At 63.7% G+C, this 230,686-nt stretch carries 196 protein-coding genes, 3 tRNA genes, 13 pseudogenes, 2 CRISPR repeat arrays and 1 riboswitch (2 of these 215 running past the window's edge); of the genes and pseudogenes, 101 read left to right on the top strand and 111 right to left on the bottom strand.

Annotated features, from left to right (window positions below; all coding sequences use genetic code 11):
- From G7067_RS04280 to G7067_RS04260, 6 genes are all read left to right on the top strand, one after another.
- Positions 1-1,078 carry the 3' portion of an acyl-CoA carboxylase subunit beta gene (locus tag G7067_RS04280; RefSeq protein WP_205881201.1) on the top strand. Its footprint begins 512 nt before the window's first position, so 1,078 of the gene's 1,590 nt are visible here — the last part of the coding sequence; the start codon falls outside the window, past its left edge; it ends in the stop codon at positions 1,076-1,078.
- A complete protein-coding gene (locus G7067_RS04275) occupies positions 1,075-1,347 on the top strand; it encodes a hypothetical protein (RefSeq protein WP_166322251.1) in 273 nt (90 codons plus the stop codon). The genes G7067_RS04280 and G7067_RS04275 overlap by 4 nt, the downstream gene beginning before the upstream one ends.
- A gap of 135 nt (positions 1,348-1,482) precedes the next feature.
- Complete coding sequence (locus tag G7067_RS04270; RefSeq protein WP_205881200.1) at positions 1,483-2,436, top strand: ATP-binding protein; 954 nt, start codon at positions 1,483-1,485, stop codon at positions 2,434-2,436.
- On the top strand, positions 2,337-2,732 hold the full coding sequence (locus G7067_RS15155) for a DUF4143 domain-containing protein (protein ID WP_425280704.1): 396 nt from the start codon (positions 2,337-2,339) through the stop codon (positions 2,730-2,732). Before G7067_RS04270 ends, G7067_RS15155 begins: the two co-directional genes overlap by 100 nt.
- A 204-nt stretch (positions 2,733-2,936) precedes the next feature.
- On the top strand, positions 2,937-4,583 hold the full coding sequence (locus G7067_RS04265; RefSeq protein ID WP_166322249.1) for an InlB B-repeat-containing protein: 1,647 nt from the start codon (positions 2,937-2,939) through the stop codon (positions 4,581-4,583).
- Positions 4,584-4,748: 165 nt separating this feature from the next.
- Positions 4,749-5,441 (top strand): NUDIX hydrolase, encoded by a 693-nt coding sequence (locus G7067_RS04260; RefSeq protein WP_166322247.1) that lies wholly within the window; start codon positions 4,749-4,751, stop codon positions 5,439-5,441.
- A 33-nt stretch (positions 5,442-5,474) separates the two neighbouring features.
- Here G7067_RS04260 and G7067_RS14070 read toward each other — a convergent pair whose 3' ends face one another.
- The 3 genes from G7067_RS14070 to G7067_RS04245 form a co-directional block, all read right to left on the bottom strand.
- Complete coding sequence (locus tag G7067_RS14070; protein ID WP_244301244.1) at positions 5,475-6,380, bottom strand: FHA domain-containing protein; 906 nt, start codon at positions 6,378-6,380, stop codon at positions 5,475-5,477.
- Between the two features lie 5 nt (positions 6,381-6,385).
- Complete coding sequence (locus tag G7067_RS04250) at positions 6,386-6,631, bottom strand: hypothetical protein (RefSeq protein ID WP_205881199.1); 246 nt, start codon at positions 6,629-6,631, stop codon at positions 6,386-6,388.
- 217 nt (positions 6,632-6,848) lie between these two features.
- On the bottom strand, positions 6,849-8,522 hold the full coding sequence (locus G7067_RS04245; protein WP_166322245.1) for a deoxyguanosinetriphosphate triphosphohydrolase family protein: 1,674 nt from the start codon (positions 8,520-8,522) through the stop codon (positions 6,849-6,851).
- A 72-nt stretch (positions 8,523-8,594) separates the two neighbouring features.
- Between G7067_RS04245 and G7067_RS04240 the strand changes: the two genes are divergently transcribed.
- The 3 genes from G7067_RS04240 to G7067_RS04230 all read left to right on the top strand — a co-directional run bounded on the left by G7067_RS04240 (position 8,595) and on the right by G7067_RS04230 (position 11,054).
- Positions 8,595-9,185: a hypothetical protein gene (locus G7067_RS04240; protein ID WP_166322243.1), complete on the top strand. Its 591-nt coding sequence runs from the start codon at positions 8,595-8,597 to the stop codon at positions 9,183-9,185.
- Positions 9,186-9,265: 80 nt separating this feature from the next.
- A complete protein-coding gene (locus G7067_RS04235; RefSeq protein WP_166322241.1) occupies positions 9,266-10,255 on the top strand; it encodes a diacylglycerol/lipid kinase family protein in 990 nt (329 codons plus the stop codon).
- Between the two features lie 91 nt (positions 10,256-10,346).
- Positions 10,347-11,054 (top strand): YceI family protein, encoded by a 708-nt coding sequence (locus G7067_RS04230; protein WP_166322239.1) that lies wholly within the window; start codon positions 10,347-10,349, stop codon positions 11,052-11,054.
- 9 nt (positions 11,055-11,063) lie between these two features.
- Here the strand turns inward: G7067_RS04230 and panB are convergent, their stop codons facing one another.
- From panB to G7067_RS04175, 11 genes are all read right to left on the bottom strand, one after another.
- The gene (panB, locus tag G7067_RS04225) at positions 11,064-11,912 is read right to left on the bottom strand and encodes a 3-methyl-2-oxobutanoate hydroxymethyltransferase (protein ID WP_166322237.1); all 849 of its coding nucleotides are present in this window, start codon (positions 11,910-11,912) and stop codon (positions 11,064-11,066) included.
- Between the two features lie 29 nt (positions 11,913-11,941).
- On the bottom strand, positions 11,942-12,808 hold the full coding sequence (gene panC, locus G7067_RS04220; RefSeq protein ID WP_166322235.1) for a pantoate--beta-alanine ligase: 867 nt from the start codon (positions 12,806-12,808) through the stop codon (positions 11,942-11,944).
- Positions 12,805-13,560, bottom strand: coding sequence for a Rossmann-like and DUF2520 domain-containing protein (locus G7067_RS04215; protein ID WP_244301243.1), 756 nt, complete (start codon positions 13,558-13,560; stop codon positions 12,805-12,807). The genes panC and G7067_RS04215 overlap by 4 nt, the downstream gene beginning before the upstream one ends.
- Positions 13,560-14,672: a UDP-N-acetylmuramate dehydrogenase gene (locus G7067_RS04210; protein WP_166325752.1), complete on the bottom strand. Its 1,113-nt coding sequence runs from the start codon at positions 14,670-14,672 to the stop codon at positions 13,560-13,562. The genes G7067_RS04215 and G7067_RS04210 overlap by 1 nt, the downstream gene beginning before the upstream one ends.
- Before the next feature lie 62 nt (positions 14,673-14,734).
- Entirely contained in the window at positions 14,735-15,163 is a 429-nt protein-coding gene (locus G7067_RS04205; RefSeq protein WP_166322233.1) for a MaoC/PaaZ C-terminal domain-containing protein, read from the bottom strand.
- Positions 15,160-15,609, bottom strand: coding sequence for an FAS1-like dehydratase domain-containing protein (locus tag G7067_RS04200; protein ID WP_166322231.1), 450 nt, complete (start codon positions 15,607-15,609; stop codon positions 15,160-15,162). Before G7067_RS04200 ends, G7067_RS04205 begins: the two co-directional genes overlap by 4 nt.
- Positions 15,610-15,677: 68 nt before the next feature.
- On the bottom strand, positions 15,678-16,412 hold the full coding sequence (locus G7067_RS04195; protein ID WP_166322229.1) for an ABC transporter permease: 735 nt from the start codon (positions 16,410-16,412) through the stop codon (positions 15,678-15,680).
- Complete coding sequence (locus tag G7067_RS04190; protein ID WP_166322227.1) at positions 16,409-17,128, bottom strand: ABC transporter ATP-binding protein; 720 nt, start codon at positions 17,126-17,128, stop codon at positions 16,409-16,411. Before G7067_RS04190 ends, G7067_RS04195 begins: the two co-directional genes overlap by 4 nt.
- A gap of 238 nt (positions 17,129-17,366) precedes the next feature.
- The gene (locus G7067_RS04185; protein WP_166322225.1) at positions 17,367-18,200 is read right to left on the bottom strand and encodes a hypothetical protein; all 834 of its coding nucleotides are present in this window, start codon (positions 18,198-18,200) and stop codon (positions 17,367-17,369) included.
- Positions 18,197-18,907, bottom strand: coding sequence for an ABC transporter ATP-binding protein (locus G7067_RS04180; protein ID WP_166322223.1), 711 nt, complete (start codon positions 18,905-18,907; stop codon positions 18,197-18,199). Before G7067_RS04180 ends, G7067_RS04185 begins: the two co-directional genes overlap by 4 nt.
- Positions 18,904-19,341: a GntR family transcriptional regulator gene (locus G7067_RS04175; RefSeq protein WP_166322221.1), complete on the bottom strand. Its 438-nt coding sequence runs from the start codon at positions 19,339-19,341 to the stop codon at positions 18,904-18,906. The genes G7067_RS04180 and G7067_RS04175 overlap by 4 nt, the downstream gene beginning before the upstream one ends.
- 180 nt (positions 19,342-19,521) lie before the next feature.
- Here G7067_RS04175 and G7067_RS04170 point away from each other — a divergent pair, with 180 nt between their 5' ends.
- The gene (locus G7067_RS04170) at positions 19,522-20,796 is read left to right on the top strand and encodes a class I SAM-dependent RNA methyltransferase (protein WP_166325749.1); all 1,275 of its coding nucleotides are present in this window, start codon (positions 19,522-19,524) and stop codon (positions 20,794-20,796) included.
- A 6-nt stretch (positions 20,797-20,802) separates the two neighbouring features.
- Here the strand turns inward: G7067_RS04170 and G7067_RS04165 are convergent, their stop codons facing one another.
- Both G7067_RS04165 and G7067_RS04160 read right to left on the bottom strand, forming a co-directional pair.
- Positions 20,803-21,189, bottom strand: a complete 387-nt coding sequence (locus G7067_RS04165) for a cupredoxin domain-containing protein (RefSeq protein WP_244301242.1) — start codon at positions 21,187-21,189, stop codon at positions 20,803-20,805.
- A gap of 65 nt (positions 21,190-21,254) precedes the next feature.
- Entirely contained in the window at positions 21,255-22,694 is a 1,440-nt protein-coding gene (locus G7067_RS04160) for an NAD(P)H-quinone dehydrogenase (RefSeq protein ID WP_166322219.1), read from the bottom strand.
- Between the two features lie 113 nt (positions 22,695-22,807).
- On the opposite strand from G7067_RS04160, the gene G7067_RS04155 reads away from it, so the two are divergent.
- Positions 22,808-25,618, top strand: coding sequence for an aminotransferase class I/II-fold pyridoxal phosphate-dependent enzyme (locus tag G7067_RS04155; protein WP_166322217.1), 2,811 nt, complete (start codon positions 22,808-22,810; stop codon positions 25,616-25,618).
- A 134-nt stretch (positions 25,619-25,752) separates the two neighbouring features.
- The gene (locus tag G7067_RS04150; RefSeq protein ID WP_166322215.1) at positions 25,753-26,556 is read left to right on the top strand and encodes a purine-nucleoside phosphorylase; all 804 of its coding nucleotides are present in this window, start codon (positions 25,753-25,755) and stop codon (positions 26,554-26,556) included.
- A gap of 24 nt (positions 26,557-26,580) precedes the next feature.
- Here the strand turns inward: G7067_RS04150 and G7067_RS04145 are convergent, their stop codons facing one another.
- From G7067_RS04145 to G7067_RS14065, 4 genes are read right to left on the bottom strand one after another with little or no spacing between them, the layout of a single operon-like run.
- Positions 26,581-27,771, bottom strand: coding sequence for an ABC transporter ATP-binding protein (locus G7067_RS04145; protein ID WP_244301241.1), 1,191 nt, complete (start codon positions 27,769-27,771; stop codon positions 26,581-26,583).
- Positions 27,768-28,553 (bottom strand): ABC transporter permease, encoded by a 786-nt coding sequence (locus tag G7067_RS04140; RefSeq protein ID WP_166322213.1) that lies wholly within the window; start codon positions 28,551-28,553, stop codon positions 27,768-27,770. Before G7067_RS04140 ends, G7067_RS04145 begins: the two co-directional genes overlap by 4 nt.
- Positions 28,553-29,467, bottom strand: a complete 915-nt coding sequence (locus G7067_RS04135; RefSeq protein ID WP_244301240.1) for an ABC transporter permease — start codon at positions 29,465-29,467, stop codon at positions 28,553-28,555. The genes G7067_RS04140 and G7067_RS04135 overlap by 1 nt, the downstream gene beginning before the upstream one ends.
- Before the next feature lie 5 nt (positions 29,468-29,472).
- Positions 29,473-30,147 (bottom strand): extracellular solute-binding protein, encoded by a 675-nt coding sequence (locus G7067_RS14065; RefSeq protein ID WP_244301239.1) that lies wholly within the window; start codon positions 30,145-30,147, stop codon positions 29,473-29,475.
- Between the two features lie 703 nt (positions 30,148-30,850).
- Here G7067_RS14065 and G7067_RS04125 point away from each other — a divergent pair.
- From G7067_RS04125 to G7067_RS04115, 3 genes are all read left to right on the top strand, one after another.
- Positions 30,851-32,080 (top strand): flavin monoamine oxidase family protein, encoded by a 1,230-nt coding sequence (locus G7067_RS04125; protein WP_166322211.1) that lies wholly within the window; start codon positions 30,851-30,853, stop codon positions 32,078-32,080.
- A gap of 13 nt (positions 32,081-32,093) precedes the next feature.
- Positions 32,094-33,563, top strand: coding sequence for a PucR family transcriptional regulator (locus G7067_RS04120; protein ID WP_166322209.1), 1,470 nt, complete (start codon positions 32,094-32,096; stop codon positions 33,561-33,563).
- A 115-nt stretch (positions 33,564-33,678) separates the two neighbouring features.
- Complete coding sequence (locus G7067_RS04115; RefSeq protein WP_166322207.1) at positions 33,679-34,989, top strand: flavin monoamine oxidase family protein; 1,311 nt, start codon at positions 33,679-33,681, stop codon at positions 34,987-34,989.
- Between the two features lie 97 nt (positions 34,990-35,086).
- On the opposite strand, the gene G7067_RS04110 is transcribed toward G7067_RS04115, so the two are convergent.
- From G7067_RS04110 to G7067_RS04070, 11 genes and pseudogenes are all read right to left on the bottom strand, one after another.
- The gene (locus G7067_RS04110) at positions 35,087-36,457 is read right to left on the bottom strand and encodes an NAD(P)/FAD-dependent oxidoreductase (protein ID WP_166322205.1); all 1,371 of its coding nucleotides are present in this window, start codon (positions 36,455-36,457) and stop codon (positions 35,087-35,089) included.
- Between the two features lie 168 nt (positions 36,458-36,625).
- Positions 36,626-38,215: a leucine-rich repeat domain-containing protein gene (locus G7067_RS04105; protein WP_166322203.1), complete on the bottom strand. Its 1,590-nt coding sequence runs from the start codon at positions 38,213-38,215 to the stop codon at positions 36,626-36,628.
- A gap of 178 nt (positions 38,216-38,393) precedes the next feature.
- Entirely contained in the window at positions 38,394-42,428 is a 4,035-nt protein-coding gene (locus G7067_RS04100; protein ID WP_205881198.1) for an RCC1 domain-containing protein, read from the bottom strand.
- On the bottom strand, positions 42,425-43,303 hold the full coding sequence (locus G7067_RS04095; protein WP_166322199.1) for a hypothetical protein: 879 nt from the start codon (positions 43,301-43,303) through the stop codon (positions 42,425-42,427). The genes G7067_RS04100 and G7067_RS04095 overlap by 4 nt, the downstream gene beginning before the upstream one ends.
- A gap of 72 nt (positions 43,304-43,375) precedes the next feature.
- On the bottom strand, positions 43,376-44,332 hold the full coding sequence (locus tag G7067_RS04090) for a class C sortase (RefSeq protein WP_166322197.1): 957 nt from the start codon (positions 44,330-44,332) through the stop codon (positions 43,376-43,378).
- A gap of 85 nt (positions 44,333-44,417) precedes the next feature.
- Positions 44,418-46,028 (bottom strand): SpaH/EbpB family LPXTG-anchored major pilin, encoded by a 1,611-nt coding sequence (locus tag G7067_RS04085; protein WP_166322195.1) that lies wholly within the window; start codon positions 46,026-46,028, stop codon positions 44,418-44,420.
- A 71-nt stretch (positions 46,029-46,099) separates the two neighbouring features.
- Positions 46,100-48,175, bottom strand: coding sequence for an RCC1-like domain-containing protein (locus tag G7067_RS04080; RefSeq protein ID WP_166322193.1), 2,076 nt, complete (start codon positions 48,173-48,175; stop codon positions 46,100-46,102).
- An 836-nt stretch (positions 48,176-49,011) separates the two neighbouring features.
- The gene (locus tag G7067_RS14060) at positions 49,012-49,557 is read right to left on the bottom strand and encodes a hypothetical protein (protein WP_244301238.1); all 546 of its coding nucleotides are present in this window, start codon (positions 49,555-49,557) and stop codon (positions 49,012-49,014) included.
- 278 nt (positions 49,558-49,835) lie between these two features.
- Positions 49,836-49,958 (bottom strand): hypothetical protein, encoded by a 123-nt coding sequence (locus G7067_RS14645; RefSeq protein WP_280115758.1) that lies wholly within the window; start codon positions 49,956-49,958, stop codon positions 49,836-49,838.
- Positions 49,909-50,052: pseudogene (locus tag G7067_RS15150) on the bottom strand (transposase); the annotation flags it as partial. The gene G7067_RS14645 and the pseudogene G7067_RS15150, both read right to left, overlap by 50 nt.
- A gap of 541 nt (positions 50,053-50,593) precedes the next feature.
- Positions 50,594-51,511: pseudogene (locus G7067_RS04070) on the bottom strand (IS982 family transposase).
- A 186-nt stretch (positions 51,512-51,697) separates the two neighbouring features.
- Here G7067_RS04070 and G7067_RS14050 point away from each other — a divergent pair.
- Both G7067_RS14050 and G7067_RS04060 read left to right on the top strand, forming a co-directional pair.
- Positions 51,698-53,487, top strand: a pseudogene (locus tag G7067_RS14050) (phospho-sugar mutase).
- A 7-nt stretch (positions 53,488-53,494) separates the two neighbouring features.
- Positions 53,495-54,442, top strand: coding sequence for an ADP-dependent NAD(P)H-hydrate dehydratase (locus G7067_RS04060; protein ID WP_244301237.1), 948 nt, complete (start codon positions 53,495-53,497; stop codon positions 54,440-54,442).
- 7 nt (positions 54,443-54,449) lie between these two features.
- Here the strand turns inward: G7067_RS04060 and G7067_RS04055 are convergent, their stop codons facing one another.
- Together G7067_RS04055 and G7067_RS04050 are read right to left on the bottom strand one after the other, a co-directional pair.
- Complete coding sequence (locus G7067_RS04055) at positions 54,450-55,700, bottom strand: ATP-binding protein (protein WP_166322189.1); 1,251 nt, start codon at positions 55,698-55,700, stop codon at positions 54,450-54,452.
- 57 nt (positions 55,701-55,757) lie between these two features.
- Entirely contained in the window at positions 55,758-57,062 is a 1,305-nt protein-coding gene (locus G7067_RS04050; protein WP_166322187.1) for a thymidine phosphorylase, read from the bottom strand.
- Positions 57,063-57,243: 181 nt separating this feature from the next.
- Between G7067_RS04050 and G7067_RS14045 the strand changes: the two genes are divergently transcribed.
- The 7 genes from G7067_RS14045 to G7067_RS04015 all read left to right on the top strand — a co-directional run bounded on the left by G7067_RS14045 (position 57,244) and on the right by G7067_RS04015 (position 64,149).
- Complete coding sequence (locus tag G7067_RS14045; RefSeq protein WP_166322185.1) at positions 57,244-59,220, top strand: hypothetical protein; 1,977 nt, start codon at positions 57,244-57,246, stop codon at positions 59,218-59,220.
- A 434-nt stretch (positions 59,221-59,654) separates the two neighbouring features.
- The gene (locus G7067_RS14040; protein ID WP_244301325.1) at positions 59,655-59,816 is read left to right on the top strand and encodes a helix-turn-helix domain-containing protein; all 162 of its coding nucleotides are present in this window, start codon (positions 59,655-59,657) and stop codon (positions 59,814-59,816) included.
- 298 nt (positions 59,817-60,114) lie between these two features.
- Positions 60,115-60,648, top strand: a complete 534-nt coding sequence (locus G7067_RS04035; RefSeq protein ID WP_166322181.1) for an alternate-type signal peptide domain-containing protein — start codon at positions 60,115-60,117, stop codon at positions 60,646-60,648.
- A gap of 115 nt (positions 60,649-60,763) precedes the next feature.
- Entirely contained in the window at positions 60,764-61,357 is a 594-nt protein-coding gene (locus G7067_RS04030; protein WP_166322179.1) for a hypothetical protein, read from the top strand.
- A gap of 11 nt (positions 61,358-61,368) precedes the next feature.
- On the top strand, positions 61,369-62,715 hold the full coding sequence (locus G7067_RS04025; protein ID WP_166322177.1) for a ricin-type beta-trefoil lectin domain protein: 1,347 nt from the start codon (positions 61,369-61,371) through the stop codon (positions 62,713-62,715).
- 1 nt (position 62,716) lies between these two features.
- Positions 62,717-63,496 (top strand): hypothetical protein, encoded by a 780-nt coding sequence (locus G7067_RS04020; protein WP_166322175.1) that lies wholly within the window; start codon positions 62,717-62,719, stop codon positions 63,494-63,496.
- A gap of 5 nt (positions 63,497-63,501) precedes the next feature.
- Positions 63,502-64,149, top strand: a complete 648-nt coding sequence (locus G7067_RS04015) for a signal peptidase I (RefSeq protein WP_244301236.1) — start codon at positions 63,502-63,504, stop codon at positions 64,147-64,149.
- On the opposite strand, the gene G7067_RS04010 is transcribed toward G7067_RS04015, so the two are convergent.
- From G7067_RS04010 to sdhC, 5 genes are read right to left on the bottom strand one after another with little or no spacing between them, the layout of a single operon-like run.
- Positions 64,146-65,135 (bottom strand): YihY/virulence factor BrkB family protein, encoded by a 990-nt coding sequence (locus G7067_RS04010; RefSeq protein ID WP_166322173.1) that lies wholly within the window; start codon positions 65,133-65,135, stop codon positions 64,146-64,148. The genes G7067_RS04015 and G7067_RS04010 overlap by 4 nt on opposite strands.
- A gap of 47 nt (positions 65,136-65,182) precedes the next feature.
- A complete protein-coding gene (locus G7067_RS04005; protein WP_166322171.1) occupies positions 65,183-65,950 on the bottom strand; it encodes a succinate dehydrogenase iron-sulfur subunit in 768 nt (255 codons plus the stop codon).
- 2 nt (positions 65,951-65,952) lie between these two features.
- Entirely contained in the window at positions 65,953-67,785 is a 1,833-nt protein-coding gene (gene sdhA, locus G7067_RS04000; RefSeq protein WP_166322169.1) for a succinate dehydrogenase flavoprotein subunit, read from the bottom strand.
- Positions 67,786-67,827: 42 nt separating this feature from the next.
- On the bottom strand, positions 67,828-68,271 hold the full coding sequence (locus G7067_RS03995; protein ID WP_166322167.1) for a succinate dehydrogenase hydrophobic membrane anchor subunit: 444 nt from the start codon (positions 68,269-68,271) through the stop codon (positions 67,828-67,830).
- Between the two features lie 18 nt (positions 68,272-68,289).
- Positions 68,290-68,712, bottom strand: a complete 423-nt coding sequence (sdhC, locus tag G7067_RS03990; RefSeq protein ID WP_166322165.1) for a succinate dehydrogenase, cytochrome b556 subunit — start codon at positions 68,710-68,712, stop codon at positions 68,290-68,292.
- 198 nt (positions 68,713-68,910) lie between these two features.
- Here sdhC and G7067_RS03985 point away from each other — a divergent pair, with 198 nt between their 5' ends.
- Positions 68,911-70,041, top strand: a complete 1,131-nt coding sequence (locus G7067_RS03985; RefSeq protein ID WP_166322163.1) for a mannose-1-phosphate guanylyltransferase — start codon at positions 68,911-68,913, stop codon at positions 70,039-70,041.
- A gap of 3 nt (positions 70,042-70,044) precedes the next feature.
- Here the strand turns inward: G7067_RS03985 and G7067_RS03980 are convergent, their stop codons facing one another.
- Entirely contained in the window at positions 70,045-70,443 is a 399-nt protein-coding gene (locus tag G7067_RS03980; protein WP_166322161.1) for a type II toxin-antitoxin system VapC family toxin, read from the bottom strand.
- Positions 70,436-70,690: a type II toxin-antitoxin system Phd/YefM family antitoxin gene (locus G7067_RS03975; RefSeq protein ID WP_166322159.1), complete on the bottom strand. Its 255-nt coding sequence runs from the start codon at positions 70,688-70,690 to the stop codon at positions 70,436-70,438. Before G7067_RS03975 ends, G7067_RS03980 begins: the two co-directional genes overlap by 8 nt.
- 386 nt (positions 70,691-71,076) lie before the next feature.
- Between G7067_RS03975 and G7067_RS03970 the strand changes: the two genes are divergently transcribed.
- Positions 71,077-73,347 (top strand): HAD-IC family P-type ATPase, encoded by a 2,271-nt coding sequence (locus tag G7067_RS03970; RefSeq protein WP_205881195.1) that lies wholly within the window; start codon positions 71,077-71,079, stop codon positions 73,345-73,347.
- On the opposite strand, the gene G7067_RS03965 is transcribed toward G7067_RS03970, so the two are convergent.
- The 8 genes from G7067_RS03965 to G7067_RS03935 form a co-directional block, all read right to left on the bottom strand.
- Positions 73,344-73,634 carry a ribbon-helix-helix protein, CopG family gene (locus G7067_RS03965; protein ID WP_166322157.1) on the bottom strand — a complete coding sequence of 97 codons (291 nt, stop codon included), beginning with the start codon at positions 73,632-73,634 and terminating at the stop codon, positions 73,344-73,346. The genes G7067_RS03970 and G7067_RS03965 overlap by 4 nt on opposite strands.
- 346 nt (positions 73,635-73,980) lie before the next feature.
- Positions 73,981-74,343, bottom strand: coding sequence for a hypothetical protein (locus G7067_RS03960; RefSeq protein WP_166322155.1), 363 nt, complete (start codon positions 74,341-74,343; stop codon positions 73,981-73,983).
- Between the two features lie 21 nt (positions 74,344-74,364).
- Positions 74,365-74,505: a hypothetical protein gene (locus G7067_RS03955; protein WP_166322153.1), complete on the bottom strand. Its 141-nt coding sequence runs from the start codon at positions 74,503-74,505 to the stop codon at positions 74,365-74,367.
- Between the two features lie 234 nt (positions 74,506-74,739).
- Positions 74,740-75,003 carry a DUF1016 N-terminal domain-containing protein gene (locus G7067_RS03950; protein WP_425280692.1) on the bottom strand — a complete coding sequence of 88 codons (264 nt, stop codon included), beginning with the start codon at positions 75,001-75,003 and terminating at the stop codon, positions 74,740-74,742.
- Entirely contained in the window at positions 74,996-75,133 is a 138-nt protein-coding gene (locus G7067_RS15145) for a DUF1016 N-terminal domain-containing protein (RefSeq protein ID WP_205881193.1), read from the bottom strand. Before G7067_RS15145 ends, G7067_RS03950 begins: the two co-directional genes overlap by 8 nt.
- Positions 75,134-75,247: 114 nt before the next feature.
- Positions 75,248-75,616 carry an FAD-dependent monooxygenase gene (locus G7067_RS03945; protein ID WP_244301235.1) on the bottom strand — a complete coding sequence of 123 codons (369 nt, stop codon included), beginning with the start codon at positions 75,614-75,616 and terminating at the stop codon, positions 75,248-75,250.
- Positions 75,591-76,643 carry a GIY-YIG nuclease family protein gene (locus tag G7067_RS03940; RefSeq protein ID WP_166322149.1) on the bottom strand — a complete coding sequence of 351 codons (1,053 nt, stop codon included), beginning with the start codon at positions 76,641-76,643 and terminating at the stop codon, positions 75,591-75,593. Before G7067_RS03940 ends, G7067_RS03945 begins: the two co-directional genes overlap by 26 nt.
- Positions 76,640-77,158 (bottom strand): MGMT family protein, encoded by a 519-nt coding sequence (locus tag G7067_RS03935; protein ID WP_166322147.1) that lies wholly within the window; start codon positions 77,156-77,158, stop codon positions 76,640-76,642. The genes G7067_RS03940 and G7067_RS03935 overlap by 4 nt, the downstream gene beginning before the upstream one ends.
- 230 nt (positions 77,159-77,388) lie before the next feature.
- On the opposite strand from G7067_RS03935, the gene cas3 reads away from it, so the two are divergent.
- The 9 genes from cas3 (at position 77,389) to G7067_RS03890 (ending at position 94,841) form a co-directional block, all read left to right on the top strand.
- Positions 77,389-80,226 carry a CRISPR-associated helicase Cas3' gene (gene cas3, locus G7067_RS03930; RefSeq protein WP_166322145.1) on the top strand — a complete coding sequence of 946 codons (2,838 nt, stop codon included), beginning with the start codon at positions 77,389-77,391 and terminating at the stop codon, positions 80,224-80,226.
- Positions 80,223-81,959, top strand: coding sequence for a type I-E CRISPR-associated protein Cse1/CasA (casA, locus tag G7067_RS03925; RefSeq protein ID WP_166322143.1), 1,737 nt, complete (start codon positions 80,223-80,225; stop codon positions 81,957-81,959). Before cas3 ends, casA begins: the two co-directional genes overlap by 4 nt.
- Positions 81,956-82,642 carry a type I-E CRISPR-associated protein Cse2/CasB gene (gene casB, locus G7067_RS03920; RefSeq protein WP_166322141.1) on the top strand — a complete coding sequence of 229 codons (687 nt, stop codon included), beginning with the start codon at positions 81,956-81,958 and terminating at the stop codon, positions 82,640-82,642. The genes casA and casB overlap by 4 nt, the downstream gene beginning before the upstream one ends.
- A 30-nt stretch (positions 82,643-82,672) precedes the next feature.
- Positions 82,673-83,809, top strand: a complete 1,137-nt coding sequence (cas7e, locus tag G7067_RS03915; RefSeq protein WP_166322139.1) for a type I-E CRISPR-associated protein Cas7/Cse4/CasC — start codon at positions 82,673-82,675, stop codon at positions 83,807-83,809.
- A 2-nt stretch (positions 83,810-83,811) separates the two neighbouring features.
- Positions 83,812-84,579, top strand: a complete 768-nt coding sequence (gene cas5e / locus G7067_RS03910; protein WP_166322137.1) for a type I-E CRISPR-associated protein Cas5/CasD — start codon at positions 83,812-83,814, stop codon at positions 84,577-84,579.
- Positions 84,580-85,254, top strand: coding sequence for a type I-E CRISPR-associated protein Cas6/Cse3/CasE (gene cas6e, locus G7067_RS03905; protein WP_166322135.1), 675 nt, complete (start codon positions 84,580-84,582; stop codon positions 85,252-85,254).
- A gap of 8 nt (positions 85,255-85,262) precedes the next feature.
- Positions 85,263-86,246 carry a type I-E CRISPR-associated endonuclease Cas1e gene (gene cas1e / locus G7067_RS03900; RefSeq protein ID WP_166322133.1) on the top strand — a complete coding sequence of 328 codons (984 nt, stop codon included), beginning with the start codon at positions 85,263-85,265 and terminating at the stop codon, positions 86,244-86,246.
- On the top strand, positions 86,246-86,584 hold the full coding sequence (cas2e, locus tag G7067_RS03895) for a type I-E CRISPR-associated endoribonuclease Cas2e (RefSeq protein ID WP_166322131.1): 339 nt from the start codon (positions 86,246-86,248) through the stop codon (positions 86,582-86,584). The genes cas1e and cas2e overlap by 1 nt, the downstream gene beginning before the upstream one ends.
- Positions 86,585-86,763: 179 nt before the next feature.
- Positions 86,764-91,185: a CRISPR direct-repeat array (repeat unit 29 nt; unit sequence GTGCTCCCCGCGCGAGCGGGGATGATCCC).
- Positions 91,186-91,276: 91 nt separating this feature from the next.
- Positions 91,277-93,441: a CRISPR direct-repeat array (repeat unit 29 nt; unit sequence GTGCTCCCCGCGCGAGCGGGGATGATCCC).
- A 71-nt stretch (positions 93,442-93,512) separates the two neighbouring features.
- On the top strand, positions 93,513-94,841 hold the full coding sequence (locus tag G7067_RS03890) for an isochorismate synthase (protein ID WP_166322129.1): 1,329 nt from the start codon (positions 93,513-93,515) through the stop codon (positions 94,839-94,841).
- 55 nt (positions 94,842-94,896) lie between these two features.
- On the opposite strand, the gene G7067_RS14830 is transcribed toward G7067_RS03890, so the two are convergent.
- The 5 genes and pseudogenes from G7067_RS14830 to G7067_RS03865 form a co-directional block, all read right to left on the bottom strand.
- Positions 94,897-95,316, bottom strand: coding sequence for a TAXI family TRAP transporter solute-binding subunit (locus G7067_RS14830; RefSeq protein WP_341872865.1), 420 nt, complete (start codon positions 95,314-95,316; stop codon positions 94,897-94,899).
- A gap of 86 nt (positions 95,317-95,402) precedes the next feature.
- Positions 95,403-95,633 (bottom strand): annotated as a pseudogene (locus G7067_RS15140) (TAXI family TRAP transporter solute-binding subunit); the annotation flags it as partial.
- Positions 95,633-95,914: a hypothetical protein gene (locus G7067_RS03875; RefSeq protein ID WP_166322123.1), complete on the bottom strand. Its 282-nt coding sequence runs from the start codon at positions 95,912-95,914 to the stop codon at positions 95,633-95,635. The pseudogene G7067_RS15140 and the gene G7067_RS03875, both read right to left, overlap by 1 nt.
- A gap of 11 nt (positions 95,915-95,925) precedes the next feature.
- Positions 95,926-97,437: a HAMP domain-containing sensor histidine kinase gene (locus tag G7067_RS03870; RefSeq protein ID WP_166322121.1), complete on the bottom strand. Its 1,512-nt coding sequence runs from the start codon at positions 97,435-97,437 to the stop codon at positions 95,926-95,928.
- Positions 97,438-97,439: 2 nt separating this feature from the next.
- Positions 97,440-98,117, bottom strand: coding sequence for a response regulator transcription factor (locus tag G7067_RS03865; RefSeq protein ID WP_166322119.1), 678 nt, complete (start codon positions 98,115-98,117; stop codon positions 97,440-97,442).
- Positions 98,118-98,256: 139 nt separating this feature from the next.
- On the opposite strand from G7067_RS03865, the gene G7067_RS03860 reads away from it, so the two are divergent.
- On the top strand, positions 98,257-99,687 hold the full coding sequence (locus G7067_RS03860) for an MFS transporter (protein ID WP_166322117.1): 1,431 nt from the start codon (positions 98,257-98,259) through the stop codon (positions 99,685-99,687).
- Between the two features lie 206 nt (positions 99,688-99,893).
- On the opposite strand, the gene menD is transcribed toward G7067_RS03860, so the two are convergent.
- Positions 99,894-101,732, bottom strand: a complete 1,839-nt coding sequence (gene menD / locus G7067_RS03855) for a 2-succinyl-5-enolpyruvyl-6-hydroxy-3-cyclohexene-1-carboxylic-acid synthase (RefSeq protein ID WP_166322115.1) — start codon at positions 101,730-101,732, stop codon at positions 99,894-99,896.
- On the bottom strand, positions 101,729-102,172 hold the full coding sequence (locus tag G7067_RS03850; protein WP_166322113.1) for a PLD nuclease N-terminal domain-containing protein: 444 nt from the start codon (positions 102,170-102,172) through the stop codon (positions 101,729-101,731). Before G7067_RS03850 ends, menD begins: the two co-directional genes overlap by 4 nt.
- A gap of 93 nt (positions 102,173-102,265) precedes the next feature.
- On the opposite strand from G7067_RS03850, the gene G7067_RS03845 reads away from it, so the two are divergent.
- From G7067_RS03845 to G7067_RS03830, 4 genes are all read left to right on the top strand, one after another.
- Positions 102,266-102,664, top strand: coding sequence for a DUF4229 domain-containing protein (locus G7067_RS03845; protein ID WP_166322111.1), 399 nt, complete (start codon positions 102,266-102,268; stop codon positions 102,662-102,664).
- A complete protein-coding gene (locus tag G7067_RS03840) occupies positions 102,649-103,785 on the top strand; it encodes an FAD-dependent oxidoreductase (RefSeq protein ID WP_166322109.1) in 1,137 nt (378 codons plus the stop codon). Before G7067_RS03845 ends, G7067_RS03840 begins: the two co-directional genes overlap by 16 nt.
- A 207-nt stretch (positions 103,786-103,992) precedes the next feature.
- Positions 103,993-104,616, top strand: coding sequence for a PadR family transcriptional regulator (locus tag G7067_RS03835; protein WP_166322107.1), 624 nt, complete (start codon positions 103,993-103,995; stop codon positions 104,614-104,616).
- A gap of 44 nt (positions 104,617-104,660) precedes the next feature.
- Positions 104,661-106,088 carry a DHA2 family efflux MFS transporter permease subunit gene (locus G7067_RS03830; RefSeq protein ID WP_166325728.1) on the top strand — a complete coding sequence of 476 codons (1,428 nt, stop codon included), beginning with the start codon at positions 104,661-104,663 and terminating at the stop codon, positions 106,086-106,088.
- Between the two features lie 105 nt (positions 106,089-106,193).
- Here G7067_RS03830 and G7067_RS03825 read toward each other — a convergent pair.
- From G7067_RS03825 to G7067_RS03800, 6 genes and pseudogenes are all read right to left on the bottom strand, one after another.
- Positions 106,194-108,013: pseudogene (locus tag G7067_RS03825) on the bottom strand (ABC transporter ATP-binding protein).
- A complete protein-coding gene (locus G7067_RS03820; RefSeq protein WP_166322105.1) occupies positions 108,010-109,875 on the bottom strand; it encodes an ABC transporter ATP-binding protein in 1,866 nt (621 codons plus the stop codon). The pseudogene G7067_RS03825 and the gene G7067_RS03820 overlap by 4 nt, the downstream one beginning before the upstream one ends.
- Positions 109,876-110,390: 515 nt before the next feature.
- Positions 110,391-111,350 (bottom strand): 1,4-dihydroxy-2-naphthoate polyprenyltransferase, encoded by a 960-nt coding sequence (locus tag G7067_RS03815; protein ID WP_166322103.1) that lies wholly within the window; start codon positions 111,348-111,350, stop codon positions 110,391-110,393.
- Positions 111,347-112,597 (bottom strand): AMP-binding protein, encoded by a 1,251-nt coding sequence (locus G7067_RS03810; protein WP_244301234.1) that lies wholly within the window; start codon positions 112,595-112,597, stop codon positions 111,347-111,349. Before G7067_RS03810 ends, G7067_RS03815 begins: the two co-directional genes overlap by 4 nt.
- 95 nt (positions 112,598-112,692) lie before the next feature.
- Positions 112,693-116,673 (bottom strand): DUF7507 domain-containing protein, encoded by a 3,981-nt coding sequence (locus G7067_RS03805; RefSeq protein ID WP_166322101.1) that lies wholly within the window; start codon positions 116,671-116,673, stop codon positions 112,693-112,695.
- Between the two features lie 210 nt (positions 116,674-116,883).
- A pseudogene (locus tag G7067_RS03800) lies at positions 116,884-117,815 on the bottom strand (1,4-dihydroxy-2-naphthoyl-CoA synthase).
- 150 nt (positions 117,816-117,965) lie between these two features.
- Between G7067_RS03800 and G7067_RS03795 the strand changes: the two are divergent.
- Positions 117,966-118,975, top strand: a pseudogene (locus G7067_RS03795) (o-succinylbenzoate synthase).
- On the opposite strand, the gene G7067_RS03790 reads toward G7067_RS03795, so the two are convergent.
- Positions 118,957-119,277 carry an IclR family transcriptional regulator C-terminal domain-containing protein gene (locus G7067_RS03790; protein ID WP_244301324.1) on the bottom strand — a complete coding sequence of 107 codons (321 nt, stop codon included), beginning with the start codon at positions 119,275-119,277 and terminating at the stop codon, positions 118,957-118,959. The pseudogene G7067_RS03795 and the gene G7067_RS03790 sit on opposite strands and share 19 nt — an antisense overlap.
- A complete protein-coding gene (locus tag G7067_RS03785) occupies positions 119,190-119,762 on the bottom strand; it encodes a helix-turn-helix domain-containing protein (RefSeq protein WP_166322099.1) in 573 nt (190 codons plus the stop codon). The genes G7067_RS03790 and G7067_RS03785 overlap by 88 nt, the downstream gene beginning before the upstream one ends.
- A gap of 107 nt (positions 119,763-119,869) precedes the next feature.
- Between G7067_RS03785 and G7067_RS03780 the strand changes: the two genes are divergently transcribed.
- The 3 genes and pseudogenes from G7067_RS03780 to G7067_RS03775 all read left to right on the top strand — a co-directional run bounded on the left by G7067_RS03780 (position 119,870) and on the right by G7067_RS03775 (position 122,515).
- Positions 119,870-121,378, top strand: coding sequence for an OPT/YSL family transporter (locus G7067_RS03780; protein WP_205881192.1), 1,509 nt, complete (start codon positions 119,870-119,872; stop codon positions 121,376-121,378).
- On the top strand, positions 121,360-121,503 hold the full coding sequence (locus G7067_RS13760) for a hypothetical protein (protein WP_205881191.1): 144 nt from the start codon (positions 121,360-121,362) through the stop codon (positions 121,501-121,503). Before G7067_RS03780 ends, G7067_RS13760 begins: the two co-directional genes overlap by 19 nt.
- Before the next feature lie 77 nt (positions 121,504-121,580).
- Positions 121,581-122,515: pseudogene (locus G7067_RS03775) on the top strand (DUF1177 domain-containing protein).
- 111 nt (positions 122,516-122,626) lie between these two features.
- On the opposite strand, the gene G7067_RS03770 reads toward G7067_RS03775, so the two are convergent.
- Both G7067_RS03770 and G7067_RS03765 read right to left on the bottom strand, forming a co-directional pair.
- Positions 122,627-124,384 (bottom strand): AMP-binding protein, encoded by a 1,758-nt coding sequence (locus tag G7067_RS03770; protein WP_166322097.1) that lies wholly within the window; start codon positions 124,382-124,384, stop codon positions 122,627-122,629.
- 228 nt (positions 124,385-124,612) lie between these two features.
- A complete protein-coding gene (locus G7067_RS03765; RefSeq protein ID WP_166322095.1) occupies positions 124,613-125,185 on the bottom strand; it encodes an adenine phosphoribosyltransferase in 573 nt (190 codons plus the stop codon).
- 130 nt (positions 125,186-125,315) lie between these two features.
- Here G7067_RS03765 and G7067_RS03760 point away from each other — a divergent pair.
- Positions 125,316-125,389, top strand: a tRNA-Arg gene (locus tag G7067_RS03760).
- Positions 125,390-125,475: 86 nt separating this feature from the next.
- On the opposite strand, the gene G7067_RS03755 is transcribed toward G7067_RS03760, so the two are convergent.
- Positions 125,476-126,153, bottom strand: coding sequence for a GntR family transcriptional regulator (locus G7067_RS03755; protein ID WP_205881188.1), 678 nt, complete (start codon positions 126,151-126,153; stop codon positions 125,476-125,478).
- A gap of 38 nt (positions 126,154-126,191) precedes the next feature.
- Here G7067_RS03755 and G7067_RS03750 point away from each other — a divergent pair, with 38 nt between their 5' ends.
- The 8 genes from G7067_RS03750 to G7067_RS03715 all read left to right on the top strand — a co-directional run bounded on the left by G7067_RS03750 (position 126,192) and on the right by G7067_RS03715 (position 133,917).
- Complete coding sequence (locus tag G7067_RS03750) at positions 126,192-126,959, top strand: DsbA family protein (RefSeq protein ID WP_166322093.1); 768 nt, start codon at positions 126,192-126,194, stop codon at positions 126,957-126,959.
- Between the two features lie 7 nt (positions 126,960-126,966).
- The gene (locus G7067_RS03745) at positions 126,967-127,785 is read left to right on the top strand and encodes a cytochrome c biogenesis CcdA family protein (protein ID WP_166322091.1); all 819 of its coding nucleotides are present in this window, start codon (positions 126,967-126,969) and stop codon (positions 127,783-127,785) included.
- A gap of 31 nt (positions 127,786-127,816) precedes the next feature.
- On the top strand, positions 127,817-128,782 hold the full coding sequence (locus tag G7067_RS03740; RefSeq protein WP_166322089.1) for an EamA family transporter: 966 nt from the start codon (positions 127,817-127,819) through the stop codon (positions 128,780-128,782).
- A gap of 83 nt (positions 128,783-128,865) precedes the next feature.
- Complete coding sequence (locus G7067_RS03735; RefSeq protein ID WP_166322087.1) at positions 128,866-129,423, top strand: hypothetical protein; 558 nt, start codon at positions 128,866-128,868, stop codon at positions 129,421-129,423.
- A 4-nt stretch (positions 129,424-129,427) separates the two neighbouring features.
- Entirely contained in the window at positions 129,428-129,688 is a 261-nt protein-coding gene (locus tag G7067_RS03730; protein WP_166322085.1) for a hypothetical protein, read from the top strand.
- Complete coding sequence (gene gad, locus G7067_RS03725) at positions 129,685-131,049, top strand: glutamate decarboxylase (protein WP_166322083.1); 1,365 nt, start codon at positions 129,685-129,687, stop codon at positions 131,047-131,049. The genes G7067_RS03730 and gad overlap by 4 nt, the downstream gene beginning before the upstream one ends.
- Positions 131,050-131,124: 75 nt before the next feature.
- A complete protein-coding gene (locus G7067_RS03720; RefSeq protein ID WP_166322081.1) occupies positions 131,125-132,990 on the top strand; it encodes an AMP-dependent synthetase/ligase in 1,866 nt (621 codons plus the stop codon).
- Positions 132,991-133,041: 51 nt separating this feature from the next.
- Positions 133,042-133,917 carry a DUF1295 domain-containing protein gene (locus G7067_RS03715; protein WP_166322079.1) on the top strand — a complete coding sequence of 292 codons (876 nt, stop codon included), beginning with the start codon at positions 133,042-133,044 and terminating at the stop codon, positions 133,915-133,917.
- 512 nt (positions 133,918-134,429) lie between these two features.
- Here the strand turns inward: G7067_RS03715 and G7067_RS03710 are convergent.
- Positions 134,430-134,519: transfer RNA gene (locus tag G7067_RS03710), tRNA-Ser, on the bottom strand.
- Between the two features lie 62 nt (positions 134,520-134,581).
- On the bottom strand, positions 134,582-137,218 hold the full coding sequence (locus tag G7067_RS03705; RefSeq protein ID WP_166322077.1) for a LuxR family transcriptional regulator: 2,637 nt from the start codon (positions 137,216-137,218) through the stop codon (positions 134,582-134,584).
- A gap of 343 nt (positions 137,219-137,561) precedes the next feature.
- On the opposite strand from G7067_RS03705, the gene G7067_RS03700 reads away from it, so the two are divergent.
- The 10 genes from G7067_RS03700 (at position 137,562) to G7067_RS03655 (ending at position 148,384) form a co-directional block, all read left to right on the top strand.
- On the top strand, positions 137,562-139,169 hold the full coding sequence (locus tag G7067_RS03700) for a leucine-rich repeat domain-containing protein (protein WP_166322075.1): 1,608 nt from the start codon (positions 137,562-137,564) through the stop codon (positions 139,167-139,169).
- Positions 139,170-139,321: 152 nt separating this feature from the next.
- The gene (locus G7067_RS03695; RefSeq protein WP_166322073.1) at positions 139,322-140,200 is read left to right on the top strand and encodes an exodeoxyribonuclease III; all 879 of its coding nucleotides are present in this window, start codon (positions 139,322-139,324) and stop codon (positions 140,198-140,200) included.
- Positions 140,201-140,220: 20 nt separating this feature from the next.
- Entirely contained in the window at positions 140,221-141,078 is an 858-nt protein-coding gene (locus G7067_RS03690) for an exodeoxyribonuclease III (RefSeq protein WP_166322071.1), read from the top strand.
- A 147-nt stretch (positions 141,079-141,225) separates the two neighbouring features.
- Positions 141,226-142,233 carry a tryptophan--tRNA ligase gene (trpS, locus tag G7067_RS03685; RefSeq protein WP_166322069.1) on the top strand — a complete coding sequence of 336 codons (1,008 nt, stop codon included), beginning with the start codon at positions 141,226-141,228 and terminating at the stop codon, positions 142,231-142,233.
- 77 nt (positions 142,234-142,310) lie between these two features.
- Positions 142,311-142,454: riboswitch (FMN riboswitch) on the top strand.
- A gap of 55 nt (positions 142,455-142,509) precedes the next feature.
- Positions 142,510-143,079: a bifunctional diaminohydroxyphosphoribosylaminopyrimidine deaminase/5-amino-6-(5-phosphoribosylamino)uracil reductase RibD gene (locus G7067_RS15135; RefSeq protein WP_425280691.1), complete on the top strand. Its 570-nt coding sequence runs from the start codon at positions 142,510-142,512 to the stop codon at positions 143,077-143,079.
- Positions 143,076-143,702 (top strand): RibD family protein, encoded by a 627-nt coding sequence (locus G7067_RS15130; protein ID WP_166322067.1) that lies wholly within the window; start codon positions 143,076-143,078, stop codon positions 143,700-143,702. The genes G7067_RS15135 and G7067_RS15130 overlap by 4 nt, the downstream gene beginning before the upstream one ends.
- Positions 143,703-143,712: 10 nt before the next feature.
- On the top strand, positions 143,713-144,399 hold the full coding sequence (locus G7067_RS03670; protein ID WP_166322065.1) for a riboflavin synthase: 687 nt from the start codon (positions 143,713-143,715) through the stop codon (positions 144,397-144,399).
- Positions 144,396-145,658, top strand: a complete 1,263-nt coding sequence (gene ribA, locus G7067_RS03665; RefSeq protein WP_166322063.1) for a GTP cyclohydrolase II — start codon at positions 144,396-144,398, stop codon at positions 145,656-145,658. The genes G7067_RS03670 and ribA overlap by 4 nt, the downstream gene beginning before the upstream one ends.
- 127 nt (positions 145,659-145,785) lie before the next feature.
- Positions 145,786-146,298, top strand: a complete 513-nt coding sequence (ribH, locus tag G7067_RS03660; RefSeq protein WP_166322061.1) for a 6,7-dimethyl-8-ribityllumazine synthase — start codon at positions 145,786-145,788, stop codon at positions 146,296-146,298.
- A 97-nt stretch (positions 146,299-146,395) separates the two neighbouring features.
- Positions 146,396-148,384 carry an ABC transporter ATP-binding protein gene (locus tag G7067_RS03655; protein ID WP_166325717.1) on the top strand — a complete coding sequence of 663 codons (1,989 nt, stop codon included), beginning with the start codon at positions 146,396-146,398 and terminating at the stop codon, positions 148,382-148,384.
- Between the two features lie 167 nt (positions 148,385-148,551).
- Here the strand turns inward: G7067_RS03655 and G7067_RS03650 are convergent, their stop codons facing one another.
- Positions 148,552-149,748, bottom strand: coding sequence for an acyltransferase family protein (locus tag G7067_RS03650; RefSeq protein WP_244301232.1), 1,197 nt, complete (start codon positions 149,746-149,748; stop codon positions 148,552-148,554).
- 143 nt (positions 149,749-149,891) lie between these two features.
- Positions 149,892-149,966 (bottom strand) — tRNA-Thr (locus G7067_RS03645).
- Positions 149,967-150,106: 140 nt separating this feature from the next.
- On the opposite strand from G7067_RS03645, the gene G7067_RS03640 reads away from it, so the two are divergent.
- Entirely contained in the window at positions 150,107-150,763 is a 657-nt protein-coding gene (locus G7067_RS03640) for a hypothetical protein (RefSeq protein WP_166322059.1), read from the top strand.
- Positions 150,764-150,787: 24 nt separating this feature from the next.
- Here G7067_RS03640 and G7067_RS03635 read toward each other — a convergent pair whose 3' ends face one another.
- From G7067_RS03635 to G7067_RS03625, 3 genes are read right to left on the bottom strand one after another with little or no spacing between them, the layout of a single operon-like run.
- Entirely contained in the window at positions 150,788-152,416 is a 1,629-nt protein-coding gene (locus G7067_RS03635) for an alpha/beta hydrolase (RefSeq protein WP_166322057.1), read from the bottom strand.
- Positions 152,413-153,564: a DNA polymerase III subunit delta' gene (locus tag G7067_RS03630; RefSeq protein WP_166322055.1), complete on the bottom strand. Its 1,152-nt coding sequence runs from the start codon at positions 153,562-153,564 to the stop codon at positions 152,413-152,415. Before G7067_RS03630 ends, G7067_RS03635 begins: the two co-directional genes overlap by 4 nt.
- A gap of 50 nt (positions 153,565-153,614) precedes the next feature.
- Positions 153,615-154,247 carry a YigZ family protein gene (locus G7067_RS03625; protein WP_166322053.1) on the bottom strand — a complete coding sequence of 211 codons (633 nt, stop codon included), beginning with the start codon at positions 154,245-154,247 and terminating at the stop codon, positions 153,615-153,617.
- 157 nt (positions 154,248-154,404) lie between these two features.
- Between G7067_RS03625 and G7067_RS03620 the strand changes: the two genes are divergently transcribed.
- From G7067_RS03620 to G7067_RS03610, 3 genes are all read left to right on the top strand, one after another.
- Positions 154,405-154,812: a DoxX family protein gene (locus G7067_RS03620; RefSeq protein WP_166325711.1), complete on the top strand. Its 408-nt coding sequence runs from the start codon at positions 154,405-154,407 to the stop codon at positions 154,810-154,812.
- Positions 154,813-154,839: 27 nt separating this feature from the next.
- The gene (locus G7067_RS03615) at positions 154,840-155,226 is read left to right on the top strand and encodes an RNA-binding S4 domain-containing protein (protein ID WP_166322051.1); all 387 of its coding nucleotides are present in this window, start codon (positions 154,840-154,842) and stop codon (positions 155,224-155,226) included.
- Between the two features lie 83 nt (positions 155,227-155,309).
- Positions 155,310-156,248: a 3-methyladenine DNA glycosylase gene (locus G7067_RS03610; RefSeq protein WP_244301231.1), complete on the top strand. Its 939-nt coding sequence runs from the start codon at positions 155,310-155,312 to the stop codon at positions 156,246-156,248.
- A 157-nt stretch (positions 156,249-156,405) separates the two neighbouring features.
- Here G7067_RS03610 and G7067_RS14825 read toward each other — a convergent pair whose 3' ends face one another.
- From G7067_RS14825 to G7067_RS03580, 5 genes and pseudogenes are all read right to left on the bottom strand, one after another.
- A complete protein-coding gene (locus G7067_RS14825) occupies positions 156,406-156,921 on the bottom strand; it encodes a hypothetical protein (RefSeq protein ID WP_341872864.1) in 516 nt (171 codons plus the stop codon).
- Between the two features lie 201 nt (positions 156,922-157,122).
- Positions 157,123-157,428, bottom strand: a complete 306-nt coding sequence (locus G7067_RS03595) for a chorismate mutase (RefSeq protein ID WP_166322047.1) — start codon at positions 157,426-157,428, stop codon at positions 157,123-157,125.
- A 9-nt stretch (positions 157,429-157,437) separates the two neighbouring features.
- Positions 157,438-158,723: pseudogene (locus G7067_RS03590) on the bottom strand (adenylosuccinate synthase).
- A gap of 185 nt (positions 158,724-158,908) precedes the next feature.
- Positions 158,909-159,336: pseudogene (locus G7067_RS03585) on the bottom strand (DUF3151 domain-containing protein).
- Positions 159,337-159,370: 34 nt separating this feature from the next.
- Positions 159,371-159,859, bottom strand: coding sequence for a YajQ family cyclic di-GMP-binding protein (locus G7067_RS03580; protein WP_166322045.1), 489 nt, complete (start codon positions 159,857-159,859; stop codon positions 159,371-159,373).
- Positions 159,860-160,089: 230 nt separating this feature from the next.
- Between G7067_RS03580 and G7067_RS03575 the strand changes: the two genes are divergently transcribed.
- Entirely contained in the window at positions 160,090-161,448 is a 1,359-nt protein-coding gene (locus G7067_RS03575) for a dicarboxylate/amino acid:cation symporter (RefSeq protein ID WP_166325705.1), read from the top strand.
- A 175-nt stretch (positions 161,449-161,623) separates the two neighbouring features.
- Positions 161,624-162,040 (top strand): YciI family protein, encoded by a 417-nt coding sequence (locus tag G7067_RS03570; protein WP_166322043.1) that lies wholly within the window; start codon positions 161,624-161,626, stop codon positions 162,038-162,040.
- 124 nt (positions 162,041-162,164) lie between these two features.
- Here G7067_RS03570 and G7067_RS14030 read toward each other — a convergent pair whose 3' ends face one another.
- The 4 genes from G7067_RS14030 to G7067_RS03555 are packed head-to-tail and all read right to left on the bottom strand — an operon-like array spanning position 162,165 to position 164,162.
- A complete protein-coding gene (locus G7067_RS14030) occupies positions 162,165-162,338 on the bottom strand; it encodes a hypothetical protein (RefSeq protein ID WP_244301229.1) in 174 nt (57 codons plus the stop codon).
- The gene (locus G7067_RS03565) at positions 162,305-162,874 is read right to left on the bottom strand and encodes a hypothetical protein (protein ID WP_244301228.1); all 570 of its coding nucleotides are present in this window, start codon (positions 162,872-162,874) and stop codon (positions 162,305-162,307) included. Before G7067_RS03565 ends, G7067_RS14030 begins: the two co-directional genes overlap by 34 nt.
- Complete coding sequence (locus G7067_RS03560) at positions 162,871-163,806, bottom strand: ABC transporter ATP-binding protein (RefSeq protein ID WP_166322041.1); 936 nt, start codon at positions 163,804-163,806, stop codon at positions 162,871-162,873. The genes G7067_RS03565 and G7067_RS03560 overlap by 4 nt, the downstream gene beginning before the upstream one ends.
- Positions 163,803-164,162: a GntR family transcriptional regulator gene (locus tag G7067_RS03555; RefSeq protein WP_166322039.1), complete on the bottom strand. Its 360-nt coding sequence runs from the start codon at positions 164,160-164,162 to the stop codon at positions 163,803-163,805. Before G7067_RS03555 ends, G7067_RS03560 begins: the two co-directional genes overlap by 4 nt.
- A 324-nt stretch (positions 164,163-164,486) precedes the next feature.
- Here G7067_RS03555 and G7067_RS03550 point away from each other — a divergent pair, with 324 nt between their 5' ends.
- Positions 164,487-166,949, top strand: coding sequence for an Ig-like domain-containing protein (locus G7067_RS03550; protein ID WP_166322037.1), 2,463 nt, complete (start codon positions 164,487-164,489; stop codon positions 166,947-166,949).
- Between the two features lie 81 nt (positions 166,950-167,030).
- Here the strand turns inward: G7067_RS03550 and G7067_RS03545 are convergent, their stop codons facing one another.
- The 6 genes from G7067_RS03545 to G7067_RS03520 form a co-directional block, all read right to left on the bottom strand.
- Positions 167,031-167,744 (bottom strand): response regulator, encoded by a 714-nt coding sequence (locus G7067_RS03545; RefSeq protein WP_166322035.1) that lies wholly within the window; start codon positions 167,742-167,744, stop codon positions 167,031-167,033.
- The gene (locus G7067_RS03540; protein WP_166322033.1) at positions 167,741-169,087 is read right to left on the bottom strand and encodes a sensor histidine kinase; all 1,347 of its coding nucleotides are present in this window, start codon (positions 169,085-169,087) and stop codon (positions 167,741-167,743) included. Before G7067_RS03540 ends, G7067_RS03545 begins: the two co-directional genes overlap by 4 nt.
- Positions 169,088-169,124: 37 nt before the next feature.
- Complete coding sequence (locus tag G7067_RS03535) at positions 169,125-169,991, bottom strand: ABC transporter permease (protein ID WP_166322031.1); 867 nt, start codon at positions 169,989-169,991, stop codon at positions 169,125-169,127.
- Positions 169,988-170,950, bottom strand: a complete 963-nt coding sequence (locus G7067_RS03530) for an ABC transporter ATP-binding protein (protein WP_166322029.1) — start codon at positions 170,948-170,950, stop codon at positions 169,988-169,990. Before G7067_RS03530 ends, G7067_RS03535 begins: the two co-directional genes overlap by 4 nt.
- Positions 170,951-171,072: 122 nt before the next feature.
- Positions 171,073-172,860: a hypothetical protein gene (locus G7067_RS03525; RefSeq protein ID WP_166322028.1), complete on the bottom strand. Its 1,788-nt coding sequence runs from the start codon at positions 172,858-172,860 to the stop codon at positions 171,073-171,075.
- Positions 172,861-173,038: 178 nt separating this feature from the next.
- A complete protein-coding gene (locus G7067_RS03520; protein WP_166322026.1) occupies positions 173,039-173,260 on the bottom strand; it encodes a hypothetical protein in 222 nt (73 codons plus the stop codon).
- 20 nt (positions 173,261-173,280) lie between these two features.
- Here G7067_RS03520 and G7067_RS03515 point away from each other — a divergent pair, with 20 nt between their 5' ends.
- Positions 173,281-174,330: a threonine aldolase family protein gene (locus tag G7067_RS03515; protein ID WP_166322024.1), complete on the top strand. Its 1,050-nt coding sequence runs from the start codon at positions 173,281-173,283 to the stop codon at positions 174,328-174,330.
- A gap of 62 nt (positions 174,331-174,392) precedes the next feature.
- Here the strand turns inward: G7067_RS03515 and G7067_RS03510 are convergent, their stop codons facing one another.
- Positions 174,393-175,007: a LysE/ArgO family amino acid transporter gene (locus G7067_RS03510; protein WP_244301227.1), complete on the bottom strand. Its 615-nt coding sequence runs from the start codon at positions 175,005-175,007 to the stop codon at positions 174,393-174,395.
- Positions 175,008-175,128: 121 nt separating this feature from the next.
- Between G7067_RS03510 and G7067_RS03505 the strand changes: the two genes are divergently transcribed.
- Positions 175,129-176,112, top strand: coding sequence for an AEC family transporter (locus G7067_RS03505; protein ID WP_244301226.1), 984 nt, complete (start codon positions 175,129-175,131; stop codon positions 176,110-176,112).
- Positions 176,113-176,193: 81 nt separating this feature from the next.
- Positions 176,194-176,769: a nitroreductase family protein gene (locus G7067_RS03500; RefSeq protein WP_166322020.1), complete on the top strand. Its 576-nt coding sequence runs from the start codon at positions 176,194-176,196 to the stop codon at positions 176,767-176,769.
- Positions 176,770-176,829: 60 nt separating this feature from the next.
- On the opposite strand, the gene G7067_RS03495 is transcribed toward G7067_RS03500, so the two are convergent.
- The 10 genes from G7067_RS03495 to G7067_RS03445 form a co-directional block, all read right to left on the bottom strand.
- Positions 176,830-177,252, bottom strand: coding sequence for a hypothetical protein (locus tag G7067_RS03495; RefSeq protein WP_166322018.1), 423 nt, complete (start codon positions 177,250-177,252; stop codon positions 176,830-176,832).
- A gap of 2 nt (positions 177,253-177,254) precedes the next feature.
- On the bottom strand, positions 177,255-178,028 hold the full coding sequence (locus G7067_RS03490) for a uroporphyrinogen-III synthase (RefSeq protein ID WP_166322016.1): 774 nt from the start codon (positions 178,026-178,028) through the stop codon (positions 177,255-177,257).
- A gap of 187 nt (positions 178,029-178,215) precedes the next feature.
- Positions 178,216-178,476, bottom strand: a complete 261-nt coding sequence (locus tag G7067_RS03485) for a DUF3618 domain-containing protein (RefSeq protein WP_166322014.1) — start codon at positions 178,474-178,476, stop codon at positions 178,216-178,218.
- Positions 178,473-178,952 carry a phage holin family protein gene (locus G7067_RS03480; protein ID WP_166322012.1) on the bottom strand — a complete coding sequence of 160 codons (480 nt, stop codon included), beginning with the start codon at positions 178,950-178,952 and terminating at the stop codon, positions 178,473-178,475. Before G7067_RS03480 ends, G7067_RS03485 begins: the two co-directional genes overlap by 4 nt.
- Before the next feature lie 417 nt (positions 178,953-179,369).
- Positions 179,370-179,564, bottom strand: a complete 195-nt coding sequence (locus G7067_RS03470) for a hypothetical protein (RefSeq protein ID WP_166322010.1) — start codon at positions 179,562-179,564, stop codon at positions 179,370-179,372.
- Positions 179,561-180,721, bottom strand: coding sequence for a hypothetical protein (locus G7067_RS03465; protein WP_166322008.1), 1,161 nt, complete (start codon positions 180,719-180,721; stop codon positions 179,561-179,563). The genes G7067_RS03470 and G7067_RS03465 overlap by 4 nt, the downstream gene beginning before the upstream one ends.
- The gene (locus G7067_RS03460) at positions 180,714-181,835 is read right to left on the bottom strand and encodes a CPBP family intramembrane glutamic endopeptidase (protein WP_166322006.1); all 1,122 of its coding nucleotides are present in this window, start codon (positions 181,833-181,835) and stop codon (positions 180,714-180,716) included. Before G7067_RS03460 ends, G7067_RS03465 begins: the two co-directional genes overlap by 8 nt.
- 148 nt (positions 181,836-181,983) lie before the next feature.
- Complete coding sequence (locus G7067_RS03455) at positions 181,984-183,369, bottom strand: glycine--tRNA ligase (RefSeq protein ID WP_166322004.1); 1,386 nt, start codon at positions 183,367-183,369, stop codon at positions 181,984-181,986.
- A 110-nt stretch (positions 183,370-183,479) separates the two neighbouring features.
- On the bottom strand, positions 183,480-184,421 hold the full coding sequence (locus tag G7067_RS03450) for a 2-hydroxyacid dehydrogenase (protein ID WP_166322002.1): 942 nt from the start codon (positions 184,419-184,421) through the stop codon (positions 183,480-183,482).
- A gap of 39 nt (positions 184,422-184,460) precedes the next feature.
- Positions 184,461-184,892, bottom strand: coding sequence for a TetR/AcrR family transcriptional regulator C-terminal domain-containing protein (locus tag G7067_RS03445; protein WP_244301225.1), 432 nt, complete (start codon positions 184,890-184,892; stop codon positions 184,461-184,463).
- A gap of 370 nt (positions 184,893-185,262) precedes the next feature.
- On the opposite strand from G7067_RS03445, the gene G7067_RS03440 reads away from it, so the two are divergent.
- The 6 genes from G7067_RS03440 (at position 185,263) to G7067_RS03415 (ending at position 191,037) form a co-directional block, all read left to right on the top strand.
- Positions 185,263-186,480 (top strand): MFS transporter, encoded by a 1,218-nt coding sequence (locus G7067_RS03440; RefSeq protein ID WP_166321998.1) that lies wholly within the window; start codon positions 185,263-185,265, stop codon positions 186,478-186,480.
- Positions 186,481-186,521: 41 nt separating this feature from the next.
- Positions 186,522-188,168, top strand: coding sequence for an amidohydrolase (locus tag G7067_RS03435; RefSeq protein WP_166321996.1), 1,647 nt, complete (start codon positions 186,522-186,524; stop codon positions 188,166-188,168).
- Between the two features lie 32 nt (positions 188,169-188,200).
- Positions 188,201-189,079 carry an alpha/beta fold hydrolase gene (locus G7067_RS03430; RefSeq protein WP_166321994.1) on the top strand — a complete coding sequence of 293 codons (879 nt, stop codon included), beginning with the start codon at positions 188,201-188,203 and terminating at the stop codon, positions 189,077-189,079.
- 72 nt (positions 189,080-189,151) lie between these two features.
- Complete coding sequence (gene lplAB, locus G7067_RS03425; RefSeq protein WP_166325699.1) at positions 189,152-190,201, top strand: lipoate-protein ligase LplAB; 1,050 nt, start codon at positions 189,152-189,154, stop codon at positions 190,199-190,201.
- Positions 190,202-190,309: 108 nt separating this feature from the next.
- On the top strand, positions 190,310-190,609 hold the full coding sequence (locus G7067_RS03420; RefSeq protein WP_166321992.1) for a ribbon-helix-helix domain-containing protein: 300 nt from the start codon (positions 190,310-190,312) through the stop codon (positions 190,607-190,609).
- The gene (locus G7067_RS03415; RefSeq protein ID WP_166321990.1) at positions 190,606-191,037 is read left to right on the top strand and encodes a type II toxin-antitoxin system VapC family toxin; all 432 of its coding nucleotides are present in this window, start codon (positions 190,606-190,608) and stop codon (positions 191,035-191,037) included. Before G7067_RS03420 ends, G7067_RS03415 begins: the two co-directional genes overlap by 4 nt.
- A gap of 14 nt (positions 191,038-191,051) precedes the next feature.
- Here G7067_RS03415 and G7067_RS03410 read toward each other — a convergent pair.
- Positions 191,052-192,012, bottom strand: a pseudogene (locus G7067_RS03410) (quinone oxidoreductase family protein).
- Between the two features lie 205 nt (positions 192,013-192,217).
- On the opposite strand from G7067_RS03410, the gene pdhA reads away from it, so the two are divergent.
- From pdhA to G7067_RS03395, 3 genes are read left to right on the top strand one after another with little or no spacing between them, the layout of a single operon-like run.
- On the top strand, positions 192,218-193,312 hold the full coding sequence (pdhA, locus tag G7067_RS03405) for a pyruvate dehydrogenase (acetyl-transferring) E1 component subunit alpha (protein ID WP_166321988.1): 1,095 nt from the start codon (positions 192,218-192,220) through the stop codon (positions 193,310-193,312).
- Positions 193,309-194,439, top strand: a complete 1,131-nt coding sequence (locus tag G7067_RS03400; RefSeq protein WP_280115755.1) for an alpha-ketoacid dehydrogenase subunit beta — start codon at positions 193,309-193,311, stop codon at positions 194,437-194,439. The genes pdhA and G7067_RS03400 overlap by 4 nt, the downstream gene beginning before the upstream one ends.
- 5 nt (positions 194,440-194,444) lie before the next feature.
- Entirely contained in the window at positions 194,445-195,827 is a 1,383-nt protein-coding gene (locus tag G7067_RS03395) for a dihydrolipoamide acetyltransferase family protein (protein ID WP_166321986.1), read from the top strand.
- Positions 195,828-195,949: 122 nt separating this feature from the next.
- Here G7067_RS03395 and G7067_RS03390 read toward each other — a convergent pair whose 3' ends face one another.
- The 4 genes from G7067_RS03390 to G7067_RS03375 all read right to left on the bottom strand — a co-directional run bounded on the left by G7067_RS03390 (position 195,950) and on the right by G7067_RS03375 (position 200,384).
- Positions 195,950-197,137 carry a Fic family protein gene (locus G7067_RS03390; RefSeq protein ID WP_166321984.1) on the bottom strand — a complete coding sequence of 396 codons (1,188 nt, stop codon included), beginning with the start codon at positions 197,135-197,137 and terminating at the stop codon, positions 195,950-195,952.
- A gap of 134 nt (positions 197,138-197,271) precedes the next feature.
- Entirely contained in the window at positions 197,272-198,612 is a 1,341-nt protein-coding gene (locus tag G7067_RS03385; RefSeq protein WP_166321982.1) for an MFS transporter, read from the bottom strand.
- Between the two features lie 169 nt (positions 198,613-198,781).
- The gene (locus G7067_RS03380) at positions 198,782-199,009 is read right to left on the bottom strand and encodes a hypothetical protein (protein WP_166321981.1); all 228 of its coding nucleotides are present in this window, start codon (positions 199,007-199,009) and stop codon (positions 198,782-198,784) included.
- Positions 199,010-199,034: 25 nt separating this feature from the next.
- Positions 199,035-200,384 (bottom strand): IS256 family transposase, encoded by a 1,350-nt coding sequence (locus G7067_RS03375; protein WP_166325648.1) that lies wholly within the window; start codon positions 200,382-200,384, stop codon positions 199,035-199,037.
- Positions 200,385-200,786: 402 nt separating this feature from the next.
- Between G7067_RS03375 and G7067_RS03370 the strand changes: the two genes are divergently transcribed.
- The 8 genes and pseudogenes from G7067_RS03370 (at position 200,787) to G7067_RS03335 (ending at position 211,331) form a co-directional block, all read left to right on the top strand.
- Entirely contained in the window at positions 200,787-201,701 is a 915-nt protein-coding gene (locus tag G7067_RS03370; protein ID WP_244301224.1) for an integrase catalytic domain-containing protein, read from the top strand.
- 239 nt (positions 201,702-201,940) lie between these two features.
- Positions 201,941-202,819 carry a putative Ig domain-containing protein gene (locus G7067_RS03365; RefSeq protein ID WP_166321979.1) on the top strand — a complete coding sequence of 293 codons (879 nt, stop codon included), beginning with the start codon at positions 201,941-201,943 and terminating at the stop codon, positions 202,817-202,819.
- Positions 202,795-204,966, top strand: a complete 2,172-nt coding sequence (locus tag G7067_RS03360) for a beta strand repeat-containing protein (protein ID WP_425280703.1) — start codon at positions 202,795-202,797, stop codon at positions 204,964-204,966. The genes G7067_RS03365 and G7067_RS03360 overlap by 25 nt, the downstream gene beginning before the upstream one ends.
- Positions 204,967-205,131: 165 nt before the next feature.
- Positions 205,132-206,335 (top strand): annotated as a pseudogene (locus G7067_RS03355) (thiolase family protein).
- Positions 206,332-207,090 (top strand): enoyl-CoA hydratase/isomerase family protein, encoded by a 759-nt coding sequence (locus G7067_RS03350; RefSeq protein ID WP_166321975.1) that lies wholly within the window; start codon positions 206,332-206,334, stop codon positions 207,088-207,090. The pseudogene G7067_RS03355 and the gene G7067_RS03350 overlap by 4 nt, the downstream one beginning before the upstream one ends.
- Positions 207,087-207,998, top strand: a complete 912-nt coding sequence (locus G7067_RS03345; protein WP_166321973.1) for a 3-hydroxyacyl-CoA dehydrogenase family protein — start codon at positions 207,087-207,089, stop codon at positions 207,996-207,998. The genes G7067_RS03350 and G7067_RS03345 overlap by 4 nt, the downstream gene beginning before the upstream one ends.
- Positions 207,995-210,024 (top strand): annotated as a pseudogene (gene paaZ, locus G7067_RS03340) (phenylacetic acid degradation bifunctional protein PaaZ). The gene G7067_RS03345 and the pseudogene paaZ overlap by 4 nt, the downstream one beginning before the upstream one ends.
- Before the next feature lie 71 nt (positions 210,025-210,095).
- Positions 210,096-211,331, top strand: a complete 1,236-nt coding sequence (locus tag G7067_RS03335) for an ATP-binding protein (RefSeq protein ID WP_166321971.1) — start codon at positions 210,096-210,098, stop codon at positions 211,329-211,331.
- A 101-nt stretch (positions 211,332-211,432) separates the two neighbouring features.
- Here G7067_RS03335 and G7067_RS03330 read toward each other — a convergent pair whose 3' ends face one another.
- The 4 genes from G7067_RS03330 to paaI all read right to left on the bottom strand — a co-directional run bounded on the left by G7067_RS03330 (position 211,433) and on the right by paaI (position 216,035).
- Complete coding sequence (locus G7067_RS03330) at positions 211,433-212,989, bottom strand: APC family permease (protein ID WP_244301223.1); 1,557 nt, start codon at positions 212,987-212,989, stop codon at positions 211,433-211,435.
- Positions 212,990-213,393: 404 nt separating this feature from the next.
- Entirely contained in the window at positions 213,394-214,032 is a 639-nt protein-coding gene (locus tag G7067_RS03325) for a TetR/AcrR family transcriptional regulator (RefSeq protein WP_244301222.1), read from the bottom strand.
- A 168-nt stretch (positions 214,033-214,200) separates the two neighbouring features.
- Positions 214,201-215,505 carry a phenylacetate--CoA ligase PaaK gene (gene paaK, locus G7067_RS03320; RefSeq protein WP_166321969.1) on the bottom strand — a complete coding sequence of 435 codons (1,305 nt, stop codon included), beginning with the start codon at positions 215,503-215,505 and terminating at the stop codon, positions 214,201-214,203.
- A 50-nt stretch (positions 215,506-215,555) separates the two neighbouring features.
- Positions 215,556-216,035, bottom strand: a complete 480-nt coding sequence (gene paaI, locus G7067_RS03315; protein ID WP_166321967.1) for a hydroxyphenylacetyl-CoA thioesterase PaaI — start codon at positions 216,033-216,035, stop codon at positions 215,556-215,558.
- A gap of 170 nt (positions 216,036-216,205) precedes the next feature.
- On the opposite strand from paaI, the gene paaA reads away from it, so the two are divergent.
- From paaA to G7067_RS03280, 7 genes are all read left to right on the top strand, one after another.
- Positions 216,206-217,174 (top strand): 1,2-phenylacetyl-CoA epoxidase subunit PaaA, encoded by a 969-nt coding sequence (paaA, locus tag G7067_RS03310; RefSeq protein WP_166321965.1) that lies wholly within the window; start codon positions 216,206-216,208, stop codon positions 217,172-217,174.
- A 131-nt stretch (positions 217,175-217,305) separates the two neighbouring features.
- The gene (gene paaB / locus G7067_RS03305; RefSeq protein ID WP_166321963.1) at positions 217,306-217,599 is read left to right on the top strand and encodes a 1,2-phenylacetyl-CoA epoxidase subunit PaaB; all 294 of its coding nucleotides are present in this window, start codon (positions 217,306-217,308) and stop codon (positions 217,597-217,599) included.
- A 7-nt stretch (positions 217,600-217,606) separates the two neighbouring features.
- The gene (gene paaC / locus G7067_RS03300) at positions 217,607-218,443 is read left to right on the top strand and encodes a 1,2-phenylacetyl-CoA epoxidase subunit PaaC (protein WP_166321961.1); all 837 of its coding nucleotides are present in this window, start codon (positions 217,607-217,609) and stop codon (positions 218,441-218,443) included.
- Complete coding sequence (gene paaD / locus G7067_RS03295; RefSeq protein WP_166321959.1) at positions 218,440-218,946, top strand: 1,2-phenylacetyl-CoA epoxidase subunit PaaD; 507 nt, start codon at positions 218,440-218,442, stop codon at positions 218,944-218,946. Before paaC ends, paaD begins: the two co-directional genes overlap by 4 nt.
- Before the next feature lie 13 nt (positions 218,947-218,959).
- Positions 218,960-220,081: a 1,2-phenylacetyl-CoA epoxidase subunit PaaE gene (paaE, locus tag G7067_RS03290; protein WP_166321957.1), complete on the top strand. Its 1,122-nt coding sequence runs from the start codon at positions 218,960-218,962 to the stop codon at positions 220,079-220,081.
- 186 nt (positions 220,082-220,267) lie between these two features.
- Entirely contained in the window at positions 220,268-221,044 is a 777-nt protein-coding gene (locus G7067_RS03285; RefSeq protein ID WP_166321955.1) for an enoyl-CoA hydratase/isomerase family protein, read from the top strand.
- A 75-nt stretch (positions 221,045-221,119) separates the two neighbouring features.
- Positions 221,120-221,479, top strand: coding sequence for a hotdog fold thioesterase (locus tag G7067_RS03280; protein WP_166325687.1), 360 nt, complete (start codon positions 221,120-221,122; stop codon positions 221,477-221,479).
- 214 nt (positions 221,480-221,693) lie between these two features.
- Here G7067_RS03280 and G7067_RS03275 read toward each other — a convergent pair whose 3' ends face one another.
- Both G7067_RS03275 and G7067_RS03270 read right to left on the bottom strand, forming a co-directional pair.
- Positions 221,694-223,715 carry a YhgE/Pip domain-containing protein gene (locus G7067_RS03275; RefSeq protein WP_166321953.1) on the bottom strand — a complete coding sequence of 674 codons (2,022 nt, stop codon included), beginning with the start codon at positions 223,713-223,715 and terminating at the stop codon, positions 221,694-221,696.
- A complete protein-coding gene (locus G7067_RS03270; RefSeq protein ID WP_166321951.1) occupies positions 223,712-226,492 on the bottom strand; it encodes an MMPL family transporter in 2,781 nt (926 codons plus the stop codon). The genes G7067_RS03275 and G7067_RS03270 overlap by 4 nt, the downstream gene beginning before the upstream one ends.
- Positions 226,493-226,629: 137 nt before the next feature.
- On the opposite strand from G7067_RS03270, the gene G7067_RS03265 reads away from it, so the two are divergent.
- From G7067_RS03265 to G7067_RS03250, 4 genes are all read left to right on the top strand, one after another.
- Positions 226,630-227,286 (top strand): TetR/AcrR family transcriptional regulator, encoded by a 657-nt coding sequence (locus G7067_RS03265; protein WP_205881187.1) that lies wholly within the window; start codon positions 226,630-226,632, stop codon positions 227,284-227,286.
- 59 nt (positions 227,287-227,345) lie between these two features.
- Positions 227,346-227,951, top strand: coding sequence for a dCTP deaminase (gene dcd, locus G7067_RS03260; RefSeq protein ID WP_166321947.1), 606 nt, complete (start codon positions 227,346-227,348; stop codon positions 227,949-227,951).
- A gap of 74 nt (positions 227,952-228,025) precedes the next feature.
- Positions 228,026-228,262: a type II toxin-antitoxin system Phd/YefM family antitoxin gene (locus G7067_RS03255; RefSeq protein ID WP_166321945.1), complete on the top strand. Its 237-nt coding sequence runs from the start codon at positions 228,026-228,028 to the stop codon at positions 228,260-228,262.
- A gap of 4 nt (positions 228,263-228,266) precedes the next feature.
- Positions 228,267-228,638, top strand: a complete 372-nt coding sequence (locus G7067_RS03250; protein ID WP_166321943.1) for a type II toxin-antitoxin system VapC family toxin — start codon at positions 228,267-228,269, stop codon at positions 228,636-228,638.
- Positions 228,639-228,720: 82 nt separating this feature from the next.
- Here G7067_RS03250 and G7067_RS03245 read toward each other — a convergent pair whose 3' ends face one another.
- A protein-coding gene (locus G7067_RS03245; RefSeq protein ID WP_166321941.1) for a bifunctional copper resistance protein CopD/cytochrome c oxidase assembly protein crosses the window boundary here: on the bottom strand, positions 228,721-230,686 show its 3' portion. 41 nt of this gene lie beyond the right edge of the window; only the last 1,966 of its 2,007 coding nucleotides appear in the window; its start codon lies beyond the right edge, outside the window; the stop codon is at positions 228,721-228,723.

The raw sequence follows: 230,686 nt of genomic DNA, 5'->3' as shown, positions 1-230,686 counted from the left end.
CGTCATGGGCCCGTCCGCGGGCGGCGCGGTGTACTCCCCCGCCCTCACCGACTTCGTCATCATGGTCGACAAGACCAGCCACATGTTCGTCACCGGCCCCGAGGTGATCAAGACGGTCACCGGCGAAGAGGTCGGCTTCGAGGAGCTCGGCGGTGCGCTGACGCACAACAAGACGAGCGGAGTCTCCCACTATCTCGCGAGCGACGAACTCGACGCGCTGGATTACGCTCGCTCGCTCATCAGCTTCCTTCCCGACAACAACATGTCAGAGCTGCCGGTCTACGACAGCGACACTGCGCTCGAAATCACGGCAGCGGATCGCCGCCTGAACACGCTGATCCCGGACAGCCCGAACCAGCCCTACGACATGAAGGTCGTGATTGAGGCGATCCTCGACGGCGGCGACTTCCTTGAGGTACAGCCGCTGTTCGCCCCGAACATGCTGATCGGGTTCGGCCGGGTCGAGGGGCGCACGGTCGGGATCGTCGCGAACCAGCCGAATCAGATGGCCGGCACTCTCAACATCGACGCGAGCGAGAAGGCCGCGCGCTTCGTGCGGTTCTGCGATGCGTTCTCGATCCCGATCCTGACCCTCGTCGATGTGCCCGGCTACCTGCCCGGCACCGACCAGGAGTTCCAGGGCGTGATCCGCCGCGGCGCGAAGCTGCTCTACGCGTACGCAGAGGCGACGGTGCCGCTCGTCACGATCATCACGCGCAAGGCCTACGGTGGCGCCTACATTGTGATGGGGTCGAAGGAGATGGGCGCCGACTTCAACATCGCGTGGCCCACCGCTGAGATCGCGGTGATGGGTGGCGCGGGCGCCGTGAATATTCTGTACCGCAAGGAGCTTGCCGCGGCGGCGGCAGCGGGCGAGGATGTTGAGGCGCTGCGCGCGGAACTGACCGCGAAGTACACGGCCGACGTGACGTCTCCGTTCCTGGCGGCTGAGCGCGGCGAACTGGACAACGTGCTCGAGCCTGCCGGTACCCGACTGGCCGTCATCAAGGCGCTGCGCGGGCTCCGCGGTAAACGCACCGAGCAGCCGGCAAAGAAGCACGGAAACATTCCGCTGTGAGCGGGAAGATGCTCCCGCCCGACGCCTCTGCACGCGACGCAGCTCGCCGCGAGGGCGCTGGCGAGGCTGACACGACCCTGCGCGGAGAAGACATTCACTTTGTCACTCGCACGGTCAGCGACGAGGAACGCGCGGCCGTGATCGCGGTGCTCACTCGGGTACGAACCGAGGAAACGCAGCGAATGAAGCGTGTTGCGCGGCGGGATCGCGAACCCTGGGCGCGGTCGCAGCGTGTGCCCGAGGGCATCGACGAGCTTCCTGGCGGGTAGGCACCGCGCGAGGGGCGTGCCCCACCGCAAGGTGGAGTAGCCCTTGGCCAGGAGTGGAGTAATCCGTTGATGAGCAGTGGAGTAATCCGTTGATGAGGTGTGGATTTATCCGTTGTTCTGCACTATATTGACGTCATGGACGACTACACTCGGCGAACCACGGATCAGCTCATCACCGAATCGCTGACGTTCGCCGGTGCGGTCGCGATCGACGGAGCAAGAGCCGTCGGCAAGACGGAGAGTGCTCGTCGATTCTCGAAATCCGAGCTGCGTCTCGACAGCAGTGACCCTCTCGCGATCCTGAGTCGCGAGCAGCCAACGGTGGCTCTCGCCGGGGACACTCCCCGGCTCCTCGACGAGTGGCAGATGGTGCCGGAATTGTGGAATGAGGTGCGGCACGCTGTCGACGCGCGCAGATCCGTCGGACAGTTCATTCTCTCCGGATCTGCAGCTCCAGATCTCACTCCCCTCCGACATTCGGGGGCCGGGCGGTTTGCCCACGTTCGGATGCGAACCATGACCTTCACCGAGACAGAGCACTCCACCGGACAGGTTTCGTTGCGTGCACTGCTCCAGGGGGAAACAATAGCGCCCGTGCAGAGTGAAGTTGACTTTGAGGGCGTGGTGCGGCGTATCATCACGGGCGGCTGGCCCGGCTGGCAGACGCTCGACGAGGGCGAGGCGCAACAGCGCGCCCTCGCCTACGTGACGGATCTCGTGGAGCACGATTTCCCAACACTCGCAGGATCGGGGCGGGACCCGCGCCGGTTCCGCGCCCTTCTCCGGGGCCTCGCCGCGCTGGTGGCACAGCCGGCCAGCCTTGCCGCGATGCAGCGGCGCGTCAACGAAACGGAGCATATTTCCGCCGGAGACCAGCTCATTCGCACCCTCGTGGATATCGCCCAGCGCATGTATGTACTTGAAGATCAGGCGGCGTGGTCCCCGAAGCTGAGATCTCGGACCACCGCGATGCAGACCCCAAACGACATCTGGCAGATCCGTCGCTTGCGGCGTCACTTCTGGGCGCCGGCACCGAGAGGTTGCTGCGAGAGCGCGAAACACTCGGCCACCTCTTCGAATCACAGGTAACGCACGATTGCTTTGTCTACGCGGAGGCCGCGCGGGCGCGGGGAGTCTTTCACTATCGCGATACGAAGGGACGCGATGAGATTGACATTGTTGTGGAGGGGACAGATGGCGACTGGGTCGCCATCGAGGTGAAGCTCGGCCAGGCAGCGGTTGACGCGGCGGCGCACAACCTCCTTCGGGTCACCGCAAAATTCGAACGTCCGCCTGCCGCCTGCGTGGTCGTCGTTCCCATTGGAGTTGCGCACACACGAGGTGACGGTGTGCATGTGGTGCCGCTGACGACGCTCGGGCCGTAGGGAGAGGCCAAAGGAGAGTAACCGACAACCCAAAAGAGGCACCCCTGAGTGGGGAACTGGGGTCCGGATCCGGGACCGTTGACACCATCTGAACCCCAAGCTACAATCATTCAGTTTGGAATAAACTAAGGATTCTGTGTACCAATAACAATGGGGGATAGTGTGCCAACTGGGCGCTTTTTTTCTACAACTGGAGCAGTTGCAATGGTCGGGGCCTTGGTGCTCTCACCGATTCTGGCCACAACCCAACCCGCAAGCGCTGCCGACTTCAGCTGCGGGGATCTGCTCGTCACGACGGACAGCGTCGACCACATGACGTGCGGCACGGTCGGCGCAACTCCGGCTCTCGTGCTCGGCACCGGCAGCCACACGGTGACACAAGCCGATCCAGCGACACCCACAACGACAACGATCGTGATCCAGCCAGGCAACTGGGCCCCGGTCACCGGCACGGTTGAACTGACGCTTGACGGTGTCAACATCTCCTCACCGGGAGCAGCAAATGCCGCCATCGAAGTGGCTGAGCCGAGCGCCGACGTGACGATCCTCCTCTCAGGCAGCAACACGCTCCTGCAAGACAACGGGGTCACCTCGACACGCGCCGCGCTACAGAAGAGCAACGTCGACGGTAAGCTCACCATCGCCAATGCGCCCGGCACCACGGGCACTCTCACCGCAACCACGACGGGCGACGGGGCGGCCATCGGCGGTCAGCGCCTTACTGACGGTTCCAACATCTTCATCGAAGGCGGCACCATCACCGCCACCTCAAAGGGTGGCGCTGGCATCGGCGGCGGCAGCGGATCGGGCGGCACCACCGGCATCACGATCAGCGGCGGCGACGTTACCGCCCGAAGCACCTACGGCTCCGGTATCGGTGGCGGCTACAGCCCCATCCGCATCGAGGGCATCACCATCACCGGCAGCGACTACGCGCACCCGACCCGCGTGCGCGCCTCGGGTGCGTCACCCCAGTTCGCTGGCGACCTCGTCGGCGCATTTGCCGGCGGCGACGCCTTCTCATCGGCGGCCGCGCCGGCAGTGGGCACAGTAGCGACGTGGAGCGACGCGGTCGCAGGCGACGCCGGCCTGTGGGTCACGGCACCGCAGGCCTCGCCGATCGACCTCACAGGGTTTGGTCAAACAGGCAGCGTGATGATGCCGGTCGAACGATCCGTCATCTCTTTTGATCCCGGTCCGCACGCCTCGCTCACCGGCCCCGCACTCACTGATTTCACGAACGTCGATGAGGATTCGATCGCCAACCCGACGGTTGATCCGAAACCCGGCTACGAGTTCTTCGGCTGGCTGATCGATGACGCGAGCGATCCCGTATTCTCCTACACCATCACCAAGGGCACCTTCCACAACTACCAGTTCGTCGCAGACGTCCGCCCAATCAAATACACAATCACCTACGATCTGCACGGCGGAAACTGGCCAAGCGGTGTCACCGCGCCAACGAGCTACACGATCGAAGACACCCTCGGGCTCTCAAGCAAGCCGGTGCCGGGTAACTCCTCCGAGTATTTCTCGCACTGGGTGCTGAGCAGGGACGGGGTCGCTGGCTCGGAGGTGGTCATCAATGATCCAAGCACGATCGTGGCGGCGGGATCTATGGGCAACATCACTCTGCGGGCGGTGTACGCGCAGGAGGACAAGGATCTCACAACACCCACGACCGTGACCGGAGCGGGCAGCTCTGCAGCGACCACCTCGGGCGGGGCGGCTGCCGCCCCGGCGCTCGCGGTTACCGGCGCGAGCGCATCGCTGCCCGTCACCCTTGGCGCGATCCTGCTCCTCGCCGCTGGAGGGAGCGTCCTGCTCCGCCGCCTGCGCCGCAGCGCCTGACGAAGACGGGGCTGCTTCGGGCTGGCGAGGTCCCACAATAACTGCGAGGTCCCAGGATCTTTGCGCGCAGTTTTCATGGGACCTCGCCAGCTTTCTGGGACCTCACCCTCCGGCTAGACAGCGCGGAGCGTGACGGCGGGCGAAGCGAGGGATAGGCTGGCTGGCATGTCACGCTCAGCCGAACAGGCCCGTCAGGAGCTTCGTGCGCTCATGCAGCGCGGTGTGACGCTGGACTACACGCCCCAGGGCTTCCGCGCCGAGCAGCCCATCCGGCAGTCCTCGGTGCTGATCCTGTTTGGCGCACTCGATCGCAGCCTCGCCACCAATCCCTCCGCCGCTATCACCGTCGCGCCGGAGCTTGACGTGCTCCTGATCCGGCGCGCTGACACGCTCCGTCACCACCCCGGCGAAATCGCGTTTCCCGGCGGCGGCGTGGAGCCCGGGGATCGTGATCTCAGCATGACCGCACTGCGCGAGGCCGCGGAGGAGACGGACCTGGATCCCAGCGGCGTGGAGGTACTGGGAGCGCTCCCCGAGGTCCATATTCCCGTCAGCAACAATCTCGTCACTCCTGTCCTCGGCTGGTGGTCACTGCCGAGCCCGGTGGCGGCGGATACGAGCGAGTCGGTCGAGGTGTTTCGCACGCCGGTCGCAGAACTCCTGGATCCGGCGGCCCGCGGCACCTCGGTGCTCAGACGCGGCAGAACCACCTTCCGGGGGCCCGCCTTCCAGCTGGCCCCGCGGTTTGGCGGACGTATCGTCTGGGGCTTCACGGGGATCCTGCTCTCGAACCTGTTTACCGCGCTCGAGTGGGCACCCGAGTGGGATGTCACCCGCGAGTTTCACCTGCCCGGCTAAGGAGTTGCGGCACCTCCCCGCGAACGATTCCCGCTACTCATCTCCCTCTTCACGGTAGATCTTCCTCGGCGGCTGAGGCCGCTGATGCGCCCATTCCCCGCCGGCTCGTCCTCCAAACGGTCGGCCGTGATCGGCATACTCTTCCCGGAAGAAGGCCAAGCGCCACTCCCCGATCCCAATCCTGGCTCCGCTGCGCAGCAGCACTCCTCCTTCTGCGCCCTTTGCCGTGGTGTGCTTGGGATCGATGCCCGTGCTTGCTGGACCGTGCGTGATGAGCACATACTCGTCCTCGGGCGTGTGCCGAATCTCAGCGTGCAGCAGTCTCGCCCCGGGAAGCACCAGGTCCGATTCCTGCGCGGATCCGATCGTTGTCACCTTCTTGGTGAGATCGAAAATGCGGGGAGCAGAACCGTTCCACCGTTCAGAGTCGAGCACGTACGCGAGCCGGGGGTGGCCCGCGCCGTAGCCGAAGTTGGTGGTGGTGACCGTCCTCACGATGTTCCGCCGGAAGGTGGGGAGCATTGGGCTGAGCGTTGAGGGAGGGAGCAACGAGAGCGTCGAATCTGCGTGCCGTGAAGCCCCTCCCGCGCTGAGCAACGAGGTGAGTTTGATGCCGGGCCCAAACTCGATATGACGGCTTCGCAGCAACAGACGCTGCACCAGGGGACCCTGCAGATCGCCCATGCGAACGACCATTCCGCCGGGGCCCTCAACGGAAATCGTGGTGCCCTGAGCGGCCAGTACTTCGGCCAACGCGCGCAGGGCCGTCTGGTGCTTGGCACCGGTTTCCAGGAACGCCTCCGGGCTGTCGCAGTTTACGACGATGTCGGATCCGGCGGCCTGAATGGTGCCCGTCACGTGCTTCTCGTGGTGGCCGTCAGCCCCGGGCAGTGTTACCCCGAAGCTGACATCGACATCGAATCGGGTCGTGGTAGCCACAACACTCACCCCTCTGCATGATCATCGCTGGTCGTGATCCGCACGGTGCCGTTGAACTTCCAGACCGCACGCGGCGCGTCCGGGCCAATGTCTCGCGGCACCTCGACGGTCATATCGTCGAATGAGTAATTCACCATGGCGTGACGTCCCGTGAGGTACGACCACATTTCTTGGCCAAGATCAGCCCAGTCGCGAATGCTGCGCATTTCTGCCGATGCCTGGCCCTGTCCGACTTGCTCGTGATCCGACATGTCCGTCTCCTTTGACTGAGTGCTCCGAGGATTGCATCTGCGTTCCCCATGAAGAGCGAGCTTCAATGTGAATCACAAGATATACCCACACCGAGCCAACAGTCTAGACAGTCATCAAAGTCTCAGAATCACGAAATCTGAGGCTTGTGGGCCACCCTCGATTTCTGCAATAATTTTTCGTTCTGTGACGATCCTGCGGCAAGAGTCGGGCCCGCGGTTAGCGATCGCCAGCTTCGCCGCAGAGGGCGCGATAGGTGGTGATCGCCTGCTGGTCACTGAGGGACGAGACGTAGTCCAGGATCGCGCGGGTACGCCCCTGCCGCACCAGGCCGGTGTCACTCGTGTCGCCGCTCACCAGCTCCGGCCGATCCGCCCGCAACACGAATGCCGCCTCGGTCGCTTCATCCACCCACTCGACGAGGCGTCTGGGCGCCCGCACCGCGTCCTGCGGTTCACTCAGCCACTCGTCAAAGCCGAGCACCAGGCTCTCAACAATGTGCGCGTGGCCCCGCTGCGGAAGCGCGAGCTCCGGGCGTTCAAGCACGAAGTGCGAGTGCACGAACTTCAGCACCATCACCTCGTGCCAGGCCTGCTGGTCGAGGCGCACGTGACCACTACGAACGTGCGGATACTCCTCAACAACGATGGAGGTGCGCAGGTGTTCGATCCAGCGGCGAGTGAAACCCGACACCGCCCGCTCGCTCTCGATCCCGCCGTCGTAGGGAACAGCGAGCAGCGACTCCGCGATTTCCTGGCTGACGTGTTCGACGGCGGCGGCAAACGCATCACGATCAGCGATCCAACTGTCCTTCAGTTGCAGGCGACGCCAGAGCAGTTCGAGGGAACAGCCCGGTGCCCGCCAGCGAGTTCCCAACTCCGACAGTTCAGCATCGGCGAAGCCCGCGGCGCGATCCAGCCACGCCCGCAACTCGCCCGTCACGGCGGCCTGCTGCAGCACACCGGCGCGGGTGAAATCATCCAGATCGTGCACCGCGTACGCAATGTCGTCGGCGAGATCCATCACCGCGCACTCCACCGTCTGCGCGCCGCGCGCGATCTGCGGGAACGCGGCGAGCGCCTCCTCCATCTCCGCAGCCTCAAGCGAATAGGTGGAGAACTTTTCGGCACCGCCGGCAACATCGTGGCCCACGCCGCGCGGCCGCTCAGCCACGGGAACATCACTGAGGCTCACACCGATCCACTCCGACCGCGTCCACGGATACTTCAGCGTCGCTGCCCGCACGGCAGCGGTCAGATTCAGCCCCGGAAAGTCGCGCCCGAGCGTATCGAGCTGGGTCAGGATCCTGAAGCTCTGTGCGTTTCCCTCGAACCCCTCGGCGAGCCCCAACTGTTCGCGGGCAACACGGTCGAGCACGCGCTCGCCGAGGTGACCGAAGGGCGGATGCCCGAGATCGTGCGCGTGGGCGGCGGCTTGCACGACGATGGTGTCGCAGCCGCCGAGCCGGGTTACGATCGCTCCCGCCACATCGTCCGTGGCGCGCTCACCCCGCACAAATTCCGCGTGGCGCCTGGCGTGCCCCGCAAGCTGAGACCCGATCACGCGGGCGACAGCGCTCACCTTCAGCGAGTGGGTGAGCCGGTTGTGCATCACCGGGCCGACGCCGGATCTGGGCACCACCTGGGTGACATCGGAAAGCCTGGCGAAATAGGACGAGAAGCGGATCCGCTCAAGATCGATGCGGAAAGACTCGGGATCACGCGTCTGCCCACCCGAATCGTCCGCGACGAACCCGTCTGCCTCAGCAGCAATGGCTTCAAGGTCAAGGGACTCGCCCGCGCCCGAGGGCGCCAGGCGGTGTTGCGACCCCTCGGTCTCGGTGTATCGCCGAGACTCGCGGATCACGCGCTCGCCGCTGTGCACATCGCTCATGCCACCATTCAAGCACGCCCACTGCCAAACACCGCCGAGGGATAGAATGTCGAGAAGTCCAGGAGGCAGAGAATGAGCACCACCCCCAGCGCGAATCAGACGCGACCCGAGTCGGTCCCCGGGATCGAGCGGGCGACCGGGCGCAGCTGGGCGGATTGGGTGGAGATCTTCGAGGCACAGGGCGCGCGCGAGCTACCACACTCGAAGATCGCCATCATCGCGCGTGCCGCCGTGCCGGACACCGTCAAGAACCCTGATTGGTGGGCACAGGGAATCGCGATCGCCTACGAGCAGCACACCGGGTTGCGGGTGCCAGGGCAATCGTCGACCGGCTCGTTTCGAGTGAGCGCGAGCCGCACGCTCTTCGGGGACCGCGACGCGCTCATCACCGCGTGGGCCGCGGCGGCGGATCCCCTCACCGAGCATCTGGGGTACGCAGCCGGGGAGCCGCGGCGATCCCGCACCGAGAAGCGCACGTTTTGGCGGCGCGACATCGAGGGCGCCGGGCGGGTGGAGGTCGCAGCAAGCGTCAAGCCCGGCGACAACGCCAACGACTCCGGTACCAAGATCATTGTCGCGGTCAGCCAAGACGGGCTCCCCGACGGAGACAACATCGAGGAGTGGCGCGCGCACTGGAAATCCCTGCTCGCAACGCTCACCTGATCCTGATCCTGATCCTGAGCACAGCGCCGCGGAGTACGCTGCAAAGCATCCGGACCGGGACACACAGCGGGGAGACACCCATGGGAACATCGTTCGGCATTGTCTGGAACCCAACAAAGGTCGACAGTGGCGTGCTCCAGGATGCGCTCGACGCGGCGCTGCAAGCGACTCTCGGCGCCGAGGATCCCGCCCCCGACGCACACTGGTTCGAGACGACGCCAGACGATCCGGGGCAAGAAGCTACCGCGCGGGCGCTCGCGGCCGGGTGCTCGCTCATCATCGCGGTTGGCGGTGACGGCACCGTGCGCGCGGTCGCCGAGCAACTGGGTGAGTCCAGCAAGCCAGGTGAGCCGGCAGGATCCGGCGCGGAGCTCGGCATCGTCCCGCTCGGCACCGGCAACCTGCTTGCCCGCAACCTCCAGATCCCGCTCGGCAACCCGCAGGCCGCGTTCGAGCGCGCGCTCACCCGCGAGGCCGCGCCCCTCGATCTCGGCACGGTCGAGGTCACTCGCGCTGACGGCTCACGGACACGCGCCGACTTTGTGGTGATGCTTGGCTTCGGGATCGACGCCCAAATGATTGTGGAGACCAACGACGAGCTGAAAGCAAAGGCCGGCTGGTTGGCCTACGTTGAGTCACTGGGACGCGCCGCCGCAAGCACCGACGTGGTCGACTTTTCACTCTTCATCGACGGCGGCGAGGCGATGCCCGAGCGCGCCCACACGCTGCTGATCGCGAACTGCGGCACACTCCCGGGGGGCTTCTCCCTGTTGCCCGACGCCGTGCCCGATGATGGCGAACTCGACCTGCTCGTGCTGCGTGCGGACGGCCTGGCCGCCTGGCTCGACACCATGCGCAACATGGTCTGGGACAACGGGGTGAAGCGGATTATCCGGCAAATGGCCTCGGATACCCCCTCCGCGGAAAGCTCGAACTCCGCCTCCCACCTCCGCGCGCGCAGCGTGCGCGTCGAGCTTCCGATGCCCCTGATGCTCGAAATTGACGGCGAAGAACTCGGCGAGGCGACAGCCTTTGAGGTCTCCGTCGACACCGTCCTGCGTGTGCGTTAGCGCGATTGCCAGCTTCCTCCCGACACTCTCGGAGGCGTTTCATTGCGGAATCTGACATGTTTGGTTCCACAGTCAGCGTTGAGGAGTGATCGTGGAGAAGTCTCAGAGGGTGCTGATCGGTGTCGGGGTCGGCATACTGATGCTCGGCGCGACGGCAGCGATTGCGGGACCGATCATCTATCGCGACTTCATTGCTGCTCCCGCGGCGGAAGCGCCGACGCTGAGCGCCAGCGAGGGGCTGATGGATTCGGGGAAGCCGCTCGACCCTGCCGCCCTTGCCGGAAGCTGGAGGATCAGCGACAACTCCGAAGCCGGCTACCGCGTCGACGAGGTCCTGAACGGCACCGACGTCACCGTCACCGGTCGCACCGACAAGGTGAGCGGCTCCTTCACGATCGACGAGACCGGGCTCACGCTGCAGCAGACGGAGCTGACGGTCGATGTTGCGTCGATTACGACTGACAGTCCCCAGCGCGACTCCTACTTCCGGGATCAGGCGCTGCGTGTGGATGAACACCCTGCCGCGACGTTCACGCTCACCCAGCCGGTGACCCTGTCCTCCGCTCCCGACTCGGGCGATGTGGTGCAGGCTGAGGCGACCGGGGATCTGACGATCGCGGGAGTCACCCGTGATGTCACGGTGGCCGTGGAGGTGCGCAGCGACGGCACGACCGCCGCGATTGCAGGATCGATCCCGATCACCTTCGCTGATTTCGGGGTGACCGCCCCAAATCTCGGTTTCGTGTCGGTGGAGCCGACGGGCTTCGTCGAGTTCCAACTCACCGCCGCGCGAGGCTGAGGCCGGGGTTCAGGCGCGAAGCAGGGCCGCGCGGGCCGCTTCAACGGCCTCGGGGGTGACAGGGTACTGGTGTTCGGGGGCCGGGAAGGATCCCGCACGCACCTCGTCAGCGTAGGCGGCAATCGCGGCGACCGTATCATCACCGATGGTCCCAAACGTTTTCACAAACTTCGCGGTCTTGCCCTCGGTGATCCCGAGCAGATCGTGCAGCACCAGCACCTGGCCATCCGCTTTGCCCGCGCCGATCCCGATGATCGGAATCGTGAGCGCCTCGCGCAGCACGTCCACAACCTCCGAAGGCACCGCCTCAATGACCAGGCAAAACGCTCCCGCGGCCTGCACAGCAAGCCCTTCACCGACGAGCCGCTCGGCACTCTCGATGGTACGCCCCTGCGCGCGCAGGCCGCCGAGAGCGGTCGCGGTCTGCGGGGTGAGACCGATATGCCCGACGACCGGGATCCCGGCGGCCACAATCGCGCGGATCCTGCTCAAGCGAGACTCGTTGGCCCCCTCAAGCTTCACCGCATCAACACCCGCCTCCCGCACGAAACGCACGGCGGTCTGCACGGCCTGCACGTCTGACTCCTCGGTGCTGCCGAAGGGGAGATCGCTCACCATAAACGCCGACTCGGTGCCGCGCCGCACCGCCTTCGACATCATCAGCATCTCCTCAACTGACACCTCCACCGTGGAGGCGTAGCCGAGAAGCACTTGCGCGCCCGAGTCGCCCACCAACACCATGTCGACACCGGCGCGTTCGACGGCGCGCGCCGCCGGATAGTCGTAGGCGGTCACCATCACGATCGGTTCCCGCTTTTCTCGCTTCTCGATCAGGCGGGGAATACTTACCCGTGACATCTGGGCTCTCCTTGACGGTATGGGGATGATCACCGCTGCGGCACAAGCAGGGTGTTATCAATCAGTCTGACAGTACCCACTCGCGCCGCAATCGCGCACAGGGCGGGACGTTCAACAAACTTCACTGATTCAAAGGTATCGGGATCCACGATCTCCACGTATTCAACGTCAAGATTCCCGCCGACAAGGACCTCCTCGGCCACCGCCCGCAGGCGAGAAACCGAGATGTCACCCGCCGCGAGCGCGGCGGTCACCGCGGTGAGGGCGCTCGGGATCCTTGACGCGCTCGCTCGCTCGGTGTCACTGAGCAGCGCGTTCCGGCTCGACAGCGCGAGGCCGTCCTCGTCACGCAGCGTCGGGCAGCTGCGGATCCGGGTCGGGATCCCGAGATCCTGCGTCATGCGCTGCACCACACGCAGCTGTTGGGCGTCCTTCTGGCCGAAGTAGGCGTTGTCGGGGAGGACTGCGAGCAACAGCTTTGACACGATCGTCGCGACCCCGTCGAAATGGGCGCTGCCCCTTCCGGCACCCTCAAGCACCTCGGTCAGCGGCCCCGATACGTGCACCGCGGTGGCGAAACCGGTCGGGTACATCTCGGCGACCGAGGGGGCAAAAACGAGATCCACCCCGGCGCTCTCGGCGAGCTCAACATCTTGCGCCTCTTGCCGCGGGTATGCCGCAAGGTCAGCGGCCTCGCCAAACTGCGTCGGGTTCACGAAGATCGACATCACCACGCAGTCGTTCTCGGCGCGGGCCGTGCGCACGAGCGAGAGGTGTCCCTCGTGCAGCGCCCCCATCGTGGGAACCATGCCCACACGGGCTGCGCCAATCGAACCGCCGGTGCGCACCGACTGCAACGCGTCTCGCAGCTCGTGGATAGTGCGAACGATCCTCACGAGGTCCCTCCGGAAAGCTTGCGGGTGTGGGTGACGAGCGCATCGAAAAGTCCAAGCTGATCCGGCAGACGCTCCGCAACGGCCTCACGCTGCCTAGCAACCGTTGCCTCGTCACCGCGCGAGATAGGCCCGGTGAGAGCATCCCGAGCGCCAAGCGCCTCAAAGTTTCGGAGGGCGGCCGCAGCGAGGGGCACAAGCGCGGCGCGCGGCACCCCGGCCGACGCGGCCAGCTGCTCGGCGACGCCCTCGAGGGTGACGAGAAAGTTTGATGCGATCGACGCGGCCGCGTGGTATGCGGTGCGATCCTCATCGGCGACCTCGAACGGCCGCATGTCGAGCAGTTCCGCGAGCGCACGCGCCGTGTTCAGCGCGGTCTCGTTTGCCCCTGCAATCGCGGCAAAGACCCCCGCAAACGAAGCGCCGGGGCCCGTCACGGTGAGCAGCGGGTGCAGCGCAAACGCCACGCGCGGCTGCACGTCAGCGAGCAAGGTGATGCCCGAAAGATGCCCAACGAGCGGCCCGGGGGCAATGGCCGACGCGGCATCTCGAATCTGGGCATCCGGTACCGCGAGCAGCACAATATCGGCGTCCGCGCCATCAGATCCGCGGCCGCCAATCGGTGCCATCTCGGCTCCGGCAGCTCGCAGCGCAGCATCAATCGCGGTGCCGAGACGACCGTGCCCAACCACCTGGATCCGAGCAGCCCGGATCCACGCCCTCTCAGCGGGTGCCACCGCCGAAAGACCCGACACTAGATTTCCAGCCCATACAGCTTGGGTTCGGGCACCATGATGATCCCGAACTCCTGTCGCACCCGCTCCACCACGAATCGCGCCAACTCCGCAACCTCGGCGGCCGATGCCCCTCCGCGATTGGTGATCGCGAGCGTGTGTTTGGAGGAGATCGCGGCACCGGATCCTGGCAGCCTGAACCCGCGCGCAACCCCCGAGTGTTCGATCAGCCAGGCGGCGGACAGCTTGACCATGGGCTCGGGTGCGGGCTGTGGCAGACGCATGGGCACTCCGGCCGCGAGTTCCTCAAACGAGGTGACAGCGGGCTGTGGTTCCTCCTCGTGGAGAGGGAAACGGGGAGCGTCGGCAGGGAGGCTCCTGGCGAACCTCGCGGACACGATCGGGTTCGTGAAGAAGGATCCCGAGCTCCACGAGTCGTGATCGTCGCTGTCAAGCACCATGCCCTTTGCCGCGCGCAGGCGCAGCACAGAGTCGCGCAGCAACCGGATCGGTACCCGGTCGCCAAGATTTACGCCGAGGGCGTTGGCGAGTTGAGCGTACGCGACCGGCGCCGTCGGATCCGTCGTCTCCGCTGCCTCCGTCAGCAGCAGGTCGATTGACAGCACCACACCCTCGAGGCCGCGCTTGAGGATCGAGTCCCGGTAGCCGAGTTCAAGCTCTGCGGCGTCCATGCGACGGACGGCCCCGGAATCGCGGTCAAGGAACTCGATGGAGTGCAACACCTGCGACAGCTCCTGGCCGTAGGCACCAATATTCTGTACCGGGGCTGCTCCTGCGAGGCCTGGGATCCCCGAGAGCGCTTCGATTCCCGCCCAGCCACGATCAACGCAGGCGGCGACGAGCGCGTCCCAGTTGTGACCGGCCTGCACCCTGAGCCGCACAAAGCCGGGTGGGGTGGCTGCTTCGCCGGCCGCTGGCGCAACGGGCGCCGCGCCGGTGTTGCGCGCGAGCAACGCGGTGCCGGGAAATCCCTCGTCAGAGACAACCGTGTTCGATCCGCCGCCGAGCAGCATCCAGGGTTCTTCATCATCCCAGAGCGCTGTGGCGTGCGCGATCAGTTCCTCGGTGCTGTGAGCCACGAGCAGCCGCTCGGCCGGGCCGCCGACGCGCATCGTGGTCAGCTCCGCAAAGAGGGTCCCGTCGCCATCGGGCTCCGGCACGATATCCGGGTAGCTCACGCGAACGCCGCCACCAACTGCGCTTTGCCCAGCACGGTCGAGCCGTCAAACACGACCTTCAGATCGATGCGAGCAGTTCGGGCCTCGGAATCGAGGGCGCCGACCGTTGCGGTGACGGTGATCGCTGCGCCCGCCTGCGCGTCAACCGGCACGGGGCGGGTGAATCGCGACTGGAAATCCTGCACCCAGCCGGCCGCTCCCAGCCACTCCGTGGCGACGGATCCTGCAACGCCCATGGTCAGCATCCCGTGGGCGAGCACGCCCGGCAACCCCACCGACTGCGCGAAGTCATCACGGTAGTGGATGGGGTTGAAATCGCCCGAGGCACCGGCATACCGCACGAGCGAGTCACGGGTGAGCAGCAGCTCACGTTCCGCAACAACCTCGCCAACTACGAGCTGATCAAAGACTGCTGCCTGACTCATGCTGCGTCCTCCCCGCGGACCACGAGCGTGGAGATCGCGGTCACCACGTGGGCGCCGCTCTCGTCAACAATCTCGCTCGACGCCGTCACCATCGAATGTCCCCTCAGCTGCTTCACCGCTGTGATCGTGAGGGTGGCCGTGAGCTCATCACCCGCGACGATCGGACGCGAATAGCTGAAGCGCTGATCCCCGTGCACCACCCTGCTGAAATCAACCCCGGCTTCATCGTCAGCGAGTAACTGTGCGAGCGTCGATTCCTGCACCGTCACGGCAAACGTCGGAGGTGCGATGACGTCGCTGAAGCCCGCCGCGCGCGCGGCTGCGGGATCGAAGTGAAGCGGGGATTCGCTCTGCACAGCGCGGGCGAACTCGCGAACCTTCTCACGGCCAACAAGATACGGGGCGGTCTCGGGGTAGACCCGGCCTTGAATGTCTGGATTAACCACATCGCACAGTCTACAGACACCGCCTTAACTGGAGAGGAGCACGGTGTTCCTCACGGACGACGCCCCGCCTACGGCGAACGCCTCCGCAGCGTCGCCGCGGCCACCACGAGCGCCACCACCGTCACAGCCGCAATAATCACGAGCGGACGGCCCAGATCCCAGCCTTCGCTGCCATCGGTGACCGCCGTCACCGCGTCAATCGCATAACTCAGCGGCAGCCAGTCAGAAATGGCGGTGAGCACGTCCGGCATCTGATCCCGAGGCATGAATAGGCCACCCAGAATGATCTGCGGGAACACCACCACCGGCATGAACTGCACCGCCTGAAACTCCGTGCGCGCGAACGCGCTCGCGAGAAGCCCCAACGCGGTGCCGAGCAGGGCGTCCACCACCGCAACAGCACCGAGTTGCCACGTGGGGCCCGCGACCTCCAGTCCGCACACCACGACCGCGAAGGTCACGGTCACGACCGCCTGCACGGTCGCCGCGATCCCGAACGCGATCCCGTACCCCACAATGAAGTCGCCCTTGCCGAGCGGCGTGGACATCAGCCGTTCGAGAGTGCCGGATCGCCGCTCACGCAGGGTGGTCACCGAGGTGATGATGAACATCAGGACAAAGGGAAAGAGGGCGAGAAGCGGCCCGCCAAACCGGTCGAAAGTGCCCTCCTGCTCGCTGAACAGCCAGGAAAACAGCCCCACCAGCAGGCTCGGGGCGAGCATCAGGAGCACGATGGATCTGGGGTCGTGGGCGAGCTGCCGCAGCACGCGCCCGGCGACGGCGAGGGTCCGATTCGGGTTCACGACGCCTCCCCGCTCTCGATCACAGCAAGAAACGCTGCCTCGGGATCACGCTGCCCGGTCTCCTCGAGCAGTTTTGTGGGCGTCGTGTCAGCGACGATCTCGCCCTCGCGCAGCAGGATCAGCCGGTCGCAGTGCAGAGCTTCATCCATCACGTGGCTGCTGACGATGAGTGTCGCTCCTTGGCTCGCGAGTCTTCGGAACAGCGCCCACAGTTCGGCCCGCAGCACCGGATCCAGCCCCACGGTCGGCTCGTCGAGCACGATCAGTTCTGGTGATCCGAGCAGCGCCGCCGCGAGCGACACCCGGTTGCGCTGGCCGCCGCTCAGGGCCTCGACCCGGCGCCCCGCCTGCTCCCGCAAGCCAACAAGGTCGATGACACGATCCTCGTCGCCGCGCGGTGCGCCCAGAGCCTTCGCGAAGAAGCTCAGATTCTGCCGCACCGACAGATCGTCGTAAACCGAGGCTGCCTGCGTTGCATAGGCGACGCGATGGCGGAGAGAGCGGGATCCTGCAGCCTCGCCGAGCACCGTCACATCCCCGGCAACCCCCGCTTGCACGCCGACAATCGCGCGCAGCAGCGTGGTTTTGCCGCAGCCGGAAGGCCCCAAGAGGCCGGTCACCTCGCCCCGCGGAATATCGAAGCCGATGCCATCGAACACTGATTTACGGCCGCGTTTCACCCTGAGATCGCGCACAAGAACCGTCGGTTGCTCCATGCTGTTCACTCTACTCCTCGGGTGCCGCGTGCTCCGCCGGGGTGCGACGGGGGGTCGTTGTGTGCGCAGTTCGTTTTTATCCCGACCCATAAGAACCATCTGCGCACACGCGTCACGCTGCATCCCGCCCTGACACCCTGCAGCTTCAGGAGATTGCGGCCACACCCGCGCGCTCGGCTAGAACCTCCAGTTGTGGCGCCCGGGCATCACTGATGTCCCGGGCACCACGCGAGCCCACCTATCGCAGCGAGATGTGCCGATCAACCGACCGCGATCCCCACCAGGCCAGCAGGATCACCGCGGCGAGGTTCACGAACACCATCCCCAGACCGATGACGACCGACTGCGGTTCCGGTGCCGCAGCCGACAGGTCCCCAAGGGCTTGGACGAAGTCGTCGAGCGTACCCTGAGCAACAAACTCACTGCCGCCAGCAGCGTCGACCCGGATCCCGAGCGGCACAAACAGCATCGCGAGGAGGTCGACGAACTGCAGCGCGAGATAGAAGAACACGATGCCGAGCACCGGCGCACCAAAGCCGAGGTGGTTGAACCGAGCCGTCGCGCCAACCGACATCGCCGCTGCACCGGCCATCACCGCGACAAGCGCCTGCACCACCACCGCACACACGAGGAACCAGATCATCGGCCCGTCAAATACAGCCAGCGCGGCTTGCGCTTGTGCCTGCACGTCCCCGCCTTGCGCAGTAATGAGCACAAGGCTCACTCCGAGGACGCCCGCCAGAGTCAGCACGACCCCGATCAACGCAACCAGCGCTCCGTAGAGCACCTTCGCGGTGAAGATCGTCCGGCCACGCACGGGCAGCGTCATGGTGAAGTACCCCTCGCGCCCGTGCATCGTGCGCCAGTAGTTCTCGACGAGTAGACCGAGCACCGTGGGGGTGATCAGCGCGATGGCGATGATCGCAACAACATAGCCGAACTCGCTCAGGATCGGCACCCGCATCAGCCCGGGAACCAAGGATACCGCGGCCGCCAAGAGCGCGATACCCACCGTCGCCAGCAACCACTTGCGGGTTGCGCGCCATTCTTGGGCAATCAGTGTGCCGATCATGCTGCATACACCTTTCGAAAGAGTGCGTCGAGACTGCTGCCGTGTTCGGTGCGGAGCGCGTCGGCATCGCCAGCGAGCATCACTTGGCCGCCGCGCAGAAACACAACCGAATCAACAATCGCTTCGACGTCTTGGATGAGATGGGTTGAGACGAGCAGCAGCGCGTCTTCTGCGAAGTTCGAGAGGATCCCTTTCAGGATCACGTCTCGCGACGCGGGATCCACGCCCGAGATGGGCTCGTCGAGCAGGTACACCCGCGCCTGGCGCGACATCGCGAGGGAGATCTGCAGCTTCTCGCGCATCCCCTTCGACATTTCCTTGAGGCTGCGATCCCACGGCAGTCCAAAGAAGTCGATCATCTGTGTTGCTTTTTCCTCGTCAAAATCGGCGAAGAACCTGGCGTACTGCGCGATCGCGTCGGCCGGGCGATGTCGATCCGGCAGGAACGAAGCGTCGGGAAGAAACGACACGAGCGCTTTTGATTCGGGGCCGGGTGCGTGACCGGCGATCCGGACGGAGCCTTCCCAGTCTGCGAGCACACCCGCGAGAATCTTGAGGAGGGTGGTTTTGCCCGATCCATTGTCGCCCATCAATCCGACGATCTGCCCGGGTTGCAGGCTCAGGTCGAGCCCGCTCAGCGCGGCTCGCCCGCGGTACTTCTTGGTGAGGCCGGAGACCTCGATCACCGGCTGCGTGTGCGCGCTCATCGGGGATCCTTTCTGTGGTGGTCTGTGGTGGTCTGTGGTGTGGTGCTCGGCGCGCCAGGTTCAGGATCGGCGCGGCCGTTCACCGCCCACTGCTCGGCGAGCAGCGTGGTCGCCTCGGGCAGGGACATGCCGACCCCCGCCGCGACCCGGGCGAACTCGCTGGCGGTTGCGGCGGCCAGCGAGGCCCGCTGCCGCGCGATCGCGTCAGCGTCGCTCGTGACAAAGCGACCGGCGGTGCGCTCGGCAAGAGTAAGGCCCAACCGGTCGACCTCACCCAGCGCCTTTTGCACCGTGTTGGGATTCACACTGAGCTCCAGTGCAAGCTCACGCACGGACGGCACCTTATTGCCCGCGACCCATTCCCCCGCCGCGATGCGACGACAGAACTCGGTGACGAGCTGCGCCCATATGGGGCGTGAATCATCGATCCGCATGGATTCTCCTCTCCCGCGTCGGATTTCTTCCGTCGCGTGTCACTGTATTACTACAGTAACACAATTGTGGGAATGTGGTGCCCATCCCGCCACACCCGCATTCAATGCGAGAATGGTCAGCATGTCTGAAACCCGCACCACCACACCCGCCAGCGGCGCCCCCTCGCACCCGGCGACGAAATCGAACTCGACGTCACCGGTATCGCACACGGCGGCGTGTGCGTCGCCCGGCACGATGGGCGCGTCGTGTTTGTCGCCGACGCGATCCCGGGCGAGCGCGTGCGGGCCCGGGTCACCGAGGCGCGGAAGAAATCATTCGCCCGGGCCGCCGTGACCGAAGTACTGGAAGCCTCGCCGGATCGACGCCCGCACGTGTGGGCAGAAGCCGCGCTCGAGCGTGACCCCGAAGAGCGCGCGGGCGGCGCCGAGTTCGGCCACATCACCCTCGAACGCCAGCGCGCACTGAAGGCCGAGGTGCTTGCCGACGCGATGAAACGCTTCGGAGGAGTTGAGCTCGCAAGCGAAGACGACCAAGATCTTGCCGGAGTGCTCGCCGATCTGGTGGAACCTGCTCCCGGCGACGACGAAACGAACGGTCTTGGGTACCGCACCCGCGTGCGCTTGCACGTCGATGCCGAATCGGGGATGGTTGGACCCTACGCCGCGCGCAGCCGACGCGTCATTCCCGTCGCATCATTGCCCCTGGCGAGCGACGGCATCAACCAGATCGCGCCTTTGGCCGACAGCTTTGAGGGCGCGGCGACCGTGGACCTCATCGATCCCGCGGCCGACGATCCACGCATGCTCATCGGACTCGCCGGGGAGAAGACCCGCACGGGCGCCGGTGACGTCATCCACGAACTCGTCGAGGATCGCGGCTTTCTGGTACGCGCGGGAGGTTTCTGGCAGGTACACCGCGAAGCTCCCGCCATCCTCTTCACCGCGGTGCGCGACGCGGTCCAGGATCTCATCGATGCCGGCCGCTTCGATCCCGCAGCCAGCAATCTGGACCTGTACGGCGGAGTGGGCTTGCTCGCGGCCGCGATGGCAGAGGCCGCAGGGCCTGCGATCCGCGTCACCTCCGTTGAGTCTGATCCGGGTGCCACCGACGATGCCGCAGAGAACCTCGCAGAACTTGTGGGCGCGCTCGCCGTGACCGCGCGAGTCGACCGTCACCTGAGCGAGCTCCTGAAAGCGGCCGGGCCTGCCCGGGATCGCATGCGCCGCGGCACCGTGGTGCTCGATCCGCCACGCTCCGGGGCCGGCGGCGACGTGACGGCGCAGTTGATCGAGCTGTCACCCGCGAACATCGTCTACGTCGCCTGCGATCCCGTCGCGCTGGCCCGGGACACGAAGACGCTGCGTGACGCAGGGTACGAGCTCACCAGTCTGCGCGCGTTCGACATCTTCCCGCACACGCACCACTTCGAGTCGCTCGCGGTATTCGAGCGCTAGGGGACCCTACTCCTTCACCTTTACCAGGCCGCGCATCTCGGGGTGGATCGAGCAGAGGTAGGCGAAGTCCCCGGCCTCATCGAATACGTGCGTGTACTCGTGCTTGACCGCGAGCTCGCTCACAAAACTGCGATCGTCGCTCACCACATCGTGTTCGGCGGGGCCCATGAACTCCCATTTCACGGCCTCGCCCGCCTTGATCTCGACCTCGGCGGGCTCGTAGTAGTTGTCGTACGCGCGTACTGTCACCACGGGGGTGGCGTCGTCGTCCGAAGGCACAAGCACTGGCCTCGGCGCTGCACACCCGGCAAGCGCAATGACGGCCGCGATCCCGAGCGCTCCAGCAACTCCTGCAAGCACGCTCCTGCGAGTGGTCCCGTGAATGTTGTTCACAATACTTCCTTTCGTTGCCTGACGGCTACGCCGATCGCCGCTGCCGCACACGCGCCCCGGTGGCGCTAGTGCCGGTGCAGCGCACGCGCCGCATCCGTAATGGCACCGGTCATTGACGGGTAGACCGCGAACGCCGACGCAACCTGGTCGACGGTCAGGCGGTGCTCAACGGCGAGCGCCACGGGAAATATCAATTCACTGGCACGGTGCGCAACGATCACGCCACCGATCACGGTTCCGGACGCTTTCCACGCGAACAACTTCACAAAGCCGTCGGTGAAGCCAATCATTTTGGCGCGCGGGTTGAGGCTGAGCGGGATCGTGTGCTCGATGGCCTGCGCGACATCGCGGGCCTCGGCGAGGCTGCGGGCGTTCCACCCGACGGTCGCGATCTCCGGGTAGGTGAACACGTTGGCGGCGACGTTGCGCAGATCGATCGGGCGTACAAAGTCGCCGAGCGCGTGCATGATCGCGGTGCGTCCCTGCATCGAGGCGACCGAAGCAAGCGGAAAGAAGTCAGTGCAGTCGCCCGCAGCGTATATCGACGGCACCGCCGTGCGGGCGACCTTGTTTACGCGAATATGGCCGCTCTCGGTGAGCTGCACGCCCGCTTCTTCCAGGCCAAGACCCGCCGTGTTCGGGATCGATCCGACCGCCATCAGGCAGTGCGACCCCTCGACGGTGCGGCCGTCTTCAAGGCTGACCAGCACACCGTTCTCGGTGCGCGCGACCGACTGCGCGCGGGCCTTCGACATCACGTTCATGCCGAGCCGTGTGAACTCACGCTCAATGACCGCCGCGGCGTCCGGGTCTTCACCCGGGAGCACCTGATCCCGACTCGAAACAAGGGTCACCTCAGCACCGAGGGTGCGATACGCGTTTGCGAACTCTGCCCCGGTGACACCAGACCCCACCACCACCAGGTGATCCGGGATCGCTGGCAAATCGTACAGTTGCTTCCAAGTCAGGATCCGCTCGCCGTCTGGCTTCGCGGAGTCGAGTTCGCGCGGGCTCGCACCCGTCGACACCACGATCGTGTCGGCTTCGATCCGGTCAAAGTCCGTGCCGCCCGTTCCCGCGGACGTCGACACGAGCACGGCACCCACGCCGTCGAGCCGCCCCTCGCCCTGCACCACGTTCACCCCGGCGGCCTCAAGGGTCTGCAGCATGTCGACCGACTGCGCGCCCGCCATCGCCAGGAGGCGCTTGTTGACCGCGGCGAGGTTGACCGCGATCTCCGGGCGGATCGGCTTGCCGTCACCGCCGGGCACGAACGCCTGCACGCCGAGCTTGCCCGAGTCACGCACCGCCTGCACAGCACCCGCAGTGCCAATCAGGCTCTTCGACGGTACGACATCGGTGAGCACCGCTGCCCCGCCAACGCCGTCGCGCTCGATGAGCGTGACATCCGCGCCGAGCTGGGCTCCAGCAAGCGCGGCCTCGTACCCACCGGGGCCACCGCCCAACACAACGATCCGGTGCTTCCGTTCATACGCTTTCACCATGGCTCCAGCTTACGCTGGTCGCGGCCACGTACTCGCCTCGGTATCCAACACACCGTAAGATCGTGCATCAAGTGCACTTGCACCGAACAGACATAGACGTTGAAAAGGACAGCATGACGAGGATTGAATCCGCTCACGGCGCACTCGCAGACGACCTCCTGGATGCTGTTTCGATTCCGGACGGCGCGGAGACCTCAATTGACCGGGCGCTGACTCCCTCAGCGCGCCCTTCCGAGGCCGCGGCGGTCCTGGAGCGGGATCCCGGCATGCCAGCAAGCACCTGGCGGCTCCGCAGCGACGCGTGGGAATACCTTCGTTTCGGCGTGAAGCGCCTCGCCCTCGGCAGCGATGACGTCACCGCGATAGCCCCCGACAGCGAGATCACCCGCTCCCTGCGGGCCCTCGAGACGATCGAGATGTACTGGGCGGGTTTCGGGCAGCGCTACGTGCGTGCGATCGGCGAGCTGCTAGCCGCCGGCGATTACATGACCGCGCTCGAACGGATCGGCCGTGTCGTCAACCGGCTGCGCGGCGACACTGTTCCCGAGGAACCGCGCGACGAGTTCCTGGACGATCAAGAGCGCACCGACATCACGAGTGACGCCGATCCTCGGCCGCGCTTCGAGGTGCTCGTTATCGACGAAACCACGGAGCTGGATCGCGACACCATGCGCGCCGAAGCGCTCAAGCTGCGCGGCCCGGCAGATGCGTTCATCTACGAGTACGTGATTGTGCCTTCTGAAGACGACGCGGTCGCCGCGGTACTCACCAACCCTAATATTCTCGCCTGCGTCGTGCGCCCGGGTTTCAGCGAGCATTCGCGCCAGCGCCTCAGCAAGGATCTCGCCGAGACGATCGCCTACGCGCGCGCCGATCAGGATGCAGGAACGGGCGCAGCCCCCTCACGCAGTTCGCTCGCCTCGGTACAGCGGGTGCTTGGCCTCGCCGACACCCTCGCCGCGATCCGCCCCGAGCTCGATCTCTACCTGATGGCCGGCGCACACATCGAGGAGCTTGCCGGGGCACTCACCCGGCGCTTCCGCCGCGTGTTCCGCCGCGAAGATCAGCTTGAACTGCACCTGACGCTGCTGCGCCGCATTTCTCACCTCTACGACACGCCTTTCTTTTCGGCGATTCAGGATCATGCCCGGCGCCCGGTCGGGGTGTTCCACGCCCTCCCCATCGCCCGCGGCGGCTCGGTGGTGTCCTCGAAGTGGATTCGCGACCTTGCCGCGTTCTACGGCTTGAACCTGCTGCTCGCAGAAACCTCGGCGACCTCCGGCGGCCTCGATTCGTTGCTCGCCCCCGTGGGCGCAATCAAGAAGGCTCAGGATCTTGCTGCCCGCGCCTACGGTGCGAAACACACCTTCTTCGTCACGAACGGCACGTCGACCGCCAACAAGATCGTGCATCAGGCGCTCGTCGCCCCCAATGATGTGGTGATGGTGGATCGCAACTGCCACAAGTCGCACCACCACGCGGTGATGCTGACCGGCGCCCGTCCCGCCTACCTTGAGGCGTACCCGCTCAACGACTTCGCCTTTTACGGGGCCGTGCCGATCGACCGGATCAAGCAGATGCTGCTCGACTACCGCGCCGCCGGCCGGCTCGACGAGGTGCGCATGATCACACTCACCAACTGCACCTTTGACGGGATCGTCTACGATCCCGAGCGGGTGATGGCTGAGTGTCTTGCGATCAAGCCGGACCTGGTGTTCCTGTGGGATGAGGCGTGGTTTGCCTTCGCCGCTTTCCACCCGGTCACCCGTCGCCGCACGGCGATGGCTGCGGCGAAGCGACTTGAGGGGCGTCTGAAGTCCTCTGCGCACGCGACGGCGTTCCGCGAGCAGCAGGAGCGGTTGTTCGCCGAAGACGGCACCCCAGCCACCGATGACGTCTGGCTGAGTGAACGACTCATCCCCTCGCCCGATGCCAGGCTGCGCGTGTATGCGACACAGTCCACACACAAGACGCTTACCGCGCTCAGGCAGGGATCGATGATCCACGTCTATGACCAGGACTGGGTGCGCGAGGCCGAGGAATCGTTCCACGAAGCGTACATGACCCACACCTCGACATCGCCGAACTACCAGATCCTCTCCTCCCTCGACATTGGGCGGCGCCAGGTGGAGTTGGAGGGGTTTGACCTCGTGCAGCGTCAGCTCGACCTCGCAACGAGCCTGGCGCAGTCGATTGCCCGCCACCCGCTGCTGCGTCGCACCTTCCGCGTGCTCACCGCCCACGACCTGATCCCCGCAGCGCATCGCGAGACGGGGCGTCCGATGCCGCTGCGCGATGGCCTCGCCACGATGTGGGAGGCGTGGGCGAAAGACGAGTTCGTGATCGACCCCTCGCGGATCACCATCGAGATCAGCCGCACCGGCGTTGACGGCGATACCTTCAAGCACGAGCACCTCATGGACCGCTACGGCATTCAGGTCAACAAGACCAGCCGCAACACGGTGCTGTTTATGACCAACATCGGCACCTCACGCAGCGCGATCGCGTACCTCATCGAGGTGCTGGTGAAGCTCGCAGAACGCTTCGAGGAGGAGCAGGCGCAGCGCGATCCCGAGCTGCCGAGCGCGGAGCGAGTCGATCCGCCCCTGCCCGACTTCAGCGCGTTCGCGCCCGGCTACGCCACCGACGAATCGCTCCCGGACGGCGATCTGCGCGCCGCGTTCTTCAGGGGCCAGCAGCGCGGGACGGTCGAACACGTGCTGCCGGAAGAACTTCGGGCCCGGGTTGAGCGCGGTGAGCAGCCGGTCTCTGCGGGGTTTGTGACACCGTACCCGCCGGGGTTCCCGGTGCTCGTGCCCGGCCAGGTCATCACGGCCGAGGTGCTCGACTTCATGGCCGTGCTCGATACGCGCGAGATCCACGGCTTCAACGCGCGCCGCGGCTACCGCGTACTGCGGGGGTAGGCGCGCCGGGGCCGGGCCGCCCGCCTTTCGCCGACGAGAGGCCAGTATTTCGACGACTGGCCAGCCTAGCAACGCACGGGAGATGCGTTCTCGTCGAAATAGTGGGTTCTCGTCGCAGGATCTAAGCTAGCGGCATGAGTGAATCGCAGGATCCGGACGCCCTCGCCGCAACCGCCGCTCGAACGCTCGCCGAGCTCACCGGCGTGGAGCGGCACGACATTGCCCTCACCCTTGGCAGTGGTTGGGGCAAGGCCGCCGACGTGATCGGCGAGACCGTGGCGGTCGTGCCCGCGGAGGAAGTGCCCGGCTTTCACGGTTCGGCAGTCCCCGGCCACTCGGGGACGCTGCGCTCGATCCGGCTCGCAAACGGCGCGCACGCCCTCATCATTGGCGCCCGCACGCATCTCTACGAGGGGCGAGGGGTGCGCGCAGTTGTGCACGGGGTACGCACTGCGGCCGCGGCGGGTGCGCGGGTCATGATTTTAACGAACGGTGCGGGCGGGATCGATCCGGCATTCGGCGCAGGCGAGGCGGTGCTCATCAGCGACCACATCAACCTCACAGCGACGTCGCCGCTGGAGGGGGCACACTTCGTGGATCTGACCGACCTCTACGCGCCACGGCTGCGCGAGATCGCCCGAAACGTTGCCCCCGAGATCGCCGAGGGTGTGTATGTGCAGCTCCCCGGGCCGCACTACGAAACCCCCGCTGAGATCCACTACCTGCGCGCCATCGGCGGTCAGATCGTCGGTATGTCTACCGGCCTCGAAGCCATCGCGGCGCGGGCAGCAGGCATGGAGGTGCTGGGGCTATCTCTGGTCACCAACCCCGCCGCGGGAATGGGCGATCCCCTCAGCCACGAAGAGGTGCTCGCAGCGGGCCGCGCGGCCGAGCCCCGGCTTGCAGAGCTCCTGAGCAGGATCGTCGCCCGGCTCTGAGCCGCGGGCCCTCCCCGCGACACTCTACGTCGCGGATTCGCCCGCCTCGCCGGTATCGACGAGCAATACTCCCGACGGAATCTCCCACATCATCGCGACCTTGTCACCGCGGTTATGGATCCGCGCGTCCTGACCCAACCGCACAGCTCCCTCGGTGCCATCCGGTAACTGCACGGTGTAGCGGCGAGATGCGCCGAGGTAGGTGACGTCGGTGACGGTGACCGGGATCGAGTTTTGTGTGGCGGTTGGCGCGTTTGCCGCAGGCTCAAGCCGCAGGTTTTCGGGGCGGATCAAGATCGCGAGATCCTCGTGTATCGACTGCCCGTCCGCAATCACACGGTGTCCCGCGACGTCGATCGCAGTCTGCCGCTCGCCCACCGCCGTGCCCTTACCGAGCAGCACCGTCGATTCACCGAGGAATCGACCAACAAACAGCGTCTGCGGTGCCTCGTACAGGTCTTCGGCGGTACCGACCTGCTCGATCCTGCCGTTGTTGAAGACCGCGATGCGGTCCGACATTGACAAGGCTTCCTCCTGATCGTGCGTCACGTACACAAAGGTCGAGCCGACTTCACGATGGATGCGCTTGATCTCGTTCTGCAGCCACTCGCGCAGTTTCTTATCGAGCGCTCCCAGGGGCTCGTCCATGAGCAACACACGGGGCTCGTAGACCAGGGCTCGTGCGAGTGCGACACGCTGCTGCTGCCCTCCGGAAAGCTCCGACGGGTAGCGGTCCCCAAAATCGCCCATCCGCACCATGCCGAGCGCGTTGGCAACCTTCTCCTTCTGCTCAGACTTGGAGAGCTTTCGCCGCTGCAGCGGATAGGCAATGTTTTCGGCGACCGTCTTGTGCGGGAACAGCGCATAGTTTTGAAACACCATGCCGATGTCTCGCTTGTGCGGCGGCAGCTTCGCGACGGGCTTGCCGTAAATGTGCAGGAGCCCCTCCGTGACCGAGGTGAAGCCCGCGATCATGTTCAGCGTGGTGGTTTTGCCGGAACCCGAGGGTCCGAGGAATGTCATGAACTCACCGGGCTCGATCACCAAATCGATCTCGTCGACCACGGTGCTGTCACCGTAGCGTTTGGTGACGGAACTCAGGCTGATACCCGCTTCGCCGATGGTGTGGATCGCGCGGGTGTTCAGGCCCTCGGCGCGCAGCTCTTGCTCGTGCTCTGCGGGCAGGGGAGTGTCGTTGTGGGTGATGGCGTTCACGCTACCGGTCGCTTTCTCTTCCGAGTGGCAAACTGCGCGACGAGCATCACGATCACCGAAGTGAACATCGTGATTACCGCCACCGCGGCCACCGTGGGGTCATTGGTCTGCGTGACGCTGTTGAAGATCTTCACGGGCAGCGTCTGCAAATTGGGGGACTGAATGAACAGGGACAGGATGACCTCGTCGAACGATGTCACGAAGGCGAACAGTGCGCCCGCGGTCACGCCAGGGGCGATCAGCGGCAGGGTGATGCTGAAGAAGGTACGCACCCGACCCCCGCCAAGGCTCGCGGACGCCTGTTCGAGCCGCGGATCCAGCCCCTGGAGCGAAGCCATCACGTTGGTGATGACGAGCGGCATGGACACGATCGTGTGCGCGAGCACAAACCCAGGCAGCGTGCCGAGCAAGTCGAGCCGCAGAAACAGGGAGTAGAGCCCCACGGCGAGCACGATCCCGGGCACGATCAGGGGTAACAGGAAGTACCCCTCGAGGAGCCCCTTGCCGCGAAACTTGACCTTGGACAGGCCCAGCGAGGCCAACACCCCGACCGTGGTGGCAACGAGCATGGTCAACACTGCGACCTGCAGGGACACGAACAGCGATTCGAGCCAGTTCGGGTCCGTGAAGAAGTTCTCGTACCACCGGGTAGAAAACCCCTTCGGCGGGAAATTGAAGGAGGGAGCCTCGTTGAAGGACATCGGGATGATCACGAGCGTCGGCACGATCAGCCACAGCACGATCAAGACGGCGAACACGCCGAGCAGTCGTTTGGAAGTCATCAGCGGTCCACCCCCGGAAAAAGACTGCCGTTCTTGTTCAATCGTGAGACGACCACCAGAATCAGGATCGTGCAGACGAGCAGGAAGATCCCGAGCGCGGTGCCCTGACCCCACATCAGGAAGACGCTGATCTGCTGCTGGATCAGTGCGGAGATCATGATCTCCTTCGACGATCCGAGAAGCGCCGGGATGATGTAGAAGCCGAGCCCCAGGATAAACACCGTCACCCCGCCGGAGAAGATGCCGGGTTTGGACAGCGGCAGGTACACCGTAAAGAACGCAGTGACCGGTTTTGCACCGAGGTTTGAGGCGGCCGGCAGTAGACGCTTATCAATCTTCGCCATTGACGAATACAGCGGCAGCACCATGAACGGCAGCAGCACCTGGCTCATGCCGAGCGCCACACCAAAAGTGGTGCGGATCAGCGGCACGGGTCCGATCCCGAACCACGCAGCCAGGATCCCGTTGATGGGGCCGGTGTCTTGCAGCAGCACCATCCACGCCAGCGTACGCACCAGGATCGACGTCCACAACGGCATCATGATGAACAGCTGCATCAGGTTGCGCGTGCGGTCCGTCACGATCGTCATGAGGTACGCGTAGGGGTACGCGAGAAGCAAACACACCACGGTGACGAGGATCGCGGTGCCAAAGGTGCGCAACACCACGTTGAGGTTCGCGGGGGTGCCAAACAGCCACTCATAGTTTTGCAGCCCGGGCTGCGGATCGGTCACTGAACGGACGAAGACGTCGCCGAGCGGCGCGAGGAAGAACAGGGAGACGATCACGAACGCCGGGATGAGCAGGAGCAGAGGCCGCCAATTCTTGGGGCCGCGGCTCCTGGCCTTGGGGTCCGCGCCGAGGGCGATCGCGCGCGTCGACACGTCGCCCTCGGTGAACGTTGGGGTGGTCATGCTACTTAGTTACCCGTCGCCCAACCGGCCCAGGCCGCGGCGAGCGCGTCGTAGTTCTCGACCCAGAAATCAACGTTTGGCGCGATGCCGGTGTCGAGATGCTCGGTGGTCATCCACTGGGTCAGTGTTGCGTCCATCTTTGGCTTCGCATCAACGTTCACCCCGCCGTAGGACGTGAGTTCGGTCATCTTCGCCTGCTGCTCAGCGCCGAGAGAGTAATTCACTGCCGCGAAGGCCGCCTGCGGGTTCTTCACACCCTTCGGGATCCCGTTCGAGTCAACCATGATCATCCACTGATCCCACATCGGAGCGACCGGAGCACCGGCCGCCGCCGCACCGTACCCGCGACCCGACCACACGAGTCCCATGACGGCCTCACCGGACTCGAGTTGCTGCTGCGCCTGCGCGCCGGTGGTCCAGCCGATGACGTTGTTGCCGAGGTCTTTGTACATGTCGAAGGCGCCTGCAATGTCTTCGGGCTTCAAGCTCTTGACGTCTTTACCCTGCGCAGTGAGGGCAAACTCGACGGTCTGGGGATCAACGTAGGTCGATTGGCTGACCGTGCGCTTGCCAGGGAAGGTCTTCGTGTCAAAGAAGTCAGCTGCGCTGGTGGGCGGATTATCACCAAACTTGTCGGTGTTGTACACCAGGACCAAGCCGTACAGGATCTGCGGAACCATGCACTTGTCGGTGATCGTGCCCGCGGGATCTTCGAGATGTCGATCTGAGCGTAGTCGTACTCCTCATACAGCGTGCCGCACCCTCGCGCGGTGTCGAACTGAGTGGTGTTCACGATGTCCCAGCTGACGTTGCCGCTATCGACCATCGCCTTCAGCTTGCCCGCATCGAAGGCGTCCTGCTTCATGCGGGCGCCCGACGCCTCAGCGAAGGGATCCCACAGCGCTTCTGTCTGACCGTCTTGGAAGACACCGCCGGAACCGGCGAAGGTCAGTGTGACTCCGTCAAACACACCCTCCTTAATCTCACCCGCCACCGGAGCGCCGAGGTCATATTCGGGGGCTTCTTCGGGCTCGGAGCTGCCGCTGCAGCCAGCCAGGGTCACCGCGAGAGCTGCGGCGGCAGCAAGCATCGTGACATGCTTCCGGGTCGTAAACGTTTTGAGTGCGGCCATTCGTGTTTCCTCACTTCATTGTGGTTTGTCCGCTGAACGGGTCCTCTGAAGGTAACAGCGGCCACCGACATAGCTGCCCGTGCCGTTACCCCTTCGTTACCACCCATCACCGTTTTTCATAGCTTCGTACGGCACACCCACCTCGGATCGTACAAACATAAGAAATCGCGGAGGAATCAGTGCGATGCCGCGCATTCACCGCGCGCGCACACCTACGATGAACAGGTCATCGCGTTCAAGGAGGAACAGGTATGAAGCTCGTCGTCATCGGGGCCGGACTCGCCGGACTCACGGCAGCCTGGGAGCTCAGCAAAGCAGGCCATGACTGCACGGTACTCGAAGCGCGCGACCGCGTCGGCGGGCGCACCTGGTCCGCCCGCCTTGGCAACGGCGAGATCACAGAGCGGGGCGGCGAATACGTCTTCCCGACAGAATTCCCGGTCCGCAAACTCGCTGCGGAGGTGGGTGTGCCCATCATGTCGCACGGCGTTCGATACGGGCGCCGCACCGTGCAGGATCGGATCATCAGCTTCGCCGAGCTCTCCGCGACCACCGCTCAGGTGAAGGCTACTCTGACGCAGATGCTCGCGGATGGCGAATCAGGAGTCTCCCTCGAACGCATCTTCGCTGCGGCTCTCGGCCCTGACTACCGCCTCGATCCGGTCTACCGACGCACCACAACTTCAGTGGCGGCGGATCCCGCGCAGGTCAACGCCGAAGCGGTTTTGCTGCACGAGTCCTCAACGACCGGCGGGTATATCGAAGATGGTGGACGCTTCGTCGGCGGCAATCAGGCGCTGTCAATCGAACTCGCCCGCAGGCTCGGGGATCGGGTGTGTCTTGAGCGTCCCGTCTCGGGCATCGACCAATCAGTGAGCGGCGTACAGATCCTGCTCCGCGACGGAACACGAATCGACGCCGACGCCGCAGTGATCACGGTGCCGCTTCCGATCCTGCGCGAGATTCGTCTTGGATTCGCGCTGCTCGACGAGCAACAGCGGGCGCTCGATCATCGTTTCATGGGTGTCGCCGCGAAGCTCGGGGTGCCGCTGACTCAGGTCGACGATGACCCCGCCCGCCAGGATCCCGAACACACCTGGTGGTCATGGCGTTCGATGTCGTTTGACGGAGAGAACCGCGTGAATGCACTCTCCCAGTTTGCCGGCGGCCCATGTGCGCTCGAAGCACTTGGCGTGCACGAGGGCCCTGACCGCTGGGTAGCCGCGGTCCGCGCGATGCGCCCCCAACTCCGTATCGACGGTGAAGTACTGTTGACGGACTGGAGCCATGACCCGTGGGCGAAGGGATCCTACTCAGCGCCCGGCTTGAACTGGCGGCCCGAGGACGCCGAGGCGTTTACGAGACCAGCCGGGCGAGTGGCGATCGCAGGCGAACACACCGGGCTCGCACAATCCCTCTCCGGGGCGGTTGCCTCCGGGTATCGGGCCGTCACCGCGTTGGATTCCGTGCTCAAACCATGAAACTATATGGACTATGACCTTCACTGTTAGGTCGCTGCTCGATCTCGCCGAGGTGGAGACCACGTCGCTGACCCCGGGTGTCGGAGAAGACCGCGAAATCACGTGGGCGCACGTGTGCGAACTTGGCAAGCCCTGGCGGTGGCTTGGCCAGGGCGCACTCCTCATGACCACCGGTATCGGGATTCCCGCCACGAGCGAAGCTCAACTCGAATACTTGCGAGACACCCATGCCGCCGGGATCTCAGCGATCGCAATCGATGAGGTTCCCGATCCCGCGGCACCGATCTTCAGCGAAGCCGCGCTCGCTTATGCTGCCAACATTGGCTTCCCCGTGCTGCAGACCGCGCACGACATTCCGTTCGTCAAGCTCGCCATGGCGGTCGCCGAGAACGTGCGCAGCGCGCGTGCTCAACGCCTTCGACAGACAGAAGAGCTCTACTCCATTGCGGGAAACCACGAGGTCACCGACAGTGTGGAGCAACTTATCGAATCCCTCGAGCCGGTGCTGAACTGCACGATCCGCTTACACTTCAGCCGAGAGGTCGGGTCGGGGCCGGACTTGCCCCCGCCGGGAACGATCCTCCAGGTTTCACCCAGGAGCTACACCACCCGCCTCCTCGCCCCGGGCGCTCCAAGTCTTCGCTTCACCACCGACGATGCCGGAGACCACTCGCTCATGCTGCACGCGGCGGGAATCATCGGCAGCGCACTCTCGGTGAAGGCCGCTGCGAGACGAAACGAATGGATGCACGGTTCCCTTCTGCTCGCGGATCTGTGCGACGATTCGCTCCCCTCCGGTCCCGCGGAACATCTGGTTGCGGCCTACGAGGTCCTTTCCCCCTACCTGTTCGCGGTGATTCAAACGGAGAACGCGCGCGCCGCTCTCGACGAGGTGCAAACCGCTTTCGCCGCGGAACGTGTTCCCGCCCTCGCCACCATCAAGGACGGCCACGTACTCCTTCTGGCCGAAACAGGCGAGCAGGTCGAAAAGTTACTGACGCTGCTGGCCACCGAATCGACGCGGATCGGGGTCAGCGCAAAGTTTTCGAAGCTGAGTGACACCACGGCAGCGCTCAAGCAGGCCCGCAGCGCCCTGATCCGCAACCGCCAATCCGGCCGTGTGCTGCGCTTCGAAGAAGACGAAACGACGTCGCTGTTTCTTCCCAGCAACATGGATCAACTGCGCGGCATCGCCAGGCAGGTACTCGGGCCGCTGCGAACCTACGACGAACAGCGCGGCACCGAACTCACGCAAACCCTGCGCGTGTTCCTCGAGGAGAATCGCAGTTGGGTGCGCGCCGCAGAACGACTCTTCGTGCACCGACAAACCCTGATCGCGAGAGTCTCACGCATCGAGAAGATCGTCGACCGAGATCTCTCTTCGATCGAAGACACCGCAGAGTGCTGGCTCGCCGTGCAGGCGGCGATCTCGTGCGGGGACCTCGAAACGACCGAGTTCGCCGCGACAGAGAGCACTAGCTGAACCTCATACTTACATACAAGAGACTTCCAAGAATTGCCTACGATTCTCGATTCCGCAGCGCCCCCGCGCACCGTACGCTCGAACACAACGGATCACAGCTTCACGAAGGAGTGACATGCAGTCAGTCGATGTTGTCGTTATCGGTGCCGGGTTCGCCGGTCTCATCGCCGCCCGCGAGCTTGGGCACGCGGGTCTCGATGTCCTCACCCTGGAGGCGCGGGATCGCGTCGGCGGTCGCACCTGGACGGATCACCGACTCGGCCACGACCTCGAGATCGGGGCGAACTGGGTGCACTGGGTTCAACCGCACATCTGGGCCGAAATGACGCGGTATCAGCGCGGGATCGTGCGCAACCCGCAGACCGAGGAAATCTATTGGCGCGGCGCCGACGGTTCGCAGCGACGCGGCACGGTCGACGAGTTCATGAGCCTCATCGACGAGGGCCAGCAGCTCCTCATCGACGACGTGCGCTCAGCGATCCCGCGCGGCACAGAACCGGCGGAGGGCGGGATCCGCGAGCTCGATCACCTCAGCGTGCAGGATCGCTTCGACACGCTACAGCTGAGCCAGGAGGCGCGCGACGCCAACGAGTCGGTGTGGGTGGGGCATTTAAACGCGCCCCTCGACCAGGTCGGCATTGCGAGCGCACTGCGCTGGGTTGCGGCGACGGGCGGGCACTGGCAGCTCATGCACGAGGCCTCTGCGACCTACCGGATCGACGGCGGCATGAGCGGACTCACCGAGCTCATGGCTGCGGACGTCCCGGGCGAGATTTGGCTGAACACGACCGTCACCTCGGTCACGCAGAACGACAACGGCGCCGTTGTCGAGACCGCCGATGGCCACAGGATCCACGCACGCCGCGTCGTCAACACACTCCCGGTGAACGCCGCGGCCGGGATCCACTTTTCCCCCGAACTCCCCGAGGTTTGGCGCAGGCAAGGCACAGAAACCGTCGCCTCCCAGGGTACAAAGGTGTGGATGAGGGCGCAGGGGCACTTCCCCCGATTCTCCGCCTACGGCCGCCAGCAGGATCCCTTCTCCGTGTTGAAAGCAGAGTTTTACTGCACAGATGAAGACGGCACGGACTACACGATCCTCGTCGGATTCGGCGCCGATCACAGCCGCATCGACCTCGACGACCTCGCGGGCATGCAGGAGGCCGTCGACCGGGTTCGGCCCGGACTCACGATCACCGAGGTCACCGCGCACGACTGGATGACGGACCCGCTCGCCCTCACGACCTGGATGACGCACCGCCCAGGCCAGCTCACCCGCGACCTCGCCGAGCTACAGCAGCCTCACGGCGCGGTGCACTTCGCGACGACCGACAATGCGGATTTGTGGGGCGGTTTCATCGACGGCGCGATCGAGAGCGGCCTCAGAGAATCACGCAGAATCATCACCAGCATTCAGCCCCACTGAGCGCGAGGGCGCGCTCAGCCGCGGTTCAAGTGTCACGGATGTGTACCATATCGCGCGGAACTACACATCCGTGACACCTGAACCGAAGAGGCTCAGCTCAGCCGCGGCCGGTAATCACATCGGCGACGTGCGCGATCGGCGCCGTTGTCTTTCGACCAGCCAGTTCGGCACGGTCGGCAATACCGTAGGCCGCGTACAGGCCCTTCGTCGCGATCCAGCGCAGCGGCTCTGGTTCCCACTTGCGCACACGGTGATTCACCCAGGGAAGCTCGGCGATCTCCGTGCGTTCCCCCAAGATCAGGTCGGTGATCGTTCGCCCAGCCAGGTTCGTGGAGGTCACGCCCGTACCCACGTAGCCACCGCCCCAGGCGATGCCGGTCGCGGGATCAAGACCCACCGTCGCAGCCCAGTCGCGCGGCACCCCCAGCACGCCCGACCAAACGTGATCAATCGCGGCACCGCGAGTGGCCGGGAAAAAGCGGTGCATGATCTCGCTCAGCGTTTCCACCGTCACCGAGGGCGTCTGCCCATCGGTGTCTGTCTTGGATCCGAACTGATACGGCACTCCGCGTCCGCCGATCGCAATGCGATCGTCTGCCGTGCGCTGCGCGTACATGTACACGTGGGCAAAATCACCGAGCACTTCACCCTTGTTCCAGTGCAGCTCGTCCCACACCTTTGCCGAGAGCGGCTCGGTCGCGATGAGCGACGAGTTCATGGGCAGCCACAGCCGATGCAAACCCTTGAGGTTCGCGGTAAACCCCTCAGTTGCCCGCACGACGTACTCCGCCGACACGGTGCCGTGCGTCGTGATGACCCGGTGCGGCGCAATCTCAACCACCCGGGTACGCTCGTAGATTTCAACCCCGAGGCGCGCGGCCGCATCGGCGAGACCCGCCGCAAGCTTTGCGGGCTGGATCCTGGCCGCGTGCGGATGCCAGACGGCTGCGCGAGTGTCCGCGACGTTGATCTTCGCCTTCGCCTCCTCCGCCTCAAGGAGCTCGAGATCCGTATACTTCCAGCTCTTCTCGGCGGCGGCGAATTCGCGCAGTCGGGCCTCTTGAGCCGGGGTGTAGGCGACCCCAAACTCGCCGCCCTTTTTAATGTCAGCGTCGATCCCCTCGGCCCCGCACACCCGGATAACCTCATCGACGGTCTCGTTCATGACCCGTTGGAATCGCTCGGCAGCATCGCGTCCGTGGCTCTTCACATACTGTTCGCGGCCACCCGTGACGGAATTGGTGAGCCAGCCGCCGTTCCGACCGGACGCACCGTAACCGACATGCCGCTGCTCGATGACCACCACCCGGAGATCGGGCTTGGCCCGCTTCAGATAGTAGGCGGTCCACAGTCCCGTGTAGCCGCCTCCAACAATCGCAACATCCGCGTTGAGATTACCCGGGAGTTCGGATCGGGGCGACGGTGCACCGATCTGTTCCCACCAGTGCGATATGTTGCCGTTGATCATGCTGTTTCCTGTCCCCTGCTCCATGGCAAACAAGCTCCAGCAGGTTCGACGTTGAGCACCTGATTCAGTGCACATGCCGCACTGTACAGCGGGGGCGTGGGTGGCAACAATTCCCGTGGCGCACGCACGGCCCGCTCAAAGGCTGTGCGGAAGTTTCACAGTGCTGGGTTACCTCCGCACCCGACGCCGCCCGAGCATCACCATGGCAATTCCGGCGGCACAAAGAATGAACGGAGCGAACAGGCTCGCAGAATCAGTACCGGTCTCCGGAAGCTGTTCGGCTGGGGCACTCGGCTCAGCCGGGCCAGGCTCAACGGGATTAGGCTCAACGGGGCCAGGCTCCACCGGAGGCTTCGGCACGGCTTTCCAGAGCGCATACACCACGGTCGGGTCGGTGCTCGGGCTGGTGAGTTCATATTCTGATCCGGCAGGGATGGAACCATTCACACTGGCACAAGTACCGTTGACAGGCTCGTCTTCACACCAGCCTTGGAAGGTGAAACCTTCGCGTTCAGGTTGGGGCAGCGTCAAACGGTATGCACCAAACGGCCACACCGGCGAGACACCGGTGTACGCGGGTACACCACCAAAAGAGGCGGTCGGACCCTCACCATCGGGGTAGGCGAAGCGGCTTTCGGATCCGTTCAGCTCTGTGATGTGTCCACCAAAGAGCCGCATGTCGAGCCTGCGGTAGCCCATGATCGTGTAGTCGACCGCGTTGGAGGTCAACGAATCGGCCCAAACTCTGCTCGTTTGTTCTGGCTCGCCGTACCAAAAAAGCACGCTTCGTCCGCCGGGCGCGGCGATCCAATCATCCAAGAAGATCGAATCAGGCCCCATACCAGGTGCCTCCGCGGTACGGAATTCGAGGAAGACGTGGTGGTTTCGCGCGAAGAAGGCCGCTCGACCGATTGATAGGGTCTGTAGCGTCCCGGGGAACGTCACCCGTTCGAGCACGTTTTCGTCAAAGTTGGACTGATAGAACGCCTCGTCTGCAAGCTTCAAGACCTGCAACCCTTCAGGGAAGTCGACCCGAGTCAGCGCGTTGCGTCCGCCACCATTCGCCCACTGAGAGAAGGCGCGGTACCCAATATCGAGGGTACGCAGGGTACTCGGAAAGGAAACCTCTGCGAGCTCGTTGGAGTCGCTCTTTTGCTCGCCGCCGATCTGGTAGAACGCATACTCATCGATGGTCAAGGTGACGAGCCCCTCAGGGAATGTCACCTTCTTCAGTGCATTGGCACCGTTCGACAAATTCATTCGCCCCTGCGAAAACGATCCGACGCCGATCGTCAGATCCCGAAGCGAGGTGGGGAACTGGATGTCACTGAGGGTGTGATCGAAGTCCCACGCATACTGATAGAACGCGCGATCACCAACATCAAGCCTTTCAATCCCCTCCGGGAAAATCACCGAAACCAACTCGTTCCCCAAGAGGTTTTGCGTAAACGCGTCGGCGCCAATTGACAGTTCAGTGATCGCGGGTGAACCCACAAAAGTCACTTGCCTGATGACGTTCCTGCAGTTCTCGGCGATCTCGGTGGGAATCGACACCGCCGAGAAGCCGGCGGGGATCTTCGTCAGGTCGAGGGTTACGTCAAGCAGGCCTGCTGTGTCGGTGACCCCTACGACGCCCGTCGGATCTGCCGCCGCTGAGCAGGCGAGGTCAGTACCAGCAACTACGTACTCCGTTGCGGCGAAGGGCTTGGGTTTCGGTGGAGCAGGGGGAGTGGATTCAGCGGGGGGACTTCGATCCACTCCCCGGTTGTTGCGCCTGGACCGCCGGGCATGCGCTCTTCGCCTGTCGCGTGAGCCACCTGGGGTCCGGCAAGGGATGTCGCCACGAGGAGGCCGCCGAGAATCGCGATGCGCGACGCCTTGGCGGTGTTCAGAAACCTGTTCATCGTGCTCCCTTTGATCGTTTCGGGTTGATGCCTCACGCGTCAGGCGCGAGGGGTCCTTGTGGTGTGTCTGCGATTCTCGCCGCACGGACGTACCGACGAGCGAGCAGGAGCAAAACTACTCCGAGCAGCCCCGCACCGAGGAGCGTGATCCAGAGCCACGTTTGCGAACTGGCATCCGGCAGAGACGTTGCCCCCGGATCCCGGACCGTGATCGTGTCGATGTTATAGCTCAACGGATCCCAGTCGTCGGTGGCAGAAATATACCCACTCTTATTAATTCGCACCTGCACCACACCTCCGGGACTCACTGAGAACTGCACCGGCTTCGCCATCAGCTGGAACCCCGCCGGCGCCTTGGTCTCGTAGAGCCAGTACATGCCTGGGGCGAGGTTCACGGTGAACCAACCGTGGATTGTGTCCGCTGTCTGGTAGCGCGGGTTCATCACTGGAGTAGTGACGTTTGCCACCAGCGAGTTCATATCCGGTGTGTTCGGCGTGGCCACCGAGTCTTTGTAGATCTGCCACTCGGATCCCAACATGCCAACGAGATTGCCCTTCGACGACTCACCGATCTTTCGCAGATGCACTGGGAATTCGGTCACCTGCGGCGGCACCCACCACACCCAGGGTTTGGGACTGGTGGCCTTGCTGCTGACAATCTCCGCGTTCGGATCCGACAGGATTGAAAGGTAGAGAGGACTGGAAGGTATGCCTGCGATCGCCTCTGTGGGATATCGCCAGTCGGTGCCGTTGTAGTTGGGTGTGGGCCAGGGCTCGCCCAACTTCACTTTGGTGGTCGCGACGCCGTTGACAAACGGTACCTTCGCGAGCTTTTCGCCCGACACGAGCTGCACCTGATTGCCCACCGCTGGGATCGTGAAGTCGACTAGCGCGGTACCGGTGAGTGCCTCCTCGCCAGCATCGACATATGCTCGCACCGTGATTTCGTTTCCGGCAGTTTGCGGATCAGGATCGGGCGCGATGTTCAAATGGAGGCGGTACTGGTAGCACCCGACCAGCTCTTGTCTGCCGCCCGCGCCCCAGCTTGTGTGAACCTCAACGGTACCGACGACGTGCTTCGGGATCTCGACTTTGAAGTACTGAACGCCACCCTGTGTCACGATATCGCCGGGTCCAACGGCTACCGCGACGGACTTGTCAAGCCCAGCACCCAGACTCGGGGCCCCAAAGTACACGGTTCCACTCGTCACAGGCGCTCTCTGCCCGAGCGCGATCTTGGTTGGCGTGTAGGTCATATCCCCAACGCTCGGCCCCAACTGCCCGACCTGGTTTCCACCCCAGCCATAGGTGGTCCCGTCGCCAGTGAGTGCAATTCGGGATGATTTCAGCAAAGGCGCTCCAAGCACATCGCCTCGACCGCCCGCGGCGATGAAGGTGATTCCCTTGCCGCTGAGGCCCGGAACCTTGGCTGGCACTTCCAAGTACGACGCATCCCAGTAGCTTTGCTCGGTGCCGAGGTCACCGATTGGCGATGACGTATCCGCGCGACGATTACTTCCCGCGGCATACACGTCACCATTCGCAGTTAGTAAGTAGACGACGAACTTTCCCGCGAAGACTCCCGTAATCTGACGAGGGTCGAGCGTCGCAGGCAAATCCGCCTCGCGGGGCGTGTTCTGATTACCGGTATTGACCCCTGGCCACTCATGCGGCATGAGTGCGGATCCCCAGATCCGCGAACCCCAGGCATACAGTTTTTCGGAGGTCAGGACGTACGAATTGTCTGCCGCAGCTTCGACCTGCTTAATCTGCTTCCCCGAGAATGCAGGAATCAGGTAAGGGGTCGTCTGCGGGGGGGGAAGGAATCCCCCGTTCGTGTCGCCGTTCCCCGCCTGTACGGCGGCACCCCAGCTGTACACGGCGTTACCTGTGGATACAAGCGCGTGACGAGCACCGGCGGAAATCTTGGTGATTTTTTGCCCCAAGAGTCCTGTCACCACCAGCGGAGTGGGATACCTGTTTGAATCTACGGATCCCCTGCCGAGTTCCGCAAACCCGTTCGTTCCCCAAACATACACGTTGCCGGTCTTCGACAACGCGAGAGAGAAAGCGGATCCTGCGGACACCTCTTCGAAGGCAACGCCTGCGACAGTGAGCTTAGTGGGCTTGTCGATCGCCGCCTGGCCGGTGCCGATTCCAAGCTCCGAGCTTAAGCCCCACTGGTAGATGCTGCCGTCTTCCGTCACCGCAACCGAGTGATTCCCACCGGCCGATACGCTGATGACTTTGCTACCCCCGGTGGTCACCACCGCAGAGGAGGTAGGGCCAAGAACCATAACTGGGGTGGTGACATCTGTGACGGTGCCGTTTCCGACTTGACCCCACTTGTTGAGCCCCAACGCCCAAACGTTGCCGGAGTTGTCAAGATAGAGGGTGTGCATTCCGGTAGATTCGGCGGTGTTTAGCTGCGATTGTCCGGGGGCCGGCCGGTTCCCGTAGGGGTCAAGCGATTGCGTCGTCCGCGCGCCAGCGCCCATCGAAACCTGCGTCACCTTCAGCCCACCATCCTGCACGGGCAGCAGCAAGTAGTCGGTTGTCGGAGCCGCGGGATACCCGAGCACACCTCCACTCACCTTGGTGTCATTCAGCCACTTTGGTGGCACGTCACAGGTCGGGTCGGGGTCAGGCCCGGTACCCCCGTTCCTTACGAAATCAATGTCAGTAGCGGCCACGTTGCGACTCACCGTAATCTGCACCCCGGCCCCGTTGGTCACCCTCGCCGTTGCCGTCGCAGGGTACTTCCACTTGTCGGTTCCGTTATTTGCCGTGGGAAGCGGCGTGGCAAGCTTCACCTGCGCGCTCGAAGCGGTCGAGAGTGAGAGCCCCGTGGTCGAACCGCCTGCGAGGACAAGGGGAGCCGGCGATCCAGAGAGCGCGGCAATAGAGAGGTCTGCGACCGCAGAGCCAATATACGGTTTCTCTCTCGGATCCAGTACTGAGGGCGTGACATCGACAACGTCATCAACGGCGGCAGGTTTTGGTGTCGCCAAGAGGTTGAGGGCGACGGTGTAGGTATAGCACCCGGTCAACGACCAGACGTTTTTCCCGTCGTTCCAATTCACGTATACGCCTACAGGACCCGCATTGTGAAGCGGCACATCTCCCCGCAAATACTTGGTGCCTAAGACGGTCACCACTGAGATATTCTTGGCAAGTTGCCAACCGGCCGTCGTCTGTGGTTTGGTGGTGGGGTCACCAAACGCGATCTTGCTCTGCGCCGCGTCTGCCTCTGTCATTCCGCCTGCGATAATCACCGACGTGCTCTTGGCTATGTTGCCGACGTGGTTCATGCGAAACGGCTTCGTCAGGGGATCGTTGGTGCCACCCAAACGCCCAGCCTGGACATAATTGCCCCAGGTCTGGGCCTGCGGAACATCTGTGACGACGCCTGCCGCGGACATTCCCATGGCGGCTTCTTTCGCACCGGTGAGCTTTGGGATTGCCGCCCACATCTGGTTCACGCTCCCTGGAGTGCCAGAACCGAGCAAATTCGATGTCGGGTCATTCGTACCCGCAGACCTCACGCTTCCGTCAGACATGACCGCGATCGCAGCGGTCTGATTCCCTGCGACGTCGATTACTCCAGATTGGTAGGTCGACGTCGGCACAAGGAAGTCATTCTTCGTGGAGCTAATCCCTAGCTGGTAATAGTTGTTTTTGCCCCACCCATACAGGGTGCCAGTGGAATCGATTCCCCACGTGCTCGCGTTGCCCGCCTCAACCTGCTTCCAAGTTCCCGTCCCGATCCTCTGCGGCCCGGCCGCTATCGCTGAAGAAGCCCCGTTGCCAAGACGCCCATTGAACTGATACCCCCACATCCACAGTGAGCCATCCTGCGCAACGGCACCAGCGTGCTGGAAACCTGCTGAAATCTGCTTAATCTTCGGGAGCCCGCTAACTTTTGTTGGAGTTCCAGTTGTCGAGAGCGTCGTTGCTCCAAAGCCGCCGTACCCCCACGCGTAGACGTCGCCGTCCGTCGAAAGCGCGAGCGCATACTGGTGCCCGCCACTGATTTGCACGAATTTGACATCGGCTTTGACCTTCACTGGAGTGCGCTGCCCCCAGGGATCTGAGTGGTGTTTCCCTGACCGAGTTGCCCGTTGGTGTTGTTGCTGCCCCAAGCCCACACGTCACCATCGGCACCGAGTGCCATCGAGAATCCACCCCCCGCGGCAACTTGCACGAACTTACTCGGTGCCCCACTGGGAAACGCCGCGAGGTCGGGGTAGACCTCGCTGGTACTCGCTGAGCCCGTACCCATCTGACCGAGACGATTGCCTCCCCAAGTCCAAACTCGTCCCTGGGAGTCAAGGCCCAACGCACCTTGCCCACCATCGCCGTCGATCCACTTGTCGAAGTCGAGGGTCCTGGCGTAGGGCGAGGTCACCGTGGTGTTGCCGCCTGGCAGCGGGAAATACACAAAGTGCTGATTTGCCACGCCGAGGTCACTGGGAACACCGTCGTACCCGAGCACCGTGCCCGTAGGCTGATCCCCGGTCGAGTAGCTGGTGCCCTTGCCGAAACCAAAAGTGTTGGTCACGGCAGGACAACTAGCATCGGAAGCGTATGCGGCCGGTGCAGGGGCGTCAAGGGTCTCGATCTCGATTCCGACGAAGTCAGGGCTCTCGGCGGGTGCAGTCTGCGCTGCGGTGGGTTCCCCGTCTGCGGGAACCTCGATCAGTTGTTCTTCAGCGGGCGGAGCCTCAGGAGACTCGGGTTCGGCCCCAGGTTCCTCGCCCCCGGGAGTCTCCGTCTCGGGCTCGGTACCCTCCGCAGGCGCGCCGGATCCTGGCTCTTGACCCTCGAGAGTGGTCGCGGTTTCATTTTGCTCAACCGTCACCTGCGAGAGAGAAGGGGCAGGCAGGGCGAACGCAGCAGACTGACCGGAGATCAGCACGGCCGTGGTTACGACGACAGCCACTACCGACCGCGAAACACCCCTACCGCGGAGAGATTGCATCTTTGAGTTCACCGGAAACATCACCTACGTTACCTACTTTTGCGAAGCGTGCGAAGCACACGCGGAAGTCTGATGAGGGTGCGCTGGCGACCGCCGCTTAACGAGCCTGCGGTCTGCGGCGGCGAGGCCCACCCAGGCAAGCGTTGGGGCACCACTCACGCCGGCGATCCACCACGGTGCTGAAGCAACGGCCTTGTCGACGGGGATATCCGTTGCGTCTGCCGACCCGGGTGGTGCGGGGATTCGATCACCACGCACGAGAAGCCGGTGCGAATTGACGCCGACCGGCGTGCATGTCAACAGCGTGACGTGATCTTCGCCCTGCACCTGACGCACCCCATCGCCAAAGTATTCAGTGTCGACCACCTCAATACGGCGGGTTTCGTAGTAGAAGCGTTCGCCGACCACTTCAACAGAGAAAACATCCCCCTCCTCAAGCTGGTCAAGCGCGTAGAAGAGTTTTGCGTTTGCGCGGCCGGAATGCGCCGCGACCACTGCGTGTGTCGATTCGCCGCCGACGGGCAGGGCCGAACCGAAGAGGTGCCCTGCCGACCATTCCAGTGTATCGTCACTGGTGCCGTGCTGAATCGGCAGTGTTACGTTAATGCCCGGGATCTCCACCCAAGCCATGGGCAGGCCATCACCGAAATCAAGCTGTTTCAAGTATTCGAGGTAGCTCTCACGCGAATCGACGGTCTTTCCATCGTCAGTGAGAACGTACGGGTCGCGCAATGGCCCGTTCGGTAGATGTTCGTTGTAGTCGCTGGCGGCGTCGAGATAGCTCTGGCGTTCTGCCTCGCTCATCTCGCTGACCTTCTGCGAGTATTCGCCATACAGCTGCTGCTGCGCCATGGTGGCGAACCAGTCAGAAATGCTTGGGTAAAGCAGTATCCCGGCACCGACCATGGCGAGTAGCACGATCGGAAGCCGCTGTAACCACACGCGGTTTGATTTCTTCACCTGTTCTTCTCCTGTGATCGGTGTCGGCATACTTAGATCCCCGCTTGTTCGGGGCGACTGATGGGGTGAGTTCAGGGAGCGAACTCACCCCACCTACTTGGACGCTGGTGCCTGGCTAGACCTCAATGCTCACGCGATTGCGGCGCGTGCGGCGCACAGCAAGGACCGCGGAGCCAGCGAGAACAGACAGGCCAAGCACCATGAACGCTGCGGTTCCGGGGCCGCCAACGAATGGCAATTCAAAGCCACCGATGTCTTTCACGTTCTTCACTTTGAGAGATGCCGAGACGTGAGTGTTGCCGTTCGTGTTGTCCTTCGTGATCTGGAAGGGGATGAACCCCGGCAGGACAACGTAACCGTTCGGAGAGGTCATCTCCTTCAGGTAGTAGTAGTTCCAACGTGAATCCGGCTCCGCCAGCTGCGTATTCTCGGCGAAGTCCGAGTAGCGCAGTTCGAGGTCACAGGAGGTCTTGCCGCCGTTCATCACACACGTCACACCTGTGTCCTTCATACCGGTTTTCGGGTCGCCGGTGACGGGGTTGCTCGGAACCGATGTGTACTTCACGTGAGTGTAGTACACCTTGAAGGTTGCTCCGGACAGAGGCTGATCCTTCTCATCGACCTTGTTGACGGTCACCTTGCCGTACTTGACAAGGCTCTGGGGAGTGGTCGTGGTGGTTTCCTCTGTGGTGCCGGGCTTGTTCGTAATGATGTTTGCCTGGTTGTTGAGCGCGCCAACGTAGTTAGGACCAACCGTCGTATCGATCCGCAAGAAGAGGCGCTTTCCGCGCTGATCCGGCCAGGGTCCCTGGCCATTGAGTGCCTTAAGCCCGTCGGAATTGATCGTCACCGTGAGTTTCCGAGTGACTGAATTCCAATCCATCACGTAGTCAGTGCCCTGCAACTGGTACGGCGAGTTTGTAAAGGTGGTGCCGCCAACCTTGAGCGTCACGGGTGATGGGGGTCCCGGGCTAAAGACCAGATCATTGCTGAGCGTGTCTTCAAAGCGCATGGTGGTGACGTAATTCGTTCCCGATCCGGGAACGTTGGTGCTGATCTCCCAGGTCAGGGGATCCCCTGGCTTCGGTACATCAAGATCGAGCGGCACCTTGGCGCTGTCGTCCTTCAGGTTCTTCGGATAGACGTAGACGTCGTAGACCCACTTGTCACGATTTACCGGGTCCGTCATCGGGATCGTCACCAGGAACGGAGCCGAGGCCTTGTGGCCTGCGGGCACACTTGTCTCCGCGACGTAGTAAAGCCCGATGTCGAGGCCGGTCCAGTTAATCTTGCCGTCGCTACCAGTGACCTGTGCGCCGCCAACGGGAGTCACTGTGAAGCCTGCCGTGGCCAGTTGCGCTACCGTCGGGTTGTTAGTGGTCATGCCACCCCGCACATTCTGCAACCATTCCCACCCCGCATTGGTGGTGAGGTCAGGGTTCGTGCCGGACGTCAGCCGGTAGAGCTGGAACGTAGCACCCTGAAGCGGCACGGAGCCTGTGCTCGGGGCAGTATCGTCTTTCGCACCATTCTGCGGCTTATTTGACTCCTGTCCGGCCGGGGTCGACCACTTGAGCAGGTTGATGCTGCCTTTAGCCAGGGGGTCGATCTCGGACGCCAAGGGGGCCGCGACGGCGGGGGCGCTGAAACCCGCCACCCCGACGAGACACGCGGCCGCAAACGCGAGAACCCCGCGCAGCTTCCGCCCGATTGAAGCGTGTTTCATTACTGTGTTTCCTTTCGTTCCACTCGCGCCGACCCGCGGGTTGCGGCGGTGCTCGTTTGGGTTGTGAGGTTTCATGGTTGGCTAGCACTCTTCCTGCGACAGCCCAGAAGCAGGGTGGCTGCTCCGACCAGAAGAGCCAAAACGCCACCGCCAATCAGCATCACGGGGGTACTCGAGCCGGTCGAAGACAGACCACCGAGCGTGTCGGGCGTCGTTGGCGGGGTAACTGGGGGCGTCACCGGCTTCTCCGGCTTGTCTGGGGCCACGAAGGCCGCGACGCCAGACACCTTGGGGCTGACAGCGACCATCGGCCCCTGGTCGATCGGCGCGCCGTTCACCTGATTCACCAGGGCCTGCGCGGTGACGTCGTAGAGTGCATCCGTCACCGAGGTCACCAACAGAGTGGCCTTCCCGTCAGCGTCAAACGGCACCGGGGTCACTGCGCCCGTCGCTCCCTCCGCGACCGTAGTTAGGCCGGCATCGAGCGCAAACTGCATCTGCGATTCGCCGACCAGGGCAATCTCTGCATCGGGGAGCGTCACCGTGACGATTGTAGACTCTCCAACCTCGACACTCTCAGGAGACACCGTGAGCGCGGGATCAAGCATGAAGGTGAAGTAGCCCACGAGTTCGCGCGTGGTTGGCGGCTGGGAACCGTACCAGGCAACGTATACCGGCACACGAGAGGCGAAGTGTTCGGGCGATTTGACCGTCAGCACACCACCCGAAACCGTCCCCGTAACCGCATAGCTGTCATCGTCGCCGAAATACACGATGCTGTTGAGACTCGGCTGAGCGAGTTGCACCGGCACTGGCGTCAATTCGAAGGACCCGGAGCCGTAGACCACGTCGAGACCGGGGTTGCCGAGCTGGCCAAGTTCAGACTCTCCCCAGGAGAACACGTTCGTCTTCGAAACTTCGTCAAATTCCCCGAGATAGATGCCGTGGTTGTTGCCGGCCTGCACCTGGTCTGCGACGATCGGCACGCCCGGCGCGGCGAAAATCTGGACCGGAACCGCACTTGCGGTGCCCAACACTGCCGGATCCTGCCCAAGCTGACCGCTCTGGTTGCCTCCCCAACCCCAGACGTGGTGATCCTCGTCCAGCGCAAACACGGTTGTCGTGCCGACATCCATCGACTTGACGCGGAACTGGGTGCCATCTGCGGCGAGCACCTTTTGCGGCACGCCAGTCGCTGACCACTCTGGAGTTGCCGGGTTACCCAGGGCCTGGTTAAGCTGCTGGCCCCAAGACCACACAGAGCCATCTGCTTCTACACCGTAGGCGACACCATAGCCTGCGTGGACCGCTGCGTATTTGCGCTGTTGACCACTCGCATCAAGCAACGGCCTTGGACGGGGCACCTCTAAGCCGCAGAACCCACTTGCGCAGCCATCGCCTGAACCCCAGCCGTAGGCATTGCCGTCGAAGTCAATCCCGATCGCGAAGTCAGACCCCCCTGCAATCTGCTTGAACTTCATCTGTTGACCGGTCGAGTCAATCACCGGTGCCGCGAACTGTGAGTCTTGATACAGCGGCGTCGCCGTGCCGAGCTGGCCGAACCAGTTGCGACCCCAAGCCCACGCGCTGCCATCGGCCTCAAGCCCAAAATGAAAGGCGGTACCCGAGCTGACTGTTTCGAAGACCATCTGCTCACCGCCCTCGTTGAGGACGGGCTGGGGAATGTAGGTTGAGGAGTTTCCTCCCATCGGAAAATTGGGGTTGCCTAGCTCGCCAAAGGCGTTGCGGCCATACGTCCAAGCTTTGTTGTCTCGGTCAAGCACAAGTGCAGAATTGTCGCCGAAGGACATCGTCTTCGCGACCATCTGATCGCCATTGATGTCTTTCATGGGAACAGGGTGCGGGGCGAACCTGAAGTAGCCGATGTACTCGTTGTTGCCGAGGTTGCCGTAGCCGTTCAGACCCCAGCCCCAGATCTTGTTGTCGGTGTCCATGCCGTATCCGGCATTGGGCGCGCCGTAGATCTCTTTGAACTCAAGCTTGTCAGTTCGCTCCGGCAGCTCAATCTCGGTGCCGCCGAGCACCGTGCCTGACCACTCCTCGAGATCCCCCGGCACTGCCTGTGCCTCGCTCGAAACGCCAAGCGGCAGCGTCAGCGCCGTCGCGACCAAACCGACCGTCGCCACGACGGCGAACAGTGTTCGCCTGACCCCAGTCCTCCCCCGTGTCAACATTCTTGCCCTTCTCCCTGCCGTTTCCGGCATTGCCTTCGGTGTGCTCATCACGATCAACCTGTCGTTCCTGGGGAAGGCCATAGATCGCTCTTGACGGACTCGACAGAAAACGATGTCGGGCGCGGAAACGCAAGGACCACAGCATCTCCCTCGGATACATGTCAGAAAGCTCAACGCGAGTTCACGCGCAAGCACCACGCGTCCAAGCGACTTCCACAGAGATTCAGCAGAAGAACCTTTGTGGGAAATAGCAACTTGGACGAGCTACCTTTAACATAACAATTCGACGGCGCCAGATTTTACGGTTCGACTCAAGTCGGAGCACCCGCAGCACGCCGACTTCCCAGTACATGCCTGAATTTTCACTGGGAATCAATAGACCCTAAGTAAATTTCAAATATTTTCCGAACTATCCAACTAGCTGACCGAAAGAACATATCATTTAGATACCCAAGATTTGTATGAAGAGCACAATGAGGTGCGCCCTTTCTGTGGAAGAAGTGAATTTGCTTCAGCCAAACACCTCTTGCTCACATCATTCACGTGGGCAAACACGCCCAATACGCCGACACAATGTGGCCCGTTGCACGCTGGAAACCATGATCGGATGGAATCAGCCCATCGACCCCGGCTTGGGGTCGATGACGGTCAGAAGGACGGCCCCAAGGGGGGAACACGCAGCGGCCATGGCCTCGTCGCTGGCGCACACGGGGGGCTCTCCTCACATTCCATCGGGGCCTATAGTGACCTCAAGGACCCACAGTGCGCCAACATACAACGAGGAGACCTCAAGCCTCCCTGCGCCAGGGAAACGTTTGCGCCTCGGTGAGGTCGCAAATCGGCTCATCAAACTCCGCTGAAGCCACCCTTGTTTCGCGCTTCGTCGACACACGATCCCGAACAAGGTCACGGTATGTCACTGGGGGCACTGCAATGGCTTTCTGCAGCAAAACCATAAACACAAGGCCGCGATTTTGTACGTTTCTGATGTTAAAACGAAATGAAAAATCATCGAACTTTTCTTGAATTTGCTCTATGTCAACATCGGCGTTGTATATGGTGGAAAAGTGCTGACGGACAATCGGGAACAATCGATACACCGATGAAACGAGGTGCCGCGGCTTCCGCGACGCGGGGTCAAATTCGAGGTGTTCACGGGAATGGCCTTCAAACTCCTCTGGAAACAAGGCGGATCCCACTGTCACGATCTCGCAACCGGGAACGGAGATCATCCGTACAAAGTCGGCCATCTCCGCCGCGGACCCGTGCCGCAGCACCTGCAGCCGGGCGCGCGCCTTGCCAGCCTCGGTCAGCTCAATTGCACCCGCGAGCATTAGACCCGAATCCACGCTCGCCGAATCAAAGCTTGGAACCACAGATCTGAGGGGCACAGCGCCGACCTCGATTCGGCCAGACAACGGTACGTTTGATGAGGTGGAGACGACTCGCCGCAGCTTTCCGAGCATCGTCCACGCGGTCTGATAAGAGGAGATAGGAAGTTCGCGCCGCAGTTGGCTCGCGGTGACGGCCCGCGGGTTCGTCGCCATCAGCCACACCGCCTCGAACCAGGTGACCAAGGACGTGCGGGTCTTATCAAACAGAGTACCGGCGGTCACCGAAACCCGAGCTCTACATCGCCGACAGCGATACCTATGCTCTTCACGGGATGCGTCGGCAGAGCCGCATCGAGGACACCGGAACCCATCGGGCCAGCGGAGCCAGTCAAGGTAGTCAAGACATGCAGCTTCGGTGTGAAACCAGGCCCTCAGCTCCGGTAAATTCCGAGGATATTCGCGGCCCGCGACAAGACCATCCGTGCATGGCAGCATAAAGAAGCCTTCCACATTTCCTTCCCCCTTTGAGACAGGATGAATCCCAAACGCTTCCAATATTATGAGCGTAGATCGCCCGCTGAAGCATTCAACGGCCGGTCTATTAGTTGCCCAAGCCGTGTTGTTCACTTAGGTACCCGCGTTTCCGATCCCTGAATAGTCCGACCCCTGCTTCACTCAGCAGGTGGCCTGGACTCGCGCGCAACGCACCTCCGTCACGAGGCCGCCGAGCGTCTCTGTCACACGCGGGTTACACAAAAGCAATTTCGTCGAATCGAGGCATCCTCCTCGAGCTTCGTCTCCCACACGCGGTCGCGGGAGTGCCCATCGGTGGTTCCAGCGAAATGTAGGTTCCTCCACAGCTCTCTCGTCCCGCTCTCCCAATTGGCGAGACTAGCGGTGTGGTTCAGAAATGAGCACCCGTTTCGGTGCGCCCGTTATCGGCGCTCACCGCGTTGCCCTCGTCGGTTTTGCGATCACACGTTCTCACTGGACACCCATTTCTGAGACACACCACTAGATGATTGATTCCAAGGGTTCAGTGGTCGTAGGCGGTCAGTGACCTGAGTACCGGCTGTCCCGTGGCATGATTGTGCCAGATCACAGCGGTGAGAGCGAGGAGTCGTTGCAGAACTCGCACGATGACTCCTTGCGAGGTACGTCCTCCGTGTTGTTCGAGGCCGAGTTGGCCTTTGAGCGTGTCAAACACTGACTCGATCCGTTGCCTGACGGGGTTTCAAAAACTGTGCTCCCTCACGTGGAGGCTCGTTCTTTTTCGCGGGTCGGAGCAGCGTGACGCCTTTCTGGGTGAGTGACGCTTCGAACGCCATTCCGGCGTAGCCTTTGTCCGCCATGATGGTCTGTGCCGTGCTGGTCGGTGCCGGCATGGACTCGAGGATCTGTTGCAAAGCTTCACGCTCATCTGTTTTCGCCCCTGTGAGCGCAAACCCAACAGGAAGCCCGTCGAGCGTGGCGAGCAGGTGCAGTCGGAGTCCCCAAAAGTAGCGTGAGTGCGACGCGCAGTACCCGTACTCAGCAAACCCGGCAAGGTCTGAACGTTTCGTGGTCTCCCTGGAACGTCCGCACTCCACAGGTGTGGAGTCCACGAGCCAGACGTCGTCGGACCACAAACCCGTGTCTGTGGCGAGGTAGGTGAGGACCGCTTGCATGGTGCCGCCAAGCTTTCGGAGACGTTTGTTTTAGCCCGATTGTCCAGGCATTGTCGGAAAGAGGTGTCGCAGGTGCCGCCTGGCGTAGCGCACCCATCGTCGTTCGTTGTGGTAGCCGAGCAAGGCTTGGATGACGGCGAGCGTGACAAGCTCTGCGTCGCTGATACCTGGGATGATGCCCACGCGAGGCCGCCAGGGAGTGAGATGGGGGTTCCGTTAATACAGATCAGGAAATCGCCGGTAGTGACGTAAAGTGCTGTAGCGAGGGTGTCCAGATCGGCGTCCACTGACGGCCTCCAAAGGGATCGAAAGTTTGGGTTTACAACTCCGATTCTGGGCACTCTCGATCAGGCTTGCGTGCGTTGACACACCTTGGAATCAATCATCTAGACGTCAAAAATGCCCCATCCTGTTCCAAATGGTAGCTTAAAACTGATCCGGAATTGCACCGGGCAGGGAAGAGGTTCACCACGATGGCACAGCCCGGTCACGAGACCGATCGTCTCATCACCACTGCGCTCCGCTGGAGCGAACACGACATCGATCCAGCCACCCGCGCACAGACCCAGAATCTCCTGGCGCTCGTCAGAAGCGGTAACGCCGATGCGATCGCGGAACTGCACTCGGCCTTCGGCAGCCGCCTCTGCTTCGGCACCGCGGGCTTGCGCGGCCCCATCGGCGCTGGCCCCGCCCGCATGAACCGGGCCGTCGTATCGCAGACGAGCGCGGGCTTCGCGGCCTATCTGCACGACCGTGCAGCACGCGGACAGACTGCCTCACCGCCCTCGATCGTGATCGGCTACGACGGTCGGGTCAATTCCGAGGTCTTTGCGCGCGACGCCGCAGAAATCATGGCGGGTGCCGGGATCCTTGTCACGTTACTGCCTGAACACGCCCCACCCCGTTGACGGCCTTTGCCGTGCGTCACCTGGGCGTCTCCGCGGGCGTCATGATCACCGCCAGCCACAACCCCCCGCAAGACAACGGCTACAAGGTGTACCTGGGTGATACGGATGGCGGATCGCAGATCATTCCTCCGAGCGACAGCGAAATTGCCGCACACATCGACCGCATCGCGGAGACACCCCTCGCGGAGTTGCCGCGTTCATCGCACTACACAGTGGCAGGAACTGAGCTGTGGGGCGCGTACGTCGCGGAGACTTCCGCGGCGCTGCTCTCCGGGTTTCCCGAGGATCCCGCGGCCCCCGGCAAAGCTCTCGGAGCAGATACGCCCCTCCGGGTCGTCTACACCGCGATGCACGGCGTCGGCGCGGATCTCGCGCGCCGCGTCTTCTCAGCCACTGGGCTGCCTGCGGTGGTGGCAGTGCAGGAGCAGGATCGGCCCGACGGCGCATTCCCAACGCTGTCGTTCCCGAACCCTGAAGAACCGGGGGCGCTGGACCTCGCCTACGCGGCCGCGCGCGAGATCGACGCCGACCTCGTTGTCGCCCATGATCCCGATGCGGATCGGCTCGCGATCGCACTCCCCCACCCCGATGCGCCCGAGAAGTACCGCAGGCTCAGCGGCAACGAGATCGGCCTTCTGCTCGGCTGGCGCGCAGCGGAACGGGAGCGGGTGCGCGCGCTCGCTGCTGGTCGCACACCGCAGGGATCACTGGCGTGCACGATTGTGTCGTCTCCCGCGCTCGGCGCGGTGGCGCGCGACTACGGGCTGGACTACGCCGAAACCCTCTCCGGTTTCAAGTGGGTATCGCGTGTGCCAAATCTGATCTTCGGCTTCGAGGAGGCCCTCGGCTACCTCACACACCCCGAGACGGTGCGCGATAAGGACGGCATTTCTGCCGCCGCCGACGCGATCGCAATGGCGCGTGAATGCGCCTCGGAAGACCGAACCCTCTGGGACCTGCTCGATGAGGCGAGCGAGCGCTTCGGCCATTTTGCGAGTACGCAAGTGACGCTGCGTCTCTCATCGATGTCCGCGGCCACGGCTTTGAGTGATGAGGTCAGAAGGCGTCCGCCGACCCAGTTCGCCGGCACGGCGGTTGAACGCGCACAGGATCTCCTCACTCCCGGGGCCGCCGAGGTACCCGCGAATGTGCTGCGCTATGACCTGGTGTGCGGATCCCGGATCATGATCCGCCCGAGCGGCACTGAACCGAAACTGAAGATTTACATCGACACCTTCAGCGACGAGGGTTCCGCGCCCGAACGGCGGGCGGCGGCAGAGGCGCGGCTGGGGCTGATCGAAGCCGCAGTGCGCGAGTTCGTGGATCACGCAACGACTGAACCCGGGAGCAAATAATGGAGCATTGGGACCCCGCACACGCCGTCGCAGGACTACGCAGTCCGGGCCCACCGATGACAAGTATCACCGCGGGGTGGTCGCGATCCGCACGGGATCTTCGCGGTATCCCGGCGCCGCGGTACTCAGTGTCTCTGCGGCCTGGCGCGCAGGGGCCGGGATGGTTCGATACGTGCCTCCGAACGAGGATCAGGCACCGCTGTTTGGCCTCCCGGCTCCGGCCGCAGCCGTCCTTGCGGCGCACCCCGAGACGGTTTTTGGTGACGCAGACAAACGAGGCTGCGATGCTTGGGTAATCGGTTCAGGATCAGACCCCGCCGAGCGCTCGGCAGCCGAGCGATCCCGGCTGCTTGAAATCCTTGGCGGCGAGGCGCCCGTGGTGATCGATGCCGGGGCGCTTGAACTCGCGGGGGCGCAGGTGAAGGGCGTGCGCGCGCCCGCAATCCTGACGCCGCACCTCGGAGAGTTTGCCCGGTTATGGCGAGGCTGCGGCCTCGGCGCCCCGCCCGGCCAGGATCACGCCACACAGTCCGGGCGCTCTCACGCCGCGCGTCCGTCGGCCGACCACACTGATGCGAAGGGCCAGGCCGAAGCAGCGGCGCACCTCGCGGCGCGACTCGGCGCAACGGTGCTCTTGAAGGGCTCAACGACCGTCGTGGCGACCCCAAACGGACGCTGCATTCTCTCCGGCCCCGCTACCCCGTGGCTCGCGACGGCAGGAACCGGAGACGTACTGGCGGGGATCCTCGGCTCACTCCTCGCCGCACACTCTTTTGAGGTACGCGCGGATCAGGAGCGGCTTGCGGAGCTTGGCGCAACCGCCGCCGTGTTGCACGATACCGCCGCGCGCATTGCTGCGGGGGATCCCGATGCCACAGGGGCGGGCCACCCGATCACCGCCGCCGATGTTGCCGCCGCGATCCCACAGGCCTGGATGCGCGTCACCCAGTCCTGAGGAAGAGCTACGGAGCGAGGCACCCGAGCGGCACGACGTGCACTCCAGAGGGAAGAGTGTAGGCGAACTCGGTGCCCGTCACGATCGCGAGGAATCTCGGGTCCCCCACCTTGTCGGTGTCAATGCGTTCGTCACGAAGCGTCAATAGGTGCTTCTCGGCCTCCGCCACCGCTTTCTGGCCGAGCTTGACCTCGACGGCGGCCCACTGCTGGCCCGGGTACTCCAGGATCGCATCGATCTCAAGACCGGTGTTGTCTCGATAGTGATACACCTGCCCCAGTTCGACCGACGCGAGAGAACGTAGATCCCGAACCACCATCGCCTCAAACACCTGCCCGAAGAATTCGGGATCGCCCGCAAGCCTGGTGGCATCGACCCCCAGGGCGGCGCACGCAAGCGCGGGTTCGCTGAGCATCAACTTTGGTTTCGTGCGCAAGCGGGATCGCGAGCGCAGGGCCACACTGTAGGCGGGCAGTGGTTCGAGCACGAACACGCGGGAGAGAGCATTCAGATACTCCCGCGCCGTCTCGGGCGCAAACGACCCGCCGTCTGCCGACACATCCTTCGCGAGCGTCACCACCGTCGCCTCGCTCGCGATGTTGCGCGCGATCGACTCGATGAGCCGCTGCATTCGTACGGGATCGCGGCGCCCTCCCATTGCGAGCGCAATCTCGCTCGCAAACAGATCTTGCATATACGAACGGTTGAAGACGAGCGCCTGGCGTTCGCTCGCCTGGAGCAGCGCTGGCCAGCCTCCCCGCACCGCCTCCGCCGCGAGATCCGCATAGCTGAGTTCGCTTCTGGCGCTGATACTCACGCCGTGTCTCAGTTCTCTCAGTGATACGCCGCCACTTGATCGCTGAGACTCAGCCAGCGACATGGTACGCATCCGGATACGGCCAAAACGACCCGCCCCTGAATGCCTGATCTCGTCATCGTCCGGAGTCGCGGATCCACTCAGAATAAACTGACCGCGAGCCTGTCGGTCGTCGATCTCATGCCGCATTGCGTTCCACAGAGAGGGCGCGAGCTGCCACTCGTCGACAAGCCTCGGAGTCTCGCCCGCGAGCAGCGTCTGCGGACTCAGCTCGGCGAGCTCGACCATCGCCGCGGAACGATCCAAGCGCACCGCACTCTTGGCGTGCTGTGCACCCGTCGAGGTCTTGCCGCAGCCGCGCGGCCCCTCCAGAAGGACGCCGCCAAACACGTCGAGATATTCAAGCAGGGGGGCGTCAGTCACCCGTGGAAAATATGCCATGTGGGAAGCATACCGTGTTTTGCAACGGTTTCAGCTCGTGTTTTGCAACGGTTCCAGCTAGGCTTCTGCAATTCGCGCAGCAACGAGTGGGCGTCGAGTGGGCACGGCATCCCCCACCTCGACCGCTGCGGCGAGCGCCGCGATCCCGCGGGCCATGCGCCCCTCCTCATCGCACGACACTTCAAACACCGGATCCCCCGCACGCACTCGATCCCCCGGGCGCACGAGCACCTCGACCCCCGCGGCATGCTCAACCGGATCGCCGGGGCGGGCGCGCCCCGCACCGAGTCGCCAGGCCCCGATCCCGACCGCACGAGCGTCTACGCGCTGCACGATGCCATCGGAGGTGGCCCGCACGGTCTCCGTTTCACGTGCAACGGGTAGTGGTGCGTCCGGATCCCCACCCTGCGCCATGATGAGCTCGCGCCAGGATGCGAGGGCGCGCCCGTCGCGAAGGGCGGGCGCCGGATCAACATCGCGCATGCCCGCAAGGTCGAGCATTTCGCGGGCCAGCGCGAGAGTCAGCTCCACGACATCGGCCGGTCCGCCACCCGAAAGCACCTCAACGGACTCGCGGACCTCGTTGGCGTTCCCGACCGCGCGCCCGAGTGGCGCATCCATGTCGGTGATCAGCGCGACCGTGCGAAGCCCGGAGTCCTGGCCGAGACGAACCATCGTCTCCGCGAGTTCCGTCGCCTGCAGCTGATCCGGGAGGAAAGCACCCGACCCGAATTTCACGTCAAGCACCAGTCCGCTGGCACCCTCCGCAATCTTCTTGCTCATGATGGAGGAGGCGATCAGTGGCACCGAGGCAACGGTGCCGGTCACATCGCGCAGCGCATACATGGCGCGGTCTGCCGGCGCGAGCCCGGTGCCCGCGGCGCAGATCACACCGCCGACGTCGCGCAGCACACGCCTCATCTCGTCGTTGGTGAGGGCTGCCCGCCACCCCGGGATTGACTCCAGCTTGTCGAGCGTTCCTCCCGTGTGTCCAAGGCCGCGGCCTGACAGCTGCGGCACCGCGACACCGAGCGACGCCAGCAGTGGTACAAGCGGCAGAGTGATTTTGTCGCCCACCCCGCCGGTGGAGTGTTTGTCGATTGCGGGGCGGCCGAGCCCGGAGAAATCTAGCCGCTCGCCGCTCGCGATCATCGCGGCGGTCAATGCGCGAATCTCGGCGGGTTCCATCCCCTGAATCACGATGGCCATAAGGAGGGCGCTCATCTGTTCGGGGGCAACGACGCCGCGCACATACGCATCGATGAGCCACGCCACCTCCGCATCACTGAGCGCACCCGCGAAGCGCTTGCGTGTGATCAGATCAACAACGTCATAGGGTTCCACCGGCAGCCGTGTATTCATGATCCACACTCTACGGGACGGGTGTTTCTTACCGCCGGCACACCTGTTCACGAGCGCCGCGGCTCTGCACGACAAACGCTCAGCCTTTTGCCCTACTCATCGCCGCCCGTCAATTGCTACAGTTTCACCAACACTTCGATCAGCGATGATCGAGGCGGCACATCCAGCGAAGGAGACCATCATGATTGGGCGAACACAAGAGCTTCGCACAGCAATTGATCTCGTGGTCAGCGGTGAGAGCGTGAACATCGTGAGTGTGCGGCTGAACGGGCGCACCACATTCCTCGCCGAGCTGAGCAAGCAGCTCGAAAGCCGCGGCTGGAACGTTATCTCCGTCCAAGGACTTGTCTCACTGAGTTCAAGCCCATTGACAGCTCTGCAGCTCGCGAACGTTCAAGAGGAAACACACTCCGGTGCGACGAGCGCACTCGGGCGTTTCAGTGAGGGCCTGCGGCGCCTTGCGTCGGCTCCACAGTCCGTCATCATCGTCGATGATTGGAACGACGTCGATGAAGCATCGTGGGGGATCATCGACCACACCCGCCGTACCACAGGGTGCTCCGTCGTAATGAGCCGCCTCACCGGCACCACCAGCAACTTCACGCCGACCGGCCTCGCTGGATCAGCGGCCGATGCGTCCTTTGTCGTGACTCTGCCGCCGCTTCGCTTCGACGAGCTTGTGCAACTGTTGACGGCCCGTCTCGGTGCGCCGCTTGACGTGGCCACCGCGGGCACCATCTTCCGGAAGACCAACGGCGTCATCGGGCTGGCGGTCGCGCTTGCCGACGCGGCGGTGCGCGAGGGGCACATGCGAAACGTTGACGGGGTCTGGACCGCCGTCGAAGACCTGTGGAGCGACGGCATCGCCGGACTCGTGGAGGGGTACTTGGAGCCGCTCGAGGGAGACGCGCTCGATGCGCTCGAGATGCTCTCCATGATCGGGACCGTCGACAGCAATACACTCGAAGAGCTCATCGAGTGGGACACGGTAGAGACGCTTGAAACCCGCTCCTACCTGAGCTTCTACACCACCCAGAGCAACGACCTGGTGACCGTGCAGCCGCCGTTGCTGATGGACTACTTTTTGCACCTGCCGATGCCCGCACGAAGGCGGCGCTTGCGCGCGCACCTCTCCGAAAAGCTCGGAGGGAAGGCGTTCCCCAGTCTCTCCCAAGATCTCAGCGTATTGGTGACCACGGAGCAGCAACCCGGCGCGGACGCCAACTTTGCCAGGCTCTCGACCGAACGGCTCGGAGCGCGGTGGCTTGTCGCAAAGTCCGAGTGGGAACACGCACCCAGCCAGGAGACCGGCCTCGCGTATATCCTCGCGCTGCTGTCCATCAACGATCCCGAATCTCAGGTGGCAGGTATCTTCGCGGCGACACAAACGCCGGATTCTGGCGACCAGATCGCTGTGGAGCGTGCGCTCGCCTACGCGATGTGGATCGCGATCTATCAGGGCGAACTCGAAGCCGGGCTCTCACTCATCACTGAAACGGCACAGAAGTATCCGAAGCTCGCCCGCGCGGCAACCGCGACCGCGGTTTTGCTTGAAACGAGCATGCGGGCCGTGCCAGCCGACTATCACGAGCTCTTTGAGGACACCGATGGTGCGCCCGCATGGGTTGTCGCCCGTGTTACCGAAGCGCAGATGATCGTACTGAACGCGGTCGGTCGCTTTGAAGACTCGATCGCGATGTTTAAGGAGCGCGCCCATTCCGAACAGCGCGTATCGTTCCTGCCTTCAGCCCAATACGCGCTTGCGCTGCTCGGCATTGGCGAGCACGCGGCAGCCCTCAACTGGTCGCTGCGCGCATACGATGAGGCGCGCGCGACGCTTGATCTCCCTCGGCTTGCCAGCACGGCTACGTCGCCGCACTCGCGTTGTTCAGCCAGGGTGACTATGAGCGGGCAAACGGGATCCTCGCGACCGTACTCTCGGCCGGAGCGCACGCCCCCTTTGTGCGGGTCAATCGAATCTCAATTCTGCACCTCGCTGGGGTGCTCGCGGTACTCCGCGGCAATCAAGACGTCGGCGAGACCTACGCCAGAGAAGCAATCGCATTGGGCGCGGGGCCCGGCCCCTACCCCGGGCAGTCACCGGCGTGGCTACAGAGCCATCTGCTCGCGTTTGCAGGACAACCGGAAGAGGCTGTAGCGCTCCTCCTCAACGATTCAGATGAACAGGCTCAACGTGGCTTCCACGTTGCCGCCCTGTTTGCCGGGACGCTCGCCCTTGACCTGGAGTACTCCCCAGAAGCCTCCAAGCGCCTGCGTGAACTGGATCAGTCCGTCGACGGAGAGTTCTTCACCGTGCGACTCGATTACCTTGATGCCCTCCATGCTGAAGACCCCGATGCTCTTGTGGCCGTCGCCCCGAAGCTTGCCACCGTTGGGCGCCCCGGGCTTGCTCTCTCTGCACTGGAAACCGCAACAGGACTCCTCCAAAGCGCCGGTCGCATTGAGGAGGCCGAGGCCATCAGGCATCAAAACACCGAGCTTTCAGAGAGCCTCGGGGATACCCAATTCGACACGAACCGGCTCAGGACTATCGCTGCAAAGCTGACCGACCGTGAACGCGAGATCACCTCGATGGTGCTTGAGGGTATGACGAACCAACAGATCGCGGCGAAACTTGTCGTGTCGGTGCGAACCGTAGAGAGTCACCTGCACCGGGCAATGCGTAAGGTTGGCGTGAGTAGCCGCCACGATCTCAGTGAGCAATTGGGCTCACTCATAATGCCGGGCAGTTAGCTTCGCTGCTCCCTCACCCGTCTACTGATCCAGCGAGTGTGACTACTGAGGCACGTCTGCGTATCCGCCGATCGACTACGTAGCGATCCCTCTGGGACCACGTAAAATCCCCCAGTTTGGCTACTGAGACCGCGTCTGCGTGTGTATACAGACCCACCCCTCGTTCGTCATGCTTTTTATGTCGCCCCGATCGACACGGACTCAACCGAAAAGCTGCGGCCGGATCAGATCAGGCGGACACCAGGGGTCAGCCCATCAAAGTAACAGCTCATCTGAAATATATCTTGGGAGAATCACAATGAACAAACTTGCTAAGGGCGCAATCGCAACCGGCATCGGCACCGCACTGCTTCTCGGCGGCGGCACCACCCTCGCTCTCTGGAACGACGCAGTAAACGTCGGATCCTCGCAGGAGATCAACTCCGGTGTACTCACGCTCGACGCAACTCCGGGCACCTGGTCCGCGAGCCCCGACCTGTGGGTGCCGGGTGATTCCTTCACCTACACCACCGACGTCAGCATCGTCGCTCAGGGCGACAACCTGATCTCTGAACTGAAGATCGACCCCAGCTCAGTGACCGGCGATGCCGCACTGCTCGCTGCACTCGACTACAGCATCAGCGTCTCGAATGTCGCCGGCGGCAGCCTGACGGAAATCAGCCCGGACGTGTACAGCGTTTCACCCGCCAACGCGACAAGCGGGACACCGATTACGGCGACCGTCACCGTGAAGGTCGATTTCCCCGAGAACTCGGTTTCCGACCTGGTTGCCCAGGGCGCTCAGGCACAGCTCAGCACTCTGCAGCTGCTGCTGAACCAGATCGCTGCATAACACCCGCACCTTCTCCTCGCTTCGCTCACTCTGCTCCGAGCAACACCAAACTCGCAGAGTGAGCGAAGCGGGTCCATCATCTTCACTTCACCAGAACTGAGAAACAGGAGGAACAATGAGCTCTCAACAGCAGGAAACGGCACGCAGCCGCCGTATCCCGACAAGCGTCAAGGTTGTTGCCAGTATCGGGTCTCTTCTTCTTCTCGCTCTCGCGATCATCACCGGCAGCTCTGCCGGAACCTTCGCCCTCTGGAACGACAACGCAGCGATCCCCGAGGCCTCGATCACCGTCGGCAATAAGCAGGCTGGCCTCTCCATCGCCGCGGGCACCCAGCCAGGGCCCAAGGAGCAGACCGCTATCTCCTTCCCAGCTTCAACCTGGACAAACATGCTTCCGGGGGACATTATTCGCACCCCCATCACGATCACAAACCTCGACTCCCGGTCGTACGAACTCGGCGCGGATATCGACCTCCCATTCTCCGCATATGGTGATATGCGTTTCGCGCTCGCCGAAGGGACGTGCACACCAGGCCCACTCTCCGGTATCGAACTCGGCGCAGCACCAACCGACTTTGGTGGGCCGCCCATGAGCGGCAAGACCAGCAAGACTTTCTGCTTGCAGGTTGAACTCTCTCCAACGTTGGCCGCCGCTAAACAGGGCACAGAGATCACGCCGACGTTCACCATGACGGTTTACGGATACTAAGGAGAAGCACGATGAACACTCGACAGTCACGCTTCACGCGGAGAACCGCAAAGACGGTGTCCGTCATTGCACTCGCGCTCGCCGGCATCCTCGGTGGGACCGCGGCGTACGCAAGCTTCATCCCGACAGTATCCGCAAGCGGCTCGGTCTCCGCAGGCAAACTGTCTGTGTCCGTCACCGGATTCACGAACGCTACGATGCGCAACTCCGACACCTCGGTGGCGATGCCGTTTACCGTCACCAACACAACACAGTCGGGATCCACACAGAAAGCAACCGCTTCGATCAATATCAGCGGCACCGACAGCGCCTTCCCCGCTTCATCGGTATGGCCCGTGGCAAACGCAGCGGCATGCCCCGTGAACGCAAGCGTGGGCGCAGGATCAACCTCCATCGTTTGGCCGAGCGGAGGCAACATCAGCGTTGACCTCGCACCGGGAGCGAGCCAGGTGTATTGTCTCCGCACAGACCGGACCGTCGCCGTTTCAGACATTTCCGGAACTCGCAGCAATGCAATCACGGTGACCGCTTCTCTGCGGCTCGGGAACTTCCAGGCGAGTAGCCAAGCCACAGCCTCGCTCTCGACCGTAGCCATCTACCCGTCCGCGACCCCTACAGACAGTTGGTACCGCGTCAGGGCACAAGGACAGAGCGTCTGCTTTGACGTCAACGGCGGCAGCAACGCAACGATTGGTTCCGGCATCGGCACCTACACCTGCTACGCCAGCGATGATCTTGCCTACAGCAACCAGTGGTTCTCATTCAAGCCGGTCACCGGTGGAGTGGCGATCCGTCCCAAGATGCCCGCGGGAACGAGCATGCAGTCCAACGGCTCTTCGGTATCCGTGCAGGCAACAAACACGGGCGTCGTAGCACAGCGTTGGATCACCCAGGTGGTCTCAACCAACGTCGTGCAAATCGTAGAGGCCAGCACCGGCCGATGCCTGACCGCACCGAGCACCGCCGGCGCTTTGACGCTGAGCATCTGCAACAACCTCAATACGCAAAAGTTCGGCCTCACAAAGGTCAACGTCGCGACGCCGACCTCAGGGACCGTTGAGCACGAGGTTGCTGTCGCGGAGGAAGGCACGGAGGAAGGCACGGAGGAAGGCACGGAGGAAGGCATGGAGGAAATCATGCCCGAGGAAAGCACGTCAGAAGACACCAAGTCGGAAGAAACTGCGTCAGAAGAAAGCACCGAAGCGCGCATCGTCGAGCCTAGCGAGCTCGGTGCCGAACAACGGGCTGGGGCAGATACGCCGCTGCCCACGGTTGGATCTGCGCGCCCAGAATCACCCGTGCAACCGCAGAAAACCAGCGCGATCGCGACGCTGACGAGGTCAAACGATGCCGCGTAGTGTGCCTTCTGCCTCCCGGCAGCTGCGGCGGATCCTGCCACTCGCTGTGCTCGGTGGACTGCTGCTGCAGGCTTCGCCCGCGCTAGCGGCGGATGCGCCAGAAGTGGTGCAGCTCTCCTCCGATGGCGTCTCATATTCTCGGTCCCTGAACGCCCTGTTCGGCCCGGTCTCGCTCGCACCGCTGACGAGCACGACGGACGAGTTCTGGGTGCAAAACGCTGGCGATGAGCCCGCGTACCTGACCATCAGAGTCATCGATGCTGAGGTGCCGGATCCGAGCCTTGCGGCTGCACTGACCCTCTCGGCCGGGCCGGCCAGCGCGGCGCCAGAGGCATTTCCGCTCCCTGAAACCGGGTCTTGCGTCACGCTCGCGGCGGGCACCCGCTTGGCACCCCAGGAGGATGTGCGGATCGACTCCAAACTTGCGCTCGGGGATCTCTTCGGCACGCAGGGCCAGGGCGCGAGTATCCGCTTCACTCTGCAGGTGGTGCTGTCCGACCAGCAGTTCGGGCAGGTCGGACAGCGCGATTGCACGGCGCTTCCGGGCACGGACGGCACCGGGGGGTCTGGAACCGGGGCAGGCACCGGGGGACCGGACATCGGGGCGGGTAGCAACGCGGGCAATGGCGGCGGTCGACTCGAAACAACCGGTGCCGAGCTCTCCTCAGTTTTCGGGTTCGGGGCCGTTTTCGCGCTCGCGGGAGTGCTGATCCTGGCCTATCGGCGCCGCCGACGGGACACCACAAGCGATACCCATTCCGGAGACATGCCAGTAGCATAAGTAAGGTGAGCAGGACGCAAGATCAGATCACCCCGCAGGCACCGCGCATGCGCGTTTGGCGGGGCATCTTTCGCGGGATCAGCGCGGTGGTACTGTCGATCACGGTGGTGCTCGCTTTCGCCGCCGTCGTCATCCCCACCTTCACCGGTGCACAAACTTACACGGTGTTGACGCGCTCCATGGAACCAGCCTACCCGCCCGGGACGTATCTCGTGGTGCGCCCAACACCGGTAGACGAGCTGAAACTCGGTGACATCATCACCTATCAGCTCAAGTCAGGCCAGCCAGAGGTCGTCACGCACCGCATTACCGGAGTGTCGACCAACAGTGATGGCGAGCGACGCTTCACGACTCAGGGCGATAACAACGCCGTCGCCGATCCCGAACAGGTGCGCCCCGTGCAGATTCGCGGAGCGCTGTGGTATGCGATTCCCTATCTCGGATGGCTGACCGGACTGCGCGGCGAGAGCTCCTCGTCGGTGTGGATCCCGATTGCTGCAGGGCTGGTCTTCCTCTACGCCGCCTACATGGTGGTCGCGTGGATCATCGAGCGCCGCAAGACCCGGGCCGCCGACGCCGAGCAGCCTGAGCACGACACCGCCCCTGAGGGTCCCGCGGATCCCCTGCCCGGCAGTGACGATTCGAAACTCTAACCCAGCAGCCGCAGCGCTCCCGCGCCCTCTTTGGGCAAGCCGAACTCGGGGTTCTGTCCCACCGAGATCCAGGCCGCCGTCAGCAGCAGCACCCGGCAGATGAAATTGAACCACAGCAACAGACCGATGAATACGGCGAAGATTGCGAGGAGCGCATTGCTCGATGCACCACCGAGGATCGCGCTGCCGAGGATCTTCAGGAGAAGCAACGCGGCACCGCCGAGCACACAGCCACGCAGCAATGACCACCTCGGCACCCGCACCTCAGCGAGAAAACGGTGCATCGCAATGAGCACCAGCACATCAAACACGTACATCGCACCGTAGCGCAGGATCGTGCCCAGCGTGCCGAAGAACCAACTGTCTGCATCAACTCCCAGCCAGGAGAATAGGCTGTCGGCAACGCTCGAGCTCATCACCGTGAAGGCGGCAGACACGAGGATCGCGAGAAAGAACCCCATCGCGAGTGCCAGGTCGCGAAGCTTCAGCAGCAGGGCACTGCGATACTGTTTCACCTCGAGACCGAAGATGATCCGGATCGAACGTCTGGTCCCCGTAAACCAGTTCGTTGCGACCCAGACGAGCGCGAGACCCGCAGCGATGCTCGTCCAATCGAGCACGCGCGCACCCAGCAACACGTTGATTGAGACCGCTCCCCTGGTTCCGCCCTCTTCGAGGAGTCCGGGGATGAAAGTGTTGATCTGCGTGACGATCGTGTCCAGCAGTTCGGGGCGTTCCCGCAGCCAGATTCCGAAGATCCCGAACCCGACCCACAGACCCGCAAACACCGCGAACAGTGCCTGGTAACTCATGCCACCGCTGAGGACATTGCCACCGACATCGGTGAAATGGGAGATGGCGCGCCAAGCCCGAGTCGTCTGCACCCACGCCCAGACGCCGCGTCCGCGTTCCACCGTTTCTGCGACACGCGAAGACGCCCCGGAACTCTCCCCCGAGCGGGAGGAGGGTTCACGGGGCGTCGTCATGGTGCAATGCTAGCGGCTCGAGCTTTGCGAGTTACCGCCAGCCTGCGCTAGGAGGTTTTCCCTGTGCGGATCGCGGCCTTGACCTCGGCGATGGCCTTAGTCACCTGGATCCCGCGCGGGCAGGCGTCCGAGCAGTTGAAGGTCGTGCGGCAGCGCCACACACCCTCGGTGTCGTTCAGGATGTCGAGACGCACCTGCGCGTTGTCGTCGCGCGAGTCGAAGATGAAGCGGTGCGCGTTGACGATGGCGGCCGGACCGAAGTACTGGCCGTCGGTCCAGAACACGGGGCAAGACGAGGTGCACGCGGCGCAGAGGATGCACTTTGTGGTGTCGTCGAAGCGCTCGCGCGAGGCGATATCTTGGATGCGCTCCTTGCCGGGCTCGGGGGCCGAGTTCGCCACCAGGAACGGCTGCACCTCACGATATGAAGCGAAAAACGGCTCCATATCGACGATGAGATCCTTCTCGAGTGGCAGGCCCTTGATCGCCTCAACGTAAATCGGCTTCGTGATGTCAAGATCCTTGATCAGAGTCTTGCACGCGAGCCGGTTACGGCCGTTGATGCGCATGGCGTCGGATCCGCAGATACCGTGGGCGCAGGAGCGGCGGAACGCAAGCGTGCCATCGACATCCCACTTGATGCGGTGCAGCGCGTCGAGGATGCGGTCCGTCGGGTACATCTCGACGTCGAAGTCTTCCCAGTACGCTTCTCGCTCCGATTCGGGGTTGTAGCGACGAATCAGAAGGGTGACGGTGAAGGGCTTGGGCGCGTCGGGCGCGGCCGTGGTGGCAGCCTCAGCAGTTGCGGCACTCATGCCTAGTACTTCCTCTCCATCGGCGGGTAGTTCAGTTCGCCCTTGTCGTTCTTCGTGAAGACGACCGGCTTCCAGTCAAGGCGAATGTGGTCGTCGGGATCTGCGGAGTGCGGATCGCCCGAGAGGTACGCCATCGTGTGCTGCATGTAGTTCTCGTCATCACGATTGGGGTAGTCGTCGCGCATGTGGCCGCCACGGCTCTCCTTGCGGTTGCGCGCCGCGTAGGCGAGCACCTCGGCGAGGTCGAGCAGGAAGCCGAGCTCGATCGCCTCGAGCAGATCGGTGTTGTACCGCATGCCACGATCCTGCACACCGACGTTCTTGTAGCGCTCGCGCAGGTTGTGGATCACGCCCAGCACCTCGGTCAGCGACTCTTCGGTGCGGAACACCTGAGCGCCGCGATCCATCGCTTCCTGCAGTTCCTTGCGAATGTCAGCGACACGCTCGGTGCCGGTGCCGGTGCGGAAGCGCTCAACGAGCTCACGCACCTCCTTTGCGGGATCGGCGGGGAGCTTCACAAAGTCAGCCGAGTTGGCGTAGTCGGCTGCGCCGTTGCCCGAGCGCTTGCCGAACACGTTGATGTCGAGCAGCGAGTTGGTGCCGAGACGGTTTGACCCGTGCACCGACACACACGCGCACTCGCCCGCGGCGTAGAGGCCGGGAACAACGGTGTCGTTGTCGCTGAGCACCTCACCCTTCACGTTGGTCGGGATCCCGCCCATCGCGTAGTGCGCCGTCGGGAAGACCGGCACGGGCTCGGTCACCGGATCCACACCGAGGTAGGTGCGCGCAAACTCGGTGATGTCGGGCAGCTTCGTCTCGAGCACCTCGGCGCCCAGGTGGGTGCAGTCGAGGTAGACGTAGTCCTTGTGCGGACCGGCGCCGCGGCCGTCGAGCACTTCCTGGACCATGCAGCGGGCGACAATGTCACGCGGCGCGAGATCCTTAATCGTCGGCGCGTAACGCTCCATGAACCGCTCACCGCTCGCGTTCCGCAGGATCGCGCCTTCACCGCGCGCGCCCTCCGTCAGCAGAATGCCGAGCCCCGCGAGACCCGTCGGGTGGAACTGGTAAAACTCCATGTCCTCGAGCGGCAGCCCCTTGCGCCAGATGATGCCGACGCCGTCACCGGTAAGGGTGTGCGCGTTCGAGGTGGTCTTGAAGATCTTGCCAAAGCCGCCGGTCGCAAACACGATCGACTTTGCTTGGAAGACGTGCAACGCACCGGTCGACAGCTCGTAAGCGACGACACCGGAGGGGCGCTTCTTGCCGCCCTCTTCGGTCATCACGAGGTCGAGCACATAGTACTCGTTAAAGAAGTTCACACCGAGCTTGACGCAGTTCTGGAACAGCGTCTGCAGGATCATGTGACCGGTGCGGTCTGCAGCGTAGCAGGCGCGGCGCACCGGTGCCTTACCGTGGTCGCGCGTGTGACCGCCGAAGCGACGCTGATCGATCTTGCCCTCCGTCGTGCGGTTGAAGGGTAGACCCATGTTTTCGAGGTCAATGACCGCGTCGATGGCCTCCTTCGCGAGGATTTCTGCCGCATCCTGGTCAACCAGGTAATCGCCGCCCTTGACGGTGTCGAAGGTGTGCCATTCCCAGTTATCATCCTCAACGTTGGCGAGCGCAGCAGCCATGCCACCCTGAGCGGCACCGGTGTGGGAACGCGTCGGATACAGCTTGGTGATCACGGCAGTCTTCGCCTTGGGGCCGGCCTCAATTGCGGCGCGCATGCCGGCGCCACCGGCGCCAACGATGACAACGTCAAACTGGTGGTAAGTGACGCCGTCCTTGACGGTCACTTCCTCGCCCTCGTGGGTGTTGGTGGTCACGTGAGTCCTATCTTCAGTGCAAACTGGGTGCTGGATCGAGGCTTAGCGCGTCGCGCAGAAGGAGGCGACGAGCGAGGGATCTGCGCCAGCGGGGCATGGGTCGAGCGTGTAGATCACTAGGGTGCCGAGGAGGATCAGCAGAGAAGCAGAAAGGAAGAGTGCCACCTTGAACGCCTTTGCCACACCCGGTCGTGAAACGTAATCGTTCACGATGGTGCGCATACCGTTTGCGCCGTGAATCAGCGCGAGCCACAGGAGCAGTGTGTCCCAGATCTGCCAGAACGGGTTCGAGAGCTTACCTGCCACAAAACCGAAGTCGATTGCGTGGACGCCGTCACCGATCATCAGGTTGGAGAAGAGATGCCCAAACACCAGCACGACCAACAGCACGCCGGAGACGCGCATGTAGATCCAGCCCCACTTCTCCCAGTTGGTGTTCTTTTTTGCCGGCGCCTTCGAGCGCGGGGAATCAATCGTCATTGTCATGTCTCTCTCGCCCCTCGCCTAGTGACCGAACACGTTCATCAGGTGGCGCGGCAGGAAGCCGGCCATGGTGACCACCCACAAAGCGATGACGATCCAGAACATTGCACGCTGGTGCTGCGCGCCTTTACTCCAGTAATCGACGAGGATGATGCGGATGCCGTTGAACGCGTGGAAGACGATGGCACCAACCAGCGCAGCTTCGCCCAGCCCCATGATCGGCGTCTTGTAGGTGCTCATCACCGCGTTGTATGCCTCTGGGCTCACGCGGACGAGCGCGGTGTCGAGAACGTGCACGAGAAGGAAGAAGAAGATGGCAACACCCGTGATGCGGTGCAGCACCCACGACCACATTCCCTCATTGCCGCGATAGAGAGTGCCGCCAGGGCGACTCTTCTTCTTCGCCGCCGGTGCGACCTCTGCCGTTTGGGCTGACACGAGCATCCTCCTTGGTCCTGCTTCGCCGGGTGGAGCCCGACAGCTGACATCGCGGCTCCCAGCAAAAGTGTGGGCGCACGCACCCAAACACACCTCTAGCCGAGAAACCGCTACTTTTCCTATTATGGCACCATTCGGGGCGTGCCCGTCACTCAAGTACCCGGTGCCAGCAATTCTCGATCCGCACTCGTTAGGCTTGAGGCTATGTCTGAGGCTCTATCTGCCCACGCCGCTCTCGACCGGTTCACCTGCGTCATACCTGCGGGCGGTGTTGGATCCCGGCTGTGGCCCCTCTCCCGCGCGAACGCACCAAAGTTTCTGCTCGACCTCACCGGCTCCGGTGACTCGCTCCTGCACGCAACCTGGTCGAGGCTCGCGCCCATTGCGCCGCCCGAGCGGGTAATGGTGGTCACGGGCAATGCTCACCGTGAGTCCGTCGCGGCTCAGCTTCCCGAACTGCTGCCCGAGAATCTCGTGACGGAGAGCGAACCGAAGGATTCTTCGGCGGCGATCGGCCTCGCCGCGGCGATCCTGGAGCTGCGGGATCCTGACGCGATCCTCGGATCTTTCGCAGCCGATCACGTGATCCGCGGCCAAGTCCTGTTCCAGCGCGCCGTTGCAACCGCGGTGCAGGCCGCCGACCAGGGGTTCATCGCGACCATCGGGATCCACCCCTCACACCCCGCCACCGGCTTTGGTTACATTGCGTGCGGTGGCGCCCGCGGCGACCTCGCGCCGTTTGACGTCTACGAGGTCACCGAGTTTGTCGAGAAGCCAAGCGCCGAGAAGGCCGGCGAGTACCTCACCCACGGTGGCTACCTGTGGAACGCGGGCATGTTCATCGCGCGGGCGAGCGTGCTGCTCGACCAGATGGCTATCGCCGAACCCGAGATGGTGCGTGCGCTGCGCGAGATCGCGGCCGCCTGGGGCACTGAACGGGCCGCCGAGATACGTGAGCGACTGTGGCCGACGCTGCCGAAGATCGCGATCGACTACACCGTCGCCGAGCCTGCCGCACAGGCCGGCAAAATGGTGTGCGTCGCGGCACACTTCGACTGGGACGATGTCGGGGATTTCGCGAGCGTCGCGAACCTCTTGACCCGCGGGCGGGGCAGCGATCTCGCGGTGCTCGGCGACGGCGCGCAGGTGCTCTCCGATGCGTCGAGCGGGATCGTGGTGTCTGAGAGTGGGCGGCTCGTGGCGCTCGTCGGCGTCGAGGACGTGGTGGTGGTCGATACCGAGGATGTGCTGCTCGTGACATCGAAGAGCCGCGCGCAGGATGTGAAAAACCTCGTCAACCGCATGAAGGTCTCCGGCGGCGGGCACCTGCTGTAGCGCTCAGGCGGGTGGGGCCGCCTGAATCCGGTGCATCACAACGCCCTCGAACCTGGAGAAGCCGTGGTCATTGGTCACAACAGGCAGATCCAGTGAGAGGGCCTGGGCCGCGATCAGCGTATCTTTCTCACGCATTGCTGAGTTCGGTCGCGCGGTCAGCGCACCGTAGGCCTGCGACGCATTCAGGTCGAAGGGGAGCCAGAAACCGTTGAGGCTATCGAGCAGCTCAATCAATTTCTGTCGGTTGCTGCGCGCGGCCGAGCCAGGCTCGCGGGTCTGGAGTCCATAGACAAGCTCAGAGCGCACAATTGTGGAGCTCACATACTTGTCGATGTCGCCACTCACAGCAACAAGCGCGGCGCTGTCGATCAGGATGTTGGTGTCGAGGAGACCCCTAGCCATTCGCGGCCTCGACTGTCTGTTCGCGGAGCTGAGCGATTTCTTGTTTCGCGTTGTCGACCTCTTCGTCGGTCATCATGCTGGCGATCAGTTTGATGCCAAACTTAATGCCGTCGAGATCTGGCTGCTGGGCATCCGCCGCGACCGGCGTCACGACGGAAAGCGGCTTCCCGTTCTTGGTGACGGTGATTTCCTCCGCCATGAACTTGGAGGGATTTACCTTGAACTCACTGAGGGGAATCGTCTTCACGATCGGTCCTCCTTTGCGTTGATTTAGCCCAAATGGAGTCATATTTCAAATATAGCTCCATTTGACATAGATAGAGAGCTATTTTTTATCACACCGATCACGCGGACGCTCAAGGCGACCGGCTACGTAGCTCAGACTTCTCAATCGCACACCCTTTCACAACTAAAGAGGCGGCTCGATCTGAGAAAATCAGACATGCACTCTTCTTCGGTGAACCCGAGCGGCGCGATCGCCCTGACGCTCGTCGCGGCGACGCTGAGGGTGAGGGCGCGGCTGCGATCCGGCCGCTCACCGAGGCTGAGGTTCGCGAGCGGATCGCCCGCGGCGAGGTCAACGTCTCCGAAACGCGCACGAGCCGCAGCTTCGGCGCGATCCTGTACACCAACGTGTTCACTCGCGTGAACCTCATCTACGCGACGCTGCTGGTGCTCGTGCTGAGCACGGGATACTTTCTCGACGGCATGTTTGGCCTACTCATCATCGTCAACAGCGCGGTAGGTATGGTGCAGGAGATCCGAGCGAAACGGACACTCGACCGCCTGGCGCTCCTCAACCACGCGCCGATTCGGGTGGAGCGCGCGGACGGCGTGCACGAGGTTCGCTCCGAAGATGTTGTGCTCGACGACATCGTGGTGATCGCGGCCGGGGACCAGATCCCCGTCGACGGCACACTGATTGACGCGACCGCACTCGAGATCGACGAGTCGCTGCTCACCGGCGAGGCCGATCCGGTGCTCCCCGAGCCCGGAAACGCGGTGCTCTCGGGGAGCTTCGTGGTCGCGGGATCCGGGCGGATCCTCGCAACCGCGGTGGGCCCGGATTCGTATGCTGAGCGGCTCGCAGCGGAAGCAAGCACGTTCAAGAAGCCCTCCTCCCAGCTGCGGGCGGGCATCGACAAGATCCTGAAATACATCACCTGGATTCTGGTGCCGGTGGGGCTCGCCACCATCTGGAATCAGCTCGCCGGCGGGCAAGAGTGGCGCGATGCCCTGCGCGGACTCGTCGCGGCCCTCGTGCCGATGGTGCCGGAGGGACTCGTGCTCATGACGAGCGTCGCGATGGCAGTGGGGGTGATCCGGCTCGGCCGCCGCAACTGTCTGGTGCAGGATCTGCCCGCGATCGAGCAGCTCGCGCGGGTGGACGTGTTCTGCACCGACAAAACCGGCACGCTCACCGAGGATGGCATGCGGGTCAGTCGGATCGAAGTGGCCGACAGCACTGACCGCTCGCCGGATGATCCGGATGTCTTTGCCGTGCTCGCCACGATTGGCCACGCCGAGGGCAAGCTCACCGGCAGCATGGCTGCCGTGCTCGAACACGTCCGTTCGCAGCAGCCGCTCGCCACCACCCGGCTCATCGCGTTCTCTTCGGCCCGCAAGTGGGCCGCCGTGCAGCTGGAGGCGCCGCGGGCGGGCGGGATCAGTTGGGTGTTCGGCGCACCCGATGTGATCCTCCCCGCTGATTGCGAGCTCCACGCCCGCGCAGAATCGCTGTCGACGGAGGGGCACCGCGTGCTCGCACTCGCAAGCTCCGCGCAGCCCGTTGCCGAGAGCGGACTCCCCGAGGCGCTCGTGCCCGTGGCGCTCGTGGTGCTGGACCAGCGACTGCGCGCGGACGTGCCCGATGCGATCCGCTACTTCCGCGATCAGCAAGTGGAGCTGAAGGTCATCTCGGGTGACAACGCGGCGGCGGTCGGGGCGATCTCCGAGCAGGCTGGGATTCCAGACGGCAGGGTCGCCGTGGACGCGCGGAGCCTCGATCCTGAAGCACCAGAATTTGCGCGCGAGATCGCGGCACACACGGCGTTTGGCCGGGTGACCCCGACGCAGAAGCGGGCGATGGTGCACGCGCTGCAGGGCGACGACCGCATCGTCGGCATGACGGGCGACGGCGTGAACGACGTGTTCGCGCTGAAGGACGCTGACGTGGGGGTGGCGATGGGATCCGGATCGCCCGCCGCGCGTGCCGTCTCGCGTATCGTGTTGCTCGACAATTCCTTCGCGACGCTGCCGCATGTGGTGGCGGAGGGGCGGCGGGTGATCGGCAATATCGAGCGGGTCGCGACGCTGTTTTTGACGAAGACGTTCTACTCCGCACTGCTGGCGTTCCTGGTGGTGGTGACGGCGATCCCGTACCCGTTCTTGCCGCGGCACGTCACACTCATCGGGGTGTTCACGATCGGGATCCCCGCGTTCTTTCTCGCGCTCGCCCCCAACACCGCGCGGGCGCAAGACGGGTTCGTGCGGCGCGTGCTCGGTCAGGCGGTGCCCGGCGGGCTGGGGGCAGCCTTTGCCGCCTACGGCGCGTATCTGGCCGCGAGATCGGTGTTTGGCGTGGAGGAGGCGACGCGGGTCATGAACTCGTCGACCGCGCTCTTGGCGTTGATCGCTGTCGCGTTCTTTGTGCTGATTGCGGTGGCGCGGCCCTTTGCCTGGTGGAAGGTCGCCCTCGTCGCGGCGATGATGGGTTGCGTGCTGGCTGTGCTCGTCACCCCGCTCGGTCGCACCGTGTTCGACATCGACCTGCGTGACTGGCGGGCGGTGGCTCTCGCTCTCGGATTCGGGGCGGGCGGGATCCTGCTGCGGACGCTCGCAGGGTTACTTCTGCGCGGGCGCTGGCGGCGGCGGCTCAGTGACGTAAGACGACCGGCGACCTAAGCTGCGCTCGCCCATTCTGCGATCGCGGCTCGGATGGCTTCCGAACGGGTACGCTGCTCACGATCTGCTCTGGCGACAAGTGCCGCCAGTTCAGACTCGCTCAGACGCACGGTGACCGCGCGCGACGGCTCATTGGTGCGTGCGGGCCGTCCTGGCGCACGAAACTTCGCCCCCGGAAACCCCTCTTCGGCGTTCTTGACGAGGCGAGCGATCACTTCTTCAGTAATCTCGACACCATTGATCACACCGTAGGATCCATTCACCGGCTTCGCGATATTGCCGCTCATTTCCGCCTCCTCTGCATCTTGGCCACTACTGACCGGCGGGCAGGCATCGCGTGGATGACGAGATACCGGGCTCCGCCTTCAAAGCTCAATGCCGCCAATTCCCAGGGCCGCCCTTCCCCATCAAACCCAAGCCGCATGTAGCGTGGAGTTTCGCCATCTTCGATCGCTGTCTCCTCTGTACCCTCGTTCCACATGCGAATGACCTCATCAGCGCTCAATCCCCGCTTAAGCGCTGACTCATGTGCCTGCACTTGCTCCAAAGACCACCGCCAAACATTGGTTTCGTGTACAAATTACCATAGTTTCGTACACGAAACCAGGGGTCAACCCGCCCAAAATCAGTTCGTCACTGCCGGTGAATGGCGGGCGCAGGGCGCGGCGAAGCGTTCCGCTTCATCGGGCGCACGAGATGACTGAGGCCCAACCCAGCAAGCATCATGGATCCTAAACACAGCAGCACGTTGAGGCCAACAGCGGCGATGAGCGTGGGCTGGTTGGGATCAACCGGGATCTCTTCCGGCATCGGCCAATAGAAGGCGACCGGTATACCGATAAGTCCCACAACCGCGAAGGCGATCGCGAAGATCCAGCCTCGAGTCACCCACCAGTGTCGCAGTACGCGCACGAGTCGCAGGGGGAGGCCAACAACGAAGGCGAACACCATCGCGATACCCGCAAGGATCGAGCTGACGAAGGGGATGCCGATCATGGAAAGAGGCTCGTAGTCTCCTTAGGCAAAAAAGTTGCCAGAAAAGAAGGTCACGGAGGTGACGATCCCGAGCACGGCACCGCCGAGAAAGAATTGAAGGGGCAGCGCAAGCCACGTGACCCTGATCGTCGGGTCGGTTGCACCACTCTCCGCTGGGATCACGGAGTCCTCCTTCGTTGCTGTGAACAGTCACCACACTTCTGCGCGCAGTGCCGAGTTCAAGATTACCCAATAAACCGTTTGCAGGCTTTTCACCGTGCGCTTTGCAGCAATCCGGTCGCCTGAGGCGTGCAGACTGCCACTACAGCGGGGCAGCTACTGCAACGCTACGCAACACCGAGAGGCCCCGCGTGACTCCGGAGCGCATACTCGGTAACAACTTCGTTTTTTGCGCTTCTACCCGATATGGCTCGCCAAAAGGCTTCGGGTCCATCCGAATTCCAGGGCAGCCTCCGCGTATGCGAATCTCATGTCGGGATCCTTGAGCTTGGTGAGAAGCACAATATTGTGCCCCCACGGCAATTGTGCAACGGTTCGCTGCACAAAGATGTCTTCGGTCCAGGCCTCTGCGAAGGCCCGCATGTACTTGAGGTTGCGCAACGAGAACCCCGTTGCCTCAGGAAATGCTGCACGCAAGTCATGTCCGAGCCTTTCAACCACTTTTGCGCCCCCACCCCAGGCTGGCCTGTTTCTCGATGATGTCGCCACCGATCTGCCAATACACGCGCAGCATCTCCGTATTGACAGCGAGCGCAGCCCGCTGTTGCGCCGAGGATACCCGCGCTTTCACCTCGGCGAGCCACTTTCCGTAGCCCTCGGGCGGCGCTTCAGCGCGATCGTACTACTCATGTCGTACCCCCTCAGACGCGCGCGCCAGCGTTCGCTCTCTCGATGACTTCGTCGTTTACCCCGGCGGCTGCCACCGCTGCACGCGCGTACTCACGGCACCCATCACTCCGCCTGGCATCAGCGTCAGAGCGAGGTCACGCAGCGAGACAAACACCGGGTTTGCGGCCTGCGCGGTCTTGCCGACGGCTCGCGATCGCCGCAGAATCGCTGCCGTTCGTGGGCAGCGAAGTGCCGAGTATCGAGCGAGCCGCTCAGTCAGTTCGGCCGATCCTGCACCCCGCAACAGCGCCACCAGAGTCGCCGCGTCTTCGATGCCCTGGCCTGCACCCTGACCAAGATTGGGTGTCATCGCATGGGCGGCGTCGCCCAGCAGCACCGCGCGCAAGGGCGAAGCGAGGTCAGGCGGCCGACGTTTCTCGCTCAAGGATGCGCTCGTAGACGCGACGTGTGAGCTCTGCGCTGTAGCTGCGCGCATTGACTCTGGCGCTGCCGGTGCGCATGGCGTGGATCGCGAGCCGTCTTGCACCCATCAGTTCTTGTGCTTCGAGCTGCTCCACAACACCAGCTCCCAGCGGCATGCCGATGCAGTCAACTGGAACCGAGTAGCTGCTTGGTATGCGGCCCCAGTAGTACGGCATTCCCCCGATCTCTGCGACAAACTGAATCTCCTCTTGCAGCCCAACATCATCAGGCACATCTTCTTCAGCAACAAACGTCTCGATCTCAGCATTCAAGTACCACATCAATTCGTTGCTCGCCTCAAGCGATCCGAGCTCTGCCTCGAATCTGCGCCTCGGAAAGTAGGCGAGTTCGAGCCAACCAACGTTCAGGGTTGCGAATCGCCCGCCGACGGTTTCGGGGTAGTCAGAGATGCTCCAGAACCGCGCTTCGGTCTCGACCGCGTTGGGAATGATGTGCTGCACCACCTGCGCCAGCTCGTCGATCACGGCCTCACCGACCGTGCGCCCGTCAGGCAGCAACTCTTGACCACACTTCTTCGTCAATAATCTCGGCTCGGGACCCTGAGACCGTTTTGCCGCCGCGACGAACGGCGTCAGGTCATAACTTGGCTGGCCGGTCGCCCAGTGACGTTGCGCCTCGGGCGCGACGAATGGGTCGAGAGTGCACGGCTCCCAATGTTCAAAGTTAAAGAGTTTGTTGCGAAGCTGGTGGGTGGCCTTGTGGTGTTGGATCGTGGCCTTTTCGATCTCATCGAGGTCACCTACAGGCACCTCGAGAAACTCGAACGCAGTCACGTCTTTCCAAGGCGCGTGGTGTTTGGAACCGTGCCGATGTGTGGTGTATCGGGTCACCACGTCTACGGCTTGGCCGACGTAGCGTTCACCGTTTTCGAAGTGCAGCACGTAAATGCCGCGTCGGCAACCAGTGAGAAGCGCAGCGATGGTTGAGGGGTCTTCGAGGGTCCAGTAGCGAAACTGCGAAGCATTCATTGCGCTAGATGCCCTGAAGGGATAACGCAGAACCCATCAACATTTTCAGCACATGGCACTCCCCTGGATGCCAGGAGAGTGGCCCGCTTTTCTTGATACTGGCCGTCCTTCGTGACAACGGTGACGGTCTCGGTAGCGGGGAATACGATACTGCCGTCCTTCTGAATCCATTCAGCCTTCATGACGGACGCCCCCAACTCCGGTAATCCTGCCATCTTCCGAAGGGTACGTCCGACCCTGATTGCCGCGCCCGGGGCACGGCCAAGCGCAACAGCGACTTTGCCGTATGTTGTAACCATGCCTTCGGGAAGGGCCTCTAGGACAACCCTCAAGTTCGTTTCGTTAACGTTTAGCCTAACCTTAGGCAACCACTTCTTTACCAAGACTACGGGCAGATCCAATCTCCGGGCCGCCGCCGAAATCTCAGCCTCTGTTGCTGACTCCAGTTCTCGAACCAGCGCCTGCTTCAAGAGTTCTAAAGCTCGCTCCGGTTCAGGGATTTCCGCTCCAAACATGATGCTCCTTAGTGTCGACAATTCTGCGAGTACTCGCCCCACATAAAGCGTAATCGAACAAGTTCAGTTGGTCAATTAATGAATTAATTAAAGCATTATCTAATTCGTTAATTTTTATTAAATGCCCTCCTATCAGTCAGTTTCAATCTTTGTCCGACGTGCTTGCTACGCTCAAACACATTCCTACCGTTAGCCCTCATCGTAAAGAGAACCCAAAGCAAAGGCGCCGCATGAAATCACTTCCAAAACCAACCGATCCGATGGTGCGTGCCGCGTGGGCGAAGTCCCAGCGCGACGGCAGCAAACCGTTTCCGCTTTACGCCCACCTTGAAGACACCGCAGCGGTTGCCGACCATCTTTTCGAGCGCTGGCTCTCGAAGTCGCAGCGTGCCCTCCTCGCGCGCTCATTCGGTGACGAGGCGACAGCCCACCGCGTCGCGATCTGGCTCGCCGCAAGCCACGACGTAGGTAAGGCCACCTGGGCCTTCGCCATCAAGGTGCCAGAGGGCCGCCGCCAAATGGAAGACGTGGGCTTCCTTTTCCCCGAGCCGACCCCGCCGTACAGCGATCAACGCCTGTATCCCCACGGCCTCGCGGGTCAACTCGCGGTCGAGCGACACTTCGACACGAAGACCGCGCGACCAAAGGCCCGCGCTGGCCTGCTCCTCGCCGAGATTATCGGCGGCCACCACGGCAGCTTTCCCGCGGTCACCGACAACCCCTCGAGCATCTATCGCGAGGGTGCTGGCGAGCCCGCCCACTGGGCTCACGTTCGCAACGAACTGCTGCATCGCGCCGACCAGATCGCCGAGATCACCGACGACGACTGGGCCCAGATTTTGCAGGCACGCATTCCCGAGTCGGTGCAGGCGATACTCAACGGCTTCTTGATCGTGTGCGACTGGATCGCCTCAAACGAGTGGATGTTCCCCTACGACGCGTCGGAACCAGCCAACGTCAGAGCCGAGCGCGGCCTGAGTAAACTCAATCTCGGCAACAGCTGGCTGCCCACCGCCGCGAGCGAGCTCGACGCCTATTTCGGCAGTAGGTTCGGGATCAGCGACCCTCGCCCCAGCCAGCACGATGCCCACGAGCTTGCAGCTTCGCTCGACGAGCCTTCGCTGCTGCTGATTGAGGCGCCGACTGGAGAGGGGAAGACCGAGACGGCGTTCGCGTGCGCCGAGACACTAGCCGCGAAGTTTGGACTCAATGGGGTCGCGGTGCTACTACCGACGCGGGCGACCGCGAGTGCCATGTTCGGTCGCACACTCGACTGGCTTAACTCACGGGCCGACGCCGCAACGCCCCAATCTGTAACGCTCGCGCACTCGAAGGCCGAATTCGATGACCGTTTCCAGCGCCTCTCGAGCGCCAGCAAGACCGCGCATATCTACGACGACGAGCAAGGCACTTCGCACTCGGTCGTCGCAAACCAGTGGTTTCGCGGCAGAAAGCAGCGTGTGCTCGCCGACTTCGTGGTCGCCACAATCGACCAGATGCTGTTCATGGCGTTGAAGGCGAAGCACATGACATTGCGTCACCTCGGTTTCGGCGGCAAGGTCGTCATCATCGACGAGGTACACGCGGCCGACACCTTCATGCGCACCTACCTGCTGCGAGCGCTGCAGTGGCTGGGCGCGTATCAGGTACCGGTCATCGCGCTGTCTGCGACGCTGCCCGAGGCACAGCGACTTGAGTTGCTGTCGGCGTATCGTGAGGGCGCGCGGCAAACGATCGACCGCGCGGTTCTGAAGGTAGATCCAAAGCCCGACGCCGAACTCACAACACTCGCGCAAGCCACCGGCTACCCGCTCATCACTGCCGTTGGCGCACATAATCATGCGCAACGAGTCTCTCAGCCATCTGGACGGCGCATCGCATTCACGCTCGACGAGGCATCTGACGAGTCGATGCTTGACCAGGTGAGCGCGGCCGTGGCTGACGGCGGCTGCATCGCGGTGGTGATGAATACGGTGAACCGGGCACAGCGCGTATTTGCGGATCTGGCGGCGCGGCACCCGGGCATGGTCGAGCTGTACCACTCGCGCTTCACGGTGGAGTCGCGAGCGCGGCGCGAGCAACGGCTGGTGGAACGGCTGGGTCGTAGCGCGGCGGATCGACCAAACGGCCTGATCGTGGTCGCGACGCAAGTGGTGGAGTCGTCACTCGACGTCGATTTTGACCTGATGTTTACCGATATCGCACCCATGGATTCGCTGGTGCAACGTATCGGCAGGGTGCACCGGCACGACCGCGGCGCCAACCGGCCAGAGTCGATGCGTGAACCTCGCGTGGTGCTGACGGGTGGCGAGCGGCTGCTGTCGGGAGAAGCACCGCCGACGTTTGATCGCGGTGTGCAGCGGGTGTACGGCGAGGCGCTACTACTACGCACAGTGGCCGCGTTGCGTGAGCACCTTGGACAGGACACGGGGGCGAGCGGCGCGTCTACGACGCTGGCAGTGCCCGACGACGTGCCGCTACTGATCAAGAACACCTACCGGCCCGCGCCCACCATGCCTGCTGATTGGCTGGAACGCCATGAAGAGGCCGAGCGAATAATGCGCCTAGAGCAGCATGACCAGCAAGAGCGTTCGAGACAGTTTGTCGTGCGGCACCCAGGGCTTGGCAAGATCACCGACTGGAACGCACTGGCGCAGAGCGAGGCGAGCGAAGAGCATCTGGGAGCGGCGCAGGTGCGCGACGCTGAGCTGTCGCTCGAGGTGGTGTTGGTGCAGCGAGTGGGTGGCGGCGTGAAGTCGCTGCCGAGTCTCGGTGCCGAGTTTGGTGGGCAAGAAGTCGCGTTGACGGGCGGGATCGACGACGATCTCGCCAGGGCCGTCGCGACCTGCGCGGTGTCACTACCGGCGTGGATGACCCAGGGCTCGCAGCTCGACATGGTGATTAATTCTCTCGAAAGCAGCGGCATCGAGTCGTGGCAGATGTCGCCATGGCTCAGGGGCGTACTACCCCTGATTTTGGACGAGAATTTTTGCTGTACGTTAGGAATCAACAGGGTTCAATACAGCGACGAATTGGGCCTGACTGTCGAAAGAGAGGACGCACGGTGAGTGAAACAACCGAGAATCTTGAAGCGCTTGTGCCTTTCAATCTGGTTGACGAACCATGGGTTCCAACCGTCGGCCTCGACGGTGTCGAACGAGACGTATCGCTTCGAGAGGTGTTCCGATCCGCGCACGAGCTTCGTGACGTCGCCGCAGAACTGCCAACCATGCGGTTCGCGATCTTACGCGTCATATTCGCGATCATGTATCGGGTGCTCGATCGGATGGACGTTGAGGACCCCGAAGCGGAGTGGGCCGAGCTGTGGAACGCTGACACGCTGCCCTCGGCGGAGTTCGACGCGTATCTGACAAAGTGGCACGACCGTTTCAACCTATTTGATGCGGCGCACCCGTTCATGCAGACGCCCGGGCTGCGCACCGCGAAGGACGAGTGGAAACCGATCGAGCTGATTGTGGCCGACACTGATCCTGAACGCGCGCTGTTCACCATGCGGAGCGAACTCAACTCGCTGTCGTTTGCCGAGGCTGCGCGGTGGCTGATTCACACCAATGCATACGATTTTTCTGGCATCAAGTCTGGTGCTGTGGGCGATTCACGTGTCAAGGGCGGCAAGGGCTACCCGTCGGGCATCGGTTTCGCGGGTTGGCTGGGTGGCATCACGCTGCGCGGCAATACGCTGCGCGAGACGCTGCTGCTCAACCTCATTCGCGGTCGCGCGGCTGAACAGTCCCGTGACGTGCCGATTTGGGAACAACCCCCGCTCGGCCCGAGTGAACGAAGTGTCGCTGAGATCGGCACCGTCGGGCCGCTCGCGCTTTTGACCTGGCCACAGCGCCGCATGCGCCTGCGCGCAGAACAGGGCCGAGTCACGGGAGTGCTCGTCACGAACGGTGACCCGATCGACTACACCGTGCAATCGGGCACCGAACTCTACACGGCTTGGCGGTTCAGTGAACCACAAAGCCAGAAGGCGAAGGTGGCGCGCTATATGCCACAGCAGCTTGAGACGGGTCGTGCACTCTGGCAGGGTCTGACCACGCTGCTGCCAACGCCAGAGAGTGCCGCACCGCGAGAGCAGGTGCAGAAAAAGTGGAACGTCAAATCCCTCGCGCAGCCGGCAGCGGTGGTGACCTGGCTAGGGTCGCTCACTAAGCGGGGGTTCATCGAGCCTGGCCGAGTCATCGAAATTATGTCGGTGAGCATGGAGTATGGCGCACAACAGTCGAGCTACAGCGCGATCGCCGCAGACCAGCTCGCAATCACATCAGCCCTCACTGACCTGTCTGAGCAGGGCCTCATAGCGGTGGCACACGACGCCGTGCGCAAGGCACAAGCCGCGATCCGCGCCCTGACCGACCTCGTTCGTGACCTCAACCGCGCAGTGGGCGGCGAGACCCCCGACGTTGGCCTCACCCCAAGTGAAGACGCCTATGCGTCCCTTGACATCAGGTTTCGCAGCTGGCTCCTACAGCTGAAACCAGGCTGCGACGCACAATCTCTGCTGCAGGACTGGGTTGAGAACGTGCGCGGTGACATGCGCGCTCGAGCAGCGCAACTCGTTGAAGCAGCGCCGCCCGCCGCCTGGGCAGGTCGCAAAGCCAGCGCTGGCGTGACCGGCGATCGCGTGTACTCCGTAGCCACCGCGATGCGCTCGTTTGAGTTCAATCTCATTCGTGCGCTTGGGCGCCCCGCCCACGCAGGCAGCACTTCAAACGGCGATGCAACAGACACACAATCAACAGTCCTTTCAACAGCCGAGGAGGCGGATCAGAAGTGACAGACACAACAACACCGCCGGTCGAGGGCAACCTCGACCGATCAAATGACAGGCAGGCGATCTGGAAAACGATCAATTCGTTCACCCAACGTCGGGTAATGACACTTCAGGGCGGGTACCGCAATGACTCGTCAGCAGCGAAGGCAGAGCTCGCTCGTCTGCGCTCTGCCGACCCGAGTAGCGATGAACGTGTTATCGATGCGTGGGCCACCTCGTTCACTGACGCCCCAGAAGAGCTGATCGGCAGAGGTGACAAACCCTCAGATGCCGAGTATGCGATCGCGACAGCACTGCACCTGTACGCGGTTCACCAGCAGTCACAGAGCGATGCAATGCACAAGAACGGCGAGGGTCTCGGCCGAGCCGTTCGAAGGCTCGCCCGAGTCGACGATCTCGAGAGTCGCGAAAAGCCCGTCATGCGCCGCTTCCAGTCTCTGACTTCAGCAACTGATCGCGCTGAGATCGTCAGGCACCTGCGCAGCCTCGTGCAACAGTTTCGCAGCGAGGGCGTCCCCCTCGACTACGCGAAACTCGCGACAGATCTCTACTTTCTTGCACAGCCCAACTCACGCACAAGCGTGCGCCTTGCCTGGGCTCGAGACGTAACGAGGCCAATTAAGCAAGAAACGACATCGCCAGAAACGAGCGGCGATCCCGCACCCAAAACACCAGCCTCCAACTAGACCAGATAGCCCACTCGAAGGAGTAACCCCATGACCACATCAGCACCCAAAACATTCATCGACATTCACGTTCTACAGACCGTTCCCCCGTCTTGCATCAACCGAGACGACACCGGTTCGCCCAAATCAGCGATCTACGGCGGCGTCGCCCGCGCCCGCGTCTCGAGCCAGGCTTGGAAGCGCGCGACACGCACCGAATTCAACAATCACCTCGACGTCACCGAACTCGGCGAGCGTACTGTGCGTGTAGTTGAACGAATCGCGAAACGCATCACCGAGCTTGATGCTTCAATCGAGGCCAACCAGGCAACCGAACTCGCCACCGATGTGCTCAAAGAGACCGGCATCAAGGTCAAGATCGAGAAGAAGAAAGACGAAGAAACTGAGGATCGACACACGGGCTACCTCATATTCCTTTCACGCGCGCAGATCAACGCACTCGCCGAGATCGGGGTTGCCGTTGCTGGTGGCGAGAAACTCGACAAGAAGGCTGCAAAGAAAGCCTTCGCAGACGAAAACTCAATTGACGTCGCGCTTTTCGGTCGCATGATCGCCGACGCTCCCGATCTCAACGTCGACGCCGCCTGCCAGGTCAGCCACGCTATTTCCGTTCACGCCGCGTCACCCGAGTTCGATTACTTCACCGCGGTCGATGACAACAGCCCGGAAGACAACGCAGGCGCAGGCATGATCGGCACCGTCGGCTTCGTGTCTTCAACGCTCTACCGCTACGCAACCATCGACGCGCAGCGCCTCACCGAGAACCTGGGTTCGTCAGAAGCCGCAATCCGCGCCATCGAAGCGTTCATGCGTGCGTTCGTCACCAGCATGCCAACCGGCAAGCAGAACACCTTCGCGAACCGCACCCGCCCCGGCGTTGTCCTCGTCGAGGTGCGTGAAGACCAGCCAGTGAACCTTGCCGGTGCCTTCGAAAAACCCGTCACAGCCGACGGCGGCGTACTGCAACTCGCAGCCGCGAAGCTCGCAGAGCTCGCCGTCTCAGAAGACGCGGCGTTTGGTACGGCACCCGTCGCCAGCGGGGTACTCGTGACTGATCCCGAGACACGAGACAGCCTTGCCAAGCTCACAGGCCGCGCACCCGAGATGCCACTGGATGAGCTTGTCACCCTCGTTAGCACCGCCGTCGCACCACGGCTGGAGCACTAGGCATGAGCAGCCTACTTCTCGACCTGTCTGGGCCTCTGCAATCTTGGGGCAACGACAGCCGATTTGTGCGGCGCGAAACCAAGACGATGCCAAGCAAGAGCGGTATCGTCGGGCTGCTCGCTGCAGCCCTCGGACGGCGCCGCACCGACCCTGTCGAAGATCTCGTCGCCCTGCGGTTCGGGGTGCGCCAAGACCAACAGGGCAAGCTGGTGCGTGACTTTCAGACCGAAATCGACTACCACTCCGGACCAAATCCGCAGTCAAAGGCGCTCACCTACCGCTACTACCTCGCAGACGCCCGTTACCTCGCGGTCGTTGAAGCCGAACGGTCACTTCTTGAGGGGCTCGCCGAGGCGATCCAATCGCCGGTCTTTCCGCTGTATCTCGGCCGCCGCGCCTGCCCACCAACCGGGCGCATCGTGCGCGGCATTGAAGAGGCACCGCTCGAAGACGTGCTGCAGTCATCTCCGTGGCTCGCAGCCGAGTGGTATCGGCAGAAGCAGCCGCGCCAAGTGCAACTGATGTGGTCGCGCGACGCCGACCCCGGCGAGCCTGCGCATGAAACACTGCGTGACCTGCCACGCAGTTTCGACCCGCGGCACCGCGACTACGGCCTGCGCGGGGTCGTGCACGGATGGACCCAGGTGGCTAACCCTGACGGGCGCAGCCAATTTGGCGCCGATGATTCGAGCCATGACGTCGAAGATCCGCGCACCAAACCAACCACCCCCGACCACGACCCGATGGCGGCCCTTGGAGGTGAAGCCTAAGTGTTTCTGACACGCATGTTTCTCAACCCGCGACGACGGCAAGCAATGCGGTTTCAGCAGGATCCGCAAGCGATGCACGCTGCGGTCGAATCGTCATTTCCGCCAGACCCCGGCGGCACAAACCCACGAACGCTGTGGCGGCTTGAGTCAGAAGGCAGCACCCTCAGGCTGTTTCTGCTGAGCGAACGGGTACCGTCTCTTGAGCACCTGCAAGAGCAGGCTGGATGGATGAACGAAGTGACCTGGGAGTCACGCCCCTACGACTCGTTGCTTGCGCGCTTGCAACTCGGGCAGCAATACGGGTTTCGCGTGACCGCGAACCCGGTGCACACCGTGACTGGTAAGAACGGCCAGAAGCGCAAGCTCGCGCACGTGACCGTCGCGCAACAGGCGAAGTGGTTGGCGGATCGCGCCGACCTGCTTGGCGTGCGGTTTTTGCGCGGTGACGGCGAGGCTTTGGAAGGCGAAGCTACGGAAGCGATTCTCGTGAGTAACCGTGAGACATTGCGCTTTCACCGCGGTGAGCAACGGGTGACACTTGCCCGCGCACAGTTCGATGGGCTACTCGAAGTGTCTGACGTGTCAAAGTTGCAAACGGCACTCGTGGCTGGCATTGGTCGCGGCAAAGCCTACGGGTGCGGGCTACTCACGCTCGCACCACACAGTCCGGGCTAGGCGCTATTGTGTCGATCCCTGGTGTCAAACCGTCAACGCCATCGGAGCTTGGGCGCGTCGATGATCGCATCACGTTCGTCTATCTTGAACACGCGGTCATCGCGCGCGACGCCAACGCGCTCACAGCTACCAGTGACGACGGCATTATCCACATACCAAGCGCTGGTTTGCTAGTACTGATGCTCGGTCCAGGCACAAAGGTCACACATCAAGCGATGACCGTGCTTGCCGACAGCGGTGCCGCGATCGTGTGGGTGGGTGAACAAGGAGTGCGCTACTACGCCGGCGGACGACCATTGGCGCGCTCCACCCGCCTGCTCGAGAAGCAAGCCAAGATCGTCTCAAACTCCAAACAACGCATTGCAGTGGCACGCGAAATGTATCTGATGCGTTTCACCGATGAAGACGTGGCGGGTCTCAGTATGCAGCAACTTCGCGGACGTGAGGGAGCGCGGGTGCGCAACGTATATCGAGAGCAGTCTCGGGTGACCGGGGTGCCTTGGAACAGGCGCGAGTATGAAGTCGACGACTTCGACGCGAGCGACCTCATCAACCAGGCGCTGTCCGCCGCAAATTCGTGCCTCTACGGGGTCGTTCACGCTGCCGTCGTTGCGCTGGGGTGCTCTGCAGGTCTCGGCATCGTACACACCGGCCACGACCGCAGTTTCGTCTACGACATCGCCGACCTCTACAAAGCAGAAACATCAATACCTGTTGCGTTCGAGTGCGTCGCTATTGCTCGAGGAGCTGAGACTGAAGTGTCTGGATCCGAACTGAGTAGCATGGTGCGTCGTCGAATGCGGGACGCATTCGTGCAGCTGCGTATCGTTGAACGGATCGTCACCGATATCAAGCGATTGTTCGCTGAAGGTGACAACAGTTCGGACAACAACGAGGGAAGTAATGATACCTACGACGAAGTACGTCTGTGGGATGCCCGTGGAAGCCTACCGAGCGGGCAAAACTATGAAGACGATGAGCGCGGCTTCTAATGGTAATCATTGTCTTGACCGCTTGCCCGCAGGGGCTGCGCGGACATCTCACCCGTTGGTTGTTCGAAATCAGCGCAGGCGTCTTCGTCGGTCGGCTAAACCCCAAACTACGCGAGCACGTCTGGGGACTCGTCGAAGAAGCAGAGAGTGGTAAGGCGCTCATGGTGTACCCCGATCGCAAGGCTGAACAAGGCTTCAGCTTTGAGGTCATTGGACACGATTGGACCCCCGTCGACCGCGACAGTGTAACCCTGATGATGCGACCCGCAGCGCCCGGCCGCACCTCACTCAAGAAGGGATGGTCGACAGCCTCTCGACTACGAAGGGCAAGACGATGAAAATGCACGGCTACAGCGCCAGAAGCGGCAGAGACCAAGCGACCTGCAACGTCGTCCGATCGCGCCTCGTGATCGGGCGCTACAGCCTTATCCAGGAGAGGTACACAACAGAGTCGACACAAGCTACGCAAGTCAGTCTAAACTGCGGCGCTACCGACTAGAATCGCTGATCAGGAAGTGTGCTCCCCGCGCGAGCGGGGATGATCCCACGCGCCGTCGTATCTCGATCCAGCCGCCGCAGTGCTCCCCGCGCGAGCGGGGATGATCCCTAATGCCGCCGATGTATGCGGTGTACGACTTCGTGCTCCCCGCGCGAGCGGGGATGATCCCGAAACTCTAACTCCACCTCTCGTGGCAACTCAGTGCTCCCCGCGCGAGCGGGGATGATCCCGATTCATGCTCTGAATGCTGCCGGTAACTCGGGTGCTCCCCGCGCGAGCGGGGATGATCCCACGACACCCACCGCAGCATCATCGTTACCGCGGTGCTCCCCGCGCGAGCGGGGATGATCCCTGATCCGCCGCCGACGCAGAACGCAGCAACGCGTGCTCCCCGCGCGAGCGGGGATGATCCCCAGGGACACAGTGCCCCGTACTTCTCTTCGTAGTGCTCCCCGCGCGAGCGGGGATGATCCCCACAGCCAGAAAGAGCGGGTTAGAAGTTAGAAGTGCTCCCCGCGCGAGCGGGGATGATCCCCGCCTGCTCAGCCCAATCCCGCATCGCCGTAAGTGCTCCCCGCGCGAGCGGGGATGATCCCGAAGGAACCAGACCAATGACCATCACCGGAAAGTGCTCCCCGCGCGAGCGGGGATGATCCCGAATACCATCCATGAATTGCGTCGGCTATCTCGTGCTCCCCGCGCGAGCGGGGATGATCCCTCGACGCCGATAAACCCGTCTCCCCGGTCGTTGTGCTCCCCGCGCGAGCGGGGATGATCCGTCTCGCGAAATGACCGGGCTTGGTCAGTACGAGTGCTCCCCGCGCGAGCGGGGATGATCCCGTGTGCATCAGGAACTGATCGTCGCAGTTAAGGTGCTCCCCGCGCGAGCGGGGATGATCCCCACGGTCCGGGCTTGATGCCTTTTGTGCGCTTGTGCTCCCCGCGCGAGCGGGGATGATCCCTGTACGCGCGCCTGCGCTACGACATAGTGACGGTGCTCCCCGCGCGAGCGGGGATGATCCCTACCGGCGAGTTCGCGCAGCACGTACTGGAACGTGCTCCCCGCGCGAGCGGGGATGATCCCGCCAGTACCTCGTGCGCTGACCTCGCCACCGTGTGCTCCCCGCGCGAGCGGGGATGATCCCGGGCCACGGCCTGCCCTGCGTAGGCGTGCAAGGTGCTCCCCGCGCGAGCGGGGATGATCCCATGGCACGCGCATGGGTCGAAGACAGATGGGTGTGCTCCCCGCGCGAGCGGGGATGATCCCAACACGGGTAGGCGGACGATCAACACTCTCAGGTGCTCCCCGCGCGAGCGGGGATGATCCGTACTTGAGTGGATCTGTCGCGACTGTCACCGCGTGCTCCCCGCGCGAGCGGGGATGATCCCGCCTCAGCAGCAGGCACAAACAACTTGCCCTTGTGCTCCCCGCGCGAGCGGGGATGATCCCTGACGCTCGACATCGAGAGCTTTGCTCAGGATGTGCTCCCCGCGCGAGCGGGGATGATCCCAGGGGAACTTTTGCGCGTGTTGTCGCGCAGACGTGCTCCCCGCGCGAGCGGGGATGATCCCGGTGCACGCTTCCCACGAGACACCGTGAGATTGTGCTCCCCGCGCGAGCGGGGATGATCCCATGGATCGTGTAATCTCCATGCTTGCGTTGCGGTGCTCCCCGCGCGAGCGGGGATGATCCCTCGAGACACGTTTCCGCAGCAACACCGGGACTGTGCTCCCCGCGCGAGCGGGGATGATCCCTTTGCAGGCGATTCGAGAATCAGTTTCGCGCCGTGCTCCCCGCGCGAGCGGGGATGATCCCGCGATCCCCGTAGGTGTCGTCCTCATCATGCGGTGCTCCCCGCGCGAGCGGGGATGATCCGCCTCGACATCGCGCTCCACGACTACAAGCGGCGTGCTCCCCGCGCGAGCGGGGATGATCCCTAGACGCAAGAAGGATGCAACTTTCGACCACAGTGCTCCCCGCGCGAGCGGGGATGATCCCCGCTGTAGACCACGGCCCGCGTGGTGCCGCGGGTGCTCCCCGCGCGAGCGGGGATGATCCCGGCCCCCTAAACACGAATGCCCCCTAAAGTGGGTGCTCCCCGCGCGAGCGGGGATGATCCTGATGTAAGTGAGTGCGGCACCGCCAACAACAGGTGCTCCCCGCGCGAGCGGGGATGATCCGGATCCTTTGCGTACTGTCGAATTGCCGTTCTGGTGCTCCCCGCGCGAGCGGGGATGATCCCGATGCGGCGTTGCATCGCGATTTCTTCGCGCCGTGCTCCCCGCGCGAGCGGGGATGATCCCACACGACGTATACGGACGATGGTGGCCTGAAACGTGCTCCCCGCGCGAGCGGGGATGATCCCAATTTACAGAAGAACGCAGGAGCCTGACCCAAGTGCTCCCCGCGCGAGCGGGGATGATCCCTCCTTGAGCCTGTCGAGCCGGAGCGCCAGGGAGTGCTCCCCGCGCGAGCGGGGATGATCCTTCCATGCACTCACGGCATGACCTCCCATGCTGGTGCTCCCCGCGCGAGCGGGGATGATCCCAATTATCGAACCTTGGCTAGGTGCGACCGCGAGTGCTCCCCGCGCGAGCGGGGATGATCCCCAGGCAACCTTGATAAGGCAGGTGAACCTTGGGTGCTCCCCGCGCGAGCGGGGATGATCCCTCCGGGTGCTGTGCGTCACGGATATAGGCAACGTGCTCCCCGCGCGAGCGGGGATGATCCGTACCAAGGAGCCTGACCCAAAGCTTGAGGGCAGTGCTCCCCGCGCGAGCGGGGATGATCCCGCGACGAGGCACAGGCCCAGATCGCGGCGTTCGTGCTCCCCGCGCGAGCGGGGATGATCCCACCAAGCATGTTGGCAACTTCACGCGGCGAGAGTGCTCCCCGCGCGAGCGGGGATGATCCCTATACGGGTAGCCGCCTTGACGGTGTGATGCGGTGCTCCCCGCGCGAGCGGGGATGATCCCCCGTTCGCCCTCATACGCGGCAGCACCGTGTTGTGCTCCCCGCGCGAGCGGGGATGATCCCGGGAGTTCCTTCCCCGCGTTTTCGAGTGTCCAGTGCTCCCCGCGCGAGCGGGGATGATCCCGGACACCTCTGACTTGCCGGGCCGCTCGAAGAGTGCTCCCCGCGCGAGCGGGGATGATCCCGACGGCTACGGTGCAGAGGTGCTTGATCCACTGTGCTCCCCGCGCGAGCGGGGATGATCCCGTCGGATCCAGTGGATACGTGTTGATGCGTCAGTGCTCCCCGCGCGAGCGGGGATGATCCCCAGCGCCCCCGCAAAATGGAGTTGACGGTGCCGTGCTCCCCGCGCGAGCGGGGATGATCCCCAGGGACACAGTGCCCCGTACTTCTCTTCGTAGTGCTCCCCGCGCGAGCGGGGATGATCCCAACTGGTGGGCTGACATGTTCACCCGTTCTGTGTGCTCCCCGCGCGAGCGGGGATGATCCCATGTCTTACGACCGCGTACCCATGGTCTGCGGGTGCTCCCCGCGCGAGCGGGGATGATCCCTGTGGTCAGCCAGTAGTGCTGGGCCTACACTTGTGCTCCCCGCGCGAGCGGGGATGATCCCCTGTTGAGTTCACGAGCTGCACGTTCAAACTGGTGCTCCCCGCGCGAGCGGGGATGATCCCGAGATCCACACCACCGCTCAGCGATGGGCGCAGTGCTCCCCGCGCGAGCGGGGATGATCCCTCGAGCCGGTTTATCTCGATCAGCGGAGTATCGTGCTCCCCGCGCGAGCGGGGATGATCCCTTATGGACGCGGCTGAGCATGTCTATCGGGCCGTGCTCCCCGCGCGAGCGGGGATGATCCCGCGTCCTCTACAGGATCGTCTTCGTTATCTTCGTGCTCCCCGCGCGAGCGGGGATGATCCCAGGTCCCGCTTGCTCTTGCAGTCGTTGAGATCGTGCTCCCCGCGCGAGCGGGGATGATCCCGCGACAGTGCGCTACTCGCACGCATCGCAGTCGTGCTCCCCGCGCGAGCGGGGATGATCCCGGGTGGGGGACCGGCGCGGAGCAGATTAACGAGTGCTCCCCGCGCGAGCGGGGATGATCCCCGGGGAATGGCGCTACCGGCCACACTCAGCGCGTGCTCCCCGCGCGAGCGGGGATGATCCCTCACGCAGCTCGCCTTCGGTGTTTTCCTTCTCGTGCTCCCCGCGCGAGCGGGGATGATCCCGATAGCCGCTTCGTCGCCGTGCTCGGCGCGGTGTGCTCCCCGCGCGAGCGGGGATGATCCCCGGTTCGACAACGACCGGGGAGACGGGTTTATGTGCTCCCCGCGCGAGCGGGGATGATCCCGGGCGGCAGATATGGGCGACTGGAGCGAGGAGGTGCTCCCCGCGCGAGCGGGGATGATCCCGGCTGGCTTATCGGGCATCCATGAAAGCAAAGGTGCTCCCCGCGCGAGCGGGGATGATCCCATCATCCACATCTACCTCGTGGTATACCGCCCGTGCTCCCCGCGCGAGCGGGATGATCCCACCAATGCGGTGCCTGGACTTGGCGCTCTCCCGTGCTCCCCGCGCGAGCGGGGATGATCCCTCGTATACGCGGGCGCGATCCGCACCCGCAATGTGCTCCCCGCGCGAGCGGGGATGATCCCGAGGGCGCGCCAACCCGGCAGGCGGCACGCCCGTGCTCCCCGCGCGAGCGGGGATGATCCCACCCACCACGTCAACCTCAGGATTCGTCACCGGTGCTCCCCGCGCGAGCGGGGATGATCCCAACACCTTCGGCGCATCAGCCACAACCTTCGCGTGCTCCCCGCGCGAGCGGGGATGATCGTGGATTCGCTGGTGCCTGCGGCTCAGCGTCCGCGTGCTCCCCGCGCGAGCGGGGATGATCCCCACTGAGAGCCGAACCCGCTGCCGGGCGACGAGTGCTCCCCGCGCGAGCGGGGATGATCCCCCGCCGCCACCCGATAGCCTCCCTGTCGCCCTGTGCTCCCCGCGCGAGCGGGGATGATCCCAAACTCGCGCCAATCCTCATCCGGGATCGGAAGTGCTCCCCGCGCGAGCGGGGATGATCCCGCAACATCACCGGCACGCGGTGACGCGCTGGCGTGCTCCCCGCGCGAGCGGGGATGATCCCGTTCACAAACTGCCTCGTCCCACGATGAGACTGTGCTCCCCGCGCGAGCGGGGATGATCCCTCACGGTGTCGGGTGTGCCTGGTACTGGGTCGGTGCTCCCCGCGCGAGCGGGGATGATCCCGGGCATCAATCGAATCTTCTGCAATCTGCTCAGTGCTCCCCGCGCGAGCGGGGATGATCCGGACTATGGCGGGAAGATTCTCGCGTCCGAGTGGTGCTCCCCGCGCGAGCGGGGATGATCCCCGATAACGCAAAGGCCGCCGTCTCTTTCGAGGTGCTCCCCGCGCGAGCGGGGATGATCCCTGGCACACCCCTGGAGGACTAAACACATGAAAGTGCTCCCCGCGCGAGCGGGGATGATCCCTGACGCCGCTACTACACCGGCATCATGCTCCAGTGCTCCCCGCGCGAGCGGGGATGATCCCCCGAGCTGAGCACGGTTCGTATCGAGCGCCCGGTGCTCCCCGCGCGAGCGGGGATGATCCTTGGTAGAGCACTGTAATCTCTGAACCTCTTGACGTGCTCCCCGCGCGAGCGGGGATGATCCCCAAAGCCCCACCGCCAGCTAGCCCGACAAGAGGTGCTCCCCGCGCGAGCGGGGATGATCCCTGGGTGACACTCACCCGCGCCGCCGAACAAGCGTGCTCCCCGCGCGAGCGGGGATGATCCCACCCAATCGTCACTCTCGGTGTAGCGTGCGAGGTGCTCCCCGCGCGAGCGGGGATGATCCCCCAGTCAGTACAGGCAGCACCGAAGCGCCGACGTGCTCCCCGCGCGAGCGGGGATGATCCCTGCACCTCATCCATCACACACGCCTCCCAACAGTGCTCCCCGCGCGAGCGGGGATGATCCACCGTGTCCCTGCTTACCGTGCTCCGGCAGACGGTGCTCCCCGCGCGAGCGGGGATGATCCCGAAGCCAGACCTCCAACACCAATGAGTGCTCCGTGCTCCCCGCGCGAGCGGGGATGATCCGTTGGCTGAGTAGCTGGACGGGGAAGGACCATCGTGCTCCCCGCACGAGCGGGGATGATCCCGGTAAAGTTCTCGATCCCGAGACGTACGCTGTGTGCTCCCCGCGCGAGCGGGGATGATCCCAATACCGGCGACAACATACGCCACGCTTTCGGGTGCTCCCCGCGCGAGCGGGGATGATCCCGGCTCAGAGTACCGGCCATTCGTCCCTAACGCGTGCTCTCCGCGCGAGCGGGGATGATCCCTCACGCCAAACCTCATCAACCGTGCGATGGTCGTGCTCCCCGCGCGAGCGGGGATGATCCCAAATCAAGCGCCGCCTTGTTGACCGTGAGATTGTGCTCCCCGCGCGAGCGGGGATGATCCCAAGCGGACGATCCAGACAAAACACAAGATCCAGTGCTCCCCGCGCGAGCGGGGATGATCCCACGAGGTCGAACAACAGGGAACCGCGCTCGCGGTGTTCCCCGCGCGAGCGGGGATGATCCCTGTCGAGATCGCCACAGATGTGAGTGCGACCCGTGCTCCCCGCGCAAGCGGGGATGATCCCCGGGACGGAACCTTCGTCGTCACGACCGGAGCGTGCTCCCCGCGCGAGCGGGGATGATCCTGGCTGAGAAACTCCTTCGCGGGAGCAAGCCCCCTCCACACCCCACCCAGCCCAACGCGGTAGATTATTGGTGTGACACGCGAACCCCTGGTGCCGAAACTCAAGGCGGTCACCAGATCCCTCACCGAGGCCCCCGATCTGGTGGCGCTGGCCGATCCGGAGCACCCGCTGCTGTGGATCCGTGGGGATCGCGGCTGCGTCGGGATCGGGGAGACGCTGCGACTCACCTTCAAGGGCCCGGATCGATTCACTGACGCAGCGAAAAAATGGCGGGCGATCGCCAAGAACGCGCGTATCGACGACACCGTGCAGATGCCAGGATCCGGACTGATGGCGCTCGGCACCTTCGCCTTCGCCGATCACAGTGGACACGAGAGCGTGCTGATCGTCCCGCGCATCCTCGTCGCCCGTCATCGCGAGGCCTACTGGCTCACGACGATCACCGACATCACCGAAACCACCGACATCACGGAGACCCCCGAAGCGGCCACAGCAGGCAACAGTCCGGAAACTACGGCGAACCCCGCGATCCTCACCCCCGAAGCGCCAAGACCCTGGCAAGGCATCACCTTCACAGAATCCACACAAAGCCCCATCGATGCCTACCTCGCGGGCGTCCGCAAAGCCACCGAAACGATCAACAAAGGCGAGGCCGAAAAAATTGTGCTCGCCCGCCAAATCGAAAGCACGATCGCAAAAGACGCAGACCTCCGCACCCCCCTCTCGCGCCTCGCGGATCGCTACCTCGACTGCTGGACCTTCGCCGTCGACGGCCTCATCGGCGCGAGCCCCGAAACGCTCATCAGGGCAACTGACGGCGCCGTCTCCGCGCGCGTGCTCGCCGGCACTCGCGGCCGCCACCCCGAATCTGAGCAGCGCGACGCACAGGCCCGCGATGAACTCCTCACCAGTTCCAAGGAGCAGCACGAGCACGCCTTCGCGGTGCAGAGTGTGGTCACCGCCCTCTCCCCCTACGTGAACGAGCTGCACACGAGCGAAGAACCGTTCCCGCTGCAGCTCCCCAATGTCTGGCACCTCGCCACCGACCTCGGGGCGACGCTCAAGGAACACAGCTCCGCGCTCGAACTCGTCGGCGCGATCCACCCCAGCGCCGCGATCGCGGGCACCCCCACCGCCGCAGCGGTCGCCGCGATCAAAGAGATTGAGCCCTTCGACCGTGGCCGCTATTCTGGGGCGGTCGGCTGGATCGACGCCGACGGCGACGGCGAGTGGGTCATTGCGCTGCGGTGCGCTCAGCTAGATCCTGCAGACCATAGAAACAGCAGTCGCAGGATCATCGCGAGCGCGGGTGGCGGGATCGTCGCGGGATCGGATCCCGAACACGAACTTCGCGAAACCGTCTCCAAGTTTCGCCCTATCACCGAGGCGTTTGGCGAGTAAAACGCTCTCGGATCATAAGGGCGGGTCGGGATCGCGCGGCCCGACGAGCCCGTCCCTACCCGTAAAGTTCGCGGTAGCGATCCCGAGCCGCGGGATGCAGCGGCACCGTACCGGTGTCGATCAGGCTCACCGGGGTCAGAAACTGCGCCCCCACCGATCCCTTCGGCACGAGCCCACGCGCATCAAACACGAGCGCATCAACGATGAGCTTGACGACATCATCAGCTAGCTTAGAACTCGCGAGCAGCAGGTTGGGTATCCCGAGCGTCGGCGTTGGCACCGCCGAGCCGTAAACCTTCGCCGGAATGGTCGATTCGAGGTAGACGAGCGGATACTCCGCTTCAAGCAGCCCGGCCACGTCCGACAAGTCGAGCAGGCGCAGCGGCACCTCCGCGCTGAACTCCTCAATCTTGGGAGTCGAGACCCCTCCTGACCAAAACATCGCGTCAATGCGCCCCGCTCGCAGCTCTCGCAAGCCGTCTCCCAGACCGTACTCGACGCGGCGAGGCCCCCTTCAGCCTCACTGAGTCCGGAGAGGTCGAGCACTCGACGCGTCGTAAACGAACTCCCCGAGCCACTTGCCCCCGTTGAAACGACCTTGCCGCGTAGCTCCGAAATTTCACTCAGCGGCCCATCAGCCAGCACGGCGCACTGCAAATAGTTTTGGTAGACCCGCCCAATCGCCACGTTCGTGCCGGTCGCACTGCCCCCATCAGCAAGACGCCCTTTCTCGTGCTCCCTCACAGTGTCAGCCAGCGCAATCGCGAGGTCCACCTCCCCTGTCTGCAGCATCAGCAGATTCTCGGCGCTTCCATTGGTGACGAGCGGCTCAAGCTTTGCCTCAACATCGGCAGCAAACCAGCCCCGCTGCTCAGCGCACGTTGATCAACCGCGGCGCTCAGCAACTCACCAAACTGGAGATAGATGCCTCCCGCTTCACCGCACGCCATCTTCAGGTGCTGCGGATCCGAGGCAGCGCAGCCCGCAAGCATCGGGATCGCCCCCGCGGCTACCCCACCGGCGATCCCGCGAAACAACCCCCTGCGGGTGACAAGCCCCAAGCCCGCGCTCACGCGAACTTCCCTCATAGCGCCCCCATCTCGATTCGCGTGCGCAAGCCGCCCTCTGGCGCGCGATCCACTCTGACCGTCGACTCATTCCCACACGCAAGCTGGCTAAGGATTGCGTGCCCAAGCCCCGTGCCCGGCTGATCCCGGTGTTGCACCGCTCGCCAGAACCGCGCGCCGATCTGTTCAAGGTCGCCATCGCTGAGACCCGGTCCAGAATCCGAAACCTGCAGGATCACCCGATCCTGCTCCCGGCACAGTGCGACGCGCACGACCGAACCCGATCCCGCGTACTTTCCTGCATTGTCAAGCAGGATCTCGACCATCTCTTCCAAGTCACTCAGGTTGCACGCGGCTCTCACCGGCTCTGTCTCACCGGCCAGCTCGAGGCGAACACCCGCCGCGGCGAGTGCGCTGCGGTGCGGTTCAACCAGTGTCGCAGCAGAAACGAAACTCTCCTCGGGCGGGGTGGCGCCGGATCCGCGGCCCGCCCCGTCGAGAAATCCGCTGCCCCCGCCGAGACCGGCCCGGGGCTCCGCAAGCTCGGGCACTTCACTCTGCCTCCGGCTCGCACGATGCTCCGCGTGAGCAAACTTCAGCATGCGCTCAAGCGTGCCCTCGAGCCGGTCAAGATCGTGCGTGACCGCAGCAATATCCTCAGCGGCCTCTCCACTCGCTTCTCCCGGCAGACCTTTGCTTCCCTCGCCAGCACCGTGAGTGGCAAGCGCATCAATGCGAAGACGGATCGCCGCCAACGGGTTACGCAGTTGATGTGAGGCATCGGCGATAAGGCCGCGTTGTTGATCAAGGGCAGCCTCAACGTTTTGCGCCATCCGTTCGAACGAGGTGGCAAGCCTGCGCAGCTCAGGAGGACCGGTTACACCGGCCGACTCGACTCTTCGCTGCTCCGCAAGTGCGTTCGCTGCGGTATCGAGCACTCGCACGGGGCGAAGCACCCAACGTGTCCACACCGCGCCAAGCACCAACAAACCGGCAATCAACAGCGACCCAACGCTGCCGAGTTGCACCCAGCCCCAAGCAACATCTTGGCGGGCCTGTTCCTGCGAGATTCCAATCGCCACAACACCGGCCGAGACATTCCCGTCAGTCTTCAGCGGGCGCGCCGCGACAACCCAAGCATCGCTCCACGGGTAGACCGTCGGCAGTTCAAGCTGCGGGATCCCGCGCAGCGCATCACTCACAACTCTGTCTGTCGCGTCTCCCTCAGGGATCTGCCCGATTGATGTCACCTTTGCGCCGGTACCATCGGCAACCATTACGGGCTCCCGGTAAGTGTCGTAGAAACGCTCAAGGTAGCGATCCAGTACCGCCAGGTTGGTGCCGGATCCTGAGCCTACGTTTGACACCGCAGCAAAAGAGCGCTGCACGATCTGGTCAAAGGCTTCGACACGCTGCCGCTCCAGCTGTTGGGTGCGCTGCTGCGCAATTGTAAGCGCGGCTGGAACCACCAGCGCCCCAATTGCGACGAGCCCAAAGACGAGTAGCGGAACCAGTAGCCGCAGCTTCACGCTTAGCGCTCCGGGGCAGGCTGCACGGCTTCCGCCTGCTCCAGGCGAAAACCAAAGCCGCGGATCGTCACAATGCTCAGCATCGGTAGCTTGTTGCGGATCTGCGCGAGGTGCACGTCGAAGGTGCGCGATTCAGCTGGATAATCGTCACCCCACACCCGCGCAACTAGGTGCTCTCGACTTACCGCGGATCCCGCCTTGCGTGCGAGCTCAGCAACGAGCGCAAATTCGGTGGGGGTCAGTCTCACCTCTTCACCTTGAACGCTCACGCGCTGTGCTTCAGGGTCGATGCGAAGATCCCCGATCACCAACTGCTTTGAGACCTCGCGCGCGTAGCGACGAGTCACCGCAGAGATACGGGCGAGCAACTCGTGCAGGCGCAGCGGTTTCACTAGATAGTCATCGGCTCCGAGACGCAGCGCTTGCACGGTCGAGCGTTCATCGTCTCGCGCAGTCACCACGATGACCGGCAAGTCACTGTGCTCGCGCAAAATGCGGAGCACCTCGATGCCGTCCATGTCTTCAAGTCCAAGATCAAGCATCAACAGCTCGAAGTCTCGATACCGCTCAAGAACTTCGGCGCCGCGCGCCACACGCGTGCAACTATACCCGGCTCTTGTGAGCGCGCCGGAGAGTGCGGCCGCGACCGACGGGTCGTCTTCGGCGACTAAGACACGCATGTAATCATGTTAGCCCTACCGGTCAATGCGATCTCGGCGAAGGTAAAGAGAATGTTAAGGGCTCGGGCACACTTTCATTCCGCGAAGAATACTGGGAAGCCAGCACACATAATTTCCCAGATTAAGGACGAGCACACCCATGTCAACGACGACACTCACCTCACCCACTCTGCGGCGATCTATTTCAAACACACTGAAAGGATCGGCCGGCAACCTGGTCGAATGGTACGACGTCTACGTCTACTCGGTGTTTGCGACTTACTTCGAATCCCAATTTTTCGCTGCCGACGAAAAGAACTCGACAATCTACGTGTGGGCCATCTTCGCGGTAACGTTCCTGATGCGCCCGGTGGGATCCTGGTTCTTTGGCAGATTTGCGGATCGCCACGGTCGACGCCGCGCCCTCGCCACCTCGGTCTCGGTAATGGCAGCGTGTTCAGCGATCATTGCCATCGCCCCTACAGCTGAGACGATTGGCGGCGGCGCGGTGGTCATCCTCGTGTTCGCACGTCTCGTGCAGGGTTTCGCGACCGGCGGTGAATACGGCACCAGCGCCACCTACATGTCTGAAACCGCGATCTCCGGACGGCGCGGCTTCCTCTCCTCGTTCCAGTACGTCACGCTGGTCGGCGGTCACGTACTTGCTCAGCTCACCCTCATGGTCATGCTCTTCACGCTCACGCCCGAGCAGATGACCTCGTGGGGATGGCGGGTCGCGTTCGGGATCGGCGGCGTCGGCGCGGTCGTCGTGTTCTGGGTGCGCCGTACAATGGATGAGACGCTGACCAGCTCTGATCTGGCGGCCGTGCGCTCGGGCCAGGCCAAGCAGGCCGGATCGATGCGAGAACTCCTGGTGCACCAGTGGCGTCCACTGCTGCTCTGTTTCCTGGTGACCGCCGGTGGCACCGTCGCCTTCTACACCTACTCGGTTACGGGGCCCAACATCGTGAAGCAGGCCTTCTCCAACGGCGACGTCATCGCGGGCACATTCATTAACCTAATTGCGCTCACGATCCTGATGCTGCTTCAGCCACTCGGCGGATGGCTCTCGGACATCGTGGGCCGCAAATCACTGCTGGTGTTCTTCGGGATCGGCGGGCTCCTCTACACCTGGTTCCTGCTGACCATGCTGCCTCAGCAGCAAGACCCGATGTTTGCGTTCCTGATTCTGGTCGGTGGCTTTATCATTCTGACCGGCTACACTTCGATCAACGCAGTTGTGAAGGCGGAACTCTTCCCCACCCACATTCGTGCGCTGGGCGTTGGGCTTGGCTACGCCCTTGCCAACTCAGTCTTTGGAGGCACTGCACCCATGCTGCACGCGGCGGCTGGCGAAAGCGGCCACCTCAACACCTTCGTCTTCTATGTCATGGCGATCATTGCGGTTTCGCTCTTCGTGTACATCTTCTTCTTGAAAAACAAGGGTGCCAACTGGCTCGATAACGAAGAAGAAATGAACGCCAAGGTCTCGGGCGCTCAGCCCGCGTCGCTCGATGCGCAGCATGTCGGGGCTGTGGGTGCGGCAACGGCTGCGGGTGCCAAGGATCCGGCTCCCACTCCGACCCACTAGGCCTTTGTAGTTCGACCTCCTACCGTCCGATCCCCGCGACCGGCCGTGCGACCGGCCTCGCTTTGAAAATATATGTCACAAAGTCCGCTTAAGAGGGGCAGGTTAAGCGGACTTTGTGTCACATATTTTGGGGAGGGTTGGCTCGGGATCGGGCAAGCAGATCGGGGTCGGGATCCGGATCCGGCAGGCCGATCGGGCATGGCAAGCTAACGCCCGAGCGGCACCTCAACGAGCGTCGGCCCTTCGACGGGCACCGTCAACAACTGTTCGAGCTCGCCACGGGTCGACACCAGGCGGTACTCCCAGCCGTAGGCTTCGGCCAGGCCCGCAAGCGACGCCCGCTGCGGCGTAAACAGCACGCGGTCGAAGGCCTCTCGTGACGCGGACGAAGCCACCTCAAGTCCGTCAAAGATAGTTCCGCCGCCGTCGTTGCCCACGAACAACTGGATCCTGGGCCGCACCTCTCCCTCGGGCAGCAGCAGTGATCCAGCATCATGCAGCAGCGCGAGATCACCCAGAATCACCCGGGTCGTGCCGACCGACAGCGCGGGATCCCCCGCGGCCTGACTCGCCGACGCCACGCCGAACGCCGTCGCCACGGTCCCGTCGATCCCGGCAAGCCCCCGGTTCGAACGGACCTCAAGCCGCCGCGCGGGAGCAAGCCCGTCAAGCACCCGCACCAGCCGCGACGCCGCGAGCACCAGCCGGTCGTGTGGCCAGCTCGCCCGCCATACACTCTCCGTCAGCAGCTCCCGCGAAATCTCCTCGCGCATCGCCGCGAGCTCGGCCCGCGCATACTCGTTGCGTTCCTTGTAACCGGTGGCCCGCGCAGCCGCAAGGTCGGGCTCGTGGATCGTGGTGCGTTCGCGCTGCAGTTCGCGATCGGCGACCACCCACGCCCCCAGCCAACGGCGCAGCTGGCGGGAATCATGCTCGGGATCGACGCGTGCCGCCCGCACCACGCGGGCGTCGCGGCTCGGGTCGAAGTGCTCGGCTTCGGTGTAGGGATCGACCACCACCACGTCGACGTCGTCGCGCCGCAGCAGCGCGGGCACCTGGCGGGTGAGCGTCGGGTGCCCAAACACGATCGCCTGCTCCACGAGCCCACCCAGCTGGGGGTCATCGAGCAGGGTCGCGTAGGCGGTGATCGCCTCACGACCGAATCTCGCACCGCTCACGACCTCGGCGAGCAGCGGGATCCCGGCGGCGTGCGCAAACGCTTCCGCCTCGGGGCCAGCGCCCTCGCCCGCAATCACCACGGCCAGCGTGTCGCCGCGCAGAGTAAACACCTCGTCATCGGCCCACTCGCCAAGATCGGCGGGCGCGCTCTGCGCGGTAGCCCGGCTCGGGGTCTGAGCCTCGGCGGCACTCGGATCCTGCAACGCGGCAGCCTCGCCCGCGGCCGCCTCGCCCGCGGCCGCCACGAACCCGGCGGCGATCATGTCATCAAAACCAGCGGTGCCCGAGAGCGGATCCCGAAACGCCAGATTCAGCTGCACCGGACCGGCCGGAGCCGCCCCGGGAAACCCGCCGGCTGCCGCGAGCGCCGCAATGGCGAGCCGCGCGGGATCCCGATCCGGAGACCGCAGAAGATCCCCGTCCGCGCCCATCTCGGGAGCGGGCACATCAAGCGACAAACGGGCAAACTTCCCGAGGAGCCCGGCCTGATCCGTCGTCTGATTCATGCGGATCCCGCGCAGCTCGGCGGGGCGATCGGCGGTGAGCAGGATCATCGGCACCCGGCCCGCGTGCGCTTCCATCACGGCGGGCATCAGATTCGCGACCGCGGTGCCGCTCGTCACGATGATCGGCGCGGGGATCCCGGTTTCACGTGCAACACCGAGCGCGAAGAACCCGGCAGAGCGCTCGTCCAGGCGCACGTGCAGCGAGATCGCCTCGGCCTGTTCGGCGGCTGCGGCGGCGAGCGCGAGCGCCTGCGAACGGGATCCTGGGCACACCACCATGTCGCGCACCCCGCGACGAATCAGTTCGGCCAGCAATTCGACGGCGAAGATTGACGCCGGGGCGGGGCCCGTCTCACTCACTTCTGAGCCGCACCCGTATCGCTGTCCGGCTTCGCTTCCGAGCCAGGCTGGGTTTCTGCGGCAGGCGCATCAGGATCGGTCTGCGGCGCGGGATCCTGCGAGGGTTTGTCGACCTCTTCACCCGGGTATACCTCATCGTCAAGCTCACGCAGCCTGGCTTCAAGATCCTTCAGGTGCACCTCAACCTCGGAAGTAGACATCCGGTTACCCGAAAAGCGCGGATCGTCATCGGGAGCGGTCGGACGCTTCGCCGGGGTCGCACCCTTACCAATCATGAACCACAGGACGCCACCAATCACCGGCAGCAAGACGATCAGCACCACCCACACCGGCTTGCTCACTCCGCGCGCGCGTGCGCCATCTGTCATCGCCGCATCCACCAGCGCAAACAGCGTAAATGCAACAGCGATGACGATCCCGATAATCAAGAACCGCACCATGCTTCATATGCTACCCGTTGCACCTGGACCAGAGGTGCCTACCTTACGCCTCTACTCAGGGGAGCTCCCCGCGAGGCGGGTAGACTCGATCAGGTGAAAAACCCTCGCACTGCCTGGCTTGTGTACACCGCTCTGAGACTGCTGTTTTTTGCCGTTCCGTTCGCGGTCTTGATGCTACTCGGGATCTGGCCCTGGCTCTCTGCCATCTTTGCGGGGCTCATCGGCGTCTCGCTCTCGATCATCTTCCTGTCGAAGCCTCGCGCCGTCGCGTCAGAGAGTATCTATGATTGGCGCAACCGCGAGCGCACCGCTGACGACATCGTTGAGGACGAGGCGATCGAGGCGGAAGTTGAGGCTGAAGCTGAGATGAAAGCAGAGGCAGCCGCAGAAGCAACGGATGCAGCAGCAACCGAGGCGGAGCCCGCCGTTCTCGCTCAGGATCCTGCCGATGGCACACCCCAAGAAGAGTCAGACACATGGAAACCCGCGTAGATCATCTCGTCATTGGCGGCGGGATCATTGGCCTCTCCGCCGCCTGGAATCTCGCACGCCGCGGCCAGCAAGTGCTGCTGCTCGAGCGGTTTGAGCCGGGCCACTCGCGGGGAGCCTCCCACGGCGCGACCCGCAACATGAACAACGCGTACACCGAGGACTACTACCTCGACCTCTACGATGAGGCGCTGCAGCTGTGGCGAGAACTCGAACGCGAGTCGGGCGAGCAGCTGCTGACCCTGTGCGGGCTGGTGAGCCAGGGGGATCCCGGGGTGATCTCGGAGGCACACGCCGCACTGACCGCGCGCGGTGCCGCGGCCGAATTGCTGTGCGCCGAGGAGGCCGCGTCGCGCTGGCCCGGCATGAAGTTTGAAGGAACCGTGCTGCTCAATCGTGACGCCGGGCGCATCCACTCCGCCACGGCACTCGAGGTTTTCGCGGCGCTCGCGCGGGCGCACGGTGCCGATATTCGTTTCGGACAACGGGTCACCGACTTGCGAGTCACCGAGCACGGTACGGAAGTCACTGCGGTTGATGATTCGGGATCACCCACCGTGTTCAATGCCGCGAGCGTGATCGTCGCGGCTGGTGCCTGGTCGGAGCAGTTGCTGCGCGGCCTCGTTGAGCTGCCGCCGCTGCAGGTCACCGAGGAACATCCCGCGCACTTTCAGATCCGCCCGCAAATGATTGAGCCGGGTGGCGAAGCGTGGTGGCCATCCTTCAACCGTTTTGTCCCGGGCAAGGAAGACCCCCAAGACGGTGCTGTCTACGGCATGCTCACCCCGGGCGAGGGCGTCAAGGTCGGATTCCACAAGGTCGGCGACGAAGTGAATCCCGATGCCAGGCGATTTCGCGGGAGCGACCTCTCCCGCGAGGCGCTGCGCAGCTATGTGGCCGAGTGGTTTCCGGGTTTGGATCCCGATACCGCGGCCGAGATCAGCTGCACCTACACATCCACCGCGGATGGCCGCTTTGTGCTCGATCGGATCGGCGCGGTCACCGTTGCCGCAGGTTTTTCGGGTCACGGCTTCAAGTTTGCTCCGGCAACCGGGCGGATCCTCGCCGACGCCGCGATGGGGATCTCGTTCCCGCCGGACCCCTTCAGGCTCGCCGCGCACTGAGGCTCGGGATCCTCGCCGCGCCCGCACTGGCACCCGCGAGGTGAGGGCCCACCTTTCCGGCGAGCGCCCACGATCCTCGCACACTGACGAGGTGGGCACTCGCGGGGGAGGTGGGCACTCGAATCTCCCCCGCCGGGTAAGCGAGTGCGCACGCATAGGCCCAGCTCGTGCTATAGTCCATCCGTACTAGTACGAACGGACCATGCAATGAATTCCCCCAACCCCAAGCTCACACCGCTCGGGATCATGCTGCTCGCGCTGCTCTACGAGGGCGATATGCATCCGTACGAGATGCTGCGACTCCTCGAATACCGCCACCGCGACCGGCTCGTGTCAGTCACCAAAGGATCCGTGTACCACACCGTTTCGCGCCTCGAGGAGCAACAGCTCATCGCCGAGGCCTGCGTAGACCGCGAGGGCAATCGCCCCGAACGCACGAGCTACACGCTGCGGGAGGCTGGCAGAGATGCCGTGCCCGCCTGGGTACGGCAGGAGCTCCCCCGCATCGACTGCCCGGCATCATTCAACGTCGCCCTCGCCGAGGCACACAACCTCACACTCGCCGAAACAGTCGAACTGCTCACCCAGCGCAAAGACGCGCTCGCAAACGCCCTCCGGATCCAGGTTTCTGAGCTCGCCGACGCCCACGACGAAGGCACCCCCGAGCAGTACCTGCTCAATTTTGAGCGCGAGGCGAAGCTCCTCCACGCTGACCTCGACTGGATCATCGAAACGCTCGCACACATTTCAACACCCGGATTCCCCTGGGGTCAGGGCATTACGCCCTCCCCCGCAAAGTACAACCTGCACCGAAAGGCAGCACAGCAGTGAACTCCTCCGCAACATCTCGCGGTCCCTGGCCCGCTCTCTGGGCCATGGTCATCGGGTTCTTCATGATCCTGGTCGACACCACCATCGTGTCGGTCGCGAACCCGGCGATTAAGGCCGCGCTGGATCCCGGCACCCCCAACCTCGACAACGTCGTGTGGGTGACGAGCGCCTATCTGCTCGCCTACGCCGTACCGCTGCTCATCACGGGCCGCCTCGGCGACCGGTTTGGGCCGCGCAGCATGTACCTCGCGGGCCTGGCACTCTTCACGCTCGCGTCGCTGGGCTGCGGACTCTCGACCTCGCTGACGATGCTGATCGTCATGCGCGCGGTGCAGGGCCTCGGCGCGGCACTCATGACGCCGCAGACCATGGCGGTCATCACGCGCACTTTCCCGGCGAACCAGCGCGGTGCCGCAATGGGCTTGTGGGGCGCGACCTCGGGTGTCGCGATGCTGGTGGGCCCGCTCGCGGGCGGCCTCCTCGTTGACGGCTTCGGCTGGGAGTGGATCTTCTTCGTCAACCTGCCCGTCGGCGTGATCGGTTTTGTGCTGGCATGGATCTTCGTTCCGAAGCTCGAAACGCACATGCACCGCTTCGACATCGTCGGTGTGGTGCTCAGCGCCGTCACTCTGTTCCTCATCGTCTTTGGTCTGCAAGAGGGCGAGGCCTACAACTGGGGCGTCATCTGGGGTCCGATCACCGTGTGGTCGCTGATCGCCGCCGGTGTGCTGGTGATGGGGCTGTTCATCCTGCAGCAGGCGAAGACGCGCAGCGAGCCTCTGGTGCCACTGTCCCTGTTCAAAGACCGCAACTTCTCCGTCGCGAACCTCGGCATCACGACGGTCGGCTTCACCGTAACGAGCATGACTCTGCCACTGATGTTCTTCTACCAGCTCGCGCGCGGGCTGACCCCCACGGAGGCGGCGATGCTCCTGATCCCGATGGCCGTCGCCGCCGGCGTGCTGTCGCCGTTCGCGGGCAAACTCCTTGACCGTATCGACCCGCGGCTGATGCTCGTTCCGGGACTGTCATTCGTGATCATCTCGCTGCTGTGGTACATGTCGCTAATGAACACCGACACCCCCATCTGGGCGTTCCTGCTGCCGTCGGCGCTCATGGGTGTCGGCAACGCGGGCATGTGGGGGCCGCTCGCGACCACCGCGACACGCAACCTGGATCCGCGCCAGGCGGGCGCAGGATCCGGAATCTACAACACGACTCGCACGATCGGTTCCGTGCTCGGTTCGGCAGCGATCGCCGCGTTCATGCAGTCGCGGCTTGAGGCGAACCTTCCCGAGGCTGCCATGGCCAGTGGCGGCGGGTTTGAGGGCGGCACACTGCCTGAGATGATCGCCGCGCCCTTCGCGACGGCAATGTTGCAGACGATGCTGCTGCCTGCGCTCGCGCTGACACTCGGGGTCATTGCGGTGCTCTTCATGCGGCGCCCCGCGCACCTCGCGACGCGCAGCTAGACCCTTCGCATCGCCTCCCATTCAGGTGTCACGGATGTGTACCAAGATCCAGTTTTGTACACATCCGTGACACCTGAACCGCGGGTTATGGGGGCTGGCGCGGGCCTAACCCGCGAGCGTCCCCTGCCACTCGGCGTGCAGCACGGCGAAGCGGCCCCCGCGGTCCAGGAGTTCCGCGGGGGAACCGTCCTCGATCACCCGGCCGTGCTCCATCACGAGCACCCGCTCCGCGATCGCGACCGTCGACAACCGATGCGCAATGATGATCGCGGTGCGGTCGGCAAGTAAGCGCTGCAACGCCTCCTGCACCAGGCGCTCGCTCGGCAGGTCGAGTGACGCCGTCGCCTCGTCGAGGATCAGCACCGCCGGATCCGCGAGGAATGCCCGCGCAAACGAAATCAACTGCCGCTGACCCGCCGAGATCCGCCCGCCGCGCTTGTTCACGTCGGTGTCGAACCCGTCGGGCAGCGCGTCGATGAACTCCTCGGCACCCACCGTTCGAGCCGCCGTGCGAATCTCCTCCGCGGTCGCGGACGGTTTGCCCAGCGCAATATTCTCCGCAACGGTGCCGCTAAACAGGTACGCCTCCTGCGTCACCATGACGATCGCGCGGCGCAGATCCTTCGCCGCAACGTCCCGCAGATCGATGCCGTCGAGTCGCACCGCCCCCGAAGTCGGGTCGTAGAACCTTGCGACCAGCTTCGCGAGCGTCGACTTGCCCGCGCCGGTCGTGCCGACAAGTGCCACCGTCTGCCCGGCGGGCAGCACCAGAGAGCACTCCTCAAGCACCGTGCGGCCGCCGCCGTAACCAAACGTCACGCGGTCGAAGGTGATCTCGCCGCGCGCGTGCGGCAGGGCGACGGGCTGCGCGGGATCCGGAACCGTCGGCTCTTCCTCAAGCACACCCGACACCTTTTCGAGCGCCGCAGCCGCCGACTGATAGGAGTTCAGGAACATCGCGACCTCCTCAATCGGCCCGAAGAAGTTGCGGACGTACAGCACCGCCGCGAGCAGCACCCCGATCGCCAGCGTCCCCTCGCTCACCCGCAGGGCACCCCACAGCAGCACGGCCGCGATCGTGATGTTGGCGAGCAGGATTAACCCTGGATCGAGCACACCGTACAGGCGCACCACCCGCAGATTCGTGCGGCGGTACTCGTCCGCGACCTCCGCGAACGCCCGCGCATTGCGACGCTCGGTGCGGAAGGCCTGCACGGCACGGATCCCGGTCATCATCTCCACAAACTGCACGATCAGGCGGGCGCTCGCGACGCGGGTACCTCGGAATCCCTTCTGCGACTCGATCACAAACCAGCGCATCAGGATCGCCAGCGGGATCCCATGCACACCAGCAGCACGCCGCTCCGCCAATCGAGGAGGCACAGAGCGATCACCGTGAAGGTGCCGATCAGCACGGCATCGATGAGCTCGTTCAGACTGCCGGAAAGCAACTCCTGGATCGATTCGAGATCGCTCGTCTGCCGCGAGATGACCCTGCCCGAGGTGTAGCCCTCGTGAAATCCGAGGCTCAGACGCTGCGTGTGCCGGAAGATTCGTCGCCGCAACTCCAGCATCACGGCCTGGGTGAGGCGCGCAATCAGCACCACGTACAGGCCGACGAGCCCCGCAGCGATGGCCCCGGAAAGCAGGAATGCGGCGGTGATGCCGGCGGCGGGCAGCCAGTCGCCCTGGGTGATGGCGCGGGGCAGTGCGTCGTCGATCCCGGCCGCGATGAGCATGGGGCCGACCACCCGCAGCGCGGTCGACGCCAGTACGACCCCCGCGGTGAGCAGCATCACCCACCGCAGCGGCTTCAGGATCGAACCCAGCAGGCGAATGGAGCGGCGCCGGATCGCCCGACTCTCCGCCCTCGTATAGTTGTCGCGGTCCTCACCCGCGGTGCCGCGCACGTTCTCCGCGCTCATGGTTGTTCCTCCGTTGCTGAGCCGTTCGGGCTCGAAATACTGACGATCAAGTGGCGGTAGTGCGCGCTCCTGCGTAGCAACTCTGTGTGGGTGCCGACGGCCTCGATGCGACCGTCGCGCATCACCGCGACACGGTCTGCCAGCGCGACAGTTGAGGGGCGGTGCGCGATGATCAGCGCGGTCGTGTTCGCGAGGACCCGCCGCAGCGCGGCCTCCACGAGCGCTTCGGTGTCGACATCAAGCGCAGACAGCGGGTCATCGAGCACCAGGATCGCCGGCTTTGCCGCGACAACTCGCGCGAGCGCGAGCCGCTGCCGCTGGCCGCCGGAGAGACTCAACCCTTCCTCGCCCACCGCGGTGTCGAGCCCGTCGGGCAGCTCCGTCGCGAAGCCCGCCTGCGCGACATCGAGCGCCTCACGCAGCACGGCCTCGGCCTCCGGGCTGCCCGGCGCAAGATCGGCCCGGCCCAGCAGCACGTTCTCGCGCACCGACGACGAGAACAGCACGGGCTCTTCGAACGCGACACCGATGAGGCTGCGCAGTTCTTCGAGTCGCAGATCCCGCACGTCCACACCGTCGATCTCGACGCTGCCGCCGGTGACGTCGTAGAGCCGCGATGGCAGCGTCGTGAGTGTCGTTTTGCCACAGCCCGTGGCCCCCACGAGGGCCATCGTCTCCCCGGGCCTGAGCGTCAGGTCGAGGCCGTTGATGATGTCGGTGTCGCCCTCACGCGCGTCGGGGTAATGGAAATGAACGCCGCGGAACGCGAGCTCACCCCGGGGCGCCGTGATCGTCTTCGGCTCGGCGGGATCCTGAATCACCACCTGCGAGTCGAACACCTCAAACACGCGATCGGTCGCAGTGCGGGTGTCGATCAAGAAGGAGAACAGGAACCCGAGCGACCCCATGGGCCAGCGCAGCGCCGTCGCCATTGCGAAGAAAGCGAACAGCTCACCCACGGTGAGTTGCCCCCGGCTCACCAGCCAGATGCCGGTCATCAGGTTCAAGCCGAGCGCGAGCACCGGCACCAGGTCATACCAGAACCACAGCAGGCCCACCTCTCGGCCCTTCTGCAACTCCGTATCGCGCAGCGTTTCGGCCTGCCGCACAAACTTGCTCATCGCGTGCCCGCCGCGCCCGAACGCCTTCAGCACTCGGATCCCGTGCACACTCTCCTCCACGGAGGTTGCGAGGTCACCGGCCTGATCCTGGCTGCTGCGAGAGAGGCTGCCGTAGCGTTGTTCGAAGCGAAACCCGGCGCCCCAGATCGGGATTGAGCACACCACAAACACCACGCCGAGCAACCAGTGCCAGCGAAACAGCAGCGCCGTGCCGACGACGATCGTGACGAGGTTGATGAGCAGCAGGATCGAACCGAAGGCGAGCCAGCGCCGGATCAGGCTGATGTCCTGCATCATGCGACTCAGCAGCTGACCCGACTGCCAGCGATCGTGAAACGCAACCTGCAGGTTCAAGAGCCGCTCGGTAAAGCCGCGGCGCAGCGCGTATTCGACCTCCGTCGCCGGCGCGAGCACGAGCATCCTCCGCGTGAACACGAGCGCGGCCTCCGCAGCTCCCAGCCCGAGCACCCCAAGGGTGGCCCAGACGATCAGAGAGCGGTCGCCGGAACGCAGCGGACCGTCAATCACCCACTGCAGAACGAGCGGGATCGCGAGGCTCGCGAGCGCTGCGCCGAGGCCGACAACCGCACCGGCGATCAGGCGCGGCAGCGCCGGTTTCGCGAAGGGTAGCAGGCGCGCGAGCGCCTTCAGCGTGGGTTGGCGCGGCGGCGACTCGTTCGCGGCCGACGCGCGGGGTGGACGTTGTGGGGTGGCCTGATTCGGCGCGGAGTGAATGGTCATGTTCCCTGGGGGTGTGCGCTGAGCGGTGTCTTGGACACGCTGCTCAGGGTGAGTGGGGTGCGAGAGGCGATCCGGCACGGCGGTGCTTCTCAGTGGGCTCGGGTGAGCGCGGGGCGACGGGGCATGGGGCGGGAGACGGAACTCTCGCCCGTGTTCTGCTAGTGGTCGCCGAGCGGCTGGATGCCCGGAAGAGTGAACGCGATGGGCTTGATGGGATACGCCATGGTCTTCTCCTTCCGGGTTGAGCGGTAACCGGATCAGCCTATCGAGGAGCCGACGCAACGCGCAAGAGCACGACGTGCAGCACTGCCGGAGAGCCCCGCACCCCTTTCCGCTAAACGCACCCCTCAGTTACGGTGCGAAAGGGGTGCGTTCGGCACCCGGGGGTGCGTTTAGCGGAAAGGGGTGCACTGGGCTCAATGGGGTGCCGCGGCGCTGTGACCCCAGTGGGACTAGCAAGCCCGCAAACGGCAGAATCTCGGCCGTCACAGGAGAGGCCGTACATCAGGCGGGCGCTAGAAGGCGAAGGCGCTGCCGAGCAGCACGCCGTATGCGAGGGCCGCGAAGCTCGTCAGCTGCAGCACCAGGATGAGCTCTCGGGGTGTCTTAGCCGTCAGTACAATGAGGATCGCGGGCGCGACCAGGAGCAGCACAAACCACACCAGGATCATCCCCGACTGCAGTGGACCGTAAATGAGCGGCAGCGCAAACGGCAACAATACGCAGGCAATATAGAGGGCCCGGGAGGCTCGTTCCCCCATCCGCACCGCGAGGGTTCGTTTGCCCGCGAGTGTGTCGGTCGGAATGTCGCGGAGGTTGTTCACCACGAGCACCGCTACCGCGAAGAGCCCCACGCCCGCGCCGGCGATCCACGTCTCCTGATTCTCGATATCGGTCTGTAGCCACACGGTGCCGGCGGTCGCGACGATTCCGAAGAAGATGAACACCATCACCTCGCCGAGACCCGCGTACCCGTATGGCCGCTTACCGCCGGTGTAGAACCAGGCTGCGAGGATCGCGACCACACCCAACGCAAGGAACCACCAGCGCCCACTGAGCACCACGGCGCCAAGCCCGGCAACCGCGGCGAGGCCGAAGAACACCAGCGCGAGCGCCAGCACCCGTTTCGGGTTCACAAGCCCCGAGCCGGTGAGCCTGGCTGGGCCAACCCGAAACTCGTCGGTGCCGCGGATCCCGTCAGAATAGTCGTTCGCGTAATTCACGCCGACCTGCAGGAACACCGCAACAGCGAGCGCGAGGAGGGTCAACGGCCACGAAAACGCCTGCAGCATGTGGGCGATCCCGGCCCCGGCCGCGACAGGGGCGACCGCGAGCGGCAGCGTCCGCAGGCGGGCACCGCCCACCCAATTGCGCCAGGTGATGCGAGGAGGCGCGCCCGCGTCGATCTGACGTTTGGCCGCGGCGCGGCGAGCGGGGTTTCCTGAGCGACGCAGATCCTTTGGCTGGTGATTCACGCGTGGTCCTCTCGGTGAACGGTATGGGCATCTGTGCGCCGAGATCCAGTCTCGGCGTCGCGAATCTCACGGAAGCTCTGGCGAAGTTGCTGCACCCACGCCTCCACGGCGATCAGATCGGGCTTTCCGCCCAGTAGGCGGGGAATCTCGGCCATCTCGTTCGCCCATTCGGGCACCGCCGCCGGGCCGAGGCGATCCCGGATCGCGGCCTGCACGTCATCGAACGGCACCGCATCCGCCACCGTCTCAATGACCAGCGTGGGGCGCTGACCCCACTCGGGATGCGGCGTCGCGAGTGCGATCGCGGACTCCCAGCCGCGCTGCTCCCGCGCGACCTCCTCGATACGGTCAAGCGACACGTTCACGCCACCCGACACGAGCACCCGGTCGAGGCGTCCGGTGACCGTGAGCATACCCCCGAGCAGCTCGCCGGCATCGCCCGTCCGATACCAGCGCGTCATCTCACCGTCCCGCCCACACTCCTCAATAAACCGGTCGGCGATGGCCTCCGGGGCATCGACGTAGCCGAGCGCCAGCGTCGATCCTGCAAGCTGCACCTCGCCGCCGCGAATCCGCACCCGTGTATCGCCAATCTCGACCCCGTCGTAGACACACCCGCCGGAGGTTTCGGTCATCCCGTAGCTACGGCGCAGCGCGACGCCGAGGTCGTGGGCGCGTCTGCGCAGCTCGAGCGACACCGCTTGGCCGCCCACGAGGACGGCGTCGAAGCGACGGAGTGTGTCGGCGGCGTCCGGATCCTGCTCGGCAAGATCAAGCAGCCGCGAAAACTGCACCGGCACCAGCGACACATACCGCCGTTCGGCGCTCATGCGCTCCGCGGTATGCACCAGTGAGGCCGGATCAAAGTGGCCGTCAAGGAACACCGGGTCGATGCCGGAGACAACACTGCGCACCAGCATCTGTGCGCCGGAGATGAGGTGGCTGGGGAGCGTCACCAACCACCCGCCAGGACCGCCAAGGGCTTCGTGAGTGAACCGCGCACTCGCCAGCAAAGAACTCGCGGAGAGCGCCACAGCCTTCGGCACCCCCGTCGATCCAGAGGTTCGAATCACCAGGGCGGTTTCCGCGGGAAGCGGAGCGTCTAGGAGGGCTTCGACGTCACTCGGTTCGGTGCCCGGTGGCAGGGGAAGCACTGGAGCGCCGTCTCCGAGCGCGTCGGCGAGCGCGGCCAACAGCCAGGCGCGATCCTCCGAGGGAATTGCGCGGAGCGCGTGTTGCGAAGTCACCTGTCCAGATTACTCGGTGTTGCTTTGGGCGCGACACCCGAGAGCGCCGCGGCGGAGAGGTGGGCGCGGATCAGCGCGCCACCTCTCCGCATCACTTACGCGCGCTTGCGTCGAGAAAGCAGAATCCCCGATGCCAACGCGACCAGGAGGACGCCCAGGCTCAGCGCGAACTGCATTTCTCCACCGGTGGTAGCCAAGCCGTTTCCAGCGGTATCCGCAGGGTTCTGCGGATTCACGGTGCCACCCGAATTACCGGGCTTAGCGCCACCGGACTCACCGCCGCCGGGTCCTTGCGTCCCCGATCCGCCATCTTCAGGAGCCTGCCACTTGACGGTCGCTTCGCTCTCTTCTGAGGTGACAGTGTCGCTCCCAGCCGATGCCCCAACCGTCGCAACGTTGGTGACCTCGCCGGTCTTGTAGAGCGCACTATCAATGGGGGAGGTCGCCGTTCCCGTGACCGAAGCGCCAGGAATCAGCGTCGGATCGGCAGCATCATCCCATGCCCAGACAACGTCTGAGAGCCCATCGAGTTCATCATTCAGCACCAGATCTGACAGCGCGACGTTGCCGGTGTTTGTTACCTCGAAGGTCCACTTCACCGTTCCGTTCTCTGCCTCCGTGCCTTCGAGCGCGCCGCTCTTCTTGAGCGCCACACTTGGCGCGGCAACAAACGGCCACGTGACCTCCGCATCGGCCTCGTTGGAGTCGACCGCGGAGCCGTTGTAGCTGCCGGTCACCGTCGCGGTGTTCTCCACCCCGCCGTTCGCGAACACGTCCCAGGTGATGGGCGACGTCGCAGAGATGTCGACCGACTCGCCCGGTGCGAGCTCCTCGGCATTTGCCACGGTCGCTTCGTCCCAGTGCCACTCAACGTCTGCGAGACCAGCAAGCTCGTCGTTCAGCTCAAGATCGCTCACCGTCACGTTTCCAGTGTTGCTCAGCGTGAAGGTCCAGTCGATCAGACCACCGGTTGCCGCCGTACCGCCGTGCACCGAGCCGGCCTTTGTGAGGCTCAGCGCGGGCGCGGCAACGAACGGCCAGGTCACCGTGGCCTCAGCTTCGTTCGAGTCAACGGGATCGCCGGAGCTGTCCGTTCCGCTCGCCTGCGCCGTGTTGGTCACCGTGCCCGTCGGGTACAGCGCCGCGGAAATGGGGGAGGTTGCGCGGATCGACACCGACTCGTTCGGAGCCAATTCACCCTCGGTAGCGACGCCGGATCCGGCCCAGTCCCACTCAATATTGGTGAGACCCTCAAGCTCGTCGCTCAGGGTGAGGTCCTTGACCACAACGTTGCCCCAGTTGGTCAGCGTGAACGACCAGTCAATGTCGCTTCCCACTGCAGCTGTTCCGTCAAGCGAGCCCGTCTTCACAAGCTCCAACTCCGACACAGCATCGACCTGGCCCGCAGCACCCACACGCGGGGTCTCAAGAGGTGCCAGATAGTTGGTCCCACCGCCGGGGGCAACGTAGCCGTTACGCATCGCCGCCGTATTCCAGGCGCGCAGTGGCTCACCGATCTCGAGGGCTCCAGCCTTAAATCCAAGATCAATGTTGAGGACTGTCGTGATCTTGGCCGGAGCCGTGTTCTTCAAACGAATCGCGGTGACGGTACTGAGGTCAGGCGCGGTGGTGCTCCAGTCGTCAACACAACCGGGGTTCGTGGGCAGAACCTCCGGGCGGCAGGGATTGTCCGCGGTTGAATAGCTGAGCTCCCAGCCGGTCGCGGGAACGCCCGTGATCTCCTGCAGTTCAAGATCCATCTGCGAGCCACGAGGCTTGCCGAACGCGGTCACATCATCCGTCGCACGCGGGAACACATCGTAGAGCGCGACGTCGGACAGGTCGCGGCTGCCGTAGTTTGCCCACGTCAGACGGAAGTCGACCTTGCCGTCCGCGCCGATTTCGGCGAGAGCATTCTGCCCCTGCTGCCACACGCCCCCTGATTCCGAGGTGATGACCTGCTTGGTCAGAGCGGCACCGGGGTCATCCGACTTGACGAGGATCAGGCCGGAGACCTTGCACAGCGTGGTCGGCACTCCCGGCGTCGAGCCGATGATCCCGGTCGTATCCACGATCATCTGGTTCTGCTTGGTGGGCGCGGTGTTGTTGAGGTTCACATCGGTGCCGTCATGCATGAGGCACTGATCGAAGGTCGTGTCCTTAAACCCGACGTAGATGTCATAGGGGTACAGCCCTGGCGCGACACCGGCGTCGATACTGATGTAACGCTGCATATCGGTACCCCAGTTGCCCTTTCCTGGCAGAGTGAGGTAGCGCGTCTGGCCCTCAAACTCATCCGCCACGGGCATCTGGATCGGGCTCGCATAGGTGAATCCCTTGGGCAGAATGAGGGCCGCGGCCCCCGAATCCGTCATCTGCTCTTGAGTCGAGAAGAAGTCCGCGGACCACGGCAGGCCCGGCGAGGTTCGACCGCCAGCAGAACCCACCTGGAGTGTCTGCCACGTGTCATCAACTTTCGGAGATTGCCACGGGATGCTCGCACCGATGCGCTCGCGGATATTCAGGTCGCCGCTCCCCGGCACCAAGTCAATGGATCCGCCCCCGCCCGCAACAGCGGCGCCGAAGCCAGCGGTGTTGTCCAAGATGTCCCCATCGCCCAGCCCAGCCTTGGGCTTGCCCAAGAAGTCGATGGCGATCTGACCGGTTCCCACGGCCATGGAGCCGGTGACATCAACCCGAGCGACAGTCTTTCCGGCAGGAACAGTGTAGGTGCTGCCCGTCGCATTCGCCGTAAAGTTCGCTGAGGATCCATCCGCAAAGGTGATCTTCAAATTGACGGGATAGCTGACTGGCGCGGCAAGGCTCGTGACCTTGATGCGCTCCGTAATGAATGCGGGATCGCTGCAGACCGCGCTGCTGTCATAGCTGTTCGAGACGTATGGTGAGCCGCTGCCATTCATGCACGGCAGCGGATCGACCATCTGATAATCGAACGCGACAGCCTGTGCCTTGACGGTGAGGCGATAGCCCGAGTCAGAGGTTGTGTTGATCAACCCGGATCCAGCGGGCACGTCAGATCCCATGTTCGGGATCGCGAGCTTCTTGAAAATGCCGGCCGGATCCGGCGCCGTCTTCGCTACGGCGCTCACGGTATTCGTTTTTTTGGTGAACGTCGGAACGCCAAAGAGCGGCGTAAAGACGGCGGAGGCTGTGTTGTCCAGCGTAGCATTTGCCGCAACGTCGCTCTTCACTCGCACCGTGACCTGCAGGTTGCTGAGCAAGGAGGAAGACTGGGGCAGCGTCCAGCTGACGGAACCCGCGTTCTCGACGCAGCCTGCGGTACATGACACAAACTCGACATTTGCGGGGAGCGGATCGGTAACCGTGACCGACGCCGCCGGGTCGAGCCCGATAATGCCAACGCTCGCGGTACTGCGACCCGCGGCAATCTTGTAGGTAATGAGCTGGCCGGGATACACGATCGGAGTATCAGTCGTTCCATCGGCGTAGGTTTTGGTCAGCACCGCGCTGGCTGTGGCAAGTGCTTTGTAGGTCACCGAAGGACCGGTGACCGGCTCCGCTCCCGTTGCAGACGCGGTCGGCGTGAGCGTCCACGTCGAGTTATTCGGAGTTGTGTAGTTCGGAGGCGTCACGGTGAGCGTGACGTAGCTGTATTCGCCCGCAGGAATGGTCCCGAGGTTGATGACAAGGTTGTTGCCACTGATCGAGATGGTCGCCGGCGACGAAGCCGTCGCGCTGCTCAGTTTCTGAGTGGCACTCTTGACCCAGTTCGCGAACGCCGTCGCGCCCGCCGGTGTCACAAGATCGGTGGGGAACGGGATCGTGAGCGTCACATCAGTACAGGGAACATCGGTGACGGTCGAACACGACACCGAGCCGGAGTAGGTGAAAATCTGCCCCGAGTATCGGGTCGCCGCGGACTCTGGGTTCCACTCAACCAGCAGCACTGGCGCATCATCCGCGACCGGATCCGGCGCCGCGAACGCGGCGTTCCCGGGGAGCAAAAGCCCCACGAGGACGAGAAGTACAGTGAAGATGGAGCGCAGATATTTCCAACGCGAAGTTGACACAGACTTGTTAGTGCGCAAGTGCATGGATTCCTCATGGAGTGTCTTGGTCGTATGGGGATATATGAATATCCCACCACTCAGCAAACACTCGCAGCACAGACGCGAATGCTGCCGTAGCCAACCTAAAGTTTTTCAGAACAGAGCTATTTTAGCCGACAGGCGAAGCTTCAGCAAGCCTTCACTAAAGCACAGGAACGGCAAAGGCTTTAGTGGCTCCGCGCGGGCGTCGCCTGCCTAGAAGTGATACGGGAAAGGGCTCCAGTCGGGATCCCGCTTCTCCAAGAACGAATCCCGACCCTCAACAGCCTCGTCGGTACCGTATGCGAGCCGGGTCGCTTCACCCGCGAAGAGCTGCTGGCCGACGATGCCGTCATCGACCGCATTCATCGCGTACTTCAGCATCCGGATCGCCGTTGGCGACTTGCCGAGGATCGTGCGCGCCCACGCGATCCCGGTGCGTTCCAGCTCTGCGTGCGGCACGACCTCGTTCACGGCGCCGATCTCGCGGGCGCGGTCAGCGGAGTACTCCCTGGCCAGGAAAAAGATCTCGCGCGCGAATTTCTGACCCACCTGACGGGCAAAATAGGCGCTGCCGTAACCCGCATCAAAGGATCCGACATCCGCGTCAGTCTGCTTAAACTTTGCGTGCTCGCGCGAGGCGATGGTGAGGTCGCACACCACGTTCAGCGAGTGCCCGCCGCCCGCCGCCCAGCCGGGCACGAGCGCGATAACGACCTTCGGCATGAACCGGATCAGCCGCTGCACCTCAAGAATGTGGAGCCGTCCGGCCCGGGCGCGCTCCTCGGTACCCACCTCCGCCTCGGACTCGGCATACTTGTAGCCGTCGCGGCCCCGGATCCGCTGGTCCCCGCCGGAGCAGAACGCCCACCCGCCATCCTTCGGGCTCGGCCCATTCCCGGTCAGCAGCACCACCCCGATCCGCGGGTTCGTGCGCGCGCGATCAAGCGCGTCGTAAAGTTCATCAACCGTGTGCGGACGAAACGCATTGCGCACCTCGGGCCGGTTGAACGCGACCCGCGCGATCTTGCCGTCGCGGCTGAGATGCGCGGTGATGTCGGTGTAGCCAGCGGCCCCGGGGCCACTTCCCACTCGGAGGGATCGAAGAGTTCAGAGACCGTCTGGGGCTGTGCGTCCTGCTGCGTCATGATCCCAGCCTAAGGGTGCGACCGAGAAAGCCATTCACAGCTATGGCACCGATCACGCGTAGAACACCTCAGAGTCTGTGATATCAGGTGTTCTTGGCCGAATCGGTGCCCTACGGGCGAGGGACGGGCCCGAACATCTAGGCTGGATCCATGCTCACGCTCCCACACCAGCTCCCCTCGCTCGACGAGGTGCTGGCGGCGGCGCGGGTGGTCGCGATTCCAACCCGCACCAGGTTTCGCGGGGTGAGCGTGCGCGAGGCTGTCATCTTCGATGCCCCGAGGGGCCCAGCGAATTCTCCCCGTTCACCGAATACGGTGACGCCGAGGCCGTGCAGTGGCTTGCGGCCGCGCTCGATTTTGGGTGGCGGCAGCAGCCCGCTCCGCTGCGCAACGCGATTGAGGTCAACGCAACAATCCCCGCGGTGCCTGCCGCCGCGGTTCCCGAACTGTTGGCGCGGTTTCCCGGCTGCCGCACCGCGAAGGTGAAAGTCGCCGAGCGCGGTCAGTCGCTCGCAGACGACGTCGCTCGAGTGCGAGCCGTGCGCGAGGCCATGGGCGACGCGGGGCTCGTGCGCATCGACGCGAACGCTGGCTGGTCGGTCGAAGAGACAGTGGAAGCGCTCGAAGCGCTCGCACCGTATGACCTCGACTACGCCGAACAGCCGTGCGCGACGGTGGCGGAGCTCGGTGAGGTGCGAACACGAATCGCCGGCACCGCATACGCTACCCGGATCGCCGCTGACGAGAGTGTACGCAAGGCAGAGGATCCACTCGCCGTCGCCCGCGCGGGAGCCGCAGATCTCCTGATCGTGAAAGCGCAACCGTTGGGCGGGATCCAACGCGCGCTCGACATCGTGGCCCTGGCGGGCCTTCCCGTCATTGTCTCCAGCGCGCTCGACACCTCCGTTGGGATCGCAATGGGGCTCACGCTGGCGGCGGCCCTGCCCGAGGATCAACTCGCTGGAGCTTGCGGGCTCGGCACGGTCGCGCTGCTCGACGGCGACGTCACCGACGATCCGCTACTCCCCGTGGACGGCGCAATTGCGCTGCGTCGCCCGAACCTCGACACCGCACGGCTCACCCAGTTTGCGGCCTCCCCTGAGCGTACCAGGTGGTGGCGTGAGCGCATCACCCGGTGCTATCAGTTGCTCTCATCCTGAGCTGACGCAAGTCGAAACGACAGCGTCGCAGAGAACTCCTCAGTACTCTGCAACAGGGCGGGCACATAGGCCTCCAGTGCCGCCCGCCCAATCCTCTTCTCGCTGATGCGCACCACTGAGATCGCTCCCTTGGGTCGAGAACCGAGCATGATCGGCGCGGAGATCACCTCGGAGTGCAGGTTGTACTCCCCCGCAGAATATGCCCAGCCCCGTGTCAGCGTCTCGTCGTATTCGGCGAAGATCTGCTCCAAATCGACCGGTGTATGCGGCGTGAATCGCACGAGCGGGAGCGCGTTGAGCAGAGTGTGTTGCTCACGGCGCGGCAGAAAAGCGAAGTAAGCGCGCGGTGTGGCCCCGCGTACGCGGGGTACATCGTGTCAACCCAGGGGTGATGTTGTGTCGGGCCGGTATCGCCGTCAACGGCCGAAACACAGCGCAGATGAGACCCGTCCGGCACGGCAAACTCCGTACTCATTCCGGTGTGCGCGGCAAGTGGCGCAAGGAAGGTGTTCGCGAGGCTTGCAAGCCCGCCCGAACGCTCGTACAGCCCAGAGATGCGCCACACCGCCGGCCCGAGCGAATACCGTCGCGTAGCTTGATCAACGTTGAGATATCCGCGGGCCGCGAGCGCCGCGAGCAGCCGGTGCGCCGTGGAGGTGGTGAGTTCAAACGCTTCGGCGAGTTCTCCCACTGACCACGAACGATGCTGTTCGCTAAAGCTCGACAGCACCTGCAGCGCCCTGTCTACGGTCTGCAGCGGGGCTTCGCCGCGTGGATTCCGGATCACGACACACCCTTCGTCACTATTTGGGATGCTATTGCATCATCTGGCCAATACTCGTCACCCTAACAGAGGGAAGAAACCGGACACCACACTCGACGAGGAGACCCAACGTGACCGAACTCACACAGACCGAGAGCGAAGCCGAAGCGCCCAAACGCCATCCACGAAGTTTCGAGCCGGGCATGTTTGTACTCCTCCTTCTCCTCAGCGGCCTCGGAGTGGTCATTGGTATCCACGTCATCACCACCCTGGGCGTATCACCCAGCACCTCGGTCATCGGAGCACTCATCGCGATGATCATCGGGCGTATCGGGTTCTTTGGTCTCTCCAGAATGCGCAACATTCACCGCCAAAACCTCGCACAGTCGGCGATCTCCGCCGGCACTTTCGGCGCGGCAAACTCGATCCTGACACCGATCGCGATTCCTTTTGCCCTCGGCCGCCCCGACATGATCTGGCCAATGTTTATCGGCGCCTCTGTCGGACTGATCCTCGACGCCTGGATGCTCTACCGCGTGTTCGGATCAGAGTTCATCCCCGCCACCGCGACCTGGCCCTCTGGCCGCGCCTCCGCCGAAACCATTAAGGCCGGCGACGTCGGGGGCAAACAGGCACTGCTCCTCGGCTTCGGCGCCGTCGTGGGCATCGGCGGTTCCATCGCCGGCCTCTCGATGTCTGCTGCGGGTGTCGCCCTCATCGGCAATATCTGGGCCCTGCTCATGTTCGGGATCGGGCTCCTGCTGAACCAGTACTTCCCTATCCTGTTCGACGTCTCACTGCTTGGCCTGTACATTCCACACGGCGTGATGATCGGAGCCGGAACGGTTGCGCTGGTGCAGGCCGGACGCCTCATCTTCAGGAAGCGGACCACGTCCGTGCTCGACACGGTCATCACCGAGGTCGATCCGGATCCTTCACTGATCCCCACGGTGAACCAGAAGGCACTCCGCAGGGCATTCGGCACGGGTTATCTCCTGTTTGTTGGCGGTGCGATGGTGCTTGGACTCGCGGCCGGATTGTGGACCGAGATGTCGATGCTCGGGATCATCGGCTGGGTATTGCTCGCCGGAGTGGCCGCCATCGTTCACGAAATCATCGTCGGGCTCGCCGCTATGCACTCCGGATGGTTCCCCGCCTTCGCAGTGGCCCTCATCTTCTTGGTCATCGGGATGTTTCTGGGCCTCCCCGATGTGCCACTCATGCTCCTTGTCGGGTACTGCGCGGTGACAGGCCCCGCATTCTCGGACATGGGGGACGATCTGAAGGCCGGATGGGTGCTCAGGCGCCGGGCGTGGCCGTATACGGTATTCGAGTTGCAGGGGCGTCGGGAGCAGTTGAAGGCAGCGTTCATTGGGTTCGCGACCGCTATCGGCGTCGTCGCCATCGCGTGGCAACCGCTGTTCGCCAACAATCAGTTCCCACCCATTGCCCGCGTCTACGCCGACACCATACTGGCCGGAATTAGCGACCCTACGATCCTGCGCAACATGTTCCTCGCCGCAATTCCGGGCGCAATCATTCAGATCATCGGCGGTTCGAAACGGCAAATGGGCGTGCTCCTTGCTACCGGCCTGCTGATCTCCGCCCCAATGCGGGCTGGATGGTCCTCGCCGCGCTGATCCTGCGGTTCGTGTGGCGACGATTCGGAGGAGCTGATGCCGAACGCAATATGTCGGTATTTGGAGCCGGGATCATCGCAGGAGACTCGCTGTTCTCCGTCGGCCAGATCCTGGTACCGCGATAACGCCCGCGGCATCCCCGCACAGACCAACTCGGCACCTTCGGGAATCAACTCGGCACCTTCGGGAATCAAGGAGAAACATGACACTGACACGAACACTCGAATTGTTGGATTTGCTCGACAACCCCCGTGCGAGCGGCGAACGAGTCGCAGCGTACCTACGTTCGCTCGGCTCAGCCGAGGTTGCCATCACCCCGGTCAGCGGAGAAGCCGGGGCCACCGATTTCATTCGAGTGATCATCCCTGGCACCTCAGGCCACAGAGCGGGAGAATCCACACCAACGCTCGGAATCATCGGACGCCTCGGCGGCATCGGTGCTCGCCCAGCGCAGATCGGCCTCGTTTCAGACGGAGACGGTGCCGTGGCGGCCCTCGCGACCGCTGCAAAGCTCATCCGGATGGCGACGGTGGGCGATACGCTGCCGGGTGATGTCATCGTGACGACCCAGATCGACCCGGACGCACCAGTGATTCCTCACAATCCGGTGCCGTTTATGGGGTCCGCGACCCACGACGCAGTCAACAACACACACGAAGTACTGCCCGAGATGGATGCGATCCTGACCATCGATACGACCAAAGGGAACCGCGTGTGCAATCACAACGGCATCGCGATCACTCCCACGATCAAATCAGGATGGATCCTGCGGGTGGCGGAGGATCTACTGTCGATCGCGGAACGTGTCACGGGCAGCGCTCCAATGGTCATGCCCATCACCATGCAAGACATCACCCCTACGGCAATGACATTTACCACGTGAACTCAATCGTGCAGCCGGCGGTTGCCACACCGTCCCCAGTCGTTGGCCTCGCCATCACCGCGGAGAGCGCCGTCGCCGGCTCAGCAACCGGAGCCAGCAGCGTTGTCGTGATCGATCAAGCGGTGCGATTTGCGGTCGAACTCGCCAAGGACTTCACGCGGGGGAACGCGCACCTTGTGGACGAGGCAGAGTTCTCGCGTCTCATCAAGATCTACGGTTCGATGCACCGGCTGCAGCGGGCATCCGCGGCATAGCGCCCACACCAGCCCCCACCCCACCCAAACAGTGTCGCCGTGTTGCCGGTTCAGGATCACCGAACCGGCAACACGGCGACACACACTTCAGGATGACGCCCAGGGCGGATGCTACCCCTTGAGGCCGGGAAAATCCTCCTCGCGCCACTCGCTCGGGATCCGATCCCCCGCCTCGAACGCAGCCTCTTCGCGCCGACGCAACTCGACCCGGCGGATCTTGCCGGAGCTCGTCTTCGGCAGCTCGAAGAACTCCACCCGCCGCACCCGCATGTAGGGCGGCAGCGCCTCGCGGGCGTGAGCGAGGATCGCCCGAGCCGTGTCGGCATCGGGCGCGGCCCCTGCGGCGAGCGCCACGTAGGCCTTGGTGACGTTGAGCCGGGTTTCGTCTGGGGCTCCCACCACCGCTGCTTCTGCGACGAGTTCGCTCTCGATCAGCGCGCTCTCGACCTCAAACGGCGACACCTTGAAGTCACTGGATTTGAAGATGTCATCCGTGCGGCCAACAAACGTCAGCACGCCGTTGTCGCCGCGCTGTGCGACGTCGCCGGTATGAAAGTAGCCATCGTGAATCGCGCGCGCGGTCGCTGCCTCGTCACCGTAGTACCCGGGCATGAGGTTGATGGGGTGGGTGCGACCCGATTCGGGATCGACCATGCGCAGGCAGATCTCGCCCTCGTCGGTTTCTTTGCCGGTCAGGGGATCCACCAATACGGCGTCGACGCCGGGCAGCGGCAGGCCCATCGCGCCGGGCACAATCGGGTCGCCGGGCATGTTCGCGATCAGCGCCGTCGTTTCGGTCTGGCCGTAGCCGTCGCGAATCTCGAGCCCCCACCACTCACGGATGCGCGCGATCACCTCCGGGTTGAGGGGCTCGCCCGCGGAGACAATCTCACGCAGCGCGTGCGGCTTCGTGGCGAGGCGCTGCTGAATGAGCATGCGCCACACGGTCGGCGGAGCGCAGAAGGTATTGACTCCGGCGCGATCCAGCTCGGTGACCAAAAACTCCGCATCGAATCGCGTGTAGTTCGCCACGAAGATCGTGGCCCCGACGTGCCACGGAGCATAGAAACTCGACCAGGCGTGTTTACCCCAGCCGGGCGCGCTGATCACCAGGTGCGTGTCGCCTGGGCGCACGCCCAGCCACGACATCGTGGTGAGGTGTCCGAGGGGGTAGCTCGTGTGCGAGTGCACGACGATCTTGGGCAGGTTGGTGGTGCCGGAGGTGAAGTAGATGAGCGCGGGATCCTCACTCACCGTGTCCTTTACGATCGCTGCGAGTGAGGCGGCGCTCGATTCCTCGTAACGGGTCCAGTCGTAGAGCGCGGCCCGCTGGTCGGCGGTGGCCTCGTTCAGGCCCACGCCGATCCCGCGCCACGCGCCCGGCACGGCCGCAAACTTCATCGCGTCTTCGGCGGTGGCGAACACCCACCGCACGGTGCCGCGGGCGACGCGATCCTCGAGCTCGTGGGCGCCGAGCACCACCGAGGTCGGCAGAATGACGACGCCGATCTTCATCGCGGCGAGCATGATCTCCCACAGCTCGACCCGATTGCCGAGCATCAGCATGGCGACATCACCACGGCGCGCGCCAATGCTTAGGAGCCAATTCGCGACCTGGTCCGAGCGCTGCTTCATCTGCGCGAAGCTGCGCTTGAGTTCGGTGCCGTCTTGCTCCACGATCCACAGGGCACAGGTGTCGTTGCCTTCCGCGATCACGTCGAACACGTCGTGCGCCCAGTTGAAGCGCGACCCGACCTCGGGCCAGCGGAACTCCGCACGGGCGCGGTCGGGATCGCCGGCGACTGCGAGCAGAGAGTCTCGGGCAGCAAAGAAGGCGTCGGTGGCTTCAGAGGTCTCGGTGGAAGTCATGCGTCCATTCTGTCGTGTGCGAGCGACATTCGTGCGTCGTGCCGTGATTTCTGTCTGTTTCTGGCCCGCAAGCCGGGCTCGTGAGCCCGGCCGTCACGCTTCAGCGCCGCGGCATGACTCTGGTACGCACTCTTCGTGCTCACCTCCACGCTCCGCGATGCCTCGAGCGCTGGGGCGATCCTGCGTCAGCATTCGAACCCACCAATTGAGTGATGGCGAGATCTCGAATCAGCTGTGAAAGACCGTGTGCAGCCGCGGATCATTCACCGTGTCTCGCCCACCGAGACCCTCGATTTCGAAGAGAATTGCGGTGCCAGCAATCTCGTAATCAAGCTTGCGCAGGAGTGTGTGGGCTGCGGCCAGGGTACCTCCGGTGGCGAGCACATCGTCGACGACAAGCACCCGGCTGCCGCGCGGCATGTCTGCGTGAACGTCAACCTCGGCAACGCCATACTCAAGCTCGTAGCCCACTGCGGCTGCTGGGCGCGGGAGTTTACCGGCCTTGCGGATCGGCACCAGCCCCTTACCACTCGCGTAAGACGCGGCGCTCGCGAGCAGGAACCCGCGCGCTTCAAGCCCCGCAATGTAGTCGTAGGTCCCAGCGAAAGGGGCAATGAGTGCGTCAATGGTGGCACGCAGCGCTGGTCCATCGGCGAGCAGCGGGGTGATGTCGCGGAACAGGATCCCCTCGACGGGGTAGTCGGGAATCTCAAGGATCAACGACTCAGCCCGCCTCAGCGCGTCGCTGGGTTCAGGGAAGTGCGGAAGGTCAAGCTGATTGTTCGTTGCGTTCGTTGCCACGGGATCCAGGGTACCTGACTCCGCGGCCTGGCTTGCTGTGGTCCGACTTGGGGGTACACAGCAATCTTGGCGCTAGATTTTCATTTTGGAGCCGGGTCGTGTAAAGTCTTTCAGGTTGGGTAACCAACATGCGCCCGTAGCTCAGCTGGATAGAGCGTCTGACTACGGATCAGAAGGCCAGGGGTTCGAATCCCTTCGGGCGCACACAGAGAAACACCCGGCAGGAATTCATTTCCCGCCGGGTGTTTTGTTTTCGCCCGCGGTGAGCACCCACCCAAACCCACTTGCGCCTATTGGGGCTTGCTGTGGACGTCGTTGATGTGGCGTCGCAGGGTCTCGGTGAAGCGGGCGGGATCCTGATCCTCAAGCGCCTCGACCAGCTGTTCGTGCTCGTCGATGATCTCCCGACAGCGATCCAGCAGCCGCTCACCGAGCAGGAACAGGGAGTAGCGTTGCCGATCCTCAAGCCGCTCACTCAACTCAACAAGCACGGAGTTGCCGCTCGCCGCAACAAAGGCGTGATGGAAGCCAGTCGTGAGCTCAATGAATCGCCTCCGGTCCTCCGATTCGAGCGCACGGCGTTGATCCCGAATCTGCTCACGCAGCCGCCGCGTCAGATCTTGCAGCCCCTCGACCCCCACCCGCTGCACCGCGGCGGATTCAAGCACGAAGCGGGCGTCAATGAGATCGGCAACGGCATCGTCGGCGAGCCCGTTAACGAGAGCGCCGCGCTTGGGGTAGATCGTGATCCACTGTTCCTCTTGCAGGCGCACGAGCGCGGCCCGCACCGGGGTCCGGCTGACACCGATTTCGGCGGCAACGGTGGCCTCACCGAGCATCTCCCCCTTCGCGACACGGCCTTCAAGGATCGCGTCGCGGAGATACAGGTACGCCCGCTCTGCTGCCGAACCGCCCTGAAACTCCACGCGCACCCACTCTCGACCAACCCAGAAGTCAGAACCCACCACCCAGGCGACATCTAGGATTCTACTTGTATCCTAGACGCATGTCTGAGACCAAGAGCGTGGCCACCGTGCCCGCCACGAAGTACCGCCGCCTACTCACGTTTACTTACGCTCTGCTTGGGGTGTGTGCCATCCTCGGCGTCTCTCTCATAGCCCAGTCCACACGAGAGCCCACGGCGCCGACCGCAGCAGAATCAGACACGGCAGAATCAGAATCGGAGAACTCACAACGCTCCTTCCTGGCCGCACTCGTCCGCAACACCCCCAACGACCCCATGGCACTCGGCCGCCCCGACGCCCCCGTGACACTCATCGAGTGGACCGACATGCGCTGCCCCTTCTGCGCCGTCTATTCCCGCGACACCATGCCCCAGATCGTCAAGGAGTACGTTGACGCGGGGAAACTGCGCATCGAGATTAACGACGTCGCCTTCTTCGAGGAGCAGTCAGTCGACGCCGCCGTTGCCGCCCGCGCCGCAGGCAACCAGGGAAAGTACTTCGAGTACATTGAGACGCTGTATGCCGCCGCCCCTGAATCCGGTCATCCGGACATGCCCAAGGACAAGCTGATGGGCTTCGCGCAGGCCGCTGGGGTTCCAGACCTGGCCCGTTTCGAGACTGATCTCGCGGACCCACAGTTGCGGTCTGCGGTGCTGACGAGCACGGCAGACGCGCAACAGATCGGCGTGAAGAGCGTGCCGTACTTTGTCGCGGGCGACATCACCATGGCCGGCGCACAACCCCTCGAAAACTTCCGCGAATTCATCGAGGCCGCCCTCGCCAAGGCAGAACCCGCCGACAAGAAGTGAGGGCACCGTGAGTATCGGGCTTCTCGGAGCCTTTCTAGGCGGGATCCTGACCCTGCTGAGCCCGTGCTCGGTGATGCTGCTCCCCGCGTTCTTCTCCTACGCCTTCACGACCCCGCGGCAGGTGCTCTCGCGCACAGGGGTGTTCTACCTCGGCCTCATCACCACACTCGTGCCGCTCGGGATCTTGGCCGGCTCCATCGGCACCTTCCTCAACCAGAACCGGACGCTCTTCCTCACGATCGCGGCCAGCATCGTCATCGCGCTCGGCGTCGTGATGGCGCTGAATCTGCCCTTCCTCAGGCTTCGCGGCGCATCGGGCCTGTCAAACACCTCCGCTGTATCGGTCTACGCACTCGGCATGGTCTACGGTCTCGCCGGGGTGTGCGCGGGCCCGATGCTCGGCGCAGTGCTCACGATTGCCGCAATGAGTAGCAGCGCTCTCTACGGGGGCATCGTGCTGCTCGTCTTCGCAGCGGGCATGGCGCTGCCGCTGCTCCTCATCGCCCTGCTGTGGTCGAGACTCCCGGTGGTTCGCAGGCTGGTGCGCCCGCGCGAGGTCCGCATCGGCCGCTGGCGCAACACCTGGACCGGACTGGTGGGCGGGATCCTGACCATCGGCATCGGTGTTTTTCTGCTCCTCACACAGGGCACCGCGTCTCTCGGCGGGATCCTCGGGGCGACAGATCAAGCTCGGCTTGAGGGGTGGGTGCTCACCGCCACAAAGGGGGTTCCGGATGTTGTGCTCGCGATCGGGGCTGTTGTTGTGGCGGGGATCGCGTGGGTGCTCGTGCGACGCTCGAAGAAGCGAGCGGATAACAAGGTATGAAAATCGGCATCTTCGCATAGGCTGAGCGCAAATGGTGATTCACAATTCTGCCCGGCGCAGATCCGTTCCCGTCACGGGATTCCTCCTCGCGCTCGGCTCCGCGGGCTGTTTCGCGCTCTCCGGAATCTTTGCGAGCGCACTGCTTTCCTCCGGGTGGAGCCCTGGCGCGGCAGTCACGGCGCGCATCACCTTTGCGGCGCTCGTGCTCGCAATTCCGACCGCGATCATGTTGCGCGGCAAATGGGACCGGGTGCGACGCGCCTGGGGTCCGCTACTGCTCTTCGGTCTGCTCGCGATCGTCGCCTGCCAGCTCGCGTTTTTCATGGCCGTGCAGTACATTCCACCGAGCCTCGCCCTGCTGATCGAGTTTCTCGGCCCGGTGATGCTGGTGTTTTGGTACTGGGCGCGCACGCGGGTGCGGCCATCGGGCGTCACGCTACTTGGGGCCGGGATCGCGGTACTCGGCCTTGCCGCCGTCGCGGGCGTTGCAACCGGCGCCACTCTCCACCCGCTCGGCGTGCTGCTCGCGCTCGTTGCCGCGGTCGGCAACGCATCGTATTTCGCGGCCGGAGCGAGCAGCGATCACGGCATTCCTCCGCTGCCCTTCGTGGGCCTGGGGCTTGGGATCGGAGCCGGCGCTCTGATCATTGTGAGTGCGACGGGATTCCTCCCCTTTGCGGCAAATCTGGATCCCACCACGCTCTTCGATACGCAGGTGTCGCCGGTGCTGGTCGTCGCCGGCATGGTGCTCATCTCCACGGTGATCTCCTACGTGCTCGGCGTCGCGGCGGCGAGACATCTCGGCGCAACCATGGCGAGCTTCACCGGATACTCCGAACCGATTTTCGGGATCCTGTGGACGATCCTGCTGCTCGCGATTGCGCCGTCGGTGATGCAGTGGGTCGGCGCGGCACTCGTGATTATCGGGGTGGTGACGGTGAAGCTCGGCGAGCTGATCTCGGCCAGGCGCCTGAATTCTCCTGCCAAGGACCCCTAAACATTTAGCACACTCGTGCTAATATAAACTTCCAGCACACTCGTGCCACAGAGGGTACAGACCCCTGGGGAGGAACCAAGCGCGTGATTATTGCGATCATCATCGGCTGCGAAATCGGATTCTGGGTTTTCATCGCGCTCGGCCTCACCGCACGCTATCTCCTGCGGCGACGCAAGCTCGGAGCAGTGCTGCTCGCTATGACCCCGCTCGTCGACCTCATTCTGCTCGTGGCAGCCGGCTGGGATCTCGCGCACGGCGGCATCGCCACCTTCGCCCACTCTCTCGCCGCCATCTACCTCGGTTTCTCGATCGCCTACGGCCACCGCATGATCGCCTGGGCAGACCTGCACTTCGCCCACCGTTTCGCGCACGGCCCCGCCCCGGTCAAACTCACCGGCGTCGCCTACACGCAAGCCTGCTGGGCCGACGTGATCCGCACGCTCTTCGCCGTCGGCATCTCCGCCGGTGTGCTCACGTTGCTAATCTGGATCGCCGCCGACGACTCGAGCACCGGGGCCCTCACCGGCACCTTCCGCGTCCTCGGCACGATCCTGGTGCTTGAGCTGATCTGGGCTGTGAGCTACACCTTATGGCCGAAGAAGGATCCCGCTGACGCGAAGGTGCCTGAACCCAAAATGTAAAGATGTGCGCTGGACTGAACCCTGGCATTCGGCCTACGCCCTCGTCGGGATGATGGTGCTGGGCGTCGCCCCGCGCCTGATCCCGCTCACCGTCGAGCAGCGCGGCAATGACAGCGCAACGCTTGTTGGGGACTCGTGGTCGCGCTGTGCGCTGGAATCCCGCGCTATCGCCGATCGGCGTGGCACACTACAACTACGGATGCGTCACGGGCAGACTCCCCAGCGCCGCCCACCACCAGCACCTCGTGAAGGGAAGCGAAGATGACAAACAGCGAATTTACCCCGGTGTTTGACCGCAATACCCGGCACACCGCCGCCGATCGCAACCGCTTGGGCGCCGAGCCCCTCCTCCCAGAAACCGCCTATCAGCTGGTCCACGATGCAGCGCTGCTCGACGGCAACGCCAGGCTGAATCTCGCAACGTTTGTCAGCACGTGGATGGACAATGACGCCGACCGCCTCTACGCCGAGACCTTCGACAAGAACATGATCGACAAAGACGAGTACCCCTCGACGGCAGCGGTCGAGGAACACTGCTGGAAGATCCTTGCGAACCTGTGGAGCGCACCCAATATCGACGCCGCGATCGGCACCTCAACCACCGGATCCAGCGAGGCGTGCATGCTGGGAGGTCTCGCCTTCAAGCGCCTCTGGCAGCACCGGCGCCGCGCCGAGGGCAAGGACACCTCGAAGCCGAACCTCGTGATGTCGAGCGCCGTGCAAGTGTGCTGGGAGAAGTTCTGCAACTACTGGGACGTTGAGATGCGGCTCGTGCCGATCAGCGAGGACCACAAGGTGCTCGACGGCCACGACCTCGAGAACTACGTCGACGAAAACACCATCGGTGTCGTCGCGATCATGGGCGTCACTTACACGGGCATGTACGAGCCGGTGCGCGAGATCGCGGCGAAGCTCGACGAGATCCAGCAGAAGACCGGGCTCGATATCCCGATCCACGTCGACGGGGCATCGGGAGCTATGATCGCCCCGTTCCTGCAGCCGGATCTTGAGTGGGATTTCCGCCTCGAGCGCGTGCACTCAATCTCGACCTCCGGCCACAAATACGGTGGCGTCTACCCCGGCGTCGGCTGGGTAGTGTGGCGGGAGGAGAAGTGGCTCCCGGAGGATCTCGTCTTTCGGGTGAGCTACCTGGGCGGGGACATGCCGACCTTTGCGCTGAACTTTTCGCGGCCAGGCTCCCAGGTGCTGCTGCAGTACTACATGTTCCTGCGCCTGGGTTTCGCTGGCTACACCGAAATGCAGCAGGGTGCACAAGATGTTGCCGTGTTCCTGGCGCAGCAGATCAGCAAGCTGGGGCCGTTCCAACTGTGGAACGACGGCACCGATATTCCGGTGTTCGCGTGGTCGATGATCCCGAACTACACCGACAAGTGGGATCTGTATCACCTCGCGGATCGGCTGCGCACGCGGGGTTGGATCGTGCCCGCCTACCCAATGCCGGCGGACCTACAGGACCTGACGGTGCAGCGCATCGTGGTGCGCCGGGATCTGTCGCTCGACATGGCCGAGAAGTTTTTCGCGGACTTCAAAGCCGAGGTAGCCTACCTTAAGGCCCTCGACGCCCCCATGCCGACGGCCCCCGACCACCCCGGTTTCCACCACTAATCTCGTCCGGCAACACTTGTTGAGCTGCGGTCAACTGTCTAGCTTATCTAGTTATATTCCGCTATTCTCAGCGATATGCGCCACCCCGTATCCGAGATTCAGCTCACGTCGACCCCGCAATCGGTCGACATCGAACAGGTGCAGAACGTCACCGAGCTCTTGATGCGGCGCCTCCGCGATGCACCTGAGCACATCGCGTTCGAGCTGCGGTCCCCCGGATCCCCTCTCGACGCCCCGTGGACCGGGATCAGCACGCGCGAGTTTGCCGAACAGGTCTCAAACCTCGCGAAGGGTCTCATCGCTTCAGGGGTGCAGGCCGGAGACACCGTCATCATCATGGCGCCCACCCAGTACCTGTGGGCGGTTGTCGATCACGCTGCGCTCTTCGCGGGAGCAGTCGTCGTGCCGGTGTACGACACGGCCTCGGACGCGCAGCTTGGCGCAATCATCGCCGACGCCGAGCCGAGCGTCGCCTTCACGGGCACGGCTGAACTGCGCGACCGCATCGTTGAAGCGGCGGAAGGATACGGCGCACCACTCACCACAGAGGCGGTGTGGATCCTTGATCCCGAGACTCGCTCGCTTGATGCGCTGACGGAACTTGGTGCGGGAGTGACAGACGCAGAATTGGAGTCGCGCCGCCTCGCCGCGGAACTTGGTGACGTCGCCACAATCGTCTACACCTCGGGAACGACGGGAGATCCCAAGGGCGCGCTCATCACCCACCGCAACCTTGTCGGCCAGGTGCTCAACACGGCTGCCGCCTACTCTGAAGTTGTTCAGGAATCAGGCAATACGGTCCTGTTCCTTCCACTCACCCACGTGCTCGGGAGGGCCCTGCAGCTGATCTGCATCGCGAATGGCATGCGAGTTGCTCACCTTTCGGATCCGAAGGAAGTAGTGCAGGCACTCGCGATCCTGAAGCCGACGTTCTTGGTCGTCGTGCCACGGGTACTGGAGAAGATCGAGGCGGCCGCCGAAGCTTCCGCACGCGAGAAACACGTGCTGCCACTGTGGCGCGCAGCTCACCGCACCGCCGTAGCGTGGGGGCAATATCTTGAGGATCGGGATCAGGATCCCTCTTTGACCGCGCCGCTCGGACTGCGAATGAAGCATGCCCTCTTCGAGCGGGTCTTCTTTGGGCGCCTGCGCTCAGTGATGGGATCCCGCATCAACTACCTCCTCTCGGGTGCGGCGACACTTCGCCCTGAGCTCCCGAGGTTCTTTCGCGGCATTGGTGTGCCCGTGATCGAGGGCTACGGCCTCACCGAAACCACGGCGCCGCTCACCGGTGGCCGCCCTGGGCAACTCGTTGCAGGTTCCGTCGGCACACCGATCCCGGGCAACGCCGTGCGAATCGCCGAGAACGGGGAGGTGCTCGCGCACGGCGTCGGGGTATTCGCGGGATACCGCAACAGCGCACACGACGCCGACGCCTTCGTTGACGGCTATTTCCGCACGGGTGACCTGGGCTATCTGAACTCAGCCGGCGCGCTCACCCTCACCGGTCGCCTGAAACACGTGATCGTCACCTCAACCGGGCGCACCATCTCTCCCGAGCGCTGGGAATCTGCGGTGGAGATCCATCCCCTCGTTGCGCACGCCGCGCTCGTGGGCACGGATCGGCCTTACCTCACCGCGCTCGTGGTGGTGGATGTGGAAGCTACGCGCGAGTGGTTCCGTGAACGCGGGGATGCCCTCCCCCACGCGCTCGACACCAAGGGCGTTCGCCCCTGCGTAGATGGCCGACTCACCTCGGAAATATCCGGGGCAATCGAAACGGCAAACGCTGCTGCCTCTCCCTCGGAGCGCGTGCAAGCCTGGCGAGCCGTCGTGATCGGCGAGGATCGCGCACCCGAATTTATCACCCCCACGATGAAGCTCAAGCGTCAGGCGTTGCTCCAAGAAGCCGCCCCCATCATCTCCGAGCTATATTCCTGAGCTTCGCGCACTTATCCCTCCCGGAACCCACTTTCAACCCGAGGAATCCTCATGCCACAGCCCCCCTCTCGCTCAATCATCCTGATCGCCGCCACCATCATTCTGAGCACCCTGCTCGCACTTGCGGGCAGCGTCGATGGGTGGCGCGTCGGCGAGATCCCGGGCTTCGCGCTCGCGATCATCATCGCGTTCGCCGTGCAGTGGCTCGTCTATATCCCCTCCGCGATCGCCCAATCGGATCGTGTGTTCGACGCCACTGGCGCCGCCACCTACATCTCAGTCACGCTGCTGATGCTGGCGCTATCACCACGACTCGATCCGCGAAGCATCATTCTGACGGCACTCATCGTGGTGTGGGCGGCACGCCTGGGCACCTTCCTGTTCCTACGCAATCGACGATCCGGCACCGACGATCGATTCGATGAGATCAAGACCTCGAAGCTTCGTTTCCTGTCGATCTGGACCGTGCAGGGTCTTTGGGTGAGCCTCACCGCGGCGGCAGCCTGGATCACCATCACCTCGGAGCACTCTGCCCCGCTAGGCTGGACAACCTGGCTCGGGATCGCAATCTGGATCCTCGGCTTCGTCACTGAGGTGACAGCAGACCTGCAGAAGAGTCGCTTCAAGGCCGACCCCGCAAATGCGGATCGCTTTATCACGAGTGGGTTGTGGTCGATCGTGCGGCACCCTAACTATCTGGGCGAGATCCTCCTCTGGATCGGGGTGCTCATCATCGCGGTGCCTGTCCTGCAGGGCTGGCAGTGGGTCGCGCTGCTCTCACCAGTCTTTGTGATCCTGCTGCTGACCCGCGTCAGCGGCATTCCGACACTCGAGCACAAGGCCGCGAAGAAGTGGGGCGACGACCCCGATTACCAGGCGTATCGGGCACGAACGCCGGCGCTGATCCCGGGCCTCAGACGGAAATGAAGCAACAAATCGAACAAAAACATTACATGGCATAGGATGTGTTATCTGGGATGAAAGAGACAGCCCTCACTGCTTTCCGTGATACACACTTTGAGGGATCCACCTCAGAAAGTCTCATTTTTGCACGGAATTTGAGCGATTCTCCACTGCAAGATCGTCAATTTCCACCTAAACCATCGACTTCCTCACCCACACCAGCGCTTACGATGCGAGAGTAGTGATTGCGAAGGGCGGTTAGTCAGTTTCCTGACGTCCAACCCGGAGTGTCGGTCTCCCCAAATTTCTCGACACCCGGCGTTCGCCCCCGCAGGAGGCGGCGCCTTTCCCCGGGTCAATGCCTCCAATGGCGTGGCGGTTCCGGCATGACGTGCTAAACGCGTCGGAACCGCCACCCAATTACTCCTCTCACTTCAGGTGATCCTTGGGAGCTTCCGCCTACGGGCGATCAGACACCCCTGGCAAAGCAAAACCCCCGAACTTCCGCAGAGATTCGGGGTTTTGTGTTGTTCTAGTGGCGGAGACGGGGGATTTGAACCCCCGGTCGAGTTAACCCCGACCCTTCATTAGCAGTGAAGTCCATTCGGCCGCTCTGGCACGTCTCCAAGAGAGAACAACGTGATACATCCTAGCTTGATCATACGGCGCGCGGAAATCGAAGTTTCTTTCACAGCGTTCGCATGCGCTCCCGGCCCGCCCAACGCCGCAGATCATCGCGATTATCGAGCGAGAGTTTGCCAAACGCGTTGGAGAGATGAGTTTCGACGGTACGCACTGAAATGTGCAGCCGCTCCGCGATGAACTTGCTGCTGTGCCCGAGTGCCGCGAGCAGCACAACCTCGCGCTCCCGTGAGGTCAGTCCGGGAGCGGGAGGAAGCGGCAACCAAACGCCCAGTTCAGCGAGCAGTCGAACTTCGGGATCTTCGCTCTCTTTGGGACCCTCACCCACGGCCACGCCCACTGCGATCCGATCGATGTGCGAGAAGAGCGCCAATCCGAGCGGTGGGTCAACAGCATCAGCGAGCTGCCGCGCGCGGGCGACCAACTCTGGCGGCGCCGCACGGGTCTCGAACGCGATCGCGTGAACCGCCTGCAGCTCGATCAACGCGAGCCCTTCAGAGCCCGCCCACTCCGCGAGCCGTTCGGCCTCAGAAAGCACATCGCCTTCACGGAGCCACTGCCGAGCCCGCAGCGTCAACAGCCTCCGATGTCCGGCAAGCGCCTGCCCGATCCCACGCTTCGGCAGCTCCGCCGCACGAATCGCCAAGACTGCAGCATCTCGCTCTCCGAGCACCGCAAGCGCGAGCGCGAGGGCGGCCTGGATCAGCGGCGCAATTCCGTAGCTGTCATGGCGGCTCAAACGATCCAGCAGCCGCTCGGCGCTCTGGGCAGCATCGCGCCACCGCCCTTCCTGCACCGCCAGGAGCACAGCCCCCGCCTCCACCAGGCCCGAGTAGTAGGTCTCGGCGTGCGTTGTCGCGGACGCCCCCTGCTCCAGTTCGCTCAACACCTGCCGGGCGGCTTCGGCACTGCCACCCACCCAGTAGCCAAGCAGCCAGCAGAATCCCTGAAAATCGACGTTTTCCGGTCTCGCGCGGGATCCGAGCTGGCTCAGCTTGCGCGCATTCTCTGCGCTCGCAATCGCCGCAGAGATCTCTCCCCGTTGCTCCAGGATCAGCGAAACGACGGCACGGGCGGGCGAACGGAGCCATTCGGTCTTGAGGTCCCCTGACGGTACCGGATCGGGACCCTTTTCTGCGGCTTCCCGCAGCCGCCCGGTATAGGCCAGAACAACCACCAGGGAACTGCGCACCTGCTCAGCCAGGGCCTCGTCCTCAGGAAGCCCTTCGGCCAGGGCCGCATGCGCCGCGAGAATCTCCTCAACCGGATCGTCGTCCCATACACGCTGCCGAATGATCGCGAGCTGCAGCCCGACCCGGAGCATGTCACTCAGTCCAGCTGCGCGTGCCGGTTCATCGAGCAGTCCGCGCATGAGATCGAGCGATGCACGCAGGCTTCCGATATCTCCGATGGTGCGGGCGATGCGATTACCGAGGAGCACTGCGGTACCGGCCTGTTGAGGTTCGGCATCGGCGTGACCGGCAATCGCCATCGCCAGGCTGAGCACCAATCGGGGATCGCCGCCACGCACCACAAGCTCGAACGCAGCCCAGAGCCATGAGGCAGGCAGCTTTCGCCCGCCCTCGATCCCAAACACGACGAGCCTCAGTAGCAAGTCTGGCGTGTGCCGCGGATCATCTGTCCCGCGCGCATCATCAAGCACCTGAAAGATCTGATCGTTGAGCTGCAGACGCCGCAGCGGAGATATCCGCGCACGCAGGGACGCACCCAGCAGCGAATGTCCCGTCATCAGCGAGACACCGACGCCAGGCCGCGGAATCGACTTCACCAGGTTTCGTTCGAACAGGGTCGACAGGCAGGCCGCGTCAAGACTGCGCAGCAGGGCCGGCTCAAGAATCGGCTCTGCTTGCGCAATCAGCTCGAGTGCCTCCCACTCCTCTTCGGTACACGAGCCAGCAAGCACCGTCGCAAACTCACCGGGCACGGCGTCGTCACCGCTTGCCACCCAGGCTGTTCCGCGGCTCCGGCGCAGCGCTCCGGCCTGGTCACTCGCAAGTGCCTGCGCTGCGAGGGCGTAGCTATTGCCGCCCGACACCGCATACCATCGTCGAAGCGTCTCCTGCTCGATCTGCTCGACCCCGAGTAGGGCGCACAGATACGTCGCGGCCTCCTCGATGTCGATGGGCCCAATCGAAATGCTGTGCGCCCGGGCGCCCCCGCCGATACGACCCGCGGCACCGCTCAGGGTCGTCGCGGTCGCAATGATCCTCAGCCGTCGCTGCTGCACGAGGGCATCAAGAATCTGGATGTCACGTGCGGGGTAGGCATCGATGTTCGGCGCAACAAGCACAAGCGCGCGGCCGCCTGCAGCTTGTTCGAGGGAGTCGCGAAGAATCGCGGCGAGAGCCGCCGGGTCCTGGAGCAGATCCTCATGCGCAGGATCATCATCCATTGCCTCCATAAACACGGTGGGGGCTGCGGCCGCAAACACCGACACGACCCCGCTTGCGGGGCGCGGGGGCTGCGGCAGAATGATGACTTCGGTCGGGATCCCGATGCGTTCTGCGAGCGCACCGGCGGCCTGTTCCGCGAGGAAGGCCTTGCCGTTGCCGAGTTCGCCGAGCAAAACGGTGATTGACGCCTCCGGCTCGGCCGCTGAAATCACGCGTTCGAGACGCGCGGTGTCGCTGCCAATCGCCTGCAGGGAAGCCCGCAGGCTCACCCAAGGCAGAGGCCCCGCTTCACTGTGTCCTGGCCGCATACCATCTCCGATTCGCTGCTTCAGATTATTCGCGGAGCAGCAATATTTAGCAAGTCGGCGCTCTTGGCGGCACACGTCGCGCACAAATGGAGCACAAATGGAGTTCATGTGTCTCATCAAACTTGTTGCGGGACCAGTTAAGGAGTATGCTCCACGATGGCCATAGTCTTGGCAAGTATTCAAAGAAATTATCAGAAAAATCTGCAACATTTGTTGCTTTTCCTGTGGGGGAATGTTGGTTAGATATTCAAAGGGCGCTGCCCAAATTCGGAACGCACACGTTTTCGCGTCTTCGCGTCTGCGCGTGCTCGCCGCAGCAGGTGTCGCAGCTGCGCTGCTCGCTCCAGCGGCATTGCCATCTCCGGTAGACGCCGCGTTTGCGGCGGAGAACAACACCGCGCAGCTCACGAGCATCCCGGTCGGAGGAGCAGAGGTTGGCGATGGTTCCGACCTCTTTGCTGCTGCGCCGATCCCGGCGGAGAGCGCGCCGCAGGGCGTAGCGACTTTCGCTGCGCTCCCAGACGACAACGAACTGGTGGATATGCCCGACGCGAACCTTCGCGCAGCAGTACTCCGGGAAGTCGGCGGCAGCGTGATTAATCGCGGTGCCCTACGCAAACTTCAGTCTCTCACCGCAAACGACCGGGGGATCACCGATCTCACCGGCCTCGAGTACGCAAGCAAGCTTGCCATTGTGGATCTGTCCAAGAACCCGATCACGTCAATCGAACCGCTGCGCGGTCTCGCGACGGTGCGTCAGCTGAACATCAGCACCACCCTCATCACCGACATCGATGCAGTGTCGACGATGCCGATCTTGGAGTACCTGCGCATCAACTGGACCGACGTTTCGGATCTCGAGCCCGTGCGCGGTCTGACGAGGATGTTCCAGCTGGAACTCGCGGGAACCCAGGTGTCGAGTATCGCACCGGTCAGCGGATTCAATGAGCTCCTGAACATTTACTTCCAGGAGACCACCGTCAGCGACCTTAGCCCGCTCGCGGGGCTGCCGAAGCTCACGACAATCTCTGCGCCAGACACCGAGGTTTCGGACCTGAGCGTGATCGCCGGCCTTCCGCGGCTCAGGACCCTCAACGTCAATGGTGCTCGAGTCTCCGACCTCACGATGATCGCTACCTGGCCGAATATTGCCGTGGTCGGCTTCATGAACCAGCGAGTGACGGGCACCCCTGTCTTCGCCTCAGCGACGGAGTCGACTTACCGGACGACAGAAGCCACGACTGCATCCTTCAAGATGCCTGAGGGGATCGTGCTGCAGGCCACCGGATCGGCCACGACCACCCCCGAAGGCCTGACCGTCTGGGAAGACATCCCCGCAGATGCTACCGAGCTGACGGCCAACGTTTCGGGAAACTTCTACGGAACCGTCTACTCTGCATCACTGAGCTACCCGCTCAGCCGCGCAGACTTCACCAACGCTGATCCGGTGCTGGCCGTGGGCGTCACCCCGCAGTTCCAGTTCACCGTCACTGATGGGTTCCTGGATGGCCCCTTCACCATCGTCGATGGCGAGGTTCCCGGCCTGACGCTCGACGAGACCGGCAAGTTCGTTGGCGCGCCGACGACCGAGGGCACCTTCCCGCTTTCCGTGCGCCGCACCGACGTCTACGGCAACATGATTGACCACGTGTACAACGTCGTCGTCGGGAAAGCGCCGGCCGTCGTGCCACCTGTCGCTCCCGAGGAGAAGCCCGAGGTGAAGCCGGAGGTGAAGCCGGTCGTCCCCGCGACGCCACGGCCCGATACCGCACCGAACACCGGCGGGCTGGCGGTGACCGGTGGCAACCCGGCCTCCACCACCTTCCTGGCGGGCATCTTCGCGAGCCTCCTGCTCGGCGGTTCGCTGATGCTGGTTGCTCGCCGCGCCCGCGCCGCGCGCAGCAGCGAGTAGTCTCTGGCGTCCCAAGCACACAAACTACGTTCAGGTGTCACGGATGTGTACTTCAGCACCGCGAACTACACATCCGTGACACCTGAGCCCGCTGCCGAGGAGTTGACCGGCCGGGGCGGGATACCCGATGAGTGACCCTTAAGCTGGATGGCATGCGTATTGCCACCTGGAATGTGAACTCGATCCGCACCCGCTATGGCCGCGTCGTTGACTGGCTCGTCCGCAACGACGTTGATGTCCTCGCGATGCAGGAGATCAAGTGCAAGCCCGAACAGTTCCCCGTCGAGGCCTTCGAGCAGGCCGGGTATCAGCTCGAGATTCACGGGCTGAATCAGTGGAACGGCGTCGCGTTCGCAAGCAAACACGAGATGACTGAGGTCTCTCGCGGCTTTGACGCGATGCCGGGCTTTGGCAAACCGATCAAGGGGCAGGAAGCCGTGCAGGGTGAGGGCCCCAACGGGTTGCCGCTCGAGGCGCGCGCCCTCGGCGTGACCGTCGGGGATCTCCGCCTGTGGAGCCTCTACGTTCCCAACGGCCGCGGGCTTGAGGATCCGCACTTCTCCTATAAGCTCGCCTGGCTCGAAGCGCTTCGCACGAACACCGAGGCGTGGCTGGCGGAGGATCCCGAGCTGCCGCTCGCGCTCATGGGCGACTGGAACATTGCCCCCTTCGACGCCGACATGGGCGACCCCAGCTTCACGCCGGGTGTCTCTACGCATGTCTCCGCGGAAGAACGCGCGATGTTTGCGTCCTTCGCGCCGTCTGTCTCCGATGTCGTTCGTCCGATCGTGCCGGAGGGCTACACCTTTTGGGATTACAAGGCCGGCCGCTTCCCGAAGAACGAGGGCATGCGCATCGACTTCATTATGGGCTCCGAAGCCTTCGCCGATGCGGTAACGGGCGCGAGCATCGACCGCGACGAACGCAAGGGTGATGCTCCCAGCGACCACGTGCCCGTCGTCTGTGACGTCGATCCATCACTTTTCGGGGGCACCTTTGAAGACGAGTACGACCGCCCGATGGTGTTCTAGGGAGAAGTAGACTGGTCGGCATGGCTGAGACTCTTCGCGTTGCGTCTGTAAACGTTAATGGCATTCGTGCAGCCTTCCGCAAGGGCATGGGTGAGTGGTTGGCAACGAGCGGCGTGGATGTGCTCGCGCTCCAAGAAGTGCGTGCCGACAATTCGCACATCGAAGAACTGCTCGGCGGCGACTGGCACATCCTGCACGATCCCTGCCAGATCAAGGGCCGCGCCGGTGTCGCAATTGCGAGCCGCATGCCGTCAACGGCGCATCGCATCGGCCTCGGCGCCCCTGATACGCAGGAGTCGATCCAGTCCTCCGGCCGCTGGCTCGAAGCTGACTTCATGCTCGGCAGCACCCCGATCACGGTGATCAGCAATTACACACACTCCGGCGAGGTTGATACGCCGAAGCAGGAAGCCAAATGGGCGTTCCTCGACGCCATGGGCGAGCGCATGAACGAGCTGATGGATGAGCGCGAGTTTGTCGCGATCGTGGGCGACTTCAATGTCGGCCACCGCGAGCTTGACATCAAAAATTGGCGCGGCAACGTGAAGCGCAGCGGCTTCCTGCCGCGTGAACGCTCCTACTTTGATCGTTTCTTCGGGCCCCGCGGCGAGATCGTCACAGGCGTCGATGGCACCGAGGGCGCGGGTTACGGCTGGATCGACGTGGGCCGCCGTTTCGCGGGAGAGGTCGACGGGCCCTACACCTGGTGGTCCAATCGCGGCCAGGCCTTCGACAACGACACCGGCTGGCGGATCGACTATCAGGTCGTCACCCCGGCTCTCGCCGAAAGGGTCGAAGACTATCGGGTGGATCGCTACCCCTCCTACGACACTCGCTGGTCCGATCACGCCCCCGTGATCGTCGACTATCGCGCATAATGCCCGCGCTCACTACCGCCGGTTGAGTGCGTACAATGCTCAGAGAAGAAAGCATCGCTTTCTTCCGTATTGTGCGCTGGCGCCACTGCGCCAGGCGAGTCGAAACCCCTTACTTTCCGCACTCCAACACAGAAAACGCCTACCCCCATGAGCACACCAGCCAAGCCCGTCATCTTCTCCGGCATGCAGCCGTCGAGCGATTCGCTGCACCTCGGCAACTACATTGGCGCACTCTCACAGTGGACCAAGATGCAAGAAGATTTCGACGCCTTCTTCTGCGTCGTCAACCTGCACGCCATCACGGTGCCGCAGGATCCGAAGGAGCTCGCTGAGCGCACCCGCACGACCGCAGCACAATACATCGCCGCAGGCATCGACCCTGCAAAATCGACACTGTTCGTGCAGTCGCAGGTGCCGGCTCACGCCGAACTCGCCTGGGTGCTCAACACGCTCACTGGCTTCGGTGAAGCGAGCCGCATGACCCAGTTCAAGGACAAGTCGCAGCGCAGCGGGGCAGATTCGGCTTCGGTGGGGCTCTTCACCTACCCGATTCTGATGGCCGCCGACATCCTGCTGTATCAGGCGCACGCGGTGCCCGTGGGTGAGGATCAGCGCCAACACGTTGAGCTGACCCGGGATCTCGCCACCCGTTTCAACTCGCGCTTCGGCGACACCTTTGTCGTGCCGGAAGCGCAGATTCAGAAGGGCACCGCAAAGATCTACGATCTGCAGGATCCCACCTCAAAGATGTCGAAGTCGGCAGAAAGCGAGGCCGGGCTCATCAAGGTGCTTGACCCCGCGAACGTCACGAAGAAGAAGATCATGCGTGCGGTCACCGACGACGACGCTTCGATTCGGTTCGACCGGGAGGCCAAGCCTGGCGTCTCGAATCTGCTCACGATTTACTCGGTATTGACCGGTCAATCCATGCAGTCGCTCGAGGACGAGTTCGCGGGCCGCGGCTACGGCGACCTGAAGAAGTCGCTCGCCGAGGTTGTTGAGGAAACGTTCGCGCCCGTGCGCACCCGCACCGAAGAACTCCTCTCGGACCGCGCCGAACTCGACCGATTGCTCACCACTGCGGCGGATCGTGCGAACGAAGTTGCGGCTCGCACCCTCGATCGCGTCTACACGGCCATCGGCCTGATCCGCTAGCGAAGCCGGACATCCGAGCCCCCAGCAAGCTGTCAGCGAACACGCCCCACCGGGCCGCCACAGGGTCTACAGTAGGAAGCGTGTTCCGGGGTCGGTGAGAATCCGAACCGGCGGTCAAAGTCCGCGACCCTCGCTCCCGCGAGGCTGAACCGGTGGAATTCCGGTACCGACGGTGATGGTGTGCGGTTACGTACACCTAGTCCGGATGAGAGGAACGCAGGGTCACGGCTTTCGTAAACCCTGCACACCCGGTCCGCGCACAGACAGTGAGACCGGATGGTAGAGCGAGAGATCTTGACGGACGCCATGCGTCGCGCGCTCGTGATCGCGAGGCGCGGTCCGGCGGGCGACATCAACCCGCAGGTCGGGTGTGTAGTGCTCGATCCAGAGGGTCGCATTGTCTCCGAGGGCTGGCACCGCGGAGCCGGCACACCACACGCCGAGGTCGACGCTCTCAGCAGGGTTCCTGAGGAGTGGCGCCGCCGCTCCCGCGAACTCACGGCCGTCGTCACCCTCGAACCCTGCAACCACACCGGCCGCACCGGGCCGTGCGCGGTGGCGCTGAGCGAGTTCGGGATCGGCACTGTTGTGTATGCGCTGAGCGATCCGGGTGACGCCTCCTCTGGAGGGGCGGCAACGCTGCGGGCAGCTGGGGTTGAGGTCATCGCTGGAGTACTTCCCGGCGAGGCTCGGGCCGTGATCGGCCCCTGGCTGGCGCGGGTGCCTGCAGCCCCCACTCCGCCGATTCAAGACGCCGCCAGCACTCCCACTCCGCCGATTGAGCGACGAGCGCAGCGAGAAGTCGAAATCACTCCCCCGACCTCCCCCGCCCGCACGTCACGGTGAAGTGGGCGCAGACGCTTGACGGGCGGGCGGCCGCCGCAGATGGCTCAAGCCAGTGGATCACGGGCGTCGATGCCCGCGGCGATGTACACCGCCGCCGTGCGGAGGCCGACGCGATCCTGGTCGGCACCGGTACCCTGCTTGCCGACGATCCGGCGCTCACCGCGCGCGCGGAGACCGGCGGGCTGCTGGTTCCCGCGGCTGAACAACCGGTGCCGATCGTGCTCGGGCGCCGCGAGATCCCAGCGAAAGCGAAACTGCGCGAGCATCCCGCCCTTGCCGCACGCGGGCTCGCGGCCCCGCTGCAGTTCTCCGGCGACGATATCCCCGGCATGCTCGCGGAGCTCCACGACATGGGTATCACCCGGCTCTTCGTTGAGGGAGGCCCGTCTGTTGCAAGCGCGTTCCTCGCCACCGGTCTCGTCGACGATTTGCTGGTGTACATCGCGCCCGCGCTCCTCGGCGGGCAGCATCTCGCGCTCGGCGACATCGGGGTAGACAGCATGGCCGGGATCCGGCGCGTGCGCGTTCAGCATATGGCCATGCTGGGCGCCGACCTGCTGCTGCGCGGATCGCTCGTCTCGTACGCCACCCCTTCACCCACCAACCCGGCAGTTCAGGCATAGGAAGGATCCCATGTTCACAGGACTCATCGAAGAGATCGGCGAAATTGTCGCCGTCGAAACGCTCGAAGACTCACTCCGCCTCACGGTTGCTGGGCCCCTCGTGACGAGCGACGCCAGCCACGGCGCCTCGGTCTGCGTGTCAGGCGTGTGCCTCACCGTGATCGAGCAGGGCCACACCAACGACGGCCGCGGCACCTTCACTGCAGATGTGATGGCACAGTCAATCAGGATGTCGACGCTCGGGGAGCTCACTCCCGGCGATGCGGTGAACCTCGAGCGCGCGGTGCGGGTAGACACCCGGCTTGGTGGCCACATCGTGCAGGGGCACGTCGACGGCACCGCGACGCTGCTGTCGGTCACCCCGGGGGATGCGTGGCAGGTGCTGCGCTTCAGCCTCGACGCCGCCCTTGCACCGCTGCTCGTCGATAAGGGATCGGTCACCCTCTCCGGAGTCTCGCTCACCGTCTCGGCGATCGCCGCCGAGCAGGAGAGCGAGCAGTGGTTCGAGGTGTCCCTCATTCCCGAGACCCTCTCGGCGACGATCCTGGGTGAGCTCCGGCCCGGGGATCGCGTCAACGTCGAGACCGACATTCTCGCCCGCCACGTCGCGCGCATGCTCCGCCTCGGCGTCGTCGAAACCAACGCTTTCAATACTCAAGCAGCACCTCTCCCCAGCATCGAAGGATCACACTCATGACGACTAGCAGCACGGGCATCTCCAACATCGAAGAGGCCATCGCAGCGATCAAGGCCGGTCGGCCTGTGATCGTCGCCGACAACGAGAACCGCGAAAACGAGGGGGATGTGATTCTCTCCGCGGAACTCGCCACGGCCGAATGGATCGCCTGGACCGTGCGCTGGTCTTCAGGGCTGCTGTGCGCCCCCATGTCGAACGAGGTCGCAGATCAGCTTGAGCTGCCCATGATGGTCAGCAACAACGAGGACGTACGCGGAACGGCATACACCGTCACTGTCGACGCAAGCCACGGGGTCACCACCGGCATCAGCGCGAGTGACCGCACCGCCACCGTGCGGGCCCTCGCCAACCGGGATGCTGTGCCCACGGATGTTCGACGCCCCGGCCACGTGCTCCCGCTTCGCGCCGTCGATGGTGGGGTGCGTGCCCGTGACGGGCACACCGAGGCCGGAGTCGAGCTGATGCGTCTCGCGGGTTTGCGCCCCGTCGCCGTCATCGCCGAGATCGTGGAGGAAGACGGCGAGATGATGCGACTGCCCGAGCTGATCCAGCTCGGAAACCGCGAAAACATCCCCGTGATCACGATCGAACAGCTGATCGCATATCTCAACGAAATCGATCCCGAGGGAGCGCCGCAAGAGAGCCAGCACCGCCGAGTGAGCCTGCGGGCTGACACCGCGTTGCCGACGCGACACGGTGACTTCCGCGCCCTGGCGTACCGGGATCTCCGAGCCGGCATCGACCATGTCGCGCTCGTCGCTCCCGGGCCTGACGGTGAGCTGCCCGGCGACAACGCGCTCGTGCGCGTCCACTCCGAGTGCATCACCGGCGAGGCCTTCGGCTCGCTCAAATGCGAGTGCGGACCACAGCTGGACGCTGCCCTCGCCCAGGTCTACGAGCACGGTGGCGTTGTCGTATACCTGCGAGGGCATGAAGGGCGCGGGATCGGCCTGGCGAACAAGTTGCGCGCCTACCAGTTGCAGGAGCAGGGTGTCGACACTCTCGACGCGAACCTGCAGCTCGGGCTTCCTGCCGACGCCCGCGACTACACGGCAGCAGCCGAGATCCTGAGCGACCTGGGTATCAACCGGGTGCGACTCCTCACCAATAACCCAGACAAAATTGCGCAGCTCGAGGAGCACGGGGTAACGATCACCGAGCGGGTCCCCTTGCTTGTCGGCGTGAACGACGTCAACGTCGGTTACCTGAACGCGAAGCGTGACCGAATGGGCCACACGCTGCCGATCGATATTTCGTAGTCCAGACTCAGCGGGCGAGCTTGCGCGTCGGGGGCCTTGATTTCGACTCGCAAGCTCGCTCAATCGGCGGGTGTCGCACTCGTTTCAATCGGCGGGTATCGCACTCGTCTCACACCAAGGAGGACCCATGAGCGGAGCAGGAGCCCCGGATCTGACCGTCGACGCGAGCGGACTGCGTGTCGCCATCATCGCTGGGAGTTGGCACGAGGAAATCATGTCTCCCCTCATCGCCGGGGCGCAGGCAACCGCGAATGCAGCGGGAGCGGATCACACACTGTTCCGGGTAGCCGGAGCCTTTGAGTTGCCCGCCGCCGCGCAGGCGGCACTGAAGAGCGGCTTTGACGCCGCTGTGTGCCTCGGCGTGATCATTCGTGGCGGCACCCCCCACTTCGACTATGTCTGCAATGCCGTTACCGACGGCCTTACCCGGGTGCAGCTCGACACCGGTAAGCCAGTTGGCTTTGGCGTGCTCACCACGGACACCGAGCAGCAGGCACTTGACCGTTCTGGGAGACCGGGCGCACCAGAGTCGAAGGGGCAAGAAGCCACCGAGGCCGCGCTGCACCTTGCGGTTCAGCTGCGCCGGATCCGCGACGAGGGATCAACCACGCATCGAGCTCCGGGCGCCGCGCGGCCCTAGGCCGACCCCGTATCCTGCCGAGACCATATGGTTTCGCTAAGCGGGCACGGGCGGCAAGCAAACTGCCAGGGCGGGGGCCTACAGTAGGACCGTGGCAGTGCAAAACGCGGACGTCGACGGCTCAGGGGCAAACGATCCCTCCTCCCCCAATTCGGGATCCCGCAAGCGATCCAAGTCGAAGTCGCGGCGCGGTACTGGCTCCGCGAACGGCACACCCCAGGGACCACGGGCGTCCATAGGCGAGCTTGTCCCCTACCTCTTCGCGCAGCGCGCCCTGCTCACTCTCGCGTTGGCGCTCGGACTCGTGTCGGCAGTCGCCTCGCTCGTGCAACCGGTCCTGCTCGGGCAGATCATCACGAGAGTGGAAGCCGGCCAGGCCCTCGGCTGGCTACTCGGGGTGCTCGTTAGCATTGTGTTGGTTGACGCCGTGCTCAGTGGGCTGCAGCATTACGTGCTGCAACGCATGGGTGAGGGCGTCGTGCTGCACAGCCGGAAACGACTCATCGCCAAGATCCTGCACCTACCCATCTCACAGTTTGACCGGCGCCGCACCGGGGATCTCGTGTCGCGGGTGGGCAGTGACACAACACTGCTGCGCGCAGTACTCACGCAGGGGTTTGTCGAGGCGATCAGCGGGTTGCTCGTGTTTGTGGGCGCGCTGATCGGCATGCTCGTAATCGATCCGGTGCTGTTCGGGATCACCTTTGGCGTGATCCTGCTCGCCCTCGTTGTTGTTGTGTTCGTCTCAAGCAGGATCCGCCCGGCTGTTGCCCGTTCGCAAGAGAAGGTGGGCGACCTCGCCGCGCAGGTCGACCGTTCGATCTCGTCAATTCGCACAATCCGCGCCGCGGGGGCCGCCGAACGTGAACAGCGCGCCACCGAGGGCGACGCAACTGAGGCCTATCTGCTCGGTGTGAAGGTAGCCAAGATCTCGGCGTTCATTGTGCCGGTTTCCTTTCTCGCGGTGCAGATCTCGTTCCTCGTGGTACTCGGGCTTGGCGGTTACCGTGTAGCAACCGGCTCAATCACCATTGCGCAGCTGGTCACCTTTATCATCTTCCTGTTCCTCATGATCATGCCGCTCGGCCAAGCCTTTGGCGCGATCAGCGCGGTGAACCAAGCACTCGGTGCACTCGGGCGAATTCAGGAAATATCCAATCTGCCCTCGGAAACCGACAATGATGCACAGCTCTCACCACTCGGCCGCATCATGCCGCTCGGTGAGGTACAGCGAGAGGACGCCCCCGCGATCAGCTTCACGGACGTGCGTTTCACCTATCGTTCAGCAGCGCCCGACCGCGCGGATGCTCGCGAACTGGTGCGCCGCGGTACGCGACGTGACACGGAGGCCGCGCCGCCCAAGATCATAGAAACCCCGGTGCTGCACGGCGTTAGCTTCGAGGTGCCGCGCGGATCTCGGGTCGCCCTCGTCGGACCCTCGGGCGCTGGCAAGTCGACAATTCTCGGCTTGATCGAGCGTTTCTATGATCCCGAATCAGGTTTTGTTTCGCTGCACGGCGCAGACATTCGCACGATCGAGCGGGGCGAATTGCGCGCCCAGCTCGGCTACGTCGAGCAGGATGCGCCTGTGCTGGCCGGGAGCCTGCGTGACAATCTTCGCCTCGGAGCGCCCGAAGCGACGGATGCCGCCTGCGAGAGAGTGCTCCGCGCTGTGAATCTCGGCGGTCTGCTTGATCGGACTGCTGAGAGCACGCCGCTCACCTCTGCCCTCGACCTGCAAGTCGGCGAAAACGGCGTGATGCTCTCGGGCGGGGAGAAGCAGAGGCTCGCTATTGCGCGGGCGCTGCTCACCGCGCCGCCGATCCTGTTACTTGACGAGTCGACCGCGAGCCTTGACGGGCTCAACGAGCGGCTCATGCGCGAGGCCCTCGACTCCGTCTCAACCGGCCGGACGCTGGTGGTCATCGCGCACCGACTCTCAACGGTCGTCGACTCCGACAAGATTGTCGTACTCGACGAGGGCCGAGTGATCGGTGAGGGGACTCACGCGGAGCTCATCGAAAGCACACCACTGTATCGGGAGCTCGCGCAGCACCAGTTGCTCGTGCCTGAGACAAAGGCGTAGGACACTAGTGTCCCGTGTCGCAAATTCGCTTCACATATCCCGGCACTCCGGCGGCGCATCGCGTCGTTGTCGTCACTCGACGATGCAACGGCATCGCCTCACTCCTCCGCCTCGCGATGCATCCACCGGAGCACCGGTATCTGCAAAGCAACTTGCGACACGGGACACTAGTGTGACGGGCGCTGTAGCATCCAATCGACAGAGGGTTCGATAATCGGTTTGAAGGCCCGAGTCACCCAGGTCATCGACAGCAGCATGGTCAACACGACCGCCCCCAAAATCATCACCGGTACGCCGACCGAAATCGGCCCAATCGTGAGCGAGTTGATCGCGGCAATGCTGCCCGTCTCACGCAGCACCCAGACAACCGGGCCGTGCAACAGGTAGACAAAGAGGGTGCGGGATCCCCACACCGTTATGACGCTAGCCCGACGCGGCACCACCAGAAGGAGCGCGAGCGTCATGGCCCCGGCGAGCAGCAATAGTGACGCAGCCACAACGATCCCGCCGCCTGAAATCGCAAACCACTCGCTCGGCTTCCAGTCTCCAAGCGGAGCATTCGCAAACAACCAGCCATAGCTGTCGCGCCAGGTGAGCCACTTGTCGATGCGCCACTCACTGCGCAGCTGGGGCACAAGCAAGAAGGCGATCCCGATCGCTCCGAGCAAAGCCCACCCCGTCGCGCGAGCCGCCCGGGCAGGGCTCATGAACCAGGCGCCGTCGAGCACACCGCGATCCCGAATCAGCCACCCCGCGACAAAGAAGGGGAAAAAACAGAGGGTGCGCGAGGCAGAGAACTGGCTGCCGATCTCCGGGCTGAGCCCGGCGATGAGCGCGATAGCGATCGAGAACATGAGCGGGTGGCGAAGTCTCGCGATGTACGGCAACAGAATGCGCATCGTTACGAGGGTGACGATGAACCAGAGCGTCCACGCGGGCGACACGAGGAAGTTCTTGCCGAGAGGCCTGCCCTCCACCCAGAAATTCAGGATCGCCCAGATCCCCTCCCAGACCAACCACAGCACGATCAGTTGCACGACACCGCGGAAAGCCTTCGCATTGACCTCGGTTCGAGAGAACATGCCGGAGAGCAGGATCATTGCAGGCATATGAAAGAGATAGATGTAGGCGTAGAGACCGAATGCAAAGTCTGAATCGGTGCGCACCGTCGAAATAGTGTGACCGATGACCACAAGCGCGATCAGGACAAAACGGGCATTGTCCCAGACCGCGATCCGGGGCTTCGATGCTGCGGACCCGGATGCCTTTTGGGATACAGACACTGCCGCTTCTGCGGCTACCTCGGCAGTTTTCGGGTCGATCATGGGATCCGCGATTGGGACTGCTCTCGGATTGTCGCTCACCCTTCTAGCTTATGGGCTTGTGGAGTCCCCACCCCGCGCTACGCTCCGTGGGCTGCCGCCGTGGGCGGCACCGGCCCGCACGACCGTAGGTCGGCGGTTCAAATCCAACCGCACCCCAGAGATCTAGAAGGCCTCCATTCTCATGGAGCCGCCTGTCGGATTTGAACCGACGACCTGTTCTTTACGAGGGAACTGCTCTACCCCTGAGCTAAGGCGGCCTGGCGCGAAATTGCTCTCGCACACGAGGTAACACTCTAGCATGCAGGAGCCCCCGGCCACACATCGAGGCGAGCACCGCAAATGTGTGAATATCGCCATTTGGTTGACATTCACACTTTTGCCGCATAGCCTTCGTGTCATGGAGCAGATCACGGCCGATTCACCACCACAGAGCAGCCCAACGCTCGTCGCTCTCGCAACGCTCCTCGAAGCCGGAGCCGACGCACCGAACGAAGATATCGCGATGATCCAGCACGCAGACCAGCTCACGCGTCGTTCACGAGAGCTGCTCCATGAACTGGTGGTGGCAGCGCGTGAGCACGGCACTTCATGGCAATCCATCGGAGACGCCCTGGGCATCAGCCGACAAGCAGCGTTCAAGAGATTCAGCACGCAACACGAAGGAGAACTCATGTCATCACACACCATCGATCTGATCGAGCGAACCCACCAGGTGTTCAAGGATCTTGGCGCCGAAAACTACGAGGCGGTTCGGGCACACATGACGTACACTTGCGCTCGCGCGCTGACCAAGCGCAAAATCAGGGGCGTGTGGAGCCAAGTCACGGCCGACTCTGGCCAGCTCACCGGCTGCGTCGACTCAACCGCGCAGACCCCGGACGGCGCGAACGCGCTGAGTAAATTTGCGAACCGTCGGCTGATCGCGGGAACGGTCGTGCAGACGACGCTGCAGCACGAGGCAGGTGAATGGCTCGGTCGGGTGGCCTACAACAACTCGGGCAAGATCACCGGACTTCTGATCGCCGCGCCCGGGTCAGAGAACCTTGCGTTCTAAATCATCCCGGACTCGCCTCCCCACTCAAGAACAGCGCGGATCCCCCTCAGGAACCGCACCCGTCAGCAGGTACGCGTCAACGATTGTGTTGATGCAGCTGTTCTTGCCGTACGCCGTATGCCCTTCACCCTCGTAGGTGACCAGGGTGCCACTTTCAAGCTGGTTTGCGAGTGATTCGGCCCAGCGATAGGGCGTTGCGGGATCCCCCGTTGTGCCGACTACAAGAATCGGATCCGCTCCCGCTCCAGTGACACCGCTCCGCTCCGCAACTCCCGGGAACGGCCAGCTTGCGCACGAGACGTCGCCGTAGCCCTGGAACCGCCCGATCGTAGGCGCTATCTCCTCAAGCTCTTTCGCTTCTGCACGCATGCGCTCGGGATCCAGGGCGTTCGGATAGTCGAGACAGTTGATCGCGGAGAATGCCTCGGTCGAATTGCTCAGGTATTTGCCGTCTTCACGGTCATAGTAGAAGTCGGCGAGCGACAACGCCACGTCGGCATTCCCCTTGTTTACCGTCCTGAAAAGCTCGTCAAGGTACGACCAGTTGCTCTCCGAATAGAGCGGCGTGATGATCGCGGTGAGCATGGTCCCCGAGGTGAGCATGCGGCCGTCTGAACCCTTCAGCGGCGTCGCATCTACCCTGTCGAGCATCTGCCCAATCTTCGCCATCGCCTCGTCGACGGTGCCGCTGAAGGGGCACAGATTCCGTCCGAGGCAGTCGGTGACGTAGGCACGAAGAGCAAGCTCGAAACCGCGGGTCTGTTCTCGCATCACATCGCTGAGATCCGCGGCGGGATCCATCGCACCATCGAGCACCAAACGTCCGACGCGCTCGGGGTACGCATCGGCATAGAGCGCGCCGATGAAGGTGCCGTAGGAGTAACCCAGGTAATTGAGCTTCGGATCCCCCACGATCGCGCGCAGCATGTCGAGATCCTGCACGGTCGAGGCCGTATCAACGTGCCCGAGAAGCGCTCCGGTGCGCTCTTCGCAGGCCTCGCCGAACTTGGCGGTCTCTTCGAGTGCGGCGTCGATCCACTCGTCGCTGCCCTGGGTGAGATCGTCGGTTTCTTCGCTGCCGAACAGGTACTCGTCCATTTCTCGCGCATCGACGCAGGCCACGGGCGTCGACTGCCCGACTCCGCGCGGATCCCAGCCAATCACGTCATAGGCGCGCTGCACCTCAGGCTGCACGGCACCGTCGATGTTGCTTTTGACGTAATCGAGGCCAGAGGCGCCCGGGCCACCGGGGTTCACGAAGAGCGAACCAATTGGATCGCCACCGGTCGCGGGCTGCTTCACGAGGGCTAGTGTGATTCGTTCTCCCGCCGGATCATTCCAATCCAACGGCGCATACACATCAGCGCATTGCATGCCTTCGGCACAATCCCGCCACAGGGGTACCTGCTCGCCGAAGCTCTCGATTTCATCGCTCGGCGGTGTCGGTAGCGGACCTACCTCCGACTTTGACTGACCCGTCAGGAAGAACAGTGGCACGGTGACACCCACCACGAGCACGATCGCAGCCACCACGGCAATCAAGACGGGCCAGCGGAGCAAACGCCGCTGCACGGAACCGCCCTGCGTGCCTGCGGGCTCGGCCGGAACCTCCCGCTCGACTGCGGTGAACTGCTCGCCCTGTTGTTCGGTCATACGTACTGCTCCGCTCCTGCAATCTTGCTCATTACGACGCTGGCAAACAGCGCTTCAAGGACTAGTCCGGGGGTGACACTGCGGGCGAGCCGCTCGCGCGCAGTCTCAATCGCGGTGACCATTGCGAGCGCCTGCTCTGCACTCCAGCGCTCAGCAAGTTCCTCGATGCGTCCCGCCTGCTCAAGGTTGACGAGCTCAGGGTCCGCGCCCAACGCCCGCAACAGCACGTCACGATACAGCGAGAGCAGGTCGGTCAGGATCCGGTCGATCCCGTCACGCAGGCTACGGGTCGCGCGGCGCTTCTGATCCTCTTCGAGCGCCTTCATCTGCGATCGCATCTGCGCGGGGATCGCAGCCCCCGGCGCAAGGCCCAAACTGCGAACCGCGTCCTCGCGCTCGCGGGTGTCAAGCAGTTCGGTGATTGCGGCTGCATCTGCCTCTGCGACTTTTAGGAGCGAGGCCGCGGCGCGCATCGCGTCGCCGAGGGTCTCAATACCAAGTGCGATCTCGATCGTACGATCGCGACGCTGCATCGAGTCAGGATCCGTCGCGAGTCGTCGCGCCATGCCGATATGGCTCTGCGCGAGCCGCGCAGCGCGCTCCGCGGCGACCTCATCAATGCCGTCACGTTCATGCAGGAGCTTCGCGATATCAGCGGTGCTCGGGGTGACGAGCCTGAGCGACCGGGCACGCGAGCGGATCGTGGGGAGCAGATCCGCTTCGCTCGGGGCGCACAGGATCCAGATAGTGCGCTCTGGAGGTTCTTCGAGCGCCTTTAGGAGCACATTTGAGGTGCGCTCGGGCATGCGATCGGCGTCTTCGATGACGATCACGCGGTAGCGACCAGCGGCCGGTGAGTAGTGCGCCGTAGTGACGATCTCTCGGGCCGCCTTGATATCAATCAGGAGCTTCTGGGTTGTCAACACACCAAGGTCTGGGTGCGTGCGCGCCCGCACCTGCGCGAACACCGCCTCGCGTTCACTCTCATCGCGGGCGATCAGCGCGGCAGCGAAACGGAAGGCCAGATTTGAACGGCCGGATCCCGGTGGCCCGGTGATCAGCCAGGCGTGTGACCCGGGCGCCGCGGCCTCCTGCTGCAGAATGCGCACAGCATCGGTCTGCCCGACGATCTCTGCCCAGAATTCCATTCCTCAAGCGTATCGCGGGCCGCTGACACTGTGGTTCGCCTGAAGGGGCCCTAGACCCGCAGATCCAGGTAGCGTGACTCGCCGGGCACCACCACGGCGGCACCCGCGCTGAGCTCGGCCGCGAGCGCCTCGAGCGCGTGGCAGTCTTCCTCCGCGAGTAAGTACTGCTGCGTCACGCGCTCGGTATAGCTCGCCTCACCGACCCCGTAGCCGCGGCGGCGCGCCTCCGCCTCGATCTGCGCGGCGACATCGTAGGCCGCGCTCACCTGGACCTCCCGCCGCAGCACACGCTCGACACGCGAGGCCTTGAGGACCGCCTCCGCCACCGCAGCCCGATAGGCACGGGTGAGGCCACCAGCCCCAAGCAGCACCCCGCCGAAGTAGCGCGTCACCACGGCCACCACATCACTGAGCCCCGCCGAGACCAGCGCGTCGAGCATCGGCGCGCCCGCGGTGCCGCTCGGTTCGCCATCATCGTTGGAGCGCTGCACCCGCGCATCGGGGCCGATCACAAAGGCCGAGCAGTGGTGCCGGGCTCTCGGGTGCGCGCTCCTGGCCGCCGCGATCACCTCGCGGGCGGCGGCTTCGTCGCTGACCCGCTCAAGCCGGGTAAGAAACCGGGAACGAGAGATTTCGATTTCCGAGTCGACAGCGCCGGCGATGGTGACGTAGTCGACGGGCATGTCTCTATTATCGACCCCGGCGGGGTTACAGTTGGGGTGCGCCAGGAAATTCACGCCGCACCAAAGCAGCCGCACCCAACAGCAGAGAAGGCGGGGACCAGTGGAACAGCTCAACGGCAGGCACCCCCAAGGATCCCTGATCCAGCACATCGCCCGTATGATTCTCGGAGCGGGCTTGGTATTCGCAGGGACCGCGCACGTGAGCTTCGCGCGGGCCGAATTTCAGGCACAGGTTCCAAGCTGGGTGCCACTCGACGTGGATGTTGTGGTGGTGGCCTCCGGGATCGTGGAGATTGTGCTGGGCGCAACCCTCGTGGTGCTCCCCAGGTTTCGTGTGCCGCTCGGCTGGATCGCCGCGGCGTTCTTTCTCGCCGTGTTCCCCGGCAACATCTCACAGTTCATGACCGGAACCGACGCGTTCGGGCTGACGAGCGACACCGCACGCGGGGTTCGCCTCGTCTTCCAGCCGCTGCTCATGCTGTGGGCGCTGTGGAGTTGCGGATCGCTGGGCGCCCTGCGAGCCCGGCGTGAACAGACCGTGCACGCCTCCTCGGAGGCGCCGTGATGCGGATCCCGAGCCCGGGGCAGTAGTGTGTCAGGCGTGGGTGTACGAATTGACAGTTGGGTGTGGGCGGTGCGCCTCGCGAAGACGCGCAGTCAAGCGACAGCCCTGTGCCGCGGGGGCCACGTGCGCATCAATTCCGCGACCGCCAAGGCCGCGCAGCAGGTGAAGATCGGGGACGAAGTGCGCGTGCGGCTGCACGGCTTCGACAAGATTTACCGCGTCACCGGTCTCGCGACGAGACGGGGCAGCGCGACCGAGGCCGCGCAGTATTTTGAAGACCTCACCCCGCCGCCGCTCCCCCGCGTCGAGCGCCCGGCAGACATCGTTCGGGATCGCGGCGCAGGCAGGCCCACGAAGCGGGAACGGCGCGACATCGATCGGCTCCGCGGGCGGGACGCCGATCCGCCGGCGTAACGGTCGTGCACGAGCTCGACGGTGAACCGCAGCCACGAACGCGGCCCGCGGGGTCGACAGCAAGGTCCGGGTACACTCGCAGGGTGACCGCCAGCAGCATTTCGACCTCCACGGTGCGCAGGATCCCCGCCGCACAGTGGCAACCACTCGCGGCAGCACACGAGCAACGCGCCGACGCGCTCTCCCTCGCACACCGCGAGCGAAGCCAGCGCGGTGAGAAGCATCCGGTCGAAGACTTCCTGTGGACCTACTACTCCGTGAAACCGCGGGAGCTGCGACGTTGGCACCCCGGTGCCGGGGTGTTTCTTGAAGACGCGGATCGCGGATCCTGGCGGCACTACACCAGCACCGCTGCGGCATCTATCGCGCCGGGATCCGAGGCTTCAGGCTCTGTTGTTGACCTCACCGAGTTCTTCGCCACGCGCGGCGCCACCGTCGACTATGTGGAGCAACTCCTCACTGCGACCCTCGAACGCACCCCACGCTACGGCTGCTTCGGCCTGCACGAGTGGGCGATGGTCTACCGCATGACCCCCGAGCAGATCCGCCACGCCGCGCTGCCGCTGCGCATTGGCCACGAGGCGACCGACCTGGTGGTGGAGGAACATCCGATCGCGTGTACCCACTTCGACGCGTTCCGGTTCTTCACCCCCGAGGCGGCGCCGCTGAACACGGTGCAGCCGACGCGCGAGACGCAGCCGGAGCTGGAGCAGGCGGGCTGCCTGCACGCCGGCATGGACGTCTACAAGTGGGCGGCAAAGCTCGGCCCGATCATCCCGGGCGAACTGCTGCTCGACGCTTTCGAGCTCGCGCGCGATATTCGTGTGGTCGACATGCAGGCCTCGCCCTACGATGTGTCTTCGCTCGGGCTTGCCGCGATCCCGATCGAAACACCCGAGGGCAAGCGCGAGTACACCCAGCTGCAGCGCGGTTTCACCGAACGCGGCAACGCCCTACGAACGCGGGTGCTCACCGCGATCCGCGTGGCCCGTTCTTGGCAGGAGCTCGTATCCGCCGATTGAACGAGCCGTAGGCAAGTCGAAATCAAGGTGAACGTCTCCCTTGGTTTCGACTCACTCCGTTCGCTCAACCGGCGGTTGGAGCCGGCAATGCGCCGTTAGTCGCGGGCCCGGTCGGCGATGTGGTTGTGGTGCTGGATCACCTCGGCGACGCGATCAGTCAGAGCTCCTCAATGAATTGGGGACGGGCTTTCATTGCGTGAATGATAATTTCGTAGCCATCATCAAAGATGAGCATGACCAGTTCCAGGAGTCGTCCGGCAGGATCACTCCCGACCATGAGCCAGCGGCGTGGATCGTCTTCATCATCGAGCGGCCGCGAGTTGAAAATGTGAGTTGCTGCGTACCGCACAGCTTCGTCGTCAAGTCGGTCACGTCGGTAGTGCTTTCGAGCAGATGGGTGTAGCTCAGGCGACATTCGTCCACTCGCGTACCGCTGCCCGGATGGCCTCTGAACGCGTCGTGATCCCTCAGCCCGCGCACGCGCTGTCAGCGCGGCAATAGTGGCCTCATCAAAGCGGACGGGCACCACTACACCGGGGCCTTCACCAACCGGGGGCCGTCCCCGACGGGGCTTTGGCAATTTCGAAAGGTCGTAACCCGCCTCGGCCTCATCGGCCCACGCCTGAATCTGCTCATCGGTGACGAGCTTCCCGCGTAGGAGATGTTCACTCATGGCATTATCGTATACGGAAATATCCGCGACTGCTAGTGTCCTGTGTCGCAAGTTGCCTTGCAGATCCCGGTGCTCCGGTGGATGCAGCGCGAGGCGGAGGAGTGAGGCGATGCCGTTGCATCGTCGAGTGACGACAACGACGCGATGCGCCGCGGGAGTGCCGGGATATGTGAAGCGAATTTGCGACACAGGACACTAGTGCTAGTCGCGGGCCCGGTCGGCGATGTGGTTGTGGTGCTGGATCACCTCGGCGACCACAAAGTTAAACCACTTTTCGGCGAACTCGGGATCGAGGTGCGCGTCTTCCGCGAGGCTCTTCAGCCTGGCAGTCTGACGCGCCTCGCGATCCGGATCCGACGCAGGCATCGCGTTCTCGGCCTTCAGCTCCCCGACCTCTTGGGTGCAGCGGAACCGCTCGGCAAGCATGTGGACAAGCGCGGCATCAATGTTGTCGATGCTCGAGCGCAGGCGCTCAAGCCGCTGCTGCGGATCCTGCGCGGCAGTCACTGCGCGGCCTTATCCGAGCAGATCATGGCGAACCACGACCTGTTCCCGCTCGGGGCCAACACCGATGGCAGAGATCCGCGATCCGCTCATCGCTTCGAGCGCAAGAATGTAATCTTGCGCGTTCTGCGGCAGATCCTCGAAGTTGCGCGCGCCCGAGATGTCCTCGGACCAGCCCGGGAACTCCTCGTAAATCGGCTTCGCGTGGTGGTAGTCGCTCTGGTTGACGGGCATCTCGTCGTGACGCACACCGTTGACGTCGTAGGCGACACAGACCGGAATCGTGTCGAGGCCGGAGAGCACGTCAAGTTTGGTCAGCACGAAGTCGGTGACACCGTTGATGCGCGCCGAGTACCGCGCCATCGGGGCGTCATACCAACCGCAGCGGCGTGGCCGCCCGGTGGTGGTGCCGAACTCGAAGCCTTGCGTGCGAAGGTAGTCACCTGATTCGTCGAAAAGCTCCGTCGGGAAGGGGCCAGCGCCGACGCGCGTCGTGTACGCCTTGATGACGGAAATGACGCGATCGAGCTGTGCAGGAGGCAGCCCGAACCCGTGCTGGCACCGCCAGCGGTCGCGTTCGAGGAGGTGACGAAGGGGTACGTTCCGTGGTCAATATCGAGCATGGTCGCCTGTCCGGCTTCGAAGAGGATCGTTTTGTCGGTCTGCATGGCCTCGTGCAGCAATAGACCCGTGTCGCACACCATCGGCTCGAGCATCTCGCGGTAGGAGAGCAGATCATCGACGATCTCGTCAGCGGAAATCGCGCGGCGGTTGTAGATCTTGACGAGCACCTGGTTCTTGAAGTCGAGCGCGGCCTCGACCTTCTGGCGCAGAATCCCCTCGTCGAAGATGTCTTGGATCCGGATCCCGACGCGGTTGATCTTGTCGGCGTAGGCCGGGCCAATGCCACGACCCGTCGTGCCGATCTGGCGCTTGCCGAGGAAGCGCTCGGTGACCTTGTCGAGGGTGCGGTGGTAGGCGGTGATGACGTGCGCGTTCGCGCTGACCTTGAGCCGGGAGACGTCGACACCGCGGCCGCTGAGCGCGTCAAGCTCTCCCTTCAGGACTTCAAGGTCGATCACTACGCCGTTCGAGATGACGGGCGTGACACCCGGGGTCAGGATCCCGGAGGGCAGCAGGTGAAGCGCGTACTTCTCTTCGCCGACCACTACGGTGTGACCAGCATTATTTCCGCCGTTGAATTTGACGACGTAGTCGACGCGACTTCCGAGCAGATCGGTCGCTCGACCCTTACCCTCATCGCCCCACTGGGCACCGGTGATGAGCACTGCGGGCATTTCAGCCCCTTCCTTTGACGGTGGCAGTTACCGCCCTAGTCTAGCGAGCACCGCCGACACGGATCGCGCAGGCCCCAGCGATGCCGGTCGAGAAAGCATTGATTCGACGAGAAAGCACTCCACCGGCGCACGGGGAGGGGCTTCTCGTCGCAATAGTGCTTTCTCGTCGCTACTTTGGGGAACTGCTAGCGAGATCCTGCCTCGATCTGCTCAATCTGCTCAATCGCTGCGGGATCCGCGCCGTTCAAGAACTCCGTCAGCCGCTCGACCTCGCTCGTCTCCCCGATCTTGCCCGCGGCCCTGCGCAACGCAAACAGCGCCCGCAGCACACCGCGATTCGGCTCGTGCGACCAGGGCACAGGTCCTGCCCGCGCCAACCCGACTTCCGTAGCCGATCCAGCCCGCGGTGATATCCCACGCGCGCAAACGCGTATGCCTCGATCTCGCGGCCGGCGGCGTCGGCCTCGTCAGCAAGCACTGCCCAGGCGAGCGGTGACTCGGGGTGATCCCGAACCACCTGAGTCGCAGGCACGAAAGCGGCGAGCGCCGCCTCTACCTCGGGATCCGCAGCAAGCAGTGTGGGTTCGGGTCCAAGAAGATTCTCACCAATCATGGAGACAGTCTATGCACAGCTGCGCGGAGCACCGTTAGCGGTAGTTCACGAACTGCAGCGCGACGTCGATGTCGGCAGTCTTGAGCAGCGCCATCGTCGCCTGCAGGTCGTCGCGGCTCTTTGAGCTGACGCGCAGCTCGTCGCCCTGGATCTGGCTCTTGACGCCCTTCGGGCCCTCGTCGCGGATCATCTTGTTGAGCTTCTTCGCGGTGGCCTGGTCGATGCCCTCTTTGAGCTTCGACTCGATACGGTATTCCTTACCGCTCGGGTAGGGCTCGCCGGTGTCGAGCACTTTGATCGACATGCCGCGCTTGATGATCTTGGACTGCAGCACGTCAAGCACCGCGTTCGCGCGCTCTTCAGTGTTCGCCTTGATCATGATGGTCTCGCCGCTCAGCGACACATCGGCGCCCACGCCCTTGAAGTCGTAGCGCTGCTCGACCTCTTTGCGCGCCTGGTTCACGGCGTTCTCGACCTCCATCGAGTCGACCTTGCTCACTACGTCAAATGAAGAATCAGCCATGCCTCCACCCTACCCGGCTCCCACCGGACGCGGGGCGTGCGGCCGCGATCCCGAGCCAACTACGCGTCTTTTGTAATATGTGACATAAGCTACACGAATACTTGCTATGCTCGTCACCGGCCTGGAGTTCCGAGCCGCGCCCCCATCCGGGCACCCGTATTCCCTTATCCGAAAGGACCACCGTGTCGACCACCCCCGCGACGGAGCCCAAGCGCCGCCTCCCCAAATGGATGACCTCGTTTGGTTGGCAGATCCTCGCTGCCCTCATCCTCGGCCTCGCACTCGGCGCGCTCGCCCTCTCCATTGGCACCGACACAGAGGACAACCCGAATGGCCTCACCGCCACACTGTCCACGATCGGCAGCAGCTACGTCTCACTGCTGCGCGCCGCGGTCGTACCGCTGATCTTCACCGCGATCGTATCGAGCATCGTCGGGTTGCGGAAGGTCACCAACGCGGCCAGGCTCGCGGGCCAAACGCTCTTGTGGTTCGGGATCACCGCCCTCATCGCCGTGACGATCGGGATCCTGCTCGGCGTCACCCTGCGGCCGGGCGCATCAGCGGCCGGGGACTCTGCCTTGCAGCCCGGGGATCCCTACGCCGTGGGTACCTGGTGGAACTTCCTGATCGGCCTCGTGCCTTCGAACTTCCTCGGGCTGAGCGTGAATGCATCCTTCAATGCTGACACCGGATCAGTCTCGGCAACCCCGGGGTTCAACGTACTCCAGGTCATCGTCGTGTCGGTTGCGATCGGGATCGCCGCGCTGAAGATCGGCGAGAAGGCGGAACCGTTTATTCGCTTGACCGAGTCGGCGCTCGCCATCATCCAGAAGGTGCTGTGGTGGATCATCCGCATCGCCCCCATCGGCACCCTCGGCCTCATCGGCAACGCCGTCGCCGAATACGGCTGGAACAAGATGGGGTCGCTCACCTGGTTCGTCGCGGTGCTCTACATCGGCCTCGCGATTGTAATGTTCGTGGTGTACCCGGTGTTGGTGCGCGCGCATGGGCTGTCAGTTCGCCAGTATTTTTCCGGGGTGTGGCCTGCGGTGCAGCTCGGTTTCGTCAGCCGTTCCTCGATCGGCACCCTGCCCCTCACCGAGCGTGTCACCGAACGCAATCTCGGCGTGCCCCGCGCCTACGCCTCGTTTGCGGTGCCGCTCGGCGCGACGACCAAGATGGACGGTTGCGCCGCCGTCTACCCTGCGGTGGCCGCGATCTTCATCGCGCAGTTCTTCGGAATCGAGCTGACGCTTGTGCAGTATCTGTTGATTGTGCTGGTGTCTGTGGTGGGATCGGCGGCTACCGCCGGCACGACCGGTGCGACCGTGATGCTGACGCTGACCCTGTCGACGCTCGGGCTACCGCTCGAGGGCGTGGGCCTGCTGCTCGCGGTCGATCCCATTATCGACATGGGCCGCACCGCACTCAATGTCGCAGGCCAGGCCCTGGTGCCAACGATCGTGGCGAGGCGTGAGGGGATCCTCGACCTCGACCGTTACAACGCACCCCGTCAAGGGCTCGCCTTCGACAACAGCGATGCCGAGCCGGGTGCGCCCGGGTCCCCCACCAAGCTCGTTAGCCAGTAGGGGCTCAACCACCCAGTTCGCCGAGGTTGCATCTCACCATCGAAGTTGCAGTTCCTAACTGCACTCTCGGCAGTGAGATGCAACCTCGGCGCTTTTCGGGGTGCGGGTGTCTGGTGGCGGGTGGGATCACGGCGTACTCTGTTGTGCACACAACAGAGATAGCGGGGAGTGCACCATGAAATACATGCTGATCATGCGGGCGACCGACGAGGCGATTGCCGCTTCACGGGAGATCCCGTTCGAAGAAATGATCGCCACCATGGGGCGCTACAACGAAGAGATGGTGAACGCCGGGGTGATGGCCGGCGGTGACGGGCTCACCGAGCCCGAGGAAGGCTTCGTGGTGGACTTCGCGGCGGATCCGCCGGCCATCGTTGAGGGGGCTTACGGGCCGACCGAGTCGCTGTTCAACGGGTTCTGGATCCTCGAAGTTACCTCGCGTGAAGAGGCAATGGAGTGGGCGAGGAAGTGCCCACTTGGCCCGGGATCCAAGCTCGAGGTGCGTCGCATTCACGGCGTCGAAGACTTCCCACAAGACAACGAGTGGGTGCAGAAGGAAAAGGAGTGGATCGCGGCGGCTGAGGAGAAGTAGCCGCCTGGTCTGAGCAATTCAGCCGGTACTCACCGCTCAGCCGGTCAGAATACGCGGATTCTGACCGGCTGACGTGTGAGTACCGGCTGACGTGTTGGCGGCGGCTGACGTGCGCCCAGCGGACCTAACGTACCGAGGCGCGGCGCATCGCGAACCAGGTCGCGACGAGGGCGATCGCGATCACCACGACCGCGGCGAGCGCGAGGGCCGTACCGGTGATCCCGGCAACGATCTCGCCAAGATTTGGGGCGAGGATCAGCAGGGTCACAGCGAGCAACAGCGCGACGCCCGTCGCCACCGCAGTCGGCCCTTCGGTCCAAACCGCACCCAGATTGCCGCAAAGAACCCACCGACAGTGAGGCAGAACATGACCCCGAGGAACGCGGTCGCTCCAAGCACCAGCGGATTCCCCGAGCCCAGTGTGTAGACATCGAGCACGTAGACCGACATGAACCAGTGGCCGGTCGCGAGTTCGATCCCGAGCAGAATCACGAGCAAGATCGCGATGTACGCGGCCTGCAGCGCGTTTGCAACGATGGTGCCCAGCACAAAGCTGCGCCTGGTGACACCCACCGCGAGCGCAAAGGGGTAGGTGCTGGCGACGGTCTGCACGCCGTAGTAGATGAGGAACCCCGGCAGCGACCAGACGACGCCACTGTTCCAACGCGCGCCGTCAATGTAATCGAAGGAGCCGGGCGCACTTCCGGCGCGCTGGAAAGCGAGCGCGATCACGATCGACACCAGCATCACCATGCCAAGAATCTGCGGCGGGATCCCCGCGAAGTGGCCAATTTTGTTCAGATGCAGGCGGGTCACCTTGAGTGTGCGGTTCATGCTGCGCTCCGTTCGGTCTGCGGCGCGCGCAACGCCGTGGTTGCTGTCGATTCAGATTCGGGATCGCCCACCCCGTAGGCGGCGACAAGTTCTTGCAGGGACACCGCCGTGATGTCGAGACCGGCGGCCTCGGCGGCGGCGCGATCCTGAGCTTGCACCGGCTCGCCGATCACCGCGGTCGCAAGCCCACCAACGCTGCGACGGGACAACACGCTGCGGTCGGCCACAAACGCGTCGAGCGCCGCGGCCTTGCCCGCTACCTGGAACGCGCCGCCACGGAGGGTGTCGACCTCGTCGTGGCGCACCACCCGCCCCTGTTCGAGAATGATGACCCGCTCAAGCAGGCGATCCATCTCATCGATGAGGTGCGTTGACAGGATGATGGTGCGCGGGTGCTCGGCGTAGTCGCGGAGCAGTTCGTCGTAGAAAATCGCGCGTGCGGTGGCGTCGAGGCCGAGGTACGGCTCGTCGAAGAAAGTGATCGGTGAGCGCGAGGCGAGGCCGAGCACGATGCCGAGCGCCGAGAGTTGCCCGCGCGAGAACTTCTTCACAACCGGTTTGCTCGGGATCCGGAACGCCTCGATGAGCCGATCCGCCACCGCCTGATCCCAGTTCGGGTAGAAAATGCGCGCGGCGCGGATCGCGTGCTTCAGCTTGTAGTCGTCGGGGTAGCGCTGGTTGTCGCGGATGAAGCACATCTGCTCGATGATCTCGGCGCGCTCAAAGGGCGCCTGGCCGTCGACGTGCACCGTGCCGGAGCTTGGCTGATCCTGCGCCGTGACGAGCGACATGAACGTGGTCTTTCCGGCACCGTTGCGGCCGAGCAGACCCGTGATGGTGTTGGTGTGGATCTGCAGCGAGACGTCGTCAAGCGCCGTCGCGCCCTTAAACCGGCGGGTCAGCCCGCGGGTTTCGATGGCGATCTGGGTCATTGTTCGGATTCCTTTTCGATGAGTCTGATGATGTCTTGGGCGGTCAGCCCGAGGACTCGCGCTTCGGCGAGCAGCGGCTTCACGTAGCTTTCGGTGAGCCCCTGCTGCCGTTCGGCGGCGATGCGCTTGGTCGCGCCCTCCGCAACGAACATGCCGATGCCGCGTTTTTTGTAGAGGATGCCTTCGTCGACGAGAAGGTTCAGAGCTTTGCCGGCCGTCGCCGGGTTAATGCGCATGTGCGCTGCAAGCTCATTGGTAGAGGGGACCTGTTCTTCCTCCGCAAACTTTCCCCGCAAGATATCGCTTGCGAGCTGGTCTGCGAGCTGCAGGAAGATCGGGCGTGTGTCGTCGAACACTCCCCACCTCACTTTCGGATGTGTGCTGCACGAAGTTCACTGGTTAGTTACTTCACTAATGAACCTACACACCTCGCCTGGGTTGCGTCAAGCGGAGCCGGCGACACCAAGCCATCCACATCCTGGCGAATGCCCATTTTGGGTTTGGAATTTGCTGTTTGTTTCACTACTATTAATCTTTGGCTTCAGATGTCGCTTTTCCATGACTCTTGGTGTCACTTCTGCGGGGCATGAGCCCGCGGCGTGGGGGACAAAACCTTCGCCCGAGGACTCGTTCTGATTCTCCGCAATCATGAATTAGGAATTCCTGAGGGAGAAAACAACGTGAGCACACGTCTTGCGCGCCGAACGTGGCGTCGAAGCAGCCTCGGAGCTGTCACAGCAGGGGCAATCCTTACTTCCCTGCTCGTGGCTGGCCCAGCCCAGGCCGCGAGCTCCATGAGCATCACTTCAGGGCCGACTGCTGGCGGAACCGAAGTCAGTTTCACGATGGATCGCATCCAAGAAGAAGTCCTCTCCGCGAGCGGCGAGGCAGGGTTCTCTGCGCTGCTCGCTGACGGCACCGTGGTCAGCTGGGGCAACAACGAACTAGGGCAGGCAGGTGCCGGTTATCTCTCCACCACTCCCCTGACCGAACCGGTTGCCGCGATCTTCCCCGAGGGTGTGAAGATCACCAAGCTGGCCCAAACCGGCCTCGCTGCGGTGGCACTCGATAGCGATGGGCATCTCTGGAGCTGGGGATCAAACTACGGCGGCTATCTCGGCAACGGCGGTTCGACGGGCCTCAAGCAGTCCCTCCCTGGACCCCTCGATGTCCCGCAGGACCTGGTATTCAAAGAGATCGGTGCCGGTGGCCAGTCCTTCTTCGCGATTACCGAGGATGGCGACCTCTACGGTTGGGGTAACCCCAAGATCGGAAGCGCGACCCAGGTCGTAAGCCCGGTCAAGATCACCCTCCCCGCGGGCGAGAAGGCCGTTTCGGTGCAGGCCGGGGGAAGCTTTGTGGTGACCTCGACAGCCAGCGGCAGACTGTTCGGCTGGGGCACAAGTGGAGATGGTCAGTTGGGTGTCAGTACCCCGACGGTGAGTTTCCCGATTGAGGTCGTGATGTCACCGGCCGCACCCGCGGGCGCAACGTGGACCGGTGAATACACGGTTGCGACCTACAACCTGTACGCAAAGGCGAGCGATGGCAACTGGTATGCGCGCGGCTACAACGCCGGCCAAACGAACGGATCGATTCTTGGCGGCCCCTGCTCCGCATTCGCCTGCTCCGTTGACGGTGTTCGGGTTGAGGCACCGGCCGGTGTCGAGTTTGTCCGCGTTGGTGCGGGTGGCGCGCTCGATTCCGAGGGCAACGTGTGGACGTGGGGCCCCGGCAACAACGGTCGCCGCGGCGACGGCCAAACGTCCGGATACAACGTCATGCCAGCCAAGATCAACGGCGTCTCAGACGTGAAGGATCTATGGATCTTCCCCGGCTCCATGATCGCGAAGACCGCAGACAACGGCCTGGTCGGCTGGGGATATCTCGACCGGCAGGGGTTCCCCTCCACGAGCGTGCCAAGCCCCCTAGCGGGCTTTGCGCTCGGAACAATTTCCAGCGTGACCTTCGACGGTGTTACCGCGACGCTCGCCGGCGCAACCACCAGCACCGTAACGGCAACCGCCCCGGCACACTCCGCAGGCGTGGTTGACGTCGTCGTCACCTGGTCAGACGGCGCAACTCAGACTTTCGTTGATGGATACACCTACGGCACCGCGCCAGTGATCACCACTCATCCCGCAGACGTAGAGATCGATGCTGGCTCGGCCGCGTCCTTCACCGCAGCTGCCTCGGGTGATGAGGCGCCTACTGTGCAATGGCAGAGGAAGACTTCGACAGGCAGCTGGACCGACGTTTCGGGAGCTACCTCAACGACGCTTAATGTTGCTTCGGCGGATGCCTTCACTGGCGACTCCTACCGAGCTGTCTTTAGCAACGGCCTGGGTTCTGTGGACACAAACGCAGCAACCCTCACCGTACGCTCGAGTTTGATTGCGAACGACGACACCTTCACCGTGCCTGCCTCAAGCAGCAGCACCCTCGATGTCCTCAGCAACGACGAGGGCACCGGGCTGACGCTTGCAAGCCTGACCTCACCGACGGGGGGCGGAACTGCCACGATTGTCGGCAACGAGGTGTCGTTTACCCCGGCGGCTGGCACGAACTCGGACTCGTTCACTTACACGGTGACCGACTCGGCCAACAACACGGCGACCGCCGAGGTGACGATTACGGTCCAGGCTGCGCCGAAAGGCACGGATCTCGCGATCACTACAACCCGAGACACCCCCGTGACCGCAAACCTGTCATCAAAGGTGTCTGGTGTTGGCGTCACCTATGCTGCTCCGGCTCGCGCAGCTCACGGGACCGTTGCACTGACAACTGCGGGAGTGCTCACGTACACCCCGGACGCCGGGTACGTCGGCTTGGACTCGGTGCAGGTCACGCTCACCGACGATCTGAATCAGACCGCCACCCTGACGGTGTCCGTCTCGGTGAACGACGCCGCGCCAGACCCTGATGACAAGAAGCCAGGCCCCAATCCGGGCAAGCCTGGCCCGACGCCCGACCCGAACGGTCCAAGGGATGGTGGAGCGGTGCAGCCGGGTGATGGGCTTGCCGCGACGGGTGCTTCGATCATCGGCGTGTCGACTCTTGCCGCGCTGCTCTTGGCTGCTGGCGTGTTCCTGCTCGTGCGCAAGCGGCGCTCAGACACGAACGACGAGACCTCAGGCCAGTAGCCGACCTGTCGCATAAGGAGGGGGAGTCGAAATCCGAGATCTCGACTCCCCCTCCTCTTCACAACACAAAACGGCTACCCGTCAGACTTCACCAGCGCGGTAACCCAGGATCCCGAGCTCCATCGCGCGGGTAACAGCGCGGGTGCGATCGCGCACCTCCAACTTTTCGAAGACGTGAAGCAGATGTGTCTTGACGGTGGATTCGCCAATGAAGAGGCGAACGGCGATGTCAGGATTACTGAGCCCCTGCGCGACAAGGGCCAGAATCTCGTGCTCGCGCGGCGTCAGTTCCGGTTTCGCCCGAACATCGGCGCGCGGCGAAACGGCGCGCGCGACAAGCTGCGCCGCGATCGAGGGTGCAAGCACGGTCTGCCCGGCGGCCACCGCCCGCACACCGGCGGCCACCGCCCGCACACCGGCGGCGAGCTCATCTGCGGGCGCGGCCTTCAGCAGGTATCCACTCGCACCGGCCTCAATCGCTGCAAGAATCTGGTCGTCGTCTTCATAGGTCGTGAATACCAGCACGCGGGGCGATGTACCCGGCCCATCGGGCGTGCCCGGAGCGGCAGTGGGACGGGTGATCCTTTCGGTCGCCTCGACTCCGCCGATGCCGGGCATGCGCAGGTCCATCAGCACCACATCTGGAGGAGCAGCGCCGAGCGCGTCTAAGACCACGAGGGCTTCCTCCCCGGATGCTGCCTCAGCGACCACCTCAACATCGGGTTCCGTTTCGAGCAGGCCGACAATGCCTGACCGGACGATGGGGTGATCGTCAACGACCATGACGCGAATCATAACTGCCCCTCCTGCTTGTGGATCGGCCCTCCAACACTGTGGGTCTTGGCGCGTGCAAGCGGCAGACGCACTTCAAGCAGGGCCCCACCAGAAGCTCCGGATCCGAAGCTCACGGTGCCGCCCACCGCACGCACGCGGTCGCTGAGGCCACTGAGGCCAAAGCCGCTGGAGCCAGACCTGCCCAGATCACCCGGCCCGACCCCGTTATCCAGGATCCGCAGCACCGCGACGCTATCGCCCGCATCTTCAGCCAGTGAGACCCACACCTCCGAGGCCCGGGCGTGTTTGCGGACGTTTGCGAGCCCTTCCTGGGTTGCCCGGAGCAGCACCACCTGCCGCTCCCGGTCGAGGGAGAAGGAGCCAACAGCAAGGTCAACATCAAGCCCGGTGTCGGCGCGAAGCCTCTCGACAACCCGCGCCAGGGTGACCTCAAGCCCACCATCCCCGAGCGGTTGCGTGTGTGCAATGAGTGCCCGCGCTTCGGTCAGCGAATCTAGTGCGGCGGCGTGCACCCGCGCGAGCCGATCTTGTACCATCTCTGGCTTACCGGCAGCAAGCGCACGCTCGGCCTGCTCGCTCAACATCACGAGCCCGGTCAAGGACTGCATGAGAGTGTCGTGTAGTTCCCGTGACAGGCGTTCGCGCTCGGCGGCGGCACCCGACTCTGCTGACAACACCGCTACTTCGTGTTGCGTCGCTTGCAGTTGCTGGACGAGTTGCCGCTGCGCCTCGCCGCGATCGTAGATGCGCGTGATCCAGGTGCCCATCGCCACCGCGAACCCGAAGGAACCGGCCCCCACGAGGGCCGCTACGAGCCACGGCTCGGGAATGCCGAGCCGCACATACGAGACTCCCGAGCCGAGCCCCACCAACAGCGCGAGACATCCCGAGCCGAGCACCGAATCGCGGTAGCGCTGGAGCACCGACCACAGCATCGGATACGAAAGAAACTGCAGTGTCGCAAAGCTCGGATTCACCGCTGTCGCGACGCCCTGCAACAGCACCCAGGCCACCACAAACAAGACATCACGCCGCATCGGCGGCGACTCATTGAAGCCGGACTGCCCCAGCACTGCCCGACGCAGCACCCCGCGGCCCAGCAGCATGTAGAGCAGCGCAAACAAACCGATCATCGTGATCGCGAGCGCGACGAGACTCATACCCCAGAGTGTGCCGTCACGACCCCACTCCACCGCGCCGAGACCACCCGGCACGAGCATAGCGGCGAGTCCACCACCGACCGCAAGATCCCACCACCGCGTCGGCCAGCGGCGTGCCGCAGTGGGGCGTGCGGGCTCCTCAACCCGGGTACCCAAGGCAGCATCTGGTGTGGAGCTTGTCATGGCTCAAGCCTTTCAGGCACCACCGACAGAGCGCGAGCTACGACTTCCGCTGCCACCGAAACGTCAGGAGGCTCAGCACGAGCCCGACCGCCAACCACACACCAAGGTTGAGCGCGACGAGCCCCAGATCCCAGGCACCCGAGGCTTCAAGCGCGGCGAAGTGATCCGGCAAGAACACGGAGCGCATGCCCTGCGCCAGCCACTTCAGTGGGAAGACCCCAGCAACATTCTGTAACCACTCCGGCAGCATCGAGAACTGCAGATAGACCCCCGAAATAAACTGCAGCAGCAACACAATCGGAATCACCACCGCCGTCGCTGTCTTCCCCGAGCGCGGCAGCGCCGAAAGCGCGATCCCGAGCAGTGTCATGGTCAACAAGCCGAGCAGGTACACCCACGCGAACCTCGACCACAGCGCCGGGTCACTCGGCAGTGCCACCCGCAACACGACCACCGCAAAGGCCAGCAGCAGCACGAGCTGCGCCGCCGAGGTCACCAACACCAGCCCGGCTTTGCCCAGGAAGTAGCTCACCGGCGACAGCGAGGTACCGCCGAGCCTGCGCAACCACCCGGAGCTTTTCTCGTGCGCGATGTCAATGGCGAGCGTCTGCATGCCCGTCAGCAGCGCCCCCGCCGCCACCATGCCGGGCAGGTAGTACGCGGCCATGTTCACGCCGCCACTGCCGTCGGGCAACTCGCCGATATCGCCGTTCCCACCAAACGCGACACCAAAGATGCCGAGCATGAGCACGGGAAACAGGAATCCAAAAAACACAGTGTCAGGAGTGCGCACGTAGCTGCGCAGTTCGATACCGATCGCCGCGATGCCAGAGCGCAGCGCACCGGGTGCACGTCTCTCGGGTGCAGTCGATCGTGCCGGTGGGGTCGAGGCGATTGCGGTCATGCGTCTGCTCCTGCGGTCTCAGGGTGGGTGTTGGATGCGGGCACCTGGCGGGCCGCAGCTGCGCCGGGCTGCGACGCGGGTTCGGGATCCGCGGCGTGCTCAGCGAGCAGCCCCAGATAGATATCTTCAAGCTGCGGCCGCCGCACCTCCACCTCGCGCGGTTCCGCGCCTCCCGCGGCCTCCACTAACTCAGTGCACAGCCGCGCCGGCTCAAGGGTGCGCTGCTGTTGCGGCTGCCCCGCGGCATCGGTCCAGGTCACTACCGGGGTGCGCGCTTCGACCCCGCCCAGCTCGGCCGGCGGTGCCTCAGCGACGATGCGCCCGCCCGCGAGGACTCCGACGCGGTCGGCCAGCTGCGCCGCCTCATCCAGGTAGTGGGTGGTCAGCAGGATCGCGGTGCCAGCGGCGGTGAGCCCGCGCAGCATGTCCCAGAACTGACGCCGCGCCGCGGGATCAAAGCCGGTCGTCGGCTCATCGAGAAAGAGCATTTCGGGCTGCCCGAGGATCCCGAGCGCCACATCAAGCCGCCGCTGTTGACCGCCCGACAGCTTGTTGGCGCGCACGCCCGCCTGCGCGGTCAGGCCCACAAGCTCAAGCACCTCGCCAACGCCGCGCGGGTTCGGGTAGATCGTGCTGAAGTAATTGAGGAGTTCGCGGGGGGTGTTCGGGCCGAATTCGGCGGTCGCCTGCGCGACGATGCCGATGCGCGCTTTCCAGCTGCGGGGTGCGGTGAGCGGATCCTGGCCCAGCACCCGGATCTCACCCGCGTCTGGCCGCCGCAAGCCCTCGAGTATCTCGATCGCGGTGCTCTTGCCCGCGCCGTTGGGCCCGAGCAGGGCGTAGGTTTCCCCCGCCGCGATGTCGAGGTCGATGCCGCGCAGGATCTCGCGGTCGCCGTAGTGTTTGCTGAGGCCGCGCACGCGCACCACGGCGCTGCCCGAAGAGGATTGCTGTGTCATGCGTCCAGCCTCGCAGCAGCCTTGGCAAAGCGGCAGCGGGTGGTCGATGGATTTTGACATCCACCGACCGGTGGATGGGGTGCGAGCACGGGGCCAACACCGAGCTACCCGACTACACCGCGCTACACCGAGTTTGAGAGCACCAACAGGGTCAGGTACAGAGCCCCAAACAGTCCCACGAACACGCCGCCGAAGCCCAGGCTGAGCCGCACTCGTCGCCCGCTCGCACCCACCAATGGCCGCTCGCCCGGATCCTCCATCGCCAGCCGTGCCGTGTCGCGGTGCGCGTCCTCACGGTCGTCCCGCCACCGCGACCACTGCATAATCCGATCGTCCAGCGCGTGCAATGCAAGCGCGATCCGCGCCCATTTTGCCGGATCTCGGGAGACCAGGTCGTCGCGGCTGCGGAGCACGATGGTGTCGTCTACCAACTCAACGTCGAAGTCACCGGCGTCGTCAATGAGCCACGCCATCACGTCGGGTGTGAACAGGTACAGCGCATCTGTCTCATAGCCGCGGGGGCAAAACAGGCTGAAGTGCCGATCAAAATCACCCTCGAGCGAGAGCCGCTGCGACGGTGCCGGCCTCGTGTAGGCGGAGAAAGTCGGAGCGCTGTTGCGGCGTGAGCGCAGCACGAGATTCGGCAGCGTGACGGGGAGCTTTACTCGGCAGACGCCACCGAAATAGCTGTTGGACTCGCGCTCCCCGCCACCCGATGCCTCCCGGTTCGCAAACACGACGGAGTCGTCGGCACCACCGCGCAGTATGCGGGTCAGCACGCCAAGACCGGCCGCGAGTGTTCGCGGACCCGGGTCGTAGATCAGACCATTCGCCTGGGCAAAACGCAGGTATCGAATGTGGTCCTCCGCCTTGGTGATTCGTGTGCTCGCTCGCAAACCCCACCAGATGAGAATTCCCCAACCGAGGAGCATGAGCGTCAAGAAGGAGGCCATACCAAGCAACTGCGACACCATGTTGTCGGCACCGCCGCGAATCTCCTGACTTACTCCGGTGGCGAGCGCAAGAAAGCCGATCGGCATCAGCCACGCCACCACGTTCACGGCGATCACCCGCGCTCGCATTGCCTGGTTACGGACATCAGGGTGATCCCGGCGAAACTCGCGCCGCTGCCGCCGCGATACCGGCGTCCAGAGTGCTCGAACGTCAAAGTTCATTGCCCCAGCCCCGACAACGTCAACCCCGTCCCAGTCGCTCTGGACCAGCCGCAGCGGCGGACCGGTGAGCCGCTCACGTTTTTGGACGATCCAGATCCCTATCGCGGTCGCTGCGGGGATCACGAGCGGCGCCAACAGAGTCGGCAGCTCCCACAACAGACCACAAAACAGGCACGTCAGGATCGGTGGCAGCCACATGATGTAGATGCCGCGTCTCGACTGTTTGCGAGGCCGACGCGCGTAAAGTATTGCCCCGAGCACCACGCCAAACACCGCGAACGCGACCACCGCGCTCATGGTCTCAGGCCACACGGAGGCGATCGCGACGAGGGCGAGGACCCAGTTCGGGGTGCGCATCAGGTTATCTTTGGCGAAGCGCGAGTTCAGGAATTTCAAAGTTTCGGGCGAGGGGCCGGGGCCCGCAGGGGCTCCCCTCTCCGCCGAGGCCGGGGTGCGCTCGGGCGCTCCTTGCCCAGCACGCGTTTCTGCCGGCCCGACATGCCCTCTACGGCTCGCAATTTCCCGCCAAATTCCCAGAACGCCCAGAGCGACACACAGGAGCGCAGCGACCGCGCCAAGCACGAGCCCCACAGGACCGCCACCGTTCTGCTGCAACCTCAGGGAAAGGAGCAGAACTGCGAACCCGGCAACAACGACAAGCCCGGGCGCCAACACACTGCGAAGCGGAGCCCCCGGCTTAGCGGGGACGTCACGTGCGGGCATATTCTTCGGCATAAATTCAATTGTATGGATCGCGGCCTGCCACCCGACTTGACCACGAACACCGATTCGACTGACAGCACCTCAGCCGGGCGAAAGTAGGTGTTCTAGGTCGAATCGGTGTTCGTAGTGCGGGCGTTGTTCACCATTAACCGCATTGCAGTCCGAGGGACGCGGATCAGAGCTACGCGGCCTACTCGTCGCCGATGGAATCGAGGACGGCACGGACAAGCTCCCGATCTGGGGTGTACCGGCTGGTCCGCACGGTGAGTGTCGGATAGTTCGGGTCGACGGGTGCATCAAGCGAAATAACGGCGATCTGCAACTCTGCCTCATACGTCCTATTTGTGGCCTCAAGGGAGGAAATCGCAAACCGCTCGCCCCACACAACACTACTTGACCATGAAGGAGACACCCCCGTCCTATGCTTAGGGTGTGAATCAACAGCAACACTCCCACGCGTTCGGCTCGGACAACTGGGCAGGCGTACACCCAGAAATCCTCAACGCGCTCGTCGCGGCCAACGTCGGCCACACCCCCGCGTACGGCGGCGATCCGTGGACCGCAAGCTTTCAGGAACTCGCCCAGCAGCTTTTCGGTGCGGAGGCCGAGGCGTTCCCGGTATTCAACGGCACGGGCGCCAATGTTCTTGCGCTGCAGGCCGCACTGCCGCGCTGGGGTGCGGTGATCTGCGCCCGCACCGCACACATCAACACCGACGAGACGGGCGCCCCCGAGAAGACCGGCGGCCTGAAGCTGCTCAGCGTCGATACCCCCGACGGCAAGCTCACCCCCGAACTGGTGGCCCGTGAGGCGTGGGGCTTCGGCAACGAGCACCGCGCGCAACCGCTCGCGGTGTCGATCTCGCAGGTCACCGAACTGGGGACCTGCTACACCCCCGACGAGATTCGCGCACTCGCCGAGCAGGCTCACGCGCACAACATGCTGCTGCACATTGACGGCTCACGCCTCGGCAATGCGGCGGCGTACCTGGGCTGCTCACTCGCAGAGATCAGCAGCGATGCGGGCGCCGACCTGCTGAGCCTCGGCGGCACCAAAAACGGCCTCATGGGCGCCGAGGCCGTCATCGTGTTGCGGCCCGGATCCACCACGGGTATGCCCTTCTTGCGCAAGATCAACCTGCAGCTGGCGTCCAAAATGCGCTTCGTGTCCGCGCAGCTGCTGGCCCTCTACGAGGGTGATTTGTGGCTGCGCTCCGCCGGTCACGCGAACGCGATGGCGGCCAGGCTCGGAGCGGGCCTTGAGGAACTCGCGGCAAGCGGCCGCGTGCCCGGGATCAGGATCGCCCACCCGGTTCAATCAAACGGCGTGTTTGCTGTGCTGCCGCCCGAAGTCGCGGCCCGGGCCCGCGCCAGCTTCGCCTTCGCCGACTGGCCCCAGGGGGACAACATGCGCCGCCTGATGTGCGCCTTCGACACGACCGTCGAAGACGTCGACGCCCTGGTCACCGCAATCGCCGGGTAGGGCGCAGCAAACACCTCGGAGTCGTCAATTCGTAGAGTCTTCAGTCGTCGATTTGTAGGCGCTTACACCCCGAGCCCGCCAAACACGAGCCGGGCTGCGATTCCGAGCATCACCGCGGCCACCACCCAGTCAAGGATCTGCCACGATCGCGGCGTCGCGAAGAAGCGCGTCAGTGCACGCGCGCCATAGCCAAGCACAAAGAACCACACGATGCTCGCGAGCGCACCGCCTGCGACAAACCACCACCGCGCCGGATCCCCCTGCGCATTGCCAATGGATCCCATCAGCACCATCGTGTCGAGGTAGACGTGCGGATTCAGGTAGGTGATCGCGAGGCACGCAAGGATCGTGCGCCGCAGTGATCCGCCACCGCCCTCCCCCGCGACCAGCACCTCGGGTCGTAGCGCACGTCGCGCCGCCGACCACGCGTACCACAGCAGGAACGCAACCCCACCCCAGCGCACGATCTCAAGCAGGATCGGCGCCTGCTGCACCACAAACCCGATCCCGGCAACCCCGAGGAGCTCAAGCACCGCGTCGGTAAGCGCGCAGATCAACACCACCGGCAGCACATGCTCACGACGGATCCCCTGCCGCAGCACAAACGCGTTCTGCGCGCCGATCGCGACGATCAGCGACAGCCCGCTTCCCGCGCCGATGAGGAGAGAGAGGATCACCCTCCCAAGGTTAGCGTCGACCCACCTCCAACAACCTAAACTGTTTACATACCGCGCACCCCCTCCGGCGATGTCGCCGCGCTTCATGCTGCCGGATACGCACCGAAGGAGAACCCATGCTTTGCTCACAGCTGCGCCTGCGCGCCGCGGGGTCGCGCTAGTGTTTGGCGTGTTGCAGGGCTTCGCGCTGATTTTGGGGATCATCGGCGCCGGGTACCTGACCGCACGTTTTCGGATCGTCGAGGGCGATCAGCGGCGCGTTCTCAACAGTGTCGCGTTCTACGTCGCAACGCCCGCGCTGCTCTTCTCAGTGCTGAGCGTGAGCGATCCGAGCGTCTTACTCTCCCCGGTGATCCTGGTGACAAGTACCTCTGCCGTCATCGTTGCGAGCGTCTATGTCATCGCATCGAGGCTGTGGTTTCGCAGGGATCTCGCGAGCACCACGCTCGGGGCGACGACCGCAGGTTACGTCAACTCCAACAACCTCGGCCTCCCCGTCGCTATCTACATTCTGGGCGACGCCGCCTATGTCGCGCCGCTCCTGCTCGTGCAGCTCGTGGTGTTCACGCCGGTGATTCTCGCGGTCCTGGAGGCGACACGGCACCCCGGTGACACCGGCAAGGGAAGCCTCGTGCGCGGTGCGCTGCTCGCATTCGGTCGCGCAGCGTCAAATCCCATCATCATTGCCTCGCTTGCGGGGTTCCTCGTCGCACTTATTGGTTTGCCCATCCCCGAAATCGTGAGCGCTCCGATCGACATGCTCGGAGGCGCGGCAATCCCCATGGTGCTGCTCAGCTTCGGGATCTCGCTGCGGGGGCAGCGCGCGCTGGCTCCGGGATCCGGGCGAGCGGCAACCTTCACGGCTTCCGGCATCAAGGTCCTGCTCATGCCGGCGGTCGCGTGGTCTATCGCGAGCCTCCTGGGGCTCGGCACGCACGAGGTGTTTGTAGCCACCATCATTGCCGCGCTGCCCACCGCGCAGAACGTCTACAACTACGCGGCGACCTACCGACGGGCCGAGACGATGGTCCGCGATACGGTGTTTCTGACAACGTTCGCCTCGCTCCCGGTGATTGCGCTGATCGCCCTGCTGCTGGGGGAATAGGCTACGGCACAATTCGGTTGCATCCTCTCGGACACTGTATGTTCCATACCTTTCCCATGCAATACCCAAGGAGACAACCCCGTGAATTCGCGCATCGCGCAAACCAGCGTCCCCGTTCTTGACACCCTCGCTGAACGGTGGAGCCCGAGAGCCTTCGACCCGGATCATTCTCTCCCCGAAGGCGCGCTTCGTGGGATTTTTGAGGCTGCACGCTGGGCACCAAGCGCGAGCAACACGCAGCCCTGGCGCTTCATCCTCGCGCGCCGCGGCAGTGACAGCTTTGCAAAAATCCGAGAGGCGCTGGTCGGCACGAATGCCTCCTGGGCGGGAAATGCGGCCGCGCTCATCGTAAACGTCGCCGAGACTGAAGACGCCGAGGGGAATGCGCGCCCCTGGGCCGAGTACGACCTTGGCCAGGCCGTCGCGCACCTCAGCGTGCAGGCTCAAAGCGAGGGTCTCCACCTGCACCAGATGGGCGGCTTCGACCGTCAAGCCATTCGCGCCGCGTTCGCACTCGAGGCCCGGTTCGTGCCCGTTTCAGTCACCGCAATTGGGGCACTCGGTGGCCTCGATCACCTGCCCGAGGCGCTTCGTGACCGCGAACAAGCCCCGCGTGAACGCATGCCCCTCGAAAACCTAATCCTCGTCAGGGACTAACGCCCCAAAGCGACGCTTGAGGTCGCCCCGGCACAGACCGGGGCGACCAATCGCAAGTCACTATTGGTTGGTGTCCACCGTCACGACGGTCGCTTCGTCCCCGTCAAGCCTCAGCGCACGCACCAGCTCGGCGGCGTGCACCGTAGAAAGGACCACCCGCGCAAAGGCATCAAACTCGCCGACCCAGCCGCGCTCCGGCGCGCCAGAAACGTCGAGGTCGATAACGACTGCGCCACGCCCGCTGCGGGCCAGCACGAAGTCACGGCCGCTGAGATTCCGCCAGGTCCCCTCGGCAAGCTTGCCGGGGATATGGCTTCCGGATGCGCGAACCCCTCGGATCCACACCCACGGATCATCGGTGATGACCGCTGACGCGATGGCAGAGCGGTCGAGAACGATGTCTCGACGACGCATCGCCGCAAACTTTTCTGCAGCGGTCAGGCGTACAACCACCCGATCCGCATGCACCTCTACTCTGGCCACGACTAGTCCAGCATGTCGCTCTGGTCGATCACCGATTCGACGGTTTCAAGAAGCGCCTGCTTCACCGCCGAATCTGCGTTATCGCGAAGTCCCGCTGCGGTGGCTACGGACAGCGTGTTCGGGCCGATACAGGCAACGATCGTGCTCTCGGGCAGATCCGGGAACTGAGCCGCGACCTCCTCAGCGATCTTCGCAGAGGCGACCAACAGCGCGTTGATCCGGCCGGACTCAATATCTTCACGGATGTGCACCGACACCGGCACGCCCACAGTCCGGAACGCAAGTACCTGCGTGACATCATGGCCGCGACCAATCAGTCCCTCGGTGAGCACCGGGATCGCGACGTCTGAACGCAGTGTCAATACCTTCAACACGCCAGGCTCGTCGATCTCTGGCCACTCCTCGAGCAGAGCGTGGGTACTGTTCTCTTCGCTCGGGGTTCGGGTGACGGGATATCCGGCCTCGCGAAACGCAACCGCCGTCGCTTCTCCGACGAGAGCGACCTGCGTGTCGGGGTGAACCACAGCGTTGTGGTGACTGAGCACGTCTGCGACGGTCGAGCTAGTCGCGGTCATCCAGTCAAAATGGCCGGATTCGAGATCCTTCAGGGCCTGAACAAGCTTGTCCTCTTCGCTCGTGTGCGAAAAATCGACGAGAGGCGCGATGACAGGGTGGGCACCCTGCTCACGCAGCGCCTGCGCGACAAGGTCGCCCCAGGTTCCGCCACGAGGCACAAGCACACGCAAGCCACTGAGCAGTTTCGACTCAGTCGTCATATTCCCCACTCACTCGAAAACACAAAAAGGACATCCCTTTCAGCAACCATTGCATCAGTCACAAACGCGGAGGTGACAGTACACCAGGTGCACCTATTCTTACTCCGTAAGGGCTTGGAAGCAAAATGACGGGCACCCATACACCAAACGAAACCGAAATGTGATGTGACTTAGGGCACTTTCGGGATCAGCTCACCCGCTTCGCCACTGTCGTCGCCACACCCCAGACGACCGCGCCCACCACGACGGCCACGCCCGCAACACCGATCATAAAGCCGAGCGGGTTGCGTCGTTTCTGTTCGGTGATCCGGCGCTTCGCATCGTCCACCGCGTCATCGACGCGCTGCGCGTAGTTGAGCCGGTCCTTCAGTTGGGAGAGCGTGCCGTAGAGCTCAGCCCGTGCAGCCGCGGCCTCAGCGACTCCCCGCTGTTTCTCTTCTGAACTCATCGCCAGTTCCCTTCCTGTCCAGCCTGCGGCATACGCGGGCTCGGAGGTTTCGTGGCATCAGGCCTCGGGACCGAGGGTTCCGCGTTCACGCGCACCTCGCTGATTGCGGAGAGATCCTGTCCCACCCGCTCGAGCGTCTCCTCGGGCACCGGGTTGCCCCGCTTGATCAGCGCTACTCCGGCGAAGATCGCGGCAGCCGCGAGCAACAATAGAGCCACCGCCACAGTAAGAGCCGCAAGCCACCACGGCCACACGAGTGCGAGCGCGGCAATCGCAGCAATCACCAAGGCTTCAAGCATGAAGAAAACAAAGAATAGCGCGATGATAATCGCGCCCGCGCCGATGCCGGCTTTCTTTGCCTTCGAGAGGATCTCGCGCTTCGCGTTCTCGTACTCGATCTTTACGAGAGTGACGATCTGCTGCGGCAGCTGGGTGAGCAGCTCGAAGGTGCCAGCCTGATCCTTTTTTCGACTCATGATGTGCCCCCGAAGGCTCAGTGCTCCCGCCCGCCTCGGGCGCGGGCTTCTCCGTCGCCGGGCGGGAGAAAGCTACGAAGGCTTCTTTCCCAGCGCGCAGCAGCGAATCCTTGAGGCTGTCGACCCTGCTTTGTGTAGCACCGCGAACCGCGCCAACGCCACGCTGAACCGGCTCAGTCTGCCACACCTGTTGAGCTCCGCGCTTGATCTGCTCGTAACGTTCACGACCAGCCCGCGTTCCCAGCACGTAGCCGACTGCCGCGCCCAGCACGAATGCAATCTTGCCCTTCATCTTGCCTCCCGCCAATGGCGTTCTCGTAAGTCTGCAACCACCCTACTCCGGTCAGCTGACACTTACATACCCTTACGGCTATATACACAATTGTGGACGTTCACTGGATAGACGTGTTGGAGACGTCAATCAGCGATACCGGTGAGTTTCCGCCGCCGCGCGACTGCGACCCGGCGCGCATCATCGACAGCCTCCGCGAGGTGTCCGCCGTGCAGACCAATGCCGAGCGGAAGCAACGAAGGCTCAGCCTCGCGAGCCGATTCGAGAGTGCCCACCGCAAGATCCCGCTGCTCGAGCGTGAGGTGTGGTGCGGGTCTCATCTCGATACAGGGCGGTGCTTCCCCTCCGTGGAGAGCATCGATTCCGGCGGCCTGCAACACCTGGTCCGTCGCAGCCGCGACTTTAGTGTGAGAGGAACCGTCGTCACGCTGGTGTTCCGCGAGCAGGGTTCGGGGCCTGAGAGTCTCGCGCAGTAGGATCCTGCACCCTCACGTTCAAGCCGCAGTGACCAGACCTCCCCGTTCGCGAGCTGAACCGTCTGCAGTGCGTCGTGTTCGAGGTCAGTGATCCCGGGATCAGAAACTTGGACGCGCACATACGCTCGCCAGGCCTCAGGCGCGAGAAACCGCAGCGCGGTATCGATCGTCTCTGGTTGAGGGAGTGACTGATCCACAACAAGCACACGCGCCTGGATCTCGGTGCCAGGGTGCGCATGCTCCTCCACCCGCCAACCCTCCTCCACGGGGGCAGCCCGCAGAAGCGAGCCGCGCACGATCTCGGCTCCATACAGTCTGAGCCTGTCAATAATGGCCGTCTCGAGGGCCTGCCACCCAGCCGCTGGCCTCACCGTGGTTTCACGTGCAACCTCGCGCTCCGAGATCGCGAGGGCAGCGCCGGAAAGTGAGCCCGCGCGCGTCATAGCCTCGTTGAGTCCTGGAGCAACGACCGCGACCTCGGCCTCGTCTGCAGAAGCACCAAAGCGCTCCCGCACGCACGGCTCAACCAGCTGTTCGAGGACGGCCCTTCCAAGCCGCGAGCGCACGAGTGGGCCAAGATTGTGGGCCTTACCGATAGTGAGAACCGGTTTGATCCGGTCGAGCGAGGCCCGCATGCCGCCGCCTGTGCCGAGCAGCGCAAGCGACTGCGCGCTCATCGGCACCGCAGGGATCCCAGCGACAGCCGGTTCCGGCTGCAGCGTCCAGTTTCCCCGAAAGTCGCGCAGCTGCACCGGGCGCAGGGGTGCGTACACGGGATCCAGATCCGTGTTTGGATCGTCTCCTGGCGCAATTGGCGCCGCGACATGATGGAAGAACGCAACAAGAGAACCATCAGGATCCGGGACGCCGCGCTCATCGAGCCCCGCGATCCCCCGCTCCTCATAATTGATGAGGACACGGACCTGCAGGCCCACCTCTGCGCACTCGAGCGCGGCGGCAAGTGCGGGCAGACTCGCCCCAGAGATATAGACGTCAGTCACGCGGCTGCTCCTGTTGCTCCACCTGTGGCACCTGCTGCGGCGAGGGCAAGAACTCGTGGACGGGCAGAGATCCCGGCGCAATCGGCACCAGCTTCAGATCAATGCGTGCGCGCCCATAACCGTGCTTCTTGAAGGATCGCACGACGAGCCATGCAAAAAGGCCGAGCCCCACCGCTTCTCCGACCACAGAACCGACCCCGCCCGCGCTCTCCGTCTGCGCGGTGGATCCGCCAAGTCCCGCGGTCATGAACCCAAATGCGACCAAGTTGTTGATGACGTGGATGGCGATCGCCGCTTCAAGGCCCCCGGTGCGCCACGTCAGCCACGCGGCGACCGCCCCCATCAAGCCGACTGCCGCCAAGCCCCAGAAATCATAGATGTGGGCCATCGCGAAGCCGACAGATGGGATGAGGATCGCGAACCACGGGTTCTTCAGCCACGATCCGAGCACCTGCATAAACAGTCCGCGAAACACCACCTCTTCTGCTGTCGCCTGAAGTGGCACCAGCAGCAACACGAACAAAAATGAAAGCAGCGCAGCGCTGGGGTCAAAATTTGAGTCGCCAGCATATTCGGCGACTGACCCGACAGCGGCGGAGGGGAAGTAGAATTCGAGCGCAGCCTCAAATGCGACGCCGACGATGTTCATCACCACGACTCCGAGGATGGCAAACAGCGTCGTCCGGCCGAGCAGCCCCCACCTGATTCTGAGCGCAACGGACCACACGCGGCTCGTTGGGCGCACTCCCATGATCATCATTGCGAGCAACACTGAAGGGATCATGATGATCACCGAGAGTAGCGCGAGCACTACCGAGATGGGTCGCTGCGTCTCGATGATTTCCGTAGTTCCGAGGCGCAAGTCATCCAGGTAGCTGGGATCCACAGCCAGAATAATTGGGATAAACGCAATGCTGAGCGCGATGGTCATGATGAGGAAGAACGCCCCCGCGAGACCAAGAATGACAAGTGGTTTCCACCACTTGTATCCCTGCACACCCCGAAGAAGTCGGTGGTACTCGAGAGGCTCCGTCTCGACTGTCTGCGTTGCCTGCGGCGCGGACGCCCACGCCCATGTCGCTGGCGCTGGCGGAAGGTCTGGGCTGCTCGTCATGCGTTCTATCCTGTCACCCTGGGCTTCATGGCGGCTCAGAATCGCGAGCAGCTCAGCCGGTACCTGCACGTCAGCCGGTCAAAAACTGCTGTTTCTGACCGGCTGAACTGTGAGCACCGGCTGAGCTGTCGCAAGCAAGCCCTCGCCCTTATGAGCCGCGCAGGCGCTCCGCGAGGTACGCGTGCAACTCGGCACGGGGCACCCGCTCCTGCTGCATCGTGTCGCGCTCGCGCACCGTCACCGCATTGTCGTCGAGCGAGTCGAAGTCGACCGTGACACAGAACGGCGTACCGATCTCGTCCTGGCGCCGGTAGCGGCGACCGATTGCCCCCGAGTCATCAAAGTCAACGTTCCAGTCGTCGCGCAGATCCTGAGCAATCTCACGCGCCAGCGGAGACAGCGCTTCGTTGCGGGAGAGAGGCAGCACGGCGGCCTTGATCGGGGCGAGGCGGGGATCCAGCGCGAGCATCGTGCGAGTATCGGTGCCTCCCTTCGCGTTCGGCACCTCCTCCTCACGGTACGCATCGACAAGGAACGCCATTACCGAGCGGGTGAGGCCCGCGGCCGGCTCGATGACGTATGGCATCCAGCGCTCGTTCTTTGTCTGGTCAAAGTACGACAGATCCTTGCCCGATTTCTCGGAGTGCGTCTTCAAGTCAAAGTCAGTGCGGTTCGCGATGCCCTCGAGCTCGCCCCACTCGCTGCCAGTGAAGCCAAAGCGGTACTCGATATCGGCGGTGCGCTTCGAGTAGTGCGACAGTTTCTCCTGCGGATGATCGTAGAAGCGCAGATTGTCGGCGTCGATGCCGAGGTCGGTGTACCAGCGCATGCGCTCGTTCATCCAGTACTCTTGCCATTCCTCATCGGTGCCGGGCTCGACGAAGAACTCCATCTCCATCTGCTCGAACTCGCGGGTACGGAAGATGAAGTTGCCGGGAGTGATCTCGTTGCGGAAGCTCTTGCCGATCTGGCCGATCCCGAACGGCGGCTTCATACGCGCCGACTGCAGCACGTTCGCGAAGTTCACGAAGATGCCCTGCGCAGTCTCCGGGCGGAGGTAGTGGAGGCCCGCCTCGTCATCAACCGGGCCGAGGAAGGTCTTGAGCAGGCCAGAAAAGGCGCGGGGTTCAGTCCACTCGCCGCGCGTGCCACAGTTGGAGCAGACGATCTCGGCGAGACCGTCCTTCGGGGCGCGACCTTTCTTCTCTTCGAAGGCCTCGATGAGGTGGTCCTCGCGGTAGCGCTTGTGGCACTGCGTGCACTCGACCAGCGGATCGCTGAAGACTTCGACGTGGCCGGAGGCCTCCCACACCTGCTTGGGGAGGATGACGCTGGAGTCGATGCCCACGACGTCGTCTCGCTTCTGCACCATGGACTTCCACCATTGGCGCTTGATGTTCTCCTTCAGCGCCGTGCCGAGCGGGCCGTAATCCCAGGCTGAACGGGATCCGCCGTAAATTTCACCCGCTTGAAAGACGAAGCCGCGGTGGCGGGCGAGGGCGATGACCTTATCAAGGCGGGACTGTTCAGCCATGTTCGTTTCACTCCAAGGTGCAAGCGGGGATCTTGGGAACGCGCCCGGATCCGGACACGCTGTGCCATCCTATCGCGGCCGCGGCCGGACCTGGGCCTGCTGGCGAAGACCTAATTCCACTCCCCCAGAACAAGATTCTCTGGGGCTTCCCCCGCACGCAGATGCGCGATCTGGCGGCGGATCAACGCGACCATGCGCGGCAACATCGCGCTTGAATCTCCGCCGACATGGTGCGTAATGAGGGCGCCAGGACAGTCCCATAACGGATGTCCCACGGGCAGCGGTTCAGGATCGGTAACGTCGAGCGCCGCGCGCAAGCGTCCCGCGCTTAGTTCAGCGACGAGCGCATCGGTGTCGACCACTGGGCCACGCGCGACGTTGACGAGCAGAGCTCCGTCGGGCATGGCTGCGAGCGCGGCCTTGTCAACAAGTCTCTGCGTTTCAGTGGTGAGTGGCACCGCGAGAATCACGACCTCAGCCTCCGCAAGACACGCGTGCAAATCCGTGAATCCATGGACGGTGACGGTGTCTCCCGCAAGGTTGGTATCTTCGCGAGCGGATCGCGCCAGCCGCGTGATCTCTACTTCGAAACCAGCGAGCCTCGCTTCGATGGCCTTCGACACTCCTCCGTATCCGACAAGCAGCACACGGCGATCGGCGAGGCTTGGAAAGGATCGTTGATCCCACCTGTGCTTGGCGTTGTCACGAACGAACTCGGGGATCCCGCGCTGCGCCGCGAGGGTCAGCGCAATTGCCAACTCGGCCGTGGAGGTCTCGTGCACGGTCGCGGCGTTGGCGAGCGGCAGTCCCTCCGGCAGGTAGTCCTTCACGCCGTTGTAGCCGATCGACTGCCACTGCACGAGGCGGGCGTCTACCCCTTCGAGCCGTGCAAGCCACCTGGCGCCCTCCAGATAGGGCGGCACCACGATGTCAATGCGCTCGCACGGCGCCTCCTCCTCCAGATCCCAAGTCACAAACCGCACACCCGGTTCATCACCGAGAGCTTCCCTCAAACCGGAGTCGCTCGGCACAGATACGATCAGCTCAGTCATGCCCTTGAGTGTATCGAGGGCGGAGAGCGCATCACCCCGTTATCTGGGCGAATTCCCCGCCGCCCGAGCCGCAATGCCCGCGATAATGAGCTCAAGACCCTGCCGAAACACCTGCTGGTTTCGCGCCTTCCCGGTCGGGTGAGTGGCAAGGAGCTCCGTGAGTCTTTCGTCGGTCTGCGCTGGATCGAGCACCACGTCTGGCGACAACGCGTCAATCGCGGCACCGAAGGTAAAGGCGTCGATCACTTCAATCGTCGTCAGGATCTCATCCTCTGGAAGGCCCGATATCTCGAGCGCACCAACCAATGCCGAGTAAAAGCGCAGGACATCTTGCTCATCGATCACCACTGTAATCATGTGCTGGAGCACTCGGGGATGATGCGCATACATGCTCCAGGTTTGTTCGACCTCGCTGCGAATGGTCTCGCGCCAATCGGCGTGCGTTGTTGTCGCGCCGATATATTCACTCACCAAAACTTGACGCATGGCGCGAATAACGCCTTCCCGTCCGTCGACATGGTGATAAAGAGATGACACACTCACCCCGAGTCGTTTGGCGAGGGGAACAACCCGAAGCTCGTGACCTGACTCAACAAGCTCGATCGCTGCACGACCGATGATTTCTGTGTTGAGAAGCGCTATTCGTGGCCTGGCCATATCGCCCCCTTTGACTTGGCTACTGAACACATGCGGGACTGACTTATTGAATGGACAGTGCCACCCTCAACAGCTCCTTGACAGATCCTCTCATACGAGGCACTATGGTCTCGATAATCGAAATGATTTCGGTTATCTCAGCAGTCACTCGTCAGCGTGGTCGAAGAAGCTAAGAGAGAACCTTATGAGCCCCAGCACCCCAGCAGCTCCCACTCACACCGAACTGCGGCACCCGCTCACGGTACGCAATGGCAGCGCAACGTTTATCATCGCGCTCGCCAGCTTGATGATGGCCAATCTGGCGCCGTTCATCATGACGGCCCTCGGGGGTCTCGGCTTCGACATCATCGAAAGTGGAAATATTCTGACGTGGGCACTGCTCGCTTCCGCGGCAACTGGTCTCGGATCGGCCAGGCTCGCCTCCGGAAATCGCAGACGCCTCCTCGCAATCGTCGGTCTCGCAATCGCCACCGTGGCATTCGGGCTGTCTTCAGTCCTCACTTCGCCGGCCGCGGCGGTCAGCGGCCTCATCATTGGTGGCGCCGGAATCGGCGCCGCAATTTCCACCTCCGGCGCGGCACTAGCCGCGCTTCGCAATCCGAATAGAGTGTCGGCAGCAAGTGGGCTCGTCAATAGGATCCTGGTCACCATAATTCTCGCGGTCATCCCAGTCCTCGGCATCACCCAAGGAAGTGTCTTCGGCACCCTCGCCCTCATTTCCCTCGCGGGTCTCACTCTCGCCAGCTGGCTCCCCAACACTCCCGAGCACGCAGCACCGGTCGAGGTAACAACGAGTCTGAAGATCGCAGAGCCTCGGCGAATCACCATAGCGGGCATTGCGTTGCTCATCGTTTTTCCCCTTTGGGGGGCAAGCGAAGACGCCATCTGGACCATGGCCCCCGTTCTCGGAGACGCCGTTGGCATTAGCGAGCAATCGCTCGGCTTCACGCTGAGCCTGGCAGCAGCTGGAGGAATCCTGGGCATGCTCCTGGTGACGGTCTTCGGCAACCGACTGGGCCGCGCTATCCCGCTCACCATCGCACTCGTCGGCGGCGGTGTCTTGAAGATCTGCATTGGCTTCAACACAGACTCCATACTTCTCGCAGCCTTGATCATCTGCATCAACACCATCTATGCATCGGCCTTCGCCCTCTACCTCGGAACCGCCGCCGGCCTTGATGCGCGTGGCCGCTGGTCCGGCCCGCTGATTGGTGCCTACCTGGTCGGCTCGAGCTTCGCTCCCCTTATCGGGAGTGCGCTCATCGATGCACTCGGGATCACAACATTCACGTTGATCACCGGACTCACCAGCTTTGCGGTCATCGTTCCCACAGTATTCGTCGCTCGAGCATCAATCGCTGCGGAGCGTGCCCTTGCCAAGTCAGCGCCAGCTACTGCATAGTTCAGACATTTCACAACACACCCACCGAAAGCAGGCCTCACATGACTGCGCCGACCACGATCTACCGCAACGCCCAGGTCTTCACGGGCAACGCAGCACTCCCACTACGCGAGAGCTTCGCAGTGAGCGAGGGAAAGGTCCTCGCCGCTGGAGATATTGGCTCGGTTCGACTCGCCTCGGGAACGTCTGCCAGAGAGGTTGACCTGAACGGCGCATTCGTGAGCCCCGGCGTTGTTGAGGGCCATACACACATGCTGATGCTGGGGGAGGCTCTCGACAAAGTCCAGCTGCGGGACTGCACCACCGTCGCGGAGGTGCAGGCGCGACTCACCGCCGCTCGCGCGGCCCACCCCGAAGCACCGCTAGTGCTCGGTTCTGGTTGGCTCTTTGATATCTTCAACGACGACGAGCGCCCGACCGCTGCGCTCCTCGACGCCGCGGTGCCTGACGTGCCCGTTCTTCTCGACGCCAACGACCTGCACTCGGCATGGGTGAACTCAGCGGCACTTGTAGCGATGGGAATCACGGACGAGACCCCGGACCCCATCGGCGGCGAGATCGTCCGCGATGAACACGGCAAAGCCACCGGGTTCCTTCTCGAAACTGCCGCGATACGGCATGCCTGGGCTTTCCTCGAGTCTGCTGCAAGCGATGCTGACCGCGACCGATTTCTCGAGAACGCCTTTTCGGCTTATCTGAAAACCGGCGTCACAACCGCCACAGAGATGTCTTTCGGCCCAGCAGATCTCGCCACTTATCGCCGCCGCCTTGACCGCGACGGCCGACTCCCCTTCCCGGTTAACGCACACTGGCTTCTCACTGCATCCGGCGACTCCGCCACCGATCTCGAGGCAATCGCAGAAGTTGCACGCATTCGCGACGACATCGCAGCACAGTATGGAGACACCTGGTTGCGGATCACTGGCGTAAAGTTCATTCTCGACGGCGTGATCGACGCCTGCACGGCGGCAATGCGCGAACCCTTCGCCAACGGTTCCAGGCCCGACCCGATCTGGCGACGCGAGTTTGCCCTGCCCGCCGCCGTAGCAGCTGACGCGGCCGGTCTTCAGCTTGCTCTGCATGCAATTGGTGACGAGGCGAGCACGATCGCACTGGACATGATTCAGGAGTGCGTGCGAGTCAACGGCCCGCGTGCTGATCGCCGTCCCCGTGTCGAACACCTCGAATCAGTGGCTGACGACACGATTGCGCGCATGGCGGCGCTCGGTGTGACTGCCTCGATGCAGCCCGTGCACTGCGATCCTGCGATCCTCGACAACTGGCAGGCAGTCCTCGGTGACAAGCGCGCCGACACCGGCTTCCCGTGGCACAAATTTCAGGATGCAGGCGTGCCACTTGCGCTCGGAACCGACGCACCCACGGCACCGCACGAGGCCCCGAACAACCTCTTCATCGCAATAACCACCGAGTCAGCCCTCGACCGTCTTCGCGGCCCTTATCACGCCGAACGGGCCTTGACTCCCGCTGAGGGCCTCGAGGCATTCACGCTTGGGCCCGCATACGCAACCCACCGAGACCATGAACTCGGCCGCATCGCTGCTGGTTATCGGGCCAATGTCGTTGTGTGGACAGCCAACCCATTCAGCGGCCCCTCCGATGGGTTACTCGGCTCCTCAGCAGCGCTCACACTCGTCGACGGAGAAGTAGCGTTCTCGGCTGCGGAGTAACGCACACAGGCCGAACACGGCACAATGGAGCCATGACTACCAAACCGCGGGGATCCAACATCGAACCCACCGAGTTCAGCTACATCGACGCGCACGGCGTCGAAATCCAGTGCTATCGCTGGGATGCTGAGGAACCCGTGGGCCTCGTGCAGATTTCGCACGGCATCGGGGAGCACTCGAGACGCTATGACGACTTTGCGCGGGCGCTCGTCGGCACAGGTTTCACCGTCTACGCCGACGACCACCGCGGGCACGGTGAGACCGGCCGCGCACAGTGGGAGGGCGACCTCTCGAGGCTCGGCCGCCTCGGGCCCGGCGGCTTGCGGGCCACCGAGGAGGCGATCCTGCAACTCACTAGTTTGATGCGGAATCGCCACCCCGGCCTCCCCCTCATCATGTACAGCCACTCCTGGGGCTCACTCATGGCGCAGCGGATCCTCAACGAACACCCGCGGGCATGGGACGCGCTGATTCTCTCCGGCACCGCGCTCCGCACCTTCAAGCACATGGAGAGCGGGGATCTGAACGCGCGCTGGAAGCACGAGCGGGCTCACGGATTCGAGTGGCTGAGCCGCGATCCTGCAACCGCTCGGGCATTCATCGAGGATCCACTCTGCTTCGCAGCCGACATCCTCAAACTATTTGGGGTTGCCGACGGGCTGCGGCTCTTCGGCAAACCTGTCTCAGGTCTCGCACCCGAGGTACCGATTTTACTGATCTCAGGAGCCGACGACCCGCTGAGCCGGAACGACGGTGTGCGTGAGCTCGCCGAACTCTACCGCAAGCGCGGCGTGCGCGACGTCACCGTGAAGCTCTACCCCGAGGCGCGGCACGAAACCCTGAACGAGACCAACCGCGACGAGGTGCAGGCCGACCTCATCACGTGGATGCTGGAGCGGGTCGGCGGGTAGCGCGCTCTGCCCTCGCGCCACAGCAACCCGTACCCACAGCACCCAAGTTCGGCGTACCCTGGGAACATGAGCATGCACGGAGAGTACAAAGTCCCGGGCGGCAAACTGGTCGTCGTAGATTTCGAGGTTGTTAACGGCCTGATCGAGGGCTTTCGGCTCTCGGGTGATTTCTTTCTTGAGCCCGACGATGCGCTCGAGTGCATCAACTCTGCCATCGAGGGTCGGAACCCGAACGGCACGATTGAGGAGTTCGCGGACGCGATCCAACAGGCGCTTCCGAGCGAGGTGCACCTGCTCGGTTTCACCCCTGACTCGGTCGGGGTCGCGATCCGGCGCGCTATCACCGGCGCCGCGCACTGGCGCGACTACGACTGGCAGATCCTGCACGAACCCCCCATCTCGCCCGCACTAAACGCGGCTCTCGATGAGGTGCTGACCATCGCGGTCGGTGAGGGGCTTCGCGGGCCGACACTTCGAATCTGGGAGTGGAACGCCCCCGCAGTGATCATCGGTAGTTTCCAGTCGGTGAAGAATGAGGTCGACGAGGAACAGGCCGCGGCCCACGGCGCCCAGATTGTGCGGCGCATCTCAGGCGGCGGGGCGATGTTCATGGAGCCAGCCGCGAGCATCACCTACGCCCTCTACGTGCCGGGAGAACTCGTGCGCGGTATGAGCTTCGCGGACTCTTACGCCTACCTCGACGAGTGGGTGCTCGAGGCACTGAAAGCGCTCGGCATCGACGCCGTCTACAAGCCCCTCAACGACATCACCAGCCCGCTCGGCAAGATCGGTGGCGCCGCGCAAAAGCGACTCGGATCCGGCGCCGTGCTGCACCACGTCACCATGGCCTATGACATGGACGCCGAAGCGATGACTCAGGTGCTTCGCATCGGCCGGGAAAAGCTCTCAGACAAGGGCACCGCGAGCGCACAAAAGCGCGTTGATCCTCTCCGCAGCCAGACCGGGCTGCCTCGCGAAGAGATCATTGAAAAGATGATCGAAGTGTTCCAGCAGCGCCACGGCGGGGTGATGGGCGAGGTGACCGAGGGCGAGTGGGATGCGGCCGAGCGGCTCGTGTCGCAGAAGTTCTCGACTGAGGAGTGGATCCGGCGCGTGCCGTAGGGGCGTCCTCGGGGACAGGATCAGGATCCCATCCCCTCCCTTGCGCTCCGCAGAACATGCACATACACACCCCTTGTGCATGCGTAAGAACACACGTAGCCTGGAATCATGGCAACTCTCGACAAGCGGGTCCAGGTACTCTTTGATCCCGAACGATATGCCGCGCTGGAATCTGAGGCACGGGCACGTGGCATAAGCGCGGGCGCCCTCATTCGCGCCGCCGTTGATGAGCACCTTGAAACGAAGAGCCATCTCGCCAACACTGCTTGGGAAGAGCTTTGGCACCGCGTCGATTCTGACCCCAACTCCTACCCGCCGCTCGACTGGGAAGAAGCACAAGCTGCCTACGAACGAGAGATGGATCCCTTCTACCGCCTCGCCAAGAGTAACGGAGAAAACAGCGAATGAGCGTTGAAGCCATGGCAGATGCCGTACTTGTCGACGCCGCGACCGCTCTCTACGCCCTAAACCCACGTGACCCTCGGAGCCTCAGTTGCAGAAAGATGCTCGTGAAGATTTCTTCTGGAAAGGGAAGAGGCTACGCGAGCACCGAAATGATTCAAGAAGTGGTGTTTCACCGGATGCGGATCACCCAGGACCGGACTCGATCGGTCCAAGATGGCCGCGATCTGATTTCTCGCCTCACAGTTCTCAAGTTCGACGACGAGGTGCTCGAAACCTCTCTCAAGCTCATCGAACAGCTGCCACGAGTACGCGGGCGCGACGCGGTCCACGCTGCGACTGCACTTGTCTACGGGATCCCTCGCATCCTGTCGCCCGACAGCGACTTTGACGAGATTCCCGGTATCACTCGGATTGATCCGACCGTGGGGTAAGGATCCCCCTCCGCCTACAGGGTCAGGATCACCTTGCCGGTGGTCCGCCGACCCTCAAGGGCACGGTGCGCATCGGCTGCTTCCTCAAGCGGAAACTGCGCGCCGATACGAATATCGAGCGTGCCGGCCGCGATCGCGTCAAAGAGGTCCCCGTAGCGCCAGGCTCGTTCTTCGGGCGTGCGCAGAAAATGGCCAAGCGACGGCCTGGTGACAGAGAGGGAGCCGCCGGAGTTCAGCCGTTGCAGGTCAAACGGCGCCACGGGCCCGCTCGCGCCCCCAAAGAGCACCATCTCGCCCCGGATCCGGAGCGCACGCAACGAATCGTCGAAGGTGTCTTTGCCGACGCCGTCGTAGACCACCGCCACCCCTCGCCGCCGGTGAGTTCGCGGACCCTTTCCACAAAGGAGCCATAGCTCAGCACCTCGGCGGCTCCGGCGGCCAGGCTCAATTCCTTCTTCTCCGGCGTCGACACGGTGGTGAGCACGCGCACCCCGCGCGCGGTGAGGATCTGGGTCAGCAGCAGCCCCACCCCGCCGGCCCCGCGTGCACGAGCACGGTCTCTCCGGGCTGCGGCTGCGCGGCGGACGTTGCGAGGTAGTGTGCGGTGAGTCCCTGAAGCGGCAACGCGGCGGCGGTGTCGGCCGTGATCCCCGCGGGTACCTGCACTGCGGCATCCGCGGACACAACAAATTGCTCGGCGTAGCTGGCTTTGCCCTCGGCGGTGGCGACGAGGCGCCCGATCATCTCCGTCGGCACGCCGTCACCCACCGCGGCGACCGTGCCTGAGGCCTCAGCCCCCGGGGTGAAGGGGAAGTCGACGGGATAGATCCCGGAGCGCTGATACGTCTCGATGAAATTCACACCGACCGCCGCAGTCTGCACCAGCAGCTTGCCCGGGCCTGGATCCGGAGCTTCCGCCTCCCCGACTGCCAGAACCTGGGGCCCGCCCGCCTCGTTCGCAATGATTGCTCGCATGCATCGAGCGTACGAGACTCCTTCGGACTACGCACCCGCGCATCCTTGCACTTCGCCAAAATGTGGAGTCATTCGTCCACACTTTGTCGGCTTGCGTGTACAAATATTCACATATCAACGATTATGCGTGACACACGTTCGTAGCGAAGGCAAGATTGTCGGCATATCGTAAACCTCACCGGCACCTGTGATTCAAGGAGGAATCGTGTCACCTTCAGGCACCCGTCTGCTGCCACGCGACGTCCCCGTGCAACTACTCGACGAACACGGCTCGCTGACAAAGGACGCCGACTACCCGACACCCTCGATGGAACGGATGCAGCAGGCCTACGCCAGCCTCATCAATGGGCGCAGGATCAATGATCAGTGCAACGCGCTTGTGCGTCAGGGCCGTCTCGCGGTCTACCCTTCTTCAAACGGCCAGGAGGCCTGCCAGGTCGCCGCGGCTCTTGCGCTTTCTGACGGCGATTGGCTCTTCCCGACCTATCGCGATTCTGTGTCGGTCATCACCCGCGGCGTTGCCCCTGAGGACGCCATGGTGCTGCTGCGCGGCGACTGGCACTCCGGCTATGACCCGCACGAATTCGGTGTTGCACCGCAAGCCACCCCGCTCGCTACCCAGTTACTCCATGCCGTCGGATTCGCGCAGGCGGCGGCCTACCGCAACGAACCGACCGTGGTGCTCGCGATGTGCGGCGACGGCGCGACGAGCGAGGGTGACTTCCACGAAGCCATGAACTTCGCGGCCGTATTCAAACTGCCCGTCGTGTTCTTCGTGCAAAACAACGAGTTTGCGATCTCGGTGCCACTTGCTCGCCAGACGGCGGCACCCTCGCTCGCGCACAAGGCCATCGGTTACGGCATGCCAGGGCAGCGGGTCGATGGAAACGATGTTGCGGCGCTGCTCTCGGTGCTCGAAGAGGCGGTGGATCGGGGCCGTCGCGGCGAAGGCCCGACGCTTGTTGAGGCACACACCTACCGGATGCTCGCGCACACGAACGCAGACGACGACACCAGATACCGGGAGCGGGAAGAGGTGCAAGCCTGGGCTGATCGGGATCCGCTCACCCGCGTGCGCAGCTATCTTCGCGCCGAGGGTCTGCTCGATGACAAAGCCGAAGAAGCCATGGCTGAAACGGCCGAGGGAATCGCGGCGGAGCTTCGGGCCGCAATGAATGCTGACCCTGTGCTCAACCCGGAAGAGCTTTTCGCACACGTCTATGCTGAGCGCCCTGCGACTCTCGATGCGCAGTGGGCTCTGCTTCAGGATGAAATCGAACGGACGGAGGCCAGAGCATGAGTACCGTGACGATGAACCGAAGGGGAGCGGGCACCCAAGCAGCCCCAAGTGTCGCGGCTGCTGCCGGATCCGGTAGTCCAACCACACCCGCGGCAAGCCCCGCCTCGGACCCAACCGCCGACGCAGCACTCCAGCCCAAAGTCACTCATGTGGTCGAGACCATGACAATGGCTGCTGCGCTGAATCGGGCTCTCTCAGATGCCCTCACCGCCGACGACCGCGTACTCATCTTCGGCGAGGATGTCGGTGCTCTGGGCGGTGTTTTCCGCATCACTGATGGCCTCAATGCCCGCTTCGGGGAGAAGCGCTGCTTCGACACCCCGCTCGCGGAGTCCGGGATCGTCGGCACCGCCGTCGGCATGGCGATGAACGGACTGATCCCCGTTGTGGAGATGCAATTCGACGCTTTCGCCTTGCCCGCCTTCGAGCAGGTGGTGAGCCACGTCGCGAAGCTCGGCAACCGCACGCGCGGGGCTGTGCGCATGCCGATGGTGATCCGGATCCCCTTCGGCGGCGGGATCGGAGGCGTCGAGCACCACTGCGACTCTTCGGAGACGTATTACGCGCACACGCCGGGCCTCACCGTGGTGACACCCTCAACGCCGCAGGATGCTTACTCGCTGCTGCGCGCGGCGATCGAATCGCCGGATCCCGTGGTCTTCATGGAACCGAAGAAGCTCTACTGGTCAAAGGGAGTCGTCGACACCTCGATCACGGCGGATCTGAGGCGAGCGAGCGTGATCCGCGAGGGCAGCGATGTCACTCTGATCAGCTACGGCCCCTCGGTGTCTGTCGCACTCGAGGCTGCGGAGGCGCTTGCGGACGAGGGGCGCAGTGTGCAGGTTGTGGACGTGCGCACGCTCACGCCCTTTGACGATCAAACCGTCATGGATGCTGTGCGCAGCACCGGCCGGGCGGTCGTGATCGCGGAGGCTCCGGGGTTTGTGAGCGTCGCTTCGGAGATCCAGGCGCGCGTGTCTGAGCAGTGCTTTGAGTACCTTGAGGCTCCCGTGCGGCGGGTTACCGGCTTCGATACGCCGTTCGCTTCCCCGAAGTTTGAGCACTGGTATCTGCCCGACGTGGACCGGGTGCTTGACGCCATCGATTCACTGCACTGGGAGGATTAGCCACCATGTCGACACGGGTATTTCACCTTCCGGATCTCGGCGAAGGGCTCACCGAGGCGGCGCTCGTGCGCTGGATGGTCGCTGTCGGCGACACCATCGGCGTTGACCAGGCAGTCGCCGAAGTTGAGACCGCGAAAAGCATCGTCGAGCTCCCCTCCCCCTACGCTGGCACGGTGCTCGCGCTGCACGGCGAGGAGGGAGAGTCGATCCTCACGGGTGCGCCGGTAATCGAGGTCGGATCTGACGCCGCCGATACTGATGGTGGCGCTGGCGATGCTCCTGAGGTGGCGGCGCCTAGCCACACGAACGATGAACACGAGGCTTACCGCAAAGAAGAACAAGCGGGGTCAGGCAATGTGCTGATTGGATACGGCACCGGGGCGGGGCCCGCCAAGGGGCGGAGGCGTCGTCGCGGTGAGGATTCTGCGACTCCTTCGGAGCGCAGAATGACGGTGGGGGTGGAGCGAAGCCTGACGGCGGCGGGATCCACCAGCGAACAGGCAAGAGGCCCGGTCGCGGTACGCTCCCCCATTGTGCGGCGCCTCGCGCGTGAGCTCGGGATCGACCCGCGCTCGGTCGAACCCACGGGTGCCGACGGTGTCATCACACGAAGCGATGTGCTGCGCGCTGCCGAAGCGTCAACTCCGAATGCCGGTTCACAGCAGCCATCGGCCGCGATCCCGCGCCCCCCACTCAACGTGCTGCGCGCCGAACGATTCTCACCACTGCGGAAGGCGGTCAGCGCGAAGCTCAGTCGGAGCCGCGCAGAGATCCCCGAGGCAACCGTGTGGGTTGATGTCGACCTCACGGAGCTCTGGGCGCTCCGCCCGCAGATGGCGCAGCCAGGCGAAAAGTCGCCATCGCTCACGGCACTCTTCGCGAGGTACGCACTGCTCGCGCTGCAGGAGTATCCTCTGCTCGCGTCCCGGCTCAGCGAGAACGGCGATGAGATGGTGCTGTTCGACGGCACGAGCCTCGGCATCGCCGTCGACACGCCCCGCGGCCTGATGGTGCCGGTGATCCACCGCGCCGAAGACTTGTCGGTTGCCGAGCTTGACGAGGAACTGCGCGAGCTCAGCAGCACCGCCCGCGAGGGCCGCACGCCCCCCGAGCAGCTGCGCGATTCGACGTTCACACTGAACAACTACGGTGGTTTCGGGGTCGACGGATCCGCCGCGATCATCAACCACCCCGAGGTGGCCATGCTCGGGATCGGCCGCGTGCTTGAGCGCCCCTGGGTTGTTGACGGGGAAATTGTTCCTCGCCGCATTGCACAGCTTTCGCTCGTGTTCGACCATCGGGTCTGCGACGGTGGCTACGCCGCCGGGTTCCTCCGCACGGTGGTGGATCTGCTCGAGCACCCACTGCGGGCCTACCCGCGGGTGTAGGGCCAGGATACCGCCCCACGCTACAACACGAACGGCACTTACCTTGGCGCGTGGGCGCAACTTCCAACTTCAGTTGGAGCGTGGAGCGCAACTCCAACTCAAACAGGGTCTTTGTTGGAGCGTCAACCTACGCTGCCGGAGTGATCCAGGTAGGCCACCGGAGACTCCACCACCTTGAAGATGGCCGGAGCAACCCAGTGCTCGCGCCCACCCTTGCCACTTGTGCCTATGCTTTCCAGCCAGCCTCGCTCCTCCGCATTCTTGATGAGCCCCCTCGCGCCCTGATTGGTGAGCTCAAGATGAACCTGCGCATGCTTGACCGAGATAAACGGATTACTCAAGAGCAGTTCAACCAAGCGTGGAAGATTGGATCGCCCCTGCAACGCGTCTCGCATGTATTCCTCACGTATCCGAACGAGGCGTTTTGATCTGTCGATCGCGTCTCTGGACTGCTCCCGCACGGCACGCATAAAGAAGAGGAGCCACTCATTCAGCTCACCCCTTTCTCGGACCGCCTGTAGCCGCTCGTAGTATTCCTCACGATGCGTCTCGAAGTAGCTCGAAAGATAGAGCAGTGGATAGTCCAGACGAGATCGCTCCATCAACATCAGATTGATCAGCAGGCGCCCGATCCTGCCATTGCCATCAAGAAAAGGGTGGATCGTCTCAAACTGGTAGTGCATGATTGCCGCCTGCACCAGAGCGGGCAAATGGTGGCCATCCTCATTCACAAACCTCTCCCAGTCAGCCAGAAGATCCCCAAGATGCTTGGGAAGCGGCGGCACAAACGTCGCTGTTTCCGGCGTCGCCCCTGCTCGACCCACCCACACCGGTGACCTTCTCAGCTCACCCGGAGATTTCTCTTCACCGCGAACCCCGGCCATGAGCGTCTCATGAACCTGCAGGATGAGCCGTTGTGTAATTGGAAGATCCCGCGCAAGCTTGAACGCCTGATGGGTGGCCTCGAGATAGCGCTGCACCTCTGCAGTGTCATCATTTTGTGCCGCATCATCTATTTCAGATTGAAACACATCCGAAAGAGACGCCTGGGTGCCCTCGATCCGAGAGCTTGCAAGCGCTTCCCTCCGCAGGTATGGCCCAATCAGGAGACTGGGATCCTTCACCACCATCACGAGGCCCTGCAGGTGCCCGAGAGCCGCATCGGCTTCGGAGAGCCCGGCAATCACAGCCGCATTGAGTTCAGGCTCTCGCGGAATGGGCTTGGGGAGATAGTAGACGAACGCCCACTTGTTTCCGGGCTCGATCGTCGCCCTGCCGAACGGGGTGTCTGGGAAAGCGTCGATGTCCACACCCCCACGCTACAAGACAACAGGCACTTTAGTTGGAGCGTGGGCGGCAACTCCAACTCAAACAGGGCTTTTGTTGGAGCGTGGGAGCGATCGGGTGCCCGCACGGGCTCGTGTCCGTGCGGGCACCTGAGGCTCTACTGCGGAATCACATCGTTTGAGCGGGTGTTCAGCGGAACACCCTTTGTCTCTTTGACCAGCGACACCGCGATCAAGGAAATGATCGTCACTCCGAGAATGTACACACCGATTGTCCACGACTGACCGGTTGATTTGAACACCAGGTCTGCGATCATCGGCGCAAACGCGCCGCCAAAGATCGCGCCAATGGCGTAGCCGATCGAGACGCCGGAGTAACGGATGTCAGCGGGGAACATCTCGGAATACAGCGCCGCCTGCGGCCCATACGAGAGGCCAAGGCCGATCGTCATCACAAACAGCGCGATGAAGTACAGCGTGATATCACCGGTGTCGATCAAGAACCACATCGGGATCGCCCAGATCCCAAGCAACACGTACCCGATCTGGAAGGTCCGCACCCGCCCAATGCGATCCGAAATGATGCCGCCATACAGCGTGAAGGCGAGCCATCCGAAGGAGGCGAGTGTCGTCGCGAGCAACACCGGCGGGCGTTCGAGCCCCAGACCGCCGTCGGCCTCGGGTCGTGTCGCATAGGCGGAGAAGAAGGCGATGAGCAGATAGCCCGCTGCGTTGTTCGCGATGAAGATGAGCGCGGCAAGGATGACCTCTTTTGCGTTCTTCATGAACAGGATCTTCAACGGCGCCGACGACTCACCCTTGCGTTCCTGAAGTTCCTTGAAAATGGGGGATTCCTCGACCGCACGCCGAATGAAGTAGCCAACAAGGATCAACACGATCGAGAACAGGAAGGGAATGCGCCAGCCCCAGGCAAGGAAATCGGCTTCGCTGAGCACCGTTGTGATGACCCACATCGTCGCGGTCGCGAGGATCATGCCCAGCGGCACGCCAATCTGCGGGTATGCCCCGAAGAAGCCGCGCTTGTTTGCTGGAGCGTGCTCCACTGACATGAGCGCAGCCCCGCCCCATTCACCTCCCGCGGAGAATCCCTGCATGACCCGCAGCAGCACCAGAAGCACGGGCGCCGCGATGCCAATCTGCGCGTAGGTCGGCAGCACGCCAATGAGTGCTGTCGCGAGCCCCATCAGAATCAGCGTCAGCACGAGCATGCGTTTACGCCCGAGCCGATCACCGAGGTGTCCCGCGACAATCGCGCCGAGCGGCCGGAACAGGAACGAGATGCCGAGCGATGCCCAGGCAACGATCTGTCCGACCGTCTCCCCGGCGGGCGCAAAGTAAAGCGCCGCGAACACCGCTCCTGCCGCCTGCGCATAGATGAAGAAGTCGTACCACTCGATCGTGGTGCCAACTACGGTGCCAGCAAGGACCTTTCTTTGCTCAGCGCGGCGATCTATGGTCGTTAAAACTTCAGCTGTCATGTGAACTCCGTTGTTCGATTCGTTTCCCCATTAGTTGCCGAACGATCGGCAAGTATTGAAGTGTACACGATTCACCCCCGACCCACCACACGCCGACTTGACTCATCTAAAAGGTCCGGGAACGACCACGTGTGCGGGCCTGTCAAGAGGTTTGTGTAAGCTGCGGGATTTAGTTTTCTGGGTTGATGTTGTTTGAGGTGGTCCGGGTTGTCGCAGCAAGCTCGTCCCAAGAGCTGTAGCGCCCCCCGATGTAGCCGAGCTGGTCCGTGATCTCTCGTTTCGCTTCCCGACTCAGTTTGGGCAGAAACTCGGCCAAGGTCCAGAGAACATCATCGGCAAGAATCAGCCAGGCTTCTTGCGCGGTGAGGCCTTCTTCAATATCGAGTGTGGCGGTCATGATAGGTGTCCTTTCGGGTGCAGTTTTAGAGGTAGGGCTCGATACGGTCGGGGTACGCGAGCGCGAGCTGCGCGAGCGCTGTCTTCCAGTTCGTAGTCACTGCGCCCTCGATCAGGCGAGGCTTCGCGTTGCGTTCTTTGGCAGGCTTTCCCCGTTCTTTCTGGCGTTCCCGGGCACGCTTGTCTTCGATGTTGCAGATCGCGAGCCACAATAGCTTCACCGCCGCAGCATCGTTGGGGAAATGACCACGGTTCTTCGTCACCTTCCGCAGCTGATAGTTCAACGATTCGATCGCGTTGGTGGTGTAGATCACCCGCCGAAGTTCCGGCGGGAACGCGAGGAACGGAATGAAACGATCCCACGCGTCTTGAAACGATTTCACCGCCGATGGATATTTCTTCCCCAACGTCGAGTTCGAGAACTCTTCGAGCGCTTCAAGCGCGGCATCCTCGTTGACGGCCTGGTAGATCGGTTTCAGGGCCGAGGCGACAGCTTTCCGGTCTTGGTAGTTCACGAACCGCATTGCGGCACGGATCAGGTGCACCACGCAGGTCTGTACCGTCGCTTCAGGCCAGGTCGCCTGGATCGCTTCGGGGAACCCGGTCAAACCGTCACACGCGACGATCAACACGTCACGCACGCCACGGTTCGCGAGCTCTGCACACACGGCTGCCCAAAACTTTGCCCCCTCGGTTGCTTGTACCCAAATCCCGAGGACGTGCTTGATGCCGTCCATATCGACGCCGACCGCGATATGTGCGGCCTTGTTTCGGACGTGCCCACCATCACGGATCTTCACGATGATCGCGTCGAGATAGATCACCGGGTACAACGGCTCCAAGGGGCGCGTCTGCCAGGCAAGGACCTCGTCTTGGATCTGGTCCGTGATCTTCGAGATCGTCTCGTGTGACAGGTCAGTGCCCAGCGTTGAGTACAGGTGATGCTGGATCTCACGGATCGTCATCCCGCCCGCATAGAGCGAGATGATCATGCCGTCTAATCCGTCGAGGCGGCGCTGGCCTTTCGGGACGAGCATCGGCGTGAATGACCCGTCACGGTCCCTGGGGATCGCAAGCTCAATATCACCGACCTCGGTCGATACGGTTTTCGCTGACGTCCCATTCCGGGAATTCGGGTAAATGTTTGCTTCGGGATCTCCTTTCTCATACCCGAGATGGTCACTCAGCTCCGTTTCCAGGCCGCGTTCGAGGGCGGCCTTCACGATCCCGCCGAGTAGCCCGTTGTCGCCGGTCAACGGGGCACCCGCGTCCATCTGCGCGAAGATGTCATCCAACGCGCCAGAGGCCCTCAGCTGGTCAGCGATCTCTTTCTGTGTACGACGCCTTTCGGCGCGTTCCTCGTCTTGATACGACATGGTCTCCATAGTGTTGCGTTCCTTCCGGGGATCCCCGGCTTACACAAACTATTTGACACCCTCACGTGTGCCTCACAAAGAAATGTCCGCATGGTTTCCTGGCAAGATGGGCAAGGAGCTATCGATGGCCACGCGCCGTGAGATCACCAAGAAATACGCACGCGAATACACGAAAGCCACTCGTGCCGAGAAAAGTCGCATGCTCGACGGGCTGGTGTCCGCGACGGGTTGGACTCGTGACCATGCACGTCGCGCGATCCGAACCGCCGCAGCCCGCAAAGGCGCAGCCTCGCAGCAACCGCGCATCCCTCGCCCCAGGAAGTATTCCTACGATGCGCTCGTCGTTCTCCAAGAGGTCTGGCGGCTCTCCGGGCAGCCCTCGGGAAGTACCTCGCTGCGATCATGGACGACACCCTCGACCGGCTCGTCAGGTTCCGAGAACTGGGCAAGGTCGCCAGTCGCGTCACCCCGGAAGTCCTCGACGAGTTGTGCGCGATGAGCCCGGCAACGATCGACCGCTACCTGAAACCCCACAAAGACGCCCACTACCCGGTCGCGCTCGGGACAACGAAACCCTCCCATATCCTTCGTTCCTCGATCGCGGTCAGAACCTCAATGGACGCTCTGCCCGACGGGGGCGGGTTCTACGAACTCGATACCGTCGCTCACTGCGGGCACACTACCAAAGGCGAGTACCTGTACACGCTCACGATGACCGACCCCAGACACGGGTGGACCATGCTTCGGGCAATCAAGAACAAAGCCCACGTGCATGTGCATGCTGCGCTTGAATGGATGCGGAAAAACGCCCCTCTCGCGGTCACTGGGATGGACTTCGATAACGGGTCTGAGTTCATGAACTGGGCGGTGATCGCGTGGGCCGATACGCACAATATTCAGGTCACCAGAGGTCGACCGTACACGCACAACGACAACGCGCATGTCGAGCAGCGCAACGGCGACTGGGTCCGCAAACATGCCTACCGGTACCGCTACGAAACCGATCACGAGCTGCAACTCCTAAACGAACTCTGGCGGCTCGTCGAGCAACGCAAAAACCACTTATTGCCGTGCGTGAAAGTGATCGGCACAAAAGCATCTCGCTCGGGCCGGAAACGGGCCATCTACGACAAGCCCGAACCGCCGTACTCACGGCTCATGCGTTCCGGGCTTCTCGATGAGAGAACCCGCGCGAAACTCGCCGCGGTGCATGAGACGCTCAACCCCGCGCGCATCACTCGCCGGATCAATCAGATCCAGCAACAACTTATCGAGCTCGCGGCGGCCCGCACCCAGGGCACCCGGCCCGCCGCGTGACGGTCACCAATCCGGACATTTCTCGTGAGGCACACGATCAATCAATCCGGACATCTTGACATGAGGCAAGACGCACGCCCTACGCCTCACGTCTCACGCCTCACGCAACGGTCGCCGCGACGAGAGCTGCTGCCGCACAAGTGCTCCCGCACGAATTACATGCGTAGGTATACACCATTCCCTGCAGAAATCAACCATAATTTTGGGAATGTCAGCAAACGCACATAGAATTTGGAGGTATGAGCTACAAGCGTCGCACTTCTGGCCTTTTTCTTGCTGTTTTGCTCGCACTCAGCGGAGCGTTCACCGCGACAGCTGCGGTCGCCACTCCCGACTTCGATGACAACACCGTAGCGTCGACCGGTATTGAGCAGCAGCAGCCCCCGAACGCTCCACTCCCGGCGCCTGCCAGCGATCCGTTTGTTGCACCCACGATCACCGGCACCCCACCCGGCGGATCCCTCACCAACTTCTACGGCTTCCAATTCACTCGCAAGGGCACCCCCGCCCCGACGGTCACCCTCGAAAGCGGCACCCTCCCCGACGGCCTCACCCTCAGGTCCGACGGCTACCTCAACGGCATCCCGACCACGGTAGGCACCTACGAATTCACCCTGAAGGCCTCCAACGGATACGGCGCCGACGCGACCCTCACCACCACCATCACCATCACAGACCTCCGCGTCGCACCCACAATCACCGGCACCCCACCCGACGGATCCGTCACCAACCCCTACAACTTCCGGTTCGACACGACCGGCACCCCCGCCCCGACGGTCACCCTCGACAACGGAACACTCCCCGACGGCCTCACCCTCTCCGGGAACGGACGAATCGAAGGCATCCCGACCACGGTAGGCACCTACGAATTCACCCTGAAGGCCTCCAACGGATACGGCGCCGACGCGACCCTCACCACCACCATCACCATCACAGACCTCCGCGTCGCACCCACAATCACCGGCACCCCACCCGACGGATCCGTCACCAACCCCTACAACTTCCGGTTCGACACGACCGGCACCCCGCCCCGACGGTCACCCTCGACAACGGAACACTCCCCGACGGCCTCACCCTCTCCGGGAACGGACGAATCGAAGGCATCCCGACCACGGTAGGCACCTACGAATTCACCCTGAAGGCCTCCAACGGATACGGCACAGACGCCACCCTCACCACCACCATCACCATCACAGACCTCCGCGTCGCACCCACGCTCACCGGCACCCCGACTGCCGCAACTGTGGGTTACGCCTACGACTTCAACTTCACCGTAACGGGTACACCCGCGCCGGCAGTGACGCTCGACAGCGGCACCCTGCCCGCAGGCTTGACGCTCTCGGCCGCAGGTAAGCTCTCGGGTGTACCCACGGATTACGGCAGCTACACCTTCACGGTCAAAGCCGCGAACGGTGTAAGCCCCGACGCGACCCTCACGATCACACTCGTGGTGAACCCGGCAGGTACAGTCTTCGCACCGTCAATCACGGGCACCCCGGATACTGCAACGGTTGGCACGACGTACTCGTATGCGTTCGCTGTGACCGGTACTCCGGCGCCGACGGTAACGGTTGCGAGTGGAACCTTGCCTGCTGGCCTCGTGATTTCTGCGAGCGGAGTGATTACTGGCACCCCGATCCTGCAGGGCAGCTACGACTTCACCCTCAACGCCACCAACGGCATCAGCCCCGACGCAACACTCGCCGTGACGCTGGTTGTGAACCCAGCCCCGGTTGCTCCGTCGATCAGCGGGACACCTTCTGCTGGAACCGTCGGCACCGCCTATGACTTCGACTTCACCGTCACGGGCACACCCGCACCGACGGTGACGCTCGACAGCGGCACCCTCCCGCCAGGCTTGGCGCTCTCGACCGCAGGTAAGCTCTCGGGTATGCCAACCTTTCACGGCAGCTACACCTTCACAGTCAAGGCCGCGAACGGTGTAAGCCCCGACGCGACCCTCACGGTCACACTCGTGGTGAACCTGCTAGGTACGGGTACCGCACCGTCAATCACGGGCACCCCGGATGCTGCAACGGTCGGCACGGCGTACTCGTATGCGTTCGCTGTGACCGGTACTCCGGCGCCGACAGTGACGGTTGCGAGTGGAACCTTGCCTGCTGGCCTCGTGATTTCTGCGAGCGGAGTGATTACTGGCACCCCGATCCTGCAGGGCAGCTACGACTTCACCCTCAACGCCACCAACGGCATCAGCCCCGACGCAACACTCGCCGTGACGCTGGTTGTGAACCCAGCCCCGGTTGCTCCGTCGATCAGCGGGACACCGACTGCCGGGACCGTCGGGACTGCGTACAGCTTTGACTTCACCGTCACCGGCACACCGGCACCGACAGTGATTCTTGAGAGCGGTACCATGCCGCCAGGGCTGACGATCAATGCTGCGGGCACCATCTCGGGTACCCCGACCACCGCGGGCAGCTACCCCTTCACAGTGAAAGCTGCGAACGGCATCAACCCTGACGCGACCCGCACCGTCACACTGGTCATCAACACGGCCGGCCCGGTAAATGTTGCACCATCAATCTCCGGTACCCCGGATGCTGCAACGGTCGGCACGGCCTACTCGTACGGCTTCGTCGTCGCCGGAACTCCGGCCCCGACAGTGACGGTTGAGAGTGGAAACCTGCCTGCAGGGCTGACGATCTCTAACGCTGGTGTCATCTCGGGCACCCCGCTCCTGCAGGGCAGCTACGACTTCACCCTCAAGGCCACCAACGGCGTCAGCCCCGACGCGACCCTCGCCGTGACGCTGGTCGTCAACGCGGCAGGTGTTAACCCGAATGCCCCGCAGATCACGGTCAGCTTGCCTTCCCTCTCCATCGGTGAAACACAGACCGTCACGGGCAGCAAGTTCCCGGCCGGCGCTGTCGTGACGCTCGAACTGCACTCCACCCCGATACTGCTTGGCACCGCCACCGCAGACGCGAACGGTGACTTCAGTTTCAGCTTCGCGATCCCCGCCGGAACCGAAGCGGGCACCCACAAGGTAGTCGCGACGAGCGGAAACCTGAGCGCGGAAGCACCGTTCACCGTCACAGCCAGGAACAGCGGCGGAGACACAAACCCGGGCGGAAACAACTCCGGCAACAACGGCTCAGGAACGGCAGGATCCGGATCCAACGAACTCGTCGCCACGGGCAGCAATGAGCTCGGCACCCTCACATCGTGGACAATCGCAATGCTCCTCGCATCTGCGATCCTGCTCACCGCATCGCGGAGAGCTCGCCGCGCCAACAACATCTAGGCACCCGGAAAGGGTGGCGTCGCAACTCCTGCGGCGCCACCCTTTTTCATGTCAGCCACACCGCTGCCTTGCACTCGCACCCGTCATAGCCCTATCCTGATATGAATTACCGAACGATCAGTCACTAATTCGAGTGGCCCGTGCAGACATGGAGGTCTGACGCACATGCCAGAGGCATTTCTTGTAGATGGCGTGCGCACGCCGGTGGGTCGCTACGGCGGAGCACTTTCCGGCGTCCGCCCTGATGATCTTGCGGCAATCGTGCTGCGTACGCTTGTCGAGCGCACCGGGATCCCGGTGGAAGCGCTCGACGAGGTGATCTTCGGAGCCGCGAACCAGGCGGGCGAAGACAACCGCAACGTCGCCCGCATGGCGACCCTCCTCGCGGGGCTACCCGATTCACTGCCCGGCTACACCGTGAACCGGCTCTGCGCCTCGGGCATGACCGCCGTCGCGAGCGCCTCGCAAGCGATTCGCGCGGGCGACGCTGACGTGATGATCGCCGGCGGCGTCGAATCCATGACCCGCGCCCCGTGGGTGCAAGAGAAGCCAGCCAAAGCCTGGGCGAAACCGGGCGCACAGTTCGACACCTCCATCGGTTGGCGCTTCACGAATCCCGAGTTCTTGAAACGCGACAAGGCAACGTTCTCCATGCCGGAGACCGCCGAGGAGGTCGCTCGCATCGACGGCATCTCCCGTGAAGACGCCGACGCGTTCGCGGCCGAAAGCCACCGCCGCGCAATCAACGCGATCGCCGCGGGCCACTTCGCCGACGAGATTGTGCCGGTTGAGGTGCCCGCTGGCCGCGGTGCGACGGCACTCGTCGACACCGATGAGGGCCCCCGCCCGGCACCACCGCCGAGGTGCTTGCCGGTCTCCGCCCCGTCGTCGCAGGCGGCACCGTGGTCACCGCTGGCAATGCGTCGTCACTCAATGACGGGGCGAGCGCGCTGCTCGTTGCGAGCGCCGCGGCCGTCGAGAAATACAACCTCACGCCGCGCGCACGCATCGTGACGAGCGTGTCTGCGGCGCTCGCACCGGAGATCATGGGCCTCGGCCCGTGCCCGCCACCGAGAAGGCGCTCGACCGGGCCGGGCTTTCCATCGCGGATCTCGGCTCCGTCGAGATCAATGAGGCCTTCGCCACGCAGTCGCTCGCTTCGATCCGACGCCTCGGCCTCGATCCCGCAATTGTCAACGCCGACGGCGGAGCGATCGCGCTCGGCCATCCGCTCGGGTCATCGGGATCCCGGCTGCTCGTCACCCTGCTCGGCCGCATGGAACGCGAGGGGTCCCGCTACGGGCTGGCGACCATGTGCGTCGGCGTCGGTCAGGGCGCGGCGACGATCATCGAACGGATCAACGCATGAGCGCCGGGCTAGACCGGGCACCCCTGCGGGTCGAGGATCGTGGCGGCTACATCCTCGCCACACTCGATCGCCCCGAAAAACGCAACGCGATCGATCAGGATCTCATCGACGCGCTTCACGACCTGTGCGGGCGACTCGAAGCTGCTCCTCAAACGCTCGTGCTGCGTGGCGAGGGCGGCACCTTCGCCGCGGGAGCCGATATCGCACAGTTGCGGGATCGGCGCGCCGCCGACGCCCGCGCCGGGATCAACACTCGCGCGTTCATGCGCATCGCGGCGCTCCCGATGCCGGTGATCGCCGTGGTCGACGGCTACGCCCTCGGCGGCGGTGCCGAACTCGCCTACGCCGCAGATATTCGTGTTGGCACACAGTCCCTGAAGATCGGCAACCCCGAAACCGGCCTCGGGATCATCGCAGCAGCCGGGGCCACCTGGCGACTGCGGGAGCTCGTCGGCGAGCCGCTCGCGGCCGAGATCCTGCTCGCGGGCCGGATCCTGGACGCCCCGGAAGCTCAGGCCGCGGGGCTCATCACCCACCTCCACGACGACGGCGACGCCGCCCTCGCTGCCGCCGAGAAGATCGCGGGCCGGATCGCGAAGCTTGATCCCGCAGCAACACAGGCCACCAAGCGTGTACTCCGCGCACCGCGCGACGCCCACCCCCAGATCGATCTCGCGGAGCAGGCGATCCTGTTCGAAAGCCCGGAGAAGATCCGGCGCATGACCGAGTTCCTTGAGCGAAAGCAGGCGAAATGACGACCGCTCCGCACACCGCGCCGATCCCAATTCCTTCCGTCGAAGACGCCGTGCCCTCGCGGGTGGGCGTGCTCGGCGGCGGACGCATGGGCGGCGGGATCGCCCACGCCTTCTTGCTCGCCGGCGCATATGTGGTCGTTGTGGAGCGTGACACCACCTCCGCTGATGCGGCCCGCGAGCGCATTGAAGCGTCGATCGATGCGTCAATCGCGCGCGGTTTCGAGGGTGATGCGGCGATCCTGAAGCAGAATCTGACGGTTGCCACGAGCGTCACCGCGTTTGGCGCGTGCCGGCTCGTGATCGAGGCCGTGCCCGAGTCACTCGATCTCAAACTTGAAGCCCTCGACACGATCGAGCAGCAGTTGCCGGGCGACGCCGTGATCGCGTCCAACACCTCCTCGATCCCGCTCTCGCAGCTCGCGGAAGCACTCGATCGGCCTGAACGCTTCATCGGCCTGCACTTCTTCAACCCGGTGCCGGCTTCCTCGCTCATCGAGGTTGTGGTCTGTGACAGCACAGATCCCGCGCTTCCCGAGCTCGCAGCAAGCTGGGTCCGTGCGCTCGGCAAGACGCCGGTGACGGTCGCTGACGCTCCCGGTTTTGCGTCGAGCCGCCTCGGTGTCGCGCTGGCGCTCGAGGCCATCCGGATGGTCGAGCAGGGCGTAGCTACGCCTGCCGACATCGACCTCGCGATGGAACTGGGCTACCGTCACCCCACCGGCCCGCTGCGCACCACCGACATCGTTGGGCTCGACGTGCGACTCGGGATCGCCGAACAGCTCGAACGGGATCTCGGCTCCAACTTCACCCCACCGCAGCTGCTGCGCGACATGGTTGCCGCTGGCAAGCTCGGCCGCAAGAGCGGGCAGGGGTTCTACGACTGGACAGCAAAGGACACATCCGCATGACCCGCACACTTCAGAGCTATGTTCACGACGCCTGGTGGAGCCCGGCTCCGGACGCACCGGCGGCCGAGGTTCGCGATGCCGTCACCGGCGAGGCCGTCGCACTCGTCTCGAGCGCGGGCCTTGATCTTGCGGCCGCGATGGAGCACGCACGCACGGTCGGTCAACGCAGCCTCGGCGCGCTCACCTTCCACCAGCGGGCGGTGATCCTGAAGCAGCTTGCGCTCGCGCTGACCGAGCGCAAGAGCGAGCTCTACGCGCTGTCCACGCACACGGGTGCCACGAAGGGCGACTCCTGGGTCGACATTGACGGCGGCATCGGAGTGCTCTTTACGTACTCGGGCAAGGGCCGCCGCGAACTGCCGAACGCGCGGGTGCAGCTCGACGGTCCCGTTGAACCGCTCTCGAAGGACGGCACATTTCTCGGCCGCCATATCCGCACCACGCTCCCGGGTGTCACGGTGCAGATCAACGCCTTCAACTTTCCGGTGTGGGGATCGCTCGAAAAGTTCGCGCCCGCGTTCCTCGCCGGTATGCCGACGATCGTGAAGCCCGCGACGCCTGGCGCATATCTCGCTGAGCAGATGGTGCGCATCATGGTCGAGTCGGGGCTGCTGCCCGCAGGCTCCCTGCAGCTGGTTTCGGGATCGGTGCGCGACGTGTTTGAGCACGCGCGGCTCGGCGACGTCGTCGCGTTCACCGGCTCGGCCTCGACGGCCGAGGCGCTTAGGCGGCACGAGGCGGTGCAGACAGGCGGGGTGATCTTCAGCGCGGAGACCGACTCCATCAACGCATCCGTGCTCGGACCCGATGCCGTCGCTGGCACCCCCGAGTTTGACGCCTATGTGCGGCAGTTGGTCAACGAGATGACCACCAAGGCTGGCCAGAAGTGCACCGCGATCCGGCGTGCAATCGTGCCCGCGGCGCTTGCCGATGCGGTTGCGGACGCGGTGCGGGATCGCCTGGCCGCGAAGGTCGTCGTAGGTGACCCGCGCGACAAGGGTGTCACCATGGGTGCGCTCGCCTCGGTCGAGCAGCGCGACGAGGTGCTACGCCAGGTGCAGAAGCTTGTTGACGGCGGCGGGCGGATCCTGCTCGGCGAAGGCCAACAGCCGGGCGAAAACACCGCGTTCCTCGATCCAATCCTGCTGCGCTTTGATGACCCGAATGCCGCGCGCGTGCACGACACTGAGGCCTTTGGACCGGTGTCGTCGATCATCAGCTACGAGTCGCCTGAGCAAGCGGCCGAGCTGGTGGTGCGCGGCGGTGGATCCCTCGTGACGAGCGTCGCCTCCGCCGATCCCGAGTTTGTTGCGGCGGTGACGCTGCGCGCCGCATCCGCCAATGGCCGTATGCTCGTGCTCGACCGCACTGATGCCCGCAGCTCGACCGGCCACGGCTCCCCCTGCCGAACCTCGTGCACGGCGGGCCCGGTCGCGCGGGCGGCGGCGAAGAGCTCGGCGGTGTGCGCAGCGTGTTCCACTACATGCAGCGCACCGCGATCCAGGGCAGTCCCGAAATGCTGACCGCGATCACCGGAGTGTGGCACGCGGGGGCGGCGACGCGCTCAGAAGTGCACCCCTTCCGCAAGTCGCTGCAGGATCTGCGCATCGGTGATCAGATCATCTCTGAGGAGCGCGAGGTGACACTTGATGACATCACGCACTTCGCGGAGTTCACGGGCGATACGTTCTACGCGCACATGGATGAGGAAGCTGCGGCCGCAAACCCGTTCTTCCCTGGACGGGTCGCGCACGGCTACCTGCTGCTGTCGTTTGCGGCGGGGCTGTTCGTGTCGCCCGAGCCCGGTCCAGTGCTTGCGAACTATGGGCTCGAGAGTCTGCGGTTCATTACGCCCGTGTCGCCTGGAGATCGCGTGCGGGTCGCGCTCACCGCGAAGCAGATTGTGCCACGTGAAACGGACGACTACGGCGAGGTGCACTGGGACGCGGTGCTGACGAATGACCGTGACGAGACCGTCGCGACCTATGACGTGCTGACGCTGGTGTCGAAGACGCCGGCCGGGTAGATCGACCGGGTGACTTCTCGATTTGTGCAGGAGTGATATTGGAATTTGTGCAGGAGTGATATTGGTGGGGCATGGGCGGCTCCTGGCAACGAATTGTGGACGATGCCGTTCGGGTAGATCTGCGCACATTTGGTGTGCTGGTGCTCGAGGGTCCACGAGCGTCAGGCAAGACCGAGACGGGTTTACAGTACGCAAATAGCTCCGTACGCCTTGACTCAGATCCTGCGCTCGTAGCCCTCGCCGAAACAACTCCAACCCTCGTGCTCGAAGGTGGTACTCCGCGCCTCGTGGATGAATGGCAGCTCGCGCCACTCCTGTGGAACGCGGCCCGGCACACAATCGACGAGCGCGGTACGCCCGGGCAGTTCATATTTGCAGGATCAGCCACTCCCTCCGACGACCACACCCGGCACAGCGGAGCTGGCCGCTTTGGCCGGCTCCTCGTTCACCCGATGAGCCTTTCCGAAAGCCGGGAAAGCACCGGCCACGTCAGACTCAGCGCGCTCATGCAGGGGGAAACGCCAGCGGGTCTTGGCGGCTTGGATGTGCCCGGGTATTCGCACGCTATCGCGCGGGGCGGTTGGCCCGCACTCGTGACAAATCCGAAGCGCGATCCAGTTCGATACCTTCAGAGCTATCTGGATGATGTTGCTCGGGTGGATCTTCGCGGTTTGGGGCTACGTTTCGATCCAGCCCGCGTATCTGCGCTTCTTCGAGCTATCGCCAGAAATGTTGCCGGCGAACGCACCGCGACCAAGCTGGCAGTGGAGGCCGACATTTCAGCGCAATCCTCCCGACAGTACATTGACGCACTCACGCGTGTATTTGTCGTTGAAGAGCTCCCAGCGTGGTCCACCCACCTGCGCTCAAACGTGAGAATGCGAGTCCAACCCAAGTGGCACTTTGTTGATCCCTCGCTCACGGTTGCCGCGCTTGATGGCGATGAACAACGCCTGCTCCAAGACCTCAACCTCTTTGGGTTTCTGTTTGAATCATTGTGCATTCGGGATCTGCGCGTGTACTCGCAAGCCCTAGGCGGGCGGGTCTACCACTATCGAGATAGCTCCGGCCTCGAAGTTGATGCGATCGTTGAGCTACGAGATGGCACCTGGAGCGCGTTCGAGGTAAAGATGGGCGGCAGCCAGGCAATCGAGCAGGCCGCCAGCAACCTCAAGAAACTCAAGTCAAAGGTCGCCTCGAACAGACAACGGGAGCTTGGGTCTTTGACGGTACTGACCGCGGGCAACACGAGTTATGCACGTGAAGATGGAGTAAATGTGGTGTCCCTCGGACACCTCACCGAGTGACTCCCGGACCCAGCAACGAGCCCCGGTGCTTGCGGACTATGGGATCGCAACCCTGCAGTTCATCATGCCGTAGCGGCCGGGTGCGCCGCTACGGTGGACCGTCACTCGTTTCGGCGGGGCACGGTGAGCTGCCCGGTGCGTTGCCTGATCTCGGTAGCAACGTGGATCGCGTCACCCTCGGGCGCGTCAGAGTGTGAATCGGGGCGCGCGGCAAACAGGTACAGCAACCCAGCAACAACCACGAGCCCAAGCCCAAGGTGTACCACGTAGTCCTCAAGGAAGTCGCCGCTGCTACCGGGGGTCGCCAGGATCACAAACGCGAAAATACCGTAGGCGAGCGCGGCGGTGTTCACCACGGTGCCCCAGCGTCCGAGCGAGAACGGCCCTGCTGGTCGCCATCCCTTGAGGCGCTGTCTGAGCGCAGCAAGCACCACCATCTGGAATGCCACGTAGATCCCGAGAATCGCAAACGAGGTGATCGGCACCAGCAGGTTTTCGTTCACAAAAATCAACACGCAGAACAGCGCTGGTACGGTGCAGGCGACAATCAGCGCGTTGTTGGGCACCTTACTCGTAGCTGACACCTTCGACAGCCAGCGATGTCCCGGCAGCATGCCATCGCGCGCGAAGGAGAAGATGAGGCGACTCGCGGCAGCCTGCAGGCTCAGTACGCACGAGATGAACGCGAGCAGTGCCACAACCAAGAAGATCTTCGCGCCCACCGCTCCAAGCGTGGATTCCAAAATCGCGGGAATCGGATCCTCAACCTCGCCCCGCACAATCTCTTGCAGGTTTGGGGCGGCCAAGACGTATCCGGCGAATGAGAACAGGGCCGATACCCCGCCGACCACAATTGTCAGCTGCATCGCACGCGGGATCCGCTTCGCCGGGTTCTCGACTTCCTCCGCAACGTCACCGCACGCCTCAAAGCCATAAAACAGAAAGAGTCCCGTGATCGCGGCGGCAAAGAACGCTCCGGCATAGCTCCCGTCGCCCGCGACGCCCATCGAATCGAAGAACACTCCAATATCGTTCTTGCGCTGGAAAATGAGCAGATACAGTCCCACCCCGATAACGCCGATGAGCTCGGCGAACAGGCCGATCCGTGCAATCCGTCCCAGCCAGGCTGTGCCGGTGAAGTTGATCGCGAGCGCAAGCAGGAGAAATCCGAGCGCGATCATGAGCGTGATCGCCGGGGTCAGGGTGATCCCGAATAGACTCGCAACGAACCCGGTGCCAAACTCCGCGACCGCCGTTATTGTGACCATCATCGCCCAGATGTATACCCACGCCGCCATCCACGCGTAGCGGCGGCCCCACAACCGCCGCGCCCAGGGGTACACGCCGCCGTGGATCGGGTACTGCGACACCACCTCCCCAAACACGAGCGCAACCAGCATCTGCCCGCACGCAACGATGAGGATCCACCAAATTGACGGCGGGCCTCCCGTGGAGAGAGCAACGGCAAATAGCGAGTAGACACCCACAAGCGGTGAGAGGTACGTGAAGCCGAGTGCGAAATTGCCCCACAAGCTCATGGAGCGGCTGAAGGAGTCTTCATAGCCGAGTACCGCGAGATGGTCGGTGTCATTCAGGTGCTCTGGAATGCCTTCTTGCATATGAGCGTTGCGCTTTCCTGCTGGATCTTGCTCCCCCATCAGTACTTCCCCTCATATCGTCATTGATACTCACCGCGACGACGCTGCCGCCGGTTACGTTGCTAGCTTAGCGAAAGCCGCGCATGATCACCTCGGTTGCTGTCGTTTGCAGCAGGCTTGTCAACGTGGCTCGAGATTGTACGTTGGGAAGGTCGCGGATTGTCCGTTGAGGAGGTCGCGCATTGTGTCTACGGAGAGAAACCGGCGCGACTCGGCCATTTGCGCAACATGACTGGGTGCATGCGCTGCATGCCGCCGCGTGCACATCCCGAATGGGTCGGTTGCGCAGGGTATTTCCGCACGACACTGTGCCGAAGCGACCCGTGCGAAGGGCAGCGTTATCTGGGGCTGCCGGGATACAGCGGCATGGACCAGGCCCGACCGCGCTCGGACTTGGCCTTCCCCTAACGAAAATCGCGGACCTCGTTCACCCGGAGGCCGGTGCGGACGTAGCCAAGCACGGCATCCGCGAGCTCCTCGGGCGTATCGGGACCGTCCGGGCGGTACCACTCCACGAGCGAGTTGACGAGACCAAAGGTGAAGCGTGCGGCAAGTCCGGGATCAAGATCGTCCCGTAGCGCGCCATCCGCACGAGCCTGCACAAACATCTCTCGCAATCGGGCAGTCAACGCCCGCCTGCGCTCAAGCGCGCGTAACTCGACATCAGAGTTGCCGTGCAGACGCAGCAGCAGGGTCAGATACGACTGCTGCGCGCACGCCACCAGCACCGCGTTGCGCACGATCGAACGGATCTGCAGCACCGCGTCATCAGACTGGGCCTCGGCCTCGTCAAACACCCGCTCAAGCTCGCCAAGCACCCGCTGCAGCGCGATCTCCAGCATCTCTGATTTTGACGCAAAGTGGTGATACACCGCCGACTTCGACAGGCCCAGCCGATCCGCGATCATCCCGAGGGACGACGCGTCGTAACCGTGATCAGTGAACACCTGCACGATCACCTCGAGCATGCTGTTCTGATCGTGCCCGGGGCGCCCACGACGGGGGGTCGCGGGGGTCGCGGGGGTCGCGGCTGAGCTGTCCAACAGGTTGACCTCCTAGCGTTTGACCGCCGGTTGAGCAAGCAATGCAAGCGCCGTGCTGAGCGAGGCGCCAGCCGAGTCGAAGTATCGAAACCCCTTTGATTTCGACTCGGCTAACGCCTCGCTCAATCGGCGGGGCACCCAATCGGCGGGGTGCGCAATCCGCACTCCTTACCGAAGATCGTATAGGCGCTTCAGCTTTCCTTCAGAACGTGGAAGCGTGCCCTGGGCGGCGAGCTCGGTGCCGAGCGTCGTTCCCGCGCGATCCTTGATCCGCTTCTGCAGCAGTTTCAGGCTGTTGTTCGCCTCGTGCTCGGCGACCCCTTCGCGCGGTTCCACCTTGACGGTCAGGTGATCCATCGTGCCGCGTTTTGTGAGCTCAAGAATGAAGTGGGTCGAGAGTTCTGGGATCTCGCACACGATTTCTTCGATCTGGGTCGGAAACAGATTCACCCCGCGCAGAATGATCATGTCGTCGTTGCGCCCGGTGATCTTCGCGATCCGGCGGTGCGCGGGGCGTGCGGTGCCCGGCAACAGTGTCGTCAGATCCCGCGTCCGATAGCGGATCATCGGGAAGGCCTCTTTGGTGAGGGTCGTAAACACGAGCTCCCCCGGCACGCCGTCTTCAACCTGCCGCAGGTCTTCGTCAATGATCTCGGGGAGGAAATGGTCCTCCCAAATGTGCGGGCCATCCTGCGTCTCGACGCACTCGTTGCCCACGCCCGGACCCATCATCTCGGAGAGGCCGTAAATGTCGACAGCCTTGAGGTTCAGCCGATCCTCGATCTCGTGCCGCATCGCCTCGGTCCACGGCTCCGCGCCACAGATCGCGACCTTGAGGCTCGAGGCCCGCGGATCCAAACCCGCCTTCTCGAATGCGTCGGCGATGGTCAGCAGGTAACTCGGGGTGCACATGATGGCGTCGGGCTCAAAATCGTGGATCAGCTGCACCTGCTTTTCTGTCTGCCCACCCGACATCGGGATCACCGTGCAGCCAAGCTTCTCGATGCCGGCATGAGCGCCAAGTCCGCCGGTGAAGAGGCCGTAACCGTAGGCGTTGTGCACTCGCCAGCCCGGTCGGACGCCCGAAGCGTAGAGCGAGCGGGCGATGAGGTCGGCCCAGTTCTCCAGATCCTGATCCGTATACCCGACCACCGTGAGTCGGCCCGTCGTACCCGAGGACGCGTGGATACGACGCACCTGCTCCATCGGCACGGCAAACAGCCCGAAAGGATAGTTGTCACGCAGGTCGGCCTTCGTGGTGAAGGGAAGTTTCTCGATGTCAGCGAGGTCTTGAATGTCATCCGGGTGGACGCCCGCGGCGTCAAACTTTGCCCGGTAGAACGGCACATTGTCGTAGGCGTGCCGCACCGTCCACTGCAGCCGCCTGAGCTGGAGCGCTTCGAGTTCTTCGCGGGTGAGACGTTCTTCGACGTGAAGACCTGGCTCGACGGTGAGCTGTGCGGTTGCAGACATGGTGTTCCTTCTTGCGGTGTGTGAGGTGAATACAGATTGAACGAGGGCGGTCAGGCGTCCACGGGCAGCGGCCGGTTCGTGGCGAAGGAGCGGCCTCGGAACTCGGCGATGACCTGATCGTGCTGGTCGGTCACCGTGATGTCGTAGAGACCGTTGCGCCCCGACAGCCACCGCCGCTCGGCGACTGCTGTGAGGACATCGCCCGCACGACTGGCGCGTGTAAACGTGATGTCGACGCCGGACGCGACAACCGCGTTTTCGCCCTCGTTACAGGCGTAGGCAAACGCGGTGTCAGCGAGCGTAAACACCATCCCGCCGTGCGTGATTCCAAATCCGTTGACCATGTCATCGCGAACGGGCATCGTGAGTACCGCGCGACCGCGCTCCAGCGCGTCGATCCGGATCCCAAACGCGGTCTTTGCGGTGTCCATGCGCATCATGGCCGTCGCTGACCAACTCGGATCCAGCTCAATGCGGTCTTCGATTCCCGCCTCAGCGGTCTGGGTGATCTGGCTCGTCGGTGAACTCATGTGCGCTCCGTTGCGTGTTAATTGATGGGCAGCCGCGGTCTTTGCGGATGTTCCGGAAGTGTGCGTATACTAACTGAATGATCGGTAAGTAAATGCTTTTCCGAGACTCTACCACTAGTTTCCCGGCTCCGCGAGGGCCACCGCACGTAACTGACGCAAGGAGGCATCAGATGCCGACGACGACTGAGCAGGTATTGACCGAAGAGGAACAACAGGCCCACTTCGACGCACTCATCGAGGCGGATCAGAGGATCGAACCCCGCGACTGGATGCCGGAAAAGTACCGCAAGACCCTCATTCGCCAAATCTCGCAGCACGCACACTCCGAGATCATTGGCATGCAGCCGGAGGCGAACTGGATCACCCGCGCGCCCAGCCTCAAGCGCAAGGCGATCCTCATCGCCAAGGTGCAGGACGAGGCGGGCCACGGCCTCTACCTCTATTCGGCGGCGCAGACTCTCGGGATCAGCCGCGAGGAGATGACCGACGCCCTCATTGAGGGCCGCGCGCGCTACTCGTCGATCTTCAACTACCACACCCCCAGCTGGGCCGATATGGGCGCGATCGGGTGGCTCGTCGACGGCGCCGCGATCTGCAATCAGGTGCCGCTGTGCCGCGCATCCTACGGCCCCTACGGCCGCGCGATGGTGCGTATCTGCAAAGAGGAATCGTTCCATCAGCGCCAGGGATTCGAGATCCTGTATGAACTCTCACACGGCACCCCCGAGCAGAAGCAGATGGCGCAAGAATCAGTGAATCGCTGGTACTGGCCGTCGCTCATGATGTTCGGCCCGAGCGACGATGCTTCACCCAACTCGGCGCAGTCGATGGCCTGGAAGATCAAGCGCTTCTCAAACGACGAGTTGCGGCAGCGCTTCGTTGGCATGTGCGTTCCGCAGTTTGAGGCTCTCGGACTTGAGTGCCCCGACAAGGATCTGCGCTACGACGAGGAGACGGGCAAGTGGATCCTCGGCGAAATCGACTGGGACGAATTCAACGCGATCCTCGATGGCCGCGGCCCCGCGAACACCGACCGCATCCGCAACCGCCGCGACGCACACGAAGAGGGTGCGTGGGTGCGCGAGGCCGCAGTCGAGTATGCCCGTAAACAGCGTGAGCGGCAGCGCTTCGCGGCGTAGCCCATCCGACAATAGACTTTTCCGCCGATTGAGCGAGCGGAGCGAGTCGAAATCGCGAAACCTTTGGTTTCGACTCGGCTGGCGCCTCACTCAACCGGCGGTTCAACACTTGACAGAAGAAGGAGACAAGGATGTCCACACCCGGAGAAATGGGTACCGAGGATTGGCCCCTGTGGGAGGTATTCATCCGCGCGAACCGGGGTCTCAGCCACGTTCACGCCGGATCCTTGCACGCGCCCGATGAGGCGATGGCGCTGCGCAATGCCCGTGACCTCTACACTCGCCGCAACGAGGGCGTCTCGATCTGGGTGGTGCCCGCCGCCGCGATCACCACGAGCGATCCCGACTCCAAGGGCGTGTTCTTTGAATCCCCCGCGGGCAAGAATTATCGCCACGCCGTGTACTACACGCGCGCCGAGGGGTGAAGCACCTGTGAGCCACAACACAGACACTGCGCCGAGCTCCCACGGTGACGTCACCGTCGACGAGCTCCGCCTCGCCGATGAGCTTCCCGGATCCGGTGCCACCGCAACTCCCGATATTGCGGAGTACGCGCTGCGCCTCGGGGACGACGCGCTGATCCTGTCGCAGCAACTCGGATGGTGGGTGGCGAAGGCGCCGGAACTCGAAGAGGACATGGCGCTGTCCAACATCGCGCTTGACCTTCTCGGCCATGCGCGCGCACTGCTGCACTTCGCCGGGACCGCCTCGGATCGCTCGGAGGACGATCTCGCGTTCTGGCGCGACGAGCACGAGTTCCGCAACTGCTGGCTGGTGGAGCAGCGCAACGGACACTTCGGTGACACCATCGCCAGGCAGTTTCTGTTCTCCGCCTATCAGGCAGAGCTCTACCGCGAATTGCAGAAGAGCACCGACCCAACACTGCAGGCGATCGCGGCGAAGGCCGAGCGTGAGGTTCGCTACCACCTCGACCACGCGGCGCAGTGGATCCTGCGGCTCGCCGGCGGCACAGAAGAATCTCGCGGCAAGATCATCGTCGCGCTCGGCGATGTCTGGCCCTACGTTGACGAGCTATTCGTTGACGACGAGCTCACCGCACGCCTCAGCGGCGTGGTGCCCGCGCCCTCAAGCCTGCGTGCGGGATTCGACCGCACCGTTGCCGAGGTGTTCTCCGAAGCGGAACTCAACACTCCGCAGGTGAAGCCCGCCCGCGCCGAGGGCCGATCCGGGATCCACAGCACGCTCCTGGGTCACATCCTGACCGAGATGCAGTGGCTGCCCCGCCGTCACCCCGGAGCGTCCTGGTGACGAGCCTCAGGCCCCGCGATCCCGAAGCTGCGCGCGTCTGGGATATCGCCGCGCAGGTTCCGGATCCGGAAGTCCCGGTCCTGACCATCGAGGATCTGGGGGTGCTGCGCTCGGCCGCCGTCGGATCCGACGGGGTGCGTGTGGTGCTGACACCGACCTACTCCGGGTGCCCCGCGCTCGACCAGATGCGCGATGACGTCACTGCCAGGCTGCGCGAGGCCGGCTACGGCCGGGTGGAGGTCGACACCACGCTCTCACCGGCGTGGACCACCGACTGGATGACCGAAACCGGCAAACAAAAACTCGAAGCCTACGGAATTGCGCCCCCCAATTTCCGCGCGGCCGGACGACAGGGGCCGGTGCTCGTGCAGATGGCCGTCAAATGCCCGCGCTGCCACTCCATCCGCACCCGCGAGATCGCGCGCTTCGGTTCCACCTCGTGCAAGGCGCTGTACGAGTGCAGCGACTGCCTCGAACCGTTTGACTACTTCAAAGTTCACTAGCGAAGGACACCACATGGCCGCCACCAATCTCGGATCGACGATGCAAACCAAGAAGCGCGCGACGTTCCACGAGCTCCGCGTCGCAGACGTCCGCAGGCTCACCGACACCAGCGTGGAGGTGACGTTCGAGGTACCCGATGAGCTCACCGACGAGTACAACTACCTCGCCGGGCAGTACCTCGCGCTCCGCACCACCATCGATGGCGAAGACGTGCGCCGTTCCTACTCCATCTGCCGCCCGCCGGCAGACGGCAAGATCTCGGTCGCGATCAAACAGGATCTCGGTGGGCTCTTCTCCAACTGGGCCAACACCGAGTTGCGCGCGGGAATGATGCTGCAGGTGATGACCCCGCAGGGCGCGTTCACCTCAAACCTCGCCGAACTCGACGGTCGCCACGTCGTCGGCATCGCCGCAGGATCCGGGATCACCCCGATCATCACGATGGCGCATCGCGTGTTGCAGCAGAGCGAGACCAGTCGCTTCGACTTGCTCTTCACAAACCGTTCCTCGCTCGACGTCATGTTTGTGGAAGAGCTCGCGGACCTGAAGGATCGCTACCCCCAGCGTTTTGCGATCCACCACGTACTCTCCCGCGAGCAGCGATCAGCTCCGATCATGTCGGGCAGGCTCGACGAAGAACGGCTGCGGACGATTCTGAGTTCGGTGATCCCGGTTGGGATGGCCGACGAGTGGGTGCTGTGCGGGCCGTTCGAACTGGTGCAGCTGTGCAAGGATCTCCTGACGGAACACGCGGTGGATCCCTCGCATGTGCGCTTCGAACTCTTCACCACCGGCGAACCGGGCGAGGCTCCGACGCGGGCGCGGCCGGTCAAGGTACGCGCGGGCGAAAAGACGGTCACGATTGACTTCACGCTCGACGGCACGTCAGCGTCGGTCGATAGCCCGGTCAGCGCGAACGAGACGATCCTGAACGCCGCCCTGCGGGTGCGCCCCGACGTGCCCTTCGCGTGCGCGGGAGGCGTCTGCGGCACCTGCCGCGCCCGCATCGTCACCGGATCCGTGTCGATGACCGAAAACTATGCGCTTGAAGCCGATGAAATCGATCGCGGCTACGTGCTCACCTGCCAATCACACCCGCAGTCCGACAAGGTTGTTGTCGACTACGATGCGTAGGGCTGAAGCCCCCTCCGCCGGTTGAGCGAGCAGTGAATGCTCAACGAAGAACACATTGTGTTCTTCCGCATTCGCTGCTTGGGCTACTGCCCAAGGAGTCGAAACCAAGGAAATCAAGGGGTTTCGACTCGCAAGCTCGCTCAACCGGCGAAAGTATTCGAGCAGCAGTAACCTAAGGACCGAACCATGATCAAGCTCTCCATTACTGACGGCGTCGCCGAGGTCGTGCTCGACGCCCCCGAGCGGCTGAACTCGCTCGGCCCCTCCGACGTGCGTGAACTGTCAGCCGCGTACACCGAGGCCGCGCAGGCCGGAGTGCGCGCACTCGTCCTCCGCGGCGAGGGCCGCGGATTCTGTGCGGGACGTGACATCTCGGGCGTGGATCCTCGCGAGGACGACGTGCTCGGCTACCTTGATGGCCTGATCCAGCCGCTCATGGAGCAGATGAGCCAGTTTCCCGCGCCGACCTTCGCGGTTGCGCACGGCGCGTGCCTCGGTGTCGGACTCGGGCTGCTGATCGCGAGCGACGTCGTCTACGTTGCGGAATCGGCGAAGATCGGGAGCCCGTTTGCGAATCTCGGTGCAACGCTCGACTCGGGTGGCCACGCCATGTTCTTTGAGCGGCTGGGGGCGCACCGCACCCTCGACCTGATTTACACCGGACGCCTGATGAGCGGCACCGAGGCGGTGGCAGCGGGTCTCTTCTCTCGGACGTTCCCCGATGACGAGGTGTTGGAGGCGACCCGCGCGGCGGCCTTGAAGGCTGCGAGCGGTGCAACACAGGCATTCCTGGCCTCCAAAGCACTCGTCGCCGATCTGCGCGATCGCCGAATTGGGCTGTGGGCGTCGATGGCTGATGAGAACCGCGCCCAGGCCGCGCTCTGCGATACAAGCGATTATCGGGAGGGCTTCGCCGCGTTCCAGGAGAAGCGAAAGCCTCAATTTACCGGCGCAGGGAAGTAGTCTGAACTAGTGAAAACTGAGACTGAGACACAGAATTGGGTCGCCCAGAACGGTTCCGGTGAACTCGCTGACGCGATGGGGATCGAGTTTCTCGAGTACACGGTCGAACGCACCGTCGCCCGCATGCCCGTACAGGGCAACCGGCAGACCGTCGGCTACCTGCACGGTGGAGCATACGTGGTGCTCGGTGAATCGCTCGGTTCGATGGCCGCCAACCTGCACGCGGGCGCGGGGCGTCTCGCTGTTGGGGTCGACATCAACGCCACTCACACCCGATCTGCCACTGAAGGCTACGTGACAGGCGTCTGCACCCCAATTCACCTCGGCCGCACGCTTGCGGTCCATGAGATCGTCATCACCGACGAGCAGGGGCGGCGCTGCTGCACCGTTCGCATCACCAACCTCATCAAGGACATGCCCGCTCAAGACGGCTGAGATCCACTGACTGGCCCTCAGCACGACGAGAAGGCAGTCTGCCGACGAGAATGCACTCCGCCGACACACGCAAACTAGCTTCTCGTCGGGGAAGTGCTTTCTCGTCGATACAGTGGCAGCCGTAGAGCTGACGGCCAATCCCGGCTCAGGATCCGCGCCCGGCGCGGCAAGTACGGCAGCAGCGTCTGGCCCCCAAACCGAGAGGCCACCCCCGCTAGCCACGCGGCCGGCGCGCACGAACCACGGCGAAGGCGGTCAACACCAGTCCGGCCAGAGCCCAGAGGGCGAGCGTCCAGGCAGCACCCGGGGCGCCCTGAGACCCGCTCGCGATCGCCTGGAACCCGGTGAACGCCGCGCCGACGGGGCTCGCGTCACCGATTGCTGCAAGCGGCCCCGGCACCGTCGAGACGATCCCGACCGCAAACGCGACCACCAGGAGCGCAAACGCCACGAACCTGCCGAAGCCACCGAGCAAGGCCGACAGCCCCTGCACGATGAGCGAGAACGCCACTCCCGCGAGCAGGGCAAGGCCAAAGAATCCGATGCTCTGGGCAAAACTGTACCCGAGCGCAACCGGCAAAACGATACCCGCGATTGCCCCCTGAATCGCACCCAACGCGAGCGCCGGGAGCGCACTCCTGAGTGTGATCGCGCCAACACCCTGGGCCGCGTCTCGCGTGCGTCGCCACAGCGGCGACAGCACCAGGAACATCGCGAGCGCACCGGCCCACAGCGCGATGCCCGCGAACAGCGGCACACCCGAAGAGTTGAACAGCTCATCACTGCCACCGCGAGCCTCAACCGGGGCCACCACCGTCTCGGCGAGCTTCTCACTCTCCGCTTTGCTGTAGTTCGGGATCTCGGCGACGGCGTCCTTCAAACCCGTCGCAAGACCGCTCGCGCCCTGAGCGGACTGTGTCGCACCCTCTGCCAGCCCCGAGGCACCCTCAGCGAGCGCGGGTGTTCCTTCTGCGAGCGCACCAACTCCCGTCGACAGCTGCGAGGTCCCGGCGGCCAACTGCGACGCGCCCGCGCCAAGCGCCGCGCCCTGCGTCGCAAAGTCGTTGAGACCGGTACCGAATGCTCCGAGCCCGGCAATGAGCTGGTCGAGCTGCGCGATGGGATCCACACCGGGTTGGGCCGCCCCTCCACCCGCGTTCGCCTGCAGGTTCGTTAGCGCGGTGTTGACGCCTTCAGCGCCCGCTGCCGCTCCGCCGATGCCAGCCCCGATCGCCGTTGCGTGACCCGTCAGCCGGGTCAGCATTGCGTCGCAGAAGGATTGCGCCGCACCGGATCCGAGGCACTCGGCATAGAGCGGTGCGATATCGTCGGCCAAGGCCTTCGCCGCGGGGACCGCGGTTCCCAGACCGGTCGCGAGCTCCGCACCCGGCTGTGCCACCTCGGCCTGGAACTGTCCCAGCGCGCCGATCGTTGTCTTAAGCTGCGACGCCGCCGCGCTCGCACCGGGCCCGAGCTGTGCATATGAACTCGCGAGGGTCTGCGCCCCGCCGACGTACTGGTTGACGCCCGCTGCAAGCCCTCCGGCTCCCGTCTCAAGGTCCGCGGCGCCGGTCGACAGCTGTTCCACCCCTGAAGACAGTTCCGCGGTTCCGCTCGCGAGCTGCGCGGCGCCGTCGGCGAGCTGCGCGCCACCGTCCGCAAGCTGACGCGCGCCGTCAGCCGCCTCGCCGATTCCGCTGTGAAGCTGGGTCATGCCCACAAACACGTTGCCGACAAACTGGGAACCCAACTGCTGGTTCAGCACCGTGGTCGCGGTCTGCGTGACAATGCCTGACAGCGCGGTATCGATCAATCGGCCACGGTCGCTCTCGTTGATATCAATGTGTGCGGCCTCGGCCTTCTCTGGACCGTCGGCGAGCGAGGTCGCAGCCGCCGAGAAGCCCTCGGGGATCGTGATCACCGTAGCGTAGCGACCGTCTTTCAGGCCTTTCTCGGCGTCGCCTTCATCGGTCAACGTCCAGGTGAAGTTTGTGTCCGCATCGCCGCCGATAAGCTCGGCCGCGAGCACCCGCCCAAGGGGCACCGTCTGGCCGTCCACCGTCACTGGTTTGTCCTTGTTGACGACCGCGGCGGTCACGGTATCGAGCCGTTCGCTCGGATTCCACAGCCCCCACAGCAGCACCCCGGCAACGGTCAACGGGACGAGCACGAGTCCGAGGATGGTCGTCCAGCGTACGGGCTTGGTGCCCTTGATCCTGGAGAGTGCGGGGGTCATCGGTTCGCTCCTTCTGCAACCTGCGTCTGAGCAGGGCCGGCGGCTTGTGGGAACAGGTCGTCCACGGCATGTGCGGCGTCCACCGCATCGATCTCGCGCAGAATGAGCGTGTCACCCAGGATCCGCTTCGCGAGCTCTGCCTCACCAAGGACGATCACCGTGAGTCGCGGGGTCTCGCCACGATCTGATTCCACGGACCGCGCGGCAAACGCTGAGCGCAGAGCATCGATCCGCTCAAGTGGCACGGGTGCTTCCCCCGCCTGCCGTAGATCAAACAGCAGCACGCTCGGACGATCCCGAAGGGTCTCACGAAGGGTCGTCGCGTCTGCCCAGGCCGAGCGCGCCCGCAGGGTCGATGCGCGCTCGGGGAGCAACAATCCGTCCACCTTGAGGGTGCCGGAGACAACGGGGCCGCGACCGATGAGCGCCTGCGCGAGCGGCAAGGAGCGGGGATCCCGCGGGTTCAGCAGTAGCGTTTCACCGGGCGCAATCCGCAAACGGTGCAGCTTCTCGCCACCGGACAGGAGCAGTCGCTCGGCGGCGAGCGCGGCGTCTGGCATGTCCTCGGGCCAATCCGCGTGCGCGAGTTCACGAGCGAGGCCCTCACCCTCAACGTCAAAGGACGGCAGCACCTTCGCCAACCATCGCGGCATGCGCCAGGCGTGATCCCCCAGGAGCGCGAGCACCGCGGGCACCAGGGTCATACGCACGATGAACGCATCAACAAACACGCCCACCGCGAGGCCCAGGGCGATGACCTTGATGCTCGGATCCCCCTCGGGCACGAACGCTGCAAACACGGCGAACATGATGAGCGCGGCGGCGGTCACCACCTTCGCGCTGCCGACAAAGCCACGCTGAATCGCGGCGTCTGCGTTTGCGCCGTGCACATACTCTTCACGAATGCGCGAGACCAGAAACACCTCGTAATCCATCGCGAGCCCGAACAGCACCCCCATCAGGATGATCGGCATGAAGCTCAGCACCGGCCCGGTGGACGCGACGTGCAGCAGATCCCCAAACCAGCCCCACTGGAACACCGCCACGACCGCGCCAAACGCGACACCGACCGACAGCAGATACCCGAGTGTCGCCTTGATCGGCACCCACACGGAGCGGAACACCATTGCGAGCAGCACGAGCGACAACCCCACGACGAGCAGCGCGAACGGCAGCAGTGCCCCCATCAGCAGGTCAGAGACGTCGATCGCGACCGCTGTGAATCCGGTGACGGCGAGGCTGACACCGTACTTCTTCTCCCAGGTGTCGTGCATGTCACGCAGCTTCTTGACGAGCTCGGCAGTGCTCTCGGCGTGCGGCCCGTCCTCCGGCACGACCTGAATGATGCCGGTGTCAGCGCCCCGATTGGGGGTCGAGAGCGGCACCTCGGCAACGCCGGGAACCTTGCGAACCTCGTCGGCGAGGTCTTCCATCAGGCCGAGCGGATCGGTGCTCGTGATGATCGACCCGGTGAGGAGCAGCGGCCCGTTGAAGCCCTCACCGAAGTGCTTGCCGGTCAGCTCGTAGGTGACGCGCGCGGGATCGTCGGCGCTCAGCGAGGTCGCGTTGGGGAGAGCCAGGCGCAGGCTCGCGGCCGGCACCGCCGCGAAGCCGAGCAGCACAAGCACGGCGAGGATCGTGACGATCGGCCGTTTCGTGACGGAGCGCACCCAGCCTCCGAAAAAGCGGTCTGCGCGGGAAGGCGTGTGCGGCTGCGCAGCTTCGGTGCCCGCAGCAAGCGCCAGGCGGGCTTTCTTGGGCAGGATCCTCAATCCCGCCATCGCCATGATCGCGGGCGTCAGCGTCACGGCAATCAGCACCGCGATCGCCACCGCCGCCGCCGCCGCGACGCCCAGCGCCGTCAGGAACGGGATCCCCGCCACCGACAGCCCCACCAGTGCGATGATGACGGTCAGCCCAGCAAACACCACCGCGGAGCCGGAGGTCGCTGTGGCGCGTGCAATAGAGTCCGGGACGCTCATTCCCGAGCGCAGCTGTTCTTGGTGGCGACTGACGATAAAGAGGGTGTAGTCGATGCCCACCGCGAGTCCGAGCATCAGGGCAAGCATCGGTGTCGTGGAGGTGAGATCAACAAACGCCGTCATGACGAACAGCCCCGCGATCGAAACGCCGACGCCGAGGAGCGCAATAATGAGCGGCATCCCGGCCGCAAGGAGCGAACCGAGGGTCAGGATCAGCACCACAAACGCGATGAGCACCCCTACGGCCTCGGTCGGGCTAATGGAGGGGATGGAAACCGAAAAGACGTCGCCGCCGTATGAGGTTTCGGCACCGGCTGGGAGGCGATCGCGCATTTCTTCGGTGACACGCGTGATCGTGTCTTTCGTAGCAGCCGAAACGCTGCTCATCTCCCCCTTCAGCTGCACAGTGATGAGCGCGGCCTCGCCGTCTTCAGAAAGCCCGCCCTTCACCTCTCCGGTGAACGGGGAGCGCACGCCCTCTACTCCGCGAGTGTCTGCGAGTTCGTTTGCCGCGTCGCTCATGATCGCCCGATACGGTTCGGCATCGAGTTTTTCTCCGGGCGCGGCGACCACGATGATGGTCGCACTGGTACCGCTAACTTCGGGGAAGGTGATGCCGAGGCGGGAAATAGCCTCCTGCGATTCAGTGCCCGGAATGGTGATGGGCGCGTTGGCCCCCTGGCCGAACAGCGCGGCACCGGTGCCGAGCAGGGCGAGCAGCATGATCCAGATGATGAGCACGAGCGTTTTTGCGCGCGTCGCCCAGCGGCCGAGGGCGTAGAGCAGGGTGGACATGCTGGCCTTCCGAAAGTTACATTGCAGTCTTTACATGGCCTGGCACCCAGGCCGCGATACAGAAGTGTATCGAGTCTCGATACAACAATGTATCCATTTTTGGCTCGAAGCTCGCTGAGTATGCAAAAATGTTGAGCATGGCAGGAGAATCGGTGTCACCCGCGCCCAGCGCCAGGCGTCAGGAGACGCGAGCCCGCCTGCTTGACGCCGCCGCCGAAGTGTTCACCGAGGAAGGTCTGCTGGGTGCCTCCGTCGAGAGCGTGTGCACACGCGCAGGCTTCACTCGCGGCGCGTTTTACTCAAACTTCTCCAATAAGGAAGAGCTGTTTCTCGCACTGCTCGACCGCGAATACGAACAACGCACGCGGTTCTTGCAGGCGCGCGCCGAAGAACTCGTGCCGCTGCTTTCGAGCCGCGAGTGTCTCCTGACCCCGGGCGATGCTGCGCACTACGTGACCGAGTTTTTCGCACCAACCGGCTGGGAAGCCACCTGGTTCGCGCTCGAAACCGAGTTCATGTTGCTCGCGCTCCGCGAGCCCAGCAGCGCACTCGGACTTACAGATTTCATTGGCCGCTTTCGGCTGGAACTCGAAGAACTCGTCGAGGGCATCGTGCTCGCCGCCGGTCGACGGTTCACGATCCCGGTCGAGCGGGCCATGCCGATCTTGGGCGGCGTTTACGAACGCGCCTTTCGGATCACCGCCCTCGCTGGCCCCGACGCCCCCGAGGGCCTAAACGAACTGGGCGAGCGGATCGCCGAACTGCTGTTCGCGATCACGGAAGATTCCGAGTAGCGTCTGCCACAGAACTTGCACCCGGGGATGGCGCGGGAATAGCCCGCTAAGATCGAAAGGTGCTGCTTTCAGATCGTGACATCAATGCCGAACTCGCCTCTGGCCGCATCGGGCTTTCCCCGAGCGAAGCAGAGATGGTTCAGCCGTCGAGCGTTGACGTGCGGCTGGATCGCTACTTCCGGCTCTTCGACAATCACAAGTACGCCGTTATCGATCCCGCCGCGGATCAGCCCGAACTGACCCGGCTCATCGAGGTCGACCCCAGCGAGGGCTTCATCCTGCACCCCGGTGAGTTCGTGCTGGGCTCCACCTACGAGCAGGTCAGCCTGCCCGACGACATCGCCGCCCGCCTCGAAGGAAAGAGCTCGCTCGGTCGACTCGGGCTCCTCACCCACTCGACCGCCGGCTTCATCGACCCGGGCTTCGAGGGTCACGTCACGCTGGAGCTCTCGAACGTTGCAACCCTCCCGATCCGCCTCTGGCCCGGCATGAAAATTGGCCAGCTGTGCTTCTTCCGCCTGTCTTCGCCCGCCGAACGGCCTTACGGATCCGGCGCTACGTTCTCGCGCTACAAGGGGCAGCGCGGGCCCACGGCCTCGCGTTCGCACCTCAATTTTCACCGCACCGATGTCACAGTGACGGACGAGGGTCACACCGGCGGTTAGCCACCACGCAGCACGACGGAAACCAGCGATCACACTGGTTGACCAACTTGACCAACCAGAGGTAATCTGGGCCCATGAGCACGCACACGGTCAATGTCTACGAGGCGAAAAGCCAGCTCTCAAGACTGCTGGAATTGGCTTCACTCGGCGAAGATGTCGTGATTGCCAAAGCAGGTAGACCCATCGCACGCTTGGTCCCCTGGACACCAGCGCCAACCCGGGTCCCTGGGATATGGCACGGACGCATCACAATTGCGGACGGCTTCGATAAGTTCGACACCCAAGACGAGCTTGACTGGTTTGGAGAATAGCTCGGTGCGACTGCTTCTCGACACTCATGTTCTGCTGTGGTGGCTCGCTGATAGTCCCAGACTGCTCCCCAAGCATCGTGAAATCATCTCAGATGGGGCGAATGATGTCCTCGTCTCAAGCGTGTCTGTTGCGGAGATCTCGATTCAGGCATCGCTCGGAAAACTAGACGCGCCCTCAAACACGGTCGAAGCGATCGAGCAGAGCGGCTTTCGGCTCCTCCCTCTCGAAGCGTCTCACGCGGAGGAACTCCGGTCCCTCCCCTGGCATCATCGGGACCCTTTTGACCGCATGCTCATCGCGCAGGCGCGCGTCGAACAACTGACCCTGATAACGCGCGACCACGAGTTTGCGCAATACGACGTCAAACAAGCGTAATGACGTGAAGCTACGACCGGCTCAGTCGCCGCGCATCTGCTCCACAACCCGCCGGCGGCAGTAGCCTCCGTACGAAAAGCGCTCAGCCGCTATGCGTCTTCTCAGCGGTCCGCCGATCCCGCGCCGCCTGCTTCTCCAACATCTCGTTGTATGCCATCAGTTCGGCTTCGCCCGAGCGGTCCGCTGCGCGATCCTTACGCTTTTGCACCTTCGTGTCATTGCGCGACCACTGCACAGCGACAATAAGCGCGAGCGCGAGCGTCGGTAGCTCGCCGATGCCCCAGGCAATTCCGCCGCCGAGCGTCTGATCTTCCAACGGCGTCGCCCCCCAGGTACGGCCCATCGCCCCGAACCAATCGGCGAGCATCAGCGAATCACCCGTCATCATAGTGACACCAAAAAACGCGTGTGACGCCATCGTCGCAAACAGCGTGATGAGTCGCAGCGGAAAGGGGAACCGATAGGGCACGGGATCGATCCCGATCATCGACAGCGCAAAGAGATATCCGCCGATCAAGAAGTGAATGATCATCCACTGATGCCCAAGGTGCTCAGACATTGCCCAGCGGAAAATCGGACTGAAGTAGAACACCCACAGCGAGCCGACAAAGACCACGGCGGCAACAGCGGGATGGGTGATGAACTTCGAATATGGCGTCTGCACCAACCACAGCACCCACTCGCGCCCGCCCCACGAGCCATCATTGCGCTTCTCGGTAGCGCGCAGCAGCAGCGTGATGGGTGCACCCAGCACCAGCGCGATCGGAATGACCATCGTCAGCATCATGTGGCCGAGCATGTGCACGCTAAACAGGTACTGCTCGTACAGGTTGAAAGGCCCGTTGGTGGTGTAGAACAGCATCAGCAGGCCGAAGACCCAGGCAATGGATCGCGCGATCGGCCACTTGTCGCCACGATGGGCGAGCCGGATCACCGCGGCGACATACATTGCCAAACCAAAGACACACACGAGCAGCCAGGCAAGATCAAACTTCCAACCGGTGACATAGCTGAGCGGCGTGAGCTCCGGCGGTAGCGGATCTCCCGTGAGCCACTCTGCGGGAGAGATGCCGCTCGCTTGGTCCCTCGCCGGTTCGAGCGCAACCGGGGTTGCGGTGCGTCCGAGCGCCCCGGCGATCCCGCTCGCGACCCCCATCACCGCAAGCTCCGCGATCACAAACCACGCGAAGACGCGGCCACCCTTGACCGAATCCGAGATCCGCGGTATCAAGCGCGTGCGCTGCACCGCCCCGAAGATACCCAACGCCACAAGCGCAGCCGTTTTCAAGATGACCAAACGGCCGTAGCCGGTTCCAAGGAGCGCATCGAGGTCGCCGACGCGCAGCCACGCACTCACAGCCCCGGAGGCAGCCACCCCGATAAAGGCGAACAACGCGAGCGTGGAGTAGCGTGCGGTGATCACGGCGAGTCGCTTGCGGTCCACCAGCTTTGCCACAAACACAAGGGTGACCAGGCCACCCAGCCAGACCGACGCACCTATCAGGTGCACCAAGAGCGAGTTGACGGCCTGCGCGTGCCCCGAAGCGCCGGCGGCGTGGCCCTGCTGCGCCAACGGGATCGTTGTCGCCATCGCCGCGAACAGCACGAGGAGCGTGAGGCGTCGATCCCGCACAGCAAACGCGAGCACAGTCGTCACGGCCGCAAGCAGCAGCTCAATCAGCCACAGCCTGCCGAGTTCAATCTCGGTGACGAACTGCGCAAGCCCGGCACCAAATCTGGCATCACCAGAAAACGGTTGCCCCGAAATATCGACGTAGGTGAAGAGGAGCGTCGCTGCGCTCGCAACCGCCAGCACGGCGGCGGATCCCGCGGCGATATCCAAGGCGATACGTGACTCGGGCTTGTCGCTCGCAAACACCCAGACGGCCATGACGAGGGAGCCGATGAGTCCCGCCATTGCAACATTAACAAGGGTGCGGGAGATCGGGATCCCAAATCGCACCACGGTGCCCGGATCGAGCAGGGTCCGCTCGGCGGCGGCTCCACCGATGCCGAGACCGACAATTAGAGCCGCGAGGGTTACCGCG

Origin of the sequence: Leucobacter insecticola (assembly GCF_011382965.1) — a bacterium.
GTDB classification, from domain to species: domain Bacteria; phylum Actinomycetota; class Actinomycetes; order Actinomycetales; family Microbacteriaceae; genus Leucobacter; species Leucobacter insecticola.
Note: the sequence above shows the minus strand (reverse complement) of the source record. Positions and strands in the feature narration are given on the sequence as shown.

Bases quoted from the DNA above. Each gene is read 5' to 3' on its own strand.
- G7067_RS03485 (WP_166322014.1), bottom strand. From the start codon at position 178,476: ATGAGTTCAGAAGAGAAACAGCGGGGAGTCGCTGAGGCCGCGGCTGCA.
- G7067_RS03380 (WP_166321981.1), bottom strand. From the start codon at position 199,009: ATGACCGCCACACTCGATATTGAAGAAGGCCTCACCGCGCAAGAAGCC.
- paaA (WP_166321965.1), top strand. From the start codon at position 216,206: ATGCCGACGACGACTGAGCAGGTATTGACCGAAGAGGAACAACAGGCC.
- paaE (WP_166321957.1), top strand. From the start codon at position 218,960: ATGGCCGCCACCAATCTCGGATCGACGATGCAAACCAAGAAGCGCGCG.
- G7067_RS03750 (WP_166322093.1), top strand. From the start codon at position 126,192: ATGTCTGAGACCAAGAGCGTGGCCACCGTGCCCGCCACGAAGTACCGC.
- G7067_RS03280 (WP_166325687.1), top strand. From the start codon at position 221,120: ATGGGGATCGAGTTTCTCGAGTACACGGTCGAACGCACCGTCGCCCGC.
- G7067_RS03460 (WP_166322006.1), bottom strand. From the start codon at position 181,835: ATGACGAGCAGCCCAGACCTTCCGCCAGCGCCAGCGACATGGGCGTGG.
- G7067_RS03770 (WP_166322097.1), bottom strand. From the start codon at position 124,384: ATGACTTCCACCGAGACCTCTGAAGCCACCGACGCCTTCTTTGCTGCC.
- G7067_RS03980 (WP_166322161.1), bottom strand. From the start codon at position 70,443: ATGGCTAGGGGTCTCCTCGACACCAACATCCTGATCGACAGCGCCGCG.
- G7067_RS04240 (WP_166322243.1), top strand. From the start codon at position 8,595: ATGAGCACCACCCCCAGCGCGAATCAGACGCGACCCGAGTCGGTCCCC.
- G7067_RS04205 (WP_166322233.1), bottom strand. From the start codon at position 15,163: ATGAGTCAGGCAGCAGTCTTTGATCAGCTCGTAGTTGGCGAGGTTGTT.
- G7067_RS03625 (WP_166322053.1), bottom strand. From the start codon at position 154,247: ATGCCCGTCGACTACGTCACCATCGCCGGCGCTGTCGACTCGGAAATC.
- G7067_RS04090 (WP_166322197.1), bottom strand. From the start codon at position 44,332: ATGCCGACACCGATCACAGGAGAAGAACAGGTGAAGAAATCAAACCGC.
- G7067_RS04030 (WP_166322179.1), top strand. From the start codon at position 60,764: ATGAGCTCTCAACAGCAGGAAACGGCACGCAGCCGCCGTATCCCGACA.
- G7067_RS04210 (WP_166325752.1), bottom strand. From the start codon at position 14,672: ATGCGCGTCGGCGGCCCGGCCGAGCGGCTGCTCGTGGCTCACAGCACC.
- G7067_RS03935 (WP_166322147.1), bottom strand. From the start codon at position 77,158: ATGTTTGGAGCGGAAATCCCTGAACCGGAGCGAGCTTTAGAACTCTTG.
- G7067_RS04175 (WP_166322221.1), bottom strand. From the start codon at position 19,341: ATGCGGATCGATGATTCACGCCCCATATGGGCGCAGCTCGTCACCGAG.
- paaB (WP_166321963.1), top strand. From the start codon at position 217,306: ATGTCCACACCCGGAGAAATGGGTACCGAGGATTGGCCCCTGTGGGAG.
- G7067_RS03345 (WP_166321973.1), top strand. From the start codon at position 207,087: ATGACGACCGCTCCGCACACCGCGCCGATCCCAATTCCTTCCGTCGAA.
- G7067_RS04250 (WP_205881199.1), bottom strand. From the start codon at position 6,631: ATGTCGGATCACGAGCAAGTCGGACAGGGCCAGGCATCGGCAGAAATG.
- G7067_RS03330 (WP_244301223.1), bottom strand. From the start codon at position 212,989: ATGGGGGAGCAAGATCCAGCAGGAAAGCGCAACGCTCATATGCAAGAA.
- paaK (WP_166321969.1), bottom strand. From the start codon at position 215,505: ATGTCTGCAACCGCACAGCTCACCGTCGAGCCAGGTCTTCACGTCGAA.
- sdhC (WP_166322165.1), bottom strand. From the start codon at position 68,712: ATGCTCGTGTCAGCCCAAACGGCAGAGGTCGCACCGGCGGCGAAGAAG.
- G7067_RS04185 (WP_166322225.1), bottom strand. From the start codon at position 18,200: ATGATCGGCACACTGATTGCCCAAGAATGGCGCGCAACCCGCAAGTGG.
- G7067_RS03695 (WP_166322073.1), top strand. From the start codon at position 139,322: ATGCGTATTGCCACCTGGAATGTGAACTCGATCCGCACCCGCTATGGC.
- G7067_RS04010 (WP_166322173.1), bottom strand. From the start codon at position 65,135: ATGACGACGCCCCGTGAACCCTCCTCCCGCTCGGGGGAGAGTTCCGGG.
- G7067_RS03640 (WP_166322059.1), top strand. From the start codon at position 150,107: ATGGAGCAGATCACGGCCGATTCACCACCACAGAGCAGCCCAACGCTC.
- G7067_RS03375 (WP_166325648.1), bottom strand. From the start codon at position 200,384: ATGTCGTATCAAGACGAGGAACGCGCCGAAAGGCGTCGTACACAGAAA.
- G7067_RS15135 (WP_425280691.1), top strand. From the start codon at position 142,510: ATGGTAGAGCGAGAGATCTTGACGGACGCCATGCGTCGCGCGCTCGTG.
- G7067_RS03365 (WP_166321979.1), top strand. From the start codon at position 201,941: ATGAGCTACAAGCGTCGCACTTCTGGCCTTTTTCTTGCTGTTTTGCTC.
- G7067_RS03995 (WP_166322167.1), bottom strand. From the start codon at position 68,271: ATGACAATGACGATTGATTCCCCGCGCTCGAAGGCGCCGGCAAAAAAG.
- gad (WP_166322083.1), top strand. From the start codon at position 129,685: ATGACAAACAGCGAATTTACCCCGGTGTTTGACCGCAATACCCGGCAC.
- cas2e (WP_166322131.1), top strand. From the start codon at position 86,246: ATGGTAATCATTGTCTTGACCGCTTGCCCGCAGGGGCTGCGCGGACAT.
- G7067_RS03715 (WP_166322079.1), top strand. From the start codon at position 133,042: ATGCCACAGCCCCCCTCTCGCTCAATCATCCTGATCGCCGCCACCATC.
- G7067_RS03835 (WP_166322107.1), top strand. From the start codon at position 103,993: ATGAATTCCCCCAACCCCAAGCTCACACCGCTCGGGATCATGCTGCTC.
- panB (WP_166322237.1), bottom strand. From the start codon at position 11,912: ATGTCACGGGTAAGTATTCCCCGCCTGATCGAGAAGCGAGAAAAGCGG.
- G7067_RS03620 (WP_166325711.1), top strand. From the start codon at position 154,405: ATGATTCTCGGAGCGGGCTTGGTATTCGCAGGGACCGCGCACGTGAGC.
- G7067_RS03530 (WP_166322029.1), bottom strand. From the start codon at position 170,950: ATGACACAGCAATCCTCTTCGGGCAGCGCCGTGGTGCGCGTGCGCGGC.
- G7067_RS14065 (WP_244301239.1), bottom strand. From the start codon at position 30,147: ATGGTTCCGCAGATCCTGTACGGCTTGGTCCTGGTGTACAACACCGAC.
- G7067_RS03540 (WP_166322033.1), bottom strand. From the start codon at position 169,087: ATGACAAGCTCCACACCAGATGCTGCCTTGGGTACCCGGGTTGAGGAG.
- G7067_RS03385 (WP_166321982.1), bottom strand. From the start codon at position 198,612: ATGACAGCTGAAGTTTTAACGACCATAGATCGCCGCGCTGAGCAAAGA.
- G7067_RS04265 (WP_166322249.1), top strand. From the start codon at position 2,937: ATGGTCGGGGCCTTGGTGCTCTCACCGATTCTGGCCACAACCCAACCC.
- G7067_RS03560 (WP_166322041.1), bottom strand. From the start codon at position 163,806: ATGACCCAGATCGCCATCGAAACCCGCGGGCTGACCCGCCGGTTTAAG.
- G7067_RS04110 (WP_166322205.1), bottom strand. From the start codon at position 36,457: ATGATCAACGGCAACATATCGCACTGGTGGGAACAGATCGGTGCACCG.
- G7067_RS03635 (WP_166322057.1), bottom strand. From the start codon at position 152,416: ATGACCGAACAACAGGGCGAGCAGTTCACCGCAGTCGAGCGGGAGGTT.
- G7067_RS03275 (WP_166321953.1), bottom strand. From the start codon at position 223,715: ATGACCCCCGCACTCTCCAGGATCAAGGGCACCAAGCCCGTACGCTGG.
- G7067_RS03470 (WP_166322010.1), bottom strand. From the start codon at position 179,564: ATGAGACCCGCACCACACCTCACGCTCGAGCAGCGGGATCTTGCGGTG.
- G7067_RS03575 (WP_166325705.1), top strand. From the start codon at position 160,090: ATGACCTCGTTTGGTTGGCAGATCCTCGCTGCCCTCATCCTCGGCCTC.
- G7067_RS03370 (WP_244301224.1), top strand. From the start codon at position 200,787: ATGGACGACACCCTCGACCGGCTCGTCAGGTTCCGAGAACTGGGCAAG.
- G7067_RS04120 (WP_166322209.1), top strand. From the start codon at position 32,094: ATGACCTTCACTGTTAGGTCGCTGCTCGATCTCGCCGAGGTGGAGACC.
- G7067_RS04150 (WP_166322215.1), top strand. From the start codon at position 25,753: ATGAGTGAATCGCAGGATCCGGACGCCCTCGCCGCAACCGCCGCTCGA.
- lplAB (WP_166325699.1), top strand. From the start codon at position 189,152: ATGCACGGAGAGTACAAAGTCCCGGGCGGCAAACTGGTCGTCGTAGAT.
- G7067_RS14040 (WP_244301325.1), top strand. From the start codon at position 59,655: ATGGTGCTTGAGGGTATGACGAACCAACAGATCGCGGCGAAACTTGTC.
- G7067_RS03335 (WP_166321971.1), top strand. From the start codon at position 210,096: ATGGGCGGCTCCTGGCAACGAATTGTGGACGATGCCGTTCGGGTAGAT.
- G7067_RS03480 (WP_166322012.1), bottom strand. From the start codon at position 178,952: ATGAGTCGAAAAAAGGATCAGGCTGGCACCTTCGAGCTGCTCACCCAG.
- G7067_RS04155 (WP_166322217.1), top strand. From the start codon at position 22,808: ATGACGAGGATTGAATCCGCTCACGGCGCACTCGCAGACGACCTCCTG.
- G7067_RS04270 (WP_205881200.1), top strand. From the start codon at position 1,483: ATGGACGACTACACTCGGCGAACCACGGATCAGCTCATCACCGAATCG.
- cas3 (WP_166322145.1), top strand. From the start codon at position 77,389: ATGAAATCACTTCCAAAACCAACCGATCCGATGGTGCGTGCCGCGTGG.
- G7067_RS04190 (WP_166322227.1), bottom strand. From the start codon at position 17,128: ATGGAGCAACCGACGGTTCTTGTGCGCGATCTCAGGGTGAAACGCGGC.
- G7067_RS03830 (WP_166325728.1), top strand. From the start codon at position 104,661: ATGGTCATCGGGTTCTTCATGATCCTGGTCGACACCACCATCGTGTCG.
- G7067_RS03820 (WP_166322105.1), bottom strand. From the start codon at position 109,875: ATGACCATTCACTCCGCGCCGAATCAGGCCACCCCACAACGTCCACCC.
- G7067_RS03490 (WP_166322016.1), bottom strand. From the start codon at position 178,028: ATGACGACTGAGTCGAAACTGCTCAGTGGCTTGCGTGTGCTTGTGCCT.
- G7067_RS03850 (WP_166322113.1), bottom strand. From the start codon at position 102,172: ATGGTGCGGTTCTTGATTATCGGGATCGTCATCGCTGTTGCATTTACG.
- G7067_RS04180 (WP_166322223.1), bottom strand. From the start codon at position 18,907: ATGAGCGCGCACACGCAGCCGGTGATCGAGGTCTCCGGCCTCACCAAG.
- G7067_RS04005 (WP_166322171.1), bottom strand. From the start codon at position 65,950: ATGAGTGCCGCAACTGCTGAGGCTGCCACCACGGCCGCGCCCGACGCG.
- G7067_RS03270 (WP_166321951.1), bottom strand. From the start codon at position 226,492: ATGTCCACCCTGCTCTACGCCCTCGGCCGCTGGGCGACGCGCGCAAAA.
- G7067_RS03450 (WP_166322002.1), bottom strand. From the start codon at position 184,421: ATGACTGAGCTGATCGTATCTGTGCCGAGCGACTCCGGTTTGAGGGAA.
- G7067_RS03940 (WP_166322149.1), bottom strand. From the start codon at position 76,643: ATGAATGCTTCGCAGTTTCGCTACTGGACCCTCGAAGACCCCTCAACC.
- G7067_RS03985 (WP_166322163.1), top strand. From the start codon at position 68,911: ATGTCTGAGGCTCTATCTGCCCACGCCGCTCTCGACCGGTTCACCTGC.
- G7067_RS14060 (WP_244301238.1), bottom strand. From the start codon at position 49,557: ATGCTCGCGGGTGCAATTGAGCTGACCGAGGCTGGCAAGGCGCGCGCC.
- G7067_RS04085 (WP_166322195.1), bottom strand. From the start codon at position 46,028: ATGAAACACGCTTCAATCGGGCGGAAGCTGCGCGGGGTTCTCGCGTTT.
- G7067_RS03630 (WP_166322055.1), bottom strand. From the start codon at position 153,564: ATGGAATTCTGGGCAGAGATCGTCGGGCAGACCGATGCTGTGCGCATT.
- G7067_RS03350 (WP_166321975.1), top strand. From the start codon at position 206,332: ATGAGCGCCGGGCTAGACCGGGCACCCCTGCGGGTCGAGGATCGTGGC.
- G7067_RS04140 (WP_166322213.1), bottom strand. From the start codon at position 28,553: ATGACTTCCAAACGACTGCTCGGCGTGTTCGCCGTCTTGATCGTGCTG.
- G7067_RS04035 (WP_166322181.1), top strand. From the start codon at position 60,115: ATGAACAAACTTGCTAAGGGCGCAATCGCAACCGGCATCGGCACCGCA.
- G7067_RS03580 (WP_166322045.1), bottom strand. From the start codon at position 159,859: ATGGCTGATTCTTCATTTGACGTAGTGAGCAAGGTCGACTCGATGGAG.
- G7067_RS03805 (WP_166322101.1), bottom strand. From the start codon at position 116,673: ATGCACTTGCGCACTAACAAGTCTGTGTCAACTTCGCGTTGGAAATAT.
- G7067_RS03840 (WP_166322109.1), top strand. From the start codon at position 102,649: ATGGAAACCCGCGTAGATCATCTCGTCATTGGCGGCGGGATCATTGGC.
- G7067_RS03395 (WP_166321986.1), top strand. From the start codon at position 194,445: ATGTCGACACGGGTATTTCACCTTCCGGATCTCGGCGAAGGGCTCACC.
- G7067_RS14825 (WP_341872864.1), bottom strand. From the start codon at position 156,921: ATGAGTGAACATCTCCTACGCGGGAAGCTCGTCACCGATGAGCAGATT.
- ribA (WP_166322063.1), top strand. From the start codon at position 144,396: ATGACGACTAGCAGCACGGGCATCTCCAACATCGAAGAGGCCATCGCA.
- G7067_RS03960 (WP_166322155.1), bottom strand. From the start codon at position 74,343: ATGATCGGCATCCCCTTCGTCAGCTCGATCCTTGCGGGTATCGCGATG.
- cas5e (WP_166322137.1), top strand. From the start codon at position 83,812: ATGAGCAGCCTACTTCTCGACCTGTCTGGGCCTCTGCAATCTTGGGGC.
- G7067_RS13760 (WP_205881191.1), top strand. From the start codon at position 121,360: ATGGTCCTCGCCGCGCTGATCCTGCGGTTCGTGTGGCGACGATTCGGA.
- G7067_RS04050 (WP_166322187.1), bottom strand. From the start codon at position 57,062: ATGAATACACGGCTGCCGGTGGAACCCTATGACGTTGTTGATCTGATC.
- G7067_RS03565 (WP_244301228.1), bottom strand. From the start codon at position 162,874: ATGAACCGCACACTCAAGGTGACCCGCCTGCATCTGAACAAAATTGGC.
- G7067_RS03525 (WP_166322028.1), bottom strand. From the start codon at position 172,860: ATGCCGAAGAATATGCCCGCACGTGACGTCCCCGCTAAGCCGGGGGCT.
- G7067_RS04260 (WP_166322247.1), top strand. From the start codon at position 4,749: ATGTCACGCTCAGCCGAACAGGCCCGTCAGGAGCTTCGTGCGCTCATG.
- paaI (WP_166321967.1), bottom strand. From the start codon at position 216,035: ATGAGTTCACCGACGAGCCAGATCACCCAGACCGCTGAGGCGGGAATC.
- G7067_RS03435 (WP_166321996.1), top strand. From the start codon at position 186,522: ATGACTGCGCCGACCACGATCTACCGCAACGCCCAGGTCTTCACGGGC.
- G7067_RS03535 (WP_166322031.1), bottom strand. From the start codon at position 169,991: ATGACCGCAATCGCCTCGACCCCACCGGCACGATCGACTGCACCCGAG.
- G7067_RS04245 (WP_166322245.1), bottom strand. From the start codon at position 8,522: ATGAGCGATGTGCACAGCGGCGAGCGCGTGATCCGCGAGTCTCGGCGA.
- G7067_RS03440 (WP_166321998.1), top strand. From the start codon at position 185,263: ATGAGCCCCAGCACCCCAGCAGCTCCCACTCACACCGAACTGCGGCAC.
- G7067_RS03255 (WP_166321945.1), top strand. From the start codon at position 228,026: ATGAGCACGCACACGGTCAATGTCTACGAGGCGAAAAGCCAGCTCTCA.
- G7067_RS03455 (WP_166322004.1), bottom strand. From the start codon at position 183,369: ATGGCTGAACAGTCCCGCCTTGATAAGGTCATCGCCCTCGCCCGCCAC.
- G7067_RS04125 (WP_166322211.1), top strand. From the start codon at position 30,851: ATGAAGCTCGTCGTCATCGGGGCCGGACTCGCCGGACTCACGGCAGCC.
- G7067_RS03860 (WP_166322117.1), top strand. From the start codon at position 98,257: ATGTCAACGACGACACTCACCTCACCCACTCTGCGGCGATCTATTTCA.
- cas7e (WP_166322139.1), top strand. From the start codon at position 82,673: ATGACCACATCAGCACCCAAAACATTCATCGACATTCACGTTCTACAG.
- G7067_RS03400 (WP_280115755.1), top strand. From the start codon at position 193,309: ATGAGTACCGTGACGATGAACCGAAGGGGAGCGGGCACCCAAGCAGCC.
- G7067_RS03570 (WP_166322043.1), top strand. From the start codon at position 161,624: ATGAAATACATGCTGATCATGCGGGCGACCGACGAGGCGATTGCCGCT.
- G7067_RS03430 (WP_166321994.1), top strand. From the start codon at position 188,201: ATGACTACCAAACCGCGGGGATCCAACATCGAACCCACCGAGTTCAGC.
- G7067_RS14045 (WP_166322185.1), top strand. From the start codon at position 57,244: ATGATTGGGCGAACACAAGAGCTTCGCACAGCAATTGATCTCGTGGTC.
- G7067_RS03545 (WP_166322035.1), bottom strand. From the start codon at position 167,744: ATGATTCGCGTCATGGTCGTTGACGATCACCCCATCGTCCGGTCAGGC.
- G7067_RS03865 (WP_166322119.1), bottom strand. From the start codon at position 98,117: ATGCGTGTCTTAGTCGCCGAAGACGACCCGTCGGTCGCGGCCGCACTC.
- G7067_RS03670 (WP_166322065.1), top strand. From the start codon at position 143,713: ATGTTCACAGGACTCATCGAAGAGATCGGCGAAATTGTCGCCGTCGAA.
- G7067_RS04025 (WP_166322177.1), top strand. From the start codon at position 61,369: ATGAACACTCGACAGTCACGCTTCACGCGGAGAACCGCAAAGACGGTG.
- G7067_RS04160 (WP_166322219.1), bottom strand. From the start codon at position 22,694: ATGGTGAAAGCGTATGAACGGAAGCACCGGATCGTTGTGTTGGGCGGT.
- G7067_RS04235 (WP_166322241.1), top strand. From the start codon at position 9,266: ATGGGAACATCGTTCGGCATTGTCTGGAACCCAACAAAGGTCGACAGT.
- G7067_RS03285 (WP_166321955.1), top strand. From the start codon at position 220,268: ATGATCAAGCTCTCCATTACTGACGGCGTCGCCGAGGTCGTGCTCGAC.
- G7067_RS04055 (WP_166322189.1), bottom strand. From the start codon at position 55,700: ATGGCATATTTTCCACGGGTGACTGACGCCCCCCTGCTTGAATATCTC.
- trpS (WP_166322069.1), top strand. From the start codon at position 141,226: ATGAGCACACCAGCCAAGCCCGTCATCTTCTCCGGCATGCAGCCGTCG.
- G7067_RS03740 (WP_166322089.1), top strand. From the start codon at position 127,817: ATGGTGATTCACAATTCTGCCCGGCGCAGATCCGTTCCCGTCACGGGA.
- G7067_RS03720 (WP_166322081.1), top strand. From the start codon at position 131,125: ATGCGCCACCCCGTATCCGAGATTCAGCTCACGTCGACCCCGCAATCG.
- G7067_RS03690 (WP_166322071.1), top strand. From the start codon at position 140,221: ATGGCTGAGACTCTTCGCGTTGCGTCTGTAAACGTTAATGGCATTCGT.
- G7067_RS03420 (WP_166321992.1), top strand. From the start codon at position 190,310: ATGGCAACTCTCGACAAGCGGGTCCAGGTACTCTTTGATCCCGAACGA.
- G7067_RS04115 (WP_166322207.1), top strand. From the start codon at position 33,679: ATGCAGTCAGTCGATGTTGTCGTTATCGGTGCCGGGTTCGCCGGTCTC.
- ribH (WP_166322061.1), top strand. From the start codon at position 145,786: ATGAGCGGAGCAGGAGCCCCGGATCTGACCGTCGACGCGAGCGGACTG.
- G7067_RS03965 (WP_166322157.1), bottom strand. From the start codon at position 73,634: ATGAGCGGCAATATCGCGAAGCCGGTGAATGGATCCTACGGTGTGATC.
- G7067_RS03265 (WP_205881187.1), top strand. From the start codon at position 226,630: ATGGCAGGAGAATCGGTGTCACCCGCGCCCAGCGCCAGGCGTCAGGAG.
- G7067_RS03415 (WP_166321990.1), top strand. From the start codon at position 190,606: ATGAGCGTTGAAGCCATGGCAGATGCCGTACTTGTCGACGCCGCGACC.
- G7067_RS04135 (WP_244301240.1), bottom strand. From the start codon at position 29,467: ATGACCACCCCAACGTTCACCGAGGGCGACGTGTCGACGCGCGCGATC.